This window comes from Bradyrhizobium sp. WBOS08 (assembly GCF_024585125.1).
GTDB lineage: Bacteria > Pseudomonadota > Alphaproteobacteria > Rhizobiales > Xanthobacteraceae > Bradyrhizobium > Bradyrhizobium japonicum_B.
In genome coordinates, this window is record NZ_CP028988.1 from 4,278,891 (window position 1) to 4,505,770 (window position 226,880).

Genomic DNA, 226,880 nt, shown 5'->3' on the forward strand with positions numbered 1-226,880 from the left:
CAATCCGCAGGACGGCAGCCCGGCGGCCAAGGCCGGCATCGCCGCGGGTGACGTCATCACCGCCGTCAACGGCACTGCGATCAAGGACTCCCGCGATCTCGCCCGCACCATTGCCACCCTGGCCCCGGGCAGCTCGGTGAAGCTCGACGTCTTCCACAACGGCACGACCAAGACGTTGACGCTCGTCCTCGGCGAGTTGCCGAACGAGCGGCAGGCCAAGGCAAGTGGCGATGCCGACCAGGGCAGAGAGCAGCCGAGAGCCGGCACGCCGCGTCTCGGGCTCGGCCTGGCTCCAGCGGCTGAGGTCCAGGGCGCCGGTCAGAAGGGCGTTGTCGTCACCGAGGTCGATCCGCAAGGGCCGGCGGCGCAGCGCGGCATCCAGACCGGCGACGTCATCCTCAATGTCGGCGGCAAGGCCGTGGCCAATGTCGGCGACGTCCGCTCCGAGCTGGCGGAGGCCAAATCGTCCGGCAAGCGCAGCGTGCTGCTGCAGGTCAGAAGCGCCGAGGCGACGAGGTTCGTCGCGGTCCCGCTCGCCTGAGGCGAGCAGCTATCGGCAGACATCAAGAAGGCGGCCCTCGGGCCGCCTTCTTCGTTCGCCGTCACGACTTGCGACGCAATCGATAACATTCTCGTTAACGGCAGGGATGGTGACCCGGTTCATACGAAAAAGCCGTGTTCGCCCATCACACTTCGAACTTGCCCGCCGCGGCAATGACGCCGCGAACGGGTTGCAAGCGTGGAACTTCGTACCCCCGGCCGCTTTGTGGAACTGCCGATGGTTCGGATTTGATCGGTGCCGACATGGATCGATTGAAGCTCTCGCTGAGGGGTGCGCTGCTTGCGGCGCCGTTCGTGCTTTGGGACGGAACCGCGCTCGGTCGCGAAGACGGCCGCTACGCGAACTCGCCGCTGAAGCCGTGGTTCGACAGCCTGCGCAGCCACCTCGGTCCATGCTGCTCGGACGCCGACGGTTTTGCCGTCGCTGATCCCGACTGGGAATCGCACAACGGGCGTTATCGCGTGCGTCTCGACGGCGAGTGGATCGACGTGCCGGACGAAGCCGTCATCACCGAGCCGAACCGCGCCGGCCGCACCATGGTGTGGCCGGTGAAGACCGCGTTCGGCGTCTCGATCCGCTGCTTTATGCCGGGCAGCATGATCTGAGACGGGACAGCGTCAACGCTTGCTGGATTTGCGCTTCGACGATTTCTTCGACGATTTCTTGGACGATTTCTTGGCTGTCTTCCTGGTCGCCCGCTTCTTGGACGACGTCTTCTTGGCAGCCTTCTTCGGGACCTTCTTCCCCTTCTTGCGCGCCTTCGACAGCCCGATCGCGATCGCCTGCTTGCGGCTCTTCACGCGCCCGCCACGGCCTTTGCGGCCGCTCTTGGCGGTGCCCTTCTTGTAGCGCCGCATCTCGCTTTCGACCTCGCTGCCGGAGCTGGGCGAGTAGCGGCGTTTCTTTGCCTTGCGTGCCATGCATGATTCTCCGTTGGCTCAGGAAAACCATCCGGACCCACCATGGTTCCGAAACAGCAGGCCAAGGCCAGGTGCACGCCTAGCCAGGTGGACCCCTAGAAGGAGTTCGCCAGCTCGATCTCGGCTTCCAGCACCTGGATGCGCCGCGCGGCCTCGGTGAAGGACAGATCGCGCGCATATTGGGCGGGCTGATAGGCCTCTTCGCTCAACCGTTTCAGCCTCAGCCCCTGCGCCCGGGTCATCTGCTCGGCGAGAAAGATCCTGGCGTCGTATTTACCTTTAACCTGCATCCGGCGTCTCCATCTTCAAATCCTGGCTTGACTATATGTTCTTATTTTGTTCTAACAAGCCATGGACAACAGAATTAATGAAATTCGACGTAAAATCAGCGCCTTGAGGCTGGAGATGGCCGATGTCGAGGCGTCCGTGCGGGATCGCATCAACGGGGATCGCGATTGCGCCGAACAGGCGCTGGCGCAGCTGGAGCTGCGCCGAAAGATCACCTTGCTGATCGGCGAATGGAAGGCGGCCGGCGGCGCCGATGTCCTGCCCGACGTCCACGACCGGGTACGCCTACGTCTCGTGAAGACAGCCGGCAAGCCCGAGCGCGCGGCCTCCCGGCGCTGAGGGAGCTCCGCGCCTCACGCGCGCTTCAAGATTGCTTGTCCTCGGCGATGATGAACACGACGCCGGTGAGTGTCGCGCCGATCGCGAAGGTCGTCACCAATGTGAGAGCGAAGACGATCACGGTCTGGCTTCCGCCGTTGGCAAGCAGGCTGGCGACAGCCGGATTGCACAGGATCAGCGCGAGACTGAAGACGAGGCCGAGGGCTGCGCCCATCAATGCGTGCGTCATCAGCTTGATGAGGCCGGTCGCAGAAATCAGGTCTGACGACTTTTTTGTGCGCATGGGAACTGCATCCCGATTTGGCATGCCAACGCGGGCGGCAATCCACTGTTCCTGAGGAATGAAGGAATTGTCATCGACCGCTTCATCCGACGTTCATGCCGGGCTTGCGAGGATGGGGCCCAGCAAAACGGGAACATCGATATGGGTAAGGTGGTCTTTCTCTATCGCTCGCTGGCCTATCGCAACGCGGCCGCGGACATCCTCCACAAGGCCCGCAAGCTGCCGCGCGGGGCGGAGCGAAGCGCGGCGCGCCGCTATGCCAGGGCATTGCGCGATCTCGCCCAGACGGAAGCCTGGCTCGAGGGGCGCGTTGCGCGCGACCCGCGAATGGCGCGACGCATGACGAGCGCCGCGTCCGGCTGATGCTTTTTTCCGCTCCGTCGGAAACGGAACGGACGCACTCGCTTATCGCCTTGGCGTATCCACTCGATGCGAACCGGTCGCCATTCCGCTAACCGGATGCGCGCTGCAATTCGGCGGAGCCGGCATCCTCGAACTTCCCGGATGGGGCCGTCGCCCCCGTCTTGCGGGTCAATGGCACCTCAAGGCGGCACAACAGGCCCTCGGCGCGCCAATCGAACCGCGCTTGCCCGCCGAGCTGGGACTCGACGCTCGCCAGCAGGCTCCGCGTACCGAAGCCGCGCGATTTCGGAGGCATGACGAGCGGACCGCCCGATTCCTCCCAGCTCAGCGTCAGCAATTGCTCCTCGACCTGCCAGCCGATCGTGAGCCGTCCCGATCTGGTCGAGAGGGCGCCGTACTTGGCCGAGTTGGTGAAGAGCTCGTGCAGGGCGAGCGCCAGCGTCTGGGCCGTGGTCGGCAGCAATTGGACCTCCGGACCTGCCAATATGATCTGGCCGCCGAGCGAGTAGGGCGCCAGCTCCTCGTCGATCAGCCTGGAGAGCTCGGCACCCTGCCAGCTCGACAGCGACAGGATGGTGTGCACGCGCGCCAGCGCATTGATGCGTCCCTCGACGGCGTTGACATAGGCCTTGACCTCGTCGGCCCGGGTGAGACGCACGATCGACTGCGCCAGGGCCAGCGCATTCTTGGCGCGGTGATCGACCTCCCGCGCCAGCAGGTTCTGCCGTTCCTCGGCACGCTTGCGTTCGGTGATATCCACGGTGACGCCGCTGACGCGGACGACGCGACCGCTATCGTCCACCGTTGCCGCCGCCGTACCGACGCACCAGCGCACCTCGCTGTCGGGCCGCATGATGCGGAACTCGGTCTCGTAGGCCCGCGTGCCCCTGTTGAACTCGGCGATCGCCTTGCGCAGCTGGTCGACGTCGTCGGGATGCAGCAGCGCTTGAACGTTGGCGGGGTTGACCTCGAAGCTTTCGGGGTTGACGCCGAAGATGCGATACTGCCCTTCGTCCCACATCCAGTCGCCGCTGATCCAGTCCCAATCCCAGGATCCCATCTTGCCGGCTGCGATCGCCATGCTGCGCCGTTGTTCGCTCTCGCGCAGCTTGGCCGTGGAGTTCTCCAGTTCCGCCGTGCGGGCGCGGACGCGATCCTCGAGCTCCTGGTTCAGCCGTTCGAGCTCGCGGGTCTTGCGGTAGAGCTCGGCAAACACCTTGATCTTGGCGCGCAGCACTTCCGGCACGACCGGGACCGGCACGTAATCGACCGCGCCCATCTCGTAGCCGCGCAACCGGTCGATGTCGCTGACCTGGATGGCGGAGATGAAGATCATCGCGGTCTTCTGGAAGCGTGGATGCTCGCGGATCATCGCGGCGAGCTCGAAGCCGTCGAGCTCGGGCATGCAGACGTCGACGAGGATCACCGCGATCTCGGTCTTGAGCAGGACCTCCAGCGCCTCGCGGCCCGAGGAGGCGATCACCAGGTTCTCGCCGAGATCCTTCAAGATCACCTCATAGGCGAGCAGCTTGGCGGGCTGGTCGTCGACGAGGAGGATATTGACCTTTTCGTGGTCCATACGCGCATCCAACTCAGCGGTGCAGCCACATGCGGATCGCAAGCAGCAATTGATCGGTGTTGACGGGTTTGGCGAGGTAGTCGGACGCGCCGGCCTCCAGGCATTTCTCGCGGTCACCCTTCATCGCCTTGGCGGTCAGCGCGATGATCGGAAGGCGGGCGAAAGCCGGGTTTTCGCGAATGACGCCGATGGTCTGATAGCCATCCATCTGCGGCATCATGATGTCCATCAGAACGATGGCGATTTCCGGATTGGATTCGACCAGCGTCACAGCCTCGCTGCCGGTCGTGGCCGTCAGCACCTTCATGCCGCGCCGTTCCAGCACGCTCGACAGCGCGAAGATGTTGCGGGCGTCGTCGTCGACGAGCAGGGCGGTCTTGCCGATCAGGTCCTCGTCGGAACTGTTCAGCTTCTCCAGCATGCGCTGCTTCTCGATCGGAAGCTCGGTGATGACGCGATGCAGGAACAGTGCGGTTTCGTCGAGCAAGCGTTCCGGCGATTCCACGCCCTTGACCACGATGCTGCGCGCCATGGTGTGGAGTTCCGCATCTTCCTCGGCCGAAAGCTCGCGGCCGGTGAAGACGACGACCGGGACGTTCGACAGTGTCTCGTCGTTTCGGATCTGATCCAGCACCTCGAAGCCGCTCATGTCGGGCAGGCGGAGGTCGAGCACCACGCAGTCGCAGGGCGTCTCGCGCAAGGTCGAGAGCGCACCGGCACCGGTGTCCGTCGTGACGATCTCGATGTCGTCGTGATGCAGCAGCGCGTGGATCGAGAGCTGCTCGGCCTCGTTGTCCTCGACGATCAACAACCGCTTGCGCCTGGGACGTGCATATTCCTTGATCTGGGCCAGCGCCGCGGAAACGCCTTCGGTCGTGGTCGGCTTGTTGACGAAGGAGAACGCGCCACGCGCCAGCGCATGCTGGCGGTCCTCGTCCAGCGTGATGATCTGCACGGGGATGTGGCGGGTCAGCGGATTGTGCTTGAGCTGGCTCAGCACGGTCCAGCCGAGCATGTCGGGCAGGAACACGTCGAGCGAGACGGCTCTCGGCTGGTATTGCTTGGCGAGCTCGAGCGCCTCCGCGCCGCGGGCGGCGACAAGCACCTTGAAGCCCTTGTCGCGGGCCAGATCGACCAGCACGCGGGCGTAGTGCGGATCGTCCTCGACGATCAGGAGAATGGTGTCACCGGGCTCGATGTTGAGCCGGTCGTCGGGAAGCTGCTCGATGACGCGCGGCTGGTCGGGTGCGGCCGTCTGTAGCGCCGGCGGCTGGCTGTGTTGCTGCGGCGCTGGCGCCGCGCGCGGCGCCAGCGTCGGGCCGGAATATTTGAGCGGCAGATAGAGCGTGAACGAGGATCCCTTGCCCGGCGAGCTGCGCAGATGGATCTCGCCGCCGAGCAGGCTCGCAAGTTCGCGGCTGATCGCAAGTCCGAGGCCGGTGCCGCCGTATTTGCGGCTGGTACCGGCGTCGGCCTGCTGGAACGCCTCGAAGATCAGCTTCTGCTTCTCCACGGGAATGCCGATGCCGGTATCGGACACTTCGAACGCGATCACGGCCGGTGCGGAGTTCAGCACCGGGTGATCCGTGCCCCAGCCGCCGACCGCGCCGGCGACCTTCAGGCGCACTTCGCCTTCGGCGGTGAACTTGAAGGCGTTGGAGAGCAGGTTCTTCAGCACCTGTTGCAAACGCTTGGAGTCGGTGACGATGCTGCGCGGCAGGTTCGGATCGACGTCGATCTTGAACGACAGGTTGCGGTTGTCCGCCTCGTGCCGGAACGGCCGGCCGACGGTCTCGAGCAGGTTCGCGGTCAGGATCTCCTCGGCGTCGACCGTCACCGTGCCGGATTCGATCTTGGACAGATCCAGAATGTCGCTGATGAGATTGAGCAGGTCGGTGCCGGCGCCGTGGATGGTGCGGGCGAATTCGACCTGCTTGGCCGAGAGGTTGCCGTCCGGATTGTCGGTGAGCTGCTGGCCGAGAATGAGGATCGAGTTCAGCGGCGTGCGCAGCTCGTGGCTCATATTGGCGAGGAATTCGGACTTGTACTTCGAGGTCAGCGCGAGCTCGGTCGCCTTCTCCTCGAGCGCGCGGCGGGCCTGCTCGATCTCCTGGTTCTTGCGTTCGACCTCGACGTTGCGCTCGGCAAGCTGCTGCGCCTTCTGCTCGAGCTGGTCGTTGGTCTGCTGCAGTTCGCGCTGCTGGGTCTGAAGCTCGCCGGCGAGCTGCTGCGACTGCTTGAGCAGGCCTTCGGTCTGCATCGTCGCTTCGATCGAATTGAGCACGATGCCGATGGAGTCGGTGAGCTGCTCCAGGAACGTCATCTGCGAGGTCGTGAAGGAGACGAGCGAAGCCAGCTCGATCACGGCCTTGACCTGGCCCTCGAACAGCACCGGCAGCACGACGAGGTTCTTCGGCGCGACGCGGAACAGCGCCGAGTTGATCGGCACCACGTCGGAGGGAATGTCGGCGACCACGCGCGGCCGCTTGTCGAGCGCGCACTGGCCGATCAGGCCGTCGCCGAATTGCAGCACGCGCTGATACGGATAGATGCCGTCGCTGGCGTAGGAGGCCAGCAGCAGCAGCTGCGGATTGTCCTCGCTCTCCACCTGGTAGATCACGCCGGTATGGGCGTTCACCAGCGGCGACAGCTCGGTGAGCAGCAGCCGGCCGACGGTGGCGAGATCGCGCTGGCCCTGAAGCATGTTGGTGAATTTCGCCAGGTTGGTCTTCAGCCAGTCCTGCTCGGTGTTCACGTCCGTCGTGAGACGGAGATTCGTGATCATCGTGTTGATGTTGTCTTTCAGCTCGGCGACCTCGCCGCGGGCGTCGACCTGGATCGACCGCGTCAGATCGCCCTTGGTCACGGCGGTCGCCACTTCTGCGATCGCGCGCACCTGCGAGGTGAGGTTGGCGGCGAGCAGGTTGACGTTGCCGGTGAGGTCCTTCCAGGTGCCGGCGGCACCGGGCACGTTGGCCTGGCCGCCGAGCCGGCCTTCGACGCCGACCTCGCGCGCCACCGACGTCACCTGGTCGGCGAAGGTGGCGAGCGTCTCGGTCATGTTGTTGATGGTGTCGGCGAGGGCGGCGACCTCGCCGCGTGACTTCATCGTCAGGTTCTGCTTGAGGTCGCCGTTGGCGACTGCGGTCACCACCTTGACGATGCCGCGGACCTGCTCGGTCAGGTTCGCAGCCATCAGGTTCACGGTGTCGGTGAGGTCCTTCCAGGTGCCGGCGACGCCGGGCACCTGGGCCTGGCCGCCGAGCTTGCCTTCTGTGCCGACCTCGCGCGCCACACGCGTGACCTCGCCGGCGAAGGCGTTGAGCTGGTCCACCATGGTGTTGATGGTGTTCTTCAGCTCGAGGATTTCGCCCTTGACGTCGACGGTGATCTTGCGGGAGAGGTCGCCGCGCGCCACCGCCGTGGTCACTTCGGCGATGTTGCGGACCTGTGTGGTGAGGTTCGCGGCCAGCAGGTTGACGTTGTCGGTGAGGTCCTTCCAGGTGCCGCCGACGCCGGGGACGACGGCCTGACCGCCGAGCCGGCCCTCGGTGCCGACCTCGCGCGCGACGCGCGTCACTTCGGCGGCGAACGAGCGGAGCTGCTCGACCATCGTGTTCAAGGTGTCCTTGAGCAGCAGGATCTCGCCGCGCACGTCCACCGTGATCTTCTTCGACAGGTCGCCGCCGGCGATCGCGGTCGCGACCTCGGCGATGTTGCGGACCTGGGCGGTGAGGTTCGAGGCCATGAAGTTGACGTTGTCGGTGAGGTCCTTCCAGGTGCCGGCGACGCCGGGCACCTCGGCCTGGCCGCCGAGCTTGCCTTCGGTGCCGACCTCGCGCGCCACGCGCGTCACTTCGCCGGCAAAGCCGTTGAGCTGGTCCACCATGGTGTTGATGGTGTTCTTCAGCTCGAGGATCTCGCCCTTCACGTCGACGGTGATCTTGCGCGACAAGTCGCCGCGCGCGACGGCTGTGGTCACCTCGGCGATGTTGCGGACCTGGGCGGTGAGGTTGCCCGCCATCGAGTTGACGCTGTCGGTGAGGTCTTTCCAGGTGCCCGCGACGCCGGGCACGTTGGCCTGACCGCCGAGACGGCCTTCGGTGCCGACCTCGCGCGCCACGCGCGTCACCTCGCCCGCGAAGCGGTTTAGCTGGTCGACCATCGTGTTCAGCGTGTCCTTGAGCTGAAGGATCTCGCCGCGCACGTCCACGGTGATCTTGCGCGACAGGTCGCCGCCGGCGATCGCGGTCGCGACTTCGGCGATGTTGCGGACCTGGGCGGTGAGGTTGCCCGCCATCGAGTTCACGGAATCGGTCAAGTCCTTCCAGGTGCCGGCGACGCCGGGCACGCCGGCCTGGCCGCCGAGCTTGCCGTCGGTGCCGACCTCGCGGGCGACGCGCGTCACTTCGCCGGCGAAAGCGTTGAGCTGGTCCACCATCGTGTTCAGGGTTTCCTTCAGCTGAAGGATTTCGCCCGACACGTTCACCGTGATCTTCTTCGACAAATCGCCCTTGGCGACCGCAGTCGCGACCTCGGCGATGTTGCGGACCTGTCCGGTCAGGTTCGAGGCCATCGAGTTGACGCTGTCGGTGAGATCCTTCCAGGTGCCGCCGACGCCGCGCACCACCGCCTGACCGCCGAGCTTGCCCTCGGTGCCGACCTCGCGCGCGACGCGCGTGACTTCGCCGGCGAAGGCGTTGAGCTGGTCGACCATCGTGTTGATAGTGTCCTTGAGCTCCAGGATCTCGCCGCGCACGTCCACCGTGATCTTCTTCGACAGATCGCCGCCGGCGACCGCGGTCGTCACCTCGGCGATGTTGCGGACCTGCGCGGTCAGGTTCGAGGCCATCGAATTGACGCTCTCGGTGAGGTCCTTCCAGGTGCCGGCGACGCCGAGCACGTTGGCCTGTCCGCCGAGCCTCCCTTCGGTGCCGACCTCGCGGGCGACGCGCGTCACTTCACCTGCGAAGGCATTGAGCTGGTCGACCATGGTGTTCAGCGTTTCCTTCAGCTGAAGGATTTCGCCCGAGACGTTCACCGTGATCTTCTTCGAGAGGTCGCCGCTCGCGATGGCCGTGGCGACGTCGGCGATGTTGCGGACCTGCGCGGTCAGGTTCGAGGCCATGAAGTTGACGTTGTCGGTGAGGTCCTTCCAGGTGCCGGCGACGCCGGGCACCTGGGCCTGGCCGCCGAGCTTGCCTTCGGTGCCGACCTCGCGCGCCACGCGTGTCACTTCCGAAGCGAACGAGTTGAGCTGGTCCACCATGGTGTTGATGGTGTCCTTCAGCTCCAGGATCTCGCCGCGCACGTCCACCGTGATCTTGCGCGACAGGTCGCCGCGCGCCACGGCGGTGGTGACGTTGGCGATGTTGCGCACCTGCGCGGTCAAATTGCCGCACATTGCGTTGACGGAGTCGGTCAGATCCTTCCAGGTGCCGGCGACGCCGGGCACGATGGCCTGGCCGCCGAGCTTGCCGTCGGTGCCGACCTCGCGCGCCACGCGCGTCACTTCGGAGGCGAACGAGCGGAGCTGGTCCACCATCGTGTTGATGGCTTCCTTGAGCTGCAGGATCTCGCCGCGGACGTCGACGGTGATCTTCTTGGAGAGGTCGCCATTGGCGACCGCGATCGTCACCTCGGCGATGTTGCGAACCTGGTTGGTCAGGTTGTTCGCCATCGAGTTGACGCTCTCGGTGAGGTCCTTCCAGACGCCGGTCACCTCCGGCACCTGGGCCTGGCCGCCGAGCTTGCCTTCGGTGCCGACTTCGCGCGCCACGCGCGTCACCTCGGAGGTGAACACGCCGAGCTGCTTGATCATGGTGTTGACGATGGTCGCCGATTGCAGGAACTCGCCGCGGAGCGGACGGCCGTCGACGTCGAGCTTGACGGTCTGGAGCAGGTCTCCTTGCGCGACGGCAGCGACCGCGCGCGTCACCTCGCGCGTCGGCCAAAGCAAATCGTCGATCAACGTGTTGACGGACCCTTCCATGTCGGCCCAGGAGCCCGAGGCGAGGCCGAATTTCACGCGCTGCCGAGTCTTGCCCTCGCGGCCGACCACCTGGCCGACCAGCTCGAGCTGCTGCGCCATGCGCTGGTTGGCGGCGATGATTTCGTTAAAAGTGTCGGCGATCTTGCCGTCGATGCCGAGGTAGTCGCCGCTCATGCGCACCGAGAAATCGCCGCTGCGCATGGCCTGCAGGGCCTGCAGCAATTCGGCCCGGGAATCCGGATCAGACGTACCGTTGGTTTTTGGCTTTGGGACGCGACGACCGGAGCGTGATGCAGTTCCGGGATCGAGGTCGCTCATACAATTTTCCCCCGCAGGCGTCGGCCGAATCCACGGCGAGACGCGATTGGTCAAAATAGAGCGTCAGCCAAATTCGAAATCAAGCGCCAAGGTTGCGGCGCGAGGAAATGGAACCTGTCTTGCTCAGCCCGATGCTAATAACCGCAATCCGCTGAATTGGTTCCATGGGTTTCGAAAAGAGACGACGGCGGCAGCCCGCGGTCCCCCACCGGTCCCCCGAAGCCTTCTTCGGAACGTAGGCATCGCCCTTGCGGTTAGCCCCCGCAAAGAAGGAGATGGACATGAAAGCAGGACTTGCCGCGCTGATCGTCATGTTGCTTGCCGGGCCGGCCTTGGCCCAGGGCGGCGCCCCCAGCGGCCGCGGGGCGGTGACCGGAGATCCGGCCGCCAGCTCGGCTAACCCTAAGGCGGATTCCCCGACCACGGGGACGGCGGCCCGCTCCAACCCCAGCGGAAGCGGGACCTCATCCTCTGGTGGCAAGGACGACAATGGCGATGCGGGCCGTGACAAGATGCCGGAAAGCAACCGCACCGTGCGGCCGGAGAGCCAGCAGCATCATCCGAACAACAAATAAGGAAGTAAGGCGGCTACTTGTCCGCCATGGTCCGCTCGGCATCCTTGGCCTGCGCGCGCAGCAGCGGAAGCTGCTCGCGCGCGAAGGCCGCGAGCGCAGCGTTGTCAGGCGCCTTGAGATAGCTTTCGAGCAGCGTGATGGCCGATTCATATTCCGGAATCTGCGAGGCGTAGAAGCTGCGGACGTATGTTGGGCCGTCCGAAGTTTCGGGCTCGATCAGGCTGGCGGCGACGGACTCCGTTTTGCCGACGCGGGGCTCGGTGCCGATCGTCTCCTGAATCTGCTTCAGCGCCCTGTCGCGTTTGACCGCTTCCTCGGCGCGCAGGGCGGCGAGGTTCTTGACCTCGGCGTTGCCTTTCAAATCGGTGCTCTCCAGCAGACCTTGCTGGAAGCGGCTGAAATTGTAGAGGCCGGTGATGACGTCGGTGGCGCTCGGCGGGCGGTCGAGCGGCTTGTGTTCACCGGTGCTGTCGGCAAACGCACAAGTGCTGATCAATGCCATCATGACGGCGACGAGAACTCGCATCGAGATCAACTGCGGATGGCGGGCGAAGTTCCCCGAACGTTACGATGCGGTAAGGGCATTGCAGCCCGGGAGTTCCGTCCCCACGTCTTTCCCATGAAACAGTCTGACATCTTCAGAGATAACGCCGACAATTGTCTTCAGCTCGCCGAGCGCGCCGAAGGACAACCTGCGCACAAGCGCTATTCGCGCATGGCGGACGCCTGGACTGCGCTGGCCCACGAGCAGGATTGGCTGGATGGCGAGGTTCCGCCCGTTGCCGCTCGCTTCCCGCAACAACCGGATGCGTGAGCATTCTCCGCTTGGTAAATCCCGTGTGAGATTGCGCACGGAATGCGAGCGGCCCATCCGGCATGATTGGGAATAGTCAATCGCGTTGGTCTTCATTCCAGAAGGAGGTTTTGCGATGGCTCCACGTCTGGCTCTGCTTTCACTCGTCTTCGCCTTTGGCGTCTCGGTCGCGTTCGCGACGGTGACGACGGTGCGCCAGGTGCATCTGGAGAGTGCATCGGCCGCGGTCCATGCGACGCGCAGCTAGCGCCCCGCCGGAACATTCGGCCCCGCAGTGCGTAAGCGCTTCGACACATCATGAGAGGCGAAGCACATCATGGCCCATTCCGACCACGGCATCGTCAAGGACGAGCGCGCCGAGGAGCAGCCCCGCGACAAGCAACGTGCACAGTCCGTGCACAAGGCGGATCCGAAAGGGTCCCCCTCGCGGGAAGCGACGCGTGATCCGAAGTTGAACGACAACAGCAAGACGCCGGGCTCCGGCATGACGCCGGATGATTCCGGCGGTGCGCCCAGCGGCTAGATCGAGCTCCCGCTTTCCCGCAGGGAACGAATTCCCGCGCATGGAGTCGACAGGTTGCTTCCGGTTGGCATGCCCCCGGTGCGCCGGAAGCAATCTCCAAGGACGGCCCTGGCACCCACCGTGCCGGGGTCGTTTGCTTGTGGCCGGCCTCTACGGCTCGGTCCCGGTGCCGCCTTCGGGATCTCCGTGCGTATGCCCGTCCGGTCCCCGGCCGAATACGCCGAAGCTGCTCGACTTCACACCGGCCCCCGCCTCGACGCCCGCGGCGGCCAGTCCGAACCTGAGCAGCTCGCGGACCGCTGCCGCCCGCGTCGGCATGCGATGCTTAAACCGGAAATCGTCAAGGGCGGTCAATTCTTCCGGCGAGAGCATGACCTGAAGGCGTTCGGCGCGAAGCTCGTTCATGGGCCATCTCACAATTGAGTAGGTTGAGTAGGTTACTCAACGAGCCAGCTTGATGCGGGTTCCATGGCAGGCGAGGAAGGTCCCGGACGGCTCAAAAAACCAAGTAAACGGCGTCCAAAAGCCCGGCCGACCGACTGCCGGCGTGCCTGCGCGCATCGATCGGCTCAGACCGCTGCCGAGACGTATGGCTTCCCGATGCTAAGGGAGAATGCCGCGGCGCCTTGCTGATGGCGCGATGCGCGCGGCCAGTGCGCGGGAGGTGATGCGAAGCTTTCGCCTCAACCACCACGCCGAGACCGACACCGCTGCCCAGGCCAGAATGGCGGCGACGAATGCGCCGATCGCGGTCGTCGACACCACGGCGCAAAAGACCGCGGCGAACGCTGCAAGCCCGATGCTTCCGAGGCCGGCACCTGCCGCATCGAGTGCCGCGGCCTGCTGCCCGCGCCTGTCTCCGCTGAGCCCGGCCTTTTCCTTGGCGCGGCGCTCATGGCTCTCGATCAGCGTGGCGCTGGCGCAGAAGACGGCGGGAAGCGCGAGGAAGAGCCCGCCGACGGAGACGCCGAAACGCGAGCTCACGACGCCGGTGAGGACTGTCGCCAGCCCACCGAGCAGAAAGCGAACGCCATACTCGTACCACCGCGTCTGCTTCAGCGCCGATGAAGACAGCTTGACCAGCATCAGGCCGCACCTCCCAAGCCCGCGAGCAGACCGAAGGCGACCACGAGCCACACCGCAAAAGCGGCAATGGTCGCCGGCAACGCGCCGAGACGAAACCTCATCAGGAGATGGCAAACGGCGAGGCTGTAACAGGCGAGTGCGATCGCGCCGTAGACCATTGTCCAGCTCTCGGCGGCGGCGTATTGCGGGCCGTGCTGGACGACGGCGATGCTGAGCGTGGCCAGCGCGACCGATGGCGCCGCGCCGAGCAGCCCTGCAAAACTCTTCGGTCGCAGCATGTCGCCCAGGATTGCGAAAGCGGAGACGATCAGACCGCCGGCGATGAAGCGCACGAGATATTCGGTCATGGCCGTATCCACGAGGCTCGAGGCGGCTTCTTCGCCAGCGTGAACGGCCTCAACGCTCGCTCGACGACGACACCGAGCGTGAAGCCTGCCACCACGTCGCTGGCCCAGTGCGCGAGCAGCGCAACGCGGGTCAACGAAAGCGCCACGGCGAGGCCGCGCGCCAGCCGGCGCCGGACAGGCGGCAACAGGCCCGCCGCCGAGGTGAGAGCGCCCATATGCATGGCGTGACCGGACGGGAATGCGTCGCCGGATCGTCCCGAGAAGGGCACGCCATGCCGGTGGCCGCTGACCGTCAGCCGGTCCGGTCGGGTCTGATCGAACACGGATTTCAGAAGATGCGGCAACACGGCGCTTGCCAGCGAGACCCACAGAACGTGGTCCGCGATCGGACGCCGCTGCGGTTGCCTCAATCGCGTGTAGAGCCACCCCGCAGCGGCCAGCGCGACGAGCACGTGCTCGTCGGCACCCCAGGTCAATAGCTGGGCGGCGTGCTCGAGCCCTGCGTTGGTATGGTCCGCGATCTCGTTCGCGATCGCCCTATCGATCCGGGTGGGTCTGACTGTTACGAGCGCCATCGGTCAACCGGCGATACTTCCTCCATGACAGTTTTGTAAAACGGAGAGACAAAGATGGTTCCTGGATTCCAGCGTTCGTTCCCGGCTCGCTAAGGCTGGCCTGATCCACCCGCAGCGCCGTAGACCTGGCCGGTCGCATAGCTGGCGTCGGCGGCGGCAAGCTGGACGTAGATCGAGGCGAGCTCGACCGGCTGCCCGGGGCGCCCGAGCGGCGTCATGCCGCCGAATTTTTCGAGCTTCTCCATCGTGGCGCCGCCGGACACCTGGAGCGGCGTCCAGATCGGTCCCGGCGCGACGCCGTTGACACGGATGCCCTTGGAGGCGAGCTGCTTGGCCAGCGACTTCACGTAGTTCATCGTCGCCGCCTTGGTTTGCGCGTAGTCATAGAGATCCGGCGAGGGATCGTAAGCCTGCTCCGAGGTCGTGCCGATGATGCAGGCGCCGGGCTTGAGATGCCGGAGCGCCGCCTTGGTGATCCAGAACGGCGCGTAGATGTTGGTCTTCATGGTGGCGTCGAAATCCTCCGACGAAACGTCCAGGATGGAGGCGCGGGTCTGCTGCCGTGCTGCGTTATTGACGATGATGTCGAGACCGCCGAGGCCTTTCACGGCCTGCTCGACCAGCTTGGTGCAGAAGGCTTCGTCCGTGAGGTCGCCGGGAATTGCAAGTCCGATGCGTCCTTCCTTCTCGATCAGCGCGATCACCTCCCGTGCGTCGGGTTCTTCCGCCGGCAGATAGTTGATGGCGACATCGGCGCCTTCGCGCGCATAGGCAATCGCGGCGGCGCGGCCCATGCCGGAATCGCCGCCGGTGATCAGGGCTTTGCGGCCGGCGAGCCGGCCGGAGCCCTTGTAGCTGGTCTCGCCATGGTCGGGCCGCGGCTCCATCTGGCCGGCGAGGCCCGGCCAGGACTGCGACTGCTTCTTGAACGGCGGCTTCGGATAGCGGCCGACCGGATCGATCAAGGCGTGCTCGGCCATGGCGCTCTCTCCTTTCGCTGTGGACGCCAGCGAGGCCGCTGCGAGCGTTGCGCTCGCGGCGTGCATGACGTGGCGGCGGGACAGTGGGGTCTTGATGTGGTTCGGCATGATGCTCTCCGCGATGGTCGAGGCTCAATGCGCGGAGACGGTCGACGTTGCTAAGCAAAGGACGCCGGAAATTCCGGCGTCCTTCAGCAACGCGTTACTTGGTGGACTGGCCGACGCTCGGCGCCTTGCCGAGCTCCTTGGCCATGTCGAGATGGTGCTTCAGGGCGGGCAGCGTCTTGCCGGCCCAATCCTTGAGGTCGGAATTGTCGCCGCCCTTGGCGTAGCGCTCGAACAGCGACACGGCGTCTTCATGGGCGCTGACCTGGTAGGAATTGTAGTCCGAACTGAAGTCCTTGCCGTTCGCGCTCTTGAGCTTGTCGAGCTTGCTCTGGTGTGAGCTGTCGAGCTGCGTCGGAAGCGTGGCCTGGATCTTCTTTTCGCCGACCAGGCCCTTGAGCTCGGTGCTGGTCTTGGTGTGATCGGTGATCATCTGCTGCGCAAAGCTCTTCTCCTGCGCGTTGCCCTTCTGCTGGGCAAGCTTGCTCGACTCGATCTCGAACATGTCGCTGATCGCGACCTGCTTGACGAAGTCGGGGGTGGAAGGCGCGACGCCGAGCGCCGAATTGACGCCGGTCTTCTCGCCCAGCGATTGGGCGAGCGCAGGGCCTGCGAGTAGCACGCAGGCAAGGGCGATGATGGTGCGTTTCATGGTCAAATCCTCGATCGGTCGCGCGACCACTTGCCGGCGACATTGCGCCGACCAACACGCCGAGGGCGCCGAGGTTCCTAACGCTAATCTGCGGGATTGCGTCCGGTGCGCGGATTGATCGGATCGGTCGGCTTGCGTCGCAGCCGCTCCGGCAGGAACGGCTCGGCGGCGCTGGCTGCGGCGTCGGCCCGCACGTCGGCATGGCGCTGCGCGCGCTGATGCGGCGTCGTGTTGTCGTTGAAGCGGTGTTTCACGTCGACGCCGTCGACGGGATCGTTGACGCCGTGCTGGATATCGCGGAAGTCGCTCATGGTTCACCTCATTCCTTTCCAGGCAGGATCGTCTCGAGCACCTGCCGGTTCATCGCTCCGAACACGCCGTTGATGCCGTCGCGGGATAGCCAAAGATGTGGGCACGCCCCCTTGATGCAGACGCTGGACGATGAAATCGGAGACGGTCTGGGACATCGTGCGAACCCCGGCCGACCGTGTGAGCTCAGAGAACGGCTCCTTTCCTGCGATGTTCCTGGCCAGCTCCGGGAACGCGCCCGGAACGATCGCCGCCCCCTCGCGATTGATTCAGATATGGCCGAGTGGAGAATGACGATGCTGAATCAGGGCGAATTGGACCGCGACGAAATGGGCCGGCTGATCGGAAGCGACAAGGTCGAAGGAACATCGGTGTTCGGGGCCGATCGGAACAAGATCGGTTCGATCGAACGGGTGATGATCGACAAGATCAGCGGCAAGGTTTCCTACGCGGTGCTTGGTTTCGGTGGATTCCTCGGCCTCGGCAATGATCATTATCCGTTGCCCTGGCAATCCCTGAAATACGACACCGAGCTGGGCGGCTACATCACCGCGATCACGGCCAAGGATCTGGAAGATGCTCCGAAATACGGCGAGAAGACCGACTGGAACTGGAGCGATGACGCGGCCGTGCGCGGCATCAATGCCTATTACGGCGTCCCGTTCGCGTAGCAGAAGGAATCAACCGATGAGCAAGGAACGCCCTAACGACGATCCCCGCGATCAGAACGATTGGGGTTCGCACAGACAGACGGACAAGCCCTGGAAGGGCAACCCGGAAAAGGAGCAGGGGTCGGACGAGGTGAACCCCGATCTCGAGAAATGGCATCGGACCAAGACGCACTGAGACTGGTGCCGTCTTTCTCAGACTATCGAGCGCGGCGCGGACTTGCGAGCGGGCTTGGGGCCTTGACTCACCCCGCCGCGGCCTTCTGACCCGGCCCCGCATGCACGTGCACCTGTTTGGCGTGCAGCGCCTCGCCGCATTCCGAGCATACCATGACGGGATCGAACAGCTTGCCGCAGCTCTTGTGCTGATGCAGCATCGGGCGGCCGCGCTCGTCGCCCATGTGGGTGTCGCCCCAGTGCACCATCGCCATGATGATCGGGTAGAGGTCGAGACCCTTTTGCGTGAGGATGTATTCGTAGCGCCTCGGCGCCTCGGAATAGGGGACCCGACGCAGGATGCCGAACCGCACCAGCTTCTTCAGCCGCTCCGAGAGCAGGTGCCGCGTGATCTGAAGCGACGATTGAAAGCCCTCGAAGCGGCGCACGCGCAGGAAGCATTCGCGCAGGATCAGCAGCGTCCAGCGGTCGCCGACCACGGCCACGGTGCGGGAGAGCGAGCAGGGCTCTTCGTCCAGCGTGTCCCACTTCATGATGCCGTCTCCGGAGCAAGGCTAGTCAGTCAGAAAGCCAGTCAGTCAGAAAAAGGAACTGACTTGAATGATCAGAGCAATTTGCAGGAAAGCCTATCATTCGGCGGTGTAGTTTGACAGTTCTATTTTAGAACTGTAGCCTCGCGCCCAGTTGCACCGTTCGCACCGGAGGAGGCGACCTTGCCCAAGCGAAACGCGACAGCGGCCGTGATCGGGGCCGGCGATTTCATCGGCTCCGAGATCGCCAAGAAATTCGCGGCCGAAGGCTTCACGGTGTTCGCCGGCCGCCGCAACGGCGACAAGCTGGCGCCGCTGGTGAAGGACATCGAGGCCGCCGGCGGCGAGATCCATGCGCGCTCGCTCGACGCGCGCAAGGAGGAAGAGGTCATCTCCTTCCTCAACGACGCCGACCAGCATGCGCCGCTCGAAGTCTGCATCTTCAACGTCGGCGCCAACGTCAATTTCCCGATTCTCGACACCACCGAACGCGTGTTTCGGAAAGTGTGGGAGATGGCCTGCTATTCCGGCTTCCTTGCGGGGCGCGAGGCGGCGCGGCTGATGCTGCCGCGCGGCGGCGGCAACATCTTCTTCACGGGTGCCACCGCCTCATTGCGCGGCGGTAGCGGTTTTGCGGCCTTCGCCAGTGCCAAGTTCGGCCTGCGCGCAGTAGCGCAGGCGATGGCGCGCGAGCTCGGGCCGAAGAACATCCATGTCGCCCATCTCATCATCGATTCCGGCGTCGACACCGAATGGGTGCGGCAGCGCAGGCTGGAGGCGCACGGGCCCGATGCGCTTGATAATCCCGATCTCTTGATGCCGCCGTCCTCGGTCGCGGACGCCTATTGGCAGCTCTACCGGCAGCCCAAGAGTGCCTGGACCTTTGAAATGGAAATCCGCCCCTTCGGAGAGAAATGGTGACCGCATCGCAAAAGTCCGGCTAGACTAAGCTCAACATAGGCGAATTCCGGGAGGAGAAACCAAGTGAAGACTGCGATCACCGAGCTGTTCGGCATCGAGCATCCCATCATCCAGGGCGGCATGCATTTCGTCGGCTTTGCCGAGCTGGCCGCCGCCGTCTCCAATGCCGGGGGGCTCGGCATCATCACCGGTCTCACCCAGAAGACGCCGGAGCTGCTCGCCAAGGAGATCGCGCGCTGCCGCGACATGACCGACAAGCCGTTCGGCGTGAACCTCACCTTTCTGCCGACCTTTGCGGCGCCGCCCTATCCCGAATACATCGCCGCCATCGTCGAAGGCGGCATCAAGGCGGTGGAGACCGCCGGCCGCAGCCCGGAAGCCTACATGCCGGCACTGAAGGCGGCCGGCATCAAGGTCATCCACAAATGCACCTCGGTCCGCCACTCGCTGAAGGCCGAGCGCATCGGCTGCGACGCCGTCAGCGTCGACGGCTTCGAGTGCGGCGGCCATCCCGGCGAGGACGACATTCCGAACATGATCCTGCTGCCGCGCGCAGCGGAGGAATTGAAGATCCCGTTCGTCGCCTCCGGCGGCATGGCCGACGGGCGCAGCCTCGTCGCCGCGCTGTCGCTCGGCGCAGCCGGCATGAACATGGGCACGCGCTTCATCGCCACCAAGGAGGCGCCGGTGCATCAGAACGTGAAGAACGCGCTGGTCGCAGCCACCGAGCTCGATACCCGTCTGATCATGCGCAGCTTGCGCAACACCGAGCGCGTGCTGAGAAACGCCAATGTCGACCGCCTCATCGAGATCGAGCGCGAGAAGGGCGACAGGCTGAAGATCGACGACATCCACGACCAGGTGGCGGGCGTCTATCCCAAGATCATGCTGGAAGGCCAGATGGACGCCGGCGCCTGGAGTTGCGGCATGGTTGCAGGGTTGATCCATGACATCCCCTCCTGCAAGGAACTCATCGATCGGATCATGGCTGAGGCGGAACAGATCATCCGCAGCCGCCTGATGGGTTTCCTGGATGGGACGGGGACGACGCGAAAGGTCGCCTGACACCGCCAAACTTCTTAACCACGGCGGCACCTGGCCGCTGGAATTCCGCGCGACGCCTCCTAAATAGGGGTAAATTACCCCTTTCATAATGGAATTTCAGGAGGCGTCCGTGGTCCTGAAAAGCAGTTCCTTTGCAATTGCCGTTGCCCTCGTCATCACGTGGGGCGGCATCGCGCGCGCCGACGACTACAAGCCGGGCGAATATCTCGGCCTCGATCTATCCAAGGCCGTGCTGTCGCCGAAGCGTCTCGGGCCCGAGACGCAGTTCGCCCCGGTCGCCCTCGAAGCGCGCGGCGGCAACGAGGCGCAGGCACGCGCCGAGCCCGTCGACGTGCCGAAGAAGGTGGCGGCCGAGCGCGTCCGTGTGACCGAGCCGAAGGCCGCGCATGCGAGGAACGCGCAGCCGCGCGGCGCAGCCCGCGCGAAGCTGGCGCATCGTCGCGGTAACCCGCTCGACGCGCAGGCGATGGACACCCGCATCCAGACCTGGCCCTGCCGCACCGGCGGCATCTGCAACTGGAAGCGCTAGGGCGGGACGCTTCGCCTTCGCCTCTCCCCGCGTGCGGCAGGGCGATCGCATACGGCGCTTTGCGAGACCTGAGCGCGCGCCTCGTCCTTCGAGACGACCGCTTTCGCGGTCTCCTCAGGATGAGGCTAAGAAGCATTGGTGCTCGCTGAGACTGGTGCCGCGCACATGGTCCTCATCCTGAGGGCCCGCCAACGGCGGGCGTCTCGAAGGATGGCCACAGGCAAGATCGCTCCCATGTGCGATTGCCCTGCCGCGGAGAGGCCGGATTGCGTCGAACGCGCAATCCGGGTGAGGGGGACTCTCCGCGAGTCTCACTCTCACCGTGATCGCGGATAGAGGCCCCTCACCCCAACCCTCTCCCCGTAAGAACGGGGCGAGGGGGCAGACCATCGTCGCCGCTGCATCTCGCCCCGTCATCTCCGCGTCGCAAAATCGTCGGCACGGGGTCAAGAAACCGTAAGCCGGGAGTCAAGGAGCGCAGGCACCTTCCGTCGCGATTCGACGAAGGCTTCCGAATGGCAACGCTCCGCGCTTCGCGCGCATGGTCCCGGCGGCAATTCCTGGTCCGTTCGACCTCGAGCCTGGCGGTTGCCTCGCTCGGCACGCTCGCAACCCCGTATCTCAGCCGCGCCGCCGATCGTCCGCAGGTCGCCGGCGGCGTTCAGTCCGGCGACGTCTGCGACGGCTCCGCGGTGGTCTGGGCGCGCGCCGACCGTCCCGCGCGAATGCACGTGGAGTGCTCGACCGTCGAGAGCTTCAAGACCGTCCTTGCGTCGGCCTCGCGCGATGCGCTGCCTGACGCGGATTTCACCGCAAAGCTGCTGCTGAACGATCTGCCGCCGGGACAGGACGTCTTTTACCGCATCCGCTTCGACGACATCGCAACCGGCCTTCGCGGCGACAGCCGCATCGGCCATTTCCGCACTGCGCCGGCAGCCGGCCGGTCGATCTCGTTCGTGTGGTCCGGCGACGTCGCGGGGCAGGGCTGGGGCATCGACGTCGCGCGCGGCGGCTATCGCAGCTATCGGACCATGCTCGACAACCGTCCCGATTTCTTCATCCATTCCGGCGATCACATCTACGCCGACTGCAAGATCCCGTCGGAGCAGAAGCTGCCGAACGGCGAGATCTGGCGCAACCTCGTGACCGAGGAAAAGTCCGAGGTCGCGCACACGCTGGCGCAGTTTCGCGGCAATTACAAATACAACCATCTCGACGAGAGCTTTCGCGCCTTCCACGCGGAAGTGCCGATGCTCGCGCAATGGGACGACCACGAGGTCACCAACGACTGGTCGCCGTCCGGCAGCTACGACGACGCAGGCTTCGAGGATGACGGCACCCCGCGCCTGGTCGCACGCGCCCGCCGTGCCTTCTTCGACTTCATGCCGATCCGCGATATCGGCGCGCAGCAGGGCCGGGTTTATCGGAAGATCGCCTACGGCCCGCTGCTCGACATCTTCATGATCGACATGCGCAGCTATCGCGACGATAGCTGGAACAAGGGCAGTGACAGGCGCGGCTGGATTCTTGGTGCCGAGCAGCTCGCCTGGCTGAAGCGCGAGCTTATTGCTTCGCGCGCGACCTGGAAGGTGATCGCATCCGACCTGCCGATCGGCCTGATCAGCCTGGACGCCGTCGCGCTCGGCGACGGGCCGCCCGATCGGCGCGAGCACGAGATCGCCGATCTTCTCAGCTCCATCAAGCGCGCCGGTGTGCGCAACATCGTCTGGCTCACCGCCGACATGCACTACACTGCCGCGCATCACTATGATCCGAGCAGGGCGCAATTCCAGGAGTTCGAGCCGTTCTGGGAGTTCGTCTCCGGCCCGCTGCATGCCGGGACCTGGGGCCCGGCCGCGCTCGATGACACCTTTGGTCCGGCCGCGATGTACCAGAACGGCTGCAGCGCAGCGCAGGGTGAAAATCTGGCGCCTTGTTTCGGCCTGCAATTCTTCGGCCGTGTCGACATCGACGGCCGCAGCGGCGTCATGACCGTGACCCTGAAGGACGTCGATAATCGCAGCCTCTGGTCGGTCGACATCGCGCCGCAGCCGCAAGCGCGACCCGCTGTGGTGGCGCAGCATTCGTGAGGGGCGGGCGGCTCGTTTAATACCTCCCGCTTGCGGGAGAGGTCGGCGCGAAGCGCCGGGTGAGGGCTTTCTCCTCTTGGGGACTTTCCCGTTGCGGATGCACCCTCTCTCCAGCCCTCTCCCGCAACCGGGAGAGGGAGCGCACTTCGCCCCTGGCGACGACCTGATCACACCTAACCCGATCTTGATTGGCCGGGCTGCCCTTGCCGGGCTATGCTGCTCACTCCCGCCATCACTTTTCCATCACCGAAGAGTCTGCTCACGCGGCAACGCGCGCGTCCTACGGGACGAACCACGTCAGGAGTCTGTTCATGGACAATCTGAAGACACAGGGCATCAGCATGCCCAAGCTCGGCCTCGGCACTTTTCGCATGCAGGGCGATGCCTGCCGCGCTGCGGTCGAGAGCGCGCTGTCGATCGGCTATCGCCACATCGACACCGCCGAGATGTATGCCAACGAGGAGCCGATCGGCTCGGCCATCGCCGCGTCCCGCCTGCCGCGCGGCGAGCTTCACGTCACGACCAAGGTCTGGCACGAGAACCTGACGCCGGATGCGATCCGGCGTGCCTTCGACGCCAGCCTGAACAAGCTCAGGCTCGACCATGTCGATCTCTATCTCGTGCACTGGCCCTCGAAGGTTGCGGATTGGGGCGCGGTGTTCGAGACCTTGATGAAGCTCAAGGAGGAGGGACGCACGCGCGCCATCGGCGTCGCCAATTTCACCACGGCGCTGCTCAAGCTCGCGGTCGAGGACATCAGGACGCCGATCGCCTGCAACCAGGTCGAATATCACGCCATGCTCGATCAATCCAAGGTGCTGGCCTATCTCGCGGCGAAGTCGATCCCGCTCGTCGCTTATTGTCCGCTGGCGCAGGGGCGGGTTGCCTCGGATCCGGTGCTGGCCGAGATCGGTGCCAGGCACAACGCGACCGCCGCGCAGGTCGCGCTGAAATGGCTGCTCGACCAGGACGGCGTCGCCGCGATCCCGAAGGCCTCGCGCCGCGAGAGCCAGCAGGCCAACCTTGATGCTCTCAAGGTCACGCTCGACGATGCCGACCGCGCAAAAATCGCCGCGCTGCCGAAGGACAGGCGCTGCGTCAATCCGGGCTTTGCGCCCGCGTGGGATTAGCAAAGCGTACCGCTCACCCTCTCCCCTTGTGGGAGAGGGTGGCTTTGCGAAGCAAAGCCGGGTGAGGGGTTCTCTCCGCACGCGAATCTCTCGCGTTGGGGTGCGCTGAAGCAACCCCTCATCCGGCGCTTCGCGCCACCTTCTCCCGCAAGGGGAGAAGGAAGAAGAACGCAAAAGAAATGGCCCCGTGAGGGGCCATTTCCAGATCTACTCTGCATCAATCCCAGTGATGACGATGGCTGCGCTTGATCACCACGACCTTGTTGCGATGGTGACCGCGATGCCAGCCGTGGTCGCGATGCGCGCGGTATTGGGCGCGGGCACCGTACGGGCCGTGATGATGGTGATGGTGATAGCCGCTGCGCTTGATCACGACCGTCTCCGCACTTGCCAGCGTCGGCGCCGCGATCACGAGCGCACCCAGGGCCGCAATTGCATAACCAAGCTTCTTCATGACGTCCTCCTCCAATTCGAATGCACATTTAAACGGCGCATCCACACGAACGTTCCGGAGGAATCGCAGGAGAATTCTGAACAGCTGTTCAGGTGACTAATCGCAACGCTGTTGCGGCGGCGTCGGGGCACCCGTCGCGACGTACTTGCCGTCGCGGATGGTGTACTCGCCGCGCTCGCTGCGATTGTAGATCGCGCGCAGGCTGCCGTCCTTCAAGTGCGCCAAGCCGAACTCACGCGCCTGGTGCAGCGAAGGGAAGTACACCATCACATTGAGCAGGCCGTCGGCGCTGACCGTGGCCGACACCACCTCGTTCTCGTCCTTGGCGTCACCGAAATTGCGCCGGTACATCACCCGGCCGTCCTTCCGGATCTCGTAGCTCAGGAGCGCGCCCTTGTCGCGGTCGGGCTTGGCGGCGCAGTCGACCGCCCACGAGCCGAGCAGGCCCCATTGCTCGATCGTCGCAGCCAGTGTCTCGGCACCGGCCGCAGGCGTCATCGCCGCCCACAGCAGCGCAGCCGCGATCCAGCGGCTCAAACAACGCGTCATGTCCTTAAGGAACCCCGCCTCGAAGAATTCCAAAGTGTAGCATCCCGCCCGTTCCCGTCCATGGCGGCTGCCGATCACTCGCGAATTTGATCGGCGTCAATGAGCCCGGTCTTTTCCGGGGTAGGATGGCGCTTCCCGAAGGCGAACCTGGATAGACCAATGCTGAATCAAGTCATGGATTTTGCGGGCGAAGTGCTGCCGGGGAGCTGTGCCGTGCCGCCTTATTCCGAGACCGAGTTTCTGACCGAGCTGGGCGATCGCCTGCGGTCCTCGCGCATGCGCTGCGACCTGTCGCGCCGCGAGCTGGCTCGCCGTTCCGGGATCTCCGAGCGCTACATCGCCCAGATCGAGGCCGGCAAGGGCAACGTCTCGATCGTGCTTTTGCTGCGGCTGGCCTCCGCAATCCACGGCAGTCAGCCCCAGGCCTGACGCTGAGCGTGAATTCTCGACGCGGCGTGAGCGAAGTGCTCTCGCCGGGTCAATGGGGTTGGAAGACCGCGTCGCGTCCCACCGACCAGGATTCCGTGCCCGACGGGAAATACCGCGTCATGGTCACGATCTGGTCTGCATTCGACCGGTCCCTCCACAAGAACCCATAGGTTCCTTCAGGCGATTTAATTCTTTGGGGGCCTTCGAATCGGTCGGAAGCAATCCCGCGCCTCGCGCACTCTGCTTTGAAGGCAAGCACGGCTTCTTCGCGTGCGCTGGATTCGGTACTCGTAGCGAAGTGCAAGACTTCGGAAGCGGCAACCACCAGGACGAGAGCGAACGCGATTCCGCAAGTCCAGGCGAAAATGCGCGCCGCCCGCCTCATCTAGGCCCGTTTCTCCACATTGGCGCTGCGGGCGGGCACGCCGAACTCCTTGCGGCAGACCTCGGCCAGCACGGCGACGCCCTCGCGAATCTGCTGATGCGTCGGACTTGCAAAGCATAGCCGCAGCCGTGAGCTGGAATGGCCCTTGTTGGTCGACCATTCCGGCCCCGGATTGATCGAGACGCCGGCGGCGAGCGCTGCCTGGTACAGCTTCAGCGTATCGACCTGGTCGGGCAGCTTCACCCAGAGGAAGATGCCGCCCTTGGGCTCCTCGAATTCCGCCGCCGTCCCGAACTGCTCGTTCAGCGCCTCCATCAGCGTGTCGAGCTTGGTGCGCAGGGCCTTGGTCAAGGCCGGCACGTGGGTCGAAAAATGCGGCTTGCAATAGGTGGCGAGCACCATCTGCTCGAGTGCGCCGGAGCCGGCATCGGTCTTCAGCGCCAGCATCCGCGACATCACCTCCCAGGGCGCGACGATGAACCCGACGCGCAGCGCCGGCGCGATCGATTTCGAGAACGAGCCGATATGGATCACGCCGCCGCTCTCGCTCATCGCGTAGATCGCCGGCGGCCGCTGCCCGGACCAGACGAGGTCGGCATAGCAATCGTCCTCGAAGATGGGCACGCCGTATTCGGTCGCAAGCCGGACCAACTCGGCGCGGCGGCTCTCGGGCATGATGCTGCCGGTCGGGTTCTGCACCGTCGGGATGGTGTAGATGTATTTCGGACGGATGCCGCGGCCCTTCAGATCGGCCAGCGTCGCGGCAAGCGCATCCATGCGCATGCCGTCCTTGTCGAGGGGGACGCCGACCACGTTGACGCCGAGCCGCGCCAGGCGGGTCAGGGAGCCCTGATAGCTGTCCTGCTCGAAGATCACGGTGTCGCCGCGGGCCAACAGCGTCGCGTTGACGAGGTCGAGCGCCTGCAGCGAGCCGGAGACGATCAGGAGATCGTCGACCGTGCAGGTGATCCCGGCATCGCGCTTGAGCTTCGTCACCAGGAATTCGCGCAGGGGCAGGTAACCCTGCGGGCCGTGTGCCAGCCCGTAAGTCGCGAGCGAGCGTCCCTCGCGCCGCAGCACCGTGTTGGTCGCTTCGATCAGCTCCTCGAGCGGCACCTGCTCGGAATCGTTGTTGCCGCCGACAAAGCTGTATTGGGCAAGCCCCGTCCAGCGCGCGGACGGGGCCGGCAGCCCTGCCGGAAACAGGGGCGCGAAATCGAAGCTGGACGTCATTGGGGCGTTCCTCGTTTCTGTTCTTATGGAGCCGGCGTTGCACCGGCCAGCCTTGTGTCTTGCCGGCCGTCCGGGCCGGACGGCGTTATTTCCTGGTGACCGTCCGGGTTGGACGGCCCTGGCTGATGAAAGCGTAATGCGCATTGGCGACGCCGCCAACCATCAAGGCCTCGACCACGGGCTCGGCGATCTCCCCTGTCGCGGCCCAGTCGACTAGGAAATTGGCCCCGGTCCCGCCGCGCACGTCGTCGATGGGAATGAAGACCGAGACGGTCGCCAGCGGCTTCAAGGCCACCGGCGCCTTCAGATAATTGTCGACCTGCTTGCCTGCAGTGTCGAAATAGGCGATGCGTTTCATCACCAGCGGCTGGGTCTCGGAGGCGTTGTGAACACTCAAGGTCACCGAGAAGTCGATGCGCAGCTTGCCCCGGCTCATCGCCACGCTGGAGTAAGCGGGCACGTAGAACCCGCCGGAGACGGAGAGTTCTTCCTTCGGCATCGCGGTGAGGGAATCGGCAAAGTTCTGTTCGATATTGACTTTGGATTGTGCGGCGGCGGGCACGGCAACGGCGAGGGGGCATAGCAGCATTGCTGCGAGCAACCCCTTTCGCATGTGACGAATTGCTCGCTTGCCGCGCCGCAACCCGTCTCTAGGGTGCAAAACGGACCAATTTGGTATGCACGAGCTCATTCGCGACATCACTCTTTCTATCCTCTTCGCCTGGATGCTGGGCCTGCTCGCCCATTTCTCCCGGCAGCCGCTGATCCTGGCCTACCTTATCGCCGGCTTCTGCATAGGTCCATTCGGCGCCGGCTGGGTCCATTCGCAGGAATCGATCAGCGTCATCTCCGAGCTTGGCCTGATCTTCATGCTGTTCATGATCGGGCTGGAGATCGACCTGAAGAAGATCGTGCGGGCAGGGCGGGTGATCCTGTTCGCGGCGGGCAGCCAGCTGCTCGTCGGCTGCCTGCTCGGGGGCCTGTTCTTCGTCGGCATCGGCCTGGGGCTCGGCGGCGGGCACTTCGATGCGGTCTACCTCTCCGTCGCCTGCGCGCTGTCGAGCACCGTCATCATCGTCAAGGTGCTCTACGAGAAGCGCGAGCTCGACACGCTGCCGGGGCGCATCACGCTCGGCGTGCTGGTGCTTCAGGACATCTTCGCCATCCTGTTCCTGGCGGTGCAGCCGAGCCTTGCCAATCTGCAGGTCAGCGTCATCCTGCTCTCGATCGGCCGCGTTGTGGTGCTGGTCACGGCCGCGCTGCTGGTCAGCCGCTACGTGCTGCCGCGGCTGTTCCACCAGATCGCCCGGCGGCCCGAGCTGATCCTGCTCGGCGCGCTCGCCTGGTGCTTCCTGGTCGCGGAGACCGCGTATCAACTGTCGCTGTCGCGCGAGATGGGGGCGCTGATCGCGGGCGTCTCGCTCTCGACCTTTCCTTACGCGCTCGACGTCACCGCCAAGGTCACCACGCTGCGCGACTTCTTCATCACCCTGTTCTTCGTCGCGCTCGGCATGACCATTCCCGTGCCCGGCCTCTCGGTGATCAGCCTGGCCTTGATGATCGCGGCGTTCACGGTGGTGAGCCGCCTCGTCACCACCTTCACCCCGCTCTATCTGATGAAGCAGGGCCTGCGCGCCAGCCTGTTGCCGGCGCTGAACCTGGCGCAGATCTCCGAGTTCTCGCTGGTCGTGATCCAGACCGGCATCACCGATCACCACATCGCAGCCGAGACGGCGAACGCGGCCTCCTTCGCCTTCGTGGTGCTGGCGGTGCTCTCGACCTTCGCGATGAGCCGCAGCGACGAGATCACCCGCTGGGCGATCGGTCCCTTGAAACGGATCGGCCTGCGCGACCTCGACCATGGCAGCGGCCATGGCGAGGAGGGGCACGAGGGCGGCCACGGCGAGGCCCGCCGCATCGTCATTCTCGGCTTTTTCCGCGCGGCGAGCGCGCTCTTGGCCGAGATCGAACGGCAGACGCCGGTGCTGCTCGAGCAGATCACCGTGGTCGACTTCAACCCCAATGTGTACCAGACTCTGCTTTCGCGCGGCCTGCACGTGATCTACGGCGATATCAGCAATGTCGATACGCTGCTCCATGCCGGCATCGGCAAGTCCGAGATCATCATCCTCAGCGTGCCGGATTCGCTGCTGAAGGGCGCCACCAACGAGAAGCTGGTCCGCCACGTCCGCGCGCTCAATCCGACCGCCCTGATCGTCGCCACCGCCGACCTCCTGGGCGACGTCGGCGCCCTCTACGAGGCCGGCGCCAGCTACGTCACCGTGACCCGGCTCAGCGACGCGCACGAGCTGTTCACGGTGATCGAGGCGGCCCAGGCCGGCCTCCTGGCCGACAAGCGCGCCGAGCTCGATCAGCGGCTCGGCGAGCGGCGCGAGGTGCTGCCCTGACGGCGTCCGGCCGGCTTCCGCTCCGCTGCCTGTGCCTATATCCTGGTATCTTCGGTGCAAGCGAGCCCTGCGATGGCCCGCCGCCCGGAATATGCGGTTGCGTCCAGGACACTAGCGCCCCGGTCCAAGTCCGGCTAAGCCTCCCGGCATAACCGATAGAGATTGGGAAATGCCCGATAGCATTCAGGAAGTCTTGCAGGCCTTTGCCCGGGGCGAGCTCGTCGTCGTCACCGACGACGAGGACCGCGAGGGCGAGGGCGACCTGATCGTCGCCGCCTCGCTCTGCACCGCCGAGAAGATGGCGTTCATCATCCGTCACACCTCGGGCATCGTCTGCGCGCCGGTGACCAGCGAGGACGCGCGCCGCCTGCGGCTCGATCCGATGGTGGCCCATAACGATTCCGCGCACACCACCGCGTTCACGGTGTCGATCGACTACAAGCCCGATGGCGGCACCGGCATCTCCGCCGAGGAGCGCGCCTCCTGCTGCCGCGCGCTGGCCAATCCCAACGTCGGCGCCAACGATTTCGCCCGGCCCGGTCACATCTTCCCGCTGATCGCCAAGGACGGCGGCGTGCTGCTGCGCTCCGGCCATACCGAGGCCGCGGTCGATCTCTGCAAGCTCTCCGGTCTGCCGCCGGTCGGCGTCATCAGCGAATTGATGAACGACGACGGCAGCGTGATGAAGGGCGAGCAGGTCGCGCAGTTCGCCGCCAGGCACAAGCTGAAGCACGTCACCATCGCGGACATGATCGCCTACCGCCAGGCGCGCGAGAAACTGATCGAACGGGTCTCGACCTTCGTCACCGAAAGCCCGATCGGACCGTTGCAGGGCTATGCCTACCGTTCGCCGTTCGATTCCATCGCCCATGTTGCGTTCGTCTACAACGGCGTCGGCGACGGCAAGAACGTGCTGACGCGCTTCCACAAGCCCAACATCGTCAAGGACATCTTCACTGGGCACAAGCGCATGGCGGCGGTGCTGGAGCATTTCAAGAAATCCGGCCGCGGCGTCCTGGTCTACTTGCGCGACGGCGCGGCCGGTGTGCCCGTCGCGGCGCTGCCGGACGAGACGCAGACCGAGGCCGACCGCAACCGGCAGTGGCGCGAGGTCGGCGTCGGTGCGCAGATCCTGCGCGATCTCGGCGTTACCTCGATCCGGCATCTCACCTCCTCGGTGCACGACTACAAGGGCCTGTCGGGCTTCGGCATCGAGATCGTCGCCAACGAGCAGCTCGAGAGTTGACGCGCAGTGTCGTTCCGGGATGGCGCTGAAGCGCCGGACCGGAACGAGCGAAAACCAGGACGCAATTGCACTTGTTGCCGCGGCGCTTTAGTTTGTCGGGCAATTGTTGACGGAACCAGACGTGAAAGGACGTTTCATGAGCGTGCGCCCTCAGGCCAAGGACAAGCCGGCTGCGGCTTCTTTCCAGTGGGACGATCCGTTCCTGCTCGACGAGCAGCTGACCGAAGACGAGCGCATGGTGCGCGACACCGCACGCGCTTACGCCCAGGACAAGCTGCTGCCGCGCGTCGCCAAGGCCTATCTCGAGGAGAAGACCGACCGCGAGATCTTCAACGAGATGGGCGAGCTCGGCCTGATCGGCATCACGCTGCCGGAGGAATACGGTTGCGCCAATGCGAGCTACGTGGCTTACGGCCTCGTCGCGCGCGAGATCGAGCGGGTCGATTCCGGCTACCGCTCGATGAACTCGGTGCAGTCCTCGCTGGTGATGTATCCGATCTACGCCTATGGCGACGAAAACCAGCGCAAGAAGTACCTGCCCAAGCTCGCCAGCGGCGAGTGGGTCGGCTGCTTCGGCCTGACCGAGCCGGACGCGGGCTCCGATCCCGCCGGCATGAAGACGCGCGCCGAGAAGGTTTCGGACGGCTACCGCCTCACCGGCAGCAAGATGTGGATTTCGAACGCGCCGATCGCGGATGTGTTCGTGGTCTGGGCCAAGTCGGCCGCGCACGACAACCAGATCCGCGGCTTCGTGCTGGAGAAGGGCATGAAGGGCCTCTCCGCCCCGAAGATCGGCGGCAAGCTGTCGCTTCGCGCCTCCATCACCGGCGAGGTCGTGATGGACGGCGTCGTGGTCCCCGAGGACGCGCTGCTGCCCAACGTCTCCGGCCTGAAGGGTCCGTTCGGCTGCCTCAACCGCGCCCGCTACGGCATCTCCTGGGGCGCGCTCGGCGCAGCCGAGGACTGCATGCATCGCGCCCGCCAGTACACGCTCGACCGCAAGCAGTTCGGCAAGCCGCTGGCCGCAACCCAGCTCGTGCAGAAGAAGCTCGCGGACATGGAGACCGAGATCGCGCTCGGTCTTCAGGGCTCGCTTCGCGTCGGCCGCCTGATGGACGAGGGCAAGTTCGCGCCCGAGATGATCTCGATCATGAAGCGCAACAATTGCGGCAAGGCGCTCGACATCGCCCGCACCGCCCGCGACATGCACGGCGGCAACGGCATCTCGATCGAGTACCACGTGATGCGCCACGTCCATAACCTCGAGACGGTCAACACCTACGAGGGCACCCACGACGTCCACGCCCTGATCCTGGGCCGCGCCATCACGGGCATTCAGGCGTTTTTCTAGTCGCTGTGTTTTTCCGCCGCGGCTAGCTTGCTCCACTGTCATCGCCCGCGCAGGCGGGCGATCCAGTATGCCGGAGACTTCGCTCTTGTCACTGGCGCCGCGGCGTACTGGATACCCCGCCTGCGCGGGGTATGACGGCAGAGAGTGTGGCACAGGAAGTCCCATGTCCGACAACGACGACGTCCCGTTCAACCGCAATTTTCCGCTGCGTCCCGGCATCGTCGAGGAAGTCCGGCCCGGCGTGCGCCGCGTGCTCTGCAACAATCCGAGCCCGTTCACCTTCACCGGCACCGTCAGCTACATCGTGGGCCGAGGCAATGTCGCGATCATCGATCCCGGTCCCGACGATGAGGCGCATGCGGCTGCGCTGCTCGATGCCGTGCGCGGCGAGACGGTGAGCCATATCTTCGTCACCCACACCCATCGCGATCATTCGCCGAACACCGCGCGGATCAAGCAGGCGACGGGGGCCCCGGTCTACGCCGAGGGTCCGCACCGCGCCTCGCGTCCGCGTTTCGAGAGCGAGAAGCACAATCCGGAATCCGGCGCCGACCGCGATTTCGCACCGGACGTCAACGTCGCACATGGCGACGTCGTCGAAGGCGACGGCTGGCGGCTCGAGGCCGTGGCGACGCCGGGCCACACCGCCAATCATCTGGCCTTCGCCTGGCCGGAGCGGAAGTTCAACTTCGTCGGCGATCACGTGATGGGCTGGTCGACCTCGATCGTGGCGCCGCCCGACGGCTCGATGATAGACTACATGGATTCGCTGGACCGGCTCGCCGCCCGCGCAGAAGACCTCTACTTCTCCGGCCACGGCCCCGAGATCCCCGAGGGCCAGCGCTTCGTGCGCTTCCTGATCCGTCACCGCAAGGCGCGTGAGGCCTCGATCCTGCACCGCCTCGCCAAGGGCGAGACCGACATCCCGACCATGGTCCGCGCGATCTATATCGGTATCGATCCCAGGCTGACGACGGCCGCCGGCTATTCCGTGCTGGCGCATCTGGAGGATCTGGTCGCCCGCGGCGTGGTCGCGACCGAGGGCGATCCCGTGATCACGGGGACGTATCGGATGGCCTAGGGGCGATGGCGATTAGGGAGTGGCGAATTGCGTTTCTCCATTCGCCACTCGCCAATTCGCTATTTCTTCACCGTCTTTGCCGGCGCCTTCGGCGGCGTCACCGGCGTCTTTTTCACCGGTTTGAGCGCGTCGGCATCGGCGGCGCTATTGAGATCGTCGATGAATTTCTTGATCCGCGCGGCGTTGCTGCCGAGGTCGCTGTCGAAATTGCGCGAGGCCGAGCGGATGTCGACGCGGGAATCGTCGCCGTCCGCCACGAACCTGATCGAAATGTCCTCGCGGAAACCCATGATCGGCGTGCGCGCCACCGCCTCGATGCGGCCGATGCGGCGCGGCGGCTGCGGCGCACGCTCGTCGATGACGATCCATTTGCGCTTGTGGACGAGCTGGAGGGCGATCGCATAGGCGCGGTCGACGGAGATCTCGAGCTCGACCGGCTCGACGTCGGGATAGAAATGGCGCTGCTGCTCCGCCGAATAGAGGCCGGCATAGACCGCCGGGTTGGTGCCCTCGCCGGTGCGCAGCCGCGCCAGGGCGTCGAAGCGCGGCGGGTCGATCGGGTCGGTGGTGATGTCGTAGATCGCCGGCAGCTTGCGATATTGCAAGGCCAGATAGGCGGGATAGGCGAGGATCGCCCCGTCGATCAGGAATGCGAGCAGAATGCGCGCCATGCCGCGCGAGCCGTTCTGCCAGATCGCGGCAAAGCCTAAGAGCCCGAACAGGATCGAGAGACCTGATATCGCGAGCCCGCCGAGGAAGGTGGCGAGCGCCGGCTTCGGCTCCAGCAAATCGAACCGGACGATGATGATCGACACCACCACCGCCACCACCGCGAACACGGCCAGATTGCGCGCCCAGCTCGCGAGGCTGGACACGGGCTCCGACTGGTAGGGAGCGGAAAACCTGCGGGCCATCGAGTGCTCTGCCGGGTTGGCGATGCCGGCCGGTAAGGCGCGACGATGGGCCGTTGAGACCACGGCGCGGCGGCAAATTCAAGGGAGACCGGGCTACTACTGCCGTCATTCCGGGATGGTCCGAAGGACCAGACCCGGAATTTCGAGATTCCGGGTCGGCTCTTCGAGCCGCCCGGAATGACGTTGCATGCGAGCCGCTTACGCTGCCGCGTTCGGGAAGCGATAGTCCTTGAACTGGTCGCGCAGCGCCGTCTTCAGGATCTTGCCGGTGGCCGTGTGCGGAATACCCTCGACGAAGGCGACGTCGTCGGGCATCCACCATTTGGCGATCTTGCCGTCCATGAACTTCAGGATCTCCTCGCGGGTGGCCTGCTGGCCCTGCTTGAGCTGCACGATCAAGAGCGGCCGCTCGTCCCATTTGGGGTGGAACACGCCGATCACGGCGGCTTCCGCCACGGCCGGATGACCGACCGCGAGGTTTTCGAGGTCGATCGAGGAGATCCACTCGCCGCCGGACTTGATCACGTCCTTGGAGCGGTCGGTGATCCGCATGTAGCCGTCCTCGTCGATGGTCGAGACGTCGCCGGTGTCGAAGAAGCCGTCCTCGTCGAGAATGTTGGTGTCGACGCGGTAATAGGCCTTGGCGACGGCGGGGCCGGAGACCTTGAGGCGGCCGAAGGTCTTGCCGTCCCAGGGCAACTCCTTGCCGGCATCGTCGGTGATCTTCATCTCGACCGCGAAGGGCGCATAGCCCTGCATCTGGAGCACGTCGAGCTTGGCATCGCCGGTGGCGTTCTGGAACGGCGGCTTTAGCGCCGCGACGCTGCCGATCGGGCTCATCTCGGTCATGCCCCAGGCGTGACGCACGTTCGAGCCCATGTCGAGGAAGGCCTTGATCATCGAGCGCGGCATCGCCGAGCCGCCGCAGATCACCATCTTCAGATCCGGCAGCTTGAGATTGTTGGCGGACATGTGCTGGAGCAGCATCAGCCACACCGTCGGCACGCCAGCGGTGTGCGTCACCTTCTCGGTCGAGAGCAGCTCATAGACCGAGGCGCCGTCGAGCTTGGCGCCGGGCATGACCAGCTTGGTGCCCTGCGAAGGCGCGGAGAAGGCGATGCCCCAGCTGTTGGCATGGAACAGCGGAACCACCGGCAGCATTGTCTCGGACGCACTCGTGCCGAGGGCGTCGACATTGTTGGCCATCAGCGCGTGCAGCACGTTGGAGCGATGCGAATACAGCACACCCTTGGGATCGCCGGTGGTGCCGGAGGTGTAACACATCGCGGCTGCCGTGTTCTCGTCAAAGTCCTTCCATTTGAATTTGCCGTCCGCCTGCGCGATCCAGTCCTCGTAGGCGATCACGTTCTTCAGCGTGGTCTGCGGCATGTGCGCCTTGTCGGTGAGCACGACGTAGCGCTCCACGCTCGGCAGCTTGTCGGCGATCTTCTCCAGGATCGGAATGAAGGTGAGATCGGTCATCACGATGCGGTCTTCCGCATGGTTGATGATCCAGGCGATCTGCTCGGGGAAAAGGCGGGGATTGACCGTATGGCAGATGGCACCGATCCCCATGATGCCGTACCACACCTCGAGATGGCGCCAGGTGTTCCAGGCGATGGTTGCGACACGGTCTCCGAGCTTGATGCCGTCGCGCTCCAGCATCTGCGAGACCTTGAGCGCGCGCTTGTGGATCTCTCCGTAAGTGGTGCGATGGATCGGTCCCTCGACCGAGCGTGTGACCACCTCCTGCTTGCCATGAATTTTGGCGGCGTGTTCGATGATCCGGTGGCAGAGCAGGGGCCAATCTTGCATCAAACCAAGCATTCCGACGTTCCTCCGAGAAGCCGCTGGGCGCGTTGTCGCTCTCAGCGTTGGGCCAAAGATTGCCATGACTTTTAGCCTGCCGGACTTTCGCCGCAAATGGTCTTGTCGCGGCTATATGTCCGCCGGCGCGGCAATGGTTACCGCTGCGCTGGGCCTGTCGCTTGTGCTCGTCGAGCAGGCAGAGGCGCGAAGGCATGCATCGCCGCTGGATATCTTCGGTATCGCCGCACCCCGGCCGCGCCCGGCGGTACATTCCGCCAAAATTCCGCTGCCGAGACCGCGCCCTGAGGAGGCCCCCAAAGCGCCGCAAGCGGCGCCGGCGGAGGCCGAGGACAAGCCCTCCCGGGACAAGCCGGCAGCCGACAAGCCCGCCGAGGCCGCGGCGCCGCCCGAGAAGCAGGCCTCGGCCTGCCGCCTCGCGCTGACCGAGGAGATCGCGATCGCGCCCTCCGTTCCGGATATCCGCGGCCCCGGCGCCTGCGGCGGCGAGGATCTGGTACGGCTGGAAGCCGTCGTGCTGCCGGACAAGCGCAAGGTGACGGTGAAGCCGGCCGCGATCCTTCGCTGCACCATGGCGTCCGCGATCGCCGATTGGCTGCGCAAGGACATGGTGCCGTTGGCCAGCAGCCTCGGCTCGACCATCAGCGACCTCGATAATTTCAATTCCTTCGAGTGCCGCGGCCGCAACCGCGTCGCCGGCGCGCTGCTGTCGGAGCACGGCAAGGCCAACGCCGTCGATGTGCGCGCCATCAAGCTGGCCAACGGACAGTCGATCGGCCTCACCGACCGCACCATGCCGCGCGAGGTGCGCGAACGCGTGCTGCACTCGGTCTGCACGCGGTTTTCCACCGTGCTCGGCCCGGGCTCGGACTGGTACCACGAGGACCATATCCATCTCGACCTGGCGCAGCGGCGCAACGACTACCGGATCTGCCAGTGGAATGTCTGGGACCCGCTGCCACGAATCGCACCGCTGCTGCCGGCGGAACGTCCGGTGGAAGCGCCACCGCGCGAGGTCGCGGCCAAGCCTGAGGTTCGGGAAGGCGCTGGCGAGGAGGCAGCGGAGAAGGCTCCAGCGCCGACAGAGAAGTCGGCGGCCGAGGGCGGCAAGTCCCGGCCGCACAAGCCGGCAACAAAAAAGCGCCGGTGAAACCGGCGCTTTTGGACGTCAGAAAGATCAGGCGACGATCAGTAGCTGACCGCCTGGCTGTTGCCGAGCGCCAATCGCGAATTGTACGGCGAGTCGCCGTGCTTGGGCTCGAGCACCACGACGAGGGTGCCGACCTTGACCCGATCATAGAGATCGATCGCGTCCTCGTTGGTCAGACGGATGCAGCCTGACGAGATCGAGGCGCCGATATATTCCGGCTGGTTGGTGCCGTGGATGCGGAACAGCGTGTCCTTGCCACCCGAATAGAGGTACAGCGCGCGGGAGCCCATCGGATTGTCCGGGCCGGGGGCGACATAGGTCGGCACGCCCAGGCGCGAAATTTCGCCGGGGGTGGGGTGCCAGGCCGGCCACTCGGTCTTGCTGCCGACCTTGGCGATGCCCGACCAGGCCATGGCCTCTTCGCCCACGGTGATGCCGTAGCGGATCGCCTTGCCGCCGTCGAGCACGTAGTAGAGGTAATGGTTGTCGGAATCGACCACGATCGAGCCCGGCGATTCCTTGCGGTGGTATTCGACGATGGCCCGGCGGAACGGCTCTGCGACCGGGGCGTTCTCGTACTTGACCTTGGCGAGAAGCTCCTTGTCCTTCGGCTTGAAGGCCTTGGTGTCGGTCGCCTCATAGCGAGTGGCCTGCATGCAGCCCGACAGCATCAGGCCGGCGGCCAAAATCCCAAACATAACTTTCAGCGACGACATGGTTTGGTTCCAATCAAAACAATACCGTGCGGAATGCCTGAGCTTAACGCCCAAGTTCCTCGACTCCGTTAATCCCATTATCGTTGAAATCTGCCACAATTCCAGCACTGAAGCCCTTTTCCCGCGCTGCGAGAGCCCAGCTGTGGCTTTTCTGCCGCAAATTTTGCGGCACCGTGCAGGATTTTGGGCCGGAAATGGCCGACTGTCGTTTCCGCGCCACAGTCGAGCCGTGACGTGGCCGCAAATCCAAACGCTTCCTTAATGCAGTTGTCATCGTGAACTGGCCAGAATCGCGCTAAGGGCTGGCCTTCTGTCGCAGGTCTGTCGGAGTCGTGCATGTTTTCGGTCTTTGTTCCCTCCGAGTCCGCCCTCAAGAAGGTCGTGATCGAGGATCTTTCCGCCTTGCCCGATAGCGCGGTCTGGATCGATCTCGTCAATCCGAGCGCGGCTGAGGACAAGGCGGTGGAGCGGCTCGCGGGCATCGCGATCCCGACCCGGGAAGACATGCAGGAGATCGAGATCTCCAGCCGCCTCTACATCGAGAACGGCGGGCGCTACATGACCGCGACGCTGATGTGCCACTCCGATACCGACATGCCCAGGACCACGCCGGTGACCTTCATCCTCGCCGACCACCGCCTGGTGACGGTGCGCTACGACCTCCCCAAGCCGTTCGCTCTCGTCGAGGCCAAGCTCGCTCGCTCCTGCACGCCGTCCGTCACCGGCGAGACGGTGCTGATGGAACTGCTGGACGCCGTGATCGACCGCTGCGCCGACATCCTGGAGCGGTGCGGCGCCGAGATCGACCAGGTCAGCCACGACATCTTCGAGCCGGAGAGCGAGCGCCACGGGCAGGCCAAGAGATATTCCCAGATCCTGATCTCGATCGGTCGCAAGGGCGACCTGACCTCGAAGGTTCGCGAGAGCCTCGTCTCGATCGGCCGCGTCGTGGCGTTCCTGTCCGCGGTCGTGGAGGGCGTGAAATGGTCGAAGGACATGCGCGAGCAACTCAAGACCATGCAGCGCGACGTGGCCTCGCTGACCGATCACGCCTCCTATCTCTCCAACAAGATCACTTTCGTGCTCGACGCCATGCTCGGCGTCGTCAACCTCGAGCAGAACAACATCATCAAGCTGTTCTCGGTCATGGCCGTCGTCCTGATGCCGCCGACGCTGATCGCCTCCGTCTACGGCATGAACTTCAAGGTCATGCCGGAACTCGAATGGGTGCACGGCTATCCGATGGCGCTGGTGATGATGCTGATCGCCGCGATCGTCCCGTACTGGATCTTCAAGTGGAAGAAGTGGCTCTGATCGCGCCGCGCTCTCGGAGAATAGCTACCGAGACCTTACGCCGGTCGCACGGAGACGATGAATCGTGTCGCAGAATAGATCGGGATTGCGGCATCGCGGTGATGGGTGCATCGTGCCGCAATTCCTCCGGTAAAATTTGAGCGGTGGGCTGAACGTTTGCGCGAAACTTGTCTGCGATAAGTAGCGCGTAGCCGCGAGGAACAACCATGGTTGAAAAACACATAACGTCGCCCCGCAACGTCATCGATCTGGCGAACTATCGTCAGGCGATGACGAGCGGCAAGGCGTCGTCGATGTCGGTGCGCATGTGCCGGCACTGTGGTGCTCCGCTGCTCGACGGTGAGAACGACGACGATTGCTCGACCGCCTTCAGCTCGGCCGCGCCGCGGCCGCGCGACCGGTCACGTCGGATTCGAATCGATTGAGAACGGAAGGCGAGGGCGATCCAGGTCTTGCGGCGGCGTTGTCTGGATCGCCTTGCTTCCTTTCTTCGCAATCTTTTTCAGGACAATCGGCTGTGACGCCTGCTGGGCAGCTCCGCTAAAGGCCGGCTGAACCCCATCGAGCCAAAACCGAGCCCTGTGTCGCGCTCTGTCAATCCGTCCACGTGAAAATATTCCGCTTTACCGAAATTCGGTTTTGACGTATGTGTCGCCCATCCCGGCTCACCAGGAGGGGCGATCTCGAGGTCGTCTTGATCGCGAGCCGGGCTTGCGGTGGACGCGGCAGCGTCGGCATGAGAGGTGCGGGCAGGGCGGGTAGTCCCTGTGAGCCCGTAACCGCGTGTGACGAACGGCGCTGCTAGGCTTCGTCTCGCCTGTAAGTTTCGCAGCTTTGTCGACAGGGCTGGAAATACTGCGGCGAAAGGGCGGGCCGTGCGTACGGCAAAACCGTGTGGTCCTGGCCGTCGTTGCTACGGTCAAGCTTCCGCGAAGGTGCGAGCGAGCCCGACCGGGCAGACTGCATCATCCAATTCGCGGGGCGAGGGAGGCCAGAAGGAAAGTTCGGCTCCCGGGAGAGCACGGCATAAGCCGTCCGACCACCGCGCAGGGAAGGCCGAGTGATCGGCACCACCTGTATGCTGCTGTGCGGTTCTTCTGCGTGTGCATTTTGCGCAGCAGACCGCGGGTGCGTTGTCAGCACCCGGCCTTCCCTGCGCCCTCTTGGATTTGAGGGTGAAGACGCAAGCAAAGCTCGGGTGAAAATCAGCCGCGAGAACGAGAAGGTGTGCCTGGGATCTGACTGCGTGCCACGCACGCGGATATTGTAGGGTGGGCAAAGGCGCTCTTGCGCCGTGCCCACGATCTCTCTCGGTCGCGAAAGATACGTGGGCACGCTTCGCTTTGCCCACCCTACGCTTGGGGGAGCGCTGCCGTCGCGTCAGACTCCGCTCGCAATGACCTGGAGAGAGTGTGCCCACGCTCCGCTCTCGCAATGACGCGAACGGATCACACGTGCTGGCCGCCGTTGATGTGGATCTCGGCGCCGTTGACGTAAGAGCTGGTGTCCGTGCACAGCACGTAGATGATCTTGGCGACCTCGTCGGGCGTGCCGAGGCGGTGCATCGGGATCTGCTGCTCGACGATCTTCTCGGTGCCCGGCGACAGGATCGAGGTGTCGATCTCACCCGGCGCGATGGCGTTGACGCGGACGCCGATGCGGCCGAAGTCGGAGGCCATCTCGCGCGTCAGCGCCGCGAGGGCGGCCTTCGAGGTGGCGTAGGCGGCGCCCGCGAACGGATGCACGCGCGAGCCCGCGATCGAGGTGACGTTCACCACCGAGCCCCTGGCCGCCTTCAATTCCTCGATCAGCCCGCGCGCGATCATGATCGGCGCGAAGAAGTTGACGTGAAAGACATGCGTCCAGGTCTCGAGGTCGGTGTCGACCGAGCCGAGCCTGGATCCGCCGGGTCCCTTCGGCGAGATCGCGGCGTTGTTGACCAGCGCGTGCAGCATGCCGCCCTCGAGACGGTTGCGGATCTCGGAGATCGCGCGGGTCGTGTCCTTGGGGTCGGCGAGGTCGACCTGGATATGGTCCTCAGGGCCGGCGTCCCACGGGCAGTCCTCGGGGAAGGGGTGCCGCGAGCAGGTAATGACGCGCCAGCCCGCCGAGGAGAAACGGATCACGGTGGCGTGGCCGATGCCGCGGCTGGCTCCGGTCAGGAGCAGCGTGCGGCGCGGCGCATTGGACGAATGCGGCATGGACATCTTTCAGGTCGGCCCAAAGCTCGAGACAAGGATCAAGATAAGGCTCAAGGATACATCCGCGTCTTGGACCACTTCTGGCCGGCCGCGTCACGACGAAATTCGATGCGGTCGTGCAAGCGGAACGGGCGGTCGTGCCAGAACTCGATCCGGGAGGGCGTGATGCGCCAGCCGCTCCAGCCCGGCGGCCGCGGCACCTCGCCGATGACGTATCTGGCCGCGACTTTCGCGATGGCCTGCTCGAAGGCGAAGCGGCTCTCCAGCGCCTCGGACTGCTTGCTCGCCCAGGCGCCGATCTGCGCCTGCTTGGGCCGGGTGGCGAAATAGGCGTCGGCTTCGGCGTCGGTCACCGGCGTCACGTTGCCGCGGATGCGGACCTGACGGCGCAGCGACTTCCAGTGAAAAAGTAACGCTGCCTTAGGGTTTGCGGCGAGTTCGCGGCCCTTCTGGCTGGCGATGTGGCTGTAGAACACGAAACCCTCGGTATCGAAGCCCTTCATCAGCACCATGCGCACGTCGGGCAGGCCGTCGGGATCGACGGTCGCGAGCGCCATGGCGTTCGGATCGTTCGGCTCGCTCTTGATCGCCTCGTTCAGCCAGCTCTCGAACAGCGCGAACGGCTCGTCGGCGGCGGTGAAATCACCGGATGTTAAGGGTGTCTGGTGTTTCATCGAGGTCGTGTCGGTCATGTCTGGAGTCCGAGTTGCGTCCCGCGGCCCAAAACGCGTTGTCGTCCGCTACCGCCCTATATAGGGCATGGGGACGCGTTGGCCTATCAGCGATCCGGCCATCGGGCTTCGTCATGACGATCGTTCTCGTCGGGCTCGGGGCCGGGGGATGCAGCTTTTCCCGCACCGACCAGAGTGCCTACGCCAAGGCCGACGACAGCGACCTCACCGGCTCGATCGCGCGACCGGCGAAGGAAGCCCCGCCGACCGAGACCGATATGGCCTTCGCCCGCAACGCCGCCACCGACGTCCTCAGCAAGGGCGACAAGGATTCCAGCCAGCATTGGGAGAATCCGGAGACCGGGGCGCGCGGCTCGGTGACGCCGATCGCGCAATCCTATGCCGCCGAGGACGGCCGCAAATGCCGCGATTTCCTGGCGAGCTACGTCAACGGGACGACGGAAAGCTGGCTCCAGGGCGCCGGCTGCCAAAGCAGCCGTGGCCGTTGGGAGATTCATACGCTAAAGCCGTGGCGGAGCTGAGCATGATCCGGAAAAGTGGGAACCGGTTTTCCGATAAGATCATGCTCCAAACGTAGAGATTCGGCCCGCGCCCCTAGTTGCAAAAATGCCACTCTCTCCCCACATGGATCGCAGGTGGGGCGGGGAGCCCTTTGAACAATTCGAAGTCTTGAAGGAGACGTGACGGATGCGCGACCCCTATGAGGTCTTGGGGGTGCCGCGGAGCGCCAGCGCTGCCGCGATCAAGAGCGCCTATCGCAAGCTTGCCAAGAAGCACCATCCCGACAGCAACAAGGACGACCCGAAAGCCGCCGAGCGCTTCTCCGAGATCAACTCGGCGAACGAGATCATCGGCGACGAAGACAAGCGCAAGCAGTTCGACCGCGGCGAGATCGACGCCGAGGGCAAGCCGCGCTTCCAGGGGTTTCCGGGCGGTGACGGGCCGCGCGGTCGTGCCGGCCCCGGCGGGTTTGAAAGCTATACGTTCCGCTCCGGCGGCGGCCCCGGCGCGGGCGGCGGCGCGTTCGAGGATATCCTCAACAGCATGTTCGGCGGCGGCATGCGCGGCGCACGGCCGGGGGCCGGCGGCGGAGCCCAGTTCGACTTCGACACCGGCGGCATCGGGCTCGATCTCGACGTCAACGTTGCCATGTCCGTCACGCTGGAAGAATCGGTCAAGGGCGGCGAAAAGCGCGTCCGGCTGCCGACGGGCAAGGAGCTCAACGTCAAGATTCCGGCCGGCGTGACCGAAGGCCAGCAGATCCGGTTGCGCGGGCAGGGCGAGAGCGCGCAGGGTCATCCGCCCGGGGATCTCCTGATCACCATCAACATCGCGCCGCACCCGTTCTTCAAGGTCGAGGGCGCCGACCTCAGGATCGACCTCCCAGTCACGCTCTACGAGGCGGTGCTCGGCGGCAAGGTCCGCGTGCCTACCCTCGGCAATGCCGTGGAGCTTTCGGTCCCGAAAAACACCTCCAGCGGCCGGACCTTCCGCCTCAAGGGCAAGGGCCTGCCGAAATCTGGCGGAACCGGGGATCTCTTCGTCACCGTCAGGATTATGCTACCGGACGGGAACGACGCCGAGCTTGAAGCATTGATGGAGAAGTGGCGGGACCAACACCCCTACAATCCACGTAGCGGGCTCGGTTAGGTTATCGAACTGAAGGGGTTTCCTAAACACCTGGGGCATCGTCCTGGAGATGATGCTCATCATATGCCTGAGGCGTGGTAGCGCTTCATCAGCTCGACGTATCGGCTGTCCGGCGGGGCAGCCGATAAAAAGGTGCGGCCTCGAGAGGGGGACCAGCGCGGTACCAATAACCCCAATCGAGGCCGCCCGCGTCGATCGGCGGATCGAACGCCACTCATAATCGCGTGAACACTCGGTGCGATAATGAGACGCGCCGATGTCTTGATTCCAAATTTTCAATGACGGAATCTGGGCACTGTGCTCAAGCGGTGGTTTACGTGCCGTTTTTCTCAGCCTGGTCATAGACCGCCTGCGCCACCTTGGTCAGCCGGTCGCGATCGCCGCCGCCGCTGACGACGTAGCCGACGCCGCGTTCGGCCCAGAACAGCGCGCCGTCCTTGTCGGTCCTGGCGTACCGCATTTGCGTCGCACCATTCTCGGTCTTGGCGGTGTAGATCGTGTAGCGCTCGCCCGAGGCGCCCTCATACATCAGGAACGACGCCGGGCCGTTCGGCCCCGGCAAGAGCCGGCCGCCGACCAGCTTCAGCCCGCTCGCCTCCAGGTTCGGTGCGAACACGGTCCAGCCGCAGCGCCGGGTGAGCCAGGCCTGGAGGTGGTCGCGCTCGTTGCCGCCGACCTCGACGGGGTGGCGGACCTCGACGACATAGAGGCGGTGAGCGTCGAGCGCGTCCGCGGTGAAGCTCTGGAAGGTCGAGGGGGCGCTGGCGGCGCCATGCGCGACCCAGCCGGCGGTGCCGCCGGCGACGAAGGCAACCAGCACAGCCGCGGCGGCGCCATAGAGCCATTGCCGCGGGCGGCGCTCCAGACGCTCGAGCTCCAGCCGTGCCGGCACCGGCTCGTGGGCGATGGAATCGTAGCGGGCGTGCAGCATCTCCGCCATGGCGCGCCACGACTGCACGCGCTCGGCCTCTTCAGGATGGGCGGCCAGCCAGGCCTCGACGTCGGCGCGGCGCTCGGTCGGCAGCTCGCCGTCGACATAGGCGTGCAATTCGTCCTCGGTCACTGGGATCTTGCGCTCGTTCATCTCGATCGTCTCTGGCTCTGTGGCCCACAATGTCGTCCAAGGTTCAACTTCGCTCGCGGCGCCGGCACGCTTCGGGCGGACGATCCGCGATGCATCACCCCCGCCATCATTTCACCCGCCGGAGCGTCGGGCGCTCGCCTTCAAGCGAGGCCTTGACGTGGGCGCGGGCACGGGCGAGGCGCGACATCACGGTGCCGATCGGCACGCCCTGGATGTCGGCGACCTCGCGGTAGCTCATGCCTTCCAGCATGACCAGGAGCAGCACCGAACGCTGCTCCTCGACGAGCGTCGCCAGTGCCCTCTCGATGTCGCGCCCTTCGGCTTCGGTGCCGCTGGCATCGGGGTTGTTCTCCGTCAGCTGCATGAACTGCGGCCGCCTTGCCAGCGAGCGGCGCCGGTTCTTGTTGAGGTTGGTCAGGATCGTGTAGAGCCAGCTTCTGACGTCGCCGCCGAGAAACAATCGCTCCGAGCGCAGGGCCCGCACCAGCGTGTCCTGCACCAGATCGTCGGCCGCGTCCGCGTCGCGCGTGAGCGCGCGGGCGTAGCGGCGCAACGCCGGGATCATGGCTTCCACACTCTGGCGAAACGCACTCATTGCGGTCTTGACGTCCTGGTCTCGGGCGCGAGCGCCTCGATGATCATAACACCCGAACGGAACGGCTATTCCGGTGCTCGAAACAGCGTTAACGCGGCGTATTAGGGCTGTACCGCCGGGGAGGGCTGGTGTACCTCCAGACCTCAGCAAGAGTTCGACGGGACGTTCCAACATGGCGCAGAATTCAGGTTTGATGCAGGGCAAGCGCGGGGTGATCCTGGGCCTTGCCAACAACCGGTCGATCGCCTGGGGCATCGCCAAGGCATGCCACGCCGCCGGCGCCGAGCTCGCCTTCACCTATCAGGGCGATGCGCTGAAGAAGCGCGTCGAGCCGCTGGCCGCCGAGATCGGCGGTCTCGTGCTCGGCCATTGCGACGTCACCGATGCGGCGACCATCGACGCGGCGTTCGCGGTGCTGAAGGAGAAGTGGGGCAAGATCGACTTCCTGGTGCACGCGATCGCCTATGGCGAGCAGCTCGAAGGCCGCTATGTCGACACCACCGCGGAGAATTTCTCCAAGTCGATGCTGATCTCCTGCTACTCGTTCACGGCGGTGGCGCAGCGCGCCGAGAAGCTGATGACGGATGGCGGCTCACTGATCACGCTCAGCTATTACGGCGCCGAGAAGTGGATGCCGCATTACAACGTGATGGGCGTGGCGAAGGCGGCGCTGGAGGCCAGCGTGCGCTACCTCGCCGCCGATCTCGGCGAGAAGAACATCCGCGTCAACGCGATCTCGGCAGGCCCGATCAAGACGCTCGCCGCCTCCGGCATCGGCGACTTCCGCTATATCCTGAAGTGGAACGAGACCAACGCGCCGATGCGCCGCAACGTGTCGACCGAGGACGTCGGCGGCAGCGCGCTGTATCTGCTCTCCGAGCTCTCGCGCGGCGTCACCGGCGAGGTGCATCACGTCGATTCCGGCTATCACGTGCTGGGCATGAAGAGGCCCGATGCGCCGGACATTTCGTTTGGCGGCAAGGACTGATCTTCAGGCTGGAATGGCCGTGCCCACGATCTACTATCTTCGCCACGGCGAGACCGAGTGGAATGCGCTCGGCAGGCTTCAGGGCACCAAGGACATTCCGCTCAATGCGCGCGGGTGCGGTCAGGCCGTCCAGGCCGGCGGCATTCTCGCCGACCTGTTCAAGCGCGAGGGGCGCGACAAGGCGGCGCTGCCTTACGTGTCGAGCCCGCTCGGCCGTGCGCGCCAGACCATGGAGCTCGCGCGCGGCAAGCTCGAACTGCCGGTCGCCGACTATGCGCTCGACGATCGGCTGCGCGAGATCGGCTATGGCAGCTGGGAAGGGCTGACGCTGGCCGAGAGCGAAGCGGCTGATCCCGAAATTTACGCCAGGCGCCTCGCCGACAAATGGAGCGTGGGCCCCGCCGGCGGCGAGACCTATGCCGATGTCCAGGTCCGCGTGCGCGCCTGGTACGATCAGCTGCGGGATGACACCGTCGCGGTCGCCCATGGCGGGACCTGCCGGGCCCTGATGGTGTGCTTGGGGCTGGAGACGCCGGCCAGCGCCGCAGAGCTCTATATCGAGCAGGGCGCGGTCTACGTGTTCCGTGAGGGACGGCTGGAGAAGTTCAGCTAGGCTCGTTTTTCGTCATTCCGGGGTCGCCCTTCGGGCGCCTCGGAATGACGAGTGTTTGACCCCGGTGTCCCCTCGCGTTACCACCAAAAGTCAGAACTGACTTACGAACCACCGAGCAGCGATGTCCTTCAACACCTTCGGCCACATGTTCCGCGTCACCACCTTCGGCGAGAGCCATGGGGTGGCCATCGGCTGCGTGGTCGACGGCTGCCCGCCCATGATCCCGCTCACCGAGGCCGACATCCAGGGTGACCTCGACCGCCGCCGTCCCGGCCAATCGCGCTTCACCACCCAGCGTCAGGAGCCGGACCAGGTGAAGATCCTGTCCGGCGTGATGGCGCATCCGGAGACCGGCGTGCAGGTAACGACGGGCACGCCGATCGGGCTCCTGATCGAGAACACCGATCAGCGCTCGAAGGACTATTCCGAGATCAAGGACAAGTTTCGCCCGGGCCACGCCGACTTCACCTACGAGGCCAAATACGGGCTGCGCGACTATCGCGGCGGCGGCCGCTCCTCCGCGCGCGAGACTGCGACGCGGGTTGCCGCCGGCGCCATTGCGCGAAAAGTGCTGCCCGACGTCAGGGTGCGCGGCGCTCTGGTGCAGATCGGCCCGCACAAGATCGACCGCGCGAAGTGGGATTGGGACGAGGTCGCCAACAATCCGTTCTTCTGCCCGGACAAGGACAAGGCTGCGTTCTTCGAGACCTATCTCGACGGCATCCGCAAGAGCGGCTCCTCGATCGGCGCAGTGATCGAAATCGTCGCCGAAGGCGTGCCGGCAGGTCTCGGCGCGCCGATCTATGCCAAGCTCGATTCCGATCTGGCGGGTGCGATGATGACCATCAACGCGGTGAAAGGTGTCGAGATCGGCGCCGGTTTTGGCGCGGCGGAACTGACTGGCGAGGAGAACGCCGACGAGATGCGCACCGGCAATGACGGCACGCGCTTCCTGTCCAATCACGCCGGCGGCGTGCTGGGCGGAATCTCCACGGGGCAGCCCGTGGTGGTGCGTTTCGCAGTGAAGCCGACATCGTCGATCCTGCAGCCGCGCCGGACCGTCGATCGCAAGGGCGCAGACACGGAAATCTTCACGAAAGGCCGCCACGATCCCTGCGTCGGCATCCGCGCGGTCCCCGTCGGCGAGGCCATGATGGCCTGCGTGCTGGCCGATCATTTCCTGCGAGATCGCGGGCAGGTGGGACGTTGATGTTGCCGTGCTAGCCCACCGCGCAGCTTGACGGGCCCGCCACTTCATCCGCAAATGGGCTATGGATAGTTCCGAGCTCCAGCGCGTCCGCAACTGGCTGATCGACGGCCCCGGATCGGTTGAGCCGGTCGAGATGATCACCGAATTCTGTGAAAGTCTGATCGCGGCCGGCCTGCCGGTGTGGCGGTTCGGCATCTTCATCCGCACGCTGCATCCCGAAGTCTTCGGCCGCAACTTCATCTGGCGGCAAGGGCAGGAGGTCGAAATCGGCAGCGTCGCCTTCGATGTCCTGGACTCGCCCGTATTCGCCCGCAGCCCGCTCCGCATCGTGTTCGAGCAGGCGCTGGAGGTCAGAGGGCGCGCGACCGATCCCGACGATAAGCGCTTTCCGTTTCTCGACGACATGCTCGCCGAGGGGGCGACCGACTATATTGCGGTGCCAATGCCGTTCCTCGACGGCTCGGTCCATGCGACGAGCTGGGTGACGCGGCATCCCGGCGGCTTCAGCGACGACCACATCGCGGCGATCCGGGCCATCATCGCGCCGCTGGCGCGCGTCAGCGAGATCATCAGCCAGCGCCGCACCGCCGAGATGCTGCTCGATACCTATGTCGGCAACCGCGCCGGCGCGCGCATCCTCGGCGGCCAGATACGCCGCGGTCACACCGACACCATGCAGGCGGCCATCTGGCTCTCGGATCTGCGCGGCTTCACCGCGCTGTCGGACCGGCTGCCGGCCGAGACCGTGGTCGAGATCCTCAACGGCTATTTCGATTGCCAGGTCAGCGCCATCCTCGCCCATGGCGGCGAGGTCTTGAAGTTCATGGGCGACGGCCTGCTCGCCGTGTTTCCGATCGACGAATATGTCGGCGATGCCGCGCATGTCTGCACGCAGGTGCTGGAGGCGGCGCGCGAGTCCCGCGCCAGTGTGGAGGCGCTCGCCATTCCGGTCGGCGAGGTCGTCGAACGTTTCCGCTTCGGCCTGGCGCTCCACGTCGGCAACATCCTCTATGGCAATATCGGCGGCGGCAACCGCCTCGACTTCACCTGCATCGGCCCCGCCGTCAATCTCGCCGCGCGGCTGGAGAAGATCGCGAGCCGGCTCGGCCGCACCATCGTGGCCTCGGAAGGCTTTGCCAATAATTGCCGCCACGACTGGCGCGAACTCGGCGAGTTTCCGATCGCGGGATTTTCCAAGGCGCAGCGCGTGTACGGGCTGGCGGACGAGACGCCGGCGCTGGCCGATCGAGCCGCTATTCCTCCGGCTCGGTCGTGAACAGCAATGGGTAGCCCTTGGCGCGGCCGGCGTCGGTGGCGCGCGTGGCTTTGGTCTCGGCGACGTCCTTGGTGAACACGGCGACCACGCAGGCGCCGAGCTTGTGCGCGGTGATCATCACCTTGTAGGCCTGATCCTCCGTCATGCGGAATTCGGCCTTCAGCACCATGGTGACGAATTCGCGCGGCGTGTAGTCGTCGTTGATCAGGATGACCTTGTGCAGCTTTGGCCGCTCGACCTTGGTCCTCGTCCTGGTTTTCGGCTTGGTAACGGCGTCGTTCATCGTTTCCAGAAACCCCGGCCCTGATGAGCTCCAGCCGTCCCATCATATGGCAGACACCCGGGCTCCTCCAAGACGGCCGGAGCGGTTGCTCATGCCGCCGCCGATGGGCAGGGATGCACGGATCGTGCGGACCTCGCTTCAGGGAAGCGCGCGAACAACATGCAGCGCCGCGATCAGCGCGCCCACCGACAGCACCACCGATGCAATCATGTAGGCGGCCGAAGCGGCGGTCTGGCCACGCTCGATCAGATACCAGGCATCGAGGGAGAACGTCGAGAACGTCGTGTATCCACCACAGATGCCCACCGTCAAAAATATCCGGGCGGCCTGCGGCAGGTTCCATTTCATTGCGAACAGCCCGGTGAGAATGCCGATCAGGAATGATCCCGTCACGTTGATGATGAGGGTCCCCCAGGGAAAGTCGGTGCCGAACGCGCGGCCCGTACCGATGGACACCAGATAGCGCACGACTGCACCGAGCGCTCCGCCGGCGGCGACCGCGAGAATGTATTGGATGTTCAACGTCTCGTTCCCTGGTTTGTGACCTGCATCATTTGTGCCTTGCCGCCAGACCGTTGCCGACCGCAAGCAGTCCGGCAAGCGAGACCAGCGCGAAGCCGAGCCCCGCAAGGAACGTTCCGGCCGGGCCATAGGCGTCCCACAGCGCGCCCGCGATCACGCTGGCGGCCAGCAGGGCAAGGCCGGTGAAGAGGTTGAAATAGCCGAATGCGGTGCCGCGCAGGCTTGGCGGCGCGGCGTCGGCGACGAGGGCCGAGAGCAGTCCCTGCGTCAACCCCATGTGCAGTCCCCACAGCACGACGCCGAGCGCGAGACCCGCAAGGCTCGGCAGCAACGCCAGCGCAAGGTCAGCGCCGGCGAGGAGGATCAGACCGAGCGCGAGCAGGCCGGTCCGGTTGATCCGGTCCGAGAGCACCCCGGCCGGATAGGCTGACAGCGCATAGGCGACGTTCATCAGCACCAGCACCGCCGGCACCCACATCACGTCCAGGCCAATGTTCTGCGCGCGCAGGATCAGGAATGCCTCACTGAAGCGCGCGAGCGTGAAGACAATCCCGACCGCGACGACGCGCCAGTACACCGCACCAAGCTGCCGCATGGCGGCGAGATTCAGCGGATTCTTCACAGGCTCCCGGCTCGGATCCGGGTCCGGCTCATTCACGCCGAAGGTAATCAGTCCAAACGACAGAAAGGCCGGCAGCACCGCCACCCAGAACACGATCGTGAAATTGTCCGCCGTCCACCACATCAGCGCGATAGCAATCAGCGGCCCGAGGAAGGCCCCGGTGGTGTCGAGCGATTGCCGCAGCCCGAAGCTCGCGCCGCGCAAACCGATCGGCGCGATGTCGGCAATGAGCGCATCGCGGGGCGCTCCGCGAATGCCCTTGCCGACCCGGTCGATGAAGCGTGCCGCCACCAGCCATCCGACGCTGGGCGCGAGCGGAAACAGCGGCTTGGTGAAGGCGGCAAGTCCGTATCCGAGCGCCGCCAGCAGCTTGCGGCGACCGAGCCAATCCGACAGCGCGCCGGAGAAGATCTTCGTGATCGAGGCGGTCGCCTCCGCAATGCCCTCGATGAAGCCGACGGTCAGCGTGGAGGTGCCGAGCACGGTGACGAGATAGACCGGCAGCAGCGCGTGGATCATCTCGGAGGAGATGTCCATCAGCATCGAGACGAAGCCGAGCACCCAGATTCCTCTCGGCAGCCCGCTACGTGCAGCATTCGGTGTCGCCGTCGTCACGTCTCCGCCTTCTCCTGGCCTTGCATCAGACAACAAAAAACCCGCCACCGGCGGGTCTGTCCATGCTCCCGCCGAAGGCAGAGGCTCAAAAATTGCCCCTCCTCAAGCAGGAGTCATCAGCCCACACGGTAATCGACCGCCGGGCGGTTATCGGGGGACTCCATCCCCATCTGTGTGGCCAACCTAGCACGGAAATCGCTTCGGACAAGTGGGCGGAGCGTGCTGCTACCAGCATCCCATCAGTCCCGGGGGCAATCGCATAGGGGAGCGATTTCGCTTGTGGCCATCCTTCGAGACGCCCGCCGTTGGCGGGCCCTCAGGATGAGGACCGAGTGTGTCGCGCCAGTTTCGACGGGCACCGATGCCGCTTAGCCTCATCCTGAGGGACCGCGAAGCGGTCTTCTCGAAGGACGAGGCGTGCGCTGGGACCGCGCCTGTTCCCCGCTTGTCATCGCTGTGGCCAAACGACGGCAACACGCAGCAGCGATGCACTCGAAAGTGAAGCGCAAGCGATCTTCGCGCTTTGCGGCAAGGCGATTGCATGTCACCATCACGTCATACGACGGGAGACTGCGATGCGGTTGCTGTTCTCGATCGGGGCTGTGCTGGTGGCCGGCATGTTTGCGGGAGGGGACGTCGCGGGCGTCGCGGCACCAGGACCAAAATTCGAACCGTCCAAGAAACAGCTGCAGCGGCCCGCGGCCGACAGAGACGCGCAGACGGTCGACGTCGAGCTGGTCCTCGCGGTCGACGTGTCCTACTCCATGGACATGGACGAGCTCGCGATCCAGCGCGAGGGCTATGCGCAGGCGATCCAGTCGAAGGAGTTCCTCCAGGCGCTGAAGCTCGGCCCGAACGGCCGCATCGCGGTGACCTATTTCGAGTGGGCCGCCTCCAGCGACCAGAAGATCATCATCCCCTGGCGGCTGGTCGACGGTCCCGAGACGGCGGATGCGGTCGCCGCCGAGATCATGAAGACGCCGATCCGGCGTGCTTCGCGCACCTCGATCTCGGGCGCGATCAACTTTGCCATGCCGCTGTTCGACGAAGACCCCTATCGGGGCCTGCGCCGCGTCATCGACATTTCCGGCGACGGTCCCAACAACAACGGCGGTCCTGTCACGGTGGCACGCGATGCCGCGCTCGAGAAGGGCATCGTCATCAACGGCCTGCCGATCATGATCAAGGAGCCGTCCTATTCGACCATGGATATCGACAATCTCGATTTCTACTACGAGGACTGCGTCATCGGCGGCCCCGGCTCCTTCGTCATCACGATCAAGGACCGCGACAAGTTCAAGGAGGCGATCCGCACCAAGCTGCTGATGGAGGTCGCCGGCCGCACGCCGGAGCGTCCCGTGATGCGGGTTGCCGACAGGGAGCCGCGCGTCAATTGCCTGATCGGCGAGAAGATCTGGTCGGACCGCTGGGGCCGCTGAAGTCCCCGGCCGAGAGCCTTTTCCCGCTTGGCCGATGCGCGAGCTTAACGCCTCGTTAACCGGAGCGTGGCCCTAATCACATGGTTTCCGTTCGTGTCCAGGCGGCATCCTGACATTGCCGCAGCGAACGAAAGCGGGTTTGTGAGGCCCGTCTCCGAGCAATCCAATGGCTATCGTCACGTCGAGCACCAGCCAGATTTCGCCCGCCAACGAGCGGCTGTATCGCCAGAGCGCTCTGCTCGGTGATTGGAAGGGCAATTGGGTGGGCAACAACCAGCCCGTCGGCTTCAAGGTCGTCAACATCCGCGGCGCCCGGGCGCAGGTCGAGTACACCCACAACGGACGCACCGAGCGCGGCTTCGGCGAGGTTCAGGGCACGCTCATCACCTTCGGCGGCGTCACGGTTGGCACCAAGGACGGCAAGAACATGGTGATGCTGTTCTCGTTCGGGGGAGTTGGCAAGCAGACCGCCAATCTCGAGAAGCAGGCCCCCCCGGCCTCCGACAGCCGCCTCATGGGAAGCTGGGGCGGCTATTCCAGCGAGAACGGCAAGAGCGCGAGCTTCAAGGTGCTGTCCGTCAATGGCAAGGAGGCCGAGGTGAGCGTCACCACCGACGGCGTCACCCGCAAGGGCACCGGCTACGTCTACAAGAACGTCATCATGTTCGGGCAGACGCAGATCGCCACCGACGACGGGCAGAATGGCAGGGTCACCTACCAGGTCGGCACGAAATCCTTCATGGTGCCGGTGACGAAATATCCACCGGCCGATTCATCGTCCTCCGTGGACAAGACCGCCTAGCTTCACGACCCCGGTCCATCGGGCTGCGTCAGCGCCTTCAATGGCCCCGTCGAGCTGGCGCAAGATCGCGCAGCCCTGTGCGAGCAGCCTCGCAGCGATCAACCGCCAGACTTCATCGGACAGCTCCACAAGATCTTGAATCGTCTGCGGCAGATGGGCGGCGCCCTGCCGCGCGCGAGCAGGGGAACGTCCGGCATCAGGTTCGGTCATGGGGGGCCCGGCCGTCACGTCGGCGCGGCCGCTGCGCTGGCATTGGTGATGTCAGGAGAGTATGATCTGCAAAAGCCTTGCCGGTAGCTTCAATGTCCAGATTTGTCTCTTCATCCGTGATTGCAGCCCTGCTCGCTGTGCTTTGCCTGACCGCATCGCCGGTTCACGCCCAAGTCGCGCCGCTGAGATATTGGATCCCCGGCGGGCCTTTCGGCCTTGGCGGCGGCGCCGACCAGAGTTCCGATGTTTACGGCAGTTCCACCAGCTTCAATGCCGGCGATCCGGATTGGCGCAGCAGCGCGACGACTGGCTTTTTCGTCGGCAGTCAGCGCGGCAATCTGAATTGGAGCGGCCTCGGTCAGAGCGGTCTCGGTCAGTCCGGTCTTGCCGGCAATTTCAGCGCGCTCTCATATGACAGCACACAGTTCGGCTACAACACCAAGACCTTGGGCGGCATGCCCGTGACGTTCTTTGCCGGTTTCGACACGCTGAAATATGGCAATGGCATCGGCAGCTCGGTTGCGCCGCTGACATCTGCCGCAGCACCCGGCACCGGCGCATTTGCTGGCGTCGAATTCAAGCCGACCTCCAATCTCAGCCTGTCGTTCGGCGCCGGTTTCATCCAGCAGGACTCGGGCCGCATGGACAGCGATATCAGATCGAACATGCTGCCGGGCGAGTCGCCGGCGCTGAGCGGTTTGCGTCGTTAGGGCATGATGCGGAAAAGTGCGCAGCGGTTTTCCGAAAAGATCATGCTTAAACAACAAGCTAAAGCGCGATGGCGATTCATGCTCATCGCATCGCGCTTTAGGGCTGCATCACCTGCTCCGGCGGACGCCGCAGCGATTTCGGCAGGTCCGGGCCGGTTCCGAAACGCATCACGATATCGCAGCGCCGTTCGCCGAGCCCGAGCGAGGCTGCAAATTGCTGCCTCAGCGCCGCGACCTCGACCGGCTGGTTGACGAAGGAATATTTGAGCCCCAGCGCGGTCGCCTGCAAACCGAAGCGCTGGCAGGCGCGGCCGACCGCGATCCAGTGCGGTTTGTCGCTGCGCTCGGCCGCGAGCACCACGACGCCCGCAGAGCTGGTGAGCTGGTCGCGATATTTCTTGTTCTCCCCGCTCTCGGTGAAGAAGAGCCTCAGAAGCGGCCGCGCCAGCCACGATGGCAGGGAGGGATTCCCCGAGGCGGGTGCGAACAACCCGTCCATGGTCGCGAGCGCCTCCGCCTCGTTGAAGCGAATCCAGCTCACGAGTTCGCGCATGAAGGCCTTGTCGCGCATTTGCGCCGAGTTGCCTTCGAGCACGTAATCGGTGACCCCGGCGATCGCGGCGCGCTCGGTCATCAGTAGGGCCGTGACACCGGGTTCGCGACAGGCGCTCTCGAGCCGGCGCAAGGTCTCGGGCGCGGCGGGCCTGCCATCGAACGCCGCGCGGGTGCATTGCCTGACCGGAATCGCGGACGCCAACGTCGATGCATCCGGCGGGGCTTGCTCGAGCGCGATCACGATCCGCTCGCCGTCGATGACCGGATTGGCGCGCCAGCCCAGCGCGGACGCCGCGAGGATGAGGTTTTCTGCGGCGCAGCCGAGACTGACGAAGAGGTGATGGTCGTCGGGATCCACGGCCGCACAGCGGCGCGAAAAATCCGGTGCGATCGTGATGTCATCGCCGCGGGCGGAGAAGACCCACGGCTGGGTGTTGTGGCTGTTGGCCGCGAGGGTGGCAAAGCGCACGAGCTCGCGATCCCGCGGCACGGCCTGCAGCGCAGCCCGTGACGTCGTAACTGCCCCATCGTAGGTCATCGCCGCCCCAGCGGCAGGGACACCGCCGATCGCAGCCGCGGACATTCCCAGCGCGGCTGCGGTGAACTGTCGTCGATCAATCAAGAACGTCCGCTCCGCATCCATGTCGCGCGCCTCGTGGCGCAACACTTTTAGCGCCGAACGCGCCGCAACGATTGACCGGAATCAAGACCGGGCGCCGAGGTCAGCGCGTGAAACGCGCCACCAGCTCCACATGCGGCGTGTGGCGGAATTGATCGACCGGCACCACCGCCTCCAGCCGGTAACCGCCGTCGATCAGCAGCCGTGCGTCGCGGGCAAAGGTTGCGACGTTGCAGGACACGGCGACCACGACGGGCACCTTGCTTGCGGCGAGCTTCAGGGCCTGCGCCTGCGCGCCCTGGCGCGGCGGGTCGAACACCACGGCCTCGAAGTCGCGCAGCTCCTGCGGCACCAGCGGACGGCGGAACAGATCGCGCGGCTCGCACCTGATCGGCTTCAATCCCGGTGTGCGCGCGGCTTTCGCCAGTGCCGCGACCGCGCCGGCATCGTTGTCGCAAGCGGTGACGCGGGCCTTCTCGGCGAGCCGTAGCGCGAACGGGCCGACGCCGCAGAAGAGGTCGAGAACGTCCTTGGCCTTGCCGATGCGCTCAGTGACAAGCGCGGCGAGCATCTCTTCGCCCGCCGCCGTCGCCTGCAGAAACGAGCCCGGCGGCAGCGTCACCTCGGCGCGGCCCATCTTCACCGTCGGCGGCAGGCGCTGCAGCACCAGCTCGCCGTGCCGCGTCAGCCTCGCCAGGCGGTACTGCTCGGCGACGCGCGACAGCGCCGTGACCAGCGGAGTCGGCAGCGGCCCGGATCCGCGCACGTCGACATCGAGGCCGTTGGCGGTGGCAGTGACCTGGATGTCGAGCGGCTTGGTCACCGGCATCTTCGACGTCAGCGGTTCGGCGAGCGCCCAGGCGGCATCGAGCGCGCCGTCGAGCGCGGGGTCGAGGACCGGGCAGCGATCGATCGGGATGACGTCGTGCGAGCTCGTCGCCGAGAAACCGACCTTGAGAACATCATGCGTGCCGAAGCGGCCGTGCAGCGTGATGCGCCGGCGGCCGGCGCCATGGGCGTCGACCAGCGGCGCCACATCGCATTCGATGCCGGCCTGCGCCAGCGTCTCCACCACGATGCCGCGCTTCCAGGCCTGATAGGGCTCTGCCGCCCAATGCTGGATCGCGCAGCCGCCGCAGACGCCGAAATGCGGGCAGAACGGTTCGATGCGCTCGGGGCTTGCGACATCGACCGCGAGCAGCTTGCGACGATCAGGATGGTGGCCCACGACGTGATCGACCTCGACGGTCTCGCCGCCGAGCGTATAGGGCACGTAGATGGCATCGCCCGTGGTGAGGCAGACGCCGTCGCCGCGATGGCCGACATGATCGATGGTCAGACGCTCAACCACGGCGCGCGCCCAGGAAGAATTCGGCATTGCCGTCGCCGCCCGCGATCGAGGAGGGAAATACCTCGATGTCGGTGCAGCCGAGCGAGGCCGCGAAGGCCGCGATGTCGTTGCAGATCGCCTGGTGCACGGCGGCGTCGCGGACGATGCCCTTCTTGTTGTGCTTCCTGTCAGCCTCGAATTGCGGCTTGATCAGCGCCAGCAGGCTCATCGGCGCGGCGGCGAGGGACAGCGCCACCGGCAGCACCGTCTTGAGCGAGATGAAGCTGACGTCGATGACGACGACGTCGGGCCGTGCCGGCAGGCGCTTGCCCTCGTAGCTGCGGATGTCGGTCTCCTCCATCGACACGATCTTAGGATGGTCGCGTAGCGAGGGATGCAGCTGGCTGGTGCCGACGTCGACGGCGAACACCAGGCTGGCGCCGTTCGCCAGCAGCACCTCGGTGAAGCCGCCGGTGGACGCCCCGACGTCGAGGCAGACATGGTCCTCGATCTCGATGGGATAACGTTCCAGTGCGCCGGCGAGCTTCACGCCGCCGCGGGAGACGTAGGGGTGCGCGGCCTCGGCATGGATCACCGCGTCCTCGGCGATCGTCTCCGACGGCTTGGCGATCTGCTTGTCGTCGGCCCTGACGAGGCCGGCCTCGATCGCCGCGCGCGCCCGCGCCCGGCTCTCGAACAGGCCGCGCTCGACCAGCAGCACATCCGCGCGCTTGCGGGCAGGGGACATCGGATCTCCGGAGGCGACTGAAAGGCTTATGTAGCGATCAATCGCGCGGCCGCCATCCGGACGCAAGCCTCGAACGCGGCCAGATCGTGCCAGACGTCGATGGGGGCCGCGGCCGGCGTCACCAGCGGGCAGCCATGCAGCTCCAGCGCATGGATCATCATGAGATTGTCGACGAGGCCGAAATCCTCGACGGTCAGGCCCTGCGCGTCGATCAGCCGCCCGTCCTCGGACGTGACGTCCATGAAGCGGCTGAGGCGGTCGGCATAGGCGGCGCCGTCATTGGAATAAGCGAGGCAGAACTTGCCTCGGCCGGCCATGTAGCCGAGCTCGTAGACGGTGCCGGGATCGGCGCCGGCGCCGCGGAACGGGGTGAGGTTGGCGATGATGGCATCGGCCGCGTCCATCATCGCCTCGTTGCCGCAGAAGATCTGCCTGGAGGCATCGGGCGCCACAAGGTCGATCGCGTTGTCGAGGGGATAGAGGCCGGTCAGGCCGTGCGCGGCGCAGACATCGACCTTGCGACGGCCGATCTCGATGGCATCCGGCAGGAACACGTCGGGACCTGCCAGATAGATTCTCATGGAAGTAACCCTGCCAAACGGCGAGCGCGGTGCAATACCTCTCCCATGGGGAGAGGTCGGCGCGTAGCGCCGGGTGAGGGGTTAAGCTCTCACGTGGGACCCGAACCCCTCACCCGGATTGCACTGGACGATGCTTCGCATCGCCAAGAGCAATCCGACCTCTCCCTATGGGCTACTGGATTCACACATCACTCTGGTTATCCCGTGGGGGGAGCATGAGGTGGGCGCCGCGTTTCATGGCTTGGAACTCGAGCCAACCCTGAAGCATGACGACCGGACCCGGCTTGCCGTAATAGCCCCCCTTTTTCCAGGCGACGGTCGCCAAACCGTCCCAGTCCGAGCTCCATGCCATCCTCCTGTCCAGGATGGACACGGAATCAGACATCCTTTCGGTCTTCAACAACGATGTGTGAATGCCGTAGCCCTATGGGAGAGGTGGGGTTCAGCGTCTGCCGCGACGATCAGGCCAGCTTGACCGTCTCGGCCTTGACGTCCTTGCCGAGCGCTTCGAACACCTTGGCGACGATGCCCTTGGCGTCGAGGCCGGCGCGGGCGTACATCGCGGCGGGCGTGTCGTGATCCTGGAACACGTCGGGCAGCACCATCGAGCGGAACTTGACCATGCCGCTGTCGAGCACGCCCTGGTCGGTCAGGAATTGCGCGACATGCGAGCCGAAGCCGCCGACCGAGCCTTCCTCGATCGTGATCAGGATCTCGTGGTCGCGGGCGAGCTTGAGCACCAGCTCGGTGTCGAGCGGCTTCATGAAGCGCGCGTCCGCGATCGTGGTGGACAGGCCGTGAGCGGCGAGCTCGTCGGCGGCCTTCTCGCATTCGGCGAGGCGCGTGCCGAAGGAGAGCAGGGCGATCTTGCTGCCCTGGCGGATCATGCGACCCTTGCCGATCTCGAGCGGAATGCCGACCTCGGGCATCTCGATGCCGCGGCCTTCGCCGCGCGGATAGCGCAGCGAGCTCGGACGGTCGTTGATCGCCACCTGGGTCGCCACCATGTGGACGAGCTCGGCCTCATCGGCCGCCGCCATGATCACCATGTTGGGCAGGCAGCCGAGATAGGCGTTGTCGAACGAGCCGGCATGCGTCGCGCCGTCGGCGCCGACCAGACCGGCGCGGTCGATGGCGAAGCGGACTGGCAGGCTCTGGATCGCGACGTCGTGCACGATCTGGTCGTAGCCGCGCTGCAGGAAGGTCGAGTAGATCGCGCAGAACGGCTTGTAGCCTTCGGTGGCGAGACCCGCGGCGAACGTCACCGCGTGCTGCTCGGCGATACCGACGTCGAAGGTGCGGTCGGGGAAGGCCTTGTTGAAGATGTCGACGCCGGTGCCCGACGGCATCGCCGCGGTGATGGCGACGATCTTGTCATCCTTCTGGGCTTCCTTGACGAGGCTCTGGCCGAACACGTTCTGATAGGCCGGCGCGTTCGGCTTGGCTTTCGCCTGGGTGCCGGTGGCGACGTCGAACTTGACGACGGCGTGGTACTTGTCGGCGGACGCTTCCGCCGGGCCGTAGCCCTTGCCCTTCTGCGTCACGACGTGGACCAGGATCGGGCCCGTCTCCATGTCGCGGACGTTCTTCAGCACGGGCAGCAGGTGGTCGAGATTGTGGCCGTCGATCGGGCCGACATAGTAGAAGCCGAGCTCCTCGAACAGCGTGCCGCCGTCCATCATGAAGCCGCGGGAATATTCCTCGACGCGGTTGGCGCGGTTGGCGATGATCTTGGGCAGGCGCTTGTTGATCTGCTTGGCCGCATCGCGCAGCGTGCGATAGGTCTTGCCGGAGTAGAGGCGCGACAGATAGGCGCTCATGGCGCCGACCGGCGGCGCAATCGACATGTCGTTGTCGTTGAGAATGACGATCAGGCGCGAGTTCATCGCACCCGCATTGTTCATGGCCTCGTAGGCCATGCCGGCCGACATCGCCCCGTCACCGATCACGGCTATGACGTTGTTCTTGCCGCCGGAGAGGTCGCGCGCCACCGCCATGCCGAGGCCGGCGGAGATCGAGGTCGAGGAATGCGCCGCGCCGAACGGATCGTAATCGCTCTCGCTGCGCTTGGTGAAGCCGGACAGGCCGCCGCCCGTGCGCAGGGTGCGGATGCGGTCGCGCCGGCCGGTGAGGATCTTGTGCGGATAGGCCTGGTGGCCGACGTCCCAGATCAGCCGGTCGCGCGGCGTGTCGAAGACGTAATGGATCGCGGTGGTGAGCTCGACCACGCCGAGGCCCGCGCCGAAGTGACCGCCGGTCACCGAGACGGCATCGATGGTCTCCTGCCGCAGCTCGTCGGCGACCTGGCGAACCTGCTCGACGTTGAGCTTGCGCAGGTCTTCCGGCGTCCGGATGGTGTCGAGAAGCGGCGTTTTACTGTATGCGTTCACGGCGATTTCCAATTTGTCAGCGCCGGAAGGTCGTTCCGGTGCGCGATGGGTTTGCACAATATCGGCGCAGCGCGAGTCCTAACCGTCGGAGCCACCTGCATGGGGCAAAGCCCCGTCTTCAAGCTTAGGTAAGCTTAAGTGCGCTCCGGTTCAGTCTCTGTGATCCCTGTCACTTAGATCGGCTTCGTCCGTCCCAAGCCAATTTCATTAGCAGTTTGAAGCTCTTGTCGTCGGTAATCGGTGCCCACGCAAGGCTTGCAAAAAGCCACACTCCGCGCAGCTTTACACCAAAGCTGAGGCCAAAGCCAACCCGCCGGACCGATTAGGGGTATGCAGGTGCAACCGGCGGGCCAGAGTGGTTAACCGTGGCGCGCAAGGCCGGGTTCCAGATTTGCCCGGTCCCTTGTCAGGCTTTTCGCGCTGTTGTGCGCCCTCTCGCCCAGGGAACCGTTCGGAGCCGGACCATCCAGGCCGATCGTCATGGAACCGGGCCCGTCGCGGGCACGCTGCGTGCGATCATGCGGACATGGCAGCCCAGCGAAGACATTTCACCAAGTGCGGTCGGAAATGGACAGGGCCTCGGCCTATTGAACGTCGAGCGGCGCCGTGCCGGAGGCTTGGCCGGTGGCATCGGTGGTGATTTTGTCGACCCGCGCCTCGGCCTGGCGCAGCAGCTCTTCGCAGCGGCGCTTCAGCGCTTCGCCACGCTCGTAGATCGTCACGGATTCCTCGAGCGGCACCTTGCCATCCTCGAGCCGCTTCACGATCGTCTCGAGTTCCTCGATCGCGCGCTCGAAGGTGAGCCTGGAGACGTCGACTTGGGTGTTTTCGGCCATATCCGTTTCCGATTGCCCGATTCGCTTGGCCCGCAGTGAAGGCGGGTTTTGCGGGCTTAATGTGGCGAGTGCTTTCAGGCGCCCATCAGGGCGCCGACATGCGCCGTAACAGATTCTTTCAATCCTTGCAGGTCATAGCCGCCCTCGAGCACCGAGACAACACGCCCTCCGGCGGTCTTGTCGGCGAGATCCATCAGCTTGCGCGTCACCCAGGCATAATCCTCCGCGCGCAGGTTCAGCGAGGCCAGCGGATCGCGGTAATGCGCGTCGAAGCCGGCGGAGATGACGAGCAGCTCGGGGCTGAATTTTTCGAGCTGCGGCAGGATCAAGTTCTCGAACGCGGCGCGGAATTCCGGACCGCCGTCCTCGGAGGCGAGCGGCGCGTTGACGATGGTGTCGTGGTCGCCGCGCTCGCCCTTGGCACCGGTGCCCGGAAACAGCGGCATCTGGTGCGTCGAGCAGTACATTACCGTGGGGTCCGACCAGAAGATGTCCTGCGTGCCGTTGCCGTGATGCACGTCGAAATCGACGATGGCGGCGCGCTTGATGCCGTACTTGCGCTGCGCATGGCGCGCGGCGATCGCAACGTTGTCGAAGAAGCAGAAGCCCATCGGCTTGCCGATCTCGGCGTGATGCCCGGGCGGACGCACCGCGACGAAGGCGTTGCGATGCTCGCCCGCCATCACCGCTTCGGTCGCCGCAACCGCACCGCCGACGCCGCGCATCACCGCTTCCCACGTGCCCGGCGACATCGACGTGTCGCCGTCGATATAGACCTGGCCGCTGGCCGGCGCGATGTGACGCAGCTCGGTGACGTAGTGCTCGTTGTGGCAGAGCGTGACGAGATCGAGATCGCCTTCCGGAGCCTGATCGCGCGCCAGGAACTGGAAACGCTCATGCGACAGCGCCTCCTCCACCGCACGCAGGCGATCCGGCCTCTCAGGGTGTCCCGGCGGGGTGACATGGTCGAGGCAGGCCTTGTGGGAAAGGAGAAGCGTGCTCATCAGGTCGGCCTCACAAGAAACGGGCTTTCGTCGTCGCTTGGCGCATCCGGCGCCAAAACGCAATGCAAAACCCAATCTAGGCGCTTGGGCGGCAATGGCAAAGGGGCGTCCGGACCCGGCCGTTTGATCCGGATCAATTCACCCGCAGGATGCGGGTCGGCGGCAGCGGACCGATCGGCCCGTGCGTCCGGAAGAACGCAAACAGCGCGTCGGCGTCGTAACCGCCATATTGTGGCGACGTGCCCTGTTGGGCGACGGTAAAACCGTCGCCCCCGACCGCAAGGTAATCATTGAGCGTGACCCGGTAGCCGCTGCCGGGCTCGATCGGCCGGCCGCCCAGCGTCATCCTCTCGGGGATCACGCGCTCGCCGAATGGCTTCGACGCATCCCAGGCATAGCTGAATCCGTTCGACACCTGGAGGATCCGCGGCCGCTTCGGATCGAGCCATTGCTGCTCCAGCATGTCCTTGAGCTGGCTGCCGGTCAGCGTGATCGTGACGAGGCGATTGCGGAACGGCTGGCTGGCGAAGACATCGCCGAAGGAAATCGCGCCGTTCTCCTTCGGCACGATGTCGGTGCGGATACCGCCGGGATTGGTCAGCGCAATGACAGCGCTGCCATCCTTGGCATCGCGGGTTGCGAGCAATTGCGCGTCGGCGATGATGTCGCCGAGGGCGCTTTCGCCGGCCTCGTTCGGCACGCGCGACAATGTCTGGGTCACCGAGCCGGCGGGCCGGTTGGCGATCGGCGCGGAGAGCTTGTCGTAGGCGTCGATCAATGCGGTCTGCTCGGGATCCCTGGCCAGCGAAGCATTGGCGACGATGACGTTCTCGGATTTCGCGCCGACGATGTCGCGTGTCGCGGGATCGAGCTTGAGGTCGATCGCCGTGACCAGCGTGCCGTACTTGTCGCCGCTGGTGACGAGCCGCCCGTCGATATCGCAGACATAGGCGCGGTGCGTGTGACCGCTGACGACGACGTCGACGGCGCGGTCGAACTTCTTCACGATGTCAACGATCGGCCCGGTGATGGCGGGACATTCGTTGTAGTCGCCTGAGGGATCGCCGCCCTGGTGGATCAAAACCACGATGGCCTCGACGCCGCGCGCCTTCAACTGCGGCACCAGCGCGTTCACCGTCTCGGCCTCGTCGCGGAATTCGAGCCCCTTGATGCCCGCTGGCGAGACGATGCCCGCGGTCTCCTTCAAGGTCAGCCCGATGAAGGCGATTGGAATACCGTCGAATTCCCTGATCTCGTAGGGCGGCAGCACGCTGTTGCCGGTCGCGGTCTCGATGGTGGATGCCGCCAGATAGCGGAATTTGGCGCCCGTGAAGGGATGCGGCCCCTGGCAGCCGTCGACCGGATGGCAGCCGCCGTTCTGCATCCTGAGCAGCTCGGTCGTGCCCTCGTCGAATTCGTGATTGCCGACGGAGGTGATCGCCAGCCCCATCATCGACAGCGATTCGATCGAAGGCTCGTCGTGAAACATCGCCGACAGGAACGGGCTCGCGCCGATCAGATCGCCGGCGGCGACGAAGATCGTGTTCTTGTGCCCTTCGCGCAGTTGCTTGACCAGCGTCGCCAAATATTCGGCGCCGCCGGCCGCCACCATCACCTTCTTGCTCTTGTCCTCGGGATCTCCGATGCGGATGCCGCCCGGCGGCGGCCGCAAATTGCCGTGGAAATCGTTGATCGCGAGGATGCGCAGCTCGACGGGGGCTGCGGTCTGGGCGGAGGCGGGGAAGGCGCAGGCGAGGGCGAGTGCGGCGAAGATGGATTTGTATCGCATCGAGCCAGATTAATCGTTCAGCGCGAAGATTTCACGAACGTTTCTCGCCGTCATTCCCGAGGCTCGCGACTCCCTTGAGAAGAGAGGCGACGGCCGCGGCGTCGCAACTTTGAGCCGGGTTTGCCCCTCGTGCCCCGGACGCAGCGCAGCGCTACTTCAGCGGTGCGCTGCAGAGCCGGGGCCCATGTCGCCGCGATCTCTTCCCTGCCATGTGTCCCGAACCCTGCACGACAACGCTACGCATTGCAGTGCGTCCGGGACACATCAAGCAACCTATCCCAGCAGCACCGCATCCGCCGCAGCGACCGATTCCGCGCTCTCCGTGACCGTGCGCTCGAGCGCGCCGGCCTGCACGGTGATGTTCTCGGCGAAGAAGCGCGCAAGGGAGACGTAGCGCGCGGCGTCGGTGTTGCCGTCGGCCTTGGCGGCGAGCGCCTCGGACGCGAGCAGGCAGCCGCCGAGCGTGGCCCCGAACTGCTGCAAGTAGGGCGTCGCGCCGGCGAGCGCATCGTTCGGTGCCGACGTGACGCGCTCCAGCAGCCACTTGCTGGTGCGCGTCAGCGCCTCCAGCGCCTCGCGCAATTTGGCTCCTGTGGTGCCGAAAGCGGGATCGTTGGAGGCCTCGACCTTCTTGACGGTTGCCGCGAGCTCGTCGAGCAGCGCCCATACCGAGGCACCGCCATTGGCAGCTAACTTGCGCGTGACGAGATCGATCGCCTGGATGCCGTTGGTGCCCTCGTAGATCGCGGTGATGCGGGCGTCGCGGTAGTGCTGTGCCGCGCCGGTCTCCTCGATGAAGCCCATGCCGCCATGGATCTGCACGCCGAGATAGGCGACCTCGTTGCCGATGTCGGTGGAATAGGCCTTGGCCATCGGCGTCAGCAGCGCCGCGCGCGCGGCGGCTTCAGCGCGCACCTTCGGGTCCTTGGCGCGTGTCGAGACGTCGATCGCGACCGCGGTCGCATAGCAGATGGTGCGCGCGGCGGCCGTCTGCGCCCGCATCCGCATCAGCATGCGCTTGACGTCGGGATGAACGAAGATCGCGTCCGAGCCGTCGGTCTTGCTGCCGACCGCGCGGCCCTGCTTGCGCTCCTGGGCATATGACAGCGCCTGCTGGTAGGCGCGGTCGGCAACGCCGACGCCCTCGAGGCCGACGCCGAGGCGGGCCTGGTTCATCATCGTGAACATGCAGCGCATGCCCTGGTTCTCTTCGCCGATCAGGAAGCCGATGGCGCCGCCGTGATCGCCCATGGTCATGGTGCAAGTGGGGGAGGCATGCATGCCGAGCTTGTGCTCGACGCCGCTGGCGAAGATGTCGTTGCGTGCGCCGAGCGAACCGTCCGCATTGACCATGAACTTGGGCACCAGGAACAGCGAGATGCCCTTGGTGCCGGCGGGCGCATCGGGCAGGCGGGCCAGCACGAAATGTACGATGTTGTCGGTCATGTCGTGTTCGCCATAGGTGATGAAGATCTTCGTCCCCTTGATCCGATAGGTGCCGTCGGCCTGCTTCTCGGCGCGGGTGCGCAGTGCGCCCACGTCGGAGCCGGCCTGCGGCTCGGTCAGCTGCATCGTGCCGGTCCATTCGCCCGAGACGAGCTTCTCCAGATAGATCTTCTTCAGCTCGTCGCTGCCATGCGCGTCCAGCGCCTCGATCGCCGAGGCCGTCAGCAGCGGGCAGAGGCCGAAGGCGACGTTGGCCGCGCTCCAGATCTCGGTGCAGGCGGCATTGATCGCGATCGGCAGGCCCTGGCCGCCGAAATCTTCGGGGCCGGACACCGCGTTCCAACCGCCTTCGGTCCAGCGCTTGTAGGCGTCCGGCCAGCCCGGCGCGGTCGTGACCTTGCCGTCGTCGAGCTTGATGCCGTGCTCATCGCCCACCTTGTTGAGCGGCGCCAGCACGTCGGTTGCGAACTTGCCGGCCTCCTCCAGCACCGCCGCGGCGATGTCCGCGTCGAAATCGCCGTAATGACCGGCCTCCACGGCAGCCTTGAGGCCGGCGCCATGGTTGAGCGACAGCAGCATGTCATTGATCGGCGCGCGGTAGGTCATGGCTCACTCCCGTGGACAAATATTGGCGCCGTATTCTCACGAAACGGGGGCGGTCTCAATGCCCGCAAGGCCGGCCGGGTGCCCGCCGGATCCTCCAGGTTCTCCATAATGGAGTGAGGCATGGCGGATCGGTGTGGTATTTTGACCCTCCAGGCGGTTGAAATGCCGGGCCTCTCCCTATAGACCGGCTGCGACCGACGGGAATCTGCGGGGGGCTGGCTCTCCCGTCGTTCCTCGGTCGCCTGATGGGGCGTAGCCAAGCGGTAAGGCAGCGGATTTTGATTCCGCCATTCGGAGGTTCGATCCCTCCCGCCCCAGCCAGATCGCCCGCATGTTTTCTGAGCGTCCGAACGACCACCCCGTGCTGCTGCTTTGGGGTGGCCCCTAACGTGGCGCTACTTTGGCTCGCACAGGCCGCGCGCCGTGCCGCACACCTTCGGCCGCCAGGATTGGGCATGAGCGGGCTGTCCCGATGACCGAGCCGCGTGGCTTGATGTCCGAACGCGATCGTTTTCACGATGTCCGCCGCCACCGATCTATAGGCCGAGCATCAGCGATCGACCGATGCTGATCTTGTCGCGGTCATAGCGGCGATACGAGCTCCCGTCCAAAGACGTGAACGTGGCGCCCGCCCAAGAGGTCAGCATTGATCCCAGCGGGCGGTACGCACCCTTGATCAAGATCAACGAACCGCGCGGGAGCGCGAGGATGCTGTCACGTGCCGAGCGGACCGGACGGCATTCGGGCGGTGAAAGGAAGTGGCATGCAGCTTTGGCTGATACCCACGCTCGACGCGATCGGGAGCGTCGCGGCCGGCTTTCTGGTGCCGCGCCTGGAAGCGACGTTCTTGGCGGTCAGCCTCAATCTGTCGACGTCCTCCGCCCAGGCTTACCTGTCGGCGGTTGCCTCGGGCATGATGGCGCTGACCGGCATCGTGTTTTCGATCGCTTTCGTGCTCGTTCAGTTCAATGCCGTGGTCTATTCGCCCCGTCTCGTGGTCTGGTTTGCGCGGGATCGGCTGCTGTTCCACTCGCTCGGTATGTTCGTCGCGACCTTTATGTACAGCCTTTCCACGCTGGCCTGGGTCGATCGCCAGGGGGCTGAAGGCGTGCCATTTCTCTCGGCCGCGATCGTCGCAGCCATGCTGGTGGCGAGCGTGTTGATGCTGGCGCAGCTTGTACAGCGCTTGAACAATCTCCAGATCATACGGGTGCTGCAGGCGCTGGGCGATATCGGCCGGCAGGTCATCGTCGGCACGTACCAGGCGGTCCCGTGGCGCACGTCCGGCAAGACCGTGCGAGCGCAACCTTTCCAAGGTCCGCCGGAGCTGACGGTCAGGCATATCGGCAATCCGCAATCGGTGACGTCGATCGACATCGCCGGGCTGGTTGGCCATGCCCGCCGCATGGACGGCCTGATCATGCTGGAGTGCGGTGTCGGGGATACCTTGCTCGAAGGCAGCGTGATCCTGCATGCGCACGGAGCGAATGCCCTCGTTGGAGAGAAGCAGCTGGGTGCATGCGTTCATCTCGACGAGCAGCGCACTTTCGAGCAGGACCCGAAATATGCGATGCGGCTTCTCGTCGATGTCGCGATCAAGGCGCTGTCCCCCGCCATCAACGACCCGACGACGGCCGTGCAGGCCATCGACCAGATCGAGGATATGCTGCGGCGGCTGGCCAAATGTGATCTGCTGGTGAGCATCAACATCTGGCTCGCAAAAGATGGGGGCGAAGTGCGCCCGTGAGGACGCTGCGCCAGCCTCACATGAGAGGAGCTGATGGTCCTTACCGTCGGCTTCGAGCCCGACGTCACCACGGCAGGTCCGCTGACGCTGTCTCTATCGGGCCGACCGTTGACCTAAGTCAACGTATCCCGGCGCCCTCGCGCTCTCAATGGATGCGCGGACGAGAGAGGTCGGAACATGTCGATGGAAGCTCCAAATCTACCGGGCGGCCCCCTGTCCGGGCTTGTCGCCTCGGCGGTCGAATATCTGGTCGACGCAGGGCAGCGCAGCGTGCTGTTCCTGGACATCATGCGCCGACGAGGCGACCAGTATCGCGAGCACGTCGCGCAGACCGCTCCGCATGTCCTGCAATATGCCGCCGAACTGATCATCGATGGCCGCAAGCTCGATGAGCCGGTCAACTACGCATTGGTGCGCATCATTCCGCCCAAGGGCGTCGAGATCAATCCCGAGCGACGGCCGTTCATCGTGGTCGATCCACGCGCCGGGCACGGCCCGGGCATCGGTGGCTTCAAGGCCGACAGCGAGATCGGCGTCGCGATGAAAGCGGGTCATCCCTGCTATTTCGTCGGCTTCCTGCCGGAGCCGATGCCGGGACAGACCATCGAGCGCATCGCTCGCGCTGAGGCGCTGTTCATCGAAAAGGTGATCAGCCTGCATCCCAAGGCCGATGGCAAACCCTGCGTGATCGGCAATTGCCAGGCTGGCTGGGCTGTCATGATCCTGGCGTCGTTGCGGCCAGAGCTGTTCGGGCCGATCATCATCGCCGGCGCGCCGCTGGCCTATTGGGCCGGAGTGCACGGCAAGTATCCGATGCGTTACTCGGGCGGACTGCTTGGGGGAAGCTGGCTGACCGCGCTTGCCAGCGACCTCGGTGCCGGCAAGTTCGACGGCGCCTGGCTGGTGCAGAATTTCGAGAACCAGAATCCGTCCAACACATTGTGGACCAAGCAGTACAACGTCTATTCGAAGGTCGACACCGAAGCCGACCGTTATCTCGAATTCGAGCGCTGGTGGGGCGGCCACGTCAATCTCAACGCCGAGGAAATCCAGTTCATCGTCGATGAATTGTTCATCGGCAACAACCTGGCCGCGGGCAGGATCGAGATGTCCGACGGCAAGAAGGTGGACCTGCGAAACATTCGATCGCCCATTCTGGTGTTCTGCTCCGAGGGCGATAACGTCACGCCCCCGCAGCAAGCGCTGGACTGGATTCTGGATTGCTACGCGGATGTCGACGAGATCAGGGCTTACGGGCAGACCATCGTCTATACCGTCCACCAGAGCGTCGGACATCTCGGTATTTTCGTCTCCGGCGGCGTCGCCAAGAAAGAGCATGCGGAATTCTCCGAGAATATCGATCTGATCGATGTGCTGCCGCCGGGGCTCTATGAGGCGACTTTCGAGGCCAAGGACGAGGAGACGACGAGCTCGGATCTTGTCGTCGGCAAGTGGGTCATGCGCTGCGAGGCGCGGACGCTCGACGACATCCGGGCGATGGGCGGCAATTCGCCCGAGGACGAACGGCGTTTCGCCGCCGCCAAGCGTGTCTCCGAGATCAATCTCGCCGCTTACCGGAAGTTCGTCCAGCCCTGGATCAAGAACGTCGTGAGCCCGCAAGTGGCGGAAACGATGCGCAACCTGCATCCATTGCGGCTGCAGTACGAGGCCTTCAGCAGCCAGAACCCGCTGATGGCGACCGTCAAATCTGCGGCAGAAGAGATCGAGGACAAGCGCAAGCCGGTGTCGAAGGATAATCCGTTTCTGGCGTTCCAGGAGCAGATGTCCAAACAGATCGTCCATGCGCTCGATAGCTGGCGCGACGCGACCGAGGCTCTGAGCGAGACGGTCTTTCTCAATCTCTACGGATCGCCGGCCGTGCAGGCAGCGCTGGGGATCGATCCAAAGTCAGAGTCGTCGCGCCGGCGGGAAATGTCAGCCGAGCACCGGGCGATGCTGGAGGCGCGGATTGCCGAACTGAGGTCCAGGATCGGCGAGGGTGGGCCTCGTGAAGCAGCCATCCGGAGCCTGCTCTACATCGGTTCGGCCCGGGGAATGGTCGACGAGCGCAGCATCGAGGCGCTCCGCCGGGTCCGGCGCGACTACGGCGGGCCGCGTCTGTCGCTTGCCGAGTTCAAGATGCTGGTTCGAGAGCAGTTCTTCATGCTGCTCCTGGATCAGGAGGGAGCCCTCGCAGCCATCTCAAGAATGCTGCCTGATGATGTCAATCAGCGCCGGAGTCTGTTCGAGTCCATGCAGGACGTGCTCTCAGCCAGCGGCGAGCTTGTCGGTGAGCCCGCAAGGCGCTTCCAGCGAATTGCGGCGCTTCTTGGCCTCAACACGGAAGAAGGGAGCACGAACAACGTTGCCCCTTTCGACCAGGCGAGAGCGTCGTAGCGGCCGTTCAGAGGATCGGGAGCAAAGTCATGGCAGCGGAAACCGGGCCATCGCAATCGTCCAGCAAGTACGATCGGCTGATCGCGGCAGCCAGGGCCGTTCCTGCGGTCCCAACCATCGTGGTGCATCCCTGCGACGAGACTTCGCTGCGTGGGGCCATCGACAGCGCACAGGCCGGCATCATCCGGCCCATCCTGGTCGGCCCTGAAGGCAAGGTCAGGGATACCGCCAGAAAGTTCGATCTCGACATCTCGGGCTTCGAGGTCGTCGATGCCGCGCATAGCGAGGACGCCGCCAGCAAAGGGGTCGAGCTGGTCCACGCTGCAAAGGGCGAGATGCTGATGAAGGGCAGCCTGCACACGGACGAGCTGATGCGGGCCGTCACGGCAAAGGCCGGAGGTCTGCGCACCGATCGCCGCATCAGCCATGTGTTCGTCATGGACGTGCCGGCCTATGCCGAGACCTTGTTCGTCACGGACGCTGCCATCAACATCTTTCCCGACCTCGATGCAAAGCGTGACATCATCCAGAACGCAATCGATCTCTATGTGGAGGCCGGCTTCGGCAAGGCACCGCGCGTGGCCATCCTGTCGGCGGTCGAGACCGTCACCTCCAAGATTCCATCGACCATCGAGGCGGCCGCGCTGTGCAAGATGGCAGATCGCGGCCAGATCACCGGTGGCGTGCTCGACGGGCCGCTGGCGTTCGACAATGCGATCGACCCGGAGGCGGCCCGCATCAAAGGCATCAAGTCAGAGGTCGCAGGCCGGGCGCAGATTCTCGTCGTTCCCGATCTCGAGGCCGGCAACATGTTGGCAAAGAACCTCGCCTACTTCGCCGAGGCCGATGGCGCCGGCATCGTGCTCGGCGCCCGGGTGCCGGTGGTCTTGACCTCGCGGGCCGATACGGCGCGGGCGCGAATGGCCTCTTGTGCGGTGGCATCGCTTTACGCCAACGCGCGGCGCCAGCGCGCCCCGACGATTGCGGCGTGACCACCATGGATACGATTCTCATCGTCAACGCCGGCTCTTCCAGCGTCAAGTTCCAGATTTTCTCGGTCGAGGGTGAGGGCCGGCTGCGGCGGCAGATCAAGGGCCAGATGGACGGTATCGGCAGCCGTCCGCGGCTGAAGGCAAGCGGCGCGGCGGGCGATCCCCTGGCCGACCGCGCCTACCCGATCGAAGCGGTGCCGGACGTTTCAACTGCGATGGGCATCGCCGGCGCCTGGCTCCGCGAGGAGCTTCGCATTCACCCGATTGCAGTCGGGCATCGGGTGGTTCATGGCGGCCCGGACTACGACAAGCCGGTCTTGATCGATCACGGCGTGGTGGCCCGGCTGGAGCGCTTCGCCAACCTTGCACCGCTGCACCAGCCGCACAACCTCGCCCCGATCCGCTCGATTCTGACGAACTTTCCGGCGTTGCCGCAGGTCGCCTGCTTCGACACCGCATTCCATCGCACACATGGGTCTCTGGCGGACTATTACGCGATCCCGCATCAGCTTCATGCCGAGGGCGTGCGGCGCTACGGCTTTCATGGCCTATCCTATGAGTACATCGCCCGGAACCTGCCGAACGTCGCCCCAGAGATCGCAAAGCGCCGGGTGATCGTGGCTCACCTCGGCAGCGGCGCTTCGATGTGCGCCATGAAGAATGGGCGGAGCGTCGAGAGCACCATGGGCTTCACCGCACTGGATGGTCTGCCGATGGGAACGCGGCCGGGCCAGCTCGATCCGGGCGTCGTGCTCTACCTCATGGCCGAGAAAGGCATGTCGGCTGCGGGCGTGCAGGACTTCCTCTATCGCGAATGCGGGTTGAAAGGCCTTTCCGGAGTCAGCAACGACATGCGCGAGCTGGAAAAGAGCGAGGATCCCAAAGCAAAGCTTGCCATCGACTATTTCGCCTATCGGATCGGCCTCAACGCCGGCATGCTGGCGGCCGCTCTGCAAGGTCTCGACGCCTTCGTCTTCACCGCCGGGATCGGCGAGAACTCCGCAACCCTTCGCGCCCGCGTCGTCGAGCAGCTCGGTTGGCTCGGCGTGGCGCTTGATCCGGTCCAGAACGCGCGTCATGCGCAATTGATCTCGCAGCCCGGCAGCCTCGTTCCGGTTTTCGTCGTCCCGACCGACGAAGAGCTGATGATTGCGCAGCACACGCTGTCGCTTCTGATGAGCACACCATCGAGCAACCCCAGACAAGAGAGGGTGTCATGATTCCCGTTTATCCGGATACCAAGGTCGCCTTGAAGGGCAAGAAGGGGCTCGTCGTCGGTATCGCCAACGATCAATCCATCGCCTGGGGCTGCGCCAGGGCTTTTCGGGCGCTCGGAGCCGAGCTCGCCGTGACCTATCTCAATGACCGCGCGAAGAAGCACGTCGAGCCGCTCGCGCAGGCGCTGCAAGCGCCGATCTTCGTGCCGCTCGACGTCATGGCCGAAGGGCAGACGGAGCAGGTCTTCGAACGAATCGCGAAAGAGTGGGGGCAGCTGGACTTTCTGCTGCACTCGATCGCGTTCTCGCCCAAAGAAGCGCTGCACGGCCGGGTCGTCGACGTCGGCCGCGAGGGTTTCCTCAAGACCATGGAGGTCTCCTGCTGGTCCTTCCTGCGGATGGCTCATCTGGCCGAGCCACTGATGAAGAACGGCGGCACGATGTTCACCATGACCTATTATGGCAGCCAGATGGTGGTCGAGAACTACAACATCATGGGTGTGGCGAAGGCGGCGCTGGAATCGGCGGTTCGTTACGCGGCGGCCGAGCTGGGCCCGAAGGGCATCCGTGTGCATGCGATCTCGCCGGGACCGCTGGCCACCCGCGCAGCCTCAGGCATTCCTGAATTCGACGAGCTGATGGACAAGGCGCAATCGAAGGCGCCGGCTCGCAGTTTGGTAAGCATCGACGACGTCGGCAACGCCACCGCGTTCCTGGCGCTCGACGGCGCCAAGCTGATGACGGGCGGTGTGCTGTACATCGATGGCGGCTATCACATCATTGACTAGATGATACTCCAACCGATCGCGCCAGCGCTTACCGATAGTGCAGCGCGATCAGTTCGGCGACACACGCCGGCTTCGTGCCGCCTTCGATCTCGATCACGAGATGGTAGTTCGCGCGCAAGCCGTCAGGAGGCACGTCCTCGGCTTCGGCAACGGTCACGCGTCCTCGCAGTCTGGATCCTGCCGGCACGGGTGCCAGGTAGCGGATCCGGTCCGCGCCATAGTTGAGGGTATTGCGCAAGCCCTTCAGGCCGATCACCGATCGGATGAAGAGGGGCGCGAGCGCTAGCGACAGCAGCCCGTGGGCGATGGTTTTGCCACCCGGCATCTCTTTCCTGGCGCGCTCCTGGTCGACGTGGATCCACTGCTCGTCGCAGGTCGCTTCTGCAAACTGGTTGATCCGTTCCTGGGTGACTTCAACCCAATCGCTTACCCCGATCTCGGTGCCGACGGCCGCCTTGATCTCTTTGAAATCGCTGAATACGCGCATGGTGCTTCGCCCGCTCATATCTTCATTTCGGGAACGCGGTCACCGATGAGAAGCTCGGCGTCGGTGACGGCCATGACTTCGCCGACGCTGACGCCGGGGGCGGTCTCGATCAGGGTGGCCTTGCCATCGGGAAAGCTGATCACCGCGAGATCGGTGACCACCAAGCTCACCGGCCGGCTGGAAGTCAGCGGCAGGTTGCACTGCTTGACGATCTTCGACTTGCCCTTCGCCGCATGCTGCATGGCGACGATGACCCGTTTGGCGCCGCTGACCAGATCCATCGCACCGCCCATGCCGGGCACCATCTTGCCGGGGATCATCCAATTGGCGAGGTGACCGCCTGCGTCGACCTGCAGGCCGCCGAGCACGGTGACATCGACATGGCCGCCGCGGATCAATGCAAAGGACATTGCGCTGTCGAACGTGCTCGCGCCCGGCAGCGCGCTGATCGGCTTTCCACCGGCATCCGTGAGCAGCGGGTGCTCCAGCCCCTGCTCGGGAATGGGCCCAGTGCCGATCAGCCCGTTCTCGGACTGGAAGAACACCTTCAGGTCGGGCGAGACATAATTGGCGACGAGCGTTGGAATGCCGATGCCGAGATTGACGAGGTTGCCCGGCTTGAGCTCCTGCGCAACACGGCGAGCGATGATCTCCTGTGCATCCATGACCTCACCCGTTCGCGTTGGTGATGAGATAGTCGACCAGCGGTGCCGGTGTCACGACGTGGTCGGGCGCGATGACGCCAACGGGCACGATGTGCTCCGCGGTCACGATCACGGTATCGGCCGCCATGGCCATCACCGGATTGAAATTCCGGGAGGTCAACGCATAGGAGAGATTGCCGAGGTAGTCGGCGAGGAAGGCGTGCACCAGCGCGAACTGCGCGCGCAGCGCGGTTTCGAGCAGATACGGCCTGCCGTCAACCTCGATCTGGCGCTTGCCTTCCGCGACCAGCGTGCCGACCCCGGTCGGCGTGAGCACGCCGCCCAAGCCGCTGCCGCCGGCGCGGATACGCTCGGCGAAAGTACCCTGTGGAATCAGATCGACTGCGACCTGGTTCGTCAGCATTTGCTGCTGCGCCTTCGGATTGAGACCGATGTGGGTGGCGGTCAACCGCGACACCAGCGTTGCGTCAAACAGCTTGCCGACTCCTTTGCCCGGCGTGGCCGCGTCGTTGCTGATGATCGTGAGATCGTTCTTCTTCTGTCGGACCAATTCGTCGAGCAAACGTTCCGGCGTCCCGACGCCCATGAAGCCGCCGACCATGACGCTCGCGCCGGCCGGGATCATCGCGACGGCTTCTTCGACGGATACGGCCCTCATGGTGAAACTCCGATCGGTTCGTCCGCCGAATGTTGGCGGGCGGTGCGCGCAATCCCTTGATTTGGGTCAAGGCTTCGCGTCATTCTGGTTGCGCGAAGTCATGCCGATGCTCTCGAGCATCTCGCGCCATAGCTTGCGCACCTCGGCGTGGCGCCGCTCGAGCGCGTCGCTTACGGCGTCGCGAAACGGCACGAGGCGTTCGCCTTTCAGGAACATGATTTGCGCCTGCAGCAGCCGGCCGCTTTCGAACTCGACGCGCCGGAGTGCCATCGCGAAGGGATCGTTCGGATTCGCCTCCACCGGAAGCAGCGCCGCCGGCCTGATGCCGGCGTGAACGGCGTGGGCGAGGGTCGCAAGATCCACGGCAAGCGCCAGGGTTGGATCTGGAATGCCCGCCGCCGGTGCGGGAAACCAGGCGGTCTCCCAGGCGGCAGCCAGATAGAAGAGGGCGAGGTCCTGCGTCCAATTCGTTGCACGCAGCAGCAGAGAAACGATCTCCGACTCGTTATAGAACTGCGCGTTCAGTTCGGTTTGCCAGGCTGATTCCAGCCTCGGCGGCAAGGCGAGAGCGAAGCGACGCCCCAGCGCACCATGGGCTGAAATCAGGAAGCTCGCGACGCGGGTCTGCTGCCGGGCAGGCACGCGACCGTCGGAATCGAGCGGTCCGAAGCAGGCGCTCATGCGACCGCTCCCTTGACCGGAATCGCGCGCAGATGATCGTAGCCGGCGGGAAACGGCGTGAGCTCGCCGCCGGCCTCGTCCGGGGCGATCCAGACCGACTTGTTGCCCTGCCAGCGTCCGGTCATCACGTCATCCGCGAAGCGGGCGAGCAGATCGGCGGTCAGTGCCGGCTTCTCCAGCGTGAAGGCATGATAGGCCCGGGGGATGATGACGAGGCTGCTGTCGGGAATTTGAACGCGCAGCGTCTCGTGCAGCGCGCGTGGCGTGAGGAAGTCGAACTCGCCGTTCAGGATCATTGTGGGCATGCCGATCGACGGCAGTTGCGGCGTCAGCGGCTGGAAGTCGAGAAAGGATTCCATCAGGTTTTGCAAGGCGTAAACATCGTTCGCGAGCCAGCCCTGCCGCTTCACGCTGTCGAGCTTGTCCAGCACCGGCGCCAGCCAATGGTCGGAGACATTCATCGGCAGCAGTAAATCCTGCAGGTAGCTGGTGCCGCCGAGGATCAGGCCGGTGCGCAGCGCATTGCCGAGCAGGAAGAGTTGCGGGGGCAGCTCGGCAAAGCAGCTCATCGGGACCAGCCCGGACAACCGGTCGCCATGTGCGATGGCATAGCGCAGCGCGATCAGACCGCCGAAGCTGATCCCGCTCAGGAACACGGGCCCGCTGCCGAGCTCCTGGATCAAGAGGTGCAAGGCCGTGACCTGATCGTCCTGACTGATGAAGAGCGTTGGCTTGTCGGACTCGCCCTGGCCGAGCAGATCGAACGTTGCGACGCGGAAACCGCGAGCGATGAGCGCATCGCGATAGGCGGTCCACAGCTCGGCATACTGCGTCAGGCCGTTGACCAGCACATAGGCCGGCGCGTCGGCAGGGCCGTCAAGCTCGTAGCGGATCCGATACGAGCCGTGGCTGAGCAAAGGCATTGCGGCGATCCCGCGGGTAATTTGATGCCGAAGCATCCTCGGCCAGAACTTCCGCAATCCATTGAGTTAAGTCAAAGGATGCCGCGCGGCGCCTCCTAGCGTCCGATCAAGCAATCGCAGGAGGAAATCGCCATGAAGGGGAGTGAGGCCATGCGTCGCCTGCTCGTGAGTGCAGTTTTGCTGCTGATCGGCACCTCGCTCGCGCTTGCGCAGCCGTTCACGCGCCGCTCGTCGCAGATGCAGCACGATGAACTGAAGAAGACCTACGAAATTGCGAACTTCCGGCTCGGCGGCAAGTACGACCTTTCCGATCGCTCGAAATGGGAGAATGGCGGCGAGGGCGGCGTCACGCTTGAATCGCTGGGCGCAGGCAAGCTGCGGACCGCCTATATCGCGATCGGCAATGCCCGCCGCAACGCGGCCGGCGAGATCACCAATGCGGTGATCGTCAATTCCTACTATTCCGGCGATTCCACCGACATGTACGAGCAATGGGTCAAGGGCGCCGCCTTGTCGGGTGGTGTGCCCATCATCGGCCCGGGCCGGCCGATCGATACCGATCGCTATTATGTCGTCATGGTGGACCCGCTCGGCACCTGGGGTGCCAGCAAGCCGTCCGACGGGCTCGGCATCAAGTTTCCCCAATACAGCTACTACGACATGGTACAGGCCAACTACCGGATGCTGCGCGACGGCCTGAAGATCGCGCGCGCCGCGCTGGTCACCGGCGTCTCTATGGGCGGCACCCAGACATACGTCTGGGGCGTGATGCACCCGGAGTATGTCGGTGCGATCATGCCTATCGGCGGCACTACGCAGTCGGATGGCGATGACCCCGTCGGCAACTGGACCTTCCAGATGATGACCGCCGCGATCGAGGCCGATCCGGTCTGGCAGGCCACCAAGGGCGACTATTACAAGCTGCCCAAGGAGAAACACCCTGTGCCCGGCGTCGCCTTCGGCTGGTCGATCCTGGGCATGACAGGCTACGATTTCGCCTTCCGCACGAGCCAGAACTGGAAGGCGGTGCAGCCGGAGATCTTCTACTGGGACCCGCCGAACGAGAAGGCGGGGCTGAACGTCACCAATCGCGCCAAGCTCTATGACGCCGTCGATCTCGTCTGGCGCAACCGGGTCGGCGAGACCCACAACGTCAATCCCTATCTCGGCCGCATTCGCTCGCGCACGCTCGTGATGCACATCACCAACGACCTTTGGCTGAACTTCAAGCTGGCCGAGAAGGCAGTTGACCGGGTCCCCGGCGCAGACCTCATCGCCCAGGAAAGCCCAGTTGCGCACTACGGTGTGTTCCCGATCATCAACCAGCGCAAGAACGATCCGAAGTTCGTCGCCTTCATGGACGACGTCGCGGCGCTGGATCGCGCGCAGACGTTCGATGACAAAAACTACCGGGTAGCTGGTGTGGCCGAGAACATCGATCCGAAGAAATCCTTCTGGAAGGAGTTCGTGACCTATCCCTATCCGGTCAAGTATGCCAACGCCAAGGACAGCAGCGGCAACTCCTGGCAGATCGGCTACATGGACGAGTATGCCGGCACCGACAGGGATCCGAAGGTGCTGGTCATCATCCATGGCAAGGGCGCCTTCGCCGGGCACTACGGCAACGTGATGCAATATGCCCTGCGCAGCGGTGTGCGTGTGATCGCGCCCGATCTGCCGCACTACGGCATGTCCGGACCCGGCAATCTCGACAAGAGCCCGGCTCGCACCATGCAGGACATGCGCGAGGTGATCTACGACCTCGTCGTCAACCAACTCGGCGTCAAGAAGGCGTACTATCTCGGCCATTCGCTGGGCGGCCAGTTCGTGATGGGTTACGCTCTGACGTGGCCGGATGCCGTCCAGGGTCTCGCCCTCGAAGCGCCCTCCGGCCTCGAGGAATATCCGCGCGACATCACGATCGCCAAGGACAAGAAGGCGAGACTGTTCGACCAGGCCTTCGACCACGACTTCGACAAGTGGAAGGCAGCCTGGGGTCCGACCGGCATCCTCGACGCCGAGATGAAACGTTCGGAGCAGAATGTCCGCGACTTCTTCTACTTCAAGAAGCGCGATCCCGAGACCAACGTGGTCTCGGCCTCCAAGAGCGGCTACTTCTTCAGCGACAGCGAATATGCCCGCCTTCACACCGAGCAGCGCGTCGGCTTGATCAAAGGCAATCCGAAAGAACTCGAACAATGGTGCAACGTCTTCATCTATGACGTCTACACCATCGGCGCCGAGCTGCAGCAGGACAATCCGAAGAACCTCTACGAGCGGCTGACCCAGATCAAGGCGCCGATCTTCCTCTCGTTCGGCGACAAGGAGCCGTTCATCCCGACACCGGCTTTCAACGGACTGACGGATCTTGGCCGCGACGCCATCACACCCTTCATGTCGCGCATGACCAATGCCGGCAACCGGCCGCTTCTGAAGATCTATCCGGAAACCGGGCACTTCATTCACACCGACAATCCGGTGGAATTCCCGGCGGACGTCGTGGATTTCGTGACCAGAGGAATGGTCGACACCTCTTCTCCGATGGGCACGGATCGCATGATCAAGGGCGCAGTGGTCTCGGCATTGCCGGTGGCGCCGACGCCCCCGGGCGCGGCTCCCACGGCCGGCCTGAACAAGTAGGCCCTCGATCATGCCAAGAGTGCAGGCGGGTGAAGTCCAGCTGGGCTGGCGGGAGTGGGGGGGAGGCGACGTCACCGTCGTCTTCGTCCACGGCAATCTCGCCAGCAAGGACTGGAACGAGCTCGCCGCGCCGCTATTTCCCTCGGGGCTGCGCGTGATCGGCATCGACTGGCGCGGTTGCGGCGATAGCGACCGGCCAAAGCCGGTCGCGGACTATTCCAATTACGCCATGCAGCAGCATGCGCAGGATATGCTCGCCGCCCTCGATGCGCTCGGCATCCGGTTCTGCCACCTCGCCACCCATTCCACCGGCGGCATCATCGCCGCGCGGATGCTGCTGATGCAGCCGCAACGGTTCGGGCGGGTATTCGCGCTCGATCCGATTACGCCGTTGGGCATGGCGTTCAGCGCCGCTCAGATCGACGTCTTTCGCGCGATGATGGCGAGCAAGGAGGTGACGCGGGCGGTAATGGCGACTGCTGCATCCTCACTGTTCGTGCCTGAGAGTCTTGCGCCGCACTCGGTACCGCGGTTTCGGGAAGGGCTTGGAGATATCCAACGCTTGTTCGAGCGTATCCTCGAGCAGACCTTCAGCGTCTCCGAGGGTATCTGGATCGGCACGCCCGTCAATCTCAATCGGGAGTGGGAAAGCAAGGAACTGGAGCGTCGAATGGCCGAAATCCGGCATCCGCACCTGGTGCTGTGGGGAGAGCGGGACGGGTGGATTCCGCCTTCGGATCTGCGAGCGATGGCGGCGGCGATGCCGGACTGCCGTCTCGTGATCGTGCCCGGTGTGGGACATTCGATGAACCTCGAAATTCCGGCGCTGTATGCCGGCTATTTCGGTGCCTGGTTCGGAGGACTAGCGAGATAGCAGCATCGCTATCGGCACATCAGGACGAGGACAGTATCATGGCCGGCACGACCAAGCTCTCGGTTGAGAAGGCGCTCGAAAAGCTGCGCCGCGACGAACTGCAGAAGACCGGGACGGAGCAGCGCGACGAGAAGATCGAAGCGCTCCAAAAGGAGATCAAGCGCATGAGAGCACAAAGGCAGCGCCTCGACCCGACCTCGCGCAAGCGCAGTTGAGCTCGTTCGGCTCGGATGGCAGTCCAATTCCTGGCTGGCGGTCTCGTCAGCGCGATCAACATCATGATCCATGCGATTGTGACGGTCGGTGCAATCGGCATCGCTCGGGCCGCCGGGTTGAGGCATACCCACCGACCGAGGCTGCACCTGATGGCCGTCATGGTGGCGACGGCAGCGGTGCTCATGCTCGCGCACACGCTAGAAATCCTGGTCTGGGCACTCGCCTACCTGATCCTGGGTGCTGCGCCAGCGGAATCCGATCTGCTCTATTTTGGGTTCGTCAACTACACCACGCTGGGTTACGGCGATATCACGCCGGTTCAAGCATGGCGTTTGATCGGGCCGATGACCGCCATGAACGGCATTCTTCTGTTCGGCTGGTCGACCGCCGTGCTGTTCGAACTCTTGCGCAAGACGCTGGCGATCGGCGCCGGCGGCTTCAGCTCTGCAGATCGATAGTGGCGAGCTTTTGTCGGTCCGACAGCACGATCTGGCGCTGTGTGTTGCCGACAAAATCGATGATGCCGAACTCGTGTAGCCTGGACAGGGCGCGTGACACCGTCTCCAGCGTCAGACCAAGATAGTCGGCGATATCGCGTCGCGACATCGGCAGCGCTATCACGTCGGTCCTGGTCAGTCGCTGATCCATCTCCAGAATGAAGGCGGCGACCCGTTCCAGCGACGTCTTGCGGCCCAGCAGCAGCATGTGATCTTCGGCGTGCTGCAGGTTGCTCGTCGTCATGTTGAGCAGGTTGTTGGCAACGACCGGATCGCTGTCGGCCACCAGCTCCAGCGTTTGCCTGCGGATCAGCCGGACGGTGGTGTCCACGATCGCCTCGGCGGTGAAGCGGTGCGCACTGCCATTCTCCAGGCCAAAGATGTCGCCAGCGAGGTGAAACGCGCCGATCTGGCGCCGCCCGTCCGAGAGAAGCTTGTAGCTTCGCACCGCGCCCGTCTTGACCTGATAGACGTATTCGGCGGGTTCCTTCTCGCCGTAAATCTCAGTCCCCTTCTTGTATGAAAATTCGCTCAAACTGACGGTCGGATTCGAGCCGCTGGTCATTCCCAGGTCGTGAAGAGAATTGGGGCGGCGCGTGGGATCGGTTGAGATGCGTACAAACATGGCCAACTCCTAACGGATTGCTGAATAGTCTCAGATCAGAATTCCATTGCTAGGAATGCGCCGCGCTATCCCACTCCCGCCGGGGTTGATTTACGACTAAAGAGGATATTCCCGTCCATTGTCTCCAGGGACATTGTACCTTGGGACAAGGCCCAAGGGCGTGCCGGAATGAGACGGTCGACAAGTGATCTGCACGACGTGAAGCGACCTTTCGATTTAAGGTGTTTTTGCCAAGTACAAGATCGTTCAGAAGGAAGGATTTGCCTTCTGATTTGAGCGCTTTGAGCTGCGTGCCGCGCAAACGGCGCCTGCAGAAAATACGGCGGCTAAGAGGTGAAATTGCCCGGCCTTGTTTATGTGGTAGACGACGACGCATCTTTTCGCACCGCAATAGAGCGCCGGCTGCGATTCGCAGGTTACGACGTCGTCGTCCATTCATCGGCGGAGGACTTGCTCGATCATCTCCCAAGCGGGAAGAAGCCCGCTTGCGTGCTGCTCGACGTGAAGATACCGGGCCTGAGCGGTCCTGATCTGCAAAGTCGGTTGAACGATCTTGGTTCGACATTGCCGATCATCTTTGTCACGGGCTACGCCGATACGGCAACGACCGTGCGGACCATCAAGGCCGGTGCCGAGGATTTCCTGACGAAGCCGGTGTCATCAGAGCAGTTGATCGACGCCATCGAGCGTGCCCTGGCGCGGCACAATGCCGCACAGAGCCAGCAAAGCAAGCTCAGCTCGTTTCGGGCTCACCTATCATCGCTTACACCGCGCGAGCGGCAAGTGTTCGACCTCGTCGTGCGCGGCAAGATCAATAAGCAGATAGCTCACGAACTCGGCACGACGGAGCGAACGATCAAGGCGCATCGCCACCAGGTCATGGAGAAGATGCGCGTCCATTCGTTCGCAGAACTCGTGTCGATCGCGGAGCGACTTGGGTTGATCGATCCGGGCGCCTCGAACGACTAGGACATGCCCCCTGTACGAAGGGACAATATCACAGGTTATTGACGGGCCCGACTTTCGAAGCGCGCAATGCGCCGGACGAAGCCGCAAGGCGCGCTACCTTCGCTTGTCTCGAAAGAAGGCCGGGCATTGTGCTGCCATACAGATCAATTTACGTGGTCGATGATGACCCGTCCTTCCGAAGAAGCATGAAGCGGCTTCTCCGCGAGCACGGTTACGACACCACGCTGTTCGACTCGGCCCGGGCGCTGCTCCAGCATCAGAATTTCGATCAGGCTCTTTGCATCGTCTTGGACGTCGACCTGGCTGGCCATTCCGGCATCGATTTGCGCCGTCAGCTTGCGGCCAGAGGTATTGCGGCGCCCGTCATTTTCGTCACCGGCAACAACAGCAACGTCTGCCGGTTGGCGGCGATGACGTCCGGCTGCGCAGCTTATCTGAACAAGCCCTTCAAGTCTGGTTCGCTCATCGCCTTGATCGAGGCAGCGTGCGGGCGTCCAGACTAGCTTGGCCTCGGCGATCCCAATTCCGTCCCGCCGTTCCAATTGAAGGTCTGTTGATCTTTATCAACGGTCCAGCAATGGGATGACCCACGCTGGAGCTCTCACCAGATTGGAAGAGACGAGCATGACGGGAATTGCCAAGCGTCTTGAATGGCCTGCAATGGTCGTGAGCGCTGAGCCCCACTTCGTGCCGTCTGTAGTTGCGAAACAGGAGATGCTCATGAAGGTGACGTGCACGTTCTTCAGACCGGCCACCCTCGGCGCAATGGCGTTGAGTGCGTCATTGGCCATTCTGGCTGTCTCGGTCAGCAGTGGCCCGGCAGCCGCGGTGGTGTATTGCCAGTATGTCGATTACCCGCCGAGTTGCGTCGCAAGACCCGGCGTCGTGCTCAGGCCGCGCCCGGTCGCCCGTGCCGCCGCGCGCGAAGCGGTGCGGCCCGGAACACCGATGAATCGCGGCGGCCCGGTGAACCGGGTTGGGCGCCGCTGAGCTTGCTACTCGTGCCCTGCGCGCTAATGAAACCCCCGGCTTCAGGCCGGGGTTTTGCTTGATTGAACGCACCTCCGAACTCGTGCAACGACAGGGCTGGAGAGGAGGGCACTGCGCAGAGTGACGCATGTGCAGCCAAGCTTGCGGCAGATCAGCCGGCCCAAATCAGGCAAAGCGGTCCGCAAGCCTCCCACCTGGCGTCAGGGCGAGATCTCGATCGTCGTATTCTGAGCTCCCTGAGCCTGGATCAGTTCGAACAGCGTTTGCGCCTGGTGTGGCGCCAACCGGATGCAGCCGTGGGATACGGGACGTCCGAGATCGCGGACTTCAAATGTCCCATGAATTGCATATCCGCCGTGGAAGAAGATCGAATGGGGCATCGGCGTGAAGTCGTAGAGCCTGGAATAATGCATGCGCTGGAGAGAATAGGGCCGGTACGTGCCGGTGGGAGTGCGGTATTCACGCCGCGCCGTCGAGACCGGCCAAGTCGCATACTCGGCTCCGTCAACGCTGACCTGCATCGTCTGGATGGAAAGCTGGACCCGCACCGCGACGGCTGCGTGAGCGCTTTGACCAGCGAAGCCGAGAAGCAGAAGGACGGTCAAGATCAGGGATGAGGGCAATCTTGCAGGCATTGCGGTTCTATTCAGCATTAGCGAATTGGCAGAGGTGGCGCCCCGATGGGATCGAGCCGATCGCTTTCGAGCACACAGCGGAGATGCATCCCGAACCCGTTGCAGGCTAAGTGAGTTTCGGCGTGCGTTGTTGATCCGACGCAAGTCCGCGCCGCTGAGGTCTCCTGTCGGTTTCTGCAATCCGGTGCCTTGGAGGTGCTTTGATACTGAATTCGCAAGCGAGCGTGGCGGCCGCGTCCGGGCAAGTACGGAGGCCGCACTGAGTTTGCCGCAGATCAAGTTCGCTCGGCCGTGCTCTGCCTAGCATTCGTGCATTGTTAGTCCAGTCGGAGTGCTTCAGATGCTGCTCAGGACCAACACCTCCAGCATCCGTCCGGTTGACGGCCATCTCGCAGCACTCGCCGGCGAGCGCGTGTTCTGCAGTGAATTTAGATATCGCAGAGGGACGGAAGTTTTCGGCGAAGGCGAGGAGACGGAGTACGTCTACCAGATCATCTCCGGAGCCGTGCGGACCTACAAGCTGCTCGCCGACGGTCGCCGCCAGATCAATTCTTTCCACCTGCCGGGCGACATGTTCGGGCTCGAGAACGGCTCGACGCATCGTTTCACTGCGGAGGCGGTCATTGAGACCCGGGTCCGCATAACCAGAAGGCGCAGCCTGCTCGAGACGATGCAAAACCGGCAATCCGGCGCTTCGAGCTTTCTTGGCTTGGTAACGCGGTATCTTCAGCACGCGGAAAACCACATGCTCCTGCTCGGCCGGAAGACGGCGCTGGAGCGGATGGCTGCGTTTCTGCTCGAGCTCGACGAGCGGCTCGGCCAACCCAGCGTGCTGGTCCTGCCGATGAGTCGTCGCGACATCGCTGACTATCTCGGATTGACCCTCGAAACGGTCTCGCGCGCGTGCTCCACACTGCGCGACCAGAAGATGCTGAAGTTCGAGGGGGCGACGCAACGCCAGATCGTGCTGCTCGACCGCAAGGGTCTTGCCGAGCACGACGCTTGAGAACGGGCGTGGCTCGTCACTCCTCGATGTCCTGCTCCAACGTCTGGGCCGGCGGTCCATTGTGAGCGGTGCTGAACTGAGCGAGCGGCAGGGAGGTCGACAACGACAGCAGGTTGGAATCGACGACCTCCAGCGTTAGGATCTTTCCTGCGTCCATCTCCTTGATCAGCTTCGAGCTCGCCACGTCGGCTGCGATGCAGCCGTTGCTGAGGCACCAATTGTAGGGAATCGAGTGATACGCGCCGGTGTCCACCTTCAGCTTGGCTGGCGTCCGCAGGTACATGCCGACGGGCACGAAGATCTGAAGGCGCGCATTGCCGCCCTTCTCACGTTCGATCAGATCGATCCGAACCGCCATTTGGCCGGTTTCATAGGTGCCCGAAATCGAGGTCCTGCAAAGCAGCGGCGCGCCGGCGGCTTTGAAGCAGAGCTTCTTCCAATCGCCGTATCTGATGTCGTTTGCCGTGCGCTGTCCGCGGGGCGTGATCTCGGCAAGGGCGGGCGCTGCGGCGGAGGTCGACAGCAGAAGGACCGCAAGAACCGCATTGGTGAGACACGCTGGCCGTGCCGTTTCGCGATGAGAGCGTGCCATATTGTGCACTCCGGGGAGCTCGTGGCGACTATTTGAGTTTGTCGAGAAAACTGGACACGAGAGGCGACCAGATCGGGACCGCATCCGGCGAGCCGATGAAATAGTGCCCCTCGCTGCCGAACGGCGGCATCAGGTGGTATTCGGCCTTGCCCCCGGCGGCCGTGAAGGCCTGATGCATCCGCTTCGACAGTTCTGGTCCGAAGAACGTGTCGTTCTCGATGTAGATCCACAGCATCGGAACTCGCGAGGTGCGGCCGAATTCGCCCGTCGTCTCGACCAGCCTGTCCGGTGCGCAGTTATTATTCGGTTTGCCATCGACCCTGCCGCCGCGGCCCGCCGCGAAGGTGATGATCGCCTTGACTTGCGGCGGGTTCAGGCTCGACAGCGCGATCGAGGCCCATCCGCCGGCGGATTGTCCAACCACGATCACGCCGTCGGGCAGGACGCGCTTTTCGGCGACCATGTACTGGATGATCCAGAGGTCGACCTGGGCGACGGCGAGGCCCGCGTCGCGGAAATTCGGATTGGTGCAATTGCCGACCTTGGAGAAGAACGGGCCGTAGAGCCCGCGCTCGGGGATGTCGATCGCGGAAGCGCCATATCCGGTTCCGACCGGTGCCACCACGAGGTAGCCTTGCCTGGCGAACCATTTGGCGGCGTCACGAAACTCGACAAGCGGCAAGAAGCTGCGCTCGGTCGGGTTGAGCGAGACGCCGTGGTTCATGATCACAAGCGGGAAGGGGCCTTCGCCCACGGGGCGCACCAGATAGGCGAACATCGGGAGCGGTATCGGCAGCGCCCAAATCTCTTCCTGAATGCGTCGCGGAGCTGCTTGTTCATCGGCATAGGCAGGACCTGCAGAGAAGGTCAGCAGGAGCAGTACGGCCCCCAGCAGTCGTCGGATCAAGCGATGATAGGGCATCATACCGCCTCACCCGGTAAAGGTGGCGGCCACAATGATCGGTCCAAGCACCGTCAGGACGACGTTCCCGACGGCATAAGGCACGGCGACGCCGAGCACCGGGGTCTGGCTTTCGGCGACCTCGCAGGCGCCCGTCACCGCGGCATCGACCGTCATGGCGCCGGCCAGCGCACCGCAAGTGACGACCGGGTTCATGCGCAGCACGTGATAAGCGAACAGCGTCGCAACGATCAGCGGCACCAGCGTGACGACGAGGCCCATGCCGACCAGCAGCAAACCGTGCGCCTGGATTGCGATCCAGGCCGCATGGCCGTTGCCAAGGCCGATTGCGGCAATGAAGCCGCCGAGGCCGATGTCGCTCAACGTCTGCTGCGCAGCGGGCGGCATCGCGCCCATGGTCGGCCGGCGCGACCGCAGCCAGCCGCAGACAAGGCCCGCGATCAAGGCCCCGCCTCCGCCGCCCAGCGTCAGCGCAATGCCTCCGACCTTGAAGCTGATCAAACCGGCCAGCAAGCCGGCGGCAATGCCGGCCGCGAGAAAGGCGATGTCGGTACGATCGCCGGCGCGCAGGATCTGCCCGACCTGCGCGGCTGCGCGTTCGATGTTGCGGCTGGTGCCGACGAGGGTCATGACGTCGCCGACATAGATCCGCGTGTCGGGGCTGAGCGGCACCTCGCGTCCCATCCGGGTCAGGGCTCGCAGGAACACACCGCGCGCATTGCTGCCGACGCGATCGGCAACGTCCTGGACCGAGCGGCCGTGGAGCTTGCGGTTGTCGACCAGCACGTCGACGACATTGCCCGGCATGGCCTTCAGGATTTCATCGGCGTCGATCTCGGTGCCGAGCACCGGTCGCGCGGCGACGATCACCGCTGTCCGTCCGGCGATCACGATGTCGTCGCCAGCCTCGAGCACGGTGTCGAGATGCGGCTCGATGTCGGCTCCCTGGCGCACGATGCGCTCGATGACGGTGCGGCTGCCGATCTCGTCCTCGATCGCCTTCACGGTTCGGCCGGCGGCCGCCGAGACGCGATAGGCGCGCGCCTGGAATTTGCGATAGTGCAGGTTCTCGGTCTTGGGCGGCTCGCCGCCGGCAAGTTCGATTTCGAGCTTCTTGGCTTCTTCCTTGAGGTTGACGCCCATCAGCTTAGGCGCAACGAATGGCACGAAGATCAGCGTCAGGATGTATCCGAGAACGTAGGTCACCGCGTAACCGGCGGCGATATTTGCTTCCTGCTGCTCGAGCAAAGCCTTCGGCAAGCCAAGCTGCGCCAGGGCGCCTGAGGCCGTGCCGATGACGGAGGATTGCGTCAGCGCACCTGCAGCGAGGCCCGAAGCGGTGCCTGGATCGAGCCCTACCGTAAAGGCAAACGCCAGCACGACGATCAGGCCCGTCCCGCCAAGCACGAGCGCCATGGCGACCTGGGCCAGAGTGCGGATGCTCAAGGAGGCGAAGAATTCGGGTCCCGATTTGTAGCCTATCGTGAACACGAACAGGCTGAACAAGATGATCCGCAGCACCGACGGAAACGCGAAGCTGCCGAGTTGACCGATCAGCACGGCGACGATGAGCGTGCATGCGGTGGTTCCGATCGAGAAGCCGCGGATCCTGACCCGGCCCAGCAAGGTCCCAAGAGCAACTGCAAGCAGCAGAAAGATTTCGGGAGCGGTGGAGATGATCCACCTGATGGTGTCCATGGTCGCCATTCCCCAGCGCATTGGTCCCGATGGATTGAATCCTCAAAGCCCCTCGGAGCTTTGATTCAGGTCAAGCCTTCTCTGCGCCCGCGCGGCCTCAATGGACCATCGCCCGGATCGGCGGCACACGACGTATCGGATATGAGCTCACAAGGCATTGCCGCGACTTCATTGCTGCGCCGCGACGAAACGATCGCCGTCGCGCCGATCCTGGCCATCGCGGTCGGCATCGTGATCGCCGCCTGGCTGCGCCGTGATGCGGGGGCGAGAGCGAGTGCCATCAGCACCTTGGCCGAGATCCCGCTTCCTGTGGTTGCTTTGCTGATCGTGGTGCGCTGCGAAGCCGCGCCCTCCGAGGCAAGCTCATGAAGCCGCCGTCTGGATCGCGGCTGGGGTGGATGCGTTTGCTCCCGCCGTTTGGCTGGCTTTCCGCGTATCGGATGACGTGGCTGCCCTCCGACGCGGTGGCCGGCGTCACGCTGGCCGCGTACGCAATTCCTGTATCGCTCGCCTATGCAGCGCTTGCAGGCCTGCCGCCGCAGATCGGTGTCTACGGCTATATTCTCGGCGGCATCGGCTATGCGCTGCTCGGCTCATCCCGCCAGCTCGCCATCGGCCCGACCTCGGCCATCTCGCTGATGATCGCGGGCACGGTCGGGTCGCTCGCCGCAGGTGATCCGGTTCGCTATGCGCAGATTGCAAGCCTTGTTGCCTGCGCGGTGGCGCTGCTGTGCCTGATCGCCTGGTTGTTCAAATTGTCCAGCCTCGTCCGCCTGGTCAGCGACAGCATCCTGGTTGGCTTCAAGGCGGGCGCCGGGCTCACCATCATCATGAGCCAACTGCCGAGCCTGTTTGGCATTCCCGGCGGCGGTCGCAATTTCTTCGATCGGGCCATCCACATCGCGCGCCAGCTTGGCGATACGAATCTGCTGGTGTTGACGGTCGGTGCCGTTGCGCTCCTGCTGTTGCTGCTCGGCGAGCGGCGCCTCCCGGGCCGCCCGGTCGGCATCACCATCGTGGCCCTCGCGATCGTCGCGGCCACGCTGCTTGGGTTGCCCGCCATGGGGGTGCCGGTTACCGGCAAGATCCCCGAGGGATTACCGACCCTTGCCGTTCCAACCTTTGGGCTGGTTGAGCCCGAGGAGCTGTTTCCCATTGCGGCGGGTTGTCTCTTGCTGGCCTATATCGAAGGCGTGTCCGCCGCACGCAGCTTCGCTGCCAAGCACGGATATGCGCTCGACGTTCGGCAGGAATTTCTCGGCTTGGGCGCCGCCAACCTTGCTGCGGCATTCGGCCACGGCTATCCGGTCGCCGGCGGGTTGTCGCAATCGGCGGTGAACGACAATGCCGGCGCGCGTACGCCACTTGCACTGGTGATCTGCTCGGTCACCTTGGCGCTGTGCCTGTTGTTCTTCACAGGGCTGCTGACCAATCTTCCCAAGGCGGTGCTGGCCGCGATCGTCTTTGCCGCGGTGTACAAACTGGTGGACATTCCGGCGCTGTGGCGGATGTGGAAAGTCAGCCGGATCGATTTCTACGCGGCAGCCATCGCGCTGATTGCGGTGCTGCTGCTCGGAATCCTTCAGGGCGTGCTGCTCGCTGCGATCGCGTCGATCTTCCTGCTGCTGGCGCGGGCGTCGCAACCGAATATCGCCTTCCTCGGCCGGCTGCCGGGAACCGGTCGCTATTCCGACAGTTCCAGGCATGAGGGCGTGGAGCCCCTTGTCGGCGTGATCGCTTTCCGCCCCGAGGCTTCGCTGCTCTACATCAATGCCGAGACCATCCTCGCGGCCGTGCTGAAGGCGCTGGCCAGATCGGTCGATATCAGGCTGGTGGTCTGCGATCTCTCGGCATCGCCCTATATCGATCTCGCCGGCGCGCGCATGCTGCACGATCTCTATGACGAACTCGCCTCCCGTCACGTCGCGCTTTGCATCGTTGGCGCGCACGCGCAGCTGCGCGACCTCCTGCGGGCGGAAGGGCTGGCCGAGAAGACCGACAGCGCACAATGGCTGCGGACGCTCGATAACGTGCTGGGCGGCAGCGACGCGAGGGCCGGTTAAGCGTTGTTGCGTTGCGAGATGCATGCGCGCCGCTGATGTCGTCCAAGATCATTCAGACCGTTGACTTGGATCAATGGAGCGCAGGTCCGCAAGGCCACGATCCCGCATCACAATTGCCACTGGGATCGGGAGAGAGACATGTCGAAGGATGCCAACTCCGCAGAGAAGCGTATCGATCGATTTTTTTCCGGGCCCGGAGCCCGGGCCGATGATTGGCGCGATCTCGTGGAAGCAGCGAAGACCTGGGCGCGGGCCGGCAATCGCGCGGCCTACGATGCGGCGTTGGCCGAGCTCTCGGTCACCGAGGAGTTTCATGGCTATCCCGGCCTGCACCTGATGGCGGCGTTGCGGGAAGCCGCAGCCGCCGGCGACGGGGCCACATCGTTCGCGCTTGCGACGAAGATCGCCCAGGCGCTGGCGACCCGGTCGTTCCGTCAGCATGCCGGCGACTGGAGCGCGAAGGACGAGGGCAATGGCGATGTGCCCGAACTGGTGCCGCCGTCGTTTGGCGGGCCCACGGCGCGCCGGCCCTATTTCGAAACCCTCATCGTGACCGGCGTGTCGTCCAGCCAGTGGCCGGCACTCGCCGCCGAATGGCGCAAGCTGCGTCGTCCGATCGACGGCTTCATCTATGAGCCCGTTATCGTCGGCAGCCTCGAAGACGCGTTCTGTGCGACCATGCTCAACCCTGATATCGCCGCGGTCATCATCAACGAGGGTTTTGGCCTGCGGTCGCGGCACGACGCGCCGGTGCTTCGCTCGATCATGGCGACCGCCGGCCTCAAGGACGAAGCCGACGCCTCCGCGCTCCGGCTCGCCCAGATCATCAAGCGCGTCAGGCCGGAACTCGACCTCTACATGATCTCGAACCGCGACGTCGAGGAATTGGCAGGTAATCCCGAAGCCAGCGTCGTCCGCCGCATCTTCTATTCGGTGGAAGAGCTGCTGGAGCTGCATCTGTCGATCCTCGAAGGCATCCAGGACCGCTACGACACGCCGTTCTTCGACAATCTCAAGAAGTATGCGCAGCGTCCGATCGGGACGTTCCACGCGCTGCCGATCGCCCGTGGCAAGTCGATCTTCAAGTCCGACTGGATCCGCGACATGGGCGAGTTCTACGGCCCGAACCTCTTCCTGGCCGAGAGCAGCGCCACCACGGGCGGCCTCGACAGCATGCTGGAGCCGACCGGCAACATCAAGAAGGCGCAGGAGAAGGCGGCAAGGGCGCTCGGTGCCGATCGCGTCTTTTTCGTCACCAACGGCACGTCGACATCGAACAAGATGGCGGTGCAGGCGCTGCTTGCTCCGGGCGATATCGCGATCGTCGATCGCAACTGCCACAAGTCGCATCATTACGGCATGGTGCTGGCGGGTGCGCAGCCGCTCTATGTCGAAGCCTTCCCGATGACCGAATATTCGATGTACGGCGCCGTGCCGCTGAAGACGATCAAGCAGGCGCTGCTCAATGCCAAGGCCGACGGCCGGCTCGACCGCGTCAAGATGGTCGATCTCACCAACTGCACCTTCGACGGACACATCTACAACACGCGCCGCGTGATGGAGGAATGTCTGGCCATCAAGCCGGACCTGATCTTCCTGTGGGACGAGGCCTGGTTCGGCTTCGCGCGCTTCTCGCCGTTCCTGCGTCGGCGCACCGCCATGGGCGCCGCCAATGAGATCGAGGCGTGGATGCACGATTCGAAGTCCGTGGCGGCCTATGAGAAGCAGCAGGCCGAACTCGGCAAGAACCCGTCGGACGAGGTCCTGCTCAAGACCAGGCTCATCCCGGACCCGCGGCAGATCCGCCTTCGGGTCTACCAGACCAACTCGACCCACAAGTCGATGTCGGCAATCCGGCAAGGCTCCATGCTCTCGGTGAAGGACGTCGAGTTCCATACGGTCGAGCAGCAGTTCAAGGAGGCCGTGTTCACGCACGCCTCCACCAGTCCGAACCAGCAGCTCATAGCCAGCCTGGATATCTCGCGGCGGCAGATGGAGCTGGAGGGTTACGGCCTCGTGGCCAACGCGATCGAGATCGCGTTCGCGATCCGCCATGCCGTCAACAACAATCCGCTGATTTCGAAATATTTCCGTGTGCTTGGCGCAGACGCCATGGTGCCGGCACAGTACCGCCAGAGCGGCTTTACCGATTATCTTGCGGCCGGCGTGAACTGGGCGAATACGCTGAGGAGCTTCGACGAGGACGAGTTCTGCCTCGACCCGACCCGCATGACGCTGGTGTGCGGAACGGCCGGCTACGACGGCACGCAGTTCAAGGGCATTTTGGCGAGCGAGTACAACATCCAGGTCAACAAGACCTCACGCAACTCGGTCCTGGTCCAGTCCAACATCAACAACACCCGGAGCGACGTCGCGCATCTCATTCGCGTGCTCGCCGAGATCGCGGGCGAGATCGATCGTGGGCTGGCCCAAGGTGGCGCCAATGCGCGGAAGACCTTTGAGGCACGGGTAATGAGCCTGATGAAGGATGTGCCCGATCTGCCGAATTTCTCGCAGTTCCATCCGAGCTTCCGCGGCGATGCGGGAGCGAAGACCAACGAGGGCGACATCCGCACCGGCTTCTATGCCGCTTATGACGTGGCGGGCTGCGAGCATATCCGCCTGAACGATCCCGAGATCGACAGGCGGCTGAAAGCGGGCCCAGAGCTTGTCTCGGCAAACTTCGTCATCCCGTATCCGCCGGGCTTCCCGATCATGGTGCCGGGCCAGGTCATCACCCAGGAGACCATCGACTTCATGCGCAAGCTCGATGTGAAGGAGATCCACGGCTACGACGCCAAGGAAGGTCTCAAGCTCGTGCGCACCGAAGCCTTGGCGAAGATCGGCAGGCCCAAGCCGGCCGCGGCGCCAAAGCTCAAGGCTGCATCTTAGAGGGGATCGCACATGCAGGGCTTTTTCACATTCCTTCAGCAGTACCCGTATCTGCTGCTGTTCTTCGTCGTCGGCCTCGCCGTCTATATCGGCCGGGCCAGCATCAAGGGGTATGGTCTCGGCATGGTCGCCGGCGCCATCGTGGTGGGGGCGGGCCTGTCGGTGTGGGCCTCCACCTACGGCGTGAAGCTCGAGCTGAATAACTTCGCCAAGAGCCTGTTCTACTACCTCTTCATGTACGGTGTGGGCTTGCGCGTCGGTCCTTCCTTCGTCAACAGCCTGAAGGGCGACGGCCTCAAGTTCTGCATTCTCGCCGTCGTCTCGAGCGTGCTCGGCCTTGCGCTGGTCGTGATCGGTGCAAAGCTGTTCGCGCTCCCCCCAGGCGCGGCAGGTGGCATGCTGGCGGGATCGCAGACCATGTCGGCCGCCATCGGCTCGGCCGAGCAGGCCGTCACATCAGGTGTCGTCAAGCTCCCTGCGGGCATGAAGCCCGAGGACGCCTCCGGCATGATCGCGCTGTCCTACGGCATCACCTACATCTGGGGCACCGTCGGCATCATCCTGATCTGCAAATATCTGCCGCGTTGGTGGGGCGTCGACGCCAAGGCCGCCGCGAAGCAGTATGAGCAGGAGTTCGGCGTCAAGGATCTCGAAGGCGGCGGCCTCACCGGCTATCGCCAGTTCGGGCTGCGTGCCTATCGGCTGGAGAACCCTGCGACCGCGGGCATGAGCATCGCCAAGTTCCGCGCCATGAATCCGGAGTACCGGATCGTCAACGTGGGGCGGAACGGCGAACCGCAAGGTGCCGATGCCGATCTCGTGCTACAAAAGGGCGATATCGTCGCGCTTGGCGGCTCGACCGAGCATCTCACAGACAAGATGGGCCTGATCGGTCCCGAGGTCGCCGACGCCAAGACGCTCGGCATTCCCATGGACCAAGCGGACATTCTCGTCACCAACAAGGACATGGTGGGGCGCACGTTCGAGTCCTTCCGTGACACCGCGATCGCCGGCCAGTTGCAGGTGACCAAGGTCGAGCGCGGCGGCGTGCAGATCCCGGCTGGTCTCAAGACCAAGCTGGAGCGGATGGACATCGTCTCGGTGGTCGGCTTGAAGTCCGCTGTCAACGAGCTCGGCGAGATGTGGGGCCGCATTGCGCGGACCAACACGTCGACTGACCTGCTGACCCTGTCGGTCGGCATGATCATCGGCTTCCTGATCGGCATGGTGGAGTTCCCGGCGTTCGGTGCCAAGATTGGCCTCGGCAATGCCGGCGGGCTGTTGCTGTCGGGCGTGATCGTCTCCTCAGTCGTGTCGCGGCTGCGCTTCTTCGGCAACACGCCCAACGCGGCCCGCAACGTGCTCGAGGATCTCGGTCTGGTGGTCTTCGTCGCCATCGTCGGTGTCAATGCCGGCGCGGGTCTGTTGGCTCAGCTCACCGGTGCGGTTGCGCTGAAGATCTTCATCGTCGGCTTCATCGCTTGCACGATCCCGCCCTTCATCGTTTGGGCGATCGGGTTCCACGTGTTCAAGATCAATCCGGCCGTGCTGATGGGCGGCGTGGCAGGCGCCCGCTCGCATTCCGGTCCTTGCCGCGAGGCTGCGGTGGAGATCCAGAGCTCCGTGCCCTGGATCGGTTTCCCGGTCGGCTATGCCGTCTCGGGCATTCTGCTCACCGTGTTCGGTTACTTCGCAATGCTTCTGGCTCAATAGGCGAGCCAAACTCAGGGGAAAGTCATGAAGAAACTGGTTGCTGTTGCTGCTCTGGTCCTCGGTGTCGCCGGCTTCAGCGCGCCCTCGCGCGCCGAGACCGGCGACGTCGTCGTGGTCTTCACCAAGGGCGGCTTCATCGTCGGGGTGGGAGGCGGAGAGGGCGTGCTGCGCCTGCGCGGCAAGACGTATCCGTTCACCGTATCGGGCATGAGCGTCGGTCTGACCGTGGGTGCATCGACGACCAAGTTCGTCGGGCGGGCCCTGAACTTGCGCGGCCCGGCATCGCTCGAAGGCTCTTACGCGGTGGGCGGCGCCGGCGGTGCGGTTGCGGCCGGTGCAGGAGCGGTGCAGCTGCAGAACGCCAACGGCGTGATCCTGCAGCTCAGCGGGCCGAAGGTCGGCGCCGAAGTGTCGGCAGCCGTCGGCGGGGTCACGATCCGGCTGAAATAGGTTTATCGTTGAAAATGAAACAGGCCGCGCAGGGCGCGGCCTGTTTCGTGTTCGACTGGATCCTCGTTCAGTATCGCTCCTCGACGAACTTCATCCCGCGCAGGCTGGCCTGGTCGTTGTAGCGTCCCTTGTCGGAGCGCGGCGGCAGCTTGACCTTGTCTTTCCTGATCCGCTTGTATGGGATCGAATCCAGCAGATGCGCGATGCAATTGAGCCGGGCCCGCCGCTTGTCGTCGGAGCGGACGATGGTCCAGGGCGCATGCCTGGAGCTCGTTGCCTCGAACATCAGATCGCGTGCCTTGGAATAATCGTACCAGCGGCTGTAGGACTCGGTGTCCATCGGGCTCAGCTTCCATTGCCGCAAGGGATCGTCGATCCTGGCCCGAAACCGCCGCTCCTGCTCCTCCATCCCGACCTCGAGCCAGATCTTGATCAGGATGATCCCGCTCTCGACGAGATGCTTCTCCATCTGCGGGCATAGCGCGAGGAACCGCTTGTGGTCCTCGGATGAGCAGAAGCCCATGACATATTCCACGCCGGCCCGGTTGTACCAGCTTCGGTCGAAGATCACGACCTCGCCGCCGGCCGGGAAATGCTGCATGTAACGCTGGATGAAGAGCTGCGACTTCTCACGGTCGGACGGCGCGGGAAGCGCGACCACCCGGAACACGCGCGGACTGACCTTCTCGGTGATCGCCTTGATCGTGCCGCCCTTGCCCGCGGCGTCGCGGCCTTCGAAGAACACCACGACGCGCAGCTTCTTCTCCTTCACCCAGTCCTGGAGATGACAGAGCTGCACCTGGAGCTTCTCCAGCTCCTTTTCGTAGGTCTTGCGCTTCATCCGCGCGCCGGCTTCGTCCTTCGCCATGCCCTGCCTTTCGCTATGCCCAATCAAGTCCGGCAAAAGGAATGATCAATCGCCCCAGGAAATCGTGACGCCGATGTCGCCGGGCATACCGCCAGGAAAATCGATGATCTGGTAACTGATGCGATAGCCGCGCGGCTTCAGATAATCGGTCCAGAGCTGGAAGATCTCCTTCGGGATACCGGTCAGCGTGTTCTCCCAGCCCGGTTCCTGCTGGTTGATGGCGCGACCCTTGTCGGTGCACAGCGTGTTGGGAAAGCGATACACCTGCACCTCGGTCAGCCCGTTTCGCACTGCACGCTGGATGATGGTGGCGGCAAGCTGGATCTTCTCTTCCTCGGTCTTGCCGGAAGGTTTGCTCAGCCGCTCGATCAAGGCGCGCTTTTCGTCCTCCGCCGCGGCGGCGAGCCGGGCATACTGCTCCGCCTTTTCGGCCTCCTTCAGGGCGGCTTCCTTGCGGATTTGCATGGCATTGGGGATCAGGGCGTCGAGATTGGCGGACATTGCCGATGTCTCCTGCTGCTCGGTTTTCACTGCTTGAGCAAGGCTAGGTCGGACGGACTCAATTCTGTTGATTCAAATCAAGCAAAGCGGAGCCGCGATCCCCAATCTGCTATAAGGACCGCAGCAGCGTGTCCCTGATCTGGAGAGCAAGTTGAGCGAACAGCTTCATCCGATGGCACCACACCATCTGCCCTTCTACATCATCGCGCCAGGGCAAACCGACGTGCTGATGATCGTGACGGGCATCATCCTGATCGGGGCCGTTTTCGGGGTAGGGCTGTTGTACTGGCATTTGCACAGCCTGCCCGAGCGCATGGCGCACAAGACCCAGAAGCTGCAGTTCGAGATCGTCGCCGTGCTGGGACTTCTCGCGCTGTTCACACACGAGCATTTGTACTGGATCGCGGCCCTGGTGCTCGCCCTGATCGAGCTGCCGGACTTCGGAACGCCGCTGCGCAGCATCGCCGGATCGGTGGAGAGGATCGCAGATAGCACGTCACAAGTTGGTGTGAGCGAGGCGCCTCAGCCGGACACGGCAGCTGCTCCGGCAGCGGTCAGCCGGGAGGATCAGATCGTGGATACCGAGCAGAAGGTGCGCAGTCATGCTTGAGCTCATCATCTGCTCGCTCCTGACCATTCTTCCTGACTACCTCTATCGGCGCTTCGTCCAAGGCAAGCGGTTCGGTAAGGAGATCACGCTCTTCTCCGTTTGGTACGAGCTGCGCTGGGGCATCACCGGCTGCCTGATGCTGACCGTGGCGCTGATCACCAGCGTTTTCTTTTTCCATCCGGCGACGTCCAACGCGGCATTGCTGTTCCGGACCGTCCCGATCCTGCCCGAGGGATCGGGCCGTGTCGCCGAGGTCAATGTCGGCTATAGCCAGGCCGTGAAGAAGGGCGAGGTCCTCTTCAGACTGGACAATTCGAAGCAGACGGCCGCGCTCGAGACGGCCAAGCGCAAGGTCGCCGAGATCGATGCTTCCATGGCGTCCGCGAGGTCCGATGTCGTCAAGGCCGAGGCGCAGATTCAGGAAGCCCGGGCCAGCTATCAGCAGGCCAAGGACGAGCTCGAAGTCAAGACGGAGCTGCAGCGTCGCAATCCCGGCATCGTGCCGCAGCGCGACATCGAGAAGCTTCAGGTCGTGGTTGACCAGCGTCAGGCCGGCATAGACGCAGCCGCCGCTGCCAAGGAATCGGCAGCCTTGCAGGTGTCGACGCTGTTGCCGGCGCAAAAGGCCAGCGCGGAAGCCTCGCTCGCGGAGGCGCAGGTCGATCTGGACAAGACCTTCGTCCGTGCCGGCGTCGACGGACGTGTCGAGCAGTTTCTCGTTCGCACCGGCGACGTCGTCAATCAGCTGATGCGGCCCGCCGGAATCTTGATTCCGGAAGGCGCCGGCCGGGAGCGGTTGCAGGCCGGATTCGGCCAGATTGAAGCAGGCGTGATGAAGGAGGGCATGGTCGCGGAGGCAACCTGCATCTCAAGGCCATGGGCTGTCATTCCCCTGGTCGTGACTGCGGTCCAGGACTACATCGCAGCCGGCCAGTTTCGCAGCGGCGAACAGCTCATCGAGGCTCAGAACCTCGCCAAGCCGGGTACGATCCTGGTATTCCTCGAACCGCTTTACAAGGGCGGCCTCGACGGCGTGACCGCCGGCAGCACCTGCATCGTGAACGCGTACACCAGCAATCACGACGAGATCGTCGACCCCAAGACGTCGACCGGCAGGCGGATCGCTCTCCATGCCATCGACGCGATCGGATTCGTCCATGCGCTACTGTTGCGGATCCAGGCGCTGCTGCTGCCGTTCAAGACCCTGATCTTCAGCGGTGGACACTAGAATGCAGCGATGGACAGGGTATTGAATCTGCCCGTCCGCAGAGAAATTGCTCTATGATTACTCGATGAGAATGGCCCATCAGCATCCGCGTTGGCCGGATCTCACGCGCTTGGAATTATCCCGCGTGCAGCGACGTGCGTGGGCTGGCGCGATTGTCCTGTTGGTCTCCTGCCTCGCCTTTGGTTCAGCTTGTCTCGCGGACAATGCGAAGAAGATCGTCATCCTTCATTCATTCGGGCGCGATTTCAGGCCATGGGGGCAATATGCGAAGACAATTCGCGAGCAATTGGGCCGGCTATCTCCGTGGCAGCTGGACATTCAAGATCATTCCCTGGTTTCAGCGCGGTCGAGCAATGAAAATCCCGAGCCCGCCTTCATCGCGTATTTGAAGGAGTTGAATACCATACATCCCCCCGATCTGATTATTTCCATCGGGGCTCCGGCAGCAAATTTCGTCCAGCGAAACCGCAAGGCGTTGTTCCACGACACACCGATGGTGCTGACGGCCGTCGAACGTCGACGCGTGGATTCCGCGAGCTTATCCTCTGAAGACACGGTTGTTGCCGTCGCACACGACTTCCGGCGATCTTTCGAGACGATCGTCGAGCTCCTGCCCGCAACGAAAAGAATCGTCGTGATAAATGGTGCGTCACCAAACGAAAGCGTCTGGCGCGCCGAAATCCAGAAGGATGCAGATCTATTCAGCGGCAGGCTTGATTTCATCTGGTATGACGGACTGGCGTTTGACGCAATTCTGAAGAATTGCGCATCGCTGCCGCCCGATACGGCGATCTTCTGGCATCTCATGAACGTCGATGCGGCGGGTGTCGCTTACGAAGGCGACCGGGCGCTTCAGGCACTCTATCGGGTGGCAAATGCTCCGATCTTTTCCTACGACGATGGCTTCTTTGGAGAGGAGATCGTCGGCGGTCCCATGTACTCGGTCGAGGAGATCAGCCGGCTGACTGCGGCCGTTGCCGTGCGGATCCTTGGGGGCGAGAAGCCTGCCGATGTGAGGCCCCCCGCTGTCAGATACGCTGCGCCAAAGTTCGACTGGCGCGAACTGCAACGCTGGGACATCAGCGAGCAGAATCTGCCTGCAGGCAGCCAAATCATGTTTCGGCAGCCGGCGCTCTGGGAAGCTTATCGCTGGCAGCTTGCCACGGTCGCGGCGATTATCCTGATCCAGGCCGGCCTCATCAGCGGCTTGCTGCATGAGCGGCGCCGCCGGCGGCTGGCGGAGGTCGAATCGCGGCAGCGCCTTGCCGAACTCGCCCACCTCAACCGCTACTCGGCGGTCGGCGAGCTCACGGCGTCGATCGCCCATGAGCTGAACCAACCGCTCGGCTCCATTCTGACCAACGCGGAAACGGCGGAGCTGATGTTGAGACGCGGCTCGCCCGATCTTGTCGAGATCGGCGAAATCCTCGCCGATATCAGGCGCGACGACCAGCGCGCCAGCGAAGTGATCCGTCGCTTGCGCAGCATGCTGAGGAAAGCGCCGTTCGAGCTCAGGGATATCGAGCTGAGCCAGGCCGTGCGAGAGGTGATGGGGTTTGTCCGTGACCTTGCAGCAGGGCGCTATATCGAGCTGAGCTTTTATTCGCCGACCGACACTGAACTGCACGTCAAGGGCGATCCCATTCAGCTGCAGCAGGTGGTGCTCAATCTCATCCTCAATGCGCTGGATGCCATTTCAGAGGTTCAGACAGGCAAGCGCGAGGTCAGTGTGATCATGGCCCGCGTCGGCAACTTTGCGGAAATTCGCGTTGGCGACACGGGACCAGGTATCGCAGTTGCCGATCTCAAGAGTATTTTTGATCCGTTTTTCAGCACCAAGCCGGATGGCATGGGCATGGGACTGGCGATCGTCCGCACGATCGTCGAGGCCCACCACGGCACGATTTCCGCGGAAAACCAGCCGTTCGGCGGTGCGCTGTTGACCGTTCGCCTCCCGCTCGCGAGCTAGGATCCCGCATTGCAGCAGACAACACGCGCGTTTCGTTGATTTTTGTCAATGAACGTCGCGCTCTCGATCTCATGGTCTCGGCTGGATTGAGAGGGAGGATGCGATGATCCGCTGCGGCAAGACGTTGATGGCGCTTGCGCTGTTGCTGGGCACGCCGGTTTGCGTGTCCGCCCAGACGACCGACAAGCCGGTCGCGGCCGCCCCGCAGGCGCAGTCGGCGAATCCGGCCGCGCCGACGGCCGAGCTTTTGAAGCCCGAACAGCTGGAGGCTCTGGTCGCGCCGATCGCGCTCTACCCGGACGAACTGCTTGCCAACGTGCTGGCGGCCTCGACCTACCCGCTGGAGATCGTGCAGGCCGACCGCTGGCTGAAGGAGCGCAAGAGCCTCAAGGGCGATGCGCTGAAGACGGAGGTGGACAAGCAGGGCTGGGACGACAGCGTCAAGGCGCTGGCCAGCACCGCGGACGTCCTCACCATGATGAGCGATCAGCTCGACTGGACCAAGAAGCTCGGCGATGCCTTTCTGGCGCAGCAGCCCGACGTGATGGATGCGATCCAGCGCCTTCGCACGAAGGCTTACGACAACAAGAAGCTGGTGACCACCAAGCAGCAGAAGGTCAGCGTCCAGTCTCAGGAAGGCAAGCAGGTCGTCGTGATCCAGCAGGCCGATCCTGCAGCGATGTACGTGCCGTATTACGATCCGGCCACTGTCTATGGCAGCTGGCCCTATGCGGAGTACCCGCCATATTATTGGGGCTACCCATCCTATATCGGTGCCGGCGTGGTTGCGGCGGGCCTCGCCTTCGGCACGGCCTGGGCGATCGGACGCTGGGGCAATTACTGGGGCGGCGGCTGCAACTGGGGCAACCGCAACGTCTACGTCAATCACCGTACCACGAATATCGGCAACGGCTGGCAGCACAATCCCGCGCATCGGCAAGGGGTGCGCTACAGCAACACCAACGTTCAGCAGCGCTTCGGCAACAACAACCTGAAGGCGGGCGTATCGGACCGGATGGACTTCCGCGGCCGTGACGGCAGCCAGGTGCTGCGTCCCAATCAAGGTGCGGGAGACCGGGCGGGGGATCGCGCAGGCGACCGCGCTGGCGATCGTGGCGGACCGGGTGATCGCGCCGGCGACCGGGCAGGAGATCGTGCAGGAGATCGTGCAGGCGATCGTGGCGATCGCGGAGGCGACCGTGCTGGTGCCGGGGATCGCGCCAAGGGTGGCGCCAAGGGCGGCGCAAAGGGTGGCGGCGACCGGTCCAAGGCTGCTGCCAAAGGCGGCGGCGACCGCGCCAAGGCCGCGGACCGCGGCGGCGGTGCAGCGAACCGCGGCGGTGGCGGCAGTCGCGGCGGCGCGATGAACGTTTCATCCGGCCGATCGGCGGCCGCCGCATCGGCGCGCGGACGGTCCAGCATGGCGAGCATGCCCCGTGGCGGTGGCGGCGGTCCTAGCATGGCGGGCCGTGGTGGCGGAGGCGGAATGGCGATGCGTGGTGGTGGCGGCGGCCGTGGAGGCGGCGGCGGTGGCGGCCGGCGCTCCGACCTCGCGTTGAAGCACGATATCGTCCTGCTCGGGCACCTCGCCAACGGCATCGGCTACTATCGCTTCAGCTATATCGGCAGCGACAAGGCCTATGTCGGTGTGATGGCGCAGGAGGTCGCGCAGCTGAGGCCTGACGCCGTCACGCGGGGCAGCGACGGTTACCTGCGGGTCTACTATGACAAGCTCGGCCTGACATTCCGCACCTATCGCGGTTGGCTCGCCGGCGGCGCGAAGCTTCCTGCGGAGGTGATGCCATGATCGGCCTGAAATCTTTCCGATGTGCGGTGTTGCCGGGCATGATTGCGCTTGCGCTTCTTGGCTCTGCGGCTCAGGCGCAGCAATCCTACAAGACACCCGAGCACGCAGCCGCAGCGCTCGCGGCCGCAGTCAAGAGCGGCCCTCGAGACATCCTGAAAGTGCTCGGCAGCGCGGCAGGCGACATCGTCTTCTCCGGCGACGAGATCGCCGACAACGATATCCGCCAGCGTTTCACCTCGATATATGACGCCAAGCACGGCATCAAGGCTGAGGGCAATAAGAGCGCGACACTCATCTTGGGACCCGACGATTTTCCGTTCCCGATCCCGCTCGTCAACACCAAGGCTGGCTGGGAATTCGATACCGACGAGGGACGCATCGAGGTGCTTCGCCGTCGCATTGGACGTAACGAGCTCGACGCAATCCAGACCGCGCTCGCCTTCGTCGACGCGCAGAACGAATATGCCGACAAGGACCGCGGCGAGGGCGTCGGCGTCTACGCGCAGCGCATCATGTCTTCGCCCGGCAAGAAGGACGGCCTGTTCTGGCGCGACGACAGCGACCCGAGCCCGCTCGGAGCACTGGCCGCGCAGTCCTCGAGGGAGGGCTACAAAGCCGGCGAGGGCATGACGCCCTATCACGGCTATTACTTCCGCATCCTCAAGGCGCAGGGACCAGATGCCCCCGGCGGCGCCATGAACTACGTCGTCAAAGGCAAGATGATCGGCGGCTTCGGGCTGATCGCCTGGCCGGCCGAGTACGGAAATTCCGGCGTGATGACCTTCCTGGTCAATCATGCCGGCGTGGTCTACCAGAAGGATCTCGGCACACGCACCGACTTCGTGGCCAAACGCCTGACGCTGTTTGATCCCGACCAGACCTGGAAGAAGGTCGATGCCGCGAAGCCGTGAGATGACCAGCGCGATGCTGCGCTCGATCGGCCGCCTTGTCGCGATCGTGCTGCTCGCTGTCACGGTTCCGGCCGCTCCCTCGCTTGCGCAAGCCGCCGGCCATGTCCGGGTCAAGATCGTGAAGGCGGGCCTGCTGGTGGGCGGCGGTGCCGGCAATGGCGTGTTGACCTATCGCGGCCGCAGCTATCCCTTCCGCGTCACCGGCATAAGCCTCGGCATCACCGCCGGCGCGACAGCCGGCCGGCTGGAAGGCTGGGCCTCCGGCATCAGAGACGTCCGCGACTTCGCGGGCACCTATAGTTCGGTTGGCGGTGGTGGGGCTCTCGTCGGCGGTGTGGGTGGTGTCCACCTGCGAAACGACAACGGCGTCGTGATGATCTTGCAAGGCCCCAAGGCGGGGTTGGAGATGGCCGCCAACCTCAGTGCGATTGTGATTTCGCTGAAGTGAGCGACCGTCTACTGGCTGAGTGATCGCGCTTGCTCCGTGCCGCCGAGCGCCGCTTCCGTAGAGTTGCAGCGAAAGGCTGCTTTCGATCCGCTTGGTGCCGGCCGGCAGCCTGCGCTGCGCGTCGATCCCTTCATCGCGAGGCCTTGAGGACTGCAGAGGAGCAATCGATGGCCTTACGGGTAATCTGTCGCGGCTTGGTGTTCGAAGTGGGGAGCCGCTCCAATCATTGATCGCGTCCAAGGCGGCCCGCATGGCTCTGCTCGCACCGGACAAGCTGCTGGTCGATTTCGGGTTGCGCCGAGCCCACGGTGCCGAAGCGGGCCTTCTGGCTGCCCGGGCCAGCTATATCGCGGGCTTTGCCGGAACTGCCACCGTTCTCGCGGAAAAATGCTTCGAGATTCCCGCCTACGGCACGATGGCACACGCGTTCATCCAGGCGTTCGACGACGAGACGGCCGCTTTCGAAGCGTTTGCACGGGCGCGGCCGAAGGACCTCGTGCTGTTGATTGACACATACGACACCGAGGCGGCGGCCAGGAAGGTCGTGACATTGGCCCCGCGACTGCGGGCACTCGGAATAGAGATCCGCGCCGTGCGGATCGACAGCGGGGACCTGGTGGCGCTCTCGAAAAGCGTGCGGCGGATCCTTGACGAGGGCGGCCTGAAGGACGTGACCATCTTCGTCAGCGGTGGCATTGAGGAGGAAACGTTGTTGTCCTTTGCCCGCGAGGCGGCCCCGATCGATGGCATCGGGATCGGCACGAGCCTGGCAACGTCGTCCGATGTGCCGGCTCTCGATTGTGCCTATAAGCTGCAGGAATATGCGGGCGTGGCGCGGCGGAAGCGTTCGTCCGGCAAGGCGACATGGCCCGGTCGCAAGCAGGTGTGGCGCCGTTACGATGCCGACGGCCGTATGGCGCTGGACGTGCTGTCGACAAAGGACGACGTTCAGGAAGGGGAGACCCTGATCGTCCCTGTTCTGCAAGCGGGGCGCCTGGTCGCGCATCGGCCATCGCTCCAGGATATCCGCGCCTACGCCCGGACGCAGTTGCAGCGATTGCCGAGGGGCTTTGCAAGCCTTCGAAGCGGCTTGTCCTATCCGGTCCAGTTGGCGGCCCCGCTTCAGCAATTGGCAGCCGCTGTCGATCTGAGAGCCAGGTAGGCCTCTGCCGCAGATCCTTCTGATCTGCGTCCAGGCGAAACGTCCAGGGTGCAAGGACATCTTGATCTTGCGCAACGGCGAGGTTTGACCACGCCTATCGTGCCTGCCAGCCCAGGACTCCAAGCATGAAGCGTGTAGAATTCACGCTGGCTGAATTGCCGAAGGTTGGACGAGCTTGCCGAGGGCGCGGTTCTCCAGCTTGGCCGTCGCGACTATGAACGGCTATTTGGCCTGAATGACGTTGCTCTCGGCCGACTGCGCAATTCTTCAAGAATCCGGTTCGCCTGTTGGTCCTGCGTATTGACCCGGCCGTCGAGGCTATCAACGGTGTAAGACGACGTGCCCAGGATCCCCGTCAGTGCCGCCGACGGCAGTCTGCGGGCTGGACGATCGATCGACGGATCAATAACGTAATCCGGCATGTATTGATTTGGATCGATAAAGCTTACAAAAACAAGGTCTTGATTGTGACTGCGATTGCTGTCGTCGGCATTGGCTGCAGACTTCCGGGACATATCAACTCCCCGGACGCCTTGTGGGGGGCGCTCCTGGCTGGCGCCGACCTCGTTGGGGAGATTCCGCCGCAGCGCTGGAATGCCGACGATGACTACGAGCCCGTCGCAGGCGTGGCGGGCCGCTCGGTTTCGCGCTGGGGCGCGTTCCTCGACGACCCCTCGGGCTTCGATCATCGCTTTTTCGGCATCGGCGAACCCGAGGCTCTCGCCATGGACCCGCAGCACCGGCTGTTGCTCGAGGTCACCTGGGAGGCCGCCGAACATTCCGGCCGCGATCCGCGCCGCCTGTTCGGGACCGATGCCGGTGTGTTCTTCGGCCTGTCGCATCAGGACTACATGCAGGTCACGCGTGACGCAGGTGCAATGGGCCTCGCCTACGCTTTCACGGGAACGCCATTCAGCATGGCGTCGGGACGGGTCGCCCATGCAATGGGGCTCACGGGTCCTGCCATCAGCATGGACACGGCCTGCTCGTCCAGTCTCGTCGCCGTGCACGCGGCGCGGCGCAGCCTGCTCGCGCGCGAGTGCAACGTCGCGTTTGCCGGCGGGGCCATGTTGATGTTCTCGCCCACGACATTCGCCTCGGCGTCAGGGCTCGGCATGCTGTCGCCGACAGGGCGATGTCATGCGTTCGACGCGCGCGCCGACGGCTTCGTGCGCGCCGAAGGCTGTGGGGTGGTGATGCTCAAGCTATTGAGCGACGCCCTGTGCGATGGCGATCGCGTGCTCGCGGTCATCCGCGGCAGCGCCGTCAACCAGGACGGACGCACGCACAACATCCTGGCGCCTTCCCGCGCGGCCCAGATCGCGGTGATCGATCGCGCGCTTGCCGAGGCGCAGGTTGATCCTTCATCCGTCGGCATGATCGAGGCGCACGGCACCGGCACGCCGGTGGGCGATACCGAGGAGTACCAAAGTCTCTCATCGCGCTATGGACGACAGTCGCCCTGCGCCCTGGGCTCGCTCAAGAGCAACCTTGGCCATGCGGAATCGGCGGCGGGCGTCCTGGGTCTGATCAAGGCGACGCTCGCGCTTTCACATGGCGTCGTGCCGCGATCCCTTCACTTCCATCAGCTGCCTGCGCATCTCCGGCCGATCGAGACGCGGCTCTTCGTCCCGACGGACACCGCGCCATGGCCCTCGACCGGCGCTGACGGACTCCGCCGCGCGGCCGTATCGTCCTACGGAATGTCCGGCACGAATGCCCACGTCGTGCTCGAGCAGGCACCTCACGCGCCAGCTTCGTCTTTTTCGCCTGAAGCCGCCGGAGCACACGAGCAGCCGTGGTTGTTTCCGATCTCTTCGACCTCGCCGGAAGCGCTTCGCGTTTCGGCCGGGCGGCTTGCCGCTTGGCTGGATGCGAGTGGCGGCCGTCATCGCCCCAATGACGTCGCGCGGACTCTCGCGTGCGGGCGCGGGCACCGGCCGGTCCGGCACGCGCTCATTGCGACAACGCTCGCCGATCTGACAGCGCAATTGCGCGGGCTCGCGGTCGATCAGTCCGTCGATGCAGATTGGCCCGACCATGATGGAAGCGGTCCCGTCTTCGTGTTCTCCGGACAGGGCTCGCAGTGGGACTCGATGGGCGCGGCGCTGATCGACATCGACTCGGTCTTCGCCGGAATGGTTGGCGCCATCGAACCTCTGATACAGACCCTCTGTGGCTTCTCGGTGACCGATGCCTTGCGTCGACCCGCGCAACTCGGCGGCATCGAACGGATCCAGCCCGCCATTTTCACCATCCAGGTCGCGTTGGCGGCGTCCTTGAAGGCCAAGGGCGTGGTGCCATCGGCGGTGATCGGCCATTCGATGGGCGAAGCGTCGGCGGCAGTCGTGGCCGGCGCACTCTCGCTCGAAGACGGCGTGCGGGTGATCTGTCATCGCGCCATGCTGTGCCAAACGCTCGCTGGATCCGGTGCCATGGCCGTGGTCGGGATGACGCCGGCCGCGGTTCGCGAAGATCTCGCGCGCCGGCGGATCGACGACGTCGAGATCGCCGTACTGGCCGCGCCGGCCTCGACGGTGGTGGGGGGCGCTGCCGCAGCCGTGCAGCGCCTCGTCGCTGCCTGGCAGGCCGAGGGCCGCTACGCCCGCGAGGTCGCTGTCGATGTGGCCTCGCATACGTCGCAAGTGGAGCCGATCCTCGCGCAGCTGTCGGAGCGCCTTGCGGGGGTGACAGCGCACAGACCGCACACACCGATGTACAGCACCGTGCTGTTCGATCCGCGCGAGACCCCCGTTTGCGATGGCGCTTACTGGATCGACAACCTTCGGCAATCGGTCCGCTTCCGTCCGGCCGTGCAGGCGGCGCTCGAAGACGGGCACCGCGTATTCGTCGAGCTCTCGCCACATCCCATCGTGTCCCACGCGGTGTTGGAGAATGCTTCCGCAACGGACTTCGCCGTCCGCGCGCTTGCATCGATGACTCGCGGCGAGCCCGTGCACAACGGGCTTCTGGACCTGGTCGGCGCCATCTATGTCGCCGGGGCGGAGATCGATTTCAATGTCCTTTATCCCGATGGCCAGCTGCTTGACGTCCCGTTGCCAGCCTGGACGCACTATCCCCTGTTCCTTGCGCCGGCGACGCCGGCCGCAGGTCCGCATCACCTGCCGTCAACGCATCCGCTGTTGAACGTCCACCGCGTCCTGCACGAAGAGCCGGAGCGTCACGTCTGGGCTTGCGAGCTTGGCCTCGATGCCTATCCCTGGCTTGCGGACCACCGCGTGAATGCAACGCCGCTTTTCCCGGGCGCTGCCTTCTGTGAAATGGCGCTCGCCGCCGCGCGCACGGTCCTCGGCACGTCGCTCGTCGAGGTTCAGACCGTCACATTCGACCACGCGTTGCGGTTGGAGCCATCGATGCCGATCGTCTGCACGGCAGTGCCGTGCCGAGCGGGCGAGCTGAATTTCAGGCTCGAGAGCCAGGCGGAGAGCGAAGCGCGGGTCCATGCAAGCGCCCGGCTTGCTGGCGCTACCTCTGCAAAGCAGCCGGCCACGTACGACGTAGCCGCGCTGCGCGCCGCTCACGGGACGCCCGTCGCCGTGGACGAGGTGTGGCGGTGGTTCGACTCGCAGGGCATCCAGTACGGCCCGTCATTTCGCGCACTGGCCCCGGACTTGGCGTTGTCCGCCGACGGCGCGTCGCTCTTTGCGGATCTTCGGCTCCCGACCTCGTTCCGAACAAGCGCGCGCGGCTACACCGTGCATCCCGTGCTGCTTGATGCGTGCTTCCAGACCGTCGGGGCATTCGCCCGGGTGGTTTCGGAGACAAACGGGCGCTTGCTGCTGCCGCTCTCGGTGCGAAGCCTCCGGCTCCACCGCACGGACGCCGACGCCGCCCATTGCATGACCCGCCTGGTCGCGGTCGACGCCCTGCACGCCGAGGTGGACATCGATCTGCTCGACGCCGGCGGTCGCGTGCTGCTCAGTGTCGAGGGATTGGCAATGGGGAGCGGCGCGGCCGAACAGCATGCCGACGCCGTCGCCTGCAACTCGCGCCTGCTCGACGTCACCTGGCAATCATGGGACATCCCTCGTGCCACGGTCAGGCCGGAGGATGGTGCCTGGTTGCTGCTTTATGCCGATGATGCGGGACACCGCTTGATGTTGGACTTGGAACGAGGCCTGCACGCGCAAGGGTTCAAGGCTGGCATCCTCAGCGGCGCCGGAGCGGGGAAGGGGGGCGCATGGCGCGGGCAGATCGAAGATGCTCTGCATCAGCATTGCCCCGGCGCTGTGGTGGTGGTCTTGCCACGCGGCAATGAGCCGGCAAGCCCTGACGTATCCCGGGCGAACATAAGCAGCCTGATCCACGTGGCCGACGCCTTGCGGCAATGCGAGCGGCGGCCCCGCCTGTTCGTCGTCACATGTATGGCTCAACGCGTCCTGCCGGACGATACCGTTCAGCTCGCGCATGCCGGTGTGCGTGGCTGGCTGCGAGCAATCGGTGCCGAGCTTCCCGTCCTCCATCCCACCCAGATCGACGTGAACCCGCAGGCGGACGTGTCATTGCTTCGCGCTCAGCTGCTGAGCGGCTCGGACGAAGACGAAACGGCGCTGCGCGGAGGAAGCGCGTATGTCGCACGACTGCACCGAAGCCCGCTCAGTCACGCCGATCGGCGCATGGTGGACCGCGACGCGGCCCGCGATGGTCTTCGCCTCGAGATCCGCGTGCCCGGAGACCTTGAGAGCCTGGAGACGGCCGCCTTTGAGAGGCGTGCGCCGGGCGACGGTGAGGTGGAGGTCGTCGTTCATGCCACGAGCGTCAATTTCGCGGATGTGCTCGTCGCCCTTGGCCGCTATCCCTCACTTGATGGCCGTGCGCAGGGGCTTGGTCTGGACTTCGCCGGCATCGTCACAGCCGTCGGGCCTGGCGTTTCGGCATTTCGCGTCGGCGACCGCGTGGCTGGGCTGTGCGACGGGGGCGCCTGGGGCACGTATTTGACTTGCGATGCACGCCTGCTGGTCGCAATACCCCGCACGCTCACGGATGCCGAAGCGGCCGCCGTTCTCACGACAAGTGCCACGGCCATGTATGGCCTCGAAAATCTGGCCCGGATCGGGCCCGGCGACAAGGTGCTCATTCACTCGGCGACCGGCGGCGTCGGCCAGGCGGCTGTCGCCATGGCCCGCGCGGCTGGCGCAGAGATATTTGCAACAGCGGGCTCCGAGGCGCGGCGAGAGATGCTGCGCGCCGGCGGCATCTGCCACGTGTACGATTCTCGAACCGCGGCATTCGCCGAGCAGATCCGGCAGGACACCGCAGGTTACGGCGTGGACGTCGTTCTCAACTCGCTCACGGGCGCGGCCCAGCGCGCCGGTCTGGAACTCCTCGCGGCTGGCGGGCGGTTCGTCGAGATCGGCAAGAAGGACATCTATGGGGGCACGTGGCTGGAACTGTCGCCGTTCAAGCGTAACCTCTCGTTCTTCGCCGTCGATCTTGCGCAGATGTGTATCACTGCTCCGGCCCGCGTGCAGGCACTGCTCGCGCGAGTCATGCGTCTTGTCGGGGAGGAGCGGCTGCCCCTGCCTGATATCGCGACCTATTCTCTCGACGATGCGGCTGACGCCATTCGCATTGTTGGCGGCGCAGGTCACACCGGAAAGCTCGTGCTCACCGTTCCAACGACCGGCCATGTCCGCGTGCCGGCGGCGCCGGAGCGGTTCATACCGTTCAGACCCGATGGTGCATACATCGTCACCGGCGGCCTTGGCGGGCTCGGCCTGTTCCTCGCTGATGCGATGTCCGCAGCCGGAGCCGGTCGCATCATCCTCAACGCGCGCGCCAAGCCCACCGACGCGGCGACGGGCGTGCTGAGCGCGATGAAAGCACGGGGCACCGACGTTGAGGTGATAAGTGCCGATATCGCGGAGCCATCGACCGCACGGCGCGTTGTCGGAGCAGCCACGGCGACCGGCCTGCCGCTGCGAGGTGTCCTTCACGCTGCAGCCGTCGTCGAGGACGGCATCCTCCCCTCCGTGACAGACGAGAAGCTGCATCGAAACTGGGCTCCCAAGGTCGGAGGCGCCTGGCATTTGCATGCGGCGACGCTGAAGCAGCAACTCGACTGGTTTTGCTGTTTCTCCTCGATTGCGGCGCTGTTCGGTTCGCCCGGTCAGTCGGCCTACGCCGCCGCCAACGGGTGGCTCGACACATTCACGCAATGGCGGCGCGCCCAGGGGCTGCCGTCTTCGGCGATCGCCTGGGCGGCGTGGGCGGATATTGGCGCCGGTGCGCATCTTTCGGCCCGCGGCGATACGCGAATGATCGAGCCACGCGACGGTGCTTACGCATTCGAGACGCTGCTGCGGCACGACCGCGGGTATGCCGCATACACCCATCTCGACGGCGCCCCGTGGCTGACGTCGCTCGCCGCGCGTAGCCCGTTCGCGGCGGCGATGTCGCAGGCCGCAGAGGCAAAGGCCGAACCGGCGCGCCGCCTGCGCATCGAGTTGAGACGTGCGACGCCCGACGAGCGGCCGGCCCTGCTGCGGCGTCTGATCATCGAGCATCTCGGTGTCATCTTGCGCCGCACGGTAAATCCGGACCGCTCGTTCTTCGATTACGGCCTCGACTCGCTCGGGACGCTCCAGCTGCTGATTGCGCTCGAGGCCGACACCGGCATCCGGCTCCGTTCCGTGAGCGCGACGACCGTGCGCGCACTCGCCGACACGCTAAATGGCGCCATGCAGGAATTGCAGCCAGTCGGAGCAGATGCCCGTGACTGATCTGCGTCCCTTGCACGATTGGTCAGGGCCCCCGGCGGTGCTGACGCTCTGGCATCCGTCTGCTGCGTCGATGGAGAGTGCGAAGCGCGCGCCGGTGTCCCCCATATTGCCGAGCTACGAACAGGAGCAGCATCTTTACGCCTTCCGCGCCTGTGAGCTGCGGCACGAGGCGATGGCGCGGCTGCTCGTCGTCGTTTGGGACGAGCCCGGGCGGTGCGACCTCAGAGCCATGACGCATGTGGTGACTGCCCATGTGCGCAGGCACGACACCTATCACAGCTGGTTCGAAGAGCTTGGCGGAGCAATCGTACGGCACGTACTCGCGGACCCCGCGGCCATCCAGATGAAGCCTTCGACGCTGGGGGAGGCATGCGCGGAGGATTGGCAGAAGCATGTCATGGCAACTCCAGCACCGTTTGCATGGGACTGCTTCCGATTTGGCATTCTCCAGCGTGCGGGCGGGTTCACTTGCTTCGCAAGCATCGACCATCTGCACGCCGACGCGACCATCATAGCGTTCCTGATGACGGAGATCCGCTCGGCCTATCGCGCTGTGCTCGACGGCGAGAGGCCGCTTCAGCTGGGGTCGCCGGGAAGCTATCTGGACTACTGCAGCAGTCAGCGCCAGCGGGCGGCCGCGACAACGCTGGCGGATCCCGAGGTGAACCGATGGATCGCGTTCCTGCACCGCAACGGCGGGCGGATGCCCTCTTTCGCGCTGCCACTCGGTGTGCTGGAGGATCGCTATCACGCGGAGTACGTGCATGTGGACATCCTCGAAGACACCGTCATGGACGCATTCGAGTCCGCGTGCCATGCCGCCGGCGCGCGGGCGATCGGCGGTCTGCTGGCGTGCGCAGCGCTGACCGAACGGGAATTGGCTGGCCGCTCGCACTACAGTGTCGTCACGCCCACGACGACGCGAAGATCGCCAAAGGCTTTCAGGACGAGCGGTTGGTGCGTGGGAGTGGTGCCAATCGACTTCGACGTGCAACAACGAAGGTTTCCTGAACTTGCCTTCGCGGCCCAGCGCAACTTCGACGAACGGATGAGCTTGGCCGAGCTGCCGATCGAGCTCGTGCTGGAGTTGGCGGCGGGATTGCCGACGGTCGGGTCCGTTGCCTCAGGTGGCGTCATGCTGTCCTATATGGATGTGAACGTTCCTCCACTCAGCGCGCAGATTGCCCGCGAATGGCATCAGGCGAATGGGAGGGTCTACATCAACCAGGGCATCGCCGCGCAGGTTGCGATCTGGTTGTTCCGTACGCAACGTGGGCTCTCGCTCACGGCAGCCTATCCGGCCAACGAGACGGCTCGCGCATCGATGCATCGCTATGTCAAGGCATTTGCGGGCGCATGCCGCCGCGCCGCCGAGGCATTGCTGCCGACGTGCTCCGATGCCGGTCGCGAACGATGACGCATGCGACGGCGCAACCGGCGAACGTGTCGAGCATGACGCCGGCATTCCTGTCCTTCGCAGATCAGGCGATCTATCTCGCGCATGTCTCCCTCGGGCAGCACGCAGTCATTCAGTTGCTGTGGCGCTATCTGCGGCCGGTAGACGTCGACGCCTTGACGAGGTTTCGTGACAATCTTGCGCATGGTCATCTGGCGCGGCTGATCCGGCCGGCGCTGCTTCCGTTCGGACGGCACCAATGGGTCAGCGCGCCACCACCGTCGGCTGCTATGTCTGCCGTGACGGCGCCGCTTGACCCGGAGGCGATGCAGGTGTGGGCCGACGCGCAGGTGGAGCTTGCATTGGACCCCGTGCGCGGTCCGCCATGGACCTTGGCCTCCCAGGGCTTCACCGATGGCTCCACGGTGGTTTCGCTTGTCGTGTCGCACTGCATCGCAGACGGGTTGACGGTCGCAACGGCCGTGAGCGAGGCGGCGCGCGGAGAGCGGCGTGTTCCACTCTATCCGGGAGTCCGGACGGCGCAGCGCGCTGCGACAGCGCTGGGTGCCGAACTCCAGCGCATCGTGCGTGACGCGCCGGCGACATTTCGAGCGCTCGGCCAGCTGGCCCGAACGGCATCGACCTCGCTCGGCACGTCCAACACACCCGCCGCATCGCCGGTGGTGGCAACCGAAGATGACCGGACAGTCGTGTATCCGTCGGCCTTCCTGCGCGTGCCCACGTCGGTCTGGGACGCCAGGGCACGGAGCCGCGGTGCAAGCCGCCTCACGTTCCTTGCGGCGATCACCGCGAGGTTTGCCGAGGTGCTCGGTCGCATCCGCGATGATGAAGTGACCCTGTTGTTTCCCGTGAACCAGCGCAAAGGTCTGTCGCACACCGGCGGGAACGACGTCGCCCTCGCCACGTTCAAGGTGCGTGTCGACGAACCGCGCGGGCGCCTGCATGCGTTGCAGCGGCGCCTGCGGGCTGCGCTGCTGCGGACGAGACAGGAGCCCAATCGACTCGCCGCGCTGTTGCCCTTGGTGCCCTTTGTGCCGCAACGCGCATTTTCGGCTGCCAGCCATCTGGCGCTTGGCGCGCTCGCCGACCAGCCGGTCACGTGTTCGAACCTGGGCGACTTGCCCAAGGACATGCTCCAGATCGATGGCAGTGCGGCTGACCGCATGTGCTTTCGCGGCATCGACCGCGCGGTCGCGCGCCGCGCGATCGAGGCGCGTCAAGGCGTGGCGACGCTCTTCGCCGGCGTCATACCTGGATATATCGCCCTGAGCTTCGTTGCCTACCAGCCTGGCTTGATCACGGAGCCTCGGCATCTTCGTGCGCTCGTGGAAGGTCTCCTGGCCGATTACGAACTCGTTGGCGAGTTTTTTGATGCTTGAGACGAGCACGGCCGAGACCCCTGCACACACGCGTCACCGCCTCGCCTGGCTGGACCAACTGGCCTACGAACTGTTCCGGGTCACCGGCCGGAGCCAGTTGATGCAATGTCTCTGGCTCTATGATCGTGACGTGAACCACGCCGCGCTGGTGCAGACATATGAACGGCTCACGGCATTGTCCTTCAATCGGCTCATTGAGCCGTCACCTCTGCCTTGGGGCAGGCCACGTTGGGTGAAGCCGGCCGCAAGGTCCGTTCCGTTCGAGCAGAGCTCGGACCCGCTGCCACGATCGCAGCTGCTGCATTGGGCCAACCAGCACGCGCGTGCCCCGATCCATCCTGTCATCGGTCCCGCCGGGCGAATGGCCATCCAGCCATTCGACGATGGCAGCACAGCCGTGAGCATCGTCGGATCGCATTTGCTGCTCGATGGGATGGGAGCCTTGCGCGTCATCGCGTCTGCCGTGAACGGCACAGGCGTCCCGAATCCCTACTTGCCCAAAGGCGCCCGCGGGCGGCTGTCCGGGTGCCTGTCGGACGCTTGGCAGATTCTCGCCGACACTCCGCAGACGGTTGCCGCCCTCGCTCGGATCGCACACACGAACCGGCACAGGCTCGCCGCTCCCGCAAAGCGCCCGGCGCTTGCCGCCGTCGAGGCGGGTGACGACCCCTCAGCGATCGTGGAGCTTCCAGCTGTTGCGGTGACTGTCGATTCGCGGGCCTGGCTGGCGTGCGAGCAGCGGCTTGGTGGTGGCATGAGCACGCTGCTGCCGGGCTTCGTGGCGTCCTTGGCATCTAGCCTGGGCCGCCGCCGTTTCTCGGATGGCGCTGTCAGCCTGCTTGTCCCGAGAAGCCGAAGGCGGGGGCTGGCCGATGAACGAGCGCTGGCGATCGAATTCCACATGATGAACGTCGCGCCTGAAGGGCTGACCAAAAATCTGGAGCCCGTGAATGCCGCGAGGGCGCTGCTGCGCGGCGCGCGGAAAAGTCAGACGGATGTGCTGACTTCGTTGCTTCCGGCCATCGCCTGGATGCCCCGCACTGCGGCAAAGACGCTTGTGAACGGGTTGTTTGATTATTCTGATGAGCTGCCGGTGAGCTGTTCCGACCTTGGAATGCTGCCGGAAGGGCTCGCGCGCATCGACGGCGAACCGTGCCGGCACTTGCTGACACGAGCCGTCGATGTCAACGTCACACCCGAGGACCTGCAGCGTTCCCATGGACATCTCGTCGTCGTGGCCTCCCGCTACGACAAGAAAGTGTCTCTGTGCATCGAGGCCTGCCAGTTGCGGCCCGCGCCGACCACGGTCGACGAACTTCGCCAGTTGGTCTCTCGAGCGCTCACCGATTTTGGACTTGAGGCGGTCATAGACGCTTGATCCCGGCGGCGTGGCCGAGGCCGTTTATTGCATTGTATTCCGAATCAATGGGAGATGAACCCTTGATGGATAGTAGTTGCTTCGTGCGGCAAGCAGACAGGGGGCCTGAGGCTTGAGTTCTTCGTCTGCCGACAAACGGCTCGGACGGCGCGACGGGACCAGCGACTCAGATGCTGGGGCGGATGATGTCCTGTGCTATATGGATCAGGGCTCGTTCGTCGCATTGCGTGCGCTCGGACGCGGGCCTGTCGTGCAAGTCACCTGGTTATATCCTCGCGCTATCGATGAGGCCGCTGTGAGAGAGTTCGGCGAGCGCCTCTCAGGAGGATTGCTGGGACGTCTCCTGCAACGTTCACCGTTGCCATGGGGACGGCATCGCTGGGTAGCCAACCCTGTACCGGGCCCGGTGACGTGGTTCCACGACCCGCTGCCCCGCGAGCGTCTGCCCGAGCTGCGACGTCTGCTGCTTGATCTGCCCGTGGATCCCGAGCGCGGACCTGGCTGGCGCCTGGCAGTCCAGGCGCTGGAGGGCGGTGGCTGCGCGCTGACGATGCTGGTGTCGCACACGATCGCCGACATGCGTGCCGTAAGTCTGGCCATCGCCGACGCGGTGGCCGGTCGACCTCTCGACCACGGGTTTCCGGCCCCGTCATGGCGCTGGTCTCCGGTGATGCTGGCGCGCGACAGCGTCGAGAGCCTGCGTGCCCTGCCTGACGTCTGCTGCGCTCTGGCGGCTCTCGTGCGGCGGTCGCGTAAGGAGAGAGCGGGCTTGCCCGCTTCGAGCCCCCGCGTGAGAAGCCGCCTGGACCGCTTCGAGCCGGCCGTGGACGCGCCGCTCGTGCCGGTGGTCATGGACGCGGGAGCGTGCCAGCAGCGCGCGTCCGATCTCGGCGTTGCAAGCAGTACGCTGATCATGGCGTTCGCGGCGCGGCTCGCGTTCCGGATCGGCCGCGTGGACGCCTCGGGCCGAGTCAAGCTGGTGCTGCCGGTCAGCGACCGCCGTACCGGCGATCGGCGCGGCAACGCGCTGCGGTCGATCACGTTGATGGTGGACCCCGATTCCTGCCGCTACGATCCGCACGCCCTGCAGCGGGATTTCAAGGCTGCGCTGGCCTCGCTGAACCAGCACGGCGATGATCTGTCGCCGCTGTTTCCCCTGATTCCGTATGTGCCGCTGTGGCTGGTGCGGCGCCTGGAGCAAGAGGCGCTCGGGGCTGGCCTGCCGGTCGGTTGCAGCCTGGTCGGCGAATTGCCGCTGGACGTGAACCGTCCCTGCGGCGAGGCCTTGCTCCTGCAGGCTACGCCTCTGGAGCGCTATACGGCCTCGGACCTCTCGCGGCTCGGTGGCTTCCTCTTCATCGCGTGCTATCGTGTCAACGAGCAGCTGTTGTGTAACGTGTCCGGCTACGTGCCGAACCAGGTCACGTCCTACGCCGAGCTGATGCCATTCGTGCGCGAGGCGCTTGCGGACATGGGTCTGTGCGGGACCATCGGCTGGCGATTGCCGATCGACGAAGCGGACGACGCAGCGCCTTCCGAGCGCTCAAGCGACGCGTAGCGCGTCGACGATCTTCATGCGGGCAGCCCGCACCGCCGGCAGGAAACCTCCGAGGAAGCCCATCACGAGGGCGAAGACCAGTGACCGCAGGACGATGCCGGGCGTTAGCACAAACCGAAACGCAAGCTCGGAGAGCGACGTCCAGTTCAGTGTCGTGATCTTCACCTGCGTCATCAGCGACGCCAACAGGATTCCAACGACCCATCCGATCAGCGAGAGCAGCAGCGCCTCGACGAGGAATGCAACCAGGATCCGCGAGCGCCGAAATCCGAGCGCGCGCAGCACTCCGACCTCCATCATGCGGCTGGCCACGGCCGCGTACATCGTAATCGTCGCGCCGATGACCGCGCCGAGCGAGAACATCCCCGAGAGCGTGAGCCCGAGCATCTGAATGAACCCTGAGAGCAGGCGTGACTGCTCCTCATAGAAGATGCGCTCGCGCTTGGCCTCGATGGTGAGGCGGGGGTCGGCTTCAAGACGCGCCTTGAGGGTGTCGAAGCCGGAACGATCGGCGAGCCGCACCGTGATCGACGAGAAAAAGTCGCGCCTGAACGATTGCATGAGCTGCTCGCTGTCGCCCCAGATCTCGGAATCGAACCCGCTGCCGCCCGCGTCGAACCGCCCCACGATCCTCCACTCCCGCTGGGCAAACCGGAGGCTCGATCCGATCTCCATGTCTTCGAAGCGCCCCGCGAGGGCGCGGCCAATGACGATCTCGTTCGACCCCGGGCGAAACATGCGCCCCTCGGCGATCTGCACGTGCGGACGCACGGCGAGGGCGGCCGGACCGACGCCCCGGATCAACAAGTTGCTCGCCTGCCTGGTCTTGCGCCTTGGCTGCGCGATCAAAACCGCCACTTCCTTCGATACAAGCGGCGCTCCCTCGGCCCCGATGACGATTTCGGGCTGGCTTTCGATGATCCTGGCCTGCCGGCGATCGATCAAACTCTGGATTTCGACTTCCGCGGAGCGGCGCACGAAGATGACGTTCGTGTCTTCGCCGGTCGCGACCAGCGTCTGCTTCAGTCCGGAGTCGAGCATGAGCACGGCGGCGTAGACGAAGACCACGAGGGCCATGCCGGTCGCGGTAAGCAAATTGGTGAGCTTTCGCTCCTGCAGGTTTCGCAAGCTGTAGGAGAGCAGCAGCGGCATGATCAGCCCAACGCCCGAAGGCCGTCGACGATGCGGACACGGGCTGCCCTGCGCATCGGCAACAGTGCGGCGAGAATCCCGACCACCAACGCAGCAAGTGCCTGCAGTATGACGGTGTTGACGCTTACGAACAGGGTCGGGAACAGCGTGGCGGAGAGTTCGGCAAGGCGGGCTGCGACCGGGGGCGTAAGCGCGATGCCGATGGCGCCGCCGATCAACGCTATCAGGACGGATTCCCCGAGGATCAATCGCGCCACGTAGCCTGGACTGAAGCCGATGGCTTTCAGCGTGGCGTATTCGCGGAGCCGCTCGCGGGCCGTCATCGCCATGGTGTTCGCCATCACGGCCAGGATGATGAAGATCACCACGAAGGAGACGACACGAATGGAAATGAGGATCGCCTCGGTCTGCTTCACGAAGCCGATCTGGAACGCGCGCTCGGTCTCGGTGAGCGTCTCGGCCAGCGAGTTTCGAAACACTTCGTCGATGGCTTGGCTGACGTCTGCGACGCTGTCCAGGCTAACGACGTCCACCGCGAACACGCCCACCTGGTCGGCTTGTGCCTTCGAGCGCACACGCAGTGTCTCGTTCAGGTAGTCCCAGCGGAAGAACAGCTGCGAGGTGTCGGTTTTGGGATCCCTACCGTCGAAGACGCCGCAGATCACGAACTCCCAATTGCCGGGGAAGATGGTTCCGCGCAGCTGGATCACGTCGCCCGGCTTGAAGCCGTAGCGTTTGGCGAGCTTGCGCCCGACAATCGCGCCGCGGCGCTCGCTCAGGAAGGCGCGCCGCACCTGGTCCGGCACCAGGAGCTCGGGGAACATGTCGAGATAGCTCGCGGCGTCGATCGCAAACTGGGGAAAGAAGTTTTTCGAATCCTTGTAGACGCCGCCGAACCAGCTCAAGTGGGTGACGCGCCGCACGCCTTCGACGGCGCTGATGCGCTTCTGATAGGATTTCGGCAGCGGAAGCGTAAAGGAGACGGCATTGCGAGTCAGCAGCCGCGAAGGAACGGCGCCATCCACCCCCGCATACCACGTCTTGACAACGGTCTGGAGCACGCCAAAGGCGAGGATCGCGACGATGAGACCGACGAGCGTCAGGGAGGTGCGGAGCCGGTGGCGCAAGACGTTGCGCGCCACGAGCGTGAGCCACTGGCTCATGGTCGGCACTCACTCAAGGCGCTGCTCCACGAGATAGGAGAGATCGCCCTTCTCCAGATTCATGATGCGTTTCGCATGCGCGGCGGCGCGGTGATCATGCGTGACCATCACGATGGTCTTGCCCATGTCGCGGTTGAGCCGCTGCATGATCTCGAGCACCTCCTTCGCCGACTGCCGGTCGAGGTCGCCCGTCGGCTCGTCGGCCACCAGCACCGTCGGGTCGGTGACGATCGCCCGCGCGATCGCGACGCGCTGCTGCTGTCCGCCCGAGAGTTCTGAGGGCAAATGTTTGACGCGATCGCTGAGGCCGACCAGGCTGAGCGCGAGCTGCGCGCGGTCCCGGCGGTCGCGCCGCCCGAGGCTGGTGAGCGTGAGAGGCAACTCGACGTTCTCGAGCGCCGTGAGCACGGGCATCAGATTGTAGAACTGGAAGATGAAGCCTACGTTCGCCGCGCGCCAGTCGGCGAGTTCGGCTTCCGGAAGGAGCGTGATGTCCTCGCCGCCCACCTTGATCGAGCCCTGATCCGGACTGTCGATGCCGGCGATCAGGTTGAGCATTGTCGACTTACCCGACCCCGACGGGCCCATCAGGGCGAGGAACTCCTTGCGACGGATGTCGAAGGTGAGTCTGGAGAGAACTGGGACGATCTGCGCGCCGCGGCGGTAGCTCTTGCTGACGTCGCTCAGCGCGATCAGCACGTCCTCTCCGGTCGGCCGGTCGGAGATGCGAAGCACGGTCACTTCGTGGCCTGCTTCACTGCACGCCCGTCGACGAGATCTTCCAGCGGCCGGACCACGACGCGCGTGCCGGCCTTGAGGTCGCGGACTTCGATCTGGTCGCCGATCTTCGCGCCGAGATCCACGGTCCGCAGACGAGCCTTGCCATCCTCGACGACATAGAGATGCTGGCGCCCATCGACCTCGAAGACGGCGGCCGCCGGCACGGCAAGCACGGGCTTGCGCTCCTTCTCCGTTACCTCTCGCTCGAGGAAAGCCGCCTTTGCACTCATGTCCGGAAGCATCCTCGGGTCGCGCTGCACGAACCGGATCTTCACGAGGGTCGATGCCTTGGCGCGATCCACGGTCGGCACCATCCGGCTGACCACACCCTCGAAACGCTCGCCGGGGATCGCGTCCAGCTGGATCTCGACCGGTTGCCCCGCGTGGATGCTCAGGTACGACGACTCCGCCACGTCGGCTTCCACTTCCAGCGAGCCCATGTCGGCAATGGTGACGACCGCGCCTTTGGTGTCGACCGCCTGCGAGAACGGTGTGATCGTGTCGCCGACGTTGGCGTGGCGCGTGAGGACGACGCCGTCGAAGGGCGCCCGGATCTGGGTCTGCCCGACGGCAACTTCGGAGGCGCGGAGATTGGCCTGCGCCGCGGCGATGGCGGCGCCGTATCCGCTGAACGCGGCGCGCGCCTTGGCGAGGCGTGCCTCGGCAGTTTCGCGGGTCGACTCGCTGATGATGTTCTTCTCGCCGAGGGCCTCGGAACGCTTGAAGGCGATTTCCGCCTGCGTGAGCTCGGCCCGCCCTTGGGCCAGGTTGGCTTCCGCAACCTGCACGTTGGCGGCTGCCTGGTCGCGCACCGCCACCGTGTCGCTGCTCTCGAGCCGGGCGATCACCTCGCCCTCGCGCACCTTGCTGCCTTCGAGCACACCGAGCCACTCGAGACGGCCTGTCGCCTTCGAGGCGACGGATGCCTTGCGTTGCGCAACGACGTAGCCGGTCGCGTTCAGCAGCGTCAGCGCCTGTGACGGATAGACGGAGTAGACCACCGCCGTCTCGACGATGATCTGCGCATGCCTGCGCCACAGCCACGTCGCGCCACCGATGCCGACGAGCAGGGCGAGGAGAAGCACGCGACCCAGGATTTGGCGCAACCGTCGGCGGCGGCGCGAGCCGGCGCTGCGATCGATTGCAAGCGCGGAAAGATCGGAGGCGTCGGGTGTGCCGTCGCTGAGGGCCTGGGGCAACGTCATGGCTTGATCATGGATTTCCGAGCAAAACAGCGCAGACTTTGAAGAAAATATCGTACGTAGAAAGCCGTAAGCCATGCGCTTGACCAGTGTCAATTAGCATGAAGGGCCGCGCTTGACATCCATGATTTCGTATTCTCCAAATCTTCCCACGGCTTGAAACATGGTCGATGGAATCCGCGCCGACGCGAACGCCATCACGCGGCACCGTCGAAAACAGGAGCGGGGCCATCGGGTTTGCCATCGCAGTCCGCGGGACACGACGAGACATCGAGCCTGCGGCTGCGGTTGCATGTGAGCTGCAGCGCCGCGGTCACGACGTCAGGATGGTCGTGCCTCCCAATCTCGTCGGGCTCGCCGCGTCGGCCGGCCTTTGTTCGATGAGTTCATGCGGTCCCGATTCCCGGCGCGAGCTCGAGGCGGAGGTTTTCCGCCTCAAACCCCTTGACAGCCGCCAAAATACTTAACATGTTAAATATATGATGGCCGGCAAGGCGACGTAGTGCGTCGGAACGCGCATGGCTTTCTGCCGTCGCCAAACAATGAGCTGCCGTTCGCAACGGCTCGAACGAGGGAGGACCCGTGATGTCCAAGCTTGCGGAAAACATCGCCAGGGCGGAACGCTACCTTGCCCGGTTCGGGCAGCATGGGGTGCTCAACCGCATCGGCGGCGAGGACGTGTCGGCTGCGGACGGCGCGACATTCGAAACGATCTCTCCCGTCGATCTGAAGCCGCTCGCCAAGGTGGCGCACGGCAAGGCCGCGGACATCGATCGGGCGGCGAAGGCCGCGCAGGCGGCCTTTGCGCAATGGGCCGAGACCTCGGGTGAGGCGCGGAAAGCGCTCTTGCACAAGGTCGCCGATGCCATCGTCGCCCGCGCCGAAGAAATCGCCTTCGTCGAATGCATGGATACCGGGCAGTCCCTCAAGTTCATGGCCAAGGCGGCGCTGAGGGGCGCCGAGAATTTCCGCTTCTATGCCGACCGCGCGCCCGAGGCGCGCGACGGCAAGTCGCTTCGGACCGAAGGCCAGGTGAACATGACCACCCGCGTGCCGATCGGTCCGGTGGGCGTCATCACGCCGTGGAATACGCCATTCATGCTGTCGACGTGGAAGATCGCGCCGGCGCTCGCGGCCGGCTGCACCATCGTTCACAAGCCGGCCGAATTCTCGCCGCTGACCGCGCGCCTGCTGGTCGAGATCGCGGAAGAGGCCGGTCTGCCCAAGGGCGTCTGGAATCTCGTCAACGGCCTCGGCGAGGACGCCGGCAAGGCCCTGACCGAGCATCCGCTGGTCAAGGCGATCGGATTCGTCGGGGAAAGCCGCACCGGCTCGATGATCATGAAGCAGGGCGCCGACACCTTGAAGCGTGTTCATTTCGAGCTGGGCGGCAAGAACCCGGTGATCGTATTCGCCGATGCCGACCTCGATCGCGCCGCGGATGCGGCGGTGTTCATGATCTACTCTCTCAACGGCGAGCGCTGCACCTCCTCCTCGCGTCTTCTCGTCGAGGCGAGCATCTATGACAAGTTCACCGCGATGGTCGCGGAGAAGGCCGGTCGGATCAAGGTGGGACATCCGCTCGATCCCGAGACCGTCATCGGTCCGTTGATCCATCCGGTTCACGAGCAGAAGGTCCTCGACTACGTCGAGATCGGCAGGGCGGAGGGCGCGACGATTGCCACCGGCGGCCGCAAGGTCGATGGTCCCGGCGGCGGCTGCTACGTCGCCCCGACGCTCTTCACCGGCGCCAACAACCGAATGCGCATCGCACAGGAGGAAATCTTCGGCCCCGTTCTGACGGCGATTCCGTTCAAGGACGAGGCGGAGGCCCTCACGCTCGCCAACGACGTCCAGTACGGCCTCACCGGCTATCTCTGGACAGCCGACGTCACGCGCGCCTTCCGCTTCACCGACCGGCTGCAAGCCGGAATGATCTGGGTCAATTCAGAGAACGTCCGCCACCTGCCGACGCCCTTTGGCGGGGTGAAGAGCTCCGGCATTGGCCGCGACGGCGGCGATTGGTCGTTCGATTTCTATATGGAGACGAAGAACGTCGCGTTCGCCACCACCGCGCATAAGATCCAAAAACTGGGCGGTTAAGCGGTCCGCAGCAGACCTAAGGAGGATATCATGGCATTGCCTGCGCCCAACCTTTATCCGCCGTTCAACATCGTACGTCTCAGTCATGTCGAGTTTGGCGTGAGCGATCTCGCCAAGTCCCGCGCGTTTTATGTCGACACGCTCGGTCTGCAGGTGACGGACGAAAGTTCCGATGCGATCTATCTTCGGGCGATGGAAGAGCGCGGCCACCATTGCATCGTGCTGAGGAAGTCCGACAAGATCGAGGCCCGCGATCTCGGCTTCAAGGTGTTCGGCGAAGAAGACCTCGACAAGGCAGTCCACTTCTTCAAGAGCAAGGGTTTGCCGGTCGAATGGGTGGAGCGTCCCTATCAGTCGCGCACCTTCCGCACCCGCGATCCGCACGGCATCCCGCTCGAGTTCTATTCGAAGATGGACCGGCTGCCGCCGATTCACCAGAAGTACGCTCTCTACAGGGGCGTGAAGCCGCTCCGCATCGACCACTTCAATTGCTTTTCGCCGAACGTCGATGAATCCGTCGCGTTCTACAACGAGATCGGTTTCCGCGTGACGGAGTACACGGCGGATGAAGAGTCCGGACGGCTATGGGCGGCCTGGACCCACCGCAAGGGCGGCGTTCACGACCTGGCATTCACCAATGGCCGCGGCCCGCGCCTGCACCACACGGCGTTCTGGGTGCCGACCCCGCTCAACATCATCGATCTTCTCGACCTCATGGCGACCACCGGATGGGTCTCCAACATCGAACGTGGTCCGGGCCGCCACGGCATCTCGAATGCCTTCTTCCTCTACATCCTCGATCCGGATGGTCACCGCATCGAAATCTATTGCTCGGATTACCAGACCGTCGATCCCGATCTCGAGCCGATCAAATGGGACCTGAAGGACCCGCAGCGTCAGACGCTGTGGGGGGCGCCCGCGCCGAAATCCTGGTTCGAACATGGCAGCCTCTTCGCCGGAATTGTCCCGCGCGACGCCGACCTCGCGGCCCAGCCGATCATCGCGCCCTGATCGGCTGGAGAAACACAATCAACAAGGAAGGCCGCGCATGTCTCGTCCAAAATTCATCAGCTTCACCCGCAACGGTGCGCCCGGCTACGGCCTGCTCGTGGATCGTGGCGTGGTCGATCTGTCCGGGCGTCACGGCAAGCGCTGGCCCAGCTTGCGTGGAGTGATCGAGGATGGTGCGCTGCTGTCTCTGGCCGAGGAGAGCGCCGTGCGCCCCGCGGATTTTCCGGTCGAAGACATCCGCTATGAGATTCCCGTGCCGGCACCGGAAAAGATCATCTGCGTCGGCGTCAACTTTCCCGATCGCAACGAGGAATACAAGGACGGGCAGGCGGCCCCCTCGAATCCCTCGCTCTTCATCCGCTTCCCGCGCTCGTTCACCGGCCATGAACAGCCTTTGCTGCGTCCCCCGGAGAGCCCGCAGCTCGACTACGAGGGCGAGATCGTCATCGTGATCGGCAAGGGCGGCCGCAGGATTGCGCAGAGCGAAGCGCTCGGGCACATCGCCGCGCTGTCGCTGTGCAACGAAGGCACGATCCGCGATTGGGTAAGGCACGCCAAGTTCAACGTGACACAGGGCAAGAACTTCGATCGGACCGGTTCGATCGGACCCTGGCTCATCCCCTATACCGATGAGAGCCAGCTTGCCGACGTCAAGCTCGAAACGCGGGTCAATGGCGACGTCCGCCAGCAGGACCGCACGAGCCGGATGATCTTCTCCTTCCGCAAGATCATCAACTACATCTCGACGTTCACGACCCTCGCTCCCGGCGATGTCATCGTGACGGGTACGCCGACGGGCGCGGGCGCGCGCTTCGACCCGCCGATCTGGCTGAAGCCCGGCGACGTTGTCGAGGTCGAAGCGGAAGGCATCGGCGTGCTCCGCAACACGGTTGCAGATGAGGTGTGATTTGTTGGCGGGGCCACGCCCGCCGACAATCGCGCTTGATCAGGCCGTCGATGCGGCCTGCACGCGAATGCGGCCCTGATCGTCCACGGCGATCGGAATGGCGTCGAGGGTGCAATTGACGCCAAGTCCTTCGACGCCGACGCCGTCCTGAACGCGGAATCCGGCGCTGTGATTGGTGCACCGGAGAACCGTGCCGTCCGCACTCAGCAAATTGTCACCGCGATGATCCAGCGGCAGGTACTGGTGGGGACACGCATTGACGTAGGCTGCCAGAGTGCCCGCCGACCTGACGATCAGGATCGGAAAATCAGCCGGGCCGGACCGGATCGACTTGCAGCTGCCTTCGCCGATGTCATTGGCGTCGCACAGGATGGTTCCCTCGGTCGGCGCGCCGCGATAGCTCCTCCACGCGTCTTGGATCGCGACCTCCCTCAGGATGCCTTCAGCACGCCGCGCTGAATCTGGTCGGCCTCGATGCTCTCGAACAGGGCCTTGAAGTTGCCCTCGCCAAAACCGTCGTCTCCCTTCCGCTGGATGAACTCGAAGAAGATCGGACCGATCACGGTCTTGGAGAAGATCTGAAGAAGGATGCGCGTCAGCCCGCCATTGACGACGCCCTCGCCGTCGATCAGGATTCCGTGCTTGCGCATGCGATCGAGCGGTTCGGTGTGGCCCTTCACGCGGTCGAATGATTTGTCATAGTAGATCGAGGGCGGGCCCGGCATGAACTCGAGCCCGCGCGCGGCGATGGCGTCGGTCGCCGCATAGATGTCGTCGGTGCCGACGGCGATATGCTGGATGCCTTCGCCCTTGTATTGGCGGAGATATTCTTCGATCTGGCTCTTGTCGTCGGCGCTCTCGTTGATCGGGATTCGAATCTTGCCGCAGGGGGACGTCAGGGCGCGCGAGGTCAAGCCGGTCAGCTTGCCCGAAATGTCGAAGTAGCGGATCTCGCGGAAATTGAACGTCTGGCTGTAGAACTTGTACCAGGTGTCCATGTTGCCGCGCATGACGTTATGGGTGAGGTGATCGAGATAGTAGAAGCCGACGCCTTTCGGGGTCGGATCGACCTCGCCGGTCCAGTCATACTCGGCCGCATAGGGCGAGCCCTTCGCGCCATAGGTCTCGACCAGGTACAGCAGGGATCCGCCGATGCCGACCACGGCCGGCACGTCGAGCGACTTGTCGTTGCCGGTGTATTCCGTTCCGCCGAGCTCGAGGACGCGCTTCAGGGCGTGCTTGGCATCGACGACGCGCCAGGCCATCGCCGGCGCGCAAGGTCCGTGCTCTCCGACGAAGCGCGCCGCATGGGAGTTCGGCTCCCGGTTCAGGACGTAATTGATCTTGCCCTGGCGCCAAAGGGAGATGTCCTTGGTCTTGTGCCGCGCGACCTCCGTGTAGCCCATCTGCGCGAACAGCTTGGCGAGCTGCTGCGGCTCCGGATGGGCGAACTCGACAAACTCGAAGCCATCGGTGCCGGCCGGATTGAGCGCCGAAATCGTGGCGGGCGGGGCATCGTGAGGGAAGGGGCCCAATGTCGCACTCCTGCAAAGCTGTCTGATGCGATGGAAATATACTGCCGGTGGCCTGCACGATCTCCGCAAAATCCGCTCGACAAAGCCGAATGATGCGTGAAACATGCGGATATCTGCACTTTTGCGCAAGGACCACGCATGGATCAGTTCGACGTGAAATTATTGCAGGCGCTTCAGGCCAACGGGCGTCTTTCGAATTTCGAACTGGCCGACATCGTCGGTCTATCGGCATCGCAATGCTCGCGCCGTCGTGCGGCGCTCGAAGATGCCGGCGCGATTGCGAGCTACCACGCTCATCTCGACCGCGAAGTGCTCGGGCTCGGCATCGTCGTCTTCGTGCAGGTGACGCTTGCAACCCACTCGCCGGACAATTCGCGGCGCTTCCTCAAGCTGATCGAGAGTCGGGAGGAAGTGCAGGAGGCCTATGCGCTGACAGGCGAAGCCGATTACCTCATCAAGGTGACGATCACCGACTTGAAGGCACTATCGCGGCTTCTCAACGAGGTGTTCCTGCCGCACGACAGCGTCGCGCATGTCCGCTCGTCCATCGTTCTCGATCGCCTGAAGCAAACCTCGCAATTGCCGCTCGGGCACCTCATGCCGGCCGAGGCGCGTGAAAGTCCCAGGTCCCGGGGCAAAGCTTCGTCTCGGCCTGGACGATCCAGAAAGGGTTGAGCTGGTCGCGGGGTGGCCGAAGCGTCGTGGCCGGAGGTCCGGCCGGCCGCTGCCTCCAGCCATCGTCGGTGCGGCGGGCACGAAAAATTTCCGCCGGCCCCTCTTGAACGCCAATTGTCCCGCTCCTAGGTCGTTTTCCGCCCGGGGGCCGGTTCCGGACCCGGATTTTGGACATCGCTGAACCTACCCAAGGAGGATGTGCATGCATTTCCGCCCGTTGCACGACCGTGTGCTCGTGCGCCGCATCGATGCCGCGCAGAAGACCGCCGGCGGCATCATTATTCCCGACACCGCCAAGGAGAAGCCGCAGCAGGGCGAGATCATCGCCGTGGGGCCGGGCGCGCGTAACGAGCAGGGCCAGCTCGTGCCGCTCGACGTCAAGGCCGGCGACCGGGTGCTGTTCGGAAAGTGGTCGGGCACCGAGGTCAAGATCGAGGGCGAGGAGCTCTTGATCATGAAGGAAAGCGACCTTCTCGGCGTGGTCGAACAGGCCGGCGCGCTGAAGAAGGCGGCGTAACTGACAGTCATCGAACGGAAAGGAGTTTGCAACATGGCTGCCAAGGACGTGAAGTTTGCGACCGAGGCCCGCGAGCGCATGCTGCGGGGCGTCGACACACTGGCGAATGCGGTGAAGGTCACGCTCGGTCCCAAGGGACGCAACGTCGTCATCGAGAAATCGTTCGGCGCGCCGCGCATCACCAAGGATGGCGTCACCGTCGCCAAGGAGATCGAGCTCGAGGACAAGTTCGAGAACATGGGCGCCCAGATGGTGCGCGAGGTCGCTTCGAAGACCAATGATCTCGCCGGAGACGGCACCACCACGGCGACCGTGCTGGCGCAGGCCATCGTCAAGGAAGGTGCCAAGGCGGTGGCCGCCGGCATGAACCCGATGGACCTCAAGCGCGGCATCGACCTCGCCGTGGAGGCCATCGTGACCGATCTCAAGTCCCACGCCAAGAAGGTCACTTCCAACGACGAGATTGCCCAGGTCGGCACCATCTCCGCCAATGGCGATACAGAGATCGGCCGCTTCCTGGCGGAAGCGATGCAGAAGGTCGGCAACGAGGGTGTGATCACGGTCGAAGAAGCCAAGAGCCTGCACACCGAGCTCGAGGTGGTCGAGGGCATGCAGTTCGACCGCGGCTATGTCTCGCCCTATTTCGTCACCAATGCGGAGAAGATGCGGGTCGAGCTCGAGGACCCCTATGTGCTGATCCACGAGAAGAAACTGTCGGGTCTGCAGTCGATGCTGCCGCTGCTCGAACAGGTCGTCCAATCCGGCAAGCCGCTCCTGATCATCGCCGAGGAGGTCGAGGGCGAGGCGCTGGCGACGCTGGTCGTCAACCGTCTGCGCGGCGGCCTGAAGGTGGCCGCGGTCAAGGCGCCCGGCTTTGGCGATCGCCGCAAGGCGATGCTGGAGGACATTGCGATCCTCACCGGCGGCACGGTGATCTCCGAAGACCTCGGCATCAAGCTCGAAAACGTCACAGTGAAAATGCTGGGCCGTGCCAAGAAGGTCGTGATCGACAAGGAGAACACCACGATCGTCGACGGGGCCGGCGCCAAGAAGGACATCGAGGCGCGCAGCCAGCAGATCAGGGCTCAGATCGAGGAGACCACCTCGGATTACGACCGCGAGAAGCTCCAGGAGCGGCTGGCCAAGCTGGCAGGGGGCGTCGCCGTCATCCGGGTCGGCGGCGCGACCGAGGTTGAGGTCAAGGAGCGCAAGGACCGCGTGGACGATGCCCTGCACGCGACGCGGGCTGCCGTCGAGGAAGGCATCCTGCCCGGCGGCGGCGTGGCGCTGCTGCGCGCCCTCAAGGCGCTGGATGGCGTCAAGACCGCCAATGCCGACCAGAAGGCCGGCATCGACATCGTGCGGCGCGCGATTCAGGTGCCCGCCCGGCAGATCGTGCAGAATGCCGGCGAGGATGGTTCCGTCATCGTCGGCAAGCTCCTCGAGAGCGAGACCTACACCTGGGGCTTCAACGCAGCAACGGGCGAGTACCAGGACATGGTCCAGGCTGGTGTGATCGATCCTGCCAAGGTGGTGCGTACCGCCTTGCAGGACGCGGCCTCGGTGGCCTCGCTGCTCATTACGACCGAAGCGCTGGTGGCTGACAAGCCGAAGAAGACGGAAGCGGCAAGCGCTCCGGCGATGGACTTCTGAGACGAACGGGCCCGGCGGTGCCGCCGGGCTCGTTTTCCTGAGCGTTGTCACGATCATTGGATCTGTTTTCGAACGATTGGAGAATGAGATGATCAAGCATCGCACTCTCTCCGCTCGCGCGGAGAACACGCAAATGGCGCGGCACCTCGCGGCCTTGGCCGTTGCCGCCAGCCTCTCTCTCGTGCCCGTTGCGGCCCATGGCGCCGAGAGTCCCGACTCTGGAGCCAATGCAGCAGACACTTTCGAACGGTTGAGGTTGCCGCCGATCCCATACCTGGACACGATGCCGTGGTCGAATTGGGAGCGGGCCAACGCCACTATGAAGGTGGATACGTTGCTGTCGCCGGTTCTTGGGCCATCGGGTATCCGTCTCGACGCTACCCCGCACGATCATGGCCGGCCCCAGCCTGCCATGAGCTGAGGCGTCGGAGCGGCCGCGCGCCGCGCCGCTGTCTGCGGAGGCCGTCGAAAGAACGCGACGGTCATCCGATATGCTCATGCATCATGGCTCCGCAGCGGCTCGCATGCTCGAGCGAAAGGAGGTGACGAGAGATGAGAGGCATCGTTGTTGCCGTCGCCTTGTTGGGAATGGCAAATATACTCCAGGCCAGGGAGACGGACTTTCCACGCGGAGAGATTCGGAGCCCGGCCGCGCCCGCCCGGCAGCTCGCGACCAGCTCCGGTGCGGCCTCACGCACCGACACTGAGAAGCCGCGCCGCATCGAGCGCAAGAGCGCCGACTTTTCGGCCGAGCGCATTGTCCCTGACATCTGCACCGGGTGCTGATCGGCCTTCCGGCCGATCAGCGGTTCTGGTTCTCACCGGGCCACGGTGATGGCCGCAGAGCCCGGATCGGTGAGGCGGGCGCAGACCTTCGCCTTGATCCGTTGCAGCGCGCGCTGCTCGATCTGTCGGATACGCTCGCGCGAGATGCCGAACTGACCGGCAAGGTCCTCCAGCGTCTTGTGCGGCTCGTCCAGATATCGTGCCCTGATGATGCTGTGCTCGCGGGGCGACAGTGCGGCAAGGGCTTCGGCGAGGGCGCTCTTCTCACGTTCACGATCGCTCGCCTCCAGCAGCAGGCTTTCGGGATCGGGGGAGGGATCCACGAGACGATCCTGCCACTCGTCCCCCTCGGTATCGGCGCTGAGCGGCACGTTCAGGGAGATGTCGCCGCGCAGCCGGCCGTCCATCTCGATCACGTCGCCCTCTCTCACGTTGAGGCAGCCCGCGATCTGCTTGAGCTGATCGGTGCGCAAATCGCCATCCTCCGGGACGCCGAGCCTGCTCTTCAGCTTGCGCAGGTTGAAGAACAGCTTCTTCTGCGCAGCGGTGGTGCCGAGCTTGACGAGCGACCAAGATCTAAGGATGTACTCCTGCACGGCCGCCTTGATCCACCAATTCGCATAAGTTGCGAGCCGAAAGCCTTTCTCCGGATCGAACCGCTTGACGGCCAACATCAGCCCGACGTTGGCTTCGGAGATGAGGTCGGCGATGGCGAGCCCATAGCGCCGATGTTGAAGCGCTATTTTCGCCGCCAGCCGCAGGTGGCTGGTTACTAGGCGGTAGGCCGCCTCGGGATCGCCGCAATCACGCAGGCGGCGTGCATATTCGATTTCCTCCGGAGCCTCGAGCAACGGAAATCGATGGATCTCGTTCAGGTAGCGGGACAGCCCGCGTTCGGAATGGATCGCAGGAAGCGACGAGAGCGCTAGCATCGCTCATTGCTCCTCGACACCATTCTTGCGCAGAGCCGCTGCGCCTGCTGCCTGAAGCAACGAGCGCGTCGCGTCTGCAGGCCGCACTGTTTGGGTACAGGTCCTTCTCATGTCCAAATCCTCCAAAGAGCAAGTTGGTCAGAACCACCGATCGCCTGATCCGCTGAGCCCAGCCAGGCACCCAGACGCTCTCAGGCCGGTGGTGCCATTAAGAATTTGACAATGAGCGGAATGTTCCGGTGTGAACGACCGCCGAGGCGGCAGGGTAATCGCATGCCGCGGCGATTTTCACTGAGGTGCGCGCTCAGACCGTCCCTTGAACCGCGGCGTCTTCATTCTACCTTCGTCCATGCAGCCGGCGGTTTGCGTGTGCTCAGCGAGCAGCCGGGGGCGCCCGACGGCACCTATGGTTTGAGGGATGGACAATTATCGTGATCTGGTCAGCGCGGCCCTCGCGCTGTTCTGCGCCGGCGTGATGTTGGTCGCCGGTCACCTCTTCATCGAATGGCGCGCCAGGAATGGGGATCCGGGCATGGGAATGGAGGCGCCCCGCAGCGAAGACTTGCCTTCGCCGATGATCTCGAACGGTTCGCCGTCAAGCCGGAAGATGATCGAACTTCCGGCGGAACTCAGGCGGAAGCGGGCCGTGTAGAGGCTGGTCTCGGGCATGAGGCGTCGAATGCCCGCGCTCGTCTCGACGCTCAGATAGCCCGCAATCCGTCCTTCGGCATTTCCTGGATCAGCGCATCGATATCGCTCTGTTCCAGGGTTTCCTTCTCCAGGAGCTTCTTTGCGGCGCGGTCGAGGATCGGCCGCCGCGTCTTCAGGATGCCCTGGGTGCGCTGGAAGACCTGGTCGACGATGGCCTTCACTTCCTGGTCGACCGCAGCCGCGGTCTGTTCCGCATAGTCGCGCTCGCGACCGGGATAGGGGCGGTCCGCGCCGGCAAGGAAGTTGCCGGGATCACGCTCATAGGCGACACTGCCGAGCTTCTCGGACATGCCGTAACGCGTCACCATGCTGCGCGCGATGTCGGTCACCCGGCGCAGGTCGTCGGCCGCCCCGGTCGACAAATGCCCGAACACGATCAGCTCGGCCGCGCGGCCGCCGAGCAGCACCGCCATCTTGTTCTCCAACTCCTCCTTCGTCATCAGGAAGCGGTCCTCGATCGGCCGCTGGATGGTGTAGCCGAGCGCGCCCACGCCGCGCGGAATGATCGACACCTTGTGCACGGGGTCGGTCCCGGGCAGCGAGAGCGCCACCAAAGCGTGTCCCATCTCGTGATAGGCCACGATCTCGCGCTCTTTGGCATTGAGCAGGCGGTTGCGCTTCTCGAGGCCTGCGACCATGCGCTCGACCGCATTGTTGAAGTCGCTCATGCTCACCGCGTCGGCCCCGCGGCGGGTCGCCAGAAGCGCGGCTTCGTTGACGAGATTGGCAAGGTCCGCGCCGGTAAAGCCGGGCGTCAGGGCTGCGACCGTCTCGGCCTCGACCTGCTCGGCGAGGCGCACCTTCTTCATGTGGACCTTGAGGATCTCGATGCGGCCCTTCTTGTCGGGGCGGTCGACCAGCACCTGCCGGTCGAAGCGGCCGGCGCGGAGCAGGGCGGGATCGAGGATCTCGGGCCTGTTGGTGGCGGCGAGGATGACGAGTCCGGAGCGGGAGTCGAAGCCGTCGAGCTCGACCAGCAGCTGGTTGAGCGTCTGCTCCTTCTCGTCGTGGCCGCCGGCGAAGGCGCCGATGCCGCGGGCGCGGCCAAGCGCGTCGAGCTCGTCGATGAAGATGATGGCCGGCGCCTTTTCGTGCGCCTGCTTGAACAGGTCCCGCACCCGCGCCGCGCCGACGCCGACGAACATCTCGACGAACTCCGAACCGGAGATCGAGAAGAACGGCACTCTGGCTTCGCCCGCGACGGCCTTGGCCAGCAGGGTCTTGCCTGTGCCCGGCGGACCCACCAGCAGCACGCCTTTCGGCATGCGGCCGCCAAGTCGGCCATAATCGGTGGGATTCCTCAGGAAATCGACCACCTCGCGAAGCTCGTCCTTGGCTTCGTCGACGCCTGCGACGTCGGCAAAGGTGACGCCGGTGTTGGACTCGACATAGACCTTGGCCTTGCTTTTGCCGATCGCCATCAGCCCGCCGCCGATGCCGCCGCCTTCCGCCATGCGGCGGCCGATGTACCACCACAGACCGGAGAACAGCAGCACGGGCATGACCCAGGAGAGGAGGTCACGCAGGAACGTGCTCTCGATCTGTCCGGTGAAGCGGACGTTGTGTTTCTCCAACTCCTGCGCGACGTCCTGGTCGACCCGCGTGGTGACGAATTGCTTCTGTCCGCCGGCGAGCGGCTCCTTCAACGTGCCCTGTAGGGTCCGGTCGGAAATGCCGACAGTGTCGACCTTCCCCTGGCGCAGCAATTGCTGATATTCGCTGTAGGGGATCACGGCGATCTGACTGGCCGTGGAGATGAGATGCTGGATCAAGAACACCGCGAAGATTGCGGCAACGGCATATCCGAGATTGAAGCGGACATTCTTGTTCATGCGAGAGCAGATCCGATGTTGTTGCGCTGCCGGGTCGCGTCGAGGCGCATGCAGCGCGCGCGATCAGGGCCCGGGACGCGTCCGGACCTGCGTCGTATCGACAGAACTTTTCCTTCTGTCTTCCGTTCCCGGTGTCCCGCACCAAGGGACACGCGCCGACAAGGCCCGGCCGGAGCCGGGCCTTGTCCCGTCACCAGGCGTACCAATAGGGGTAGGCGGGTGGATAATAGCGCACAGTCCGATAGTACCGGGGTCCATAATAGTACCCCGGCGGCCCGTAGACCGGCGCGTAGTAGACCGGCGGGGCGGTCGCGGCGGCCAATGCTCCCGTGAACAGGCCGAGCGCGACGGCCGGACCGATGCCCGGGCCACCCCAATGATGATGGTGGTGGCCCCGCCAATGAGCCGAAGCCGGCGCAACCGTTCCGATGAGGAGCGTTGCTGCCGCGGCGATTGCAAGAGCAAGCTTTCTCATGTGACTTCCCTCGAATGCGCGCCCGCGAGCGCGGGCTCTTCCATCCTCTGTATGAGTTTCGTTTCGCCGAACACGCGGCCCGGCAACGTCTGAATTAGGATGGGCGGCGACGACTTCAAGTCTGAGGCTGCGTGCCTTTGACGTTTGGTCGCAGTGCGCAAGGCATCATGTCCATCGCGCTTTTCCGCGCAGGATTGCGGCCGGGCGCTGATCATGACGTTGTCCAAAGGACCGGCTAGCTCAACGCTGCCGATAGCTTGTGCATTACCCGGTCGAGCACCTTCACCTCCTCGGCGGTCATCACGCCGAGCAGCTCGGTCTCCCGCGCCAGTGCGAAAGGCACGATCTTGCGATAGAGCGCGCGGCCGGCCGGGGTCAGCGCGACGATCAGCTCGCGCCGATCGTCCGGATGATGCTTGCGGCTCGCGATGCCGCGCGACTGAAGGCCCTGGACGGCGCGGCTGACCTGCATCTTGTCGAGCGTCGTCAGCGGACCGATCTCCTTGGTCGCGATTTCCGCCCGGAGGCCGAGGATCGCAAGCACCCGCCATTCCTGCCGCGTCAGTTCAAAGCGCTCGGAATAGACCTCGGCAACCGCCAGCGACACCTGTTCGGCGAGGCGCGCCAGCCGGTACGGAAAATATTGCTGTAGGTCGAGCTGGCTACCCTCCTGCGCCGTCATGTGCTCGGTCGCCTCCCGGCCGCGCGCCGTCCCCGAACGTCCCATCACACCATGTCCGCGCCGCAGCTCCACCCGCCGGATTCTTCCGAGCCGGTTGATCCAGATCAAATCCAAAAAATAGTAACATCTGATACCAATTTCGCAACGGCAAATCCAGGGAGCGAGACATCATGAAAATCGAGAAGATCCATCACGTCGCCTATCGCTGCGTCGACGCCAAGGCCACCGTCGAGTTCTACAAGAAGGTCATGAACATGGATCTTCTCGGCGCCATTGCCGAGGACCGGGTGCCGTCGACCAAGGCGCCGGATCCCTACATGCACATCTTCCTCGATGCCGGGAACGGCAACATCCTCGCCTTCTTCGAGCTGCCGAACTCGCCGCCGATGGGCCGCGATCCCAATACGCCGGACTGGACCCAGCACATCGCCTTCCAGGTCAAGGATCTCGCCGAGCTCGAGGAGGCCAAGGCGCGCGCGGAGGCCGCCGGCCTCGACGTCGTCGGCGTCACCGACCACACCATCTTCAAGTCGATCTATTTCCGCGATCCCAGCGGTCATCGCCTGGAGATCGCGGCCTGGACCGCGACGCCCGAGCAGATCGACCGCATGAAGTCGGTCGCCCACGAGATGGTCGAGGAATGGTCGCGCACCAAGCGTCCACCGCGCCACACCGCCTGGATGCATGAGAAGGAATTCGCGGACGCGCATTGATCCCGGGCCCGTGCATCAGGAAGCGAACATGAGCTACATCTATCCGAAGTTCGGCTATCGCCGGTCCCAGGAGCAGGCCGAGGGACTCGTGAAGCGGCATCCGATCGTGGTGATCGGCGCAGGTCCCATCGGCCTGACCGCGGCGCTCGATTGCGCGGCACGCGGTCAGCCGATCGTGGTGCTCGACGACAACGATACCGTCTCGATCGGCTCGCGCGCGGTCTGCTACGCCAAGCGGCCGCTCGAGATATGGGACCGCCTCGGTTGCGCGGCGCCGATGGTCGAGCGCGGCGTCAGCTGGAATGTCGGGAAGGTGTTCTTCCGGGACGAGCTGTCCTACCAGTTCAATCTGCTGCCCGAGGCCGACCACCAATGGCCGGCCATGATCAACCTGCAGCAATATCATCTGGAGGAGATGCTGGTCGCCCAATGCAGGGCCAATCCGCTGATCGAGCTGCGCTGGAAGCACCGCCTCATCAGCCTCAAGCAGGCCGCCGACCACGCGACCCTGGCGGTGGAAACGCCCGACGGCATCTTCACCATGGAGGCGCAATGGGTGATCGCTTGTGACGGCGCCAATTCCGACGTGCGCAAGATGGTGGGCGCCGAGTTCACCGGGCAGTTCTTCCAGGACCGCTTCCTGATCGCCGACGTCGCCATGAAGGCGGATTTTCCGACCGAGCGCTGGTTCTGGTTCGACCCGCCGTTCCACCCCGGCCAGTCCGTGCTGCTGCACCGGCAGGCCGACAACATCTGGCGCATCGACTTCCAGCTCGGCTGGGAGGCCAATCCCGATGAGGAAAAGCGGCCCGAGCGGGTGATCCCGCGCATTCGCGCCATGCTCGGCGAGGACGCCGAGTTCACGCTCGAATGGGTCTCGATCTATCAGTTCGCCTGCCGGCGCATCGACAATTTCCGGCAAGGCAGGGTGCTGTTCGCCGGCGATGCCGCGCATCAGGTCTCCCCGTTCGGCGCGCGCGGCGCCAACACCGGCGTGCAGGACATTGACAATCTCGCCTGGAAGCTCGCGATGGTGCTGCGCGGCGAAGCCTCGGAAGCGCTGCTCGACAGCTATCACGAGGAGCGGGCCTATGCCGCGGACGACAACATCCTGAACTCGACGCGGGCCACCGACTTCATCACCCCGAAGACCAAACCGAGCCGCTATTTCCGTGACGCGGTGCTGGAGCTCGCCCGGCATCACGGCTTTGCCCGGCCGCTTGTGAACAGTGGCCGGCTCTCGACCCCGACCCCCTATTTGACGTCGGCGCTCAACACGCCGGACCAGGACGCGGTGCCGGGAGGCATGCGGCCCGGCACGAATGCGGCGGATGCGCCGATCGCGGTGGACGGCAAGCCGGGTTGGTTCCTGCATTGTCTCGGCGACGGCTTCACGGTCGTGGCCTTCGGCGAGGTGAGCGACAAGACCGAGATCGCGGTCGGGCCGTTCACGGCGAAGCTCATTCTCGTGGGCCGCGACATCGAGGATCCCACAGGTGTTCTTGCGGAGCGTTACGGCGCTGCGCCCGGGACCACCTATCTGTTCCGCCCCGATCAATATGTCGCCGCGCGCTGGAGCGGATTCGACGAGGCCAGGATCACACAGGCGGTGCTGCGCGCCGCCGGCCACGACACCGCCGACCGGACGGAGCTTGCGGCATGATGCTCAATTTGTCGCCGAACATCGCTGATCCCGACGATTTCTATGCCGAGTTGATCAACAGCCAGCGCGACCTCGACGAGGAGCAGGCGCTGCGCATGAACGTCCGGCTGATCCTGCTGCTCGCCAATCACATCGGCGACCGCAAGGTGCTGACCGAGGCGATCGGCTGCGCCCGCAGGGATGGCTAGCTCGCGGAGACACCGGCCGCATCGACGCAAGAGGTCGTACGAAGCCGCCGGCAGCGCCGGGTTCCGGTCGTGCGATCTCGCCGGCCGGATTCGGCGCCAAGGTCATTTCACGTCGAAAAGCCACGGGCGCAAGCTGGAGCACCAGCCTCCTTCTTGATCTGGCTCAAGATGAACTCGGCGAAGTTCGACATCCTCCCAGGTTCACACCAAGGGTCGGAGGACGTCCATGATAGGCCGAACCGTTGCTGCAGGATTGCTGTTCGCCATCCTGGGCCAGCCAGCTCTGGCGCAATCGCCGGCGGACCATCAGAGCCATCAATCAGGACAGGACCAGGCGCCAGCGTCGCCGCAGTCGGGCTCTCCTGCAAGCCCATCCTCCGCCGAGCGGCAAAGCTCGACGCGCGGTGGAGACATGATGGGAATGATGAAGCGCGGCATGATGGGACAAGGCATGAAGGGGCATGGCACGGCAGGCGGTGACGCCGCGGAGCCGCCGGTCGTCTTCCGCGTCATCTTCGCGCTGATGGATGCCGACGGCGACGGAAACATCGCCTTGCCGGAGTTTCAGGTCGCTCACGAGCGAATTTTCAAGGCAATGGATCGCGACAAGGACGGCAAGCTCACGCTTGAGGAGATGATGACGTTCATGCACAGGAGCAAGAGCGCCGTCGCGCCACAGCATTGAGCCGAACCGAAGGGCGGGCGCGCCAGGCCATGTCGTTTGATCGGGTGCTGCGATGGGTTCTGGTTGCGATCGCCATCGCGGGGTTGACTGCCGGAATTGTCGCGCGAACCATCGGCCGGCCTGATCTAGCCGATGTCGCCTGGGCGCTCGGCACGGCGCCCGTGATCGCGGGGTTGGCGGTCTCGATCGTCCAGGATCTGCTGCGAGGCCGCCTCGGCGTGGACGCGATCGCGCTGCTGTCGATGAGTGCGGCGCTGGCGCTCGGACAGCCGCTCGCAGGCGCCGTGGTCGCGCTGATGTATTCCGGCGGCAACGTGCTGGAGGAGATCGCGGTCGCACGGGCCGAGCATGATCTCAGGTCCCTGGTCGATCGGGCGCCGCGTCAGGTCCATCGCAAGTCCGGCGAGCGGATCGAGGATGTTCCGGTCGACGACGTGGCGGTCGGCGAGGAGCTGCTGGTCAAGGCCGGCGAGATCGTGCCGGTCGACGGGGTCGTTGCGTCGGCCTTCGCAGCGATCGACGAGTCCGCCGTTACCGGCGAGCCGATTCCGGCGGAGAAGACGCGCGGAAGCGCCGTTCTTTCCGGTTCTCTGAATGCGGGTGAGACCTTCCAGCTGACCGTGACCGCGCCGGCCAGCGAGAGCACCTACGCGGGCATCGTGCGCATGGTGACTGCGGCGCAAACGGCAAGGGCGCCCTTTGTGCGGCTGGCCGATCAATGTGCGCTGATCTTTCTGCCGGTAACGCTCGTCGTCGCCTTCGTGGCATGGCGCATCTCCGGTGACGTGACCCGCAGTCTTGCCGTGCTGGTGGCGGCGACGCCTTGCCCCCTGATCCTGGCCCGTCGCCTTCATCGCCGGGGTGGCGCGAGCGGCCCGCCGCGGTATCCTGGTCAAGGGCGGAAGGGCGCTGGAGGCGCTCGCCCGTGCGCACACGGTGCTGTTCGACAAGACCGGGACCCTGACCGTGGGTGGGGCGCGGCTGCTGTCCGTGGAGGTTGCGCCGGGCGAGGATCCGGCTGAGGTGCTCGCGCTCGGGGCCTCGCTCGAACAGGCTTCGCATCACGTGCTGGCGAAGGCGGTTGTCGCCGCGGCCCTCGCCCAAGGGCTCGAGCTGAAGCCGCCGGAGCACGTCAAGGAGACCATGGGGTCCGGCCTCAGCGGCCAGATCGATGGACGGCATGTGGCGGCGGGCTCGCGGGAGATGCTTCTCTCCCGTGCCGAGCTCTCGCCATGGGAGTCGCGGGCGATTCGTCGTGCCTCGTGGCGCTCGGCGCTGATCGTGTTTGTCGCGGTGGACGGCCGCCTCGTCGGCGCGTTGCTGCTTGCGGACGAACTGCGTGCCGATACGCCGCGGGCGATCAGGCTGCTGCGCGATGCCGGCATCGCGCGCATGGTGATGGTCACCGGTGATCGCGCCGCCGCGGCGCAGGCCATCGGGGCGGCGCTCGATCTCGACGCCGTGCTGGCCGATCGCGTTCCCGCGGACAAGGTCGAAGCGGTGCGGAGCGAGCAGCGGCTGCATCCGACCATCATGGTCGGCGACGGCATCAATGACGCCCCCGCGCTGGCCGCGGCCGACACCGGGGTCGCGCTCGGCGCGCGCGGGGCCAGCGCCTCCTCGGAGGCGGCGGATGTGGTGATTCTGACGGACCGGCTGGATCGGGTCGGCGAAGCGATCATCATCGCGCAGCGTGCGCGGCGCATTGCCCTGCAAAGCATCTTCGTCGGGATGGGATTGTCGTTGGTGGCAATGGCCGCCGCGAGCCTCGGCTGGTTAGCTCCCGTGCCCGCCGCGATCGTTCAGGAGGTGATCGATGTCGCCGTCATTCTGAACGCGCTGCGAGCGCTCAATCCACCCCTGGTCAGGGGTGGACCGCGTCTCACGGCGGAGCAGGGGCTGACGTTGCATCACGATCATCAGGCCCTGCTGAGGGATCTCGACCGCTTGCGCCACATCGTCGATGCGCTGGACGATGCGGTGCCCGAAGCTGCCGCCGCCCTGATTGATGAAGCCCACCGGCTGGTGCAGGGCAGCGTCGTGCTGCACGAACGCGAGGACGAAGACAGCGTCTATCCGAAGCTGACGGAGGTGCTGCGCGACCGCCACGGACTCGCTGCCATGAGCCGTGCGCATCGCGAGATCTTGCATCTGGCGCGGCTGCTCGCCCGGATCGCGGAGGATCTGCCGTCGGAGAAGGTCGACCGCTACCTCATTCGAGACGCCCAGCGCGTGATCGAGGCGATCGAAACGCTGGTGCGCATGCACACGGCCCAGGAGGAGGATATCTACGAGGCCGTGGCGGCATAGGCGGCAGTCGACCTCAGTGTTCCAGCGGTCGCCAGCCGGCGTGGTCGAAATACCGGCCGTATTGAGCGAGCGCCCGCACGATCTTCACGGCTCCCTGATCGCGGCCGGTGCCGCTCTTCATCTTGGCTGCACCGTCGATGATCTGCTCGAGAACGAGATGGAGCTGCTGATCTGCCTGCTCGGGCAGCTTGCAGTTTGCCACGACGTCATCGACTTGCGCCTGGATTCGCGCGGCCAGAGCCTCATATTGCGCAGGCGTAAACACGTTGCCGTGAATGGGCGCCAGGGATTGCCTCATCGCGAGGCCGATGTCGTTCATGCCGCGGCGCAGGACATCGTCGGTCGGCCACTTCTTGCCGTGGTCGAGCTGCGGCCGGGCGGTCGCGGTTGGTCCTTCGAGCGCGTGTGGCCCGGCGGCGAGGGCAGGCTGTCCGAGAGCAAGACACAGTGCGAGGGCGGTCAGCGCGAACGATTTGGTCGGGTTCATCATGGATTTCCTCCGGAGAGCTTCTTGCATCCAGATGGGGATTCGCGACGGGCGGCAGTTTGTGCTGGAGCAAAGTCGCGAGCTGAACGAGCTGCGGCCCCACGACGCAGGATGCGCCGGGAGCCAGGCGCCAGATCGTCGTCGGCCAATGCAGCGAGCTTTGAGTCAGCTCAATGCAACGCAGCGCGATTGGCTCAAGCTGGGCACTCGTGAGGAGACATGCAGAAGCTCAAGCGCGCATTTTGGGGCACTCTGGTGGGGCTCGTCCTGCTGTGGCTCGTTGCCGAGCCCCAGCCATTTGGCCCGGGCCGCTTCTTCTCGCTGCGCGAGAGGATGGTCCAGTTGAGTGGCGTCCTTGCCATCGGTTGCATGAGCATGGCGATGATTCTCGCGCTGCGGCCGCGTTGGCCGGAGCCGTGGCTCGGCGGTCTCGACAAGATGTACCGCTTGCACAAATGGTTCGGGATCGCGGCCCTCGTGACGGCGGTTGTCCATTGGCTCTGGGCCAATGGTCCGAAATGGGCGGTCGGTTGGGGGTTGCTGACCCGACCGCAGCGTGGACCAAGGCCCGCCATCGACAATCCCATCGAGGCTTTTTCCAACGGCCTGCATGGAGCGGCGGAGGGGCTGGGCGAATGGGCCTTCTACGGCACCGTAGTGCTGATTGCTTTGGCGCTCATCCAAATGTTTCCCTATCGGCTCTTCTACAAGACGCATCGGCTCCTCGCCGTCGCATATCTGGTCCTGGTCTTTCATGCGGTCACGTTGATCAAGTTCAGCTACTGGATGTCGCCGCTCGGCTGGATCGTCGCGGCGCTGCTTGCCGTCGGAACATGGGCGGCGATCGTTGCGCTGTTGCGACGTATTGGCGCCCAACGCCAGGTCCAGGGCAGGATCACCTCGCTCAAATATTATCCCGGGGTCAGGACCATCGAGACCGAAATCGAGGTGCCCCATGGCTGGCCGGGGCATAGGCCGGGCCAGTTCGCATTTGCCACGTCCGACGTCTCCGAAGGCGCACATCCCTACACGATCGCCTCCGGCTGGAACGCTGCAGACCCCAGGATCATCTTCATCACCAAGGAACTTGGCGACCACACCAGCCGGCTGCGGGACAAGCTCCGTGTCGGGCAGGAGGTGAAGGTGGAAGGGCCCTATGGCTGCTTCACCTTCGACGACGATTGCTCGCATCAGATCTGGATCGGCGGCGGTATCGGCATCACACCCTTCGTTGCCCGCATGAAACAGGCGGCCATGAAGGATGTTCCCGGTTGCGCCGTCGCGCAGGCGGTCGACCTCTTTCACACCACCGCCGATGTGGATGAGGAAGCGCTTGGCAAGCTTGCCGCAGATGCACGCTCGGCGAATGTTCGTCTCCACGTTCTCATCGACGCCCGTGATGGCCGCTTGACCGGCGACCGCATTCGCGAAGCCGTCCCGCAATGGCGCGAGGCGAGCATCTGGTTTTGCGGTCCGACGGCTTTCGGGGAGGCGCTCAGGCGAGACTTCCGTGCGCACGGATTTCCTGTCGAACTGCGGTTTCATCAGGAGCTGTTCGCGATGCGATGACGAAAGCCGCATGTGCATTCCGCTTCCCAGCTTGCCCCGGCAGCCTTTCCCTGTAATCTGCAACAAACAACAGGGAAGGGATCGATGGGAGGAGTCTTGGAGGGCGTGCGTGTGCTCGATTTCGGGCGCTATATCGCCGGGCCCTATTGCGCGACGCTGTTGGCCGAATTCGGCGCCGAGGTCATTCGCGTCGAGAAGCGCGACGGCAGCGAGGATCGCTTCGTGGCGCCGGTCGGCGAAAACGGCGAAGGCGCGCTGTTTCTCCAGGTCAACCGCAACAAGAAGTGCGTCACGCTCGATCCGATGAAGCCGGAAGGGCAGGAGGTGATGCGCCGCCTGGTGGCGACCGCAGACGTCGTCGTCGCCAATCTGCCGCCGCAGACCTTGCGCGCGATGAAGCTGGACTACGAGTCCCTGAAGGCGATCAAGCCCGACATCATCCTGACCACGGCGACCGCGTTCGGCGGACCCGGCCCCTGGTCCGACCGCGTCGGCTTCGACGGTGTCGGGCAGGTGATGTCCGGATCGGTGTACATGACGGGCGCAGGTGATCCGCCGTACCGCGCCGCGGTGAACTGGGTCGATTTCGGCACCGCGCTGCATTGCGCGTTCGGCACGCTCGCCGCCCTGATCGAGCGCGGCAAGTCCGGGCGCGGACAAATCGTGGAGGGCGCGCTGCTCGCAACCGCTTTGTCCTTCACCAATGCGACGCTGATCGAGCAGGCGCTGATCAACGTCAATCGCGTTCCGACCGGCAATCTCGGCCAGACCGCGGCGCCCGCCGACATCTACCGCACCAGGGACGGCTGGGTGCTGTGCCAGGTCACGGGCCATCCGCTGTTCAAGCGCTGGGCGCGGTTGATGGGCGAGGAGGACGTATGGCTGAACGATCCGCGCTTTGCCGACGATATCAGCCGCGGCAACAACGGCCGCATCATCAGCGAGCGGATGGCGCGCTGGTGCGCCGAGCGCACCACGCAGGAGGCCGTCGATACGCTGGGCCAGGCCATGATTCCGACCGGCCCCGTGCTCTCGCCGCAACAGGCGCTGGATCATCCGCACATCCGTGCCGCCGGCTTCATGCAGGACGTCGACTATCCCGGCCTGCCGAGCCCGGCCCCGGTGACACGGGCCGCGGTCCGGCTGTCGGAGACGCCGGGCGAAATCGCAAGCCGCCCGCCGACGCTCGGCGAGCACACCGATCTTGTCCTCAAAGAGCTCGGCTATGACGCCGCGGAAATCGCGGCGCTTCGGCAGGGCGGCATCATATAACGGGATATCGTTCGGTTCGGCAGTGCTGCTTCACCTCTCCCCGACGGGGAGGGGTCGGATTGCTATGACGCGCAATTGCGCGGCGTAGCAATCCGGGTGAGGGGGCGCGGCACTCAGGGACACCTTGACCCCTCACCCGGATCGCATCTTCGATGCGCTCCGACCTCTCCCTTCGGGAGAGGTGAACCGAGCCCTGGCGCAGGCACTGGGGCGTCACAGCATCTGCTTCAGCGCCAATGCGTCGGAGGGGGCGGCGCTCTTCTGGTCATTGTCGAAATAGACATAGACGTCGCAGCCCTGCCGCTTCCAGGACTTGATGCGCTTGGCCCATTGCGCCAGCGCGGCCTTAGTATAGTGGCCGTGATAGCGCCCGCTCGGCCCATGCCCGCGCGCGTAGACGAAATCAGCCGTGCGCTTCCACGGCGCCGGCGCGTCGTGATGGTCGGACAGGCAGAGCGAGATGTTCTCGTCCGCCAGCATGCGCAGGATGCGCGGCTGATACCAGCTCGGATGCCGGAATTCGAAGCTGTAACGCCGCTTCCGCGACAGCAGCTTGAAGAAGCAGGCAAGGCGATCGGGGTTCGCCTCGAATTGCGGCGGCAGCTGGAACAGGATCGGGCCGGCCTTGCCGCCGAGCCTGGAAATGCGGTCCTCCAGCAGCTCGAGGCTGTTGACGGAGCGTTCCGACAGGCGCTTCCAATGCGTGATGAATTTCGAGGCCTTCCAGGCGAAGACGAAATCCCGCCCGGTCTGCTCGCGCCATCCCTTCACCGCTTCGGGCGTCGGCGTGCGGTAGAACACGCCGTTCAGCTCCGTGGTGTCGAACTGTCCGGCGTAGTAGCTGAGCTGCTGCTTCAGCGTCACGCCCTCCGGAAAGAACGGGCCGCGCCAGGAATCGTAATGCCAGCCCGAAGTTCCGATCAGAACGCGCGCCATCGATCTGCCATCCGTTGAGCGCGGCGGGAGGCCGCGCCTTGTTGGAGGCAACGTTCGTCCGCAAGATATGTTGCTGTCGGCGTGGCGGCGTAGATCAGTTCGACGCCAGCGCCGCCTTGGCCACCTCGGCCATCCAGCTCGACGCCACGGGCAGGATGGCGTCGTTGAAATCATAGCGCGGGCCGTGCAGCTCGGCGCCGTCCCGCAATTCGCCATTGCCGATCCAGACGAAGGCGCCCGGCCGCTGCTGGAGATAATGGGCAAAATCCTCGCCTGCCATGCTGGGCGCGAGGTCGCGCCGCACCGGCGCCCGGACTTTTTCCGCGGCGATGCGCGCGAGGTCCGCCTCATCAGGCGTGTTGACCACCACACCCACCCCCCAGACGATCTCGGGCGTGACCTTGACGCCGAAGCTGGTCGCGATTCCGGCACAGGTGCGTTCGATGCCGGCGAGGATGACGTCCTTGACCGCTTCGCGGTGGTAGCGCAGCGTTCCGCGGATGGTGACGCGTCCGGCGATCTGGTTCGGCGCGGTGCCGCCTTCGATGGTGGAGAGCGACAGCACGGCGGTGTCGAGCGGATCGACGCCCCGCGCCACGATCGATTGCATCGCCACGATCAGATGGCCGGCCGCCATCACCGGATCGCGCGTCAGGTGCGGCATGCCGGCGTGGCCCGCATGGCCCTCGATGGTGATGGTGATGCGTCCGCCGGAGGCCATGACGACGCCGTCGTGCACGGCGATGGTGCCGGCGGCAAGGCCGGGCCAATTGTGGAAGCCGAACACGCGCTGCATCGGAAAGCGATCGAACAGCCCGGCCGCGACCATCGCGCGCGAGCCGCCAAAACCTTCCTCCGCCGGCTGGAAGATGAGATCGACCGTGCCGCTCCAGCTGGTATCCGTGGCGAGCAGCGCGGCGGCGCCGAGCAGCGCGGCGGTGTGGCCGTCATGGCCGCAGGCATGCATCACGCCTGGCGTCTTGGACGCATAGGGCAGGCCGGTGTCCTCGGTGATCGGCAGCGCGTCCATGTCGGCACGCAAGCCGACGCGGCTTTGCGCATGCCCACGCGTCAAGGTCGCGACGATGCCGTGGCCGCCGATACCGGCCTCGAACGGAATGCCGAGCTCGGTGAGCCTGTCCTGCACGAAGGCGGCGGTGGCTTTTTCCTGGAGCGACAGCTCCGGGTGGGCATGAAGGTGCCGGCGCCACGCGGTCAGTTTCTGGTGCAGCTCAGGTGTCAAGGCAACGCTCTCTCGCAAGGTGTCGATTGTCGTCACCATAACGGATTATCGCGGTGATGCACCTGGCGCCTTGGAATGTCCGGTGTGCAGCGATGAGTCGTTGGTGCAGACAAATGGCGCCGCGTGCTCCCCTTCACCTCTCCCGCTTGCGGGAGAGGCCGGGAGAGGGCTGGCTCGTCATTGGGAGTCTCACTGCGGAGACACCCTCTCCCCAACCCTCTCCCGCAAGCGGGCTACGGCATTCACACATCGTTGTTGAAGACCGAAAGGATGTCTGATTCCGTGTCCATCCTGGACAGGAGGATGGCATGGAGCTCGGACTGGGACGGTTTGGCGACCGTCGCCTGGAAAAAGGGGGGCTATTACGGCAAGCCGGGTCCGGTCGTCATGCTTCAGGGTTGGCTCGAGTTCCAAGCCATGAAACGCGGCGCCCACCTCATGCTCCCCCCACGGGATAACCAGAGTGATGTGTGAATCCAGTAGCGCAAGCGGGAGAGGGGGCGCACCTCGCTTGTTGTCGCATCTCTCTACCCCACCAGCTTCGCCAGCCCGTGCCAGTCGAAGCTGATGCCATGGCCGGGCCGGTCCGGCGCCAAGGCCTTGCCGTCCTCGAGCACCAGCGGATGTTCGATGTATTTGTCCAGCCCGAAGCCGTGCGCCTCCAGATAGGAGCGGTTCGGGCAGGCCGCGAGCAAATGCACGGTGATGTCGTGGGCGCCGTGGCTGGTGACCGGCAGGTTGAAAGCCTCCGCCAGCCGCGCGATCTTCATGAAGGCGGAAACGCCGCCGCAATTGGTGACGTCGGGCTCGGGATAGGACACCGCGCTGGATGCGATGTAGTTCTTGAACTCCCACAGCGAGCGCAGATTCTCGCCCGCCGCGATCGGCACGCCGCCGGCCTGCATGATGCGCGCGTGACCGGCGACGTCGTCGGGGATGATCGGCTCCTCGAGCCAGGTGAGATCATAGGGAACGAAAGCACGTGCCGCGCGAATTGCTTCCTCGACCGTCCACTTCATGTTGGCATCCGCCATCAGCGGAAAGCCGTCGCCGAGATGCTGCCGCATCGCGGACACCTTCGCGACGTCGGCCTTCAGGTCCGGCCTGCCGACCTTCATCTTGATGGCGCGAAAGCCCTTGGCGAGGTTGCCGTCGGTCTGCGCGAGCAGCTCATCCACGGAGAGATCGAGGTCAATGCCGCCGGCATAGCACGGCACCCGCGCGTCGAAGCCGCCGAGCAATCGATACAGCGGCAGCTTCGCGCGCCGCGCCTTCAAATCCCATAGCGCGATGTCCAGTGCGGAGAGCGCCAGCACCACCGGCCCGCCGCGGCCGCCATAGTGCAGCGCCCACCAGACCTGCTGCCAGATCGCCTCGGTGTCGTCGGCCTCGCGGCCCTCGACCAGCGGCGGGATCTCGCGCTTGAGGATGTCCGCCGTCGCCCCGCCGTTGCGTCCCACCGTATAGGTGTAGCCGACGCCTTCGGCACCATCGGCATCGCGGATGCGGCAGGTGATCAGCTCGAACGCCGTGATCTCGCCATGGGTGGAATCCGACAGCGTGACGGGGAGGGGGATCCGGTAGAGTCCGGTCTCGATATTGGCGATGCGCGGCATGGTGCCTCCCTTCTTTCTTCCTAGGGTGGGTTAGCCGTGCAGATGCGCAAAGCGCATGTGCGCGGCGTAACCCACCTCTTTGATCTCCGCGGCGGCAGAAGTGGTGGGTTACGCCGCGCGAGCTGCGCTTCGCACAGTCGCGCGGCTAACCCACCCTACAAACCCAACTCACCGCATCGTCGCGAGTTGCACGGCCAGTGCGCAGGCACGGTCGTATTCGTCGAGATTGATCCATTCGTCGACCGTGTGCGCCTCGTTCTGGCCTGCGCCGAAGGTCACGGTCGGAATGCCGTGACGGACCATCCAATTGGCATCGAGGCCGCCATTGGCGGTGCGGACGTTCGGCGTGCCGCCGACCGCGGTCACGGCCTCGACCGCGCGCTTGATGACGGGTTGGCTGTCCTTCATGCGGAACGGATAATAGTCGGTTTCGGCCTGGAACTTGACCTTGCCGGACTTGCCTTGTGCATTGGTGACCTTCTTGGCCGCCTTCTCGAACGCGGCCTTGTAGGCTTTGGTAATCTCCTTGAAGAACTTGCCGTCATGGCTGCGGCTCTCGCCGCGCACATGCACGTAATCGGTGACCACGTTGGTGGCATCGCCCGCGGGGCGGCCTTCGCCGCCGGTGACGGGGCCGACATTGCTGGTGCCTTCCTTTTTGTCTTGCCCCTTGCCCTTCACCACCTTGCCGAACCAGCCGCCGGCCTTCACGTCGGCAAGCGCCAGCGCCATTATCATCGTGGAAGAGATGCCGCGCTCCGGTGCGACGCCGGCATGCGAGGCGCGGCCGAAGATCTCGACGCTCCAGCGGTCGGCGCCGACCGCGCCGATGACGACATTGGAGGCGGCGCCGCCGTCATAGTTGAAGGCCATCACCGGAGAGCCGAGCTCGTCCAGCTTGACGTGGCGGGCGCCGTAGAGGCCGCTCTCCTCGCGCACGCAGAACAGCAGCGTGATCGGCGGATGATCGAGCTTCTGCTTTTCGAGCTCGGCTGCCAGCGTCACCAGCACGCCGCAGCCGCAGCGGTTGTCGCCGCCGAGCGCGGTCTTGGCCTCGTTGACGATCTTGCGTCCCGATTTCTTCGGCTGGGCGCCGGCGCAGAGCGGTACGGTGTCCATGTGGGTCATGAACATGATGCGCGGCTGGTTGTGCAGCGCGCCGCGGCCGGGCAGGTCGACGATGAGGTTGCCGGTCTCGGTCGGCACGGGAATGCGGGTGTTGGCATCATCGAGCCGGATCGCCTTCGCCGGCACGCCGCTCTCCTTCAGCGCGGCCATGAGCTCGCGCCCGATCGCCGCCTCCTGTCCGGTGACGCCCTCCACAGCGAGAAAGCGCATGAGACGGTCGGTGGCGGCTTTGGTGTCGACAGGCATGAATGGTTCCTTTGGCGAGCGATCTCATAGGACGCGAGGATGATGGGCTCGCGAAGAGCTCCAGCCATCCTACGAACTTGTTGCAGTGTAAGCCAAGAAGATCAGCACGCCGAGTGCCAGCATGGCAGCCATGAACAGCAGCACGGCCGGGAGTCCGGCGAGCGCCGCCACCGCGCCCGTCATCGACTGCATCAGCGCCGCGCCGAGGAAGAAGGCGAGGTTGATCGCCGCCAGCGCCTTGCCCGCCACTTGCGCATCGACGAGCTGCCGCGACATGCCGAACAGCAATGGCTGGGCGGAGGTCGCAAGCCCAATCAGCACGAACAGCACGAGGTCGTATTGCGGCGGCATCACGGGCAGGCCTGATAGCACGGAGACCGCATAATTCGGCGCCCCGAGCGCCATCAGCCCCAGCAGCAGCGCTCCGGCCATGTGCGAGCCCGCCACCAGCGCGCGACGCCGGCCGAGCCGGCGGTCGATCACGCCGATGACAAGCGGACCTATGATCATGGCCAGCGTGAACGCGCCGAGCTGGTTGCCGGCCTCGACCCGCGACAATCCCTTGACGTCCATCAGCCACGGCCCGCCCCACAAGCCGCGCAGCACCAGCGAGCTCGCCAGCGATACCAGCGCCAGCGCGATCAGGCCGCGCAAGGGCCGCGAGAGGCCGAGCCTGAGCACTTCGATCATCTGCGACAGCGGCGAGGACTCGTCCTTGTGCTCGGCCGGCTGATGCGGCACCAGCGCGAACACGGCGAGCGCGACCGCGACGCCGCCGAGCGCAGACATCCAGAACCCGGCGCGCCAGCCCCAAGTGTCGACCACGAGGGCGAGCGGGCTCGCCGACAGCAGCATGCCGATATTGCCGATCGAGAGGATCGCGCCCGACCACAACCCGAACCGCGCCGCAGACAATTGCTTCGCCGCCAGCGTCATCGGGCACATCAGCATGCCCGAGGTGGCGACCCCCAGCATGAACTGCCCGACCGCGAAGCTCGCAGGGCCAGTGGCAAACCCCGACGCCACCGCGCCGAGCACGGTCCCCGCGAGCAGGCTCAGCGATACCGGTCGCACGCCGAAGCGATCCATTGCCGCCCCGACCGGGATCTGCGCCGCGGCAAACGCGAAAGGATAGATCGAGGTCAGGCTCGCCAGCGCCTGCGGCTCGAGATGGAAATCCGCCGCCATCAGATCGAGGCTGACGGCCGGAATCGTGCGCAGCAGGGTCGAGAGCATGTGGCCGCAGGCGAGCGCGACGAGTGCGAGGATCAGCACGCGGGTGCCGGTGCCCGCGTCGTCGGTGGTGGCCATGAGCGTTCGATCCCGAGGAGGTTTTGGATGGCTTACATGATGGTGAGGGGAGCGCCAATGGCGGCAGCGCGCCCCCCTCATTCCGGATTGTGGTTTCAGCCGGCAATCCGTGCGCAACTGGCCTGCACTGTAAAGGCCGAGAGGCAGCCGGGATGATCAACTTCTGCTTGCGCACCCCCGGCTTCCGACACGGTCGGCGTCGTCCTCGGCCGGCGCGGATGGCCCTGTCGATGGTGACGGCGATCGTCGCCGTTTCGCTTGTCCGCCAGGCCGCGCGGATCGGGAAAAATCGGAACAATGCGACGTCATCGCTCTTACCTTGATGAGGAGACCTTCTGATGCTGCGTTCAAGACCGCCACGGGTCATTCGCACAACGCTTGATCTTGCGAACGCGAAGCAGGTCAAGTCCGTTCGCAAGCACCTCAAGATCTCCAATGCCGATCTGATCAGGATCGTCGATAAGATCGGCAACTCTCTGACGGCCATAGAGAAGGAAGTTCAGCTCGAAAAGCTTGAGCTGGTTGAGCAGTGCAGCGCGAAGGGTGGACACGATCCCCGGATAGATTCAATCATCCCATCCAAAGGAGAACTGAGATGAACGGCCTGATCTACCTCATAGGGCTAATCGTCGTGATCGCGGCCATTTTGTCATTCTTTGGCTTGCGCTGATCGTTCTCTGCGGGCCGACGCGCACCCCGTCCGGGTGAAGCAGTCGGCAATTCGGTGTGTACCAAATGGATGATCTGCACCAGGTGAACACCATCATCGCCACGACTATTTGCGCGTTCTTCAAAGGACATCCCGACGCCCAGATCGGGACCGAAGAGGCCAAGCTGCTGGCGAAGCAGATTACCCAGGCGCTGGAGGAGGCAGGGCTGCAAATTTCTGCCGCCAATCCAACGAACGCGCCGCACTAGCCTTTCGGCTGGTGAAGCCGGTGTTATCGACGCTTAACTGCTGAAATGACCCAATTCCCTTAGTTCGAGTCCAGCTCCCTCAAAAGCTCCTCCGCATCATCGAGCAGATCCCGGATCGCCCGTCGCTCCGCGATCCGCTCCGGCGTGAAGGCGCCGTGCTTGCGCGCATTGCGGTTGCCTCTGGGTGCCCCCGATCGCTCGGCGCCGCCGTGCATGCGGCAGCGCAGCTTGCCGCGCACGGCCGGCGCGCGGCAGGCGAGGTCGCCGCGCGTGCTGGCGCCGCAGCGCGGGCTCGCCGCCATCGCGCGCGTGTTGCGGACCCGATCGGCGCTCATGCGGTGGCGCCCTGCAACATTTCGGTCCGGTCGTGCTGGTAGTCGCCGGTTTCGTCGGACGGGACCAGTCCGGCGCCTGCCGCGGTGCCCGGCTCGCCCACGGTGAGGTGCGCGTGCTGCGCGACATTCCCCACGATTGCGCTGCCGCCGTCCTGCACCGACAGATTTTGCACGGTGATCGGACGCTCGCCGTTGCCGCGGTGGCGGTTGAGCGCTTCCATCTGCGCCGCGAAGGTGCGGGCCAGCCGGGTCAATGTGCGCGAAATCCCTTCCTGCGAGAGGCCCTCGGTGAAGGCGAGGCGGGATGCGGAGCGCATCGTGGCGACGTGAACGGACACCATCTGCGCCGCCAGCATGGCCTCGAGCGAATCCCTGGGCGCGATGCCCTTCACCATCGAGATCATGAAGGCGAGATTGTCCTCGTCGGGCTTCTGCAGGATCACGCTGGCTTTCATCAATTGCTTGAGGAAGCCGTGCAGGGCGTCGCGATCGACGGCGCCAAGCGCCTCGCTCATCAACCGTTCGCCGGTGTCGGCGTCCGGATGCTGGATCACGATGTCTTTTCGGCCGAGCTTGATCCGCGGGCTCGGCCGGTTGCCGCCATACCGGGCGACGGGCATCGTGCTATTGCGTGTCAGGGCTGTCGTCATGTCGAGAGATCCTTTGGGCCCACGGCACGTGCCAGCAGGCTCCGCTGATGCGAAACCGGTGCGCGCAGCTGCTGTGCGGCGGTTGCGTTGTTAGATGTCGATGCAGGGCTTGTGCGCGACCGAAGCGAGACCCACATGGTCGTGGAGGCCGATGCTCACGCGGATCGCGATGATGCCAGGATGCCCCTGTTTTGCCCGACGAGTCAATTACGATTTCGTGCGATCCGAAGCCTGATCCGAAGCTAGCGGCCCTGCCGTAAGTCGTTGTTTCGACTGGTGCGGTCTACTGTGCATGGGGTTGTTTTCGCATTTTTTGTTTGAAGGAGGTGCGGACCTGCCGTGCTGCGGAATGAAGGCGGGCGAACGCGATTGCGCAATCCGGCGCGACCGCTATTCATGATCCTCCAATGCGTCACGCCAACAAGGCTGCACAAGCGGCGCTGGTGAGATCTGGGGAGAGAACCGATGCAACGAACCGTCCGCCTGCTGGCCGTCATCGCCGGATTGTGCGCCGCTGTGCTGCCCACCGAAGTCATGGCGCAGAAATATCCGGTGCGGCCGGTCAAGGTCATGGTCGGCTTCAGCGCGGGCGGTCCGGTCGACGTCGCGCGCATCGTCGGCGATCGCCTCGGTAGCAAGCTCGGACAGCCCTTCGTGGTCGAGAACCGTGCCGGCGCCAACGGCATGATCGCGGCCGAAGGGGTCGCGCGTGCCGATGCGGATGGCTACAACATGCTCGCCTGCAACTCCTCCACCATCACGCTGAACAGGACGCTGTTCAGGGATATCCGCTACGACCCGGAAAAGGACTTCGCGCCGCTCACCACTGTCGTGTCGGCGCCGCTGGTGCTGGTGGTCAATCCGGAGAATCCCAAGACGGCCGATATCAAGACCGTCGCCGATCTCGTTGCGGCGGCGAAGGCCGCGCCCGGTGCGCTGGCCTACGGCTCGGGCGGCAACGGCAACCTTGCCCATCTCGCCATGGAGCTGCTCAGCCAGAAGGCCGGCATCAAGCTGATCCACGTGCCCTATCGCGGCGGTTCGGCCGCCGAGGTCGGCATTCTCGCGCAGGAGGTGCTGGCGGTGTTCGATCCGCTCTCCGCCGTGCCGCTGGTCAAGGCCGGCAAGCTGCGCGCGCTCGCGGTGTCGTCGGCCGAGCGGCTGCCGTCGCTGCCCGACGTGCCGACCGTCGCGGAAGCGGGCTATCCCGGCTTCGACATCTCGTTCTGGGTCGGCTTCTTCATGCCGAAATCGACGCCGGCGCCGATCCTCGAGACGCTGCACCGGGAAATCGTCGCGGCGGCCAAGGATCCCGCAATCGCGGAGAAGCTCGGCTCGCAAGGCGTCGTCAGCGTGCTCAGCCCGGCCGACTACGCCGCCAAGATCGCGAAGGAGACGAAAGACCTTGCCGAGGTCGTGGCGGCAGCGAACATCAAGGCGGAGTGAGGCTCTTACTCGCCACCCGCCAGCTGCGCCAGCCGGTCGAGCAGCGGGCGTTGGCCTGCGTTGATCTTCTCCCGCGCAGCTTCGAGCGTGAACCATTCGGCACGATCGACCTCCGGGAAGGTCTGCCGTTGGCCGCTTCGTGGCGGCCATTCCATCTCGAACGTATTGCTGCGAACGCAGCTCACGTCGAGATCGAGCTCGACCGCGAAGGCGGTGACGAGCTTGCCGCCGCGCTGCTTGACCTGACCAAGCGCCGTCAGCGGCCCGGACAGATCGAGCCCAAGCTCCTCGGCGAATTCGCGCCGCGCGGCGATATCAGCATCTTCTTCGTCCGCATATTCCCCCTTGGGGATCGACCATGCGCCGAGATCCTTGTTGCGCCAGAACGGCCCCCCGGGATGAACGAGGAGAACCTCGAGCTTGCGGCGCCTCCGATAGGCGATGATCCCGGCACTCTTCGATGGCATCGCGGCTCCGTGCAGCAGCGTTCCGGCTTTCTCTCCGGAAACGTGGAGCCGCGCAAGCGGCGGCTCCGCTCACGAACCGGGGGGCCGTTCGCCCGATGCGAAGCGTACGGCACGCGCCTTCGCGCTCTTGCCGGCGGCGCGTGCCGCGATCATGCTGCGTCCCTTGCGCTGGGCCGCGACATTGTTCCGCAGCTGGGTTGCAAACCGCTTGCGCGCACGGGTCGTCGTCGCCCGGGCGGCGAGCTGCTCGGCTTTGTCAAGGATGCGCGTGACCGAGGGCGTCAGGTTGACCGGAACCCAGGCGACGTCCTTGGCCTTCGAGAGGCTGCCGACACCTTCGCAAGGCGCCTCGCGCGGTAGGTCGACCCGGATTGCAATGGCCTCGGAACGCTCGGTCCAGTCCTCGGCCTTGGTGCCGGTGATGATGCGGACATAGTCGCGCGTCTCGCGTGGCAGCTCACTCTGTTTGGCAAGCCACTTTTGAATGCGGCCCGGGCCTGCATTGTAGGCGGCTGCGGCAAGGCCGAGATTGCCGAAATCATCGCGCAGCTTGCGCAGGAACTTTGCCGAGGCCGGCAGCGCCTTCATGGGATCGAAGGGATCGTCGAGCCCGACTTCGGCAGCCGTTTCCGGCATGAACTGCGCAACGCCCTGGGCGCCGGCGTGGCTGACCTCGTTGGACTTGAAGCGGCTCTCCTGCCAGAGCAGGCGGGCAAAGAACGGCACGGGAATGCCGCTGGCCTCGGCGGCTTCGCGAAGCGCATGGCAGAATTTGTCCGTCGGCGACACCGGCTCCTCGTTGGCGGGTTCGCTCGCGCGCGGTGGCTCGATCGTTTCCTCATGCGCCGCGCGCGCGTTGGCGAGCTCGATGGCCTGGACGCTGGCGAGGAAAAGTTCGACCATCGGAACCAGCGGCGAGGCATGATTGTTCTGAAGAATGGCGGTGTCGAAAGTTGATGTTTTCCGGGACGCCGACGGATCGAGGTCGCACATCAGAAGCAGAAACGCGGCGCAAGCCGCGACGACAAATCGCATTTGCTGGGACAACCTCGAACTGTGGGATGAACGGCCAGCGATGCGCCGGCGCTAGGAAGTTCTTAACCTTCCGATTGCGGCAAAGCTGCGGTCTCGCCGGTTCCTTCGGTGTTAGTACGGTGTTCCCAAAAAGAAACTGTCCGCGATTTGCGGATCATTATTTTCGGAATGGGACGAGCGATCATGATGCGATGGATGCTTGGCGCGGTGATGTCGCTGTGGCTCTACTGCCCGGCGCACGCAGGCAATCTCGATGCGAAGGCCGTGAACGATGCAGCGCGTCCGGAAAAGCCGCCGGCTGCCGACAAGATCAGCGCGCCGGTGACGAAGCTTCAGATTCTGCTCGATCGTGCGCAATTCTCTCCGGGCGAGATCGACGGCAAGCTCGGCGAGAACGCGCAGAAGGCGCTGAAGGCCTTCGCCGAACAGAACGGGCTTGGCTTCGACAAGACCATCACGCCTGAACTCTGGGACAAGCTGAACGCAGCCAGCGAAGGCCCTGTCCTCGTCGACTACAAGATCACCGACGCGGATGTGAAGGGGCCATTCCTCAAGAAGCTGTCAACCAAGCTCGAGGACATGAAGTCGCTGGAGGCGCTGAGCTACACCAGTCCGCTCGAAGGGCTCGCTGAAAAATTCCACATGAGCGAAGAGCTGTTGAAGGCGCTCAATCCGGGAAAGGCGTTCGACAGGAGCGGCGAGACGATCGTCGTCGCCAACGTCGCGGCGCGGCGGGAGCTTCCGCGCATCGTTCGCATCGAGATCGACAAGGCGCAGGCGACGCTGAAGGCCTACGAGACCTCTGGCCGGCTGGTCGCGTTCTACCCGGCGTCAATCGGCAGTCCGGATCGCCCGACCCCGACGGGGACGCTGAAAGTCACCAGCAGCCATGAGCTGCCGACCTATCGCTACAATCCGGAATACAAGTTCAAGAGCGTGAAATCCAAGAAGCCCTTCGAGATCAAGCCGGGTCCCAATGGCCCCGTCGGATCGTACTGGATCGGGCTGTCGGCGCAGGGCTACGGCATCCACGGGACGGCGGAGCCGGACAGGGTCAGCAAGTCCGCATCGCACGGCTGCGTCAGGCTCACCAACTGGGACGCGCGCGTGATCGGCGAGAATGCCAAGCGTGGCATCCCCGTCGTCTTCCTCGATGCGCCGACGGAATCCTCCTCGAAGCAGCGGGACATGGCGGCCGGCAAGCGCGCGGCGAACTAGTCCTTGGGAAAATCCTTGCGCATCGCGATCTCGGCGGCGTCGGCGGGCGACAGCACGGTCTGGTCGAAAGCGGCCTGCGGCGTCGTCATGATGTCGTAGAGCGAGATGCCCTTGATGGGCTTGCCCATCAGCTCGCGGACGCAGTCGGCGAGCGTGCCGTTGTAGACGAGATAGGGCGGACCCCGATCCTTCTGCCTCTCGCCCTTCAGCGACGGCCACTTCTTCAATTCGGCCGGCGCGTCATAGGCGATCGGCGATCCCTCTTTGAACATGCGTTGGGCCCCGGTGGCTTTGGATTGCCGGGAATCCTACCGCCGCCGGGTAAACACGCGTTAAAGAATTAGTTTCAAATCAGCCGGCGACGAAGGCGAGCAGGGTGCCGTTGGACTCGGCCGGCGGCATGCAGACCGCGGGTCCGCTGCGCACGGCAGCCGAACCAAGCGCCTTCTCCGTCGCAGCCAGATCGCTGCTGGCGAGCACCAGCGCGGCGCCGCCGCGCTCGGCGAGGCCGGCGAGCGGCACGCCCGGATAGCGCTTTCCGAGCTGCTCCAGCGTGAGATAGACGAAGTCGGCGCGATCGCTGCCGGAAGGCACGGTCATGGCGCCGTCGGGCTCGGCCTTCGGCTCGCGGTCGATCAGCCGGCCGAGATGTGCGGCGTCCTGCGCCGGCTTGGGCGTCGCAACCAGAATCTGCTTGATCCGCTTCGCCGCGTTGGCGTGCCTCATCAACTCGGGAATCCACACGGTCTCGCGCGTCTTGTGCTGGCAGGCGAAGATGCGCACGCCGCCGGGCGCTTCGGCGGTCGGCCACATGAAGGTGCGGAATTTTGCCGCCGAGACAGTGCCGTTTGGCAGCGTCACCGGCCGCTCGAAATCGGTCGGGCCGATCGGCGTCAGGCCACGGGCGCGGATCTCCTCGGCACCGGCGGCGGAATCGACCGCGGTGAAGGCGATGCGCTCGATGCCCTCGCCGCGCTTGTCGAGGAAGGCGCGCGCCGGCGCGTTGTGCTCGGTCGCCGCGAGCACGCCGAGCAGCTCCATATAATCGGGATCGAACATGATGGTGTAATTGCCGGTGCCCATATGCGCGCTGTGGGTGCCGCGCGGGGAGACGGTGAAGCCGAGCCGCCGGTAGTTCTCGGCGGCTTTGTCGAGGTCCTTCACCATGATGACGGCGTGGTCGATACCGATGACGTTCTTCAGAGCCACTGTTCGTTTCCCGCGAATGCAAACTGACTTGGATTACCGCTGATCCTGTCTACGCCGGATAGGCGGCCAAGTCATTTTCAAATCGGGGGCGAGGTACGGAATTTCATGTCGTGAAATGCAATTCTGTTGGATGACCGGGTCAGTGTGGCTGCTCGAGATAGGCGGCGAGGATCGCGCGCTCCTCGCCGGTCATCTCGGTGATGTTGCCCGGCGGCATTGCGCCGGACCAGGCCGCGACACGGCCGACCAGGCGGATGTTGCGATGGATGTGCTCGGGCGTATCGAGAAGGATGCCTTTCGGCGCGGTCACGATCCCGGCCCAGACCGGCTCGGCCGCGTGGCACATGCTGCAGCGGGACATCACGATCTCCTCGACGGCATTGCGCGTGGGTTGGGCTGACAGCGCGCCCGTCCTCACCTCGCGTGGGCCGGCAGCGGAGAGGAACAGGATCGCGATCACGCCGATTGCGGCCACGCCCCACACCCACCATGGCGATTTGCGCCCGGCGTGCCGCGCGTTGAAGAAATGGCGGATCACCGGGCCGAGCGCCAGGATGATCGCGACGATGATCCAGTTGAAGCGGGTGGCGTAGAGCAGGGGATAGTGGTTGCTGATCATCAGCACGACGACGGGGAGCGTCAGATAATTGTTGTGGACCGAGCGCTCCTTGCTGGCCTTGCCGAGCTTCGGATCGGGCGCCTGCCCCGCGATCAGGCTGGCCACGATCTTCTTCTGGTTCGGGATGATCAGCGCGAAGACGTTGGCGACCATGATGGTGCCGATGATCGCCCCGATCTGGTTGAAGGCGCCGCGACCGCTGAGCACATGGGTGAAGGCGTAAGTCAGCGCGACCAGGAACAAATAGCCGCCGATGGCAAAAGGCAATTCGCGCTGCGCGAGCCCGCTGCGGCAGGCAGCTTCATAGAGCAGCCACGCCAGCGCAAGACTACAGAAGCTGAACAGGCCGGCCTGGAACGGCGTGAGGTCGAGGATCGACTTGTCGACCAGGAACAGGTCGGCCTCGAGATAATACACCACCACCATCAGCGCGAAGCCGGACAGCCAGGTCGTGTAGGCCTCCCATTTGAACCAGGTCAGCTCGTCAGGCATCTGGCTGGGGGCGACCAGATATTTCATGATCCGGTAGAAGCCGCCGCCATGGACCTGCCAGGCCTCGCCCTGCACGCCATCGGGCAGGTCGCGTCTCGGCCTGAGGCCGAGATCGAGGGCGATGAAATAGAAGGAACTGCCAATCCAGGCGATCGCCGCCACCACGTGCAGCCAGCGGAGCAGCAGGCTCGCCCATTCCGATATGATGGATCCCCACATGATGCCCCCAACAATGGTGGCGGCGATGCCGCGGCTTTGCTGACCGCGACGTGCAGCCGCCCTCACATCTGTCGCATCGATCGGCCGCATTTTCCAGTACGATGGAACGCTGCCGATGCCCATCGTGCGAGCACGGGCTGACGTGGAATTCGGCGGTGTTTAACCTGCCGCGGACCATTTGCGGGGCATCGACGTTGACGTTTGCGACGTGCAGGCCGGAGGATGACGACGTGAAGAACAGGATTTCGACCGCGGTGCTGGCTGCAGGGTTGATCGTGGCCGCGACCGGTGCACCGGCCGAGCCCGTGTTGCAGGGCAAGGACGCTTATGGTGATTGGCAGGCCGACAAGCCCGGCACGATCAGGCTGATCCGGCCGCAGGATCTGGTCAGGCCCGGCGCCACGCGATCGGTTGCGAGCTCGTCGCGCGTGGTGCCGCGCCCGCCGGACGCTGCACTCCGGGTGCCGGCGGGCTTCAAGATCGAGCTGTTCGCCGAAGGCCTGCGCGCGCCGCGCATCGTGCGGGTGGCGCCGAACGGCGATGTCTTCGTTGCGGAGACGCGGGCCGGCACCATTCGCGTGCTCCGCGCAGGCGAGGGCGGCAAGGTCGCGAGCAACGATGTCTTTGCCAGCGGCTTGCGCCAGCCTTTCGGCATCGCCTTCTTCCCGAACGGCGACAATCCGCAATGGGTCTATGTCGCCAACACCGACAGCGTCGTCCGCATTCCCTATCAGGCCGGCGATCTCAAGGCGCGCGGCAAGGCCGAGACGATCGTGGCAAGCCTGCCGCATGACGGCGGCCATTCCACCCGCGACATCGTCTTCACGCCCGACAACAAGCGCATGCTGGTCTCGGTCGGCTCGCTCAGCAATGTCGCGGAAGGCCTGGGCATGCCGCCGGGCGGATTGGAGGCGTGGTCGAAGGCGCAACCGCTCGGCGCAGCCTGGGCCAGCGAGACGGAGCGCGCGGCGGTGCTGTCCTTCACGCCAGATGGCAAGGAGCGCAAGATCTACGCGACCGGTATCCGCAATTGCGTCGGCCTTGCGGTCCAGCCACAGACTGGTCTGCCCTGGTGCTCGACCAACGAGCGCGACGGCCTCGGCGACGATCTCGTGCCCGACTACGTCACCAGCGTGAAGGAGGGCGCCTTCTATGGCTGGCCGTGGTTCTACATCGGCAACAACGAAGATCCGCGCCATGCCGGCGCGCGGCCGGACCTGAAGGACAAGGTGACGGTGCCCGACGTGCTGATCCAGCCGCATTCGGCCTCGCTCGGCATGACGTTCTACCAGGGCACGCAGTTTCCGAGCGAATATCAAGGCGACGCATTCGCCGCTCAGCATGGCTCCTGGAACCGTTCGAAGCGCACCGGCTACAAGGTGATCCGGATCAGGATGAAGGACGGCAAGCCGACCGGCGAGTATGAGGATTTCGTCACGGGATTCGTGGCGAGCGACACGGAGGTGTGGGGCCGTCCGGTCAGCGTCGCCGTGGCGAAGGACGGATCGCTGCTGATCTCGGAGGACGGCAACGGCACGATCTGGCGGGTGACGTATTCGCGGTGAGGGAACATGCTTCGCCTCTCCCCGCAAGGGCAGAGCGATCACGTATGGCATTACTCGCGAGCTGAGCGCGCGCCTCGTCCTTCGAGACGACCGCTTCGCGGTCTCCTCAGGATGAGGCTAAGTGACATCGGTGCCCACTGAAACTGTTGCCGCGCACTCCGTCCTCATCCTGAGGGCCCGCCAAAGGCGGGCGTCTCGAAGGATGGCCGCAGGGAAAGCTCTTATCTGCGATTGCCGTGCTGCAGGCGAGGAGAGGGAGAAGAACGGCCTACCCCCGTCTCACGCTGGCTCCGCCGTCCACCGGCAAGGTCACGCCGGTGATGAAGTTCGCCTCGTCGGAGGCCAGAAACAGCGCGGCGTTGGCGACGTCCCACCCCGTTCCCATCTTCCTGCGCAGCGGCACCTTGCTGTCGCGGTCGGCTTCGACCTCGGCGCGGGTCTTGTGCCATTCGCGAGCGCGGGTATCGACGGCCATCGGCGTGTTCATCAGGCCGGGCAGGATGACATTGGCGCGGATGCCGTATTCGGCGTTCTGGTAGGCGAGCTGCTCGGTGAAGGCGATCATCGCCGATTTCGTCGCCTTGTAGGCGACGTAGGGATAGGTCGTGATCGCCGCCATCGAGGAGATGTTGATGATGGCGCCGCTCTTCTGCGCGCGCATGATCGGGATCACTTCCTTGGCGGCGAGAATGCAGCTCTTCAGATTGATGGCGACGACGCGGTCGAAGGCTTCCTCTGTGATCTGAAGGAGCTCGGCATCGCCGCCGGCGAGGCTGACGCCGACATTGTTGTGCAGCACGTCGATCCGGCCCCAGCGCGACTGCGCGTCGGCCACCATGGCCTTGATGTCGGCCGACTTGGTCACGTCGGCCTTGAAGGCCGCGGCGGTGCCGCCCTTCGCGGCGATCATCGCAACGGTCTCCTGCGCGGATTCCAGATGATGGTCGACGCACAGGACCTTCGCGCCTTCGCGCGCGAAGGTCAGCGCGGTGGCGCGGCCGTTGCCCATGCCTTCGCCGGGGCTTTGTCCGGCTCCGACCACGATGGCGACCTTGTCGTTCAGGCGCATGACGCTTTCTCCCCGCTTTTTCGTCACGATAGCACGGACGATGCGAGGCAGAAGACAGATCGTGCCGGTCATGGTCGCGCCCGGCGCACGCGGTCCCGCCGGGCATGCATGGCGCATCTGAATGCGAACATGCCGCCGATGGACCAGATCATGCGGATGCAGTGACGAGACCCGCCCCAAAAAAGAAGAGCCGCTTGTGATGACAAGCGGCCCAAGTCTAGGGAGGAAACGCCCAAGCAAAGACAATCCGACGAGGATCGTCCGCCAAGGAAACGCTCGCGCAAGCGCTTGCGTACGCATACAAATGCAGCAAGTCCCGGCCTGGTTCAATTCCGGATCAATACGGAGCCGGACTACTACTCACGGCTGCGTGAGGCGCTTTGTTCACTTCGGGCGGCGGCAATTATAGGCCTTGCGGAAGCCGGCCGCCTGGGCGTCGTCCTCCGAGCAGAACCAGCGGTCCGGCCTGGTGGTCGCCGGGTAGCTCGGGCAGCCCCGTAAATGATAGATGCCGATATTGCCGGTGACGCGCGCGCGTACCGCAAGCTTGCCCTTGATGCTGCAGCTCGGGGGCATCGTCAGCTCCTCGGGGAACAGCACGGCGCGAATCTCCTTGTCGCGATCGGTGCGGCAGGCCGAGCCCAGGAGTGCGCCGTCCTTCTTGCCGGCGCGGAAGTCCTGCGGTGCAACAAAGCAGCCCTTCCAGATTCCGGCCGAGGCCGTCTTGGCTTCGCTGGCCGCCGGCTTGACATTCGCCTTGATCGGCTCCCGCGCGACGGCAAAGCCGAGCTTGATCAGCTGCTCGTTCAGGCTGGCCTTGTCGCCCTCGGCCGTGCAGATGGCGCGGTGCCGCTTGCCGAAGCTCTTCTCCGGCCCGACATCGTCGCAGCGCACGGAGCGCTTGTTGATCAGCTTGGCCAGCTGGTCGCGCGCCTCGATACCGCAGGTCCAGGGATCGGCGTGATCGTCGATGCAGACCTGGTCCAGTTCGGGCGCGTCGACGCCGTCGAGCCGGTAGGTGACGTCGCCGAGCTGGATGGAATTGCCGTCGCGGGCCGTCGCGGCGCCGGTCAGCGCCGCGGCCGGCTGGGAAGACGCCAGGGAGCCGGGCAAGGCGCAAAACCAAACGAGCGCGAAGGCGCGGGCGGCGGCAAAGACATTTCGGAAGGACATGCGGTCTCGCTATCGATTGCCAGTCTGCCGTTCCTAGCATCCGGATATGGCGATACCAATGGTCTGCACCCCGCGAAGTGCGACATTCCGGCCTCGCGGCTTTACTCCCCCGCCGCTCTGACCCTATCGTTCGCGGGCCTTGCGAACCGTGCAGGCCGAATCGCCCGGAAAGCGGCGAGGGCGGGAGGAAAAGGTTGCGATGAAAGACCCCGTGGACGTCCTCATCATCGGCGCCGGCGCTTCGGGCGCCGCGGTGGCGTGGTCGCTGGCCGAGACCAAGATGCACATTCTCTGCCTGGAGCAGGGCGGCTGGATGAACCCGGCGGAATATCCGAGCACCGGCCGGGACTGGGAGGCCAAATTCTACGGCGAGTGGTCGTCGAGCCCGAACGTGCGCGGCCGGCCCGAGGACTATCCCGTTAACGACGACAATTCGCCGATCAAGGTCGTCAACTACAATGCGGTCGGTGGCTCGACGGTGATGTACACCGCGCATTGGCCGCGGCTGCATCCCTCCGATTTCAAGTTGAAGACGCTGGACGGCGTCGCCGACGACTGGCCGATCGACTACGACGCGCTGACCCCGTTCTTCGAGGAAAACGACCGCATGATGGGCACGTCGGGGCTCTCAGGCGATCCGCTCTCGCCGCTGACCCATCCGCCGATGCCGCAGCAGCCGCTCGGCCTGTCCGGCGCCATCATCGGCAAAGCCATGAACCAGCTCGGCTGGCATTGGTGGCCTTCGGACACCACGGTCGCGACCATGGACTATGAGGGGCGGGCGCGCTGCATCAATCTCGGCCATTGCACCCCGGCCTGCGCGCAAGGCGCAAAGTCCTCCACCGACATCACCTATTGGCCGCATGCGATCCGCGCCGGCGTCGAGCTGCGCACCCATTGCCGGGTGCGCGAGATCACCACCGACGAGAACGGCATGGCCTCGGGCGTGGTCTACTACGACAAGGACGGCGTCGAGCAGTTTCAGCCCGCGCATGTCGTCATCATCGCCTGCAACGGCGTGGGCACGCCGCGGCTGCTTTTGAACTCGGCCTCGGGGCGCTTTCCTAACGGGCTTGCAAATTCGTCCGGCCTCGTCGGCAAGAACCTGATGTTTCATCCCTATGCTCAAATCTACGGATTTGTGAAGGAGCCTACCGACAGCAATCGCGCGCCGCCGACCTGCCTGTGGAGCAAGGAGTTTTACGACACCGACCTGTCGCGCGGCTTCGTGCGCGGCTACGGCATCCAGTTCGGCCGCGGCGCGGGGCCGGTGTTCGAGGCGGTCGCGAGCGAGCAGAAGGGCATTCTGCCATGGGGCGCCGACCATCATCGCGTATTCCGCAAGCTCAACGGTCATCGGCTCGCGGTGTCGGCGATCTGCGAGGATCTGCCCGAGGAGCACAACCGCGTCACGCTCGATCCCGTGCTGAAGGACAGTCACGGCATCCCCGCGCCGAAGGTCGACTATACGATCAGCGAGAACAGCCGGAAAATGATGGAGCACGGGTTGGCACGCGGCAGGGAGATTCTCGAGACCGCCGGTGCGACCGACATCTGCATCAACAATCCGATCCCCTGGGGCGGCTGGCATCTGCTCGGCACCGCGCGGATGGGCACCGATCCGGAGCGCTCCGTCGTCAACGAATGGGGCCGCACCCACGACGTCAAGAACCTCTTCATCGTCGACGGCAGCATCTTCGTCACCTCGGGCGGCGTGAATCCCACCTCCACCATCCAGGCCCTCGCGCTCTACATCGCCGACCAGATGAAGCAGCGCCTCGCCAATTTATTCGATTGATCATGATGTGGACCGAAGCGAGCCACGGGGTCAGTGCACCTCTCCCGCTTGCGGGAGAGGTCGGCGCGCAGCGCCGGGTGAGGGTTCTCTCCTCTCGGGGAGTCTCTCTGCGGAAGCACCCTCTCCCCAACCCTCCCCCGCAAGCGGGGTAGGGAGCGCACCTTCATTTTGGTCTCAAAGTTTCCACGAGAGGACGACATGGCTGAAGAGCTTACCCTCACGCCGCGGCAGCGCCAGGACTTGCGCACCATCGCCGCGATGATCATTCCCGCCAGTGACGAGTATGGAGTCCCCGGCGCCGACGATGCAGTGATCCAGGCCGACATCCTTACGACGCTCGGCCGCGACGCCAAGCCGGTGGCAGCGGCGCTGGACCATCTGGCGAGGCTTGCGGGAGAGCCGCTTGCCGAGCTCGACGCCGGGAGGCGCGATGCCGTGGCGCATGAGTTCCGCAGGGACGGCGGCGCGGCCGCCGCAACGCTCGTCCGCGTCGTCCTGCAATGCTACTACCGCGACGACCGCGTGTTGCGCTCGCTTGGGCTCGAGCTGCGCGCGCCGTTCCCCAAGGGGCACGTGCTGCCGGACGGCGACTGGTCGCTGCTCGATCAGGTCAAGGCGAGAGGCGGGTCGCTCCGGCGGGCGCCCTAGGGTGTTATATTACCGTCAATAAACGTGGCAGACGACGTCAGTGTCGGACTTCGTGCGCTCGTATTCAGGCTTTTGAAGCTGAGCCTCAATAAACTGGTCAAAAGCGTCAGCGCTAATTGCCTTGTTGTCTGGCAAAGGCGATGGTTGAGTTCGCCCCTTCTTAAGGGAACTCTTGCTGATGGTTTTTGAGGACATTGGGGTCGCCTTGAACGCGTCGAAGGCAGTTATATTAACAAAGCATTAAAGAGATGTGAATCTGTAGAGCGTAATTTAATGTTGGAAAGAATCGAATTTCCCGAGCTTTTCTTTGGCCTCGTTGCGCCAATAGGTGTTGACCTTAGTGAGACGGTCATCCCGCTGAAGACGTTGTTGGAAGGATTCGGGTATGAGGTCCTTCCAATAAAGGTCACTAGCCTCTTCCGAGACATCAGCTATTGCGATGTCGAACTCCACGACAAGCCAAGCGAGGAGCGGTTCAAGAGCTACATCGATTTTGGGAATCGTCTTCGGGAAATTTCGGGCGATAAGGCTATTTGTGCTTCGCTTGTTATCGATCAAATTGCGAAAGGACGGGGTGAAGATCCGAAGACAAGACGACATAGTGAAAAGCGCGCTTACATAATTCATCAGTTCAAGCGAAAGGAGGAAATTGATCTTCTGCGAAGTGTCTACGGCAAGCTCTTTTTCCAGATATCAGTGTATTCGTCTAAGGGGGAGCGGACAGATGCTTTTGCGCAGCGCATCGCGCGCGATCACAAAAGTACGGATTTGGACAAATACAGAGCTATTGCGGATCAATTGATCAAGTTGGACGAAGATCAAGAAGAGGACGACAACGGCCAGAGAGTAAGAGACGTCTTCCATCTCGCTGACTTCATCATCAATATCGATATTCCAGTCACCCAGTCTGAACAACTGGAGCGGTTTATTAAGCTGATTTTTGGCGCCACAAATCTGTCCCCGACTCCCATCGAATACGGAATGTATATGGCAAAGGGCGCGTCTTTGCGCTCGCTGGATTTGTCCCGACAAGTAGGGGCGGCGATATTTTCTAAGCGCCATGAGGTCATTACTTTGGGGTGCAATGAGGTTCCAAAGGGCGGCGGAGGCACCTATTGGTCGGACGATGATGGCGGAGGCGATGCTCGCGACTTTAAGTGGGGGAGTGACCCGAATGATGAAAAGAAGCGTTCGTTGATCCTCGATCTGTTCGAGCGCTTGAGCAGCAACGGCATGATGGAAAAGGAGTGTGTTGAGAGGATCGATGACATGCTCCAGCATTCCGCGGTCAAAGACTCTCAGCTGATGGATATTATCGAGTTCGGCCGCATACTACACGCAGAGATGTCCGCTCTTATGGATGCCGCGCGGTTGGGGCGTCCGGTGCAAGATGCCACCCTGTTTTGTACTACATTTCCTTGTCACATCTGCGCCAAACATATTGTTGGAGCAGGTATCGACACCGTCTATTTTCTCGAACCTTATCCAAAGAGTGCTGCATTTGCACTCCATCCTGATTCTATTGAGGTTGAAGGCTCATCACGCGTTCACTACGCGAAATACAAGAAGACTAAATTTACTCACTTCTTTGGCATCTCTCCGAGACGATATCGAGACTTCTTTGAAAAATCGCTGCGCAAAAACAAGGCCTCTGGTAGGGCCCAAGAGTGGCTTGGCCCAAAGAACGAAGCTCGCCCGATTCTTGACGTTAAGGTCGCCATCTATCTGCCTTTGGAGAAGTACGTCGAAGATGCTCTGCGCAAGAGCGAAGTGCTTGCCATCGAAGCCCTGCGGACCGAGCGTACGGTCAAGAAAGTCATGGAAGATGAAGCGGCTGAGCCGAGGCAAAGGAAACGCAAAGCCATTGTGAGAGCGAAGCGCAAGAAAGGCCAACGGTCGAACCGACGATAATTGGCTGGGCTTGAACAGCATACCAAGCCGTTTCCTCCCAATGCTTGCTCCGCGCCGGCGAGCGCCCTAGCCATCTGGGCAGTCCAGCCCTGCGGTCCCGGCGGGCACCTTGCGCGGCGGCGGACAGGCCACCATCTGTGTGAGCCTTCAAGGACTCTTGCCATGCTGGATTTCACCTCGGATATCGTCGATGACACGCCGTCATCGCGAACGACGGCGTCCGCCCCGGTCGACGACGGGGCGTTGCTGGACGCCTATTCCAACGCCGTGATCGACGTGACCGACCGGGTCGGCCCCGCGGTCGTGCGGGTCGAGACCGGGCCCAAGGTGCCTGATAGACGCGAACGCGGCGGGCTCGGCTCGGGCATCGTGATCTCGCCTGATGGCCTCGTGCTCACCAACAGCCACGTGGTCGGCACGTCCAAGGAGATCCGGCTGCGCGACGTCGAGGGTCATGTCGGCGACGCCCAGGTGCTCGGTGTCGATCCCGACACGGACCTGGCATTGCTGCGCGCCAACGGCGTGCGGCACTTGCCTTATGCCGCGCTCGGCAATTCCAAGACGCTGCGTCGCGGCCAGCTCGTGATCGCCATCGGCAATCCGCTCGGCTTCGAATCGACCGTCACGGCCGGCGTGGTCTCGGCGCTCGGCCGCTCGATCCGCTCGGTGAGCGGGCGCACCATCGAGGACGTGATCCAGACCGATGCCGCGCTCAACCCGGGGAATTCCGGCGGACCGCTGGTGTCCTCGCATGCCGAGGTGATCGGCATCAACACCGCGATCATCAACGGTGCGCAGGGCATCTGCTTTGCGGTCGCCAGCAACACCGCGCAATTCGTGCTGTCGGAGATCATCCGCCACGGCTATGTCCGCCGCGCCTATATCGGCGTCGCCGGGCAGACCGCGCCGGTGCCTCGGCGGCATGCGGTCGTGGCCGGCGTCGAGAACAAGATGGGCGCGTTGCTCGCGCAGATCGAGCCGGACGGACCCGCGGCGAGGGCGGGCCTGCTGCCCGGCGACGTCGTCATCAGGCTTGATGGCGTCGATATCAACGGCGTCGACGATTTGATCCGTGTGCTCGACCGCGACCGGATCGGCCGGCGGCTCGCCATGGACGTGCTGCGGCTCGGCCGGTTGCGGGCGATTGACATCGACCCGATCGAGCGCAAGCCGCAACGCTAGCTGCGGGCTCAGGGGCGAGGTATGACAATGTCATGCCTCGCCCCAGGAACAATGCCGCATGATGCCGGCGCATGAGACCTACGACGTCATCGTCATCGGCGCCGGAGCCGGCGGCATGACGGCCGCGGCCGTAGCGGCTGCCGAAGGCCTGCGGGTGCTGGTGATCGAGAAGACCGCGTTCGCCGGCGGCACCACCGCCTGGTCAAACGGCATGGTCTGGATCCCCGCCAATACGAAAATGAAGGAGGCCGGGCTCTCCGACAGTGTCGCGGATGCCGTCCAATATCTGTCGAACACGGTCCCTGAAACAGCCAATGCCGGCCTGCGTGCCGCCTTCCTCGCGCGCGGGCCCGAGGCGATCGCCTATCTCGAAGCCAACACCGAGGTTCGTCTGCAGTCGGTGAAGGCCTGTCCGGATTATTATCCGGAACGACTGGGCGCGACTTCGGGCGGCCGCGTGCTGGAGCCGGTTGCTTTCGACGGCAGGGGGCTGGGCGAGGGCTTTGCGCGTCTGCGACCACCGCTGCCGGAGTCCACGCTGTTCGGCGGGATGATGCTCGATCGGCTCGACATTCCGCATCTGCGCAGAATTGGAAAATCCCTGCGCTCGACCATGCGCGCGGCAAGGCTGGTTTCGGCCTATGCGTTGCAGCGGCTGCGAAGCCCGCGAGGCACGACGCTGCATCTCGGCAACGCGCTTGCCGCGCGGCTGTACGCTTCGCTGCTGGCGCGGCAGGTCGAATTTCTCTTCAGCGCCGATGTCGAAGATCTCTCGATGCAGGGCGATCGCGTCAGCGGCGTGGTGATCCGTCATGGTTCTCGCGACCGGCCGATCGCAGCGCGCCGCGGCGTGGTGCTGGCGACCGGCGGCTTTTCGCACGATGCCGTGTTGCGCAAGCGTCTTTTTCCGGCGGCGGCTGGATTTGTCTCGGCGGCCAACACCTCCAGCACTGGCGACGGGCTGCGGCTGGCGGCAGCGACAGGTGCCGCGCTCAACACGGACGCGACCAGCCCGGCCCATTGGGTGCCGGCCTCGCTTTTCCGCAGGGCCGACGGCAGCCGCGGCGTATTTTCGCACATGGTGACCGACCGTGCCAAGCCGGGCGTGATCGCCGTCAATGCCGGGGGCCGGCGCTTCGTCAACGAGGCGCTGTCCTACCATGAATTCGTGCTCGCCATGCTGCGCGACGGCGAGCCAGACCGGCCGTTCCATTTGATCTGCGACCGCCGCTTCCTGTGGGACTACGGCCTCGGCCGCATCAGGCCGTTCACGCGCCGCTATCGGCGTTATGTGGCGAGCGGCGAGCTGATCGAGGCGGCCGATATCGCGCAGCTCGCCGCCAGGATCGGCGTCAAGCCGTCCACCCTCACGGCGACGATCGTGAACTACAATGCCGATGCCGAGGAGGGCCGCGACCCCGAGTTCGGCCGCGGCAGCACCCTCCATCAGCGCCATCTCGGCGATATCAGCCACAAGCCCAACCCTTGCGTCGCGCCGATCACGCAGGCGCCGTTCTTCGCGATGCGCATTCATCCGGCCGATCTCGGCACCGCGATCGGCATGAAGGTCGACGCGCAGGCCCGCGTGCTGCGCGCGGACGGCACGCCGATCGCCGGCCTCTATGCCTGCGGCAACGACATGGGTTCGATCATGAACGGGAATTGTCCGGGGCCGGGCATCACGCTGGGACCGGCGCTGGTGTTTGGATATATTGCGGGACGGCATCTGGCGGAGCGGACGATGACGTTTGCGACGACGCCCGCCGCCGCCACGACTTCAGTCTAGCCATCCCCACCGCCGTCATGCTCCGCGAAAGCGGGGCATCCAGTACGCTGCGGGCCATCGGTTGAATCACCACCGCCTCGGAGTACTGGATCGCCCGGTCAAGCCGGGCGATGACATCGAGTGTGTGGCGAGACTCTGGATTGCTTCGTCGCATCAGCGCAAAATTGCTACGCAATCTTGTCGCGAGCGCCTCGCAATGACGCGGAGAGGGGCTAGCTCCTATCCGCTACTCAGCCGCCGCCGCAAAGCGGCTGTTCTCCAGTTCCGCCTCAAGCCGCGCCGTCTCGGCTGCCGCAAGCTTGACGTTGGCTTCCTTGACGTGGCCAAAGCCGCGGATCGTCTCCGGCACGCGCGCGAGCCGCGTCAGTAGCGGGATCTGCTCCGCCTTCAGGTTGGCGATCCGCTGGTCGATCATCGCCAAATAGTCCGCGACCAGCTTGCGCTCGGTGCGACGCTCCTCGGTCCGGCCGAACGGATCGAACGCACTGCCGCGCAGGAATTTCAGCTTGGCGAGCACGCGGAAGGCATGGAGCATCCAGCCGCCGAACTCCTGCTTCTGGAGCCGGCCCGTCGTCTTGTCGCGCTTGGCGAAGATCGGCGGCGCGAGGTGATATTTCAACGTGAAATCGCCGTCGAATTTCTCCGACACCTTCTTGGCGAAGCTGCCATCGGTATAGAGCCGTGCGACCTCGTACTCGTCCTTGTAGGACATCAGCTTGAACAGGCTCTTCGCGACCGCCTCGGTCAGCTCGGTGGAGGCGGGCGAGGCGACAGCTTCCGCCTTGCGCGCCTTGGCGACGGCTGCGAGATAGCGGTCGGCATAGGCCTTGTCCTGATAGGAGGTCAGGAATTCGGCGCGGGTTGCGATGATGTCGTCGAGCGACTTCGCGGGCGCGGACGCGCGGGCCTTGAACTGCAGCACGCTGCGCACCCGCGACATGTCATGGGCGGCGAGGCGGCCCCAGGTGAAGGCGAGCTTGTTCATCTCGATCGCGGCACCATTGATCTCGATGGCGCGGAGCAGTGCCTCCAGCGACAGCGGGATCGCCCCCTTCTGGAAGGCGAAGCCGAGCATGAAGGGATTGGTCGCGATGGAATCACCCATCAGCGCCGCGGCAATGCCGGTGGCGTCGATGATGTCGAGGTTGTTGTCGCCGATCGCATCGCGCAGCACGGTCTGCATCGTGCCCATCTCGAAGTCGAGATCGGGATTTTGCACGAAGCTCGCGGTCGGCTGCAGGTCGGCGTTGATGTAGGCCTTGGTCACGCCGCGCTCGGCGCGGCTGAGGGCGGCGGGGCCGGCCGAGACGATCATGTCGCAGCCGAGAATGACGTCGGCGCCACCGGTGGTGATGCGGACGGCGGAGATGTCCTCCGGCTTCGGAGCGATGCGGACATGGCTCATCACCGCACCGTTCTTCTGCGAAAGGCCGGTGAAGTCCAGCGCCGAGCAGCCGCGGCCGTCGACATGGGCAGCCATGCCGAGCAGCGCGCCGATGGTGATGACGCCGGTGCCGCCGATGCCGGTGACAAGGATGTTGTAGGGGCCGTCCAGCTCACGCGCCGGCGGCAGCGGCAAATCGGCGAACAGCTGGCCGGAATCCACCGCCGAAGTCTTCATCCGCTTGAGCGTGCCGCCGTGCACGGTGACAAAGCTCGGGCAGAACCCTTCGACGCAGGAAAAGTCCTTGTTGCAGTTCGACTGGTCGATCTGGCGCTTGCGGCCGAACTCGGTCTCCAGCGGCTGCACCGAGACGCAGTTGGACGCCTGCGAGCAATCGCCGCAGCCTTCGCAGACCAGCTCGTTGATGAAGGCGCGCTTGGCGGGATCGGGATAGAGGCCGCGCTTGCGGCGGCGGCGCTTCTCGGCGGCGCAGGTCTGGTCGTAGATGATGACGGTGAGGCCCTTGATATCGCGCAGCTCGCGCTGCACGGCATCGAGCTCGCGGCGATGGTGGATGGTCGCGCCTTGCGGGAAGTAATTCCCGGCTGGATACTTCGTGGGATCGTCCGAGACGATCGCGAGCCGCTTGACGCCCTCGGCCCAGACCTGATGCGCGATCTGTGCGACGTTGAAGGCGCCCTCGGCCGGCTGTCCGCCGGTCATCGCCACGGCGTCGTTGTAGAGGATCTTGTAGGTGATGTTGATGCCGGCGGCCGATGCCGCGCGAAGGGCGAGAAGCCCGGAATGCGTATAGGTGCCGTCTCCGAGATTCTGGAAGATGTGCTTCTCGCTCGTGAAGGGCGACTGGCCGATCCAGTTCACGCCCTCGGCGCCCATATGCGAGATCAGATCGGTGCGGCGAGTCGGCATGCTCAGCGCCATGCCGTGGCAGCCGATGCCGGCCATGGCGCGGCTGCCCTCGGGCACGCGCGTGGAGGTGTTGTGCGGGCAGCCTGAGCAGAAGAACGGCGTGCGCGCGAGCTTGATCTGCGTGCTGGTGGTGACGGGATGGTCGAACGCCTCGAGCCGGGCGAGGCGCTGCTCCAGCACTGGGCTGTGATGGCCCAGCTTGCGCAAACGTGCCACCAGCGCGCCAGCGACGATGGTCGGCGTCAGCTCGCCCTCGCTCGGCAGCAGCGGCGCGCCGCTTTCGTCGCGCTTGCCGGTGACGGTCGGGCGCTTCGAGGCGTCGACATTGTAGAGAATGCGCATCAGCTGGTCTTCGATGAAGCCGCGCTTCTCCTCGACCACCAGCACGTCCTGCAAGCCTTCCGCAAAGCGCCTGGCGCCGCTTTCCTCCAGCGGCCAGGTCAGCGCGACCTTGTAGATGCGAAGGCCGAGATCCTGCGCGTCCTTGTCGGTGATGCCCAAATCCGCCAGTGCTTGCCGCAGATCGAGATAGGCCTTGCCCGTCGCGACAATGCCGAGCCGCGCCGGCTTGGAATCGAGCACGATGCGGTCGAGCCGGTTGGCACGGGCAAAGGCCTGCACCGCCGCCATCTTCGGCCCAAACAGGCGCTTCTCGGCGTCCAGCGGCGGATCGGGCCAGCGGATGTTGAGGCCGCCGGGCGGCATCTCGAAGTCGTCGGGCAGCCTGATCTGGATGCGCTCGGGGTCGCTATCAATCGACGCGGAGCTCTCCACCGTCTCGCTGATCGCCTTGAAGCCGACCCAGCAGCCGGAAAAGCGCGACAGCGCAAAACCGTAGAGACCGAGGTCGAGATAGTCCTGGAGCGTGGCCGGATTGATCACGGGGATCAGCGCCGCGGCGAACACCTGCTCGCTCTGATGCGCCAGCGTCGAGGACTGGCAGCCGTGGTCGTCACCGGCGAGCGCGAGCACGCCGCCGTTGAGCGCGGTGCCCGCTGCATTAGCATGCTTGAGCGCATCGACCGAGCGGTCGACGCCGGGGCCCTTGCCGTACCAGATGCCGAACACGCCATCGACCTTGGCGCCGGGAAACAGGCCGACCTGCTGGCTGCCCCAGACCGCGGTCGCGGCCAGGTCCTCGTTGAGGCCGGGAACGAACGCGATGTCGTGCTGCTGGAGGTGCGACTTCGCCCGCCACAACGCGTGGTCGTACATGCCGAGCGGAGAGCCGCGATAACCCGAGATGAAGCCGCCGGTATTGAGTCCCTGAAGCCGGTCGCGTTCGCGCTGCAGCATGGGCAAGCGGACCAGGGCCTGTGTGCCGGACAGGAAGATCCGCTTCGATTCGAGCCGGTATTTATCGTCCAGCTCGACCTGCAACAGCGTCATGTCTTGGAGTCCTTATTGTTCTGGCCCGGCGAGGATTTTGCACCGCGGGAGGATTGCGGCTTGCGAAGCGGAGGATCCCAGTCAAGAGCATGGGCCGGCGAAGTCAATACGGCTGGCCGCATCCGTGGCGCTCCTGCTAGTCATGGCTTGCGAGCGGAGGACATCATGGCTGCAAACGCATTCGACACCGAGATCACCGAGACGACCGAGACCCTGATCGGACCGTGGCGCCGGCCGCGTCAGATGCTGCAGGCGCAAACCTACGACGCGCATGCCTCGATCCATGACGACGCCACCGCGCAGAAGCTCGGCTTCAAGGGCGGCACCATCGAAGGCCCGACGCATTTCAGTCAGTTCGCCCCGCTCGGCGCGCGATTGTGGGGACAGGCCTGGTTCGAGACCGGATGCCTGTCCGCGCATTATCGCAGCGTCTGCTACGAGGGCGAAGAGGTGCAGGCGATCCTGTCGAAGCCATTGCCCGGCACCAGCCAGTGCCAGATGCAGATGGTCAAGCGCGACGGCACCGAGGTGCTGCGCGGCACGGCTTCGGTCGGTGAACCGCACGCGGCGACGGCGCTGGAGGCTCGCTTGGCCGAGCTCAAGCCGCTCGCCGATCCCGTCATCCTGCGCGATGTGAAGGTCGCTCAGACCGGCAAGCGCCAGACGGTGCGGATGGCATTCGACCAGATCATGGGCGATCTCTATCCCTTCTCGCTGCGCCAGAAGCTCGCCGCCATCACCGAGAGCTCGCCTTACTATTCGACTGCCGACAATCCGTGGCGCAGGCCGATCATCCCGATGGAGATGCTGAGCGTGCTGTTCCAGTACCGCTCCAAGGACGATCCGCTGCCGGCCAAGGGCCCGGCCGTCGGCCTGTTCGCGGACCAGGAGATCCGGCTGGTGAAGGGCCCGCTGTTCGTCGACGAGAACTACGAGGTCGAGCGCGAGGTGGTCGCGCTCTCCGGCAGCCGCCGCACCGAAAGCGCCTGGGCCAGGACGCGCGTGTTCGACAAGGCCGGTGCTGTGGTGGCGACCATGCTGCTCAACATGGCGACGCTGAAGGACTCGTATGCGCCGTATGAGGAGGAGTATCGGCGGCTGTATGGGGCCAAGTAGCCGCCATTCTCTCGGTCGTCATTCCGGGGCGCGACGAAGTCGCGAGCCCGGAAGCCATACTCACGATCGTGGTTATGGATTCCGGGCTCGACGCTTCGCGTCGCCCCGGAATGACGGCGGACGGAGCTTCAGCATCAGCTCATCCTTTAAGCAAATGCACACCGCAAAGCCGTCGCACAGGGAATGAGCAGGCGCCGAACGCTGGCGTAACCTTCTGAGTCAACAGCAAATTCTTTCGCAGCCTGTGCGCCATCGCAATTGTACACAATGGCACGCCGCTTGCAGAACTCCTCGCGCAGTTCTCGCAAGGGGCGGGCGTCATGCTGGACTTGAGCAAGCCGACATTGGGCGTCATCAGCGCCGAGCCCGAGCCGGTCAGATTAGACTGGTCCGCCACCGCGCTCCTGATCATCGACATGCAGCGCGACTTCATGGAGCCCGGCGGCTTCGGTGAGACGCTCGGCAACGACGTCAGCCAGCTTGCGCGCGCGGTGAAGCCGATCGGCGCGGTGCTGAAAGCGGCGCGCGACACCGGCATGCTGGTGATCCACACCCGCGAGGGCCATCTGCCCGATCTCTCCGACGCGCCCCCGGCGAAGATCGAGCGCGGCGCGCCGTCCTTGCGCATCGGCGATCCCGGCCCGATGGGCCGCATCCTCATTCGCGGCGAGGCCGGTCACGACATCATCCCCGAGCTCTATCCGCTCGACAGCGAAGTCGTGATCGACAAGCCCGGCAAGGGGGCGTTCTACGCGACCGAGCTCGGCGACGTCCTTGGGAAATACGGCATCGAGAATTTGCTGGTGTGCGGCGTCACGACAGAAGTGTGCGTCAACACCACCGTGCGCGAGGCCAATGATCGCGGCTATCGCTGCGTCGTCATCTCCGACGGCTGCGCGTCCTACTTCCCCGAGTTTCACGAGATGGGCCTGAAGATGATCAAGGCCCAGGGCGGCATCTTCGGCTGGGTCGCAACCTCAGCCGCAGTCCTGGAGGCAATGAGGATTTCGACCATTTGAGGGGTGACATCATGAGCACATTGAAGGGGACGGCCGGCAAGTCTGAGATCGACACGTCCGGGTTCAGGCCGGCATTATGGACATCGGGCGACTGGAACGCGTTTTTCGGCTTCGGCACCAACATCCTCGTCAACATGCTGGTGCTGACGGGGCTGTTGCGCTTCGTCCTGAAGATGCCGGACAGTCTGGTGTTCGGCCGCATCCTGCCCGCGCTCGGGCTGATGATGTGCCTCTCGACCTTCTACTACGCCTACCTTGCCTATCGTCTGGCGCAGAAGACCGGCCGCACCGACGTCTGTGCGCTGCCGTCGGGCGTCAGCGTGCCGCACATGTTCATCGTCACCTTCGTGATCATGCTGCCGATCACCCTGAAGACCGGTGATCCGCTCAAGGGCTGGTCCGCGGGCCTGGTCTGGGTGTTCTTCCAGAGCTTCATTCTCATGATCGGCGGCTTCATTGCCCCGTTCATCCGCAGGATCACGCCGCGCGCGGCGCTGCTCGGCACGCTTGCCGGCGTCTCCGTCACCTTCATCTCGATGCGGCCGGCGCTGGAAATGTACATGACGCCGCAGATCGGTCTGGTCTGCTTCGCCATCATCCTGGTGAGCTGGTTCGGCGGTGTGAGGTACTGGCGGGGCATTCCCGCGGGCCTCGTCGCCATTGCCGTCGGGATGGTCATCGCCTGGGGCTCCAATCTGTTCGGGCTCGGCATCGGCGGCTTGAGCCTCGCCGGCGTTGGCGCTGCCTTCGCCAATTTCGGCTTCTCGGTGCCGATCCCGGCAATAGGCTATGTCTTCTCCGGCTTCGAATTCCTCGGCATCATCCTGGTCACCGCCATTCCGTTCGGCATCTACGATCTGGTCGAAGCCATGGACAATGTCGAGAGCGCGGAGGCTGCCGGCGACGAATATCCAACCACGCGCGTGCTCACGGCCGACGGCGTCGTCAGCCTGATCGGCTGCCTGATGGGCAATCCCTTCATCAACGCCGTCTATATCGGCCATCCCGGCTGGAAGGCGATGGGCGGCCGGATCGGCTATTCCGCTGCGACCGGCATCATGGTGGTCGTGCTGTCCTGGTTCGGCATCATTTCGGTGCTGCTGGCCCTGGTGCCCGTCGTCGCGATCTCGCCGATCCTGCTCTATATCGGCATGCTGATCGGTGCGCAGGCGTTCCAGACCACGCCGGTCAAGCACGCGCCTGCCATCGTTCTGGCGCTGACGCCGCATCTGGCCGCCTGGGCCAAGCTCCAAATCGACACGATGCTGGGCTCGACCATGAATGCGGCGACAACCGTCGGCGGCTTGGCGGTCGACAAGGCCGACGCCGTGAAGGCGGCCGCGATCGCGGCGCTGCCGCAGCAGGGCGTGTTCTACCACGGACTTGAAGTGATGGGCGGTGGCTCCATCCTCGGAGGTCTCGTCCTGGGCGCAATCGGCGTCTTCATTATCGAGCGCGATTTCGAGAAGGCCTCGGCCTTTGCTCTGGTCGGTGCCGTGCTCACCTATTTCGGCTTCATGCATGGCGAGGCCGTCGGCATCGGCGGCGGCTTTGGCGTCACGCCCGCGGTCGCGCTGGCCTACGCCGTGATGGCGGCCGGCCTGTTCGCCGCCGGCAAGCTCGGCGTCAGCGAACATTATGCCGCGCATCCGGAGATGTCGGCGGCGCCGGCGGAGTAGGCAACGCGCGAACGCGTTCGAAGCGGCCGGCAAATGCCGGCCGCTTTCATTCAGGGACGCACGGCCGGCGTTTCCATCGGCAGCCCATGCGCGCGGGACATCAGATAGAGCTCGAGCGCGACCAGCTCGGGCGAGCCGTAATCATAGGCCTGGGCGCGCACGCCGGTCATGCAGCTGCGCAGCCGCCGCTCGAGCGATCCCAGCGTTTGCCACTCCAGTCGATAGAGCGGATAGCCGGTCGGCTGTCCCTGCGTGATCGGCGCGCCTGCGAGGCGCTTGTCGAAATTGTCGTCGTGGCAATTGGTGCAGGCGAGGTTAAGCTGGCCTTCGCGCTGCATGAAGAGCTCGCGGCCCTGCTCCACGAAGGGTTTTGCCTGCGGATCGTCGCCGGCGGTGATCGCAACACCGCGCGATTGATGGGCGACGAACGCGGAGAGCGCCAGGAGGTCGCGGCTCTCGTAGGGCAGCGGCGTTGCCTGCTGGTGATCGGCGCGGCACAGATTGATGCGCTGGTCGAGCGTGACGGGGCGGCGAAGCGCCTTGTCGATGGCGGGGTAGCGCGCCGCGACACCCTTCATGCTGGCGCGCGCCTCGCCATGGCAATCCGCACAGGCCTTCTCCGCGCTGCCGGTCTTCTTCGCCCATAGCGCCTCGCCGTCGAGCACGAACAGCATGGCCGGATTGGAGGTGTCGTCGTCCTGCATCGCCCGGGTGTCCGGCCCCATGAACGAATAGCCGGACCGGCGCGCATCGGGCGGGATTTCGCCGGCAATCAAGGCAGGTGCCGCGGCGAACAAGGCCGCTGCTGCTATCGCGCGCCAAACGCTCATTCGACCGTGATCGATGCCGAGGCGGTGGACGAATAGCCGTTGTCGCCGATCCATTCGAACTCGAGCTTGCCGCTGTCCTTGGCGACGGTGAAGAACGACAGATACGGGTTGGCCGCGATCGCCGGAAAGAGGTCGGCGCGAAAGATCTCGGCGCCGTTGTAGCGGCAGGTGAAGCTCGTGATGATGTCGCGCGGCACCAGCTTGCCGTCCACGGTGTGGCGAAATCCGGTCTCCATGATGTGCGAGGTCAGCGCGCGGATCTCGATGACGTCGCCACGCCTGGCCTTTGGGGGGACGTTGATGAGCGCGGCCATCAGTTCATCTCCTCGGTGCAGGCGGCCAGCGTCACGACGACGTCGGCGGCGACCTGCCAGAACGTGTCGTCGGACAGGCGCGCGATCGCCACCACTTTCTGGGTGTCGGCGAGCCGGATGCGGGTCGAGACCTGGGCCCGGCCGGAGGAGGGGCCGAGATAGAAATTGCCGATGTTCGGCTGCGGATTCTTCTCGTTGAAGACGTGGATGCTCTTGACGTGGTCGTCTGCCGTCATCGGGGTTGCGACGCTCACCGTCATCGGCACCACGTTGCCGTTCTCGACCAGCGGCGGAATGTCCAGCTTCACCCTGCCGGTGCGTATCGGGGCTTCGCCGACGATATTGCGGATCGCGTGATTGAGCATCGCGGGCGTTGCTTGCAGCGGACGCAGGGTGACGACCGGGATCGTCCCGGCGGCCGTGACGCCTCCGGCGAGGCTCAGGAATTGTCGTCGCGTGGTTGGCATGAACGGTCCTAGTCGCGAAGCGTTGCAAGAAAGGCCACGATGTCCTCGATCTCGGCAGCCGACAAGATCGGCTTGCCGGCAAAATTGCGTCCGACCCGCACGAGGCCGTCGGTGCGATAGTAGGACGGCATGATGGTCTCGGCGTTGAATCGCGAGGCATCGACCAGTCGAAGCCGCAACTGGCTCACCGTCCATCGGTTCCCGGCGCCGGCAAGGTCGGGCGCGATATCTCCCTGGAATCGCGCTTCCGGGAACGGGCCGGAGTGACAAAGGATGCAGGTCGTGGTGCGCGCGAGTACGAGTGCGCGTCCGCGCACGGCATCGCCGGGCGAGCCGGTGAGCGATTGCGGGATGCCGTCGTTGACGACCGTGTAGGGGACGAGCTCGTCCGCTTGGGTCGGCGAGGAGAGGGCGAGGCCTGCTACGACGAATACAGCAATCGCAGATGTGGGACGGCGCGCACGGCGCCGCAGCGGGCTTCTCTTGCCTCTCCCGCTTGCGGGAGAGGTCGCGCCGAAGGCGCGGGTGAGGGTTCTTTCCTCTTGGGGGGTCTCGCCCGCGGAGACACCCTCTCCCCAACCCTCCCCCGCAGGCGGGGGAGGGAGCGCACCGCGTTCGTAGCGATAGACTCGTCCCATCATGTCCTAGCCAAAACATTCCGCCGTGATGGCTTCAAACCAGCGCTCCGCCTCAGCGGCCTCGCGCATCCGCAATTCGCGCGGGGCATCGACGGGGCTGGTCGCGCCGCCCTCGACTTCGGCAAAGATGTCGCCTTTTGGCTGGTAATTGCCGGCAAGGGAGAAGCCGTAGCCGGGTGCGACGGTGCTGTAGCAGATGCCGGCCAGCCGCGGCGTTTGCGGCGCTCGGCCGGCGAGCAGATCGGCAACGGCGGCGGCGCAGGCCTTGCCTTGCCCGCTTGCGGCCGACGCTGATTTGGGAATGCCGCCGCCGAGGCAGGCATCGCCGATGACATGGATGTTCGGGACGAGTTTCGACTCGAAGCTGACGGGATCAATCGGACACCAGCCGGTCGCATCCGCAGCGCCCGCGATCTCGGCGATGCGTCCTGCACGTTGCGGCGGGATGACGTTGGCGACATCGGGCGTGTAATTGCCGAATTCGGTGACGATGGTCATGGTCGCCGGATCGACCGAGGTGACGCGGCCGCCTTGCGACAGCGCGATGCGCTCGATCATGTCGCCGTAGAGCTCCTTCCACGCCTTCTCGAACAGCCGTTGCTGCGAGAAATTGTCCTTGGCATCGAGGATCAGCACCTTCGAGCGGGGCTTGTTCGTCTTCAGGTAATGCGCGATCAGGCTGGCGCGCTCGTAAGGCGCGGGCGGACACCGCGAGGGATTGGCGGGAATGGCAATGGCGACCGTGCCGCCGTCGTCCATCGCTTCCAGCTGCTTGCGCAGCAGCAGCGTCTGCGCGCCTGCCTTCCAGGCATGGGGCATTTTTTCCGATGCCGCCTCGTCGTAGCCGGGCAGGGCTTCGACATGGAAGTCGATGCCGGGCGAGAGCACGAGACGATCGTAGGTCAGCACCGTGCCATCGGCCGTGGTGACGCTGCGCTGCTGCGGCTCGATCTTCGCGGCGGCCTGGCTGATCACGGTGACGCCTGCAGCGGCGAGCTTGTCATAGCCGAAATGTTGCGTCTCCATCTGGCGCAGGCCGGCGATCACCTCGTTGCTGAACGGGCAGGAGGTGAAGATCTTGTTCGGCTCGATCAGGGTGACCTGCAGGTTCGCGCCGGCGCGCTTGAGCGCACGCGCGCAGGCCGCGCCGCCGAAGCCGCCACCGACCACGATGATGCGGCCTGACGATTGCGCGCGCAGGATCGAGGGTGTGGCGAGCGATGCGGCCGCGGCGGTGATGCCGAGGACGGCATCCCGCCGTGTCACCGGCACATTCATGGGACTTGTCCGGAAAAGCGTGCGGCGGCGGCCGTCGTGGCCGCCGCCGTGTGTCTCAGGCAAAGGTGATGTTCTGGTCGCGCAGCGGCACCGAACGGATGCGTTTGCCGGTCGCGGCGAAATACGCGTTGAGCACCGCCGGCGCCGCGACGCCGATGGTGGGCTCGCCGACGCCGCCCCAGAACCCGCCGCTCGGCACCATCACCGATTCCACCTTCGGCATCTCGCCGATGCGCATCGAATTGTAGGTGTCGAAGTTGGTTTGCTCGATCTTGCCGTCCTTGACGGTGCAGCCGCCGTAGAACAGCGCGGAGAGGCCATAGACGAAGGAGCCTGCGATCTGCCGCTCCACCTGCGCCGGATTGACGACGTAGCCGGGATCGGTCGAGGCGACGATGCGATGCACCTTGATCTTGCTGCCGTCGGTCACCGAGATCTCGGCGGCTCCGGCGACATAGCTGCCATAGCCCATCACTTGCGCGATGCCGCGATAGACGCCCTGCGGCGCCGGCTTGTCCCAGCCGATCTTCTCGGCGACCGCATTGAGCACCGCGAGGTGCTTGGGGTGATTGCCCATCAGCTTGCGGCGGAATTCGAGCGGGTCCTGGCCTGCGGCCTGGGCCAGCTCGTCCATGAAGCATTCCATGTAGATCGCGTTGTGATTGACGTTGACGCCGCGCCAGAAGCCGGGCGGGACGTGCGGGTTGCGCATCGCGTGCTCGACCAACAGATTCGGCACCGAATAGCCGAACGCGGCCTCGCCGGATTGGGCGACGCCCTGGAAGGCGGCCGGATCCATGCCGTTCTGCAGCGCTTCGGGGCGCAGCGAGAACAGGATCGATTGCCCGGACAGACGGTAGTGCAGCGCGATCAGATTGTTGTTGGCATCGAACGCGCCGGTCATCTTGCACTGGGTGATCGGGTGATACCTGCCGTGCGCCATGTCCTCTTCGCGCGACCACAACAGCTTGACCGGGGTGCCCGGCATCTGCTTGGCGATCATCACGGCCTGACGGACATAGTCGGTCTGGCCGCGCCGGCCGAAGCCACCCCCGAGCATCACCTTGTGGACGTCGCACTTCTCCGCCGGCAGCCCGGAGGCCTCCAGCACCGCTGCGAAGGCCGCTTCGCCGTTCTGCGTGCCGCACCATACCTCGCATTTATCCGCGGTGTAGAGCGCGGTGGCGTTCATCGGCTCCATGGTGGCGTGGTTCTGGTAGGGATAGGCGTAGACGGCCTCCACCTTCTTGGCGGCACTGGCAATGGCGGCTTTGGCGTCGCCATTCTTGTTGCCGACATAGGCCGGCTGGTCGTCCTTGAGCCCCTCGGCCAGCCACTTTGCAATCGACTCGCTCGAGACCTTGGCGTTGTCACCCTCGTCCCAGACGATCGGCAGCGCCTCCAGCGCGGTCTTGGCGTGCCACCAGGTGTCTGCGACCACGGCAACCGCGGTATCGCCGACCTTGACGACCTTCTTGACGCCTTTCATGCCGGCGATCTTGGCTTCGTCGTAGCTCTTCAGCTTGCCGCCGAAGACGGGACAGTCCTTGATCGCGGCGTTCAGCATGCCCGGCAGCTTGATGTCGGCGCCGTAGATCATGGCGCCGGTGGTCTTGTCGAGGGTGTCGAGCCGCTTCACGCCCTTGCCGATCAGCTTCCAGTCCTTCGGATCCTTCAGCTTGACCTCGGCCGGCGGCGTCAGCTTCGCGGCGGCTTCGGCGACCTTGCCGTAGGTCGTGGTTCGGCCCGACGGCTTGTGGGTAATGACGCTGTTTTCGGCCGTGCATTCGGAGGCCGGCACTTTCCATCCGTCGGCCGCGGCCTGGATCAGCATCACCCGCGCGGTGGCGCCGCCCTTGCGGACATAATCCTGCGAGGAGCGGATACCGCGGCTGCCGCCGGTGGAGAAATCGCCCCAGACGCGCTTGCGGGCGACGCTCGTGCCGGGGGTCGGATATTCGGTCGTGACCTTGGTCCAGTCGCATTCGAGCTCCTCGGCCACGAGCTGGGCGAGGCCTGTGAGCGAGCCCTGGCCCATCTCGGAGCGGGCGATGCGGATCACGACAGTGTCATCGGGCCTGATCACGACCCAGGCGCCGATCTCAGGCGAGCCGTCCGCGGCGCGGACCACGGCGGGGCCGCCGAAGGGGATGTCGAGGCCGATGGCGAGGCCGGCGCCGAGCGTGGCGCTGCCGATGACGAAGGCACGGCGGTTCATCCTGGGAGAAACATGCTTGTTCATGGGGCGGCTCCTTACGCGCTGGCGATCGTGTGGATCGCTTCACGCACCTGTTGGAAGGTGCCGCAGCGGCAGATGTTGGTGATCGCCTCGTCGATGTCGGCGTCGGTCGGTTTCGGCTTCTCGTTCAGCAGCGCGGCCACGGCCATGATCATGCCGCTCTGGCAATAGCCGCATTGCGGCACGTCCTGGGCGATCCAGGCCTCCTGCACCTTGTGCAGCGTGTCGCCCGAGGCGAGCCCTTCGATCGTGGTGATCTTCTTGCCTTCGGCCTCGCTGATCGAAACCCCGCAGGAGCGGGTGGCGACGCCTTCGATGTGAACCGTGCAGGCACCGCATTGTGCAATGCCGCAACCGTATTTCGTGCCGGTCAGGCCGGCATTCTCGCGAATCGCCCACAGCAGGGGCGTATCCGGCTCGACGTCGAGGGTGAAGGTTTTTCCGTTGATTGTTAGGTTTGCCATCGCAGTCCCCTGATTGGCCCAATCCACCGATTGAACTCAGGCGCGCAATGTGTCCGGCAAACTGGAACGGTTCAAATCAACAGTCCGAGGGGTCCCTGCGAGGAATTTGGCCGTCGCGGGCCGCAAGATCTCTCTTCAGGCGCCGGCTGCCGGGCCTGCGGCGACGTCTGCGGTTCCAGCGCATGTGGCCGAGCGACAGTTTGTCCTTTTTGCCGGGATGCAAGACGACCGCGCTTTGCTACACTGCGCCGACGCAAAAGGAGTTCCATCGACGTGCCAAGCCCCTGCAACGTGTTGATGCTCTATCCGCTGTTCACGGCGGAATCGTTCTGGAGCTTTGGCGAATCCTGCAAGCTGATGGGGGTGCGGCGTCCCGCGGCCCCGCTCGGTTTGATCACGGTCGCGGCGATGCTGCCCGAGAGCTGGACGGTCCGGCTGATCGACTGCAACACGCAGGCGTTCGATGACGACGCGCTCGCCTGGGCCGACGTCGTCTTCACCGGCGGCATGTTGCCGCAGCAGGCGGATACGCTGCGCTTGATCGATATGTGCCGCGCGGCGGGCAAGCCTGTGGTCGTCGGCGGTCCCGATCCGACCTCCAGTCCGCACATCTACGAGAAGGCCGACTTCCGGGTGCTCGGCGAGGCCGAGAGCGTCATCGACGACTTCATCGCGGCCTGGGAGAGCGGGGCGCGGTCCGGCACCTTCACCGCGCCGAAGTTCCAGGCCGACGTCACCAGGACGCCGGTGCCGCGCTTCGACCTCCTGAAGTTCGAGGACTATCTCTATCTCGGAGTACAATATTCCCGCGGCTGTCCGTTCACCTGCGAGTTCTGCGACATCATCGAGCTCTATGGCCGCGTGCCAAGGACCAAGACGGTCGAGCAGATGTTCGTCGAGCTCGAAACGCTCTACAAGATGGGCTACCGCGGCCATCTCGACTTCGTCGACGACAATTTCATCGGCAACAAGAAGTCGCTCCGCCAGTTCCTGCCGCAACTCGCCGAATGGCAGCGCGCCCATGGTTACCCCTTCGAGCTCTCGACCGAGGCGTCGGTCAATCTCGCCGACGATCCTGAACTCCTGGAGCTGATGGGCGCGGCCAACTTCTTCGCCATCTTCGTGGGCATCGAGAGTCCCGACCCTGCGACCCTGGTCGCGATGCGCAAGAAGCAGAACACAAGGCGCAACATCGCCGAGAGCATCCACAAGATCTATGCCGCCGGCATGCTGGTCACCGCCGGCTTCATCGTCGGCTTCGACAACGAGAAGGTCTCGATGGCCGATGCGATGATCGATTTCATCGAGGAGGCCGCGATTCCCGTCGCCATGGTCGGCCTGCTCTACGCGTTGCCGAACACGCAGCTGACGCGGCGACTGGAGCGCGAAGGGCGGCTGCATCCGGGCCACGACGTGGCGCCGACCATCGGTGCCGATCAATGCACGGCCGGCATCAACTTCGATCCGGTCCGCCCGCTGCGCGAAATTCTGACGGACTACAAGCGGGTGCTGGAGCACATCTACAGTCCGGCAGCCTATGCGGGACGCATCGAACGCCTGATGACGTTGCTCGATCGATCCAGGCAGCGCTCCGAGCTCACCGAAGGGGATATCCGCTCCAAGCTGGGGGCGATGGAAACGGTGCACAAGGTGGTCACCGCCCTTCCCGAGGCGCGGGGGCCGCTGTGGCAGGCCTTCATGAACTGCGCCAAGCGCGATACGTCATCTGCCCGCATCGCGGTGCAGATGATCGCCGCCTACGCCCACCTCGGACCGTACTCGCGCAAGGTCATCGCTGCCATCGACTCGCGCCTTGCCGCGATCGAGGACGAGACGGTCGTTCCGGCGGCGGCGTCCGGCATGACGGCCGCCCGGCATCTGGCCTAAGGGGGCCTTACTTCACCGCCAGCCGCAGGAAGCTCATCACGCTGCCGAGGGCGGCAAAGCCGGCACCGAGCGACAGCGCCAGCGTTGCGCCCTCGTGGCCGGCGAGCGCAAAGCAGGCCGCGGCAAGCGCGGCGCCGGTGGTCTGTCCCGTCAGGCGTGCGGTGGCGACGATGCCCGACGCGCTGCCGCTGCGATGCGGCGGCGCGCTCGACATCACCGCCTTCATGTTCGGCGCCTGGAAGAAGCCGAACCCCATGCCGCAGATCACCATCCGCCAGATGATGTCGGCAACGGCGGGGTTGGCGGGAAGCGTCGCGAGCAGCGCCATGCCGAGACCGAGCAGCACGAGGCCGATGCCGCCGAGCAGGCCGACCGCGTGGCGGTCGGACAGGCGTCCGGCGATCGGCGCCATGATGCCGACCACCAGCGGCCACGGCGTCATGAAGAAGCCGGTCTCGACCTGCGAGCGGCCGAGCACGTCCTCGAAATAGAACGGCAGCGAGACGAAGGCGAGGCCCTGGACTGCGAAGGAGCACACGGCCGTTGCCGCCGACAGCGCGAACATCGGCCGGGCGAACAGGTCGATCGGCAGCATCGGCGCGGGATGGTCGGCATGCCGGCGCGTCAGGATCAAGCCGAGCGCGAGCGCGGCGACCAGCTCGGTGCCCACGAGCACCGGCGACAGATTGTGCGCGGCGCTGCCGATGCCGGTGATGAACAGGCCGAGGCAGGCCGACGCCAGGATCGCGCCGAGGAAATCGAAGCCGTGATCGGCGCGCGGTGTCTTCGGCAGCATCGCAAAGCCGATGCCGATCGCGACGAGGCCGAACGGGATGTTGACGGCGAACAGCCAAGGCCATGGGCCGAACGCCAGGATGGCCGACGCAATCGACGGCCCGAAGGTGAAGGCGGTCGCGACCACCAGCGCGTTGTGGCCGAAGCCGCGGCCGAGCATCCGTCCGGGATAGACGAAGCGCACCAGCGCCGTGTTGACGCTCATGATGCCGCTGGCGCCGAGGCCCTGCAGCGTACGCGCGAGCAGCAGGCTGTCCAGCGACCACGCCACCGCGCAGAACAGCGAGGCGATGGTGAACAGGATCAGGCCGCCGAGATAGATGCGCTGGTGCCCGACGATCTCGCCGAGGGCGCCGAGCGGCAGCAGCGTTGCCACCAGCGCGATCTGGTAGACGTTGACGACCCAGACCGACTGCTCCGGGCTGACGTGCAGATCCGCGGCAATGGCGGGCAGGGCGATGTTGGCGATCGCGGTGTCGAGCGAGGCCATCGCCAGCGCGGTGAAGATCGCGGCGATCGCCCAGCGGCGCTGGGCTGCCGGGAGACCATCGGCGACGGGGCGGTCGGGCTCGCGCGCAGCGGCGGGTAACGTGGTTGTCATTGCGTTGGCGCGGCGCTCCGGCGCGTGGCTCCAAAGTCCAGTTGGCATGTACTACGGTGGGACCGCCTTCCACAGCCATCCGCTTGCATGCTGTCTATGCGCGAAAAGGTGCGGCGGCGGTGCCAGGGGGCTCGAGACAAAAAATCGAAAAACAACCCCATGCACAGTAGAATGCCCCTTGAAAGATAAGGGATTTTCGAAACGCCCCGTCGGCGGTTGCGATCACGTTGGCGCAGCGGCCAAACCCCTGCGGCTGCAAACCGCGGACGCATGCGGCGAAGCCCGCGGCGCGCGCATCTGTCGGCCGACGTTGAGCCAGATCAACACTCCCGCAGCAGGCTCGCGGACCTTTCCTGGAGGGCATCGATGGAAGGGGCCGCCGATATGCAGATCCTGCTCAGGGAGATCCGGAATACCCCTTTACTGTGGATGCTCGCCTTCGTGCCCATCGTGCTGGTGGCCGAGAAAGCGGCTCCGCAGTCCCACACGCTGCTGTTCGTGCTGGCCGTGCTTGCCATCGTGCCGCTGGCGGCCCTGCTCAGTCATGCCACCGAAGCCGTGGCAGCGAAGACGGGTGATGCCGTTGGCGGGCTGCTCAATGCTACGCTCGGCAATTTGACGGAACTGATCATCGCCATCACGGCACTGCATGCGGGCCAGTACATGCTGGTGAAGGCCTCGATTGCGGGCGCGATCGTCACCAACGCGGTGTTCATGCTGGGGGCCTGCCTGCTGCTCGGCGGCTTGCGCTATCATGTGCAGGAGTACAACCGGGCCGGTGCGCGGCTATCATCGGGTCTGCTCCTGATGGCAATCGTGGCCCTGCTCGCGCCGTCGGCGGTCGCCGATCTCGATCACCTGCCGCAGGATGGCGGCATCCTGACCAAGCTCAGCCTCGGCATTTCGATCCTGCTGATCCTCGCTTACGGACTCGGCCTGTGGTTCTCGCTCGTGACCCACAAGGAATTGTTTGCCAGCGCCGACCACGGCGACGACAAGGAGGCGCACTGGCCGATCGGGGTAGCCGTGGGCACGCTGCTGGTCGTCACGGTGCTGGTCGCGCTGGTCAGCGAAATCTTCGTGGAATCGGTGCAAAAGGCGGCGGAAACCTTCGGGATGAGCCCGGCCTTTGTCGGCTTCATCGTCGTCTCGCTGGTCGGGGCCGCAGCCGAGTTTGCGGTGGCTTTTGCCGCTGCGCGTAAGGACCGGCTCGACATGGCGGTGAGCATCGCGCTCGGCAGCGCCTCGCAGATCGCGCTGTTCGTGGCACCGGCGCTGGTGTTGCTCAGCTACGTGGTCGGGCCGAAGCCCATGGACCTGCAGTTCTGGCCGGGCGCCGTCACCATGGTGATGATCGCGACGGTCACGTCCGCCTACATCACCGCCAGCGGCCGCTCCGCGTGGTTCGTCGGCGCGCTGATGATCTTCATCTATGCGGTCTTTGCGCTGACGCTGTATGTCGTTCCGCCGGCGGGCGAGGGATAGACTGCATCGGTTTGCCGGTGGCTCGTCCGTTGGTGGCGGCTCGCGGCAGGTGCCTTTATACGGGCCGACCTTGACCTGGTCCTCCTAGTCCTCCCACGCGACGTCATTGATCTCCAGATAGCTCGAAACGGCCGAGCCGATGGTCGGAAAGAACTGGGCTTCGCCAAGCTGAGCATACAAACCAAAACGCTTCAGCTTGTCCTTCACGGGATCCTTGAGCTCGGCAAAGCAGAGTTCAATGCCCCTGGCCTTGAGCGCCTCGTCCAGTTCGGCAACAGTATCGCAGGCGGTTACGTCTACGCTCGTGACCGGTTCGGCGGCGACGACCAGCCAGCGCACAGGTGTTGGCGATGTCTCGACCGCGGCGAGAATTCGCTCCTTGAAGAACTCGGCGTTGGCGAAGAACAGCGGCGCATCCCATCGGAACAGCACCAGTCCGGGGATCAAACGGGCATCGGGATATCTCGTGATGTCGTGATAGCCCCTGACGCCGTACGCGCGCCCGAGAATGGCGGAGTGCGGACGCCAGCCGTCCCAGAGGAATTCCGCAATCGCCACCGCAACGGCAAGGCCGATTCCCGGAATTGGGCCCAACACGGCCACGCCCACGAAGCACAGCACGGTCAACCAGAACTCCCACCGCTGGATCCGGTAGATCCGCTTGAGATCGTTGATCTCGATCAGGCCGATCGCGGCTGCGATCACCACTGCCGCCAATGCGGCGTTCGGCAGGTGCTGCAACAAATTGGGCGCTAGCAGTAGCAGGAACGCGATCGCGAGCGCGCCGACGACATTCGCCAGCTGGGTGCGCGCGCCGGCGGCTTCGGCAACCGGCGTACGCGACGTGCTGCTGCTGATCGGAAAACCCTGAAAGAAGCCGGTCGCCAGGTTAGCTGCGCCAAGACCCACCATTTCCTGGTTGGGATCGACCTTGTCACCCAAACGAGCAGCATAGGTTCGCGACAACACGCTGGTGTCGGCGAACGAGACCAGGGCGATGGCGGATCCGCCGGCCAGCACTGGGATCAGATCGCTGTATCCGATCCTGGGAATAGCGAAAGCCGGCAGACCTTGCGGAAGTGGCCCCAGGACTTTCACACCATGACCGGTGGCCAGATCAAGCAGTGCCACGACAAGGGTCGCTGCGACGACGGCGATCAGGACTCCCGGCAGTCGTTTGCTGCCCTTGAGCAGCAGGATGACGATCAGCGTGCCAAGCCCGACGGCAAATGCAGTCCAATTCATCTTGCCTTCGTGGATCCCGGTGGCGATAGCCCAAAGGTCTTTCAGCGGGCCCTCGCTCTCGATCGAGAAGCCGAGCAGCTTTGGCAGCTGGCTAATCAAGACGGTCAGCGCGATGCCGTTCATGTAGCCATAGCGTATCGGCTTGGACAGAAGCTCGGTCAAAAACCCCAACCGCGCGATGCCCGCCACAATGAGCACAGCTCCTGAAACGAGTGCCATCATCGCGGCAAGCATTGCCGCGCGCACCGGATCACCGCCAGACAAGGGGGCAATCACGCCGAGGATGACGGCAGCCAGCGCCGAGTCGGGACCGAGAACGATGATGCGGCTCGGACCGAACATCGCGTAGACAAGAAGGGGAACGATGGTGGCGTACAGCCCGTGGATGCCCGGCAGGCCGGACGCCGCGGAATAAGCAATTCCGACCGGAACGAGCATGGCCGCCAGCGCGAGACCTGCGAAAACATCGTGCCGAAGCCAATCAGATTGGTAGTGGCGAAGCGTATGGATTCCCGGGACCCAACGTGTCCAATCGTTCACGGAGTTCACTCCAATGGCCGGCCGCCCTGCGGGCTATGGCCAATACCGCGGCAGTCTGGTGTCGGCTCGCCGATCGCGTGCAAAGATCTGGCAGCGTCTCGAACGTTCCCTTGGCGCAAATCAACGTTGTCGACGCCTCGACGCTGCTCGGCGTAGCAACGTTCAGGACGTGGAGCAAGAACCTGCGCTTCCGGAATTGATGCTGTCGCTCCCCATCCCCCGGGGGCAGATCGCATTTGGCGCGCTGCGCGAACTGAGCGCGCGCTTGCAGCGGCAGAGCCGCCGCCCCGCCCGTCGCTTGTTCTACCGGCTTCACGGCAGAAGCGTCGTGAACTCATAGATGACGACGGCGGCGCCGAGACAGCGCCGCCAGGGGTTCATACCGCGAACGATCTCATCGACGCCCCAGAGGATGAGTCCGCCTTTCAACACGATCGTCAAGCCGACGCTGGCATTGCCTGCGGAAGGCCAGATCCAAAGCAGGACGCCCGCAACGATCACGGTCCACAGAAGCAGATTGGGCCACTGCGCGATGGTGATGGCACCGGTTTCGCGGCTCCGGAAGAACCATTGAAGGAATCGCCGCACGATGAGCTCGCCGATCAGAGCTCGATCTCACCCTCGTCACGCCCCTTCCAATAGGTCACGCGGCTAGCCTTGACCTTGATCAGGACGATGCCCGGCGTATCGATGCCGTCCTCGAACCATTTGTCGAGATCGCCGGTCCAGTGCTGTTGGAATGCCGCCTTGTCGCGGATCAGATCGGCGGTCCCTTCGACGGCGATGTAGATGCCCTTTGAGAACAGGCCAGCTTCCGACGAAAACCCGAGCGCCACTTTCGGGTTTCGTTGGATGTCCGATACGGTACGAGTCCGCTCATGGGCAAAATAGTATGACGTGCCGTCGTAGGCGACATCCCCGTTGTTGCTCATGGGACGGTTGGCGATCTGGCCGTTGTCGGTGTGGGTCGACAGAATGGCGATGTCGATGCCGGCCATTTCCTTCGCGATCTCGGCGAGCGATGTCTTGGACATGAACTTTCCTCCAGTAGGCCCGGAGCAACGGCGCGGTCCCACGCATGTTCCGCGCGCTCGTATTGCCCAAACAAAAACCGCCCCCGGCTTCGACCGGAGGCGGTTTTGAACTGGATGGGTTCAGTGTCCAGTGCCGGGCTTAGTGGTCTTCGGCGGCTTGCCGTCTTCCATGCGGCCCTCGTTGCGAAGATCGCGTCCCTCCTGAGCCTTGCGCTGGCTCTCGGGGTCCTTGCCGTGCTCGTTCATCTCTTCCTTGATGTAACCGGCACCTTCCTTGATCTTGCCTTCAACGCTCATGATGTTCTCCTTCTATATAGGAGACAACGCGTGGGCGCAGCTACCGTTCCGGTCTCAGACGAGCGCCAATTTGCGTGGAACTGAGTTCGGGCGCGTCGTTGCGGCGGGATGTTTCGACGGACGCGCATCCGCGGTCATGCCGGCGATGGTCGCATGCTGCCGCATTGTCTCCTGGACCAAGCTCGCGCGGCGGTGTTCCGGAGCGCGCGCTCAATTCGTCCGTGAACGCGCGCTCCAGTCCGGTTTGGTTCAAGAGCCGATCAAAAGTCCCAGAAGACGGGTACCCAGCGGAAAGCATCGCCAGCGGCCGCGACATGACCGACCGATGGGAACGGCATGTGCGTGGCCACCAGCAGCTCGCCGCTCTCCGCGAGCTCCCGTAACAGCCGGATGCGGACGCGCGCTGCCTCCTCGGGGTCGTGCTCGAACCCGTTATGCCACTCGGGCTGGTCAAAGCCGACGGCAAACACGGCGTCGCCGGCAAATGTCAGCGCCTCGCCGCCGGACGCCACGCGGACCACGCTGTGTCCGGGCGTGTGACCGCCGGTACGGCGGACGACGACACCGGGTGCAACGTCGTGCTGCTCCTCGAACGGCCGGATCTGGCTGCCGTACATCTTCACGAACTGCTTGGCGGTGGCCCGAAGCGCATCGGGAAAGCCTTGCGGCATGTTGGTATGGGTGAAATCGGGCGACTCCCAGAACTTGACCTCTGCGGCCGCCACGTGGATGCGCAGGTCCTCGCGCAGCCGTTCCTTCACGCCGTCGACCAGCAGCCCGCCGACATGATCCATGTGCATGTGGGTGAGGATCAGGTCGGTCACGGACGAGAGGTCGATCCCGGCGGCCTCCAGGCGCTTGATCAACTGTCCAGCCCGAGGCAAATGCAGGTCTGGGTCGGACCCGAGTCCAGCGTCGATGAGGATCGTTTGGGCGCCGCTGCGCACCATGACAGCATTTAGCGCCCAGTCAAAGGCATCCTGAGGCAGAAACATGTCGTCCAGCCAGGCTGCCCGGACAGCCGGGTCGGCGTTGTGCGCCAGCATGGTGGTCGGGAGCGGCAGCACGCCGTCGCTGACCACCAGCACGTCGATGTCGCCGATGCGCACCGCGTAGCGCGACGGCACGAGCTCTTCGGGATTCGATGCAATGGAAACGTTGTGCAGGTTCATTTTGGTCTCCTGTTGAATTTTGGGTGGCTACTTTGCTTAAAGAGCGGTGACGCGCTCCGGATCGGCCGAGGCGAGGGCTGCGGCACGTTCAGCCTTGGGCGGATATATCCAGACGGTGTTGATCTCCTGCTTGGTCTTCTTGGCGACGTCGCCGACCATCTCGACTGCGCGCTCCCAGCCGCGCGTGAACAGCGCACCGGCATCGCCGAGGTCGAGGCAGGTGACGTAAGCCTTCTGGTGATAAGGTCTGGTCGCAACGCCCAGCAACTCGGCGGCGGCGTTGTTGCCGGCGAAGGCGCCCATCCGGGTCGCGTGCTGACATGACATCAGCGCGTAATTGCCAACATCGTCACACGCGGCTCGTGCGGCATCGCCGGTGGCGAAGACACCGGTCACTGATGGGACGCGAAGGTCACGGTCGACGAGCAGCCGGCCAAACTGGTCGCGTTCGGCAGGGATCTGAGCCGTCAACGGAGCTGCGCGCATGCCGGCGGCCCAGATCACCGTTTCGCATTCGATCTGCTCGCCGCTGGAAAGCTTGACGCCGGACTTGTCGAGCGAGGCCACGCCGGCACCGAGCCTGGTTTCGATGCCGAGTTTGCGCAGCGCCTCCTCGATGATGGGGCGGGGGCCTGCGCCCATGTCCGGCGCGATTACCTCGTTGCGGTCGACGATCACTACGCGCAGCTGGGCGTCCTTGCCAAGTATCTTGCACAGGCGCGCCGGCACCTCGGTCGCCGCCTCGATGCCGGTGAACCCGCCGCCTGCGACGACAACGGTATTGCGCGCCTTCGAGGCCGGGCGGCTCGACAGCCCGTGGAGGTGACGATCGAGTGCGATTGCATCATCGAGCTGGTCCACGCTGAAACCGTGCTCGGCAAGGCCGGGGACATTCGGGCGAAACAGCCGGCTGCCGGTGGCGACCACCAGCCGGTCGTAGGCTAGCTTCTTGTGCGTGCCTTGCGCGGCAGCGATCTCGACGACCTTGGATTTGGTATCGATCGCGTCAGCTTGGCCTTTGACATAAACGACGTCGATCGACTTGAGGAGGTCCTGTAGGGGGGCGGTCAGGGTCGCGGGGTTCGGCTCGTACAGTCGCGGGCGAACCACGAGCGTCGGCTCGGGCGCAACGAGCGCGATCTCGAGCTTGTCGGGCGAAACGCCCTGGATGTCGCGGAGGCGAGCAGCTGAAAGGGCGGCGTACATGCCGGCGAAGCCGGCGCCAATGATGACGATGCGCATGTTGACTGGTCCTCGATTGATGCGATTGCGAAAGAGAGCGGAGTTACGCCGTCACGAACCTGAGCAAGTCGGCATTGACGATCTCGGGATGCGTCGTGCAGAGGCCGTGTGGCAGCAGGTCGTAGATCTTCAATGTGCTGTGCTTCAGGAGCCGGGCCGACAGCTGCGCCGAGTCGGCAACGGGGACGATCTGATCGTCGCCGCCGTGGAGAATGAGCGTCGGCACTCCGATGCTCTTGAGGTCTTCGCTGAAGTCGGTTTCGGAGAAGGCCTTGATGCCGTCGTAGTGGGCCTTGCTGCTGCCCGTCATGCCTTGACGCCACCAGTTCCAGATGGCGGCCTGTGAGGGCTCGGCGCCCGGACGATTGTAGCCGTAGAATGGACCGCTAGCGAACTCGAAATAGAAACGCGACCTGTTGGCGGCAAGCTGCCGGCGCAACCCATCGAACACCTCAAGCGGCAGTCCGCCGGGATTGGATTCGGTCTTCAGCATCAGGGGCGGCACGGCGCCGATGAGCACGAGCTTGGCGACGCGATCCCGGCCATAGCGCGCCACGTATCGCGTTGCCTCGCCGCCACCGGTGGAGTGGCCGACGTGAACGGCGTTGCGAAGATCAAGATGCTCGGTGAGTGCGGCGACGTCGGCGGCATAATGATCCATGTCGTGACCGTCGCTGACCTGGCTCGAGCGCCCATGGCCGCGACGATCATGCGCGATCACGCGAAAGCCCTTGCCGAGGAAGAACAGCATCTGGGCGTCCCAGTCGTCGGCGCTGAGCGGCCAACCGTGATGGAAGACGATCGGCTGCGCGGACTTTGGTCCCCAGTCCTTGTAGAAGATCTGGACACCGTCGCTGGTGGTGACGGAGGTTGCACCGTCGCCCTTGCCGGTCGAAAGGGCGGTGGTCTTGTCGTCGTGGTCGGCTGCCGAGGTGGAGCGGACAGTCAACGACGCCGTGTACAACAGTGTCGTTGCGAGAATGTTTCGCCGCGAGGTGCTCGCGAGCCGGCTGACAGAACTGATCAAGGTCATTTGCCATTTCCGTTTCAGGTGTGGGGCAGGGTGTTTCTAGCGAACTGCGTGCACCGCGGCCCCAGCACGATTGATGCGATTGCAGCGAGATTGCTGCTAACGCGCGCGCCGACGCCAATCGCTCGGCGACTCCCCGGTCAGCTTGCGAAACGCTGCGGCAAAGGCAGTCTGGGAGGAGTAGCCGAGCGCGACAGCGATCGAGACGACGGACGCGTCGGTGTCGCGCAGCATGTTCATGGCTTGCTCGAGTCGGTGCTGGCGCAGCCAAGCATGCGGCGAAAGCCCGGTACTGTCCTTGAAGGCGCGGCAGAAGTGAAAGCGCGACAAGCCGGCCTCGGCGGCAAGCGCTGCGAGCGAGACATCGGCATCACTGTCGGAGCGCAACCGCTCGATCGCCCGAAGCAATGCTTTCGGCGCCAGCCCGCCCCTGGCCGGCGCGATCATGCTTGGCGAGCCGGTATGCGCGGCCAGAAGCCGCGTCGCCAGCAAATCCATGAGTTGTTGCCTGAATAGCGTATCCAGCGCGTCGTGCCCTTCCAGCACGTCCGCCGCGCTCAGCAGCAGCCGGGACGTCACTGGATCGGGATGCGCGGTTCGCTCCAGGAGCTCGGACGGTGCGCCGGCTTCTGCTTCGTCCGCGACGCGCTTCAAGGTCGTCTGCGGAAGGTAGAGTTGAACGACATCGACGGGTTTTGGAATGTCCCACCGGGAGCTCGATCCCTCGGGAATGATGATCACAACTCCCGGACGAAAGGTCCCGATTGCGACGGATGGCCCGGACCGCCGCTCCATGCGTTGCACGGCGCCGTTGTAAGCCATGATGACGTGGTGGCTCATGGGCGCGACGACGTCGTGCAGCGGCTCATGCTTCCAGTGAGCAATCCCGGCGCCAGATGAATCCAGCGCCACGCGGAAAGGCACCGTTCCGAGCACGCGGGCCATCTCCACGTCGGCAGCTGGCCGATCTCCTGCCGAGTCACGCCGCATTTGCGACGCGGCGAGGATTTCGTTCGGCGAATCTCGCAAGACGACTTTGCTCATGGCTTGGATGCGCGACAAATCGATCATCGCCAGCCGCCGTAGGTCCGGGCCGAACGGCCGGTCTGGTGATCTCTGCTCAAGGGATGCATCGGCTCCGAACGATCCGTCGAAGTTCCGATGCCGTTGATTTACGGGGTTCTAGGTGGCGTAAAGACCTGTGTCTTTCCTGATCCTGCCGTGCATTGCCTGATCCTGCTTCGCGCACGCCAAGGGTGCGCAGTTTGCGTGCGCTTGTGAAAAGTCGTGAGATCCGCGTTACGGTTCGGTAGCCGCCCGCGCCGCCAAGGGACGAGCCGATCATCCTGAAATGGTTGATAAATTCTCGCCCCCGCCAATGACGGGCCAGGAGAGAGTGCGACGTCGTCAGCCGTGGACAGCGGTGGATGAATACCGATATACGACCTTGGAAATGGCAGGTTGCATGGCCTGCTCCTCGACGTTACGGAGGAGACATGGGATGACCAGAACAGGTGCGTACGGCGAACGGATCGGTGCATTCCTCCGTCTCGATGAAGTGCCGTCCACGCTGATGACCCGGTCGCTGCGCAACGCCGAGATCGCAGTGACGGAAACGCGGCACGACGATCCCGTGCTGGGTCTGTCCGGCTCGTTTGCTGCGGAAGATGCCTATCTCGTCAGTCTGAAATTGCGCGACTACCCGGAATGCGAGATCTGGGAGCAAGGTCGTCACCTCACCAAGGCGGATGTCCATGCCGGGACGACCTATCTATACGATCTCAGGGCCGACCCCCGCTACGTGATCGACAAGCCGTTTCACTCTCTGCACTTCTACGTGCCGCGTTCGGCGCTCGATGGCCTTGCCGATCAATCGGGAGCGCGCCGCATCGATACGCTCGACTGCAGCCCCGTCGGGCACGATGATGCCACCGTCCGTAATATCGGCATTTGCTTGCGCGATGGATTGCGCCGGCCGGACGAAGCCAACCAACTTTTCATCGATCATATGATGCTGGCGCTCACGGCTCATGTCGCGGAGACCTATGGAGGCTTTCGGCACAAGGCTGAGACCAGCCGCGGTGCGCTTGCGCCATGGCAGCTCGCGCGCGCATGCGACAAGCTTGAGGCCAACCTGGCCGGAAAGTTGCCGTTGCAGGCGATCGCTGCGGAGCTCGGCCTCTCCGTCAGCCATTTCTCTCGTGCGTTTCGCGCTGCGACCGGCCTGCCGCCGCATCGCTGGCTTCTGCATCATCGCGTGAGAACCGCCAAGCGTCTCATGGGCGAGCGCAGTTCATCGCTGTCCGAGGTAGCGATTTCGGCCGGTTTTGCCAACCAGAGCCACTTCACGCGGGTCTTCTCCGCGATTACCGGCGTCAGCCCGGGCGCGTGGCGGCGCGATGCGCTGGGTACAGCAAGCCGCCAGCGGTGATTTGCGGGTGTGCTAAAACTGATACCGCCGCAATCCGCCGTCAACCGGGATCACCGTGCCCGTGATGTACCGGGCCACCGGTGAGGCCAAGAACACCGCGAGCGCCGCCAGATCCTCCGGCTCGCCCCAATAGCCGACCGGAATTTCCTCTTCCGCAAAGCGCTCGCGATAATCGGGTGCGTAGTTGCGGCGGATCTGCTCGCTCATGATGCGGCCGGGCGGGATGCAATTGATGGTGATGCCGTGCTCGCCGATCTCGCGCGACAGGCCCTTGGCCCAGGCGTGCACCGCGGCCTTGGCGGCGAAGGCGGCGTTGAGGCCTTCGGGCTCCGACTTGCCGGTGATGTTGACGATGCGGCCCCATTTGCGTTCGATCATCTGCGGCAGCAGCGCATGCGCGATGCGGCGGTAGCTGGTGAAGTTCAGCGCGATCGCCTCGTCCCATTTGCTGTCGGGCGCATCGACCGGCAGCGGCCGGCTGCCGCCGGCATTGTTGATGAGGATGTCGACATGGCCGAGCTCCTTCAACGCGAAAGCCGCGATCCGCTCCGCCGCGTCCTTGGCCATGACGTCCTGCTCGAACGGCGTGATCAGGCCGCCGCCGACTTCCTTCACGAGCTCTGCGAGCAAGTCGCCGCGCCGCGCCACGCCGACGACGCGCACGCCTTCGGCCGCGAGGCCTTTTGCAATGGCGCGTCCGATGCCGATGCTCGCGCCGGTGACAACAGCGGTTTTCGATTTGAGCCCGAGGTCCATGGTGACACGCTCTCTTGGTTGTTCTTGCTTGTTGCTGATCGCTTCCTGTCCCGTCCCGGCGGCCTTGCGAATTGCCTGAGCGGGACGAGCAGTGGTAACCAAGAGCGGCGTTGAAGGAAACACGAAAAAGAAAAGGCGTTGGGCATGGTCTGGGATCCGCAGCAATATCTGAAATTCTCCGGCCATCGGCTCCGGCCCGCCGTCGACCTCTTGATGCGGATTCCGGATTTTGGCCCACGCGAGATTGTCGATCTCGGCGCGGGCGCCGGCAACGTCACGAAACTCATTAGGGAGCGCTGGCCGGAGGCGAGCGTGACCGGTGTCGAAGGTTCGGCCGAGATGGTCGCGGCCGGCCGCAAGGCGGCACCGGATGTGGAATGGTCACATGAAGATCTCGGCCATTGGCATCCGGCCAGGCTATACGATCTGATCTATTCCAATGCCGCACTGCACTGGCTGCCCAATCATGCGGCACTGTTTCCGTCGGTGATGGAGAGGGTGAAGCCTGGCGGCATGCTTGCGGTGCAGATGCCGCGCAACTTCCTGGCGCCGTCGCATGTGTTGATCGGCGAGACCGCGCTCGATGGTCCATGGCGGTCCAAGGTCGAGCATCTCGTCACGCCGCCGCCGGTCGAGGGGCCGGCCTACTACCATGATCTTCTCGCGCCGATGTCGGCCAATATCGACATCTGGGAGACCGAATACCTGCAAGTGCTCGAAGGCGACAACCCGGTCAAGGAATGGACCAAGGGGACCTGGCTGACACGCTATCTCGACGTGCTCGCGGGGGACGAGAAGATCGCGTTCGAAGCTGCCTATGGCGCGCGCGTTGCGAAGGCCTATCCGAAGAATGCGGCGGGACAGACCCTGTTCCCGTTCCGCCGCCTCTTCATGGTCGCCCAGCGCAAGGGCTGATGCATTGCCGCAATGCGATATAAGCGCTCGTTCCTACGAACGGGCGCGCGTGCCGGGTTGCGCAGACAGCGTCCGTCAAGATAGCTTGGGTGCGGTAAATTGGGCTTAGGTCTGGTTGTTCGGCTTGCGGATTGCTGCCAGTACTGACCGCAAAACAAAAAGAACCCGGTTTCGAGGTTGTTGGGGAGGTTTTCATGCGCAAACTGCTACTCGCGGTCGCGGCGGCCGCATTCGGTCTGGCCCCCGCCGCTGCGTCGGCGCAAGCCCCGATCGTCATCAAGTTCAGCCACGTCGTCGCCAACGACACCCCGAAAGGGAAGGGCTCGCTGAAATTCAAGGAGCTGGCCGAGAAATACACCGACGGCAAGGTCAAGGTCGAAGTCTATCCGAACTCCACGCTCTACAAGGACAAGGAGGAAATCGAGGCGCTGCAGCTCGGCTCGGTGCAGATGCTCGCGCCTTCCACCGCGAAATTCGCGCCGCTCGGCGTCAAGGAGTTCGAAGCGCTGGATCTGCCCTGGCTGTTCAAGGACGATGCGGTCTATGCCAACGCGATGAAGGGCACGATCGGCAAATGGCTGTTCCAGAAGCTCGAGGCCAAGGGCATCACCGGCCTCGCCTATTGGGACAACGGCTTTCACATGCTCTCCGCCAACCGCGCCTTGCTGAAGCCGACGGATTTCCAGGGTCTCAAATTCCGGATCTCCGGATCGAAGATCGCCGACCAATATCTCCGCATCATGGGCTCGATCCCTCAGATCATGGCGTTCTCGGAGGTGTACCAGGCCCTGCAGACCGGCGTGGTCGACGGCTGCGAGAACACGGCGTCGAACTACCTGACGCAGAAGTTCTACGAGGTGCAGAAGGACATCACCGTGTCCTATCATGCCCATCTGCAATATGCCGTGATCGTCAATTCCAAGTTCTGGTCGGGCCTGCCGCCCGACATCCGCGGCCAGCTGGACAAGGCGATGGCGGAGGCGACCGACTACACCAACTCGATCGCGCGCCAGGAGAACGAGGACGCGCTGGCCGAGATCAAGAAGACGGGCAAGACCAACCTGCATTATCTCACCGACGCCGACCGCAAGGCCTGGCAGGAGGCGATGCAGCCGACTTATAAATGGGCAAAGGGGCGGGTCGGGCAGGAGGTGCTCGATCTCCTTGCCAAGGAACTCGACGTCAAGATGAACTGACGGGCTGCGCCCCAATAAGAACAACGCCGACGGTCGGGGGTGATCGCACTCCCGGCCGTTTCACTCTTGAATGGACGAGCCGAAGCTGGGGGGACCAAGTTGCTGCGAGTGCTGAATCGTTTTCTCGATCATCTCGAGGAATGGCTGATCGCGACGATGATCGCGGCCGCGACGTCGCTGATCTTCGTCGCCGTGCTGCACCGCTACGGCGCCGGGCTGTCGATCGACATCGCCAAATGGGCCGAAGCCCGCAACCTGGCTTTCCTGGCCGTCCCGATGCGCGCGGTGTTCGCGTGGCTTGCCGCGATTGACCTGTCCTGGGCGCAGGAGCTCTGCATCTACATGTTCATCTGGATGGCGAAGTTCGGCGCCGCTTACGGCGTGCGGACCGGCATCCATGTCGGCGTCGACGTGCTGGTCAACATCCTTCCGGGCGGATCGCGCCGGCGCGTGATCACCTTCGGCCTGCTGTGCGGCGCACTTTTCACCGCCATCATCGCCTATTTCGGAGCCGCCTTCGTCGGCCACATGTGGCACAGCGGCCAGCAGTCCAACGATCTAGAAGCGCCGATGTGGATTGTCTATCTCACCATCCCGGTCGGCTCCGGGCTGATGTGCTTCCGCTTCCTGCAGGTCGCCTGGTCGTTCTACCGCACCGGCGAGCTGCCGCACCACGACGTGGCGGGCGTCGAAGGCGTCGAGGTGGATCCCGTGCATCCGGCCCCGGTCACGCCCACGCAGGTGGTTCGGGACGAGCGCAGCCCGCTCGGCTGGATCCTGATGCTGCTGCCGGTGCTGATCGTTGCCGTGTGCATCGCTCATGCGGCCCACATCATCGCACTGCCGCAGGGCCTGCGCGTCTTCATCGTGTTCGCGTTGCTGCTGTCCCTGATGCTCACGGGCATGCCGATCTCGATCGCGCTGGGTCTCACCGTGCTCAGCTTCATGTTCACGCTGACCGACGTGCGAACCGAATCGGTAGCGCTGAAGCTGTTCACCGGCATCGAGAATTTCGAGATCATGGCGATCCCGTTCTTCATCCTCGCCGGCAACTTCCTGACCCATGGCGGGGTGGCGCGGCGAATGATCACCTTCGCAACCTCGCTGGTCGGCCATTGGTACGGCGGTCTCGCCCTGTCGGGCGTGGTGGCCTGCGCGCTGTTCGCCGCGATCTCCGGCTCGTCGCCGGCGACCGTGGTGGCGATCGGCTCGGTGATCCTGCCGGCGATGGTCGCGCAAGGCTTCCCGAAGCGGTTTGGCGCGGGCGTGATCACGACCTCGGGCTCGCTCGGCATCCTGATTCCGCCCTCGATCCCGATGGTGCTCTACGCCGTCTCCACCAACAGCTCGGTCGGCAAGCTCTTCATCGCCGGCATCGTGCCGGGATTGGTGCTGGCCTCCCTGCTGGGCGCCACGACGTTCTACCGGGCCTGGCGCAACGATTATCCGCGGATGCCGAAGGCCACCTTCCTCGAGCGTCTCGACGCCTTCCGCAAGTCGATCTGGGGCATTCTGCTCATCGTGATCGTGATCGGCGGCATCTACAGCGGCCTGTTCACGCCGACCGAAGCCGCCGCCGTCAGCGCGGTCTACGCCTTCATCGTCGCGGTGTTCATCTACAAGGATCTGAAGCTGCGCGACGTGCCGCGGGTGCTGCTGTCATCGGCGAACCTCTCGGCGATGCTGCTCTACATCATCACCAACGCCGTGCTGTTCTCGTTCCTGATGACCTACGAGAACGTGCCGCAGGCGCTGGCGCAATGGATGATCGACCAGGGCCTGGGGTGGATCGGGTTCCTGCTGCTCGTCAACCTGCTGCTGCTGATCGCAGGCAACGTGATGGAGCCGTCCTCGATCATCCTGATCATGGCGCCGATCCTGTTTCCGGTCGCGGTCAAGCTCGGCATCGATCCCATTCATTTCGGCATCCTGATGACGGTCAACATGGAGGTGGGCCTGTGCCATCCGCCTGTCGGCCTCAATCTCTACGTCGCCTCCGGCATCGCCAAGATGGGGATCACCGAGCTCACGGTGGCGGTGTGGCCATGGCTGCTCACCATGCTGGGCTTCCTCGTGGTGGTGACGTATTGGCCCGGCCTGTCGCTGTGGCTGCCGAGGCTGCTGGGGATGTAGCGGCGAGTGCTGAATCCCTCTCCCCTTGCGGGAGAGGGTGGATTCGCGAAGCGAAGCCGGGTGAGGGGTCTTTCTCTCCTCACGAACAGTCTTGCGAGACGGAAAGAAGCCCCTCATCCGGCGCTTCGCGCCACCTTCTCCCGCAAGGGGAGAAGGAAAGAGGCACCGCCTGCTGCCGCGGCCAGTGATGGCAATCGACCGCGAGATGCGGTTAGATGCCGCGCAACGGGCCGGGAGGAGCAACATGACGGAATCCAGCAGCGAGCCGAAGGACGCAACGCCCTCCGTCATCGCGCAGCAAGCGGCGATGCTGAACGCGCTGCCGTTTTCCGACACGCGGGATTTCGACGATGCTGCGCGCGGCTTCCTCGGCACGATCGAGAATGCGACGATCACAAATCCGCAAGGGCGGACGGTCTGGAGCCTCGAGCCCTACGGCTTCCTATCCGCCGAAGAGGCGCCGCCCACGGTCAATCCCAGCCTGTGGCGGCAGTCGCGCCTCAACATGCAGCACGGCCTGTTCGAGGTCGTGCCCGGCGTCTACCAGGTGCGCGGGCTCGACATTGCCAACATGACGCTGATCGAGGGCGACAGCGGTGTCATCGTCGTGGACACCCTGACCTCGATCGAGGGCGCCCGCGCCGCGCTCGATCTCTATTTCAGGCATCGCGGCGTGAAGCCGGTCTCGGCCGTCATCTTCACGCACACCCACACCGACCATTGGGGCGGTGCCCGCGGCGTGGTGGAGGAGGATGCGCTCGCCAGCGGCCGCGTGCCCCTCATCGCGCCGAACCTGTTCATGGAGCATGCCGTCTCCGAGAACATCATTGCGGGACCGGCGATGCTGCGCCGGGCGCAGTACCAGTTCGGGCCGTTGCTCGCCAAGGGGGCGCGGGGACAGGTCGATTGCGGTCTCGGCAAGTCGATGGCGGCGGGATCGGTTGCGCTGTTGCGCCCGACCGACCTGATCATGGCGACCGGCGACACGCGCGTGATCGACGGCGTTGCGTTCGAATTCCAGATGGCGCCGAACAGCGAAGCGCCGGCGGAGATGCACTTCTTCGTCCCGCGCTACAAGCTCTTGAACCTCGCCGAGAACTGCACGCACAATTTCCACAACCTGCTGCCGTTCCGCGGCGCCGACGTGCGCGACGCGCTGGCCTGGTCGAAGTATCTGGGCGAGGCCTTGCAGCTTTGGGACGGCAAGGCGGAGGCGATGTGCGGCCAGCATCACTGGCCGGTGTGGGGACGCGAGCGCATCGGCACGATGATCAGGCAGCAGCGCGACCTCTACAAATTCGCGCATGACCAGACCATCCGCCTGATGAATCACGGCCTCACCGCCGCCGAGATCGCCGAGACGATCAAGCTGCCGAAGAGCCTGGAGGGCGCCTGGCACGGCCGCGGCTATTACGGCCACATCCGCCACAATGTGAAGGCGATCTACCAGAAATATCTCGGCTGGTACGACGCCAATCCGGTCAATCTCGATCCGCTGCCGCCGGTCGAGTCCGGCAAGAAGTATGTCGAGTACATGGGCGGGGCGGACGCGATCCTGGCGCGGGCGCGCACCGATTTCGACAAGGGTGAATTCCGCTTCGTCGCGCAAGTGCTCGGCCATCTCGTCTTCGCCGCGCCCGACAATGCGGCGGCCCGCGGTCTCTTGGCCGATACGCTGGAGCAGCTCGGCTACGCCGCCGAAAGTGCGACCTGGCGCAACGCCTATCTGTTCGGCGCCCAGGAATTGCGCCAGGGCATGCCGAAGGTGCCGGCCCGCCCGCCGATGCCGCGCGAGACGCTGGCAGCGCTGCGCACTTCGCAGCTCTGGGACGTGCTAGGTATTCGCCTCAACGGTCCGAAGGCGGAAGGCAAGCACATCGTCCTGAACTGGAGCTTTTCCGACACCGGCGAGACCTTCGTGCTCAATCTGGAGAACTGCGCGCTCACCTACACCGAGGGGGTGCAGGCCGAAGGCGCCGATGCCAGCTTCACGCTGGCGCGCGCAACGCTCGACGAGGTGATCGCCAAGCTGACGAGCTTTCCGGAGGCGGTTGCGGCCGGCAAGGTCAAGCTATCGGGCAACCCGATGAAGCTGGCCGAGCTGATGGGCCTGACGGACGAATTCCCGAGGATGTTCGAGATCGTCGAGCCGAAGCGGGCGGTGGTGGTGTAGGGCGGCTCGTGCCCCGGACGCAGCGCAGCGCTTCTTCAGCGGTGCGCTGCAGAGCCGGGACACGAGAGTTGCTCGTGGCCACTTACTCCGCGCTGCTCACCAGCTTGATCCGCGGCGCCTTTTCTTCGGCGAGGCTGCGGTAGGCGGCGAGATAGTCCAGCGCCATGCGCCGCGCCGTGAAGCGCGTCTCGAATTGCCTGCGGATCGCGGCGCGGTCGAGTTGCGGAAGACGGTTCACCACGCCCGCCGCGCTGATCACGTCCTCGACGATGAAGCCGGTCAGCCCCTCGTCGATGATCTCGGGCACCGAGCCGCGGTTGAAGGCGACGACCGGCGTTCCGCAGGCCATGGCCTCGATCATCACGAGGCCGAACGGCTCCGGCCAGTCGATCGGCAGCAGCAGCCCGAGCGCGCCGCTGAGGAAATCGGACTTCTCGTGATCGCTGATCTCGCCGATGAACTCCACCAGCGGGTTGTTCTCGATCATCGGCCGGATCAGCTCGTCGTAGTAATCCTGGTCGGCACGATCGACCTTGGCCGCGATCTTCAGCGGAATGCCGCAATGGGTCGCAATCTTGATGGCGCGATCGACGCCCTTCTCCGGCGCGATGCGGCCGAGCACGGCGAGATATTCCTGTCGCGCGGACTTCGGCGTCAGCAGGTTCTCCGGAAGACCGTGATGGATCGTCGTCACCCAATTGGCCTGCGGCACCGGTCGCCGCTGCGCATTGGAGATCGAGATGACGGGCATCTTGGAGAAGGTGTTGAAGACCGGCTGATGCTCCGGCAGGTCGAGCCGGCCGTGCAGCGTGGTCAGGAACGGCGTCGGCTGCCGGTGAAACAGCGACCAGGGATAATAATCGAGATGGAAGTGGAGGAAGTCGAATTCCTCGTCGTCACATTTCTGCCGCACCTGCTCCAGCAGCACCATGTGCAGCGCATTGGGATCGCGCACGGAACCGTCGAGGCGGAGCGCCTTCGGCCACAAGGCATCGAGCTTGGCCGAGGTTTGCGAGTCGCCGCTGGCGAAAAGCGTCACGTCGTGTCCAAGGGCCACCAGCTCTTCCGTCAACCAGTGCACCACCCGCTCGGTGCCGCCATAAAGCTTGGGTGGAACAGCCTCCGTCAACGGAGCTACCTGCGCGATGCGCATCTCACCATCTCCTCTGCGATCATGATTGTCGAAACCCCCGCCAGTACGGCACCGGCTATGCCAGACAGGGGAACGTTCCCGCACCTGCGAAGTTCCTTCTCCCAAACGTTACTTATTCGACACGTCCGGGGAGCGTCGCGATGCTGCCACCACATCTTCGCAGATCGTCCGCATCCGCATGTCGTGATGGCGCCGCCGGGGAACCGAGCGGAAGCGGTCGATGTTCACTCGACCAGTAACGAAACGAACAACAGAACAACGGGGCGACAGCCATATGGATCATCTTTCTGGATACGCGCGCAGGCCATTTGCCTTTGTCTTGCGCTATCTTCGGATGCGAATGGCGTCGCATCTGGTGATCCTCACCGCGGTAGTCGGAGCGGTTGCCTGCTCCGTAGGCACCCAGTACGGCGTCAAATCTCTCGTCGACGCCTTGTCGGCGGGACCATCGCAGGGCGGTGGCGTATGGCTGGCATTCATTCTGCTCATGTCGCTGATCGCCGCCGACAACTTCCTGTGGCGGATCGCAAGCTGGACGGCGAGCTTCACCTTTGTCCGGGTCACGGGCGATTTACGGCGTGACATATTTCGTCATCTGACCGGACACGCGCCCAGCTATTTCTCGGACCGGATGCCGGGGATGCTAACGAGCCGGATCACGGCGACCTCGAACGCGGTGTTCACGGTCGAGAACATGTTCGTCTGGAATGTGTTGCCGCCCTGCATCGCCACAATTGCGGCGATCGCGCTGATCGGAACCGTCAGTCCTTATATGGCGCTCGGCCTCATCGTGATCGCCGGCGGCATGGTTGTCACCATGTTTCACCTTGCCGCCGCCGGCAAGCCGCTGCACGACGATTTCGCCGACAAGGCGGCCGCGGTCGACGGAGAGATGATCGACGTCATCAGCAACATGCCGCTGGTGCGGGCCTTCTGCGGCATCGGCCACGAGCATGAGCGGTTCGACGCGACCGTCAACCGTGAGCTGACTGCGCGAAGCCGCAGCCTGCGCTATCTGGAAAAGCTGCGGTTGCTGCATGCCGCCGTGACCGTGCTCTTGACGATCGCGCTGATGGCCTGGGCCATCACACTCTGGCAGAAGGGTGCGGCGACCACCGGCGACGTCGTGCTGGTCTGTACGCTAGGCATCTCCATCCTGAGCGCGACGCGCGATCTCGCGGTGGCGCTGGTCGACGTCACCCAGCACGTCGCGCGCCTGACCGAGGCGATCGCGACGCTGCTGGTGCCGCACGAGCTGCGCGACCATCCCGAGGCCGAGCCGCTGGTCAAGAGCGGCGCGGCGATCGCGTTCAACAACGTCACCTTCGGCTATCCCGGCGGGGAGAAGATCTTCGAGCGGTTCAGCCTTCGCTTGCAGCCCGGCCAGCGCGTCGGCCTGGTCGGCCAGTCCGGCGGCGGCAAGTCGACGCTGTTCACGCTGCTGCAGCGCTTCTACGACGTCGACGAGGGCAACGTCACCATCGATGGGCAGGACATTTCGAAGGTCACGCAGCTGAGCCTGCGCGAGGCGATCTCCGTCGTGCCGCAGGACATTTCCTTGTTTCATCGCTCCATTCGCGAGAACATCCGCTACGGCCGCCCGAACGCGACCGACGACGAGGTGCTGCGCGCGGCGATCGCGGCGCGCTGCGACTTCATCGACGGCCTGCCCGAAGGTCTCGACACCATGGTCGGCGACCGCGGCGTCAAGATGTCCGGCGGCCAGCGCCAGCGCATCGCGATCGCGCGCGCCTTCCTGAAGGACGCGCCGATCCTGCTGCTGGACGAGGCCACCGCCGCGCTCGACAGCGAATCCGAGGAGGCGATCCGCGAGGCGCTGTCGCGCCTGATGCGTGGCCGCACCGTGATCGCGATCGCGCATCGGCTGGCAACGCTGCGCAATTTCGACCGCGTGGTGGTGCTGAGAAATGGTAAGATCATCGAAGACGGATCGCCCGAGCGCCTCATGCAGGGGCACGGACCCTATCGTGAACTGGTCACGCAGGAAATGAGTAGGCTGGCGCAAGCCGCCGCGTAAGCCAACAGTCGCGTTCTCGAGTCGGTCGCGTTTCAAAACAAGCGCAGGGGAGCTGCTCATGTCGGCCGAAGCCGTAACCCAACTCGTCTCCGTGACGCGGACCTCCGAACAGGTCGCGGAGCAACCTTTCTACATTCCGATGACCGGGCCATCGGCGCGGCCGCGGCGATCGCTCAAGCACGACGACATGTTCATCGTGCTCGACAGCCATGGTGACATCGGCGCATCGGCAGGCGGGCCGGATGGCCTGTTCCATCACGATACGCGCTACCTCGCGCGGCTCGAGCTCGTGCTCGACGATCTCCAGCCGCTGTTGCTCGGCTCCAACCTGCGTGACGACAATTCGGCGCTGACCGTCGATCTGACCAATCCGGACATCTACCGGCAGGACAGCCTCGTCCTGCAGAAGGATCTGCTGCACATCGTGCGCACGATCTTCCTCTGGCGTGGCACCGCCTATCAGCGCATCGGCGTGCAGAACCATGGCGAGCGGCGCACCAGCTTCGAGCTGACGTTGCTGTTCGACAATGACTTTGCCGACCTGTTCGAGGTTCGCGGCGAGCGCCGCCCGCATCGCGGGACCGGCACGAGCAGATTGCTCGGGCCGACCGACGTGCTGTTCGAGTATCGCGGTCTCGACGGCACCGAGCGCACCACGGGGCTGCATTTCGATCCGCGTCCGACGCGGCTGTCGGTGAATGCGGCGACCTGGCAGCTCGAGCTGGACCCGCACGAATCGGCATCGCTGTTCTTGGCCGTGTCCTGCAACCGGCCGATCGCGGAGAAGCCGGCGCGGTTCTTCCGGGGACTGCTCGCTCACCGCCGCGAGATGCGCCATTCCACTATGGGCGCCGCCAGCATCGAGACCTCCAACAACATCTTCAACGAGGTGCTGTGCCAGGCCATGGCCGACCTCAACATGCTGATGACGGAGACGCCGCAGGGGCGTTATCCCTATGCCGGCATTCCCTGGTACTCGACGACGTTCGGCCGCGACGGCCTGATCACCGCGCTCCAGATGCTGTGGGTCGATCCGCGCATCGCCAAAGGCGTCTTGCGCCGGCTCGCGCATTTCCAGGCCAAGGCCGTCGATCCGCTTGCCGATGCCGCTCCCGGCAAGATCCTGCACGAGATGCGCGGCGGAGAGATGGCGGCGCTGCGGGAGGTGCCGTTCGCGCAATATTACGGCAGCGTCGATTCCACCGCACTGTTCGTCCTGCTCGCCGGCAGCTATTTCGAACGGACCGGAGACGAGAAGACCTTGATCGAGCTGTGGCCGGCGATCGAGGCGGGGCTGGCCTGGATCGACGGTCCCGGCGATCCCGACCAGGACGGCTTCGTCGAATACCAGCGCGCGACCGAGAAGGGGCTGGCCAACCAGGGCTGGAAGGATTCCTACGACGCGATCTTTCACGCCGATGGAAAGCTCGCGGAAGGCAATATCGCGCTCGCCGAAGTCCAGGGCTACGTCTATGCCGCCAAGCAGCTGGCCGCGCGTTGCGCCTTGCGGCTCGGCAAGCCGGACCGTGCGCGCAAGCTCGAAGCCGAGGCGAGAGCGCTGGCCGAACGCTTCGAGCAGGCGTTCTGGTGCGAGGAGCTCGGCACTTATGCGCTCGCCCTCGACGGCAGGAAGCGGCCCTGCAAGGTGCGGACCTCGAACGCAGGTCAGGTGCTGTTCAGCGGCATGATCCGCGAGGACCGCGCCCGCCTCGTCGCTGCCGATCTGATGCGGCCGCATTTCTTCTCGGGCTGGGGCATCCGCACCGTCGCGCAGGGCGAAGCGCGCTACAATCCGATGTCCTACCATGACGGGTCGATCTGGCCGCACGACAACGCGCTGATCGCGCTCGGGCTCGCGCGCTACGGCCTCAAGCACTCGGTGGCGCATGTCTTCAAGGGGCTGTTCGACGCGGCGACCTACATGGACCTGCGCCGGCTGCCCGAATTGTTCTGCGGCTTCCGGCGCGAGAAGCGGCGAGGCCCGACGCTCTATCCGGTCGCCTGTGCGCCGCAGGCCTGGGCCAGCGCGACACCGTTCACGCTCCTGGAGGCGGCGCTCGGACTCGAATTCGACGTCGCGCGCGGCGAGATTCGCCTGCGCAACCCGCATCTGCCGGCGTTCCTCAACGAGGTGATCCTGCGCGATCTGCGCCTGGGCGATTCCAGCGTCGATCTGCGCGTCAGCCGCCACGGCGACGACGTGGCGCTGGAGGTGATGCGCACGCGTGGCCAGATCCAGGTCTCGATCGTGCTGGCGCGCTAGCAGCGCGCAAGGAGGGCGTCATGCGTGCGAATGGAGCATTGATCCTTGGTATGGCCATCGTTGCGAGCCTGGCGGTCGCCACCTCGCACGCCGCGGACGAGCCGCCGACAGGCCCGCGCGAGGCCAACGCGCCGGCGACCCAGCCGCCGGCCTCGACCGTTCCGGTGACGCCCAAGGACGCCGCCCCGCCGCCGTCGGTGACCATCATCGGCGCGAGCGAGGCTCACGGCGTGCTCGGCCGCGACGTGCGCAGTGCGGCCGGCGAGGACATGGGCCGCATCGTCGACGTTATCGTCGATCGCACCGGCCATGTGCGCGCTGCCGCGATCGATTTCGGCGGGTTTCTCGGCGTCGGCAGCCGCAAGATCGTGGTGGAATGGAACGCGTTGCGCTTCGGCAAGATCGCCAACAAGAAGGACAGCATCACGCTGGAATTGACCAAGGCGCAGGTCGCGGCCGCGCCGGAATACAAGGAGGACACGCCGATCGTCGTGCTCGGCGCGTCCGGCAGCCTTCAACCGCTGCAAGCGATCCAGTGAGGTGCGGGGAGGGCCCACCGCCTGTGCTGTTGTCGAGGAAGCCGAACCATGCAGATCGGGAGGGCCGCGTTGAGCAGGACAACGTCGCAGCGCCTTCGGTCGCCGGCGTCCCTGCGCCGTCGCGCCAGAGCCTGCGCGGCCTCGACTGGTTCATCTTCTTCCTCGCCGACGTGCAGACCGGATTCGGCCCTTTCATCGCGGTCTATCTGACCACCCAGAAATGGACCCAGGTCGAGATCGGCCTCGTGCTGTCGATCGGCGGCATCGTCGCGTTGATCGGGCAGATGCCGGGCGGGGCGATCATCGATGCCGCGAAATCGGAGCGTCTCGTCGCCGCCCTCGCGATCGCGACCATCGGGACCTGCGCGCTGGCCTATGCCGCGATGCCGATCTTCGCCGTCGTGGTGACCGCCGCCACCCTGCATGCGATGGCGAGCTGCGTGCTGGGGCCGGCGATTGCGGCCATCAGCCTGGGCCTTGTCGGTCCGCTCGCGATCGGCGAGCGGCTCGGCCGCAACGCGCGCTTTGCCTCGCTCGGCAACGGCGTCGCGGCGGCAGTGATGGGGACGGCGGGCTATCTGCTGTCGAGCCGCTCGGTCTTCCTGGTCACCTTCCTGCTCGTAATTCCGACCCTGATCGCACTCTCGCGCATCCGCGAGAATGAGGTCGATATCAGGCGCTGCCACGGCGAGATGCCGCCCGAAGCCGCCGACCGTGCCGACACCAATATCTGGCACCTGATCCGGCAGCGTCCGCTGATCATCTTTGCCTTGAGCGTTCTGCTGCTGCAACTGGCGAACGCCTCGATGATGCCGCTGATGGCAAGTGCGGTGACGGCGCGGTCCGCCCAATGGGCGACGGTGCTCGTCGCCTTTTGCATCGTCGTCCCCCAAGCGATCGTGGCGCTGCTGTCGCCGACGGTCGGGCGCAAGGCGCAGGCGTGGGGTCGGCGACCGCTGCTGCTGATCGGGTTCGGCGCGCTGGCGATTCGCGGCCTGTTGTTTGCGACCGTGCGCGATCCCTATCTGCTGGTCGCCGTGCAGGTGTTCGACGGCATTACCGCCGCCGTATTCGCGGTGATGATTCCACTGATCGTCGCCGACGTCGCCTTCGGCAGCGGCCATTTCAATCTGGCACAAGGAATCGTCGGCACCGCAACGGGCATCGGCGCATCGCTGAGCACCGTGCTCGGCGGCTATGTCAGCGACAAGTTCGGCAACGCGACCGCCTTCATCGGGCTGTCGGGCGTTGCCGCGACCGGACTCTTGCTGATTCTCCTTGCGATGCCGGAGACGAGGCGTACGGCATGATCGCCGGACAAAAGAACAAAAAGAAAATGGCCGGCCGAAACGAGTTCAGCCGGCCAAGTTGGTAGAGAGGAGGAGCAGGCGAAGCTCAGGCGTCGAGATGTTGCAGGCGCTGACGGTTGCGCAACACGATCTGGCGGGCGCCGGAGAAGCCGAGGATGCCCTGGGTGTGAAGCTGCGACAGCGCGCGCGACACGGTTTCGAGGGTGAGGCCGAGATAGTCGCCGATGTCGCGGCGGCACATCGGCAGCGCCATCATGCCGGCGACGGCGAGGCGGCGGTCCATCTCGAGCAGGAAGGTCGCGACGCGCTCCATCGCGGTCTTGCGGCCCAGCAGCAGCATGTGGTCTTCGGCATGGCGCAGCTCGGAGGCGGTCATCGCCCAGAGCTTGCGGGCGACCTGGACGTCGGTGCCGGCGGCCTTCTCAAGGCTCGCGCGCTTCACGAGGCGCACGGTGGTGTCGATGATGGCTTCGGCGGCAAGGCGGTGAGCGGGGCCGGATTCGAGGCCGAACACGTCGCCGGGAAGATGGAAGGCGCCGATCTGGCGACGACCGTCGGAAAGCAGCTTGTAGCTGCTCACGGCGCCCGACACGACCTGGTAGACATATTCGGCCGGCTCGTCCTCGCCATAGATCTCCTCGTCCTTGCGGTAGGAGAATTCCGTGGCGACCAGACCCACGTGACCGGTGATGGCGCCGAACTGGTCGGTGACGGGATGGGCGGGAGCAGCCTTGCCGATAAGCTGGGTGTTGATCGCCGGGGTGTTGATCGTCTGGGTCAGCATCTGCGCCATCTCCGTTGTGATGGCGCCTTGGTACGCGGTATCGGGGGCTTCGAAAATTTCGATCGATATCTTAAGGGGGGCGCCTTACGTAGAATCCCGTAGGTCAGGCGACGGAGCGGTCCTGGATGGCGTGGCGGATGCACTTGACCAGGTTTTCCTCGAGAAGCGGCTTCAAAACCACCTCCTTGATGCCCGCCGTCGCCGCCCGGGCCGAGATGTTCTCGTCGGGATAGCCGGTGATCAGGATCACAGGCGCGTCGCGGTCGGACTTGCGCAAGCGGCCGGCCAGCTCGATGCCGTTGATGTCCGGCATCTTGTAGTCGATGACGTAACAGTCCGGTCCGGCCGCGCTGCCGATGTTGAGCAGCGCCGTGCCGCTCCTGAAGGTCCGTACGGCAAAGCCGTCGGTCTCCAGCAGGAACCGCAGGGATCCCAGGACGGCGGCGTCATCGTCGACCACGAAGACGGTGGGCCGGGCAGGGGATGACGACCGCGCAGGATGTGAGCTAACCTCGATCATGTCCTCTGGCTAGCACTGCGCCGGCAAGGTGCCTTGACCTGCCTCAATCGTTGAGCATGCCGGCGCGCATCGCCAGCCGGACCAATTCCGAGAGGCTGTTGGCCTGCATCTTGGTCATGACATTGGCCCGGTAGACCTCGATGGTGCGCGGGCTGATGTCGTATTCGCGGGCGATCAGCTTGTTGGAGAGGCCCGCAATCAGCCCTTCCATGACCTGGCGCTCCCTGGGACTCAAGGACGCGACGCGGGCGGCGATGTCCTGCGCGACGACCTCGTTCTTGGCGGCGGGCTCGGCCTGGCGGATCGCCGACTCGATCATGGCGGTGAGGCGGTCGTCGTCGAACGGTTTTTCCAGAAAGTCGACGGCCCCGAGCTTCATCGCCTCGACCGCGAGCGGCACGTCGCCATGACCGGTCATGATCAGGATCGGGAACGGGCTCTGCTGCGCCTTCATCCGCTTGAGCAGCTCGATCCCGTCGAGGCCGGGCATGCGCACGTCGGAGACGACGCAGCCGAAGCCGAGGCCGGGCAGGGCCTCGAGAAAAGCGAGGGCGTCGCCGAACAGCGTGACGTGGAAGCCGGCGGAATCCAGCAGGAAATTCAACGAATCGCGCATCGCTGCGTCGTCGTCGATGACGTAGACATGTCCCTTGGTCGTCATGGTCAGCTTTCGTCAGTTGCCGGCAAGGTGAAGCGGAATGTCGCTCCACCAGCTGCGTTGCTCTCGGCCCACATGCGGCCGCCGTGGGCCTCGATGATCGAGCGGCTGATGGAGAGCCCCACGCCCATGCCGGTGTCCTTGGTGGTGAAAAAGGTCTGGAAGAGATTGGGGAGAACGTCGTCGCGGAAGCCGGCGCCGGTGTCGGAGACCTCCACCTCGATCATGTCGTCAGCGACGCGGGTGTTGGCAACGACGAGCTCGCGGCGCGGCGACTGCGCCATGGCCTCCAGCGCGTTGCGGAACAGATTGACCAGCACCTGCTGGATCTGCACCCGGTCGGCGAGCACGAGATCAGCGTCGGGATTGAGGCTGAAGCGGAGCTGCACGTTCTGCTCGCGCGCGCCGGCAAGCCCGAGCGCGCCGGCCTCCTCGATCAGCTTGGACAGGCTTTCGACCCGCTTCTCCGATTCGCCACGAGAGACGAAGTCGCGCAGGCGCCGGATGATCTGGCCGGCGCGCAGGGCCTGCTCCGCCGCGCGATCCAGCGCGTTTTCGACCTTCGGCGTGTTGGGATCGCTGCTGCCGGCGAGAAGGCGCCGCGACCCCTTCATGTAATTGCTGATCGCCGCCAGCGGCTGGTTGAGCTCGTGGGCGAGCGCCGAGGCCATCTCACCCATCGCGGTCAGCCGCGAGACGTGGACCAGCTCGGATTGCAATTCCTGGAGCCGGGCCTGGGTCTGCTGGTGCTCGGTGAGGTCGCGGACGAAGCCGGTGAAATAGGGCTCGCCGGCGCGCTGCGTCTGCCCGACGGACAGGTGCATCGGGAAAGTCGTGCCGTCGCGCCGCTTTCCCGTCACGATGCGGCCGATGCCGATGATGTGCGGATCATTCGTCCTGAGATAGCGCACGAGATAGCTGTCGTGACGCGACTGATCGGGCTCCGGCATCAGGATGCTGACGTTGCGGCCGATGGCTTCCTGCCGGCTGTAGCCGAACAGCCGCTCCGCCGCGCTGCTGAACAGCTGCATGATGCCGCGGGAATCGATGACGATCATGGCGTCCGGCACGGTCTCGAGAATCGAGCGAAGATGGTTCTCCTGGGAGCGCAGGGCGTCCTCGAGATGCTTTTCTTCGTTGATGTCGAGGAAGATTCCGCTGAGATGACGTGGCGTTCCTGAATCGTCCCGGATCACGCCGGCCCTGGCCCGGATCCATTGACCGGTCCCGGAGACGCCGCCCAACCTGAAGGACAGATCAAGTCCTCCGCCGCCTTCCGAGGCGCGTCCGATCGCCTTCAGAAGGTGGTCCCGATCCCCGGGTTCCAGCAAGGAAAGAAAGAGATCGTAGCTGACGGTCTGGTCCCGCTCGAGGCCAAACAGCCGCCTGGCCATGTCCGACCATTCGAGTTCGTGCGTCTTTAGATCGAGGTCCCAGGTGCCCACCCCGAATTCCTCGATGCGAACCGGGAAATGCTCGCTCCGACCATCGTTTGCCGGTTGGGTCTCGCGGGTCGGCGCCAAACTCTGCTCCTCATCTCGGCCCGGTCGGCAGGACGCCGTTACCGCTGGCGCAATTTCGCCCAAGGCGCGCTCCGAGGCAAGCGCGGACGTTGAATTCACTGGCGGATTCCATTGGGAAGGACAAGGGAGCCCGGAAGCGCTCATTTTGATCTATCTCATCCTGCTGCATGGCAGCGGGCTTAGGCTCCAACAAAACCCGGTGATGTGGAGATACTCGATGACATACGCGACGGTGATGGTCAGCCTGGCGCTCGATCAGTCCAACGAGGCGCGTCTTCAGGTGGCCGGTGAGCTTGCCGAACGATTCGAGGCGGCCATCGTCGGGGTCGCCGCGGCACAGTTCGCGCCGCCGCTCTATTTCACCGACGGCGCCGAGGCACAAGCGCTGATCGACGAGGGCGAGGCTTCGATCAAGCGGCGGCTGGCCGGCCTCGAGGCGCAATTCCGGGCAGCGACCAAGAATCGCGGCGGACATGCGGAGTGGCGCAGCGCGATGGACTTTCCGGCGCGATTCTTCCTAACGCAGGCGCGCTGCGCCGACATCATCGTCAGCGGCGGGCAGAGCCCGGCCTTCTCCGATGCTTTTGCGCTCGCAAGCCCCAAGGACCTGGTGATGCAGGCCGGCCGCCCGCTTCTCGTCGTCCCCGATCGGGTCACGTGGCTCGACCTGCGCAGCGTGCTGGTGGCGTGGAAGGATACGCCGGAGGCGCGGCGGGCAGTGGCCGACGCGCTGCCGATGCTACGCAAGGCGAGGGACGTCACCATCGCGACAATTCCCGAGCGAGACGACGACCGTTCGGTCGTGATGGCCGGCGTCGCCGACGTCGCCGCCTGGCTCGCCCGCCATGGCGTCACGGCGACGGCGCGCCTGTACGAAGGCACCCGGAACGGAAACGCCTCGGCGCAATTGGAAAAAGTCGCAGGGGACGTCGATGCCAGCCTGATCGTCGCGGGCGCCTATGGTCATTCGAGGTTTCGTGAACTGATCCTGGGAGGCGTCACCCAGTATCTGGTGACGCAGACCGCCCGCTGCGTGCTGCTGTCGCACTGACGGTCGGCCGGAATCGAATCGAGGAGGACGCGCCGTGTACAGATTTCTTGAACAGACCGTCGACGGTTACATGACGCGCAACGTCAAGACGGTGCAGCGCGACCGTGACTTGTTCGAGCTCAGCGAGATGTTCGAGACCGACGATTTCAACTCCTATCCGGTCGAGGACGACGGGCAGGTGGTCGGCATCGTCACCAAGTTCGACATCCTGAAGTGCTTCGCCTTCACGCCGAGCCAGATGATGCCGCGCTATCACGACCTGATGAGCCGCAAGGTCGGCGACGTCATGACGCCGGAGTTCATCTATGTCAGCCCCGATACGCGGCTGACGCGCGTGCTCCAGATCATGGTCGAGCACCGCATCCGGAGCATCATCGTGCTCAACAACGCGCAGAAGCTGGTCGGGATCATCGCCCGCGAGGACGTCATCGCGGCGCTCAAGGCGACGACGCGCGACTGACGCACCATCCCTGACCGGCAATCTCATCGTCCCCTCCGTTATTATACGGAGGCTGCTCCCGTTTGCGCGCCACGCCGGACCAGTTCCGGCGGGAAACACGTCCGCTGCGGCCAGCCCACATACAGTTGAGCTTGCCGCACGGTCCTTGCCTTCACGAAGGGTGGCTGCGGAGAACTTAAGTGCCGCCCTTGATTTCAATCAATTCCCGGTGAGGATGAATGTGGTTTCTGGCGGTGTGTTCTTTCAGAGAGAATCCGCATGAGCCAGCCCTCCATTTCCAAATCCATGACCATCGGTGAAAGCGGCTTGGCTGTCGTGTTCGCAGTCACCGCCTTCCTGTGCGTGGTCGCTTCGGCCAAGGCGCTCGATGCGCCCTTCGCCTTCCATGCCGCGCTCAGCGCGGCGGCGAGCCTCGCGGCGCTGTTCGTCATCGTCAACCGCTACCTCGATCGCCCGGCGGCGCTGCCGCCGGCGGAGATCAACGGACGCCCCAACTACAATATGGGCCCGATCAAGTTCTCGGCGTTCATGGCGATGTTCTGGGGTATCGCCGGCTTCCTGGTCGGCCTCATCATCGCCTCGCAGCTGGCTTGGCCCGCGCTGAACTTCGATCTGCCCTGGACCAGCTTCGGCCGCCTGCGGCCGCTGCACACCTCCGCCGTGATCTTCGCCTTCGGCGGCAACGTGCTGATCGCGACCTCCTTCTACGTGGTGCAGAAATCCTGCCACGTCCGCCTCGCCGGCGACCTCGCACCGTGGTTCGTCGTCCTGGGCTACAATTTCTTCATTCTGATCGCCGGCACCGGCTATCTGCTCGGCGTCACTCAGTCGAAGGAATATGCCGAGCCGGAATGGTACGCCGATTTGTGGCTGACCATCGTCTGGGTCGTCTATCTGCTGGTCTTCCTTGTCACGATCATCAAGCGCAAGGAGCCGCACATCTTCGTCGCGAACTGGTTCTATCTCGCCTTCATCGTGACGATCGCGGTGCTGCATCTCGGCAACAATCCGGCGCTTCCCGTCTCGGTGTTCGGCTCGAAGTCCTACGTCGCCTGGGGCGGCATCCAGGACGCCATGTTCCAGTGGTGGTACGGCCACAACGCGGTCGGCTTCTTCCTGACCGCCGGCTTCCTCGCCATCATGTACTACTTCATCCCCAAGCGCGCCGAACGGCCGATCTATTCCTACCGGCTGTCGATCATCCACTTCTGGGCGCTGATCTTCCTCTACATCTGGGCAGGTCCCCACCATCTGCACTACACGGCGCTGCCGGACTGGACGCAGACGCTGGGCATGACCTTCTCGATCATGCTGTGGATGCCCTCCTGGGGCGGCATGATCAACGGCCTGATGACGCTGTCGGGCGCCTGGGACAAGCTGCGCACCGACCCCGTGCTGCGCATGCTCGTGGTCTCCGTCGCCTTCTACGGCATGTCGACCTTCGAAGGCCCGATGATGTCGATCAAGGTGGTCAACTCGCTCAGCCACTACACCGACTGGACCATCGGCCACGTGCATTCCGGCGCGCTCGGCTGGGTCGGCTTCGTCTCCTTCGGCGCGCTGTACTGCTTGGTGCCGTGGGCCTGGAATCGCAAGGGCCTGTACAGCCTGAAGCTCGTCAACTGGCACTTCTGGGTCGCCACCCTCGGCATCGTTCTCTACATCTCGGCGATGTGGGTGTCCGGCATCCTGCAGGGCCTGATGTGGCGCGCCTACACCTCGCTCGGCTTCCTCGAATATTCCTTCATCGAGACCGTCGAGGCGATGCACCCCTTCTACATCATCCGCGCGGCAGGCGGCGGCCTGTTCCTGATCGGCGCGCTGATCATGGCCTACAATCTCTGGATGACCGTTCGCGTCGGCGAGCAGGAAGTCCAGATGCCCGTCGCTCTTCAGCCGGCGGAATGAGGAGCTAAAGCAATGTCGTTCTGGACACGCCACCAAGTCTTCGAAAAGAACTCGATCATCCTGGTCGTCGGCATCCTGCTGGTGATCGCGATCGGCGGTCTCGTCGAGATCACCCCGCTGTTCTACCTCAAGAGCACGATCGAGAAGGTCGACGGGGTCAGGCCCTACACGCCGCTGGAGCTGGCGGGCCGCAACGTCTACGTCCGCGAGGGCTGCTATCTCTGCCACTCGCAAATGGTCCGTCCGCTGCGTGACGAGGTCGAGCGCTACGGCCATTTCTCGCTCGCCGCCGAGAGCATGTACGACCATCCGTTCCAGTGGGGCTCCAAGCGCACCGGCCCGGATCTCGCCCGCGTCGGCGCCAAGTACTCCGACGACTGGCACGTCACCCATCTGACCAACCCGCGCGCGATCGTGCCGCAGTCGGTGATGCCCGGCTATCCGTTCCTCAGCAAGGCCGAGGTCGACCCGGATGCGATCGCGGGCGACATGCGCGCGCTCAGGACGGTCGGCGTCCCCTATAGCGACGAGCAGATCGCCAATGCCGCCGCCGACATGAAAGCCCAGGCCGATCCCGAGAATGCCGGGTCCGACGCCTTCACCAAGCGCTACGCCAAGGCCGTCGTGCGGAACTTCGACGGCAAGGTCGGCACGCCGACGGAGATGGACGCGCTCGTCGCGTACCTGCAGATGCTCGGCACGCTGGTCGACTTCAAGATCTACAACGAGAAAGCCAATCTTCGCTGAGAAGGCATGAACGATGAAAGCCATCCTTACAGTCCACAATCTTGCGTCAGATCTCGTGACGACGATCTGGACACCGGTGTTCGTCGCGATCTTTCTCGCGATCATCGCCTACGCATTCTGGCCCCGTAACAAGGCTGTGTTCGACAAGGCAGCGCACCTGCCCTTGCGGGAGGAGTAGAGAACCATGACCGATCATTCTAGCGACATCGATTCCGTCTCCGGCAAGTCCACGACCGGCCACCAATGGGACGGCATCAAGGAGCTCAACACGCCGCTGCCGCGCTGGTGGGTGATCACCTTCTACCTCACCATCATCTGGTCGATCGGCTACTGGATCGTCTATCCGGCTTGGCCGCTGATCCAAAGCAATACCACCGGCATGTTCGGCTACTCCTCGCGCGCCGACGTCGCGGTCGAGCTCGCGAACCTCGAGAAGATCCGCGGTGACAAGATGGCGGCGCTGGGCACGGCCTCGCTGGTCGACATCGAGAAGGACCCGGCCTTGCTGGCGCTCGCCCGCGCCAAGGGCAAGACCGTGTTCGGCGACAATTGCGCGCCGTGCCACGGCTCCGGCGGTGCCGGCGCCAAGGGTTATCCGAACCTGAACGACGACGACTGGCTGTGGGGCGGCACGCTCGACCAGATCATGCAGACCATCCAGTTCGGCGCCCGGTCCGGTCATGCCAAGGGGCATGAAGGCCAGATGCTCGCCTTCGGCAAGGATGGCGTGCTGAAGCCGGACGAGATCGTCACGGTCGCCAATTACGTGCGCTCGCTGTCGGGCCTGTCGACCCGAAACGGATATGACGCCGCCAAGGGCCAGAAGATCTTCGCGGAAAACTGCGTCGCCTGCCACGGCGACAACGGCAAGGGCAACCTGGAGGTGGGCGCCCCGAACCTGACCGACAAGATCTCGCTCTACGGCACCGACGAAGCGAGCCTGATCGAGACCATCAGCCAGGGTCGTGCCGGCGTGATGCCGGCCTGGGAAGGGCGGCTCGATCCCGCCACCATTAAGGCGATGGCGGTCTACGTCCACTCGCTCGGCGGCGGAAAATAGCGGATCCGCGACACAAAGGCTTCAAACGGGGGTGAACAAAAGTGCCCCCGTTTGAGCTGGATCAACTGACGCGGCGGTGTCGGGTCTAGGTTTAATCGCACCTCTTTTAGAAGTTCCAAGCGATGAACAAGACCGTCAATCCGAACGAGCTCAAGCCTGTAGACGACGTCGGGCCGCTCTATGCGCCCCGCCAGAAGGTCTACCCCCAGAGCGTCTCCGGCACGTTCCGCCGCATCAAGTGGGGCCTGATGGCGATCTGCCTCGGCATCTACTATTTCCTGCCGTTCGTGCGCTGGAACCGCGGCCTCGGTGCCCCCAGCCAGGCTGTGCTGATCGATCTGCCCAACAGCCGCTTCTACTTCTTCTTCATCGAGCTGTGGCCGCAGGAGGTCTACTACTTCACCGGCCTGCTGATCGTGGCCGCGGTGGCGCTGTTCCTGATGAACTCGGTCGGCGGACGCATCTGGTGCGGCTATCTCTGTCCGCAGACGGTGTGGACCGATCTGTTCTACGCGGTCGAACGCCTGATCGAGGGCGACCGGCGCGAGCGGATGAAGAAGGCCAAATCGTCCGATCCCTTGAAGCTCGAGCGCGTCTCCGAGATCGTGCTCAAGCATTCGATCTGGCTGATGATCGCCTGGTGGACCGGCGGCGCCTGGGTGCTCTACTTCAACGACGCGCCGACCCTGGTGAAGGAGCTCGTCACCTTCCAGGGGCCGATGCTCGCCTATATCTGGATCGGCATCCTCACCGCGACGACCTACGTCCTCGCCGGCTACATGCGCGAGCAGGTCTGCACCTATATGTGCCCGTGGCCGCGCATCCAGGCCGCGCTCACCGACGAATGGGCGCTCAACGTCACCTATCGCTATGACCGCGGCGAGAAGCGCACCTCGGTCAAGAAGGCCGCCGAGCTGCGCGCGCTCGGCCAGCAGGTCGGCGATTGCGTCGATTGCTACCAATGCGTCGCGGTCTGTCCGACCGGCATCGACATCCGCAACGGACCGCAGATGGAATGCATCCAGTGCGGCCTCTGCATCGATGCCTGCGACAACGTGATGGCCAAGATCGGGCGGCCGAAGCGGCTGATCGGCTACGACAACGACATCAACATCCATCGCCGCCAGGAAGGCAAGGCGCCGATCTACCGGATCGTCCGGGCCCGCACCATCGTCTACAGCGCGATCATCGCGGCGGTCGGCGGCTTCATGGTCTATACGCTGGCGACCCGCAGCCTGCTCGACGTCAACGTGCTGCACGACCGCAATCCGGTCGCGGTCAAGCTCAGCGACGGCTCGATCCGCAACGCCTACACGGTGCGGCTGCTCAACAAGAGCGGTTACGATCGCGCCATCGCCATCGACGTGGAGGGGCCGATCAATCCCACGATGCATGTCGTCGGCGTCGATTCGGTGACGCCGGATCGGCCGATCATCGTGATCCCGCGCGACTCCACCAGCGAGCTGCGGCTGCTCGTCACCGCGCCTGCCGAGAACAATCCGGAGAAGTCGATTCCGGTTCGCTTCCACGTCATGGATATCGGATTGGGCGTGGCCGCGAGCGCCACCGACAATTTCGTCGCGCCGTAAGTCGAGGAGACCATCATGTCATCCAAGCCGCTGACCGGAACCAAGGTGTTCCTGATGCTGGTCGCCTTCTTCGCCCTCGTGATCGGCGTCAACGCCACCATGATGAAGCTGGCGATCGCGACGCTGCCGGGAACCGAAGTCGACAGCGCCTATGCCGCAGGCCTGACCTACGACCGCGAGATATCGGCGGCGCAGGACCAGGCGCTGCGCAAATGGAAGGTCAACGCCCATATCGAGCGCCGCAACGACGGCGGTGCCTTGGTCCAAGTCGAGGCGCGCGATGCCGGCGGCCAGCCGCTCTCGGGGCTGAAATTCGGCGGACGCCTGGAGCGGCCGACCGACAAGCGCGCCGATCTCGCCGTCGAGCTCACCGAATCCGGCATCGGCCTCTATCGCGGCGATGCCGCTTCCGTCGCGCCGGGCCAGTGGGACCTGGTGATCGAGGGCGAGGCGCGGGGGACGCGCGTGTTCCTGTCGCGCAACCGCGTGATCCTGAACTGAAGGACTTTGTCATGCACGTCACGCGGGATTTCTCGCACTACGTCCGGGCCGCGGGCGAGGGCGTCCAGCACATCGATCTCGCGGTCGAAGGCGTTCATTGCGCCGGCTGCATGGCCAAGATCGAGCGCGGCCTGTCCGCCATCCCCGACGTCACGCTGGCGCGCGTCAACCTGACCGACCGCCGCGTCGCGCTGGAATGGAAGGCGGGCACGCTCGACCCCGGCCGCTTCATCGACCGGCTCGAGGAGCTCGGCTACAAGGCCTATCCATTCGAGACCGAGAGCGCGGAGGCGGCGGAAGTCGCCGAATCGCGTCTCCTGCTGCGCTGCCTCGGCGTTGCCGCCTTCGCCACCATGAACGTGATGATGCTGTCGATTCCGGTGTGGTCCGGCAACGTTTCGGACATGCTGCCCGAGCAGCGCGACTTCTTCCACTGGCTCTCGGCGCTGATCGCATTGCCGGCGGCGGCCTATGCCGGCCAGCCGTTCTTCCGCTCGGCCTGGCGCGCGCTGTCGGCGAAGACGACCAACATGGACGTGCCGATCTCGATCGGCGTGATCCTCGCGCTTGGCATGTCCGTGGTCGAGACCATCCACCACGCCGAGCACGCTTATTTCGACGCGGCGATCATGCTGCTGACCTTCCTCCTGGTCGGCCGCTTCCTCGACCAGAACATGCGGCGGCGGACCCGCGCGGTCGCCGGCAATCTCGCCGCGCTCAAGGCGGAGACGGCCGCCAAGTTCGTCGGACCCGACGAGATCTCGCAGGTTCCGGTGGCGGCCATCAATCCCGGCGACATCGTGCTGCTCAGGCCCGGCGAGCGCTGCGCGGTCGACGGCGCCGTGATCGAGGGGCGATCTGAGATCGACCAGAGCCTGATCACCGGCGAGACGCTCTATGTCACGGCCGAGCAGGGCACGCCGGTCTATGCGGGATCGATGAACATCTCCGGCACGCTGCGCGTGCGGGTCTCTGCCGCCTCCGAGGCGACCCTGCTGGCCGAGATTACCCGGCTGCTCGACAACGCGCTGCAGGCCCGTTCGCGCTACATGCGGCTCGCCGACCGCGCCTCGCGGCTGTACGCGCCCGTGGTGCATGCGACCGCGCTTCTGACCATCCTCGGCTGGGTCATGGCCGGTGCGTCCTGGCATGATGCGATCGTGACCGGCGTCGCGGTGCTGATCATCACCTGTCCCTGTGCGCTGGGGCTGGCCATTCCGACCGTGCAGACCATCGCCTCCGGCGCGATGTTCAAGTCCGGCGTGCTGCTGAATTCCGGCGACTCGATCGAGCGGCTGGCCGAGGCCGATCACGTCATCTTCGACAAGACTGGTACGCTGACGCTGCCCGATCTCGAAGTGATGAATGCCGCCGACATCCCAGCGGAGATCTTCGAGCTCGCCGGCCGGCTCGCGCTGTCGAGCCATCATCCGGTCGCAGCCGCCGTCGCGCAGGCCGCCGGCGCCAAATCGCCTGTCGTCGGTGCGGTCGAAGAGGCCGGGCAGGGCGTCCGCGCAACTGTGGACGGCGTCGAGCTCCGCCTCGGTCGCCCCTCTTTCTGCGGCGCCGAGGCGCTGGTCGGCAGCGTCGATCCCGAGGCCTCCATCGTCGCGTTCAGCAAGGGCAGCGAGAGATTCGTCCTCTCGGTCCGTCAGGGCCTGCGTTCGGATGCGAAGGCGGTGATCGCGGCGCTGAAGGCGCGCAACATCGGCATCGAGATTCTCTCCGGCGATCGCGAGGCGGCCGTGAAGGCGGCGGCCAACGCGCTCGACATTCCCGAATGGCGCGCCGGCGTCACGCCGGCCGACAAGATCGCGCGGATCGAGGAACTGAAGCAGCGGGGCGCCAAGGTGCTGATGGTCGGCGACGGCATGAACGACGCGCCTTCGCTGGCGGCGGCCCATGTCTCGATGTCGCCGATCTCGGCCGCGCATCTGAGCCAGGCCACCGCCGATCTCGTCTTCCTCGGCCGGCCGCTGGCGCCGGTGGTTGCGGCCATCGACGCCTCGCGCAAGGCGCTGCATCTGATGCGGCAGAACCTCTGGCTCGCGATCGGCTACAACGTCCTCGCCGTGCCGGTCGCCATCAGCGGGGTCGTGACGCCCCTGATCGCGGCGGCTGCCATGAGCGGATCGTCGATCCTGGTCATGCTCAATTCGCTGCGCGCGCGGAGCGCCTCGCGGGAGATCGTGTGATGGAGATCCTGGTCATCCTGGTCCCGCTGGCGCTGATGCTCGGCGGTGCCGGTCTCGTCGCCTTCCTGTGGTCGCTCAGAAGCGGCCAGTACGACGATCTCGACGGTGCCGCCTGGCGCGCCATCGCCGACGAGGAGCCGGCGCCGGAAGCTCCCACCAAGCGCTAGCGCTTCAAGGCGAAGGTGAGCAGGCCTGCGGCCGCAAGGGCCGCGCCGACGCCGAGCACGCAGGCGGGCCATCCGAAAGCGTCGAACAGGCGCCCGAGCACGGCCGTACCGACCAGCCCGCCGCCAAAATAGCATGCAAGATATGTCCCGCTGGCAATGCCGTGGTTGTCAGCAGCGGCCTGTCCGACGAAGGCGGTGGCGGCGGCTTGCGCGAAGAATGTGCCGACGCCGACCAGAACCATGCCGGTGAGGACTTCGCTCAGATGTGGCCTCAGCATCAACGGCAGGCCGAGCCCGGCGATGGCGAGCGCGCCCCAGATCGTCGGACGCGTGCCGAGCTTTGATGCCACCCTGCCGGCCAAAAGCGTCGTGACGACCGAGGGCAGGAAGACGAAATAGACGAGGCCGAGGTCCATCATGCCCAGCGACAGCGGCGGCCGGACCAGCACGAAATTGACGAAGGTGAAGGTGCCGATGAAGGCGAACAGGATGCAGAAGCCGACGCCGTAGGCGGCCCGGAGCGACGGATTGCGCCAGTGCGCGATCGCGGCGATCAGCGGCGATGTCGCAGGCATGGTCGCATGCATCGGCGGTACACGCTTGATCGTGAAGAAAACCAGGATCGCTCCGGCCAGATTGAGTGCGGCGAAGACGTAGAAATTCCAGGCAAGGCCAAGGCCGTCGGCGAGCGCTGCCGAGAATAGGCGGCCAACGAGGTTGCTGGCGACGTTTCCGGCGATGTAGGCGGCAAATGCGCCACCGGCGTCAATCGTGCTGCATTGCTCGCCGAGATAAGCGAGCGTCAAGGCAAAGGCAGAGGCCATGCAAAGGCCCTGCGCAACCCGCAAGACCGTGAAGACGGCAAGGTTCGGCGCGCTCGCCAGCAGGCTCGTCGGGATGGCGAGAAGCGCAAGGCTGATGAGGATGCCGGCCCGCCTGTTGATGCGCGGGCTGAAGAGGCCGACCACCAGACCTGCGACGGCCATGCCGAAGGTGCTGGCAT

At 64.6% G+C, this 226,880-nt stretch carries 208 protein-coding genes, 1 tRNA gene, 2 pseudogenes and 1 riboswitch (2 of these 212 cut by a window edge); of the genes and pseudogenes, 112 read left to right on the plus strand and 99 right to left on the minus strand.

Annotated features, from left to right (window positions below):
* Both DCM80_RS20145 and DCM80_RS20150 read left to right on the plus strand, forming a co-directional pair.
* On the plus strand, positions 1-541 hold the 3' end of the coding sequence (locus tag DCM80_RS20145; RefSeq protein WP_257193304.1) for a Do family serine endopeptidase. It extends 1,007 nt beyond the left edge of the window; the window shows 541 of its 1,548 coding nt (coding positions 1,008-1,548); its start codon lies off the left edge, out of view; it ends in the stop codon at positions 539-541.
* A gap of 263 nt (positions 542-804) precedes the next feature.
* A complete protein-coding gene (locus tag DCM80_RS20150; protein WP_257193305.1) occupies positions 805-1,167 on the plus strand; it encodes a hypothetical protein in 363 nt (120 codons plus the stop codon).
* Between the two features lie 12 nt (positions 1,168-1,179).
* Here DCM80_RS20150 and DCM80_RS20155 read toward each other — a convergent pair whose 3' ends face one another.
* The gene (locus tag DCM80_RS20155) at positions 1,180-1,482 is read right to left on the minus strand and encodes a DUF6496 domain-containing protein (protein WP_257193306.1); all 303 of its coding nucleotides are present in this window, start codon (positions 1,480-1,482) and stop codon (positions 1,180-1,182) included.
* Positions 1,483-1,577: 95 nt separating this feature from the next.
* The gene (locus DCM80_RS20160; RefSeq protein ID WP_257193307.1) at positions 1,578-1,772 is read right to left on the minus strand and encodes a DUF3072 domain-containing protein; all 195 of its coding nucleotides are present in this window, start codon (positions 1,770-1,772) and stop codon (positions 1,578-1,580) included.
* A 115-nt stretch (positions 1,773-1,887) separates the two neighbouring features.
* Between DCM80_RS20160 and DCM80_RS20165 the strand changes: the two genes are divergently transcribed.
* Positions 1,888-2,109 (plus strand): hypothetical protein, encoded by a 222-nt coding sequence (locus DCM80_RS20165; RefSeq protein WP_257193308.1) that lies wholly within the window; start codon positions 1,888-1,890, stop codon positions 2,107-2,109.
* 25 nt (positions 2,110-2,134) lie between these two features.
* On the opposite strand, the gene DCM80_RS20170 is transcribed toward DCM80_RS20165, so the two are convergent.
* Positions 2,135-2,392 (minus strand): hypothetical protein, encoded by a 258-nt coding sequence (locus DCM80_RS20170; protein WP_257193310.1) that lies wholly within the window; start codon positions 2,390-2,392, stop codon positions 2,135-2,137.
* A 141-nt stretch (positions 2,393-2,533) separates the two neighbouring features.
* Here DCM80_RS20170 and DCM80_RS20175 point away from each other — a divergent pair, with 141 nt between their 5' ends.
* Positions 2,534-2,755, plus strand: a complete 222-nt coding sequence (locus tag DCM80_RS20175; RefSeq protein ID WP_257193311.1) for a hypothetical protein — start codon at positions 2,534-2,536, stop codon at positions 2,753-2,755.
* A gap of 88 nt (positions 2,756-2,843) precedes the next feature.
* On the opposite strand, the gene DCM80_RS20180 is transcribed toward DCM80_RS20175, so the two are convergent.
* Entirely contained in the window at positions 2,844-4,334 is a 1,491-nt protein-coding gene (locus DCM80_RS20180; protein WP_257193312.1) for an HWE histidine kinase domain-containing protein, read from the minus strand.
* A 13-nt stretch (positions 4,335-4,347) separates the two neighbouring features.
* On the minus strand, positions 4,348-10,644 hold the full coding sequence (locus DCM80_RS20185; protein WP_257193313.1) for a HAMP domain-containing protein: 6,297 nt from the start codon (positions 10,642-10,644) through the stop codon (positions 4,348-4,350).
* 281 nt (positions 10,645-10,925) lie between these two features.
* Between DCM80_RS20185 and DCM80_RS20190 the strand changes: the two genes are divergently transcribed.
* Complete coding sequence (locus tag DCM80_RS20190; RefSeq protein WP_257193314.1) at positions 10,926-11,219, plus strand: hypothetical protein; 294 nt, start codon at positions 10,926-10,928, stop codon at positions 11,217-11,219.
* Between the two features lie 13 nt (positions 11,220-11,232).
* On the opposite strand, the gene DCM80_RS20195 is transcribed toward DCM80_RS20190, so the two are convergent.
* Entirely contained in the window at positions 11,233-11,745 is a 513-nt protein-coding gene (locus DCM80_RS20195; protein WP_257193315.1) for a DUF4142 domain-containing protein, read from the minus strand.
* Between the two features lie 93 nt (positions 11,746-11,838).
* On the opposite strand from DCM80_RS20195, the gene DCM80_RS20200 reads away from it, so the two are divergent.
* The 3 genes from DCM80_RS20200 (at position 11,839) to DCM80_RS20210 (ending at position 12,556) form a co-directional block, all read left to right on the plus strand.
* Positions 11,839-12,033: a hypothetical protein gene (locus DCM80_RS20200; protein WP_028134975.1), complete on the plus strand. Its 195-nt coding sequence runs from the start codon at positions 11,839-11,841 to the stop codon at positions 12,031-12,033.
* Positions 12,034-12,148: 115 nt separating this feature from the next.
* Complete coding sequence (locus DCM80_RS20205; RefSeq protein ID WP_257193316.1) at positions 12,149-12,280, plus strand: hypothetical protein; 132 nt, start codon at positions 12,149-12,151, stop codon at positions 12,278-12,280.
* 69 nt (positions 12,281-12,349) lie between these two features.
* Positions 12,350-12,556 (plus strand): hypothetical protein, encoded by a 207-nt coding sequence (locus DCM80_RS20210; protein ID WP_257177092.1) that lies wholly within the window; start codon positions 12,350-12,352, stop codon positions 12,554-12,556.
* 150 nt (positions 12,557-12,706) lie between these two features.
* On the opposite strand, the gene DCM80_RS20215 is transcribed toward DCM80_RS20210, so the two are convergent.
* From DCM80_RS20215 to DCM80_RS20245, 7 genes are all read right to left on the minus strand, one after another.
* Complete coding sequence (locus DCM80_RS20215; protein WP_028134977.1) at positions 12,707-12,961, minus strand: hypothetical protein; 255 nt, start codon at positions 12,959-12,961, stop codon at positions 12,707-12,709.
* Between the two features lie 198 nt (positions 12,962-13,159).
* Entirely contained in the window at positions 13,160-13,642 is a 483-nt protein-coding gene (locus DCM80_RS20220; protein WP_257193317.1) for a DUF3147 family protein, read from the minus strand.
* Entirely contained in the window at positions 13,642-13,989 is a 348-nt protein-coding gene (locus DCM80_RS20225) for a DUF3147 family protein (protein WP_257193318.1), read from the minus strand. The genes DCM80_RS20220 and DCM80_RS20225 overlap by 1 nt, the downstream gene beginning before the upstream one ends.
* Complete coding sequence (locus DCM80_RS20230) at positions 13,986-14,564, minus strand: phosphatase PAP2 family protein (RefSeq protein ID WP_257193319.1); 579 nt, start codon at positions 14,562-14,564, stop codon at positions 13,986-13,988. Before DCM80_RS20230 ends, DCM80_RS20225 begins: the two co-directional genes overlap by 4 nt.
* Positions 14,565-14,653: 89 nt before the next feature.
* The gene (locus DCM80_RS20235; protein WP_257197984.1) at positions 14,654-15,544 is read right to left on the minus strand and encodes an SDR family oxidoreductase; all 891 of its coding nucleotides are present in this window, start codon (positions 15,542-15,544) and stop codon (positions 14,654-14,656) included.
* Positions 15,545-15,746: 202 nt separating this feature from the next.
* Positions 15,747-16,301, minus strand: a complete 555-nt coding sequence (locus DCM80_RS20240) for a DUF4142 domain-containing protein (protein ID WP_028134982.1) — start codon at positions 16,299-16,301, stop codon at positions 15,747-15,749.
* Positions 16,302-16,384: 83 nt separating this feature from the next.
* Positions 16,385-16,612 carry a hypothetical protein gene (locus tag DCM80_RS20245; protein ID WP_257193320.1) on the minus strand — a complete coding sequence of 76 codons (228 nt, stop codon included), beginning with the start codon at positions 16,610-16,612 and terminating at the stop codon, positions 16,385-16,387.
* A 294-nt stretch (positions 16,613-16,906) separates the two neighbouring features.
* On the opposite strand from DCM80_RS20245, the gene DCM80_RS20250 reads away from it, so the two are divergent.
* Positions 16,907-17,281: a PRC-barrel domain-containing protein gene (locus tag DCM80_RS20250; protein WP_257197985.1), complete on the plus strand. Its 375-nt coding sequence runs from the start codon at positions 16,907-16,909 to the stop codon at positions 17,279-17,281.
* A gap of 16 nt (positions 17,282-17,297) precedes the next feature.
* A complete protein-coding gene (locus DCM80_RS20255; protein ID WP_257193321.1) occupies positions 17,298-17,456 on the plus strand; it encodes a hypothetical protein in 159 nt (52 codons plus the stop codon).
* A 67-nt stretch (positions 17,457-17,523) separates the two neighbouring features.
* Here the strand turns inward: DCM80_RS20255 and DCM80_RS20260 are convergent, their stop codons facing one another.
* Positions 17,524-17,988: a helix-turn-helix domain-containing protein gene (locus DCM80_RS20260; RefSeq protein ID WP_257193322.1), complete on the minus strand. Its 465-nt coding sequence runs from the start codon at positions 17,986-17,988 to the stop codon at positions 17,524-17,526.
* A 180-nt stretch (positions 17,989-18,168) separates the two neighbouring features.
* Here DCM80_RS20260 and DCM80_RS20265 point away from each other — a divergent pair, with 180 nt between their 5' ends.
* The 5 genes from DCM80_RS20265 to DCM80_RS20285 all read left to right on the plus strand — a co-directional run bounded on the left by DCM80_RS20265 (position 18,169) and on the right by DCM80_RS20285 (position 23,720).
* On the plus strand, positions 18,169-18,906 hold the full coding sequence (locus DCM80_RS20265; RefSeq protein ID WP_257193323.1) for an SDR family oxidoreductase: 738 nt from the start codon (positions 18,169-18,171) through the stop codon (positions 18,904-18,906).
* A gap of 63 nt (positions 18,907-18,969) precedes the next feature.
* Positions 18,970-19,971, plus strand: a complete 1,002-nt coding sequence (locus DCM80_RS20270) for a nitronate monooxygenase family protein (RefSeq protein ID WP_257193324.1) — start codon at positions 18,970-18,972, stop codon at positions 19,969-19,971.
* A 109-nt stretch (positions 19,972-20,080) separates the two neighbouring features.
* Positions 20,081-20,500 carry a hypothetical protein gene (locus DCM80_RS20275; protein WP_257193325.1) on the plus strand — a complete coding sequence of 140 codons (420 nt, stop codon included), beginning with the start codon at positions 20,081-20,083 and terminating at the stop codon, positions 20,498-20,500.
* Positions 20,501-21,015: 515 nt separating this feature from the next.
* Positions 21,016-22,590, plus strand: coding sequence for an alkaline phosphatase (locus tag DCM80_RS20280; protein WP_257193326.1), 1,575 nt, complete (start codon positions 21,016-21,018; stop codon positions 22,588-22,590).
* Between the two features lie 311 nt (positions 22,591-22,901).
* Positions 22,902-23,720 carry an aldo/keto reductase gene (locus DCM80_RS20285; protein WP_257193327.1) on the plus strand — a complete coding sequence of 273 codons (819 nt, stop codon included), beginning with the start codon at positions 22,902-22,904 and terminating at the stop codon, positions 23,718-23,720.
* 217 nt (positions 23,721-23,937) lie between these two features.
* Here the strand turns inward: DCM80_RS20285 and DCM80_RS20290 are convergent, their stop codons facing one another.
* Together DCM80_RS20290 and DCM80_RS20295 are read right to left on the minus strand one after the other, a co-directional pair.
* Positions 23,938-24,174: a hypothetical protein gene (locus DCM80_RS20290; protein WP_257193328.1), complete on the minus strand. Its 237-nt coding sequence runs from the start codon at positions 24,172-24,174 to the stop codon at positions 23,938-23,940.
* Positions 24,175-24,270: 96 nt separating this feature from the next.
* Positions 24,271-24,723 carry a hypothetical protein gene (locus DCM80_RS20295; RefSeq protein WP_257193329.1) on the minus strand — a complete coding sequence of 151 codons (453 nt, stop codon included), beginning with the start codon at positions 24,721-24,723 and terminating at the stop codon, positions 24,271-24,273.
* Between the two features lie 159 nt (positions 24,724-24,882).
* Between DCM80_RS20295 and DCM80_RS20300 the strand changes: the two genes are divergently transcribed.
* Positions 24,883-25,152 carry a helix-turn-helix domain-containing protein gene (locus DCM80_RS20300; protein ID WP_257193330.1) on the plus strand — a complete coding sequence of 90 codons (270 nt, stop codon included), beginning with the start codon at positions 24,883-24,885 and terminating at the stop codon, positions 25,150-25,152.
* A 385-nt stretch (positions 25,153-25,537) separates the two neighbouring features.
* Here DCM80_RS20300 and DCM80_RS20305 read toward each other — a convergent pair whose 3' ends face one another.
* Positions 25,538-26,770 carry a PLP-dependent aminotransferase family protein gene (locus DCM80_RS20305; protein ID WP_257193331.1) on the minus strand — a complete coding sequence of 411 codons (1,233 nt, stop codon included), beginning with the start codon at positions 26,768-26,770 and terminating at the stop codon, positions 25,538-25,540.
* Positions 26,771-26,855: 85 nt separating this feature from the next.
* The gene (locus DCM80_RS20310; protein WP_337993408.1) at positions 26,856-27,383 is read right to left on the minus strand and encodes a DUF3124 domain-containing protein; all 528 of its coding nucleotides are present in this window, start codon (positions 27,381-27,383) and stop codon (positions 26,856-26,858) included.
* A gap of 64 nt (positions 27,384-27,447) precedes the next feature.
* Here DCM80_RS20310 and DCM80_RS20315 point away from each other — a divergent pair, with 64 nt between their 5' ends.
* The 4 genes from DCM80_RS20315 to DCM80_RS20330 all read left to right on the plus strand — a co-directional run bounded on the left by DCM80_RS20315 (position 27,448) and on the right by DCM80_RS20330 (position 32,856).
* Positions 27,448-29,178, plus strand: a complete 1,731-nt coding sequence (locus tag DCM80_RS20315; protein ID WP_257193335.1) for a cation:proton antiporter — start codon at positions 27,448-27,450, stop codon at positions 29,176-29,178.
* 169 nt (positions 29,179-29,347) lie between these two features.
* Positions 29,348-30,424, plus strand: coding sequence for a 3,4-dihydroxy-2-butanone-4-phosphate synthase (ribB, locus tag DCM80_RS20320; protein ID WP_028135000.1), 1,077 nt, complete (start codon positions 29,348-29,350; stop codon positions 30,422-30,424).
* A 136-nt stretch (positions 30,425-30,560) separates the two neighbouring features.
* Positions 30,561-31,775 carry an acyl-CoA dehydrogenase gene (locus tag DCM80_RS20325; RefSeq protein WP_028135001.1) on the plus strand — a complete coding sequence of 405 codons (1,215 nt, stop codon included), beginning with the start codon at positions 30,561-30,563 and terminating at the stop codon, positions 31,773-31,775.
* Between the two features lie 163 nt (positions 31,776-31,938).
* The gene (locus DCM80_RS20330; RefSeq protein WP_257193336.1) at positions 31,939-32,856 is read left to right on the plus strand and encodes an MBL fold metallo-hydrolase; all 918 of its coding nucleotides are present in this window, start codon (positions 31,939-31,941) and stop codon (positions 32,854-32,856) included.
* Between the two features lie 59 nt (positions 32,857-32,915).
* Here DCM80_RS20330 and DCM80_RS20335 read toward each other — a convergent pair whose 3' ends face one another.
* Positions 32,916-33,770, minus strand: coding sequence for a DUF1499 domain-containing protein (locus tag DCM80_RS20335; protein ID WP_257193337.1), 855 nt, complete (start codon positions 33,768-33,770; stop codon positions 32,916-32,918).
* Between the two features lie 198 nt (positions 33,771-33,968).
* The gene (locus DCM80_RS20340) at positions 33,969-35,597 is read right to left on the minus strand and encodes a fatty-acid--CoA ligase (protein ID WP_257193338.1); all 1,629 of its coding nucleotides are present in this window, start codon (positions 35,595-35,597) and stop codon (positions 33,969-33,971) included.
* A 64-nt stretch (positions 35,598-35,661) separates the two neighbouring features.
* On the opposite strand from DCM80_RS20340, the gene DCM80_RS20345 reads away from it, so the two are divergent.
* Positions 35,662-36,747, plus strand: a complete 1,086-nt coding sequence (locus tag DCM80_RS20345) for an extensin family protein (protein WP_257193339.1) — start codon at positions 35,662-35,664, stop codon at positions 36,745-36,747.
* Positions 36,748-36,785: 38 nt separating this feature from the next.
* Here DCM80_RS20345 and DCM80_RS20350 read toward each other — a convergent pair whose 3' ends face one another.
* The gene (locus DCM80_RS20350; RefSeq protein WP_257193340.1) at positions 36,786-37,463 is read right to left on the minus strand and encodes a L,D-transpeptidase; all 678 of its coding nucleotides are present in this window, start codon (positions 37,461-37,463) and stop codon (positions 36,786-36,788) included.
* A 336-nt stretch (positions 37,464-37,799) separates the two neighbouring features.
* Here DCM80_RS20350 and DCM80_RS20355 point away from each other — a divergent pair, with 336 nt between their 5' ends.
* Positions 37,800-38,777 (plus strand): magnesium transporter CorA family protein, encoded by a 978-nt coding sequence (locus DCM80_RS20355; protein ID WP_257193341.1) that lies wholly within the window; start codon positions 37,800-37,802, stop codon positions 38,775-38,777.
* A gap of 206 nt (positions 38,778-38,983) precedes the next feature.
* Positions 38,984-39,202 (plus strand): hypothetical protein, encoded by a 219-nt coding sequence (locus DCM80_RS20360; RefSeq protein WP_257193342.1) that lies wholly within the window; start codon positions 38,984-38,986, stop codon positions 39,200-39,202.
* Positions 39,203-40,225: 1,023 nt separating this feature from the next.
* Here DCM80_RS20360 and DCM80_RS20365 read toward each other — a convergent pair.
* Positions 40,226-40,978, minus strand: coding sequence for an SDR family NAD(P)-dependent oxidoreductase (locus DCM80_RS20365; RefSeq protein ID WP_257193344.1), 753 nt, complete (start codon positions 40,976-40,978; stop codon positions 40,226-40,228).
* 50 nt (positions 40,979-41,028) lie between these two features.
* Complete coding sequence (pdxH, locus tag DCM80_RS20370) at positions 41,029-41,670, minus strand: pyridoxamine 5'-phosphate oxidase (protein WP_257193345.1); 642 nt, start codon at positions 41,668-41,670, stop codon at positions 41,029-41,031.
* A gap of 113 nt (positions 41,671-41,783) precedes the next feature.
* Here pdxH and DCM80_RS20375 point away from each other — a divergent pair, with 113 nt between their 5' ends.
* Together DCM80_RS20375 and DCM80_RS20380 are read left to right on the plus strand one after the other, a co-directional pair.
* Entirely contained in the window at positions 41,784-42,191 is a 408-nt protein-coding gene (locus DCM80_RS20375) for an RT0821/Lpp0805 family surface protein (protein ID WP_257193346.1), read from the plus strand.
* Between the two features lie 166 nt (positions 42,192-42,357).
* Positions 42,358-43,320, plus strand: coding sequence for a J domain-containing protein (locus DCM80_RS20380; RefSeq protein WP_257193347.1), 963 nt, complete (start codon positions 42,358-42,360; stop codon positions 43,318-43,320).
* 313 nt (positions 43,321-43,633) lie between these two features.
* Here the strand turns inward: DCM80_RS20380 and DCM80_RS20385 are convergent, their stop codons facing one another.
* Both DCM80_RS20385 and DCM80_RS20390 read right to left on the minus strand, forming a co-directional pair.
* The gene (locus DCM80_RS20385; RefSeq protein WP_257193348.1) at positions 43,634-44,404 is read right to left on the minus strand and encodes an anti-sigma factor; all 771 of its coding nucleotides are present in this window, start codon (positions 44,402-44,404) and stop codon (positions 43,634-43,636) included.
* A gap of 106 nt (positions 44,405-44,510) precedes the next feature.
* Positions 44,511-44,999, minus strand: coding sequence for an RNA polymerase sigma factor (locus DCM80_RS20390; protein WP_028144186.1), 489 nt, complete (start codon positions 44,997-44,999; stop codon positions 44,511-44,513).
* A gap of 172 nt (positions 45,000-45,171) precedes the next feature.
* On the opposite strand from DCM80_RS20390, the gene fabI (DCM80_RS20395) reads away from it, so the two are divergent.
* From fabI (DCM80_RS20395) to DCM80_RS20410, 4 genes are all read left to right on the plus strand, one after another.
* On the plus strand, positions 45,172-45,987 hold the full coding sequence (fabI, locus tag DCM80_RS20395; protein ID WP_028135015.1) for an enoyl-ACP reductase FabI: 816 nt from the start codon (positions 45,172-45,174) through the stop codon (positions 45,985-45,987).
* Between the two features lie 13 nt (positions 45,988-46,000).
* Complete coding sequence (locus tag DCM80_RS20400) at positions 46,001-46,600, plus strand: histidine phosphatase family protein (RefSeq protein WP_257193349.1); 600 nt, start codon at positions 46,001-46,003, stop codon at positions 46,598-46,600.
* Positions 46,601-46,721: 121 nt separating this feature from the next.
* Positions 46,722-47,810: a chorismate synthase gene (aroC, locus tag DCM80_RS20405; protein WP_028135017.1), complete on the plus strand. Its 1,089-nt coding sequence runs from the start codon at positions 46,722-46,724 to the stop codon at positions 47,808-47,810.
* 61 nt (positions 47,811-47,871) lie between these two features.
* Positions 47,872-49,086 (plus strand): adenylate/guanylate cyclase domain-containing protein, encoded by a 1,215-nt coding sequence (locus tag DCM80_RS20410; protein ID WP_257193350.1) that lies wholly within the window; start codon positions 47,872-47,874, stop codon positions 49,084-49,086.
* Here the strand turns inward: DCM80_RS20410 and clpS are convergent.
* The 3 genes from clpS to DCM80_RS20425 all read right to left on the minus strand — a co-directional run bounded on the left by clpS (position 49,064) and on the right by DCM80_RS20425 (position 51,128).
* On the minus strand, positions 49,064-49,369 hold the full coding sequence (gene clpS, locus DCM80_RS20415) for an ATP-dependent Clp protease adapter ClpS (protein ID WP_257193355.1): 306 nt from the start codon (positions 49,367-49,369) through the stop codon (positions 49,064-49,066). The genes DCM80_RS20410 and clpS overlap by 23 nt on opposite strands.
* Positions 49,370-49,507: 138 nt before the next feature.
* Positions 49,508-49,891: a fluoride efflux transporter CrcB gene (crcB, locus tag DCM80_RS20420; protein ID WP_257193357.1), complete on the minus strand. Its 384-nt coding sequence runs from the start codon at positions 49,889-49,891 to the stop codon at positions 49,508-49,510.
* Between the two features lie 28 nt (positions 49,892-49,919).
* Positions 49,920-51,128, minus strand: coding sequence for an MFS transporter (locus DCM80_RS20425; protein ID WP_257193358.1), 1,209 nt, complete (start codon positions 51,126-51,128; stop codon positions 49,920-49,922).
* Between the two features lie 100 nt (positions 51,129-51,228).
* Positions 51,229-51,305: riboswitch (Fluoride riboswitch) on the minus strand.
* Positions 51,306-51,703: 398 nt separating this feature from the next.
* Between DCM80_RS20425 and DCM80_RS20430 the strand changes: the two genes are divergently transcribed.
* The 3 genes from DCM80_RS20430 (at position 51,704) to DCM80_RS20440 (ending at position 54,289) form a co-directional block, all read left to right on the plus strand.
* Positions 51,704-52,567 (plus strand): DUF1194 domain-containing protein, encoded by an 864-nt coding sequence (locus tag DCM80_RS20430; protein ID WP_257177131.1) that lies wholly within the window; start codon positions 51,704-51,706, stop codon positions 52,565-52,567.
* A 166-nt stretch (positions 52,568-52,733) separates the two neighbouring features.
* The gene (locus DCM80_RS20435; RefSeq protein ID WP_257193359.1) at positions 52,734-53,369 is read left to right on the plus strand and encodes a hypothetical protein; all 636 of its coding nucleotides are present in this window, start codon (positions 52,734-52,736) and stop codon (positions 53,367-53,369) included.
* Positions 53,370-53,671: 302 nt separating this feature from the next.
* Positions 53,672-54,289, plus strand: coding sequence for a hypothetical protein (locus DCM80_RS20440; RefSeq protein ID WP_257193360.1), 618 nt, complete (start codon positions 53,672-53,674; stop codon positions 54,287-54,289).
* 97 nt (positions 54,290-54,386) lie between these two features.
* Here DCM80_RS20440 and DCM80_RS20445 read toward each other — a convergent pair whose 3' ends face one another.
* The 9 genes from DCM80_RS20445 to DCM80_RS20485 form a co-directional block, all read right to left on the minus strand.
* Positions 54,387-55,463: a Tat pathway signal protein gene (locus tag DCM80_RS20445; protein WP_373569418.1), complete on the minus strand. Its 1,077-nt coding sequence runs from the start codon at positions 55,461-55,463 to the stop codon at positions 54,387-54,389.
* Positions 55,464-55,566: 103 nt separating this feature from the next.
* Positions 55,567-56,814 carry a class I SAM-dependent RNA methyltransferase gene (locus tag DCM80_RS20450; RefSeq protein ID WP_257193362.1) on the minus strand — a complete coding sequence of 416 codons (1,248 nt, stop codon included), beginning with the start codon at positions 56,812-56,814 and terminating at the stop codon, positions 55,567-55,569.
* Entirely contained in the window at positions 56,807-57,541 is a 735-nt protein-coding gene (locus DCM80_RS20455; protein WP_257193363.1) for a TlyA family RNA methyltransferase, read from the minus strand. Before DCM80_RS20455 ends, DCM80_RS20450 begins: the two co-directional genes overlap by 8 nt.
* Before the next feature lie 26 nt (positions 57,542-57,567).
* A complete protein-coding gene (locus DCM80_RS20460; RefSeq protein ID WP_257193364.1) occupies positions 57,568-58,122 on the minus strand; it encodes a nucleoside 2-deoxyribosyltransferase in 555 nt (184 codons plus the stop codon).
* A gap of 461 nt (positions 58,123-58,583) precedes the next feature.
* The gene (dxs, locus tag DCM80_RS20465) at positions 58,584-60,512 is read right to left on the minus strand and encodes a 1-deoxy-D-xylulose-5-phosphate synthase (RefSeq protein WP_257193365.1); all 1,929 of its coding nucleotides are present in this window, start codon (positions 60,510-60,512) and stop codon (positions 58,584-58,586) included.
* A 584-nt stretch (positions 60,513-61,096) separates the two neighbouring features.
* Positions 61,097-61,348 carry an exodeoxyribonuclease VII small subunit gene (locus DCM80_RS20470; protein ID WP_257193366.1) on the minus strand — a complete coding sequence of 84 codons (252 nt, stop codon included), beginning with the start codon at positions 61,346-61,348 and terminating at the stop codon, positions 61,097-61,099.
* A 74-nt stretch (positions 61,349-61,422) separates the two neighbouring features.
* On the minus strand, positions 61,423-62,352 hold the full coding sequence (locus tag DCM80_RS20475; RefSeq protein WP_257193367.1) for a histone deacetylase family protein: 930 nt from the start codon (positions 62,350-62,352) through the stop codon (positions 61,423-61,425).
* A gap of 133 nt (positions 62,353-62,485) precedes the next feature.
* A complete protein-coding gene (locus tag DCM80_RS20480; RefSeq protein ID WP_257193368.1) occupies positions 62,486-64,141 on the minus strand; it encodes a bifunctional UDP-sugar hydrolase/5'-nucleotidase in 1,656 nt (551 codons plus the stop codon).
* A 273-nt stretch (positions 64,142-64,414) separates the two neighbouring features.
* A complete protein-coding gene (locus DCM80_RS20485; protein ID WP_257193369.1) occupies positions 64,415-66,193 on the minus strand; it encodes an acyl-CoA dehydrogenase in 1,779 nt (592 codons plus the stop codon).
* Positions 66,194-66,439: 246 nt separating this feature from the next.
* On the opposite strand from DCM80_RS20485, the gene DCM80_RS20490 reads away from it, so the two are divergent.
* The 6 genes from DCM80_RS20490 to fabI (DCM80_RS20515) all read left to right on the plus strand — a co-directional run bounded on the left by DCM80_RS20490 (position 66,440) and on the right by fabI (DCM80_RS20515) (position 73,334).
* A tRNA-Gln gene (locus DCM80_RS20490) sits at positions 66,440-66,514 on the plus strand.
* Between the two features lie 442 nt (positions 66,515-66,956).
* The gene (locus DCM80_RS20495; RefSeq protein ID WP_257193370.1) at positions 66,957-67,940 is read left to right on the plus strand and encodes a DUF2254 domain-containing protein; all 984 of its coding nucleotides are present in this window, start codon (positions 66,957-66,959) and stop codon (positions 67,938-67,940) included.
* Between the two features lie 177 nt (positions 67,941-68,117).
* Positions 68,118-70,337, plus strand: coding sequence for a DUF3141 domain-containing protein (locus DCM80_RS20500; RefSeq protein WP_257193371.1), 2,220 nt, complete (start codon positions 68,118-68,120; stop codon positions 70,335-70,337).
* Between the two features lie 29 nt (positions 70,338-70,366).
* On the plus strand, positions 70,367-71,329 hold the full coding sequence (locus tag DCM80_RS20505) for a phosphate acetyltransferase (RefSeq protein ID WP_257193372.1): 963 nt from the start codon (positions 70,367-70,369) through the stop codon (positions 71,327-71,329).
* 5 nt (positions 71,330-71,334) lie between these two features.
* Positions 71,335-72,549 carry an acetate/propionate family kinase gene (locus DCM80_RS20510; RefSeq protein ID WP_257193373.1) on the plus strand — a complete coding sequence of 405 codons (1,215 nt, stop codon included), beginning with the start codon at positions 71,335-71,337 and terminating at the stop codon, positions 72,547-72,549.
* Positions 72,546-73,334: an enoyl-ACP reductase FabI gene (gene fabI, locus DCM80_RS20515; protein ID WP_257193374.1), complete on the plus strand. Its 789-nt coding sequence runs from the start codon at positions 72,546-72,548 to the stop codon at positions 73,332-73,334. Before DCM80_RS20510 ends, fabI (DCM80_RS20515) begins: the two co-directional genes overlap by 4 nt.
* A gap of 28 nt (positions 73,335-73,362) precedes the next feature.
* Here the strand turns inward: fabI (DCM80_RS20515) and DCM80_RS20520 are convergent, their stop codons facing one another.
* The 5 genes from DCM80_RS20520 to DCM80_RS20540 form a co-directional block, all read right to left on the minus strand.
* Complete coding sequence (locus DCM80_RS20520; RefSeq protein WP_257193375.1) at positions 73,363-73,821, minus strand: MaoC family dehydratase; 459 nt, start codon at positions 73,819-73,821, stop codon at positions 73,363-73,365.
* A 14-nt stretch (positions 73,822-73,835) separates the two neighbouring features.
* Complete coding sequence (locus DCM80_RS20525; protein WP_257193376.1) at positions 73,836-74,486, minus strand: 3-oxoacid CoA-transferase subunit B; 651 nt, start codon at positions 74,484-74,486, stop codon at positions 73,836-73,838.
* Positions 74,487-74,490: 4 nt separating this feature from the next.
* Positions 74,491-75,144 (minus strand): CoA transferase subunit A, encoded by a 654-nt coding sequence (locus tag DCM80_RS20530; RefSeq protein ID WP_257193377.1) that lies wholly within the window; start codon positions 75,142-75,144, stop codon positions 74,491-74,493.
* A 66-nt stretch (positions 75,145-75,210) separates the two neighbouring features.
* A complete protein-coding gene (locus DCM80_RS20535; protein WP_257193379.1) occupies positions 75,211-75,825 on the minus strand; it encodes a hypothetical protein in 615 nt (204 codons plus the stop codon).
* Complete coding sequence (locus tag DCM80_RS20540) at positions 75,822-76,748, minus strand: alpha/beta fold hydrolase (protein WP_257193380.1); 927 nt, start codon at positions 76,746-76,748, stop codon at positions 75,822-75,824. Before DCM80_RS20540 ends, DCM80_RS20535 begins: the two co-directional genes overlap by 4 nt.
* A 132-nt stretch (positions 76,749-76,880) precedes the next feature.
* Between DCM80_RS20540 and DCM80_RS20545 the strand changes: the two genes are divergently transcribed.
* The 4 genes from DCM80_RS20545 to DCM80_RS20560 are packed head-to-tail and all read left to right on the plus strand — an operon-like array spanning position 76,881 to position 80,936.
* On the plus strand, positions 76,881-79,388 hold the full coding sequence (locus DCM80_RS20545; protein WP_373569361.1) for an alpha/beta hydrolase: 2,508 nt from the start codon (positions 76,881-76,883) through the stop codon (positions 79,386-79,388).
* Positions 79,389-79,398: 10 nt separating this feature from the next.
* Complete coding sequence (locus DCM80_RS20550) at positions 79,399-80,262, plus strand: alpha/beta fold hydrolase (RefSeq protein WP_257193383.1); 864 nt, start codon at positions 79,399-79,401, stop codon at positions 80,260-80,262.
* A gap of 38 nt (positions 80,263-80,300) precedes the next feature.
* A complete protein-coding gene (locus DCM80_RS20555) occupies positions 80,301-80,477 on the plus strand; it encodes a hypothetical protein (protein ID WP_257193384.1) in 177 nt (58 codons plus the stop codon).
* A 15-nt stretch (positions 80,478-80,492) separates the two neighbouring features.
* Positions 80,493-80,936 carry a potassium channel family protein gene (locus tag DCM80_RS20560; protein ID WP_257193385.1) on the plus strand — a complete coding sequence of 148 codons (444 nt, stop codon included), beginning with the start codon at positions 80,493-80,495 and terminating at the stop codon, positions 80,934-80,936.
* On the opposite strand, the gene DCM80_RS20565 is transcribed toward DCM80_RS20560, so the two are convergent.
* Positions 80,917-81,600 carry a helix-turn-helix domain-containing protein gene (locus DCM80_RS20565; RefSeq protein WP_257193386.1) on the minus strand — a complete coding sequence of 228 codons (684 nt, stop codon included), beginning with the start codon at positions 81,598-81,600 and terminating at the stop codon, positions 80,917-80,919. The genes DCM80_RS20560 and DCM80_RS20565 overlap by 20 nt on opposite strands.
* A gap of 339 nt (positions 81,601-81,939) precedes the next feature.
* Here DCM80_RS20565 and DCM80_RS20570 point away from each other — a divergent pair, with 339 nt between their 5' ends.
* From DCM80_RS20570 to DCM80_RS31255, 3 genes are all read left to right on the plus strand, one after another.
* Entirely contained in the window at positions 81,940-82,569 is a 630-nt protein-coding gene (locus DCM80_RS20570; protein WP_257193387.1) for a response regulator transcription factor, read from the plus strand.
* Between the two features lie 152 nt (positions 82,570-82,721).
* A complete protein-coding gene (locus DCM80_RS20575; RefSeq protein ID WP_306594456.1) occupies positions 82,722-83,072 on the plus strand; it encodes a response regulator in 351 nt (116 codons plus the stop codon).
* Between the two features lie 121 nt (positions 83,073-83,193).
* Positions 83,194-83,559 (plus strand): hypothetical protein, encoded by a 366-nt coding sequence (locus DCM80_RS31255; RefSeq protein WP_306594458.1) that lies wholly within the window; start codon positions 83,194-83,196, stop codon positions 83,557-83,559.
* A 200-nt stretch (positions 83,560-83,759) separates the two neighbouring features.
* On the opposite strand, the gene DCM80_RS20585 is transcribed toward DCM80_RS31255, so the two are convergent.
* Positions 83,760-84,164, minus strand: a complete 405-nt coding sequence (locus DCM80_RS20585) for a L,D-transpeptidase (protein WP_257193388.1) — start codon at positions 84,162-84,164, stop codon at positions 83,760-83,762.
* A gap of 370 nt (positions 84,165-84,534) precedes the next feature.
* On the opposite strand from DCM80_RS20585, the gene DCM80_RS20590 reads away from it, so the two are divergent.
* The gene (locus tag DCM80_RS20590) at positions 84,535-85,200 is read left to right on the plus strand and encodes a helix-turn-helix domain-containing protein (protein ID WP_257193389.1); all 666 of its coding nucleotides are present in this window, start codon (positions 84,535-84,537) and stop codon (positions 85,198-85,200) included.
* A 16-nt stretch (positions 85,201-85,216) separates the two neighbouring features.
* Here the strand turns inward: DCM80_RS20590 and DCM80_RS20595 are convergent, their stop codons facing one another.
* From DCM80_RS20595 to DCM80_RS20605, 3 genes are read right to left on the minus strand one after another with little or no spacing between them, the layout of a single operon-like run.
* Positions 85,217-85,792 (minus strand): invasion associated locus B family protein, encoded by a 576-nt coding sequence (locus tag DCM80_RS20595; protein WP_257193390.1) that lies wholly within the window; start codon positions 85,790-85,792, stop codon positions 85,217-85,219.
* 28 nt (positions 85,793-85,820) lie between these two features.
* Complete coding sequence (locus DCM80_RS20600; protein ID WP_373569419.1) at positions 85,821-86,714, minus strand: alpha/beta hydrolase family protein; 894 nt, start codon at positions 86,712-86,714, stop codon at positions 85,821-85,823.
* 9 nt (positions 86,715-86,723) lie between these two features.
* Positions 86,724-88,412, minus strand: a complete 1,689-nt coding sequence (locus DCM80_RS20605) for an aspartate:alanine exchanger family transporter (protein WP_257193392.1) — start codon at positions 88,410-88,412, stop codon at positions 86,724-86,726.
* Between the two features lie 60 nt (positions 88,413-88,472).
* Between DCM80_RS20605 and DCM80_RS20610 the strand changes: the two genes are divergently transcribed.
* The 5 genes from DCM80_RS20610 (at position 88,473) to DCM80_RS20630 (ending at position 95,530) form a co-directional block, all read left to right on the plus strand.
* On the plus strand, positions 88,473-88,781 hold the full coding sequence (locus DCM80_RS20610) for a hypothetical protein (protein WP_257193393.1): 309 nt from the start codon (positions 88,473-88,475) through the stop codon (positions 88,779-88,781).
* Entirely contained in the window at positions 88,778-90,475 is a 1,698-nt protein-coding gene (locus DCM80_RS20615; RefSeq protein ID WP_257193394.1) for a SulP family inorganic anion transporter, read from the plus strand. The genes DCM80_RS20610 and DCM80_RS20615 overlap by 4 nt, the downstream gene beginning before the upstream one ends.
* 138 nt (positions 90,476-90,613) lie before the next feature.
* On the plus strand, positions 90,614-93,367 hold the full coding sequence (locus DCM80_RS20620) for a decarboxylase (protein WP_257193395.1): 2,754 nt from the start codon (positions 90,614-90,616) through the stop codon (positions 93,365-93,367).
* 12 nt (positions 93,368-93,379) lie between these two features.
* Entirely contained in the window at positions 93,380-95,080 is a 1,701-nt protein-coding gene (locus DCM80_RS20625; protein WP_257193396.1) for an aspartate:alanine exchanger family transporter, read from the plus strand.
* A 24-nt stretch (positions 95,081-95,104) separates the two neighbouring features.
* Positions 95,105-95,530, plus strand: coding sequence for a hypothetical protein (locus tag DCM80_RS20630; protein WP_257193397.1), 426 nt, complete (start codon positions 95,105-95,107; stop codon positions 95,528-95,530).
* Positions 95,531-95,597: 67 nt separating this feature from the next.
* Here DCM80_RS20630 and ppk2 read toward each other — a convergent pair whose 3' ends face one another.
* Both ppk2 and DCM80_RS20640 read right to left on the minus strand, forming a co-directional pair.
* Complete coding sequence (gene ppk2 / locus DCM80_RS20635; RefSeq protein ID WP_257193398.1) at positions 95,598-96,398, minus strand: polyphosphate kinase 2; 801 nt, start codon at positions 96,396-96,398, stop codon at positions 95,598-95,600.
* A gap of 45 nt (positions 96,399-96,443) precedes the next feature.
* Entirely contained in the window at positions 96,444-96,899 is a 456-nt protein-coding gene (locus DCM80_RS20640; RefSeq protein WP_257193399.1) for a hypothetical protein, read from the minus strand.
* Positions 96,900-97,050: 151 nt separating this feature from the next.
* On the opposite strand from DCM80_RS20640, the gene DCM80_RS20645 reads away from it, so the two are divergent.
* From DCM80_RS20645 to DCM80_RS20700, 12 genes are all read left to right on the plus strand, one after another.
* Positions 97,051-97,509 (plus strand): hypothetical protein, encoded by a 459-nt coding sequence (locus DCM80_RS20645; protein WP_257193400.1) that lies wholly within the window; start codon positions 97,051-97,053, stop codon positions 97,507-97,509.
* The gene (locus DCM80_RS20650) at positions 97,502-98,737 is read left to right on the plus strand and encodes an HlyD family secretion protein (RefSeq protein WP_257193401.1); all 1,236 of its coding nucleotides are present in this window, start codon (positions 97,502-97,504) and stop codon (positions 98,735-98,737) included. Before DCM80_RS20645 ends, DCM80_RS20650 begins: the two co-directional genes overlap by 8 nt.
* Positions 98,738-98,807: 70 nt before the next feature.
* The gene (locus DCM80_RS20655) at positions 98,808-100,706 is read left to right on the plus strand and encodes a sensor histidine kinase (protein WP_257193402.1); all 1,899 of its coding nucleotides are present in this window, start codon (positions 98,808-98,810) and stop codon (positions 100,704-100,706) included.
* A gap of 103 nt (positions 100,707-100,809) precedes the next feature.
* A complete protein-coding gene (locus DCM80_RS20660; RefSeq protein WP_257193403.1) occupies positions 100,810-102,513 on the plus strand; it encodes a DUF3300 domain-containing protein in 1,704 nt (567 codons plus the stop codon).
* Positions 102,510-103,424, plus strand: coding sequence for a DUF2950 domain-containing protein (locus DCM80_RS20665; protein WP_257193404.1), 915 nt, complete (start codon positions 102,510-102,512; stop codon positions 103,422-103,424). Before DCM80_RS20660 ends, DCM80_RS20665 begins: the two co-directional genes overlap by 4 nt.
* Positions 103,408-103,872: a hypothetical protein gene (locus tag DCM80_RS20670; RefSeq protein WP_257193405.1), complete on the plus strand. Its 465-nt coding sequence runs from the start codon at positions 103,408-103,410 to the stop codon at positions 103,870-103,872. Before DCM80_RS20665 ends, DCM80_RS20670 begins: the two co-directional genes overlap by 17 nt.
* 94 nt (positions 103,873-103,966) lie before the next feature.
* The gene (locus tag DCM80_RS20675; RefSeq protein ID WP_257193406.1) at positions 103,967-105,034 is read left to right on the plus strand and encodes a nicotinate phosphoribosyltransferase; all 1,068 of its coding nucleotides are present in this window, start codon (positions 103,967-103,969) and stop codon (positions 105,032-105,034) included.
* 287 nt (positions 105,035-105,321) lie between these two features.
* Positions 105,322-111,777, plus strand: a complete 6,456-nt coding sequence (gene pks2 / locus DCM80_RS20680) for a type I polyketide synthase (protein ID WP_257193407.1) — start codon at positions 105,322-105,324, stop codon at positions 111,775-111,777.
* A complete protein-coding gene (locus DCM80_RS20685) occupies positions 111,770-113,194 on the plus strand; it encodes a condensation domain-containing protein (RefSeq protein WP_257193408.1) in 1,425 nt (474 codons plus the stop codon). Before pks2 ends, DCM80_RS20685 begins: the two co-directional genes overlap by 8 nt.
* The gene (locus DCM80_RS20690) at positions 113,191-114,573 is read left to right on the plus strand and encodes a hypothetical protein (protein ID WP_257193409.1); all 1,383 of its coding nucleotides are present in this window, start codon (positions 113,191-113,193) and stop codon (positions 114,571-114,573) included. Before DCM80_RS20685 ends, DCM80_RS20690 begins: the two co-directional genes overlap by 4 nt.
* The gene (locus DCM80_RS20695; RefSeq protein WP_257193410.1) at positions 114,566-115,951 is read left to right on the plus strand and encodes a hypothetical protein; all 1,386 of its coding nucleotides are present in this window, start codon (positions 114,566-114,568) and stop codon (positions 115,949-115,951) included. The genes DCM80_RS20690 and DCM80_RS20695 overlap by 8 nt, the downstream gene beginning before the upstream one ends.
* A gap of 406 nt (positions 115,952-116,357) precedes the next feature.
* Positions 116,358-117,509 carry a hypothetical protein gene (locus DCM80_RS20700; RefSeq protein ID WP_257193412.1) on the plus strand — a complete coding sequence of 384 codons (1,152 nt, stop codon included), beginning with the start codon at positions 116,358-116,360 and terminating at the stop codon, positions 117,507-117,509.
* Here DCM80_RS20700 and DCM80_RS20705 read toward each other — a convergent pair.
* From DCM80_RS20705 to DCM80_RS20720, 4 genes are read right to left on the minus strand one after another with little or no spacing between them, the layout of a single operon-like run.
* The gene (locus DCM80_RS20705) at positions 117,495-118,661 is read right to left on the minus strand and encodes an ABC transporter permease (protein ID WP_257193413.1); all 1,167 of its coding nucleotides are present in this window, start codon (positions 118,659-118,661) and stop codon (positions 117,495-117,497) included. The genes DCM80_RS20700 and DCM80_RS20705 overlap by 15 nt on opposite strands.
* Before the next feature lie 2 nt (positions 118,662-118,663).
* Positions 118,664-119,824 carry an ABC transporter permease gene (locus DCM80_RS20710; RefSeq protein ID WP_257193414.1) on the minus strand — a complete coding sequence of 387 codons (1,161 nt, stop codon included), beginning with the start codon at positions 119,822-119,824 and terminating at the stop codon, positions 118,664-118,666.
* A gap of 9 nt (positions 119,825-119,833) precedes the next feature.
* Positions 119,834-120,565, minus strand: a complete 732-nt coding sequence (locus tag DCM80_RS20715) for an ABC transporter ATP-binding protein (RefSeq protein ID WP_080672153.1) — start codon at positions 120,563-120,565, stop codon at positions 119,834-119,836.
* Complete coding sequence (locus DCM80_RS20720; RefSeq protein ID WP_257193415.1) at positions 120,562-121,809, minus strand: efflux RND transporter periplasmic adaptor subunit; 1,248 nt, start codon at positions 121,807-121,809, stop codon at positions 120,562-120,564. Before DCM80_RS20720 ends, DCM80_RS20715 begins: the two co-directional genes overlap by 4 nt.
* Positions 121,810-122,391: 582 nt before the next feature.
* Between DCM80_RS20720 and hpaE the strand changes: the two genes are divergently transcribed.
* From hpaE to DCM80_RS20735, 3 genes are read left to right on the plus strand one after another with little or no spacing between them, the layout of a single operon-like run.
* Entirely contained in the window at positions 122,392-123,909 is a 1,518-nt protein-coding gene (hpaE, locus tag DCM80_RS20725; RefSeq protein ID WP_257193417.1) for a 5-carboxymethyl-2-hydroxymuconate semialdehyde dehydrogenase, read from the plus strand.
* A 30-nt stretch (positions 123,910-123,939) separates the two neighbouring features.
* Complete coding sequence (hpaD, locus tag DCM80_RS20730) at positions 123,940-124,920, plus strand: 3,4-dihydroxyphenylacetate 2,3-dioxygenase (RefSeq protein ID WP_257193418.1); 981 nt, start codon at positions 123,940-123,942, stop codon at positions 124,918-124,920.
* 37 nt (positions 124,921-124,957) lie between these two features.
* Positions 124,958-125,827: a fumarylacetoacetate hydrolase family protein gene (locus tag DCM80_RS20735; RefSeq protein WP_257193419.1), complete on the plus strand. Its 870-nt coding sequence runs from the start codon at positions 124,958-124,960 to the stop codon at positions 125,825-125,827.
* 39 nt (positions 125,828-125,866) lie between these two features.
* Here the strand turns inward: DCM80_RS20735 and DCM80_RS31305 are convergent, their stop codons facing one another.
* Positions 125,867-126,265: a Rieske (2Fe-2S) protein gene (locus DCM80_RS31305; protein ID WP_373569420.1), complete on the minus strand. Its 399-nt coding sequence runs from the start codon at positions 126,263-126,265 to the stop codon at positions 125,867-125,869.
* Positions 126,259-127,362, minus strand: a complete 1,104-nt coding sequence (hppD, locus tag DCM80_RS20740) for a 4-hydroxyphenylpyruvate dioxygenase (RefSeq protein WP_257193420.1) — start codon at positions 127,360-127,362, stop codon at positions 126,259-126,261. The genes DCM80_RS31305 and hppD overlap by 7 nt, the downstream gene beginning before the upstream one ends.
* Positions 127,363-127,500: 138 nt before the next feature.
* Here hppD and DCM80_RS20745 point away from each other — a divergent pair, with 138 nt between their 5' ends.
* The 4 genes from DCM80_RS20745 to DCM80_RS20760 all read left to right on the plus strand — a co-directional run bounded on the left by DCM80_RS20745 (position 127,501) and on the right by DCM80_RS20760 (position 130,628).
* A complete protein-coding gene (locus DCM80_RS20745; RefSeq protein WP_257193421.1) occupies positions 127,501-128,037 on the plus strand; it encodes an Lrp/AsnC family transcriptional regulator in 537 nt (178 codons plus the stop codon).
* Positions 128,038-128,239: 202 nt separating this feature from the next.
* The gene (gene groES / locus DCM80_RS20750) at positions 128,240-128,554 is read left to right on the plus strand and encodes a co-chaperone GroES (protein WP_257193422.1); all 315 of its coding nucleotides are present in this window, start codon (positions 128,240-128,242) and stop codon (positions 128,552-128,554) included.
* A 33-nt stretch (positions 128,555-128,587) separates the two neighbouring features.
* Positions 128,588-130,207, plus strand: a complete 1,620-nt coding sequence (groL, locus tag DCM80_RS20755; RefSeq protein ID WP_257193423.1) for a chaperonin GroEL — start codon at positions 128,588-128,590, stop codon at positions 130,205-130,207.
* 88 nt (positions 130,208-130,295) lie between these two features.
* Positions 130,296-130,628 (plus strand): hypothetical protein, encoded by a 333-nt coding sequence (locus DCM80_RS20760; protein WP_257193424.1) that lies wholly within the window; start codon positions 130,296-130,298, stop codon positions 130,626-130,628.
* Between the two features lie 397 nt (positions 130,629-131,025).
* Here DCM80_RS20760 and rpoH read toward each other — a convergent pair whose 3' ends face one another.
* The 5 genes from rpoH to DCM80_RS20785 all read right to left on the minus strand — a co-directional run bounded on the left by rpoH (position 131,026) and on the right by DCM80_RS20785 (position 135,670).
* Positions 131,026-131,925, minus strand: coding sequence for an RNA polymerase sigma factor RpoH (rpoH, locus tag DCM80_RS20765; RefSeq protein WP_257193425.1), 900 nt, complete (start codon positions 131,923-131,925; stop codon positions 131,026-131,028).
* Positions 131,926-132,414: 489 nt separating this feature from the next.
* A complete protein-coding gene (locus DCM80_RS20770) occupies positions 132,415-132,594 on the minus strand; it encodes a hypothetical protein (RefSeq protein WP_257193426.1) in 180 nt (59 codons plus the stop codon).
* A gap of 32 nt (positions 132,595-132,626) precedes the next feature.
* Positions 132,627-134,468, minus strand: coding sequence for an ATP-dependent zinc metalloprotease FtsH (ftsH, locus tag DCM80_RS20775; protein WP_257193427.1), 1,842 nt, complete (start codon positions 134,466-134,468; stop codon positions 132,627-132,629).
* Positions 134,469-134,658: 190 nt separating this feature from the next.
* The gene (locus DCM80_RS20780; protein ID WP_257193428.1) at positions 134,659-134,943 is read right to left on the minus strand and encodes a hypothetical protein; all 285 of its coding nucleotides are present in this window, start codon (positions 134,941-134,943) and stop codon (positions 134,659-134,661) included.
* 235 nt (positions 134,944-135,178) lie between these two features.
* The gene (locus DCM80_RS20785) at positions 135,179-135,670 is read right to left on the minus strand and encodes a MarR family winged helix-turn-helix transcriptional regulator (protein ID WP_257193429.1); all 492 of its coding nucleotides are present in this window, start codon (positions 135,668-135,670) and stop codon (positions 135,179-135,181) included.
* Between the two features lie 125 nt (positions 135,671-135,795).
* Here DCM80_RS20785 and DCM80_RS20790 point away from each other — a divergent pair, with 125 nt between their 5' ends.
* From DCM80_RS20790 to DCM80_RS20810, 5 genes and pseudogenes are all read left to right on the plus strand, one after another.
* A complete protein-coding gene (locus DCM80_RS20790) occupies positions 135,796-136,338 on the plus strand; it encodes a VOC family protein (protein ID WP_057195783.1) in 543 nt (180 codons plus the stop codon).
* Between the two features lie 28 nt (positions 136,339-136,366).
* Entirely contained in the window at positions 136,367-138,001 is a 1,635-nt protein-coding gene (locus DCM80_RS20795; protein WP_257193430.1) for an FAD-dependent oxidoreductase, read from the plus strand.
* Positions 137,998-138,189 carry a DUF2783 domain-containing protein gene (locus DCM80_RS20800; protein WP_257193431.1) on the plus strand — a complete coding sequence of 64 codons (192 nt, stop codon included), beginning with the start codon at positions 137,998-138,000 and terminating at the stop codon, positions 138,187-138,189. The genes DCM80_RS20795 and DCM80_RS20800 overlap by 4 nt, the downstream gene beginning before the upstream one ends.
* 253 nt (positions 138,190-138,442) lie before the next feature.
* Positions 138,443-138,874, plus strand: coding sequence for an EF-hand domain-containing protein (locus tag DCM80_RS20805; protein ID WP_373569362.1), 432 nt, complete (start codon positions 138,443-138,445; stop codon positions 138,872-138,874).
* 29 nt (positions 138,875-138,903) lie between these two features.
* Positions 138,904-141,184: pseudogene (locus DCM80_RS20810) on the plus strand (heavy metal translocating P-type ATPase).
* Between the two features lie 13 nt (positions 141,185-141,197).
* Here DCM80_RS20810 and DCM80_RS20815 read toward each other — a convergent pair.
* Positions 141,198-141,674 carry a hypothetical protein gene (locus DCM80_RS20815; RefSeq protein ID WP_257193433.1) on the minus strand — a complete coding sequence of 159 codons (477 nt, stop codon included), beginning with the start codon at positions 141,672-141,674 and terminating at the stop codon, positions 141,198-141,200.
* 216 nt (positions 141,675-141,890) lie between these two features.
* Here DCM80_RS20815 and DCM80_RS20820 point away from each other — a divergent pair, with 216 nt between their 5' ends.
* Both DCM80_RS20820 and DCM80_RS20825 read left to right on the plus strand, forming a co-directional pair.
* Complete coding sequence (locus DCM80_RS20820; protein ID WP_257193434.1) at positions 141,891-143,240, plus strand: ferric reductase-like transmembrane domain-containing protein; 1,350 nt, start codon at positions 141,891-141,893, stop codon at positions 143,238-143,240.
* A gap of 84 nt (positions 143,241-143,324) precedes the next feature.
* Positions 143,325-144,512 carry a CaiB/BaiF CoA-transferase family protein gene (locus tag DCM80_RS20825; RefSeq protein ID WP_257193435.1) on the plus strand — a complete coding sequence of 396 codons (1,188 nt, stop codon included), beginning with the start codon at positions 143,325-143,327 and terminating at the stop codon, positions 144,510-144,512.
* A gap of 213 nt (positions 144,513-144,725) precedes the next feature.
* Here the strand turns inward: DCM80_RS20825 and DCM80_RS20830 are convergent, their stop codons facing one another.
* The 5 genes from DCM80_RS20830 to DCM80_RS20850 all read right to left on the minus strand — a co-directional run bounded on the left by DCM80_RS20830 (position 144,726) and on the right by DCM80_RS20850 (position 150,992).
* Complete coding sequence (locus DCM80_RS20830) at positions 144,726-145,448, minus strand: DUF72 domain-containing protein (RefSeq protein WP_257193436.1); 723 nt, start codon at positions 145,446-145,448, stop codon at positions 144,726-144,728.
* Between the two features lie 94 nt (positions 145,449-145,542).
* Positions 145,543-146,691: an amidohydrolase gene (locus DCM80_RS20835; protein WP_257193437.1), complete on the minus strand. Its 1,149-nt coding sequence runs from the start codon at positions 146,689-146,691 to the stop codon at positions 145,543-145,545.
* 527 nt (positions 146,692-147,218) lie between these two features.
* A complete protein-coding gene (locus DCM80_RS20840; RefSeq protein WP_257193438.1) occupies positions 147,219-148,307 on the minus strand; it encodes a mandelate racemase/muconate lactonizing enzyme family protein in 1,089 nt (362 codons plus the stop codon).
* Positions 148,308-148,475: 168 nt separating this feature from the next.
* Positions 148,476-149,681 (minus strand): M20/M25/M40 family metallo-hydrolase, encoded by a 1,206-nt coding sequence (locus tag DCM80_RS20845; protein WP_257193439.1) that lies wholly within the window; start codon positions 149,679-149,681, stop codon positions 148,476-148,478.
* A gap of 69 nt (positions 149,682-149,750) precedes the next feature.
* Positions 149,751-150,992 (minus strand): MFS transporter, encoded by a 1,242-nt coding sequence (locus tag DCM80_RS20850; RefSeq protein WP_257193440.1) that lies wholly within the window; start codon positions 150,990-150,992, stop codon positions 149,751-149,753.
* Between the two features lie 338 nt (positions 150,993-151,330).
* Here DCM80_RS20850 and DCM80_RS20855 point away from each other — a divergent pair, with 338 nt between their 5' ends.
* Both DCM80_RS20855 and DCM80_RS20860 read left to right on the plus strand, forming a co-directional pair.
* A complete protein-coding gene (locus tag DCM80_RS20855; RefSeq protein ID WP_257193441.1) occupies positions 151,331-151,591 on the plus strand; it encodes a hypothetical protein in 261 nt (86 codons plus the stop codon).
* A gap of 136 nt (positions 151,592-151,727) precedes the next feature.
* Entirely contained in the window at positions 151,728-151,910 is a 183-nt protein-coding gene (locus DCM80_RS20860) for a hypothetical protein (RefSeq protein WP_257193442.1), read from the plus strand.
* Between the two features lie 59 nt (positions 151,911-151,969).
* On the opposite strand, the gene DCM80_RS20865 is transcribed toward DCM80_RS20860, so the two are convergent.
* Positions 151,970-152,245, minus strand: coding sequence for an HGGxSTG domain-containing protein (locus DCM80_RS20865; RefSeq protein WP_257193443.1), 276 nt, complete (start codon positions 152,243-152,245; stop codon positions 151,970-151,972).
* Entirely contained in the window at positions 152,242-152,895 is a 654-nt protein-coding gene (locus tag DCM80_RS20870) for a hypothetical protein (RefSeq protein ID WP_257193444.1), read from the minus strand. Before DCM80_RS20870 ends, DCM80_RS20865 begins: the two co-directional genes overlap by 4 nt.
* Positions 152,896-153,360: 465 nt before the next feature.
* On the opposite strand from DCM80_RS20870, the gene DCM80_RS20875 reads away from it, so the two are divergent.
* On the plus strand, positions 153,361-154,341 hold the full coding sequence (locus tag DCM80_RS20875; protein WP_257193445.1) for a tripartite tricarboxylate transporter substrate binding protein: 981 nt from the start codon (positions 153,361-153,363) through the stop codon (positions 154,339-154,341).
* A gap of 5 nt (positions 154,342-154,346) precedes the next feature.
* Here DCM80_RS20875 and DCM80_RS20880 read toward each other — a convergent pair whose 3' ends face one another.
* A complete protein-coding gene (locus DCM80_RS20880; protein WP_257193446.1) occupies positions 154,347-154,808 on the minus strand; it encodes an NUDIX domain-containing protein in 462 nt (153 codons plus the stop codon).
* 69 nt (positions 154,809-154,877) lie between these two features.
* On the minus strand, positions 154,878-155,843 hold the full coding sequence (locus tag DCM80_RS20885) for a lytic transglycosylase domain-containing protein (protein ID WP_257193448.1): 966 nt from the start codon (positions 155,841-155,843) through the stop codon (positions 154,878-154,880).
* A 183-nt stretch (positions 155,844-156,026) separates the two neighbouring features.
* On the opposite strand from DCM80_RS20885, the gene DCM80_RS20890 reads away from it, so the two are divergent.
* Entirely contained in the window at positions 156,027-157,061 is a 1,035-nt protein-coding gene (locus DCM80_RS20890) for a L,D-transpeptidase family protein (protein ID WP_257193449.1), read from the plus strand.
* On the opposite strand, the gene DCM80_RS20895 is transcribed toward DCM80_RS20890, so the two are convergent.
* From DCM80_RS20895 to DCM80_RS20905, 3 genes are all read right to left on the minus strand, one after another.
* Positions 157,058-157,333: a hypothetical protein gene (locus DCM80_RS20895; RefSeq protein WP_257193450.1), complete on the minus strand. Its 276-nt coding sequence runs from the start codon at positions 157,331-157,333 to the stop codon at positions 157,058-157,060. The genes DCM80_RS20890 and DCM80_RS20895 overlap by 4 nt on opposite strands.
* Positions 157,334-157,412: 79 nt before the next feature.
* Complete coding sequence (locus DCM80_RS20900) at positions 157,413-158,270, minus strand: VOC family protein (RefSeq protein ID WP_257193453.1); 858 nt, start codon at positions 158,268-158,270, stop codon at positions 157,413-157,415.
* A 139-nt stretch (positions 158,271-158,409) separates the two neighbouring features.
* Positions 158,410-159,600, minus strand: coding sequence for a urate hydroxylase PuuD (locus DCM80_RS20905; RefSeq protein ID WP_257193454.1), 1,191 nt, complete (start codon positions 159,598-159,600; stop codon positions 158,410-158,412).
* 230 nt (positions 159,601-159,830) lie between these two features.
* On the opposite strand from DCM80_RS20905, the gene DCM80_RS20910 reads away from it, so the two are divergent.
* Positions 159,831-161,165 (plus strand): sorbosone dehydrogenase family protein, encoded by a 1,335-nt coding sequence (locus DCM80_RS20910; RefSeq protein ID WP_257193455.1) that lies wholly within the window; start codon positions 159,831-159,833, stop codon positions 161,163-161,165.
* Between the two features lie 268 nt (positions 161,166-161,433).
* Here DCM80_RS20910 and DCM80_RS20915 read toward each other — a convergent pair whose 3' ends face one another.
* Both DCM80_RS20915 and DCM80_RS20920 read right to left on the minus strand, forming a co-directional pair.
* Complete coding sequence (locus tag DCM80_RS20915) at positions 161,434-162,234, minus strand: SDR family NAD(P)-dependent oxidoreductase (RefSeq protein ID WP_257193456.1); 801 nt, start codon at positions 162,232-162,234, stop codon at positions 161,434-161,436.
* A 384-nt stretch (positions 162,235-162,618) separates the two neighbouring features.
* Positions 162,619-163,407 (minus strand): thermonuclease family protein, encoded by a 789-nt coding sequence (locus tag DCM80_RS20920; RefSeq protein WP_257193457.1) that lies wholly within the window; start codon positions 163,405-163,407, stop codon positions 162,619-162,621.
* A 199-nt stretch (positions 163,408-163,606) separates the two neighbouring features.
* Here DCM80_RS20920 and DCM80_RS20925 point away from each other — a divergent pair, with 199 nt between their 5' ends.
* The 5 genes from DCM80_RS20925 (at position 163,607) to DCM80_RS20945 (ending at position 170,732) form a co-directional block, all read left to right on the plus strand.
* The gene (locus DCM80_RS20925; protein ID WP_257193458.1) at positions 163,607-165,205 is read left to right on the plus strand and encodes a GMC family oxidoreductase; all 1,599 of its coding nucleotides are present in this window, start codon (positions 163,607-163,609) and stop codon (positions 165,203-165,205) included.
* A 198-nt stretch (positions 165,206-165,403) separates the two neighbouring features.
* Positions 165,404-165,853, plus strand: coding sequence for a hypothetical protein (locus DCM80_RS20930; protein ID WP_257193459.1), 450 nt, complete (start codon positions 165,404-165,406; stop codon positions 165,851-165,853).
* Positions 165,854-166,126: 273 nt separating this feature from the next.
* A complete protein-coding gene (locus tag DCM80_RS20935; RefSeq protein ID WP_257193460.1) occupies positions 166,127-167,764 on the plus strand; it encodes an anti-phage dCTP deaminase in 1,638 nt (545 codons plus the stop codon).
* A gap of 162 nt (positions 167,765-167,926) precedes the next feature.
* On the plus strand, positions 167,927-168,946 hold the full coding sequence (locus tag DCM80_RS20940; RefSeq protein WP_257193461.1) for a S1C family serine protease: 1,020 nt from the start codon (positions 167,927-167,929) through the stop codon (positions 168,944-168,946).
* Positions 168,947-169,004: 58 nt separating this feature from the next.
* Complete coding sequence (locus tag DCM80_RS20945) at positions 169,005-170,732, plus strand: FAD-dependent oxidoreductase (protein ID WP_257193462.1); 1,728 nt, start codon at positions 169,005-169,007, stop codon at positions 170,730-170,732.
* Between the two features lie 226 nt (positions 170,733-170,958).
* On the opposite strand, the gene DCM80_RS20950 is transcribed toward DCM80_RS20945, so the two are convergent.
* On the minus strand, positions 170,959-174,435 hold the full coding sequence (locus DCM80_RS20950) for an indolepyruvate ferredoxin oxidoreductase family protein (protein ID WP_257193463.1): 3,477 nt from the start codon (positions 174,433-174,435) through the stop codon (positions 170,959-170,961).
* A 165-nt stretch (positions 174,436-174,600) separates the two neighbouring features.
* On the opposite strand from DCM80_RS20950, the gene DCM80_RS20955 reads away from it, so the two are divergent.
* From DCM80_RS20955 to DCM80_RS20965, 3 genes are all read left to right on the plus strand, one after another.
* Positions 174,601-175,551, plus strand: coding sequence for a hypothetical protein (locus DCM80_RS20955; RefSeq protein ID WP_257193465.1), 951 nt, complete (start codon positions 174,601-174,603; stop codon positions 175,549-175,551).
* A gap of 320 nt (positions 175,552-175,871) precedes the next feature.
* Positions 175,872-176,570: a cysteine hydrolase family protein gene (locus tag DCM80_RS20960; RefSeq protein ID WP_257193466.1), complete on the plus strand. Its 699-nt coding sequence runs from the start codon at positions 175,872-175,874 to the stop codon at positions 176,568-176,570.
* 11 nt (positions 176,571-176,581) lie between these two features.
* Positions 176,582-178,249, plus strand: coding sequence for a regulator (locus DCM80_RS20965; protein WP_257193468.1), 1,668 nt, complete (start codon positions 176,582-176,584; stop codon positions 178,247-178,249).
* A gap of 50 nt (positions 178,250-178,299) precedes the next feature.
* Here the strand turns inward: DCM80_RS20965 and soxA are convergent, their stop codons facing one another.
* The 7 genes from soxA to DCM80_RS21000 all read right to left on the minus strand — a co-directional run bounded on the left by soxA (position 178,300) and on the right by DCM80_RS21000 (position 184,479).
* Entirely contained in the window at positions 178,300-179,079 is a 780-nt protein-coding gene (gene soxA, locus DCM80_RS20970) for a sulfur oxidation c-type cytochrome SoxA (RefSeq protein WP_257193470.1), read from the minus strand.
* Positions 179,076-179,393, minus strand: a complete 318-nt coding sequence (gene soxZ, locus DCM80_RS20975) for a thiosulfate oxidation carrier complex protein SoxZ (protein WP_257193471.1) — start codon at positions 179,391-179,393, stop codon at positions 179,076-179,078. The genes soxA and soxZ overlap by 4 nt, the downstream gene beginning before the upstream one ends.
* The gene (locus tag DCM80_RS20980) at positions 179,393-179,860 is read right to left on the minus strand and encodes a SoxY-related AACIE arm protein (protein ID WP_257193472.1); all 468 of its coding nucleotides are present in this window, start codon (positions 179,858-179,860) and stop codon (positions 179,393-179,395) included. The genes soxZ and DCM80_RS20980 overlap by 1 nt, the downstream gene beginning before the upstream one ends.
* Positions 179,861-179,868: 8 nt before the next feature.
* Positions 179,869-180,300 (minus strand): sulfur oxidation c-type cytochrome SoxX, encoded by a 432-nt coding sequence (gene soxX, locus DCM80_RS20985; RefSeq protein ID WP_257197988.1) that lies wholly within the window; start codon positions 180,298-180,300, stop codon positions 179,869-179,871.
* Positions 180,301-180,504: 204 nt separating this feature from the next.
* Positions 180,505-181,776, minus strand: a complete 1,272-nt coding sequence (locus tag DCM80_RS20990; protein WP_257193473.1) for an NAD(P)/FAD-dependent oxidoreductase — start codon at positions 181,774-181,776, stop codon at positions 180,505-180,507.
* A 55-nt stretch (positions 181,777-181,831) separates the two neighbouring features.
* A complete protein-coding gene (locus DCM80_RS20995) occupies positions 181,832-184,018 on the minus strand; it encodes a molybdopterin cofactor-binding domain-containing protein (protein ID WP_257193474.1) in 2,187 nt (728 codons plus the stop codon).
* Positions 184,019-184,029: 11 nt separating this feature from the next.
* The gene (locus DCM80_RS21000) at positions 184,030-184,479 is read right to left on the minus strand and encodes a (2Fe-2S)-binding protein (protein WP_257193475.1); all 450 of its coding nucleotides are present in this window, start codon (positions 184,477-184,479) and stop codon (positions 184,030-184,032) included.
* Positions 184,480-184,746: 267 nt separating this feature from the next.
* On the opposite strand from DCM80_RS21000, the gene DCM80_RS21005 reads away from it, so the two are divergent.
* Positions 184,747-186,366 (plus strand): B12-binding domain-containing radical SAM protein, encoded by a 1,620-nt coding sequence (locus tag DCM80_RS21005; RefSeq protein WP_257197989.1) that lies wholly within the window; start codon positions 184,747-184,749, stop codon positions 186,364-186,366.
* A gap of 7 nt (positions 186,367-186,373) precedes the next feature.
* On the opposite strand, the gene DCM80_RS21010 is transcribed toward DCM80_RS21005, so the two are convergent.
* The gene (locus DCM80_RS21010) at positions 186,374-187,762 is read right to left on the minus strand and encodes an MFS transporter (RefSeq protein WP_257193476.1); all 1,389 of its coding nucleotides are present in this window, start codon (positions 187,760-187,762) and stop codon (positions 186,374-186,376) included.
* A 384-nt stretch (positions 187,763-188,146) separates the two neighbouring features.
* Between DCM80_RS21010 and cax the strand changes: the two genes are divergently transcribed.
* Positions 188,147-189,247: a calcium/proton exchanger gene (gene cax / locus DCM80_RS21015; protein ID WP_257197990.1), complete on the plus strand. Its 1,101-nt coding sequence runs from the start codon at positions 188,147-188,149 to the stop codon at positions 189,245-189,247.
* An 84-nt stretch (positions 189,248-189,331) separates the two neighbouring features.
* Here the strand turns inward: cax and DCM80_RS21020 are convergent, their stop codons facing one another.
* The 8 genes from DCM80_RS21020 to DCM80_RS21055 all read right to left on the minus strand — a co-directional run bounded on the left by DCM80_RS21020 (position 189,332) and on the right by DCM80_RS21055 (position 196,851).
* Positions 189,332-191,032, minus strand: a complete 1,701-nt coding sequence (locus tag DCM80_RS21020; RefSeq protein ID WP_257193477.1) for a SulP family inorganic anion transporter — start codon at positions 191,030-191,032, stop codon at positions 189,332-189,334.
* A gap of 312 nt (positions 191,033-191,344) precedes the next feature.
* Complete coding sequence (locus DCM80_RS21025) at positions 191,345-191,620, minus strand: hypothetical protein (protein ID WP_257193478.1); 276 nt, start codon at positions 191,618-191,620, stop codon at positions 191,345-191,347.
* 14 nt (positions 191,621-191,634) lie between these two features.
* Positions 191,635-192,066, minus strand: coding sequence for a pyridoxamine 5'-phosphate oxidase family protein (locus DCM80_RS21030; protein WP_257193479.1), 432 nt, complete (start codon positions 192,064-192,066; stop codon positions 191,635-191,637).
* A gap of 120 nt (positions 192,067-192,186) precedes the next feature.
* Positions 192,187-192,363 carry a hypothetical protein gene (locus tag DCM80_RS21035; RefSeq protein WP_018322718.1) on the minus strand — a complete coding sequence of 59 codons (177 nt, stop codon included), beginning with the start codon at positions 192,361-192,363 and terminating at the stop codon, positions 192,187-192,189.
* 260 nt (positions 192,364-192,623) lie between these two features.
* Positions 192,624-193,535, minus strand: a complete 912-nt coding sequence (locus DCM80_RS21040; RefSeq protein ID WP_257193480.1) for an MBL fold metallo-hydrolase — start codon at positions 193,533-193,535, stop codon at positions 192,624-192,626.
* Positions 193,536-193,571: 36 nt separating this feature from the next.
* Positions 193,572-194,777: an NAD(P)/FAD-dependent oxidoreductase gene (locus DCM80_RS21045; protein ID WP_257193481.1), complete on the minus strand. Its 1,206-nt coding sequence runs from the start codon at positions 194,775-194,777 to the stop codon at positions 193,572-193,574.
* A 43-nt stretch (positions 194,778-194,820) separates the two neighbouring features.
* Positions 194,821-195,810 (minus strand): alpha/beta fold hydrolase, encoded by a 990-nt coding sequence (locus tag DCM80_RS21050; protein WP_257193482.1) that lies wholly within the window; start codon positions 195,808-195,810, stop codon positions 194,821-194,823.
* A 96-nt stretch (positions 195,811-195,906) separates the two neighbouring features.
* A complete protein-coding gene (locus DCM80_RS21055; protein WP_257197991.1) occupies positions 195,907-196,851 on the minus strand; it encodes an AraC family transcriptional regulator in 945 nt (314 codons plus the stop codon).
* A gap of 457 nt (positions 196,852-197,308) precedes the next feature.
* Here DCM80_RS21055 and DCM80_RS21060 point away from each other — a divergent pair, with 457 nt between their 5' ends.
* On the plus strand, positions 197,309-198,238 hold the full coding sequence (locus DCM80_RS21060; protein WP_257193483.1) for an AraC family transcriptional regulator: 930 nt from the start codon (positions 197,309-197,311) through the stop codon (positions 198,236-198,238).
* Between the two features lie 12 nt (positions 198,239-198,250).
* Here the strand turns inward: DCM80_RS21060 and DCM80_RS21065 are convergent, their stop codons facing one another.
* On the minus strand, positions 198,251-198,994 hold the full coding sequence (locus tag DCM80_RS21065) for an SDR family NAD(P)-dependent oxidoreductase (protein ID WP_257193484.1): 744 nt from the start codon (positions 198,992-198,994) through the stop codon (positions 198,251-198,253).
* A gap of 144 nt (positions 198,995-199,138) precedes the next feature.
* On the opposite strand from DCM80_RS21065, the gene DCM80_RS21070 reads away from it, so the two are divergent.
* The 5 genes and pseudogenes from DCM80_RS21070 to DCM80_RS21090 all read left to right on the plus strand — a co-directional run bounded on the left by DCM80_RS21070 (position 199,139) and on the right by DCM80_RS21090 (position 205,411).
* Entirely contained in the window at positions 199,139-199,909 is a 771-nt protein-coding gene (locus tag DCM80_RS21070; RefSeq protein WP_257193485.1) for a methyltransferase domain-containing protein, read from the plus strand.
* A 194-nt stretch (positions 199,910-200,103) separates the two neighbouring features.
* On the plus strand, positions 200,104-201,105 hold the full coding sequence (locus tag DCM80_RS21075) for a DctP family TRAP transporter solute-binding subunit (RefSeq protein WP_257193487.1): 1,002 nt from the start codon (positions 200,104-200,106) through the stop codon (positions 201,103-201,105).
* Between the two features lie 156 nt (positions 201,106-201,261).
* Positions 201,262-201,738, plus strand: a pseudogene (locus DCM80_RS21080) (TRAP transporter small permease); the annotation flags it as partial.
* A gap of 219 nt (positions 201,739-201,957) precedes the next feature.
* Positions 201,958-203,238: a TRAP transporter large permease gene (locus DCM80_RS21085; protein ID WP_257197992.1), complete on the plus strand. Its 1,281-nt coding sequence runs from the start codon at positions 201,958-201,960 to the stop codon at positions 203,236-203,238.
* A 244-nt stretch (positions 203,239-203,482) separates the two neighbouring features.
* The gene (locus DCM80_RS21090) at positions 203,483-205,411 is read left to right on the plus strand and encodes an alkyl/aryl-sulfatase (RefSeq protein ID WP_257193488.1); all 1,929 of its coding nucleotides are present in this window, start codon (positions 203,483-203,485) and stop codon (positions 205,409-205,411) included.
* Positions 205,412-205,493: 82 nt separating this feature from the next.
* On the opposite strand, the gene DCM80_RS21095 is transcribed toward DCM80_RS21090, so the two are convergent.
* Positions 205,494-206,564: a glycosyltransferase family 4 protein gene (locus tag DCM80_RS21095; RefSeq protein ID WP_257193490.1), complete on the minus strand. Its 1,071-nt coding sequence runs from the start codon at positions 206,562-206,564 to the stop codon at positions 205,494-205,496.
* Positions 206,565-206,838: 274 nt separating this feature from the next.
* On the opposite strand from DCM80_RS21095, the gene DCM80_RS21100 reads away from it, so the two are divergent.
* Genes DCM80_RS21100 through DCM80_RS21115 form a run of 4 tightly spaced genes read left to right on the plus strand, consistent with a single transcriptional unit; the run spans position 206,839 to position 212,714 of the window.
* Positions 206,839-208,602 carry an ABC transporter ATP-binding protein gene (locus DCM80_RS21100; RefSeq protein WP_257177256.1) on the plus strand — a complete coding sequence of 588 codons (1,764 nt, stop codon included), beginning with the start codon at positions 206,839-206,841 and terminating at the stop codon, positions 208,600-208,602.
* Positions 208,603-208,660: 58 nt separating this feature from the next.
* Complete coding sequence (locus DCM80_RS21105; protein WP_257193492.1) at positions 208,661-210,865, plus strand: amylo-alpha-1,6-glucosidase; 2,205 nt, start codon at positions 208,661-208,663, stop codon at positions 210,863-210,865.
* Positions 210,866-210,885: 20 nt separating this feature from the next.
* Complete coding sequence (locus tag DCM80_RS21110) at positions 210,886-211,404, plus strand: PRC-barrel domain-containing protein (RefSeq protein WP_257193493.1); 519 nt, start codon at positions 210,886-210,888, stop codon at positions 211,402-211,404.
* Between the two features lie 23 nt (positions 211,405-211,427).
* Positions 211,428-212,714: an MFS transporter gene (locus DCM80_RS21115; RefSeq protein WP_257193495.1), complete on the plus strand. Its 1,287-nt coding sequence runs from the start codon at positions 211,428-211,430 to the stop codon at positions 212,712-212,714.
* A gap of 85 nt (positions 212,715-212,799) precedes the next feature.
* Here the strand turns inward: DCM80_RS21115 and DCM80_RS21120 are convergent, their stop codons facing one another.
* The 4 genes from DCM80_RS21120 to fixL all read right to left on the minus strand — a co-directional run bounded on the left by DCM80_RS21120 (position 212,800) and on the right by fixL (position 216,199).
* Positions 212,800-213,498 (minus strand): helix-turn-helix domain-containing protein, encoded by a 699-nt coding sequence (locus DCM80_RS21120; protein ID WP_257177260.1) that lies wholly within the window; start codon positions 213,496-213,498, stop codon positions 212,800-212,802.
* Positions 213,499-213,601: 103 nt separating this feature from the next.
* Positions 213,602-214,018, minus strand: a complete 417-nt coding sequence (locus DCM80_RS21125) for a response regulator (protein ID WP_257193497.1) — start codon at positions 214,016-214,018, stop codon at positions 213,602-213,604.
* A 43-nt stretch (positions 214,019-214,061) separates the two neighbouring features.
* Entirely contained in the window at positions 214,062-214,679 is a 618-nt protein-coding gene (fixJ, locus tag DCM80_RS21130; RefSeq protein WP_257193498.1) for a response regulator FixJ, read from the minus strand.
* A 2-nt stretch (positions 214,680-214,681) separates the two neighbouring features.
* Positions 214,682-216,199, minus strand: a complete 1,518-nt coding sequence (gene fixL / locus DCM80_RS21135) for a sensor protein FixL (RefSeq protein ID WP_257193499.1) — start codon at positions 216,197-216,199, stop codon at positions 214,682-214,684.
* A 217-nt stretch (positions 216,200-216,416) separates the two neighbouring features.
* Between fixL and DCM80_RS21140 the strand changes: the two genes are divergently transcribed.
* From DCM80_RS21140 to ccoS, 10 genes are all read left to right on the plus strand, one after another.
* Positions 216,417-217,250 carry a universal stress protein gene (locus DCM80_RS21140; protein WP_257193500.1) on the plus strand — a complete coding sequence of 278 codons (834 nt, stop codon included), beginning with the start codon at positions 216,417-216,419 and terminating at the stop codon, positions 217,248-217,250.
* Between the two features lie 34 nt (positions 217,251-217,284).
* Entirely contained in the window at positions 217,285-217,710 is a 426-nt protein-coding gene (locus DCM80_RS21145; RefSeq protein WP_257193501.1) for an HPP family protein, read from the plus strand.
* Between the two features lie 258 nt (positions 217,711-217,968).
* Positions 217,969-219,618: a cytochrome-c oxidase, cbb3-type subunit I gene (gene ccoN / locus DCM80_RS21150; RefSeq protein WP_028135112.1), complete on the plus strand. Its 1,650-nt coding sequence runs from the start codon at positions 217,969-217,971 to the stop codon at positions 219,616-219,618.
* A gap of 12 nt (positions 219,619-219,630) precedes the next feature.
* Positions 219,631-220,365 (plus strand): cytochrome-c oxidase, cbb3-type subunit II, encoded by a 735-nt coding sequence (gene ccoO, locus DCM80_RS21155; RefSeq protein ID WP_257193502.1) that lies wholly within the window; start codon positions 219,631-219,633, stop codon positions 220,363-220,365.
* Between the two features lie 13 nt (positions 220,366-220,378).
* Positions 220,379-220,543 (plus strand): cbb3-type cytochrome c oxidase subunit 3, encoded by a 165-nt coding sequence (locus DCM80_RS21160; RefSeq protein ID WP_028135114.1) that lies wholly within the window; start codon positions 220,379-220,381, stop codon positions 220,541-220,543.
* A 6-nt stretch (positions 220,544-220,549) separates the two neighbouring features.
* Positions 220,550-221,425, plus strand: a complete 876-nt coding sequence (ccoP, locus tag DCM80_RS21165) for a cytochrome-c oxidase, cbb3-type subunit III (RefSeq protein WP_257193503.1) — start codon at positions 220,550-220,552, stop codon at positions 221,423-221,425.
* 122 nt (positions 221,426-221,547) lie between these two features.
* Positions 221,548-223,014, plus strand: a complete 1,467-nt coding sequence (ccoG, locus tag DCM80_RS21170) for a cytochrome c oxidase accessory protein CcoG (protein ID WP_257193504.1) — start codon at positions 221,548-221,550, stop codon at positions 223,012-223,014.
* A gap of 15 nt (positions 223,015-223,029) precedes the next feature.
* On the plus strand, positions 223,030-223,515 hold the full coding sequence (locus DCM80_RS21175; protein WP_028135117.1) for a FixH family protein: 486 nt from the start codon (positions 223,030-223,032) through the stop codon (positions 223,513-223,515).
* 11 nt (positions 223,516-223,526) lie between these two features.
* Entirely contained in the window at positions 223,527-225,710 is a 2,184-nt protein-coding gene (locus DCM80_RS21180; RefSeq protein ID WP_257193505.1) for a cation-translocating P-type ATPase, read from the plus strand.
* The gene (gene ccoS, locus DCM80_RS21185; RefSeq protein ID WP_257193506.1) at positions 225,710-225,877 is read left to right on the plus strand and encodes a cbb3-type cytochrome oxidase assembly protein CcoS; all 168 of its coding nucleotides are present in this window, start codon (positions 225,710-225,712) and stop codon (positions 225,875-225,877) included. The genes DCM80_RS21180 and ccoS overlap by 1 nt, the downstream gene beginning before the upstream one ends.
* Here the strand turns inward: ccoS and DCM80_RS21190 are convergent.
* Positions 225,874-226,880, minus strand: the 3' portion of a protein-coding gene (locus tag DCM80_RS21190; protein WP_257193507.1) for an MFS transporter. 196 nt of this gene lie beyond the right edge of the window; only the last 1,007 of its 1,203 coding nucleotides appear in the window; the start codon falls outside the window, past its right edge — the gene reads right to left on this strand; the stop codon is at positions 225,874-225,876. The genes ccoS and DCM80_RS21190 overlap by 4 nt on opposite strands.

What these genes read in the sequence shown, in the direction of transcription:
- DCM80_RS20410 (WP_257193350.1), top strand. Translation starts at nt 47,872, where the DNA reads ATGGATAGTTCCGAGCTCCAGCGCGTCCGCAACTGGCTGATCGACGGC.
- hpaE (WP_257193417.1), top strand. Translation starts at nt 122,392, where the DNA reads ATGTCCAAGCTTGCGGAAAACATCGCCAGGGCGGAACGCTACCTTGCC.
- DCM80_RS20850 (WP_257193440.1), bottom strand. Translation starts at nt 150,992, where the DNA reads ATGGCCACCACCGACGACGCGGGCACCGGCACCCGCGTGCTGATCCTC.
- DCM80_RS20815 (WP_257193433.1), bottom strand. Translation starts at nt 141,674, where the DNA reads ATGATGAACCCGACCAAATCGTTCGCGCTGACCGCCCTCGCACTGTGT.
- DCM80_RS31255 (WP_306594458.1), top strand. Translation starts at nt 83,194, where the DNA reads ATGACGGGAATTGCCAAGCGTCTTGAATGGCCTGCAATGGTCGTGAGC.
- DCM80_RS20160 (WP_257193307.1), bottom strand. Translation starts at nt 1,772, where the DNA reads ATGCAGGTTAAAGGTAAATACGACGCCAGGATCTTTCTCGCCGAGCAG.
- DCM80_RS20310 (WP_337993408.1), bottom strand. Translation starts at nt 27,383, where the DNA reads ATGCGAAAGGGGTTGCTCGCAGCAATGCTGCTATGCCCCCTCGCCGTT.
- DCM80_RS20305 (WP_257193331.1), bottom strand. Translation starts at nt 26,770, where the DNA reads ATGACGTCCAGCTTCGATTTCGCGCCCCTGTTTCCGGCAGGGCTGCCG.
- DCM80_RS20440 (WP_257193360.1), top strand. Translation starts at nt 53,672, where the DNA reads ATGTCCAGATTTGTCTCTTCATCCGTGATTGCAGCCCTGCTCGCTGTG.
- DCM80_RS21105 (WP_257193492.1), top strand. Translation starts at nt 208,661, where the DNA reads ATGTCGGCCGAAGCCGTAACCCAACTCGTCTCCGTGACGCGGACCTCC.
- DCM80_RS20950 (WP_257193463.1), bottom strand. Translation starts at nt 174,435, where the DNA reads ATGACGCTGTTGCAGGTCGAGCTGGACGATAAATACCGGCTCGAATCG.
- DCM80_RS20555 (WP_257193384.1), top strand. Translation starts at nt 80,301, where the DNA reads ATGGCCGGCACGACCAAGCTCTCGGTTGAGAAGGCGCTCGAAAAGCTG.
- ccoO (WP_257193502.1), top strand. Translation starts at nt 219,631, where the DNA reads ATGTCGTTCTGGACACGCCACCAAGTCTTCGAAAAGAACTCGATCATC.
- ribB (WP_028135000.1), top strand. Translation starts at nt 29,348, where the DNA reads ATGCCCGATAGCATTCAGGAAGTCTTGCAGGCCTTTGCCCGGGGCGAG.
- DCM80_RS20280 (WP_257193326.1), top strand. Translation starts at nt 21,016, where the DNA reads ATGGCAACGCTCCGCGCTTCGCGCGCATGGTCCCGGCGGCAATTCCTG.
- ccoN (WP_028135112.1), top strand. Translation starts at nt 217,969, where the DNA reads ATGAGCCAGCCCTCCATTTCCAAATCCATGACCATCGGTGAAAGCGGC.
- DCM80_RS20560 (WP_257193385.1), top strand. Translation starts at nt 80,493, where the DNA reads ATGGCAGTCCAATTCCTGGCTGGCGGTCTCGTCAGCGCGATCAACATC.
- DCM80_RS20660 (WP_257193403.1), top strand. Translation starts at nt 100,810, where the DNA reads ATGATCCGCTGCGGCAAGACGTTGATGGCGCTTGCGCTGTTGCTGGGC.
- DCM80_RS21055 (WP_257197991.1), bottom strand. Translation starts at nt 196,851, where the DNA reads ATGAGCAAAGTCGTCTTGCGAGATTCGCCGAACGAAATCCTCGCCGCG.
- DCM80_RS20510 (WP_257193373.1), top strand. Translation starts at nt 71,335, where the DNA reads ATGGATACGATTCTCATCGTCAACGCCGGCTCTTCCAGCGTCAAGTTC.
- DCM80_RS20325 (WP_028135001.1), top strand. Translation starts at nt 30,561, where the DNA reads ATGAGCGTGCGCCCTCAGGCCAAGGACAAGCCGGCTGCGGCTTCTTTC.
- DCM80_RS20840 (WP_257193438.1), bottom strand. Translation starts at nt 148,307, where the DNA reads ATGCCGCGCATCGCCAATATCGAGACCGGACTCTACCGGATCCCCCTC.
- DCM80_RS20830 (WP_257193436.1), bottom strand. Translation starts at nt 145,448, where the DNA reads ATGGCGCGCGTTCTGATCGGAACTTCGGGCTGGCATTACGATTCCTGG.
- DCM80_RS20475 (WP_257193367.1), bottom strand. Translation starts at nt 62,352, where the DNA reads ATGAGCACGCTTCTCCTTTCCCACAAGGCCTGCCTCGACCATGTCACC.
- ccoP (WP_257193503.1), top strand. Translation starts at nt 220,550, where the DNA reads ATGACCGATCATTCTAGCGACATCGATTCCGTCTCCGGCAAGTCCACG.
- DCM80_RS21100 (WP_257177256.1), top strand. Translation starts at nt 206,839, where the DNA reads ATGGATCATCTTTCTGGATACGCGCGCAGGCCATTTGCCTTTGTCTTG.
- DCM80_RS21035 (WP_018322718.1), bottom strand. Translation starts at nt 192,363, where the DNA reads ATGAGCGTTGAAGGCAAGATCAAGGAAGGTGCCGGTTACATCAAGGAA.
- DCM80_RS21060 (WP_257193483.1), top strand. Translation starts at nt 197,309, where the DNA reads ATGACCAGAACAGGTGCGTACGGCGAACGGATCGGTGCATTCCTCCGT.
- cax (WP_257197990.1), top strand. Translation starts at nt 188,147, where the DNA reads ATGCAGATCCTGCTCAGGGAGATCCGGAATACCCCTTTACTGTGGATG.
- DCM80_RS20220 (WP_257193317.1), bottom strand. Translation starts at nt 13,642, where the DNA reads ATGCTGGTCAAGCTGTCTTCATCGGCGCTGAAGCAGACGCGGTGGTAC.
- DCM80_RS20600 (WP_373569419.1), bottom strand. Translation starts at nt 86,714, where the DNA reads ATGCCCTATCATCGCTTGATCCGACGACTGCTGGGGGCCGTACTGCTC.
- DCM80_RS20665 (WP_257193404.1), top strand. Translation starts at nt 102,510, where the DNA reads ATGATCGGCCTGAAATCTTTCCGATGTGCGGTGTTGCCGGGCATGATT.
- DCM80_RS20930 (WP_257193459.1), top strand. Translation starts at nt 165,404, where the DNA reads ATGGCTGAAGAGCTTACCCTCACGCCGCGGCAGCGCCAGGACTTGCGC.
- fabI (WP_028135015.1), top strand. Translation starts at nt 45,172, where the DNA reads ATGGCGCAGAATTCAGGTTTGATGCAGGGCAAGCGCGGGGTGATCCTG.
- DCM80_RS20800 (WP_257193431.1), top strand. Translation starts at nt 137,998, where the DNA reads ATGATGCTCAATTTGTCGCCGAACATCGCTGATCCCGACGATTTCTAT.
- DCM80_RS20855 (WP_257193441.1), top strand. Translation starts at nt 151,331, where the DNA reads ATGCTGCGTTCAAGACCGCCACGGGTCATTCGCACAACGCTTGATCTT.
- DCM80_RS20695 (WP_257193410.1), top strand. Translation starts at nt 114,566, where the DNA reads ATGCTTGAGACGAGCACGGCCGAGACCCCTGCACACACGCGTCACCGC.
- DCM80_RS20860 (WP_257193442.1), top strand. Translation starts at nt 151,728, where the DNA reads ATGGATGATCTGCACCAGGTGAACACCATCATCGCCACGACTATTTGC.
- DCM80_RS20495 (WP_257193370.1), top strand. Translation starts at nt 66,957, where the DNA reads ATGCAGCTTTGGCTGATACCCACGCTCGACGCGATCGGGAGCGTCGCG.
- DCM80_RS20175 (WP_257193311.1), top strand. Translation starts at nt 2,534, where the DNA reads ATGGGTAAGGTGGTCTTTCTCTATCGCTCGCTGGCCTATCGCAACGCG.
- DCM80_RS20530 (WP_257193377.1), bottom strand. Translation starts at nt 75,144, where the DNA reads ATGAGGGCCGTATCCGTCGAAGAAGCCGTCGCGATGATCCCGGCCGGC.
- DCM80_RS20390 (WP_028144186.1), bottom strand. Translation starts at nt 44,999, where the DNA reads ATGAGTGCGTTTCGCCAGAGTGTGGAAGCCATGATCCCGGCGTTGCGC.
- DCM80_RS20960 (WP_257193466.1), top strand. Translation starts at nt 175,872, where the DNA reads ATGCTGGACTTGAGCAAGCCGACATTGGGCGTCATCAGCGCCGAGCCC.
- DCM80_RS20640 (WP_257193399.1), bottom strand. Translation starts at nt 96,899, where the DNA reads ATGTCCGCCAATCTCGACGCCCTGATCCCCAATGCCATGCAAATCCGC.
- DCM80_RS21120 (WP_257177260.1), bottom strand. Translation starts at nt 213,498, where the DNA reads ATGCTGACCCAGACGATCAACACCCCGGCGATCAACACCCAGCTTATC.
- DCM80_RS20165 (WP_257193308.1), top strand. Translation starts at nt 1,888, where the DNA reads ATGGCCGATGTCGAGGCGTCCGTGCGGGATCGCATCAACGGGGATCGC.
- DCM80_RS21125 (WP_257193497.1), bottom strand. Translation starts at nt 214,018, where the DNA reads ATGATCGAGGTTAGCTCACATCCTGCGCGGTCGTCATCCCCTGCCCGG.
- DCM80_RS21045 (WP_257193481.1), bottom strand. Translation starts at nt 194,777, where the DNA reads ATGCGCATCGTCATCATTGGCGCCGGCTTCGCCGGCATGTACGCCGCC.
- DCM80_RS20345 (WP_257193339.1), top strand. Translation starts at nt 35,662, where the DNA reads ATGACTTTTAGCCTGCCGGACTTTCGCCGCAAATGGTCTTGTCGCGGC.
- DCM80_RS20540 (WP_257193380.1), bottom strand. Translation starts at nt 76,748, where the DNA reads ATGCCTTTGCTCAGCCACGGCTCGTATCGGATCCGCTACGAGCTTGAC.
- DCM80_RS20195 (WP_257193315.1), bottom strand. Translation starts at nt 11,745, where the DNA reads ATGCGAGTTCTCGTCGCCGTCATGATGGCATTGATCAGCACTTGTGCG.
- DCM80_RS20745 (WP_257193421.1), top strand. Translation starts at nt 127,501, where the DNA reads ATGGATCAGTTCGACGTGAAATTATTGCAGGCGCTTCAGGCCAACGGG.
- ccoS (WP_257193506.1), top strand. Translation starts at nt 225,710, where the DNA reads ATGGAGATCCTGGTCATCCTGGTCCCGCTGGCGCTGATGCTCGGCGGT.
- DCM80_RS20785 (WP_257193429.1), bottom strand. Translation starts at nt 135,670, where the DNA reads ATGGGACGTTCGGGGACGGCGCGCGGCCGGGAGGCGACCGAGCACATG.
- DCM80_RS20210 (WP_257177092.1), top strand. Translation starts at nt 12,350, where the DNA reads ATGGCCCATTCCGACCACGGCATCGTCAAGGACGAGCGCGCCGAGGAG.
- DCM80_RS20790 (WP_057195783.1), top strand. Translation starts at nt 135,796, where the DNA reads ATGAAAATCGAGAAGATCCATCACGTCGCCTATCGCTGCGTCGACGCC.
- DCM80_RS20505 (WP_257193372.1), top strand. Translation starts at nt 70,367, where the DNA reads ATGGCAGCGGAAACCGGGCCATCGCAATCGTCCAGCAAGTACGATCGG.
- DCM80_RS20245 (WP_257193320.1), bottom strand. Translation starts at nt 16,612, where the DNA reads ATGAGCGACTTCCGCGATATCCAGCACGGCGTCAACGATCCCGTCGAC.
- DCM80_RS20630 (WP_257193397.1), top strand. Translation starts at nt 95,105, where the DNA reads ATGAAGAAACTGGTTGCTGTTGCTGCTCTGGTCCTCGGTGTCGCCGGC.
- DCM80_RS20375 (WP_257193346.1), top strand. Translation starts at nt 41,784, where the DNA reads ATGACGATCGTTCTCGTCGGGCTCGGGGCCGGGGGATGCAGCTTTTCC.
- ccoG (WP_257193504.1), top strand. Translation starts at nt 221,548, where the DNA reads ATGAACAAGACCGTCAATCCGAACGAGCTCAAGCCTGTAGACGACGTC.
- DCM80_RS20545 (WP_373569361.1), top strand. Translation starts at nt 76,881, where the DNA reads ATGAAGGGGAGTGAGGCCATGCGTCGCCTGCTCGTGAGTGCAGTTTTG.
- DCM80_RS20995 (WP_257193474.1), bottom strand. Translation starts at nt 184,018, where the DNA reads ATGAACAAGCATGTTTCTCCCAGGATGAACCGCCGTGCCTTCGTCATC.
- DCM80_RS20905 (WP_257193454.1), bottom strand. Translation starts at nt 159,600, where the DNA reads ATGTGGGGATCCATCATATCGGAATGGGCGAGCCTGCTGCTCCGCTGG.
- ftsH (WP_257193427.1), bottom strand. Translation starts at nt 134,468, where the DNA reads ATGAACAAGAATGTCCGCTTCAATCTCGGATATGCCGTTGCCGCAATC.
- DCM80_RS20240 (WP_028134982.1), bottom strand. Translation starts at nt 16,301, where the DNA reads ATGAAACGCACCATCATCGCCCTTGCCTGCGTGCTACTCGCAGGCCCT.
- DCM80_RS20235 (WP_257197984.1), bottom strand. Translation starts at nt 15,544, where the DNA reads ATGGCCGAGCACGCCTTGATCGATCCGGTCGGCCGCTATCCGAAGCCG.
- DCM80_RS20990 (WP_257193473.1), bottom strand. Translation starts at nt 181,776, where the DNA reads ATGAATGTGCCGGTGACACGGCGGGATGCCGTCCTCGGCATCACCGCC.
- DCM80_RS20590 (WP_257193389.1), top strand. Translation starts at nt 84,535, where the DNA reads ATGCTGCTCAGGACCAACACCTCCAGCATCCGTCCGGTTGACGGCCAT.
- DCM80_RS21090 (WP_257193488.1), top strand. Translation starts at nt 203,483, where the DNA reads ATGACGGAATCCAGCAGCGAGCCGAAGGACGCAACGCCCTCCGTCATC.
- soxZ (WP_257193471.1), bottom strand. Translation starts at nt 179,393, where the DNA reads ATGGCCGCGCTCATCAACGTCCCCCCAAAGGCCAGGCGTGGCGACGTC.
- DCM80_RS20355 (WP_257193341.1), top strand. Translation starts at nt 37,800, where the DNA reads ATGTTTTCGGTCTTTGTTCCCTCCGAGTCCGCCCTCAAGAAGGTCGTG.
- DCM80_RS20350 (WP_257193340.1), bottom strand. Translation starts at nt 37,463, where the DNA reads ATGTCGTCGCTGAAAGTTATGTTTGGGATTTTGGCCGCCGGCCTGATG.
- DCM80_RS21010 (WP_257193476.1), bottom strand. Translation starts at nt 187,762, where the DNA reads ATGACAACCACGTTACCCGCCGCTGCGCGCGAGCCCGACCGCCCCGTC.
- DCM80_RS20895 (WP_257193450.1), bottom strand. Translation starts at nt 157,333, where the DNA reads ATGTTCAAAGAGGGATCGCCGATCGCCTATGACGCGCCGGCCGAATTG.
- DCM80_RS20250 (WP_257197985.1), top strand. Translation starts at nt 16,907, where the DNA reads ATGCTGAATCAGGGCGAATTGGACCGCGACGAAATGGGCCGGCTGATC.
- DCM80_RS21140 (WP_257193500.1), top strand. Translation starts at nt 216,417, where the DNA reads ATGACATACGCGACGGTGATGGTCAGCCTGGCGCTCGATCAGTCCAAC.
- DCM80_RS20940 (WP_257193461.1), top strand. Translation starts at nt 167,927, where the DNA reads ATGCTGGATTTCACCTCGGATATCGTCGATGACACGCCGTCATCGCGA.
- DCM80_RS20650 (WP_257193401.1), top strand. Translation starts at nt 97,502, where the DNA reads ATGCTTGAGCTCATCATCTGCTCGCTCCTGACCATTCTTCCTGACTAC.
- DCM80_RS20335 (WP_257193337.1), bottom strand. Translation starts at nt 33,770, where the DNA reads ATGGCCCGCAGGTTTTCCGCTCCCTACCAGTCGGAGCCCGTGTCCAGC.
- DCM80_RS20470 (WP_257193366.1), bottom strand. Translation starts at nt 61,348, where the DNA reads ATGGCCGAAAACACCCAAGTCGACGTCTCCAGGCTCACCTTCGAGCGC.
- DCM80_RS20295 (WP_257193329.1), bottom strand. Translation starts at nt 24,723, where the DNA reads ATGACGCGTTGTTTGAGCCGCTGGATCGCGGCTGCGCTGCTGTGGGCG.
- DCM80_RS20705 (WP_257193413.1), bottom strand. Translation starts at nt 118,661, where the DNA reads ATGCCGCTGCTGCTCTCCTACAGCTTGCGAAACCTGCAGGAGCGAAAG.
- DCM80_RS20190 (WP_257193314.1), top strand. Translation starts at nt 10,926, where the DNA reads ATGAAAGCAGGACTTGCCGCGCTGATCGTCATGTTGCTTGCCGGGCCG.
- DCM80_RS20890 (WP_257193449.1), top strand. Translation starts at nt 156,027, where the DNA reads ATGATGCGATGGATGCTTGGCGCGGTGATGTCGCTGTGGCTCTACTGC.
- DCM80_RS20460 (WP_257193364.1), bottom strand. Translation starts at nt 58,122, where the DNA reads ATGAGAATCTATCTGGCAGGTCCCGACGTGTTCCTGCCGGATGCCATC.
- DCM80_RS20920 (WP_257193457.1), bottom strand. Translation starts at nt 163,407, where the DNA reads ATGTCCTTCCGAAATGTCTTTGCCGCCGCCCGCGCCTTCGCGCTCGTT.
- DCM80_RS21000 (WP_257193475.1), bottom strand. Translation starts at nt 184,479, where the DNA reads ATGGCAAACCTAACAATCAACGGAAAAACCTTCACCCTCGACGTCGAG.
- DCM80_RS20300 (WP_257193330.1), top strand. Translation starts at nt 24,883, where the DNA reads ATGCTGAATCAAGTCATGGATTTTGCGGGCGAAGTGCTGCCGGGGAGC.
- DCM80_RS20690 (WP_257193409.1), top strand. Translation starts at nt 113,191, where the DNA reads ATGACGCATGCGACGGCGCAACCGGCGAACGTGTCGAGCATGACGCCG.
- DCM80_RS20875 (WP_257193445.1), top strand. Translation starts at nt 153,361, where the DNA reads ATGCAACGAACCGTCCGCCTGCTGGCCGTCATCGCCGGATTGTGCGCC.
- DCM80_RS20710 (WP_257193414.1), bottom strand. Translation starts at nt 119,824, where the DNA reads ATGAGCCAGTGGCTCACGCTCGTGGCGCGCAACGTCTTGCGCCACCGG.
- groL (WP_257193423.1), top strand. Translation starts at nt 128,588, where the DNA reads ATGGCTGCCAAGGACGTGAAGTTTGCGACCGAGGCCCGCGAGCGCATG.
- DCM80_RS20980 (WP_257193472.1), bottom strand. Translation starts at nt 179,860, where the DNA reads ATGCCAACCACGCGACGACAATTCCTGAGCCTCGCCGGAGGCGTCACG.
- DCM80_RS21040 (WP_257193480.1), bottom strand. Translation starts at nt 193,535, where the DNA reads ATGAACCTGCACAACGTTTCCATTGCATCGAATCCCGAAGAGCTCGTG.
- DCM80_RS20535 (WP_257193379.1), bottom strand. Translation starts at nt 75,825, where the DNA reads ATGAGCGCCTGCTTCGGACCGCTCGATTCCGACGGTCGCGTGCCTGCC.
- DCM80_RS20255 (WP_257193321.1), top strand. Translation starts at nt 17,298, where the DNA reads ATGAGCAAGGAACGCCCTAACGACGATCCCCGCGATCAGAACGATTGG.
- DCM80_RS20180 (WP_257193312.1), bottom strand. Translation starts at nt 4,334, where the DNA reads ATGGACCACGAAAAGGTCAATATCCTCCTCGTCGACGACCAGCCCGCC.
- ppk2 (WP_257193398.1), bottom strand. Translation starts at nt 96,398, where the DNA reads ATGGCGAAGGACGAAGCCGGCGCGCGGATGAAGCGCAAGACCTACGAA.
- DCM80_RS20480 (WP_257193368.1), bottom strand. Translation starts at nt 64,141, where the DNA reads ATGCGATACAAATCCATCTTCGCCGCACTCGCCCTCGCCTGCGCCTTC.
- rpoH (WP_257193425.1), bottom strand. Translation starts at nt 131,925, where the DNA reads ATGCTAGCGCTCTCGTCGCTTCCTGCGATCCATTCCGAACGCGGGCTG.
- DCM80_RS21110 (WP_257193493.1), top strand. Translation starts at nt 210,886, where the DNA reads ATGCGTGCGAATGGAGCATTGATCCTTGGTATGGCCATCGTTGCGAGC.
- DCM80_RS20385 (WP_257193348.1), bottom strand. Translation starts at nt 44,404, where the DNA reads ATGAACGAGCGCAAGATCCCAGTGACCGAGGACGAATTGCACGCCTAT.
- DCM80_RS20380 (WP_257193347.1), top strand. Translation starts at nt 42,358, where the DNA reads ATGCGCGACCCCTATGAGGTCTTGGGGGTGCCGCGGAGCGCCAGCGCT.
- DCM80_RS20865 (WP_257193443.1), bottom strand. Translation starts at nt 152,245, where the DNA reads ATGAGCGCCGATCGGGTCCGCAACACGCGCGCGATGGCGGCGAGCCCG.
- DCM80_RS20915 (WP_257193456.1), bottom strand. Translation starts at nt 162,234, where the DNA reads ATGCGCCTGAACGACAAGGTCGCCATCGTGGTCGGAGCCGGACAAAGC.
- DCM80_RS21030 (WP_257193479.1), bottom strand. Translation starts at nt 192,066, where the DNA reads ATGTCCAAGACATCGCTCGCCGAGATCGCGAAGGAAATGGCCGGCATC.
- DCM80_RS20870 (WP_257193444.1), bottom strand. Translation starts at nt 152,895, where the DNA reads ATGACGACAGCCCTGACACGCAATAGCACGATGCCCGTCGCCCGGTAT.
- DCM80_RS20155 (WP_257193306.1), bottom strand. Translation starts at nt 1,482, where the DNA reads ATGGCACGCAAGGCAAAGAAACGCCGCTACTCGCCCAGCTCCGGCAGC.
- DCM80_RS20215 (WP_028134977.1), bottom strand. Translation starts at nt 12,961, where the DNA reads ATGAACGAGCTTCGCGCCGAACGCCTTCAGGTCATGCTCTCGCCGGAA.
- DCM80_RS20520 (WP_257193375.1), bottom strand. Translation starts at nt 73,821, where the DNA reads ATGCGCGTATTCAGCGATTTCAAAGAGATCAAGGCGGCCGTCGGCACC.
- fixJ (WP_257193498.1), bottom strand. Translation starts at nt 214,679, where the DNA reads ATGACGACCAAGGGACATGTCTACGTCATCGACGACGACGCAGCGATG.
- DCM80_RS20340 (WP_257193338.1), bottom strand. Translation starts at nt 35,597, where the DNA reads ATGCTTGGTTTGATGCAAGATTGGCCCCTGCTCTGCCACCGGATCATC.
- hpaD (WP_257193418.1), top strand. Translation starts at nt 123,940, where the DNA reads ATGGCATTGCCTGCGCCCAACCTTTATCCGCCGTTCAACATCGTACGT.
- DCM80_RS20170 (WP_257193310.1), bottom strand. Translation starts at nt 2,392, where the DNA reads ATGCGCACAAAAAAGTCGTCAGACCTGATTTCTGCGACCGGCCTCATC.
- fabI (WP_257193374.1), top strand. Translation starts at nt 72,546, where the DNA reads ATGATTCCCGTTTATCCGGATACCAAGGTCGCCTTGAAGGGCAAGAAG.
- DCM80_RS20845 (WP_257193439.1), bottom strand. Translation starts at nt 149,681, where the DNA reads ATGCCTGTCGACACCAAAGCCGCCACCGACCGTCTCATGCGCTTTCTC.
- DCM80_RS20935 (WP_257193460.1), top strand. Translation starts at nt 166,127, where the DNA reads ATGTTGGAAAGAATCGAATTTCCCGAGCTTTTCTTTGGCCTCGTTGCG.
- DCM80_RS20880 (WP_257193446.1), bottom strand. Translation starts at nt 154,808, where the DNA reads ATGCCATCGAAGAGTGCCGGGATCATCGCCTATCGGAGGCGCCGCAAG.
- DCM80_RS20290 (WP_257193328.1), bottom strand. Translation starts at nt 24,174, where the DNA reads ATGAAGAAGCTTGGTTATGCAATTGCGGCCCTGGGTGCGCTCGTGATC.
- DCM80_RS20945 (WP_257193462.1), top strand. Translation starts at nt 169,005, where the DNA reads ATGATGCCGGCGCATGAGACCTACGACGTCATCGTCATCGGCGCCGGA.
- DCM80_RS20150 (WP_257193305.1), top strand. Translation starts at nt 805, where the DNA reads ATGGATCGATTGAAGCTCTCGCTGAGGGGTGCGCTGCTTGCGGCGCCG.
- DCM80_RS20820 (WP_257193434.1), top strand. Translation starts at nt 141,891, where the DNA reads ATGCAGAAGCTCAAGCGCGCATTTTGGGGCACTCTGGTGGGGCTCGTC.
- DCM80_RS20965 (WP_257193468.1), top strand. Translation starts at nt 176,582, where the DNA reads ATGAGCACATTGAAGGGGACGGCCGGCAAGTCTGAGATCGACACGTCC.
- DCM80_RS20760 (WP_257193424.1), top strand. Translation starts at nt 130,296, where the DNA reads ATGATCAAGCATCGCACTCTCTCCGCTCGCGCGGAGAACACGCAAATG.
- DCM80_RS20595 (WP_257193390.1), bottom strand. Translation starts at nt 85,792, where the DNA reads ATGGCACGCTCTCATCGCGAAACGGCACGGCCAGCGTGTCTCACCAAT.
- aroC (WP_028135017.1), top strand. Translation starts at nt 46,722, where the DNA reads ATGTCCTTCAACACCTTCGGCCACATGTTCCGCGTCACCACCTTCGGC.
- DCM80_RS20620 (WP_257193395.1), top strand. Translation starts at nt 90,614, where the DNA reads ATGTCGAAGGATGCCAACTCCGCAGAGAAGCGTATCGATCGATTTTTT.
- DCM80_RS20625 (WP_257193396.1), top strand. Translation starts at nt 93,380, where the DNA reads ATGCAGGGCTTTTTCACATTCCTTCAGCAGTACCCGTATCTGCTGCTG.
- DCM80_RS20925 (WP_257193458.1), top strand. Translation starts at nt 163,607, where the DNA reads ATGAAAGACCCCGTGGACGTCCTCATCATCGGCGCCGGCGCTTCGGGC.
- DCM80_RS20720 (WP_257193415.1), bottom strand. Translation starts at nt 121,809, where the DNA reads ATGACGTTGCCCCAGGCCCTCAGCGACGGCACACCCGACGCCTCCGAT.
- DCM80_RS20795 (WP_257193430.1), top strand. Translation starts at nt 136,367, where the DNA reads ATGAGCTACATCTATCCGAAGTTCGGCTATCGCCGGTCCCAGGAGCAG.
- DCM80_RS21095 (WP_257193490.1), bottom strand. Translation starts at nt 206,564, where the DNA reads ATGCGCATCGCGCAGGTAGCTCCGTTGACGGAGGCTGTTCCACCCAAG.
- DCM80_RS21180 (WP_257193505.1), top strand. Translation starts at nt 223,527, where the DNA reads ATGCACGTCACGCGGGATTTCTCGCACTACGTCCGGGCCGCGGGCGAG.
- DCM80_RS20485 (WP_257193369.1), bottom strand. Translation starts at nt 66,193, where the DNA reads ATGACCTACCGCGCGCCGATCAATGACATGCTGCTGTCGCTCAACCAT.
- DCM80_RS21075 (WP_257193487.1), top strand. Translation starts at nt 200,104, where the DNA reads ATGCGCAAACTGCTACTCGCGGTCGCGGCGGCCGCATTCGGTCTGGCC.
- DCM80_RS21070 (WP_257193485.1), top strand. Translation starts at nt 199,139, where the DNA reads ATGGTCTGGGATCCGCAGCAATATCTGAAATTCTCCGGCCATCGGCTC.
- DCM80_RS20770 (WP_257193426.1), bottom strand. Translation starts at nt 132,594, where the DNA reads ATGCCCGAGACCAGCCTCTACACGGCCCGCTTCCGCCTGAGTTCCGCC.
- DCM80_RS20185 (WP_257193313.1), bottom strand. Translation starts at nt 10,644, where the DNA reads ATGAGCGACCTCGATCCCGGAACTGCATCACGCTCCGGTCGTCGCGTC.
- DCM80_RS20525 (WP_257193376.1), bottom strand. Translation starts at nt 74,486, where the DNA reads ATGGATGCACAGGAGATCATCGCTCGCCGTGTTGCGCAGGAGCTCAAG.
- DCM80_RS20615 (WP_257193394.1), top strand. Translation starts at nt 88,778, where the DNA reads ATGAAGCCGCCGTCTGGATCGCGGCTGGGGTGGATGCGTTTGCTCCCG.
- DCM80_RS21050 (WP_257193482.1), bottom strand. Translation starts at nt 195,810, where the DNA reads ATGACCTTGATCAGTTCTGTCAGCCGGCTCGCGAGCACCTCGCGGCGA.
- DCM80_RS20885 (WP_257193448.1), bottom strand. Translation starts at nt 155,843, where the DNA reads ATGCGATTTGTCGTCGCGGCTTGCGCCGCGTTTCTGCTTCTGATGTGC.
- DCM80_RS20455 (WP_257193363.1), bottom strand. Translation starts at nt 57,541, where the DNA reads ATGTCCCCTGCCCGCAAGCGCGCGGATGTGCTGCTGGTCGAGCGCGGC.
- DCM80_RS20330 (WP_257193336.1), top strand. Translation starts at nt 31,939, where the DNA reads ATGTCCGACAACGACGACGTCCCGTTCAACCGCAATTTTCCGCTGCGT.
- DCM80_RS20225 (WP_257193318.1), bottom strand. Translation starts at nt 13,989, where the DNA reads ATGACCGAATATCTCGTGCGCTTCATCGCCGGCGGTCTGATCGTCTCC.
- DCM80_RS20500 (WP_257193371.1), top strand. Translation starts at nt 68,118, where the DNA reads ATGTCGATGGAAGCTCCAAATCTACCGGGCGGCCCCCTGTCCGGGCTT.
- DCM80_RS20285 (WP_257193327.1), top strand. Translation starts at nt 22,902, where the DNA reads ATGGACAATCTGAAGACACAGGGCATCAGCATGCCCAAGCTCGGCCTC.
- DCM80_RS20200 (WP_028134975.1), top strand. Translation starts at nt 11,839, where the DNA reads ATGAAACAGTCTGACATCTTCAGAGATAACGCCGACAATTGTCTTCAG.
- DCM80_RS21160 (WP_028135114.1), top strand. Translation starts at nt 220,379, where the DNA reads ATGAAAGCCATCCTTACAGTCCACAATCTTGCGTCAGATCTCGTGACG.
- DCM80_RS20735 (WP_257193419.1), top strand. Translation starts at nt 124,958, where the DNA reads ATGTCTCGTCCAAAATTCATCAGCTTCACCCGCAACGGTGCGCCCGGC.
- DCM80_RS20780 (WP_257193428.1), bottom strand. Translation starts at nt 134,943, where the DNA reads ATGAGAAAGCTTGCTCTTGCAATCGCCGCGGCAGCAACGCTCCTCATC.
- DCM80_RS20435 (WP_257193359.1), top strand. Translation starts at nt 52,734, where the DNA reads ATGGCTATCGTCACGTCGAGCACCAGCCAGATTTCGCCCGCCAACGAG.
- DCM80_RS20430 (WP_257177131.1), top strand. Translation starts at nt 51,704, where the DNA reads ATGCGGTTGCTGTTCTCGATCGGGGCTGTGCTGGTGGCCGGCATGTTT.
- groES (WP_257193422.1), top strand. Translation starts at nt 128,240, where the DNA reads ATGCATTTCCGCCCGTTGCACGACCGTGTGCTCGTGCGCCGCATCGAT.
- DCM80_RS20260 (WP_257193322.1), bottom strand. Translation starts at nt 17,988, where the DNA reads ATGAAGTGGGACACGCTGGACGAAGAGCCCTGCTCGCTCTCCCGCACC.
- DCM80_RS21065 (WP_257193484.1), bottom strand. Translation starts at nt 198,994, where the DNA reads ATGGACCTCGGGCTCAAATCGAAAACCGCTGTTGTCACCGGCGCGAGC.
- DCM80_RS20955 (WP_257193465.1), top strand. Translation starts at nt 174,601, where the DNA reads ATGGCTGCAAACGCATTCGACACCGAGATCACCGAGACGACCGAGACC.
- DCM80_RS20365 (WP_257193344.1), bottom strand. Translation starts at nt 40,978, where the DNA reads ATGCCGCATTCGTCCAATGCGCCGCGCCGCACGCTGCTCCTGACCGGA.
- soxA (WP_257193470.1), bottom strand. Translation starts at nt 179,079, where the DNA reads ATGAGCGTTTGGCGCGCGATAGCAGCAGCGGCCTTGTTCGCCGCGGCA.
- DCM80_RS20315 (WP_257193335.1), top strand. Translation starts at nt 27,448, where the DNA reads ATGCACGAGCTCATTCGCGACATCACTCTTTCTATCCTCTTCGCCTGG.
- DCM80_RS20400 (WP_257193349.1), top strand. Translation starts at nt 46,001, where the DNA reads ATGGCCGTGCCCACGATCTACTATCTTCGCCACGGCGAGACCGAGTGG.
- DCM80_RS20655 (WP_257193402.1), top strand. Translation starts at nt 98,808, where the DNA reads ATGGCCCATCAGCATCCGCGTTGGCCGGATCTCACGCGCTTGGAATTA.
- pdxH (WP_257193345.1), bottom strand. Translation starts at nt 41,670, where the DNA reads ATGACCGACACGACCTCGATGAAACACCAGACACCCTTAACATCCGGT.
- DCM80_RS20670 (WP_257193405.1), top strand. Translation starts at nt 103,408, where the DNA reads ATGCCGCGAAGCCGTGAGATGACCAGCGCGATGCTGCGCTCGATCGGC.
- DCM80_RS20565 (WP_257193386.1), bottom strand. Translation starts at nt 81,600, where the DNA reads ATGTTTGTACGCATCTCAACCGATCCCACGCGCCGCCCCAATTCTCTT.
- DCM80_RS20605 (WP_257193392.1), bottom strand. Translation starts at nt 88,412, where the DNA reads ATGGACACCATCAGGTGGATCATCTCCACCGCTCCCGAAATCTTTCTG.
- DCM80_RS20825 (WP_257193435.1), top strand. Translation starts at nt 143,325, where the DNA reads ATGGGAGGAGTCTTGGAGGGCGTGCGTGTGCTCGATTTCGGGCGCTAT.
- DCM80_RS20230 (WP_257193319.1), bottom strand. Translation starts at nt 14,564, where the DNA reads ATGGCGCTCGTAACAGTCAGACCCACCCGGATCGATAGGGCGATCGCG.
- clpS (WP_257193355.1), bottom strand. Translation starts at nt 49,369, where the DNA reads ATGAACGACGCCGTTACCAAGCCGAAAACCAGGACGAGGACCAAGGTC.
- DCM80_RS21175 (WP_028135117.1), top strand. Translation starts at nt 223,030, where the DNA reads ATGTCATCCAAGCCGCTGACCGGAACCAAGGTGTTCCTGATGCTGGTC.
- DCM80_RS20550 (WP_257193383.1), top strand. Translation starts at nt 79,399, where the DNA reads ATGCCAAGAGTGCAGGCGGGTGAAGTCCAGCTGGGCTGGCGGGAGTGG.
- DCM80_RS20360 (WP_257193342.1), top strand. Translation starts at nt 38,984, where the DNA reads ATGGTTGAAAAACACATAACGTCGCCCCGCAACGTCATCGATCTGGCG.
- DCM80_RS20205 (WP_257193316.1), top strand. Translation starts at nt 12,149, where the DNA reads ATGGCTCCACGTCTGGCTCTGCTTTCACTCGTCTTCGCCTTTGGCGTC.